At 70.6% G+C, this 230686-nt stretch carries 180 protein-coding genes, 1 tRNA gene, 17 pseudogenes and 2 riboswitches (2 of these 200 cut by a window edge); of the genes and pseudogenes, 90 read left to right on the top strand and 108 right to left on the bottom strand.

Annotated elements, in window-relative coordinates; genetic code table 11:
• From AB0883_RS21375 to AB0883_RS21365, 3 genes are all read left to right on the top strand, one after another.
• Window positions 1–690, top strand: partial view of a tetratricopeptide repeat protein gene (locus tag AB0883_RS21375; RefSeq protein WP_366642906.1) — the 3' end only. Its footprint begins 2115 nt before the window's first position; the window shows 690 of its 2805 coding nt (coding positions 2116–2805); its start codon lies off the left edge, out of view; it ends in the stop codon at window positions 688–690.
• A gap of 325 nt (window positions 691–1015) precedes the next feature.
• Window positions 1016–1843, top strand: a complete 828-nt coding sequence (locus tag AB0883_RS21370) for a peptidoglycan-binding domain-containing protein (protein WP_366642905.1) — start codon at window positions 1016–1018, stop codon at window positions 1841–1843.
• A gap of 67 nt (window positions 1844–1910) precedes the next feature.
• On the top strand, window positions 1911–2873 hold the full coding sequence (locus tag AB0883_RS21365) for a hypothetical protein (protein WP_366642904.1): 963 nt from the start codon (window positions 1911–1913) through the stop codon (window positions 2871–2873).
• A 245-nt stretch (window positions 2874–3118) separates the two neighbouring features.
• Here AB0883_RS21365 and AB0883_RS21360 read toward each other — a convergent pair whose 3' ends face one another.
• Entirely contained in the window at window positions 3119–4174 is a 1056-nt protein-coding gene (locus tag AB0883_RS21360; protein ID WP_366643024.1) for an alpha/beta hydrolase, read from the bottom strand.
• A 27-nt stretch (window positions 4175–4201) separates the two neighbouring features.
• Complete coding sequence (locus tag AB0883_RS21355; RefSeq protein ID WP_366642903.1) at window positions 4202–4906, bottom strand: TetR/AcrR family transcriptional regulator; 705 nt, start codon at window positions 4904–4906, stop codon at window positions 4202–4204.
• Between the two features lie 109 nt (window positions 4907–5015).
• Between AB0883_RS21355 and AB0883_RS21350 the strand changes: the two genes are divergently transcribed.
• Entirely contained in the window at window positions 5016–6158 is a 1143-nt protein-coding gene (locus AB0883_RS21350) for a GDSL-type esterase/lipase family protein (protein ID WP_366642902.1), read from the top strand.
• On the opposite strand, the gene AB0883_RS21345 is transcribed toward AB0883_RS21350, so the two are convergent.
• The 5 genes from AB0883_RS21345 to AB0883_RS21325 all read right to left on the bottom strand — a co-directional run bounded on the left by AB0883_RS21345 (window position 6131) and on the right by AB0883_RS21325 (window position 12879).
• The gene (locus AB0883_RS21345) at window positions 6131–7714 is read right to left on the bottom strand and encodes a family 20 glycosylhydrolase (protein ID WP_366642901.1); all 1584 of its coding nucleotides are present in this window, start codon (window positions 7712–7714) and stop codon (window positions 6131–6133) included. The genes AB0883_RS21350 and AB0883_RS21345 overlap by 28 nt on opposite strands.
• Window positions 7711–8565: an ATP-binding cassette domain-containing protein gene (locus tag AB0883_RS21340; RefSeq protein WP_366642900.1), complete on the bottom strand. Its 855-nt coding sequence runs from the start codon at window positions 8563–8565 to the stop codon at window positions 7711–7713. The genes AB0883_RS21345 and AB0883_RS21340 overlap by 4 nt, the downstream gene beginning before the upstream one ends.
• On the bottom strand, window positions 8562–10340 hold the full coding sequence (locus tag AB0883_RS21335) for a dipeptide/oligopeptide/nickel ABC transporter permease/ATP-binding protein (protein ID WP_366642899.1): 1779 nt from the start codon (window positions 10338–10340) through the stop codon (window positions 8562–8564). Before AB0883_RS21335 ends, AB0883_RS21340 begins: the two co-directional genes overlap by 4 nt.
• Window positions 10337–11278 carry an ABC transporter permease gene (locus AB0883_RS21330; RefSeq protein ID WP_366642898.1) on the bottom strand — a complete coding sequence of 314 codons (942 nt, stop codon included), beginning with the start codon at window positions 11276–11278 and terminating at the stop codon, window positions 10337–10339. The genes AB0883_RS21335 and AB0883_RS21330 overlap by 4 nt, the downstream gene beginning before the upstream one ends.
• A 65-nt stretch (window positions 11279–11343) precedes the next feature.
• Window positions 11344–12879 (bottom strand): ABC transporter substrate-binding protein, encoded by a 1536-nt coding sequence (locus tag AB0883_RS21325; protein WP_366642897.1) that lies wholly within the window; start codon window positions 12877–12879, stop codon window positions 11344–11346.
• 129 nt (window positions 12880–13008) lie between these two features.
• Between AB0883_RS21325 and AB0883_RS21320 the strand changes: the two genes are divergently transcribed.
• The 5 genes and pseudogenes from AB0883_RS21320 to AB0883_RS21300 all read left to right on the top strand — a co-directional run bounded on the left by AB0883_RS21320 (window position 13009) and on the right by AB0883_RS21300 (window position 18040).
• The gene (locus AB0883_RS21320) at window positions 13009–15330 is read left to right on the top strand and encodes a glycoside hydrolase family 3 C-terminal domain-containing protein (protein WP_366642896.1); all 2322 of its coding nucleotides are present in this window, start codon (window positions 13009–13011) and stop codon (window positions 15328–15330) included.
• A gap of 32 nt (window positions 15331–15362) precedes the next feature.
• On the top strand, window positions 15363–16583 hold the full coding sequence (locus AB0883_RS21315; RefSeq protein WP_366642895.1) for a family 1 glycosylhydrolase: 1221 nt from the start codon (window positions 15363–15365) through the stop codon (window positions 16581–16583).
• Between the two features lie 14 nt (window positions 16584–16597).
• Window positions 16598–17371 carry an alpha/beta hydrolase family protein gene (locus AB0883_RS21310; RefSeq protein WP_366642894.1) on the top strand — a complete coding sequence of 258 codons (774 nt, stop codon included), beginning with the start codon at window positions 16598–16600 and terminating at the stop codon, window positions 17369–17371.
• Between the two features lie 232 nt (window positions 17372–17603).
• Window positions 17604–17885 (top strand): annotated as a pseudogene (locus AB0883_RS21305) (nuclear transport factor 2 family protein); the annotation flags it as partial.
• A gap of 29 nt (window positions 17886–17914) precedes the next feature.
• Entirely contained in the window at window positions 17915–18040 is a 126-nt protein-coding gene (locus AB0883_RS21300; protein WP_366643030.1) for a hypothetical protein, read from the top strand.
• Window positions 18041–18286: 246 nt separating this feature from the next.
• Here the strand turns inward: AB0883_RS21300 and AB0883_RS21295 are convergent, their stop codons facing one another.
• Entirely contained in the window at window positions 18287–19177 is an 891-nt protein-coding gene (locus AB0883_RS21295; RefSeq protein ID WP_366642893.1) for an SGNH/GDSL hydrolase family protein, read from the bottom strand.
• A gap of 164 nt (window positions 19178–19341) precedes the next feature.
• On the opposite strand from AB0883_RS21295, the gene AB0883_RS21290 reads away from it, so the two are divergent.
• Window positions 19342–19707 carry a DUF4259 domain-containing protein gene (locus AB0883_RS21290; RefSeq protein ID WP_366642892.1) on the top strand — a complete coding sequence of 122 codons (366 nt, stop codon included), beginning with the start codon at window positions 19342–19344 and terminating at the stop codon, window positions 19705–19707.
• A 117-nt stretch (window positions 19708–19824) separates the two neighbouring features.
• On the opposite strand, the gene AB0883_RS21285 is transcribed toward AB0883_RS21290, so the two are convergent.
• Window positions 19825–21033, bottom strand: coding sequence for an MFS transporter (locus AB0883_RS21285; protein ID WP_366642891.1), 1209 nt, complete (start codon window positions 21031–21033; stop codon window positions 19825–19827).
• 414 nt (window positions 21034–21447) lie between these two features.
• Window positions 21448–22332, bottom strand: a complete 885-nt coding sequence (locus AB0883_RS21280) for an aminoglycoside phosphotransferase family protein (protein WP_366642890.1) — start codon at window positions 22330–22332, stop codon at window positions 21448–21450.
• A 394-nt stretch (window positions 22333–22726) separates the two neighbouring features.
• On the opposite strand from AB0883_RS21280, the gene AB0883_RS21275 reads away from it, so the two are divergent.
• The gene (locus AB0883_RS21275; RefSeq protein WP_366642889.1) at window positions 22727–23614 is read left to right on the top strand and encodes a GNAT family N-acetyltransferase; all 888 of its coding nucleotides are present in this window, start codon (window positions 22727–22729) and stop codon (window positions 23612–23614) included.
• Window positions 23615–23818: 204 nt separating this feature from the next.
• Here AB0883_RS21275 and AB0883_RS21270 read toward each other — a convergent pair whose 3' ends face one another.
• The 3 genes from AB0883_RS21270 to AB0883_RS21260 all read right to left on the bottom strand — a co-directional run bounded on the left by AB0883_RS21270 (window position 23819) and on the right by AB0883_RS21260 (window position 26645).
• Entirely contained in the window at window positions 23819–24493 is a 675-nt protein-coding gene (locus AB0883_RS21270) for a hypothetical protein (protein WP_366642888.1), read from the bottom strand.
• Window positions 24494–24867: 374 nt separating this feature from the next.
• On the bottom strand, window positions 24868–25587 hold the full coding sequence (locus AB0883_RS21265) for an ElyC/SanA/YdcF family protein (protein ID WP_366642887.1): 720 nt from the start codon (window positions 25585–25587) through the stop codon (window positions 24868–24870).
• Between the two features lie 251 nt (window positions 25588–25838).
• Window positions 25839–26645 (bottom strand): peptidoglycan DD-metalloendopeptidase family protein, encoded by an 807-nt coding sequence (locus AB0883_RS21260; RefSeq protein ID WP_366642886.1) that lies wholly within the window; start codon window positions 26643–26645, stop codon window positions 25839–25841.
• Between the two features lie 623 nt (window positions 26646–27268).
• Window positions 27269–27416, top strand: a riboswitch (cobalamin riboswitch).
• Window positions 27417–27515: 99 nt separating this feature from the next.
• On the opposite strand from AB0883_RS21260, the gene AB0883_RS21255 reads away from it, so the two are divergent.
• The 7 genes from AB0883_RS21255 to AB0883_RS21225 all read left to right on the top strand — a co-directional run bounded on the left by AB0883_RS21255 (window position 27516) and on the right by AB0883_RS21225 (window position 35632).
• Window positions 27516–28568 (top strand): peptidase, encoded by a 1053-nt coding sequence (locus AB0883_RS21255; protein WP_366642885.1) that lies wholly within the window; start codon window positions 27516–27518, stop codon window positions 28566–28568.
• Window positions 28569–28603: 35 nt separating this feature from the next.
• Window positions 28604–29089: a hypothetical protein gene (locus AB0883_RS21250; RefSeq protein ID WP_366642884.1), complete on the top strand. Its 486-nt coding sequence runs from the start codon at window positions 28604–28606 to the stop codon at window positions 29087–29089.
• A gap of 88 nt (window positions 29090–29177) precedes the next feature.
• A riboswitch (cobalamin riboswitch) is annotated at window positions 29178–29318 on the top strand.
• 136 nt (window positions 29319–29454) lie between these two features.
• Window positions 29455–30915 carry a prenyltransferase/squalene oxidase repeat-containing protein gene (locus AB0883_RS21245; RefSeq protein WP_366642883.1) on the top strand — a complete coding sequence of 487 codons (1461 nt, stop codon included), beginning with the start codon at window positions 29455–29457 and terminating at the stop codon, window positions 30913–30915.
• Window positions 30912–31835 carry a hypothetical protein gene (locus AB0883_RS21240; protein ID WP_366642882.1) on the top strand — a complete coding sequence of 308 codons (924 nt, stop codon included), beginning with the start codon at window positions 30912–30914 and terminating at the stop codon, window positions 31833–31835. Before AB0883_RS21245 ends, AB0883_RS21240 begins: the two co-directional genes overlap by 4 nt.
• Complete coding sequence (locus tag AB0883_RS21235) at window positions 31828–33090, top strand: CbiQ family ECF transporter T component (RefSeq protein ID WP_366642881.1); 1263 nt, start codon at window positions 31828–31830, stop codon at window positions 33088–33090. Before AB0883_RS21240 ends, AB0883_RS21235 begins: the two co-directional genes overlap by 8 nt.
• Window positions 33087–34715 carry an ATP-binding cassette domain-containing protein gene (locus AB0883_RS21230; RefSeq protein ID WP_366642880.1) on the top strand — a complete coding sequence of 543 codons (1629 nt, stop codon included), beginning with the start codon at window positions 33087–33089 and terminating at the stop codon, window positions 34713–34715. Before AB0883_RS21235 ends, AB0883_RS21230 begins: the two co-directional genes overlap by 4 nt.
• A complete protein-coding gene (locus AB0883_RS21225; protein WP_366642879.1) occupies window positions 34712–35632 on the top strand; it encodes an ECF transporter S component in 921 nt (306 codons plus the stop codon). Before AB0883_RS21230 ends, AB0883_RS21225 begins: the two co-directional genes overlap by 4 nt.
• 58 nt (window positions 35633–35690) lie before the next feature.
• Here AB0883_RS21225 and AB0883_RS21220 read toward each other — a convergent pair whose 3' ends face one another.
• Window positions 35691–39650 (bottom strand): S8 family serine peptidase, encoded by a 3960-nt coding sequence (locus AB0883_RS21220; protein ID WP_366642878.1) that lies wholly within the window; start codon window positions 39648–39650, stop codon window positions 35691–35693.
• 229 nt (window positions 39651–39879) lie between these two features.
• Between AB0883_RS21220 and AB0883_RS21215 the strand changes: the two genes are divergently transcribed.
• Together AB0883_RS21215 and AB0883_RS21210 are read left to right on the top strand one after the other, a co-directional pair.
• Complete coding sequence (locus tag AB0883_RS21215; RefSeq protein WP_366642877.1) at window positions 39880–40860, top strand: LuxR C-terminal-related transcriptional regulator; 981 nt, start codon at window positions 39880–39882, stop codon at window positions 40858–40860.
• Complete coding sequence (locus AB0883_RS21210; RefSeq protein WP_366642876.1) at window positions 40848–41918, top strand: hypothetical protein; 1071 nt, start codon at window positions 40848–40850, stop codon at window positions 41916–41918. The genes AB0883_RS21215 and AB0883_RS21210 overlap by 13 nt, the downstream gene beginning before the upstream one ends.
• Before the next feature lie 101 nt (window positions 41919–42019).
• Here AB0883_RS21210 and AB0883_RS21205 read toward each other — a convergent pair whose 3' ends face one another.
• The 8 genes from AB0883_RS21205 to AB0883_RS21170 all read right to left on the bottom strand — a co-directional run bounded on the left by AB0883_RS21205 (window position 42020) and on the right by AB0883_RS21170 (window position 64068).
• Window positions 42020–44257 carry a penicillin acylase family protein gene (locus AB0883_RS21205; protein ID WP_366642875.1) on the bottom strand — a complete coding sequence of 746 codons (2238 nt, stop codon included), beginning with the start codon at window positions 44255–44257 and terminating at the stop codon, window positions 42020–42022.
• 74 nt (window positions 44258–44331) lie between these two features.
• Entirely contained in the window at window positions 44332–45600 is a 1269-nt protein-coding gene (locus tag AB0883_RS21200) for an MFS transporter (protein ID WP_366642874.1), read from the bottom strand.
• Entirely contained in the window at window positions 45597–48317 is a 2721-nt protein-coding gene (locus AB0883_RS21195; protein ID WP_366642873.1) for an amino acid adenylation domain-containing protein, read from the bottom strand. The genes AB0883_RS21200 and AB0883_RS21195 overlap by 4 nt, the downstream gene beginning before the upstream one ends.
• Window positions 48318–48351: 34 nt before the next feature.
• Window positions 48352–55041, bottom strand: a complete 6690-nt coding sequence (locus AB0883_RS21190) for an amino acid adenylation domain-containing protein (protein ID WP_366642872.1) — start codon at window positions 55039–55041, stop codon at window positions 48352–48354.
• Between the two features lie 10 nt (window positions 55042–55051).
• Window positions 55052–58408 (bottom strand): AMP-binding protein, encoded by a 3357-nt coding sequence (locus AB0883_RS21185; RefSeq protein WP_366642871.1) that lies wholly within the window; start codon window positions 58406–58408, stop codon window positions 55052–55054.
• 9 nt (window positions 58409–58417) lie between these two features.
• Window positions 58418–60718, bottom strand: a complete 2301-nt coding sequence (locus AB0883_RS21180; protein ID WP_366642870.1) for a pyridoxal-phosphate dependent enzyme — start codon at window positions 60716–60718, stop codon at window positions 58418–58420.
• Between the two features lie 93 nt (window positions 60719–60811).
• A complete protein-coding gene (locus tag AB0883_RS21175; RefSeq protein ID WP_366642869.1) occupies window positions 60812–62236 on the bottom strand; it encodes a lyase family protein in 1425 nt (474 codons plus the stop codon).
• A 1127-nt stretch (window positions 62237–63363) separates the two neighbouring features.
• Window positions 63364–64068, bottom strand: coding sequence for a carbonic anhydrase (locus tag AB0883_RS21170; protein WP_366642868.1), 705 nt, complete (start codon window positions 64066–64068; stop codon window positions 63364–63366).
• Between the two features lie 756 nt (window positions 64069–64824).
• Here AB0883_RS21170 and AB0883_RS21165 point away from each other — a divergent pair.
• Window positions 64825–69060: a caspase family protein gene (locus tag AB0883_RS21165; protein ID WP_366642867.1), complete on the top strand. Its 4236-nt coding sequence runs from the start codon at window positions 64825–64827 to the stop codon at window positions 69058–69060.
• An 8-nt stretch (window positions 69061–69068) separates the two neighbouring features.
• Window positions 69069–69878, top strand: coding sequence for a hypothetical protein (locus tag AB0883_RS21160; protein ID WP_366642866.1), 810 nt, complete (start codon window positions 69069–69071; stop codon window positions 69876–69878).
• 169 nt (window positions 69879–70047) lie between these two features.
• On the opposite strand, the gene AB0883_RS21155 is transcribed toward AB0883_RS21160, so the two are convergent.
• The gene (locus AB0883_RS21155; protein ID WP_366642865.1) at window positions 70048–70254 is read right to left on the bottom strand and encodes a hypothetical protein; all 207 of its coding nucleotides are present in this window, start codon (window positions 70252–70254) and stop codon (window positions 70048–70050) included.
• A gap of 582 nt (window positions 70255–70836) precedes the next feature.
• Here AB0883_RS21155 and AB0883_RS21150 point away from each other — a divergent pair.
• The 3 genes from AB0883_RS21150 (at window position 70837) to AB0883_RS21140 (ending at window position 74042) form a co-directional block, all read left to right on the top strand.
• Window positions 70837–71817, top strand: coding sequence for an alpha/beta hydrolase (locus tag AB0883_RS21150; protein ID WP_366642864.1), 981 nt, complete (start codon window positions 70837–70839; stop codon window positions 71815–71817).
• 589 nt (window positions 71818–72406) lie between these two features.
• On the top strand, window positions 72407–73588 hold the full coding sequence (locus tag AB0883_RS21145; RefSeq protein ID WP_366642863.1) for an acyl-CoA dehydrogenase family protein: 1182 nt from the start codon (window positions 72407–72409) through the stop codon (window positions 73586–73588).
• Between the two features lie 205 nt (window positions 73589–73793).
• Entirely contained in the window at window positions 73794–74042 is a 249-nt protein-coding gene (locus tag AB0883_RS21140; protein WP_366642862.1) for a hypothetical protein, read from the top strand.
• A gap of 523 nt (window positions 74043–74565) precedes the next feature.
• Here AB0883_RS21140 and AB0883_RS21135 read toward each other — a convergent pair.
• The 4 genes from AB0883_RS21135 to dpgA form a co-directional block, all read right to left on the bottom strand.
• Window positions 74566–75402, bottom strand: a complete 837-nt coding sequence (locus AB0883_RS21135; protein WP_366642861.1) for a MaoC/PaaZ C-terminal domain-containing protein — start codon at window positions 75400–75402, stop codon at window positions 74566–74568.
• A gap of 77 nt (window positions 75403–75479) precedes the next feature.
• Window positions 75480–77213 carry a condensation domain-containing protein gene (locus AB0883_RS21130; RefSeq protein ID WP_366642860.1) on the bottom strand — a complete coding sequence of 578 codons (1734 nt, stop codon included), beginning with the start codon at window positions 77211–77213 and terminating at the stop codon, window positions 75480–75482.
• Between the two features lie 165 nt (window positions 77214–77378).
• Window positions 77379–78122 (bottom strand): enoyl-CoA-hydratase DpgB, encoded by a 744-nt coding sequence (gene dpgB / locus AB0883_RS21125; RefSeq protein WP_366642859.1) that lies wholly within the window; start codon window positions 78120–78122, stop codon window positions 77379–77381.
• Entirely contained in the window at window positions 78119–79273 is a 1155-nt protein-coding gene (gene dpgA / locus AB0883_RS21120) for a 3,5-dihydroxyphenylacetyl-CoA synthase DpgA (RefSeq protein WP_366642858.1), read from the bottom strand. Before dpgA ends, dpgB begins: the two co-directional genes overlap by 4 nt.
• 555 nt (window positions 79274–79828) lie before the next feature.
• On the opposite strand from dpgA, the gene AB0883_RS21115 reads away from it, so the two are divergent.
• On the top strand, window positions 79829–80377 hold the full coding sequence (locus tag AB0883_RS21115) for a dihydrofolate reductase family protein (RefSeq protein WP_366642857.1): 549 nt from the start codon (window positions 79829–79831) through the stop codon (window positions 80375–80377).
• Between the two features lie 430 nt (window positions 80378–80807).
• Here the strand turns inward: AB0883_RS21115 and AB0883_RS21110 are convergent, their stop codons facing one another.
• From AB0883_RS21110 to AB0883_RS21095, 4 genes are all read right to left on the bottom strand, one after another.
• Complete coding sequence (locus AB0883_RS21110) at window positions 80808–85841, bottom strand: amino acid adenylation domain-containing protein (RefSeq protein WP_366643022.1); 5034 nt, start codon at window positions 85839–85841, stop codon at window positions 80808–80810.
• Window positions 85842–85859: 18 nt separating this feature from the next.
• The gene (locus tag AB0883_RS21105) at window positions 85860–86069 is read right to left on the bottom strand and encodes an MbtH family protein (protein ID WP_366642856.1); all 210 of its coding nucleotides are present in this window, start codon (window positions 86067–86069) and stop codon (window positions 85860–85862) included.
• A 208-nt stretch (window positions 86070–86277) separates the two neighbouring features.
• A complete protein-coding gene (locus AB0883_RS21100; protein WP_366642855.1) occupies window positions 86278–87534 on the bottom strand; it encodes an aminotransferase class I/II-fold pyridoxal phosphate-dependent enzyme in 1257 nt (418 codons plus the stop codon).
• Window positions 87535–87824: 290 nt separating this feature from the next.
• Window positions 87825–89495, bottom strand: coding sequence for a hypothetical protein (locus tag AB0883_RS21095; protein WP_366642854.1), 1671 nt, complete (start codon window positions 89493–89495; stop codon window positions 87825–87827).
• 461 nt (window positions 89496–89956) lie between these two features.
• Between AB0883_RS21095 and AB0883_RS21090 the strand changes: the two genes are divergently transcribed.
• Window positions 89957–91207 carry an NAD(P)/FAD-dependent oxidoreductase gene (locus tag AB0883_RS21090; RefSeq protein ID WP_366642853.1) on the top strand — a complete coding sequence of 417 codons (1251 nt, stop codon included), beginning with the start codon at window positions 89957–89959 and terminating at the stop codon, window positions 91205–91207.
• A gap of 64 nt (window positions 91208–91271) precedes the next feature.
• Window positions 91272–92069, top strand: a complete 798-nt coding sequence (locus AB0883_RS21085; protein ID WP_366642852.1) for an alpha/beta fold hydrolase — start codon at window positions 91272–91274, stop codon at window positions 92067–92069.
• Between the two features lie 539 nt (window positions 92070–92608).
• On the opposite strand, the gene AB0883_RS21080 is transcribed toward AB0883_RS21085, so the two are convergent.
• Entirely contained in the window at window positions 92609–93520 is a 912-nt protein-coding gene (locus AB0883_RS21080) for an AraC family transcriptional regulator (protein WP_366642851.1), read from the bottom strand.
• A 402-nt stretch (window positions 93521–93922) separates the two neighbouring features.
• Here AB0883_RS21080 and AB0883_RS21075 point away from each other — a divergent pair, with 402 nt between their 5' ends.
• Together AB0883_RS21075 and AB0883_RS21070 are read left to right on the top strand one after the other, a co-directional pair.
• Complete coding sequence (locus AB0883_RS21075) at window positions 93923–95305, top strand: FAD-dependent monooxygenase (RefSeq protein ID WP_366642850.1); 1383 nt, start codon at window positions 93923–93925, stop codon at window positions 95303–95305.
• 17 nt (window positions 95306–95322) lie between these two features.
• Window positions 95323–96483: an epoxide hydrolase family protein gene (locus tag AB0883_RS21070; RefSeq protein ID WP_366642849.1), complete on the top strand. Its 1161-nt coding sequence runs from the start codon at window positions 95323–95325 to the stop codon at window positions 96481–96483.
• A 288-nt stretch (window positions 96484–96771) separates the two neighbouring features.
• Here AB0883_RS21070 and AB0883_RS21065 read toward each other — a convergent pair whose 3' ends face one another.
• Window positions 96772–96939 (bottom strand): hypothetical protein, encoded by a 168-nt coding sequence (locus AB0883_RS21065; RefSeq protein WP_366642848.1) that lies wholly within the window; start codon window positions 96937–96939, stop codon window positions 96772–96774.
• A gap of 984 nt (window positions 96940–97923) precedes the next feature.
• Here AB0883_RS21065 and AB0883_RS21060 point away from each other — a divergent pair.
• The 4 genes from AB0883_RS21060 to AB0883_RS21045 all read left to right on the top strand — a co-directional run bounded on the left by AB0883_RS21060 (window position 97924) and on the right by AB0883_RS21045 (window position 101867).
• The gene (locus tag AB0883_RS21060; protein ID WP_366642847.1) at window positions 97924–98751 is read left to right on the top strand and encodes an AraC family transcriptional regulator; all 828 of its coding nucleotides are present in this window, start codon (window positions 97924–97926) and stop codon (window positions 98749–98751) included.
• A 483-nt stretch (window positions 98752–99234) separates the two neighbouring features.
• On the top strand, window positions 99235–100113 hold the full coding sequence (locus AB0883_RS21055) for a S41 family peptidase (RefSeq protein WP_366642846.1): 879 nt from the start codon (window positions 99235–99237) through the stop codon (window positions 100111–100113).
• A 716-nt stretch (window positions 100114–100829) separates the two neighbouring features.
• Complete coding sequence (locus AB0883_RS21050) at window positions 100830–101282, top strand: SgcJ/EcaC family oxidoreductase (protein ID WP_366642845.1); 453 nt, start codon at window positions 100830–100832, stop codon at window positions 101280–101282.
• A gap of 450 nt (window positions 101283–101732) precedes the next feature.
• A complete protein-coding gene (locus tag AB0883_RS21045; RefSeq protein ID WP_366642844.1) occupies window positions 101733–101867 on the top strand; it encodes a hypothetical protein in 135 nt (44 codons plus the stop codon).
• A gap of 516 nt (window positions 101868–102383) precedes the next feature.
• Here AB0883_RS21045 and AB0883_RS21040 read toward each other — a convergent pair.
• From AB0883_RS21040 to AB0883_RS21020, 5 genes are all read right to left on the bottom strand, one after another.
• Entirely contained in the window at window positions 102384–102515 is a 132-nt protein-coding gene (locus AB0883_RS21040) for a hypothetical protein (RefSeq protein ID WP_366642843.1), read from the bottom strand.
• Window positions 102516–102637: 122 nt separating this feature from the next.
• Window positions 102638–102838: a hypothetical protein gene (locus tag AB0883_RS21035; protein ID WP_366642842.1), complete on the bottom strand. Its 201-nt coding sequence runs from the start codon at window positions 102836–102838 to the stop codon at window positions 102638–102640.
• 423 nt (window positions 102839–103261) lie between these two features.
• Window positions 103262–105241 (bottom strand): acetate--CoA ligase, encoded by a 1980-nt coding sequence (acs, locus tag AB0883_RS21030; RefSeq protein ID WP_366643021.1) that lies wholly within the window; start codon window positions 105239–105241, stop codon window positions 103262–103264.
• Between the two features lie 140 nt (window positions 105242–105381).
• Window positions 105382–106200 (bottom strand): methyltransferase domain-containing protein, encoded by an 819-nt coding sequence (locus AB0883_RS21025; protein WP_366642841.1) that lies wholly within the window; start codon window positions 106198–106200, stop codon window positions 105382–105384.
• 257 nt (window positions 106201–106457) lie between these two features.
• The gene (locus AB0883_RS21020) at window positions 106458–107798 is read right to left on the bottom strand and encodes an extracellular solute-binding protein (RefSeq protein ID WP_366642840.1); all 1341 of its coding nucleotides are present in this window, start codon (window positions 107796–107798) and stop codon (window positions 106458–106460) included.
• Between the two features lie 375 nt (window positions 107799–108173).
• On the opposite strand from AB0883_RS21020, the pseudogene AB0883_RS21015 reads away from it, so the two are divergent.
• Window positions 108174–108566, top strand: a pseudogene (locus tag AB0883_RS21015) (transposase family protein); the annotation flags it as partial.
• Window positions 108567–108854: 288 nt separating this feature from the next.
• On the opposite strand, the gene AB0883_RS21010 reads toward AB0883_RS21015, so the two are convergent.
• Window positions 108855–110327, bottom strand: coding sequence for an FAD-binding protein (locus tag AB0883_RS21010; RefSeq protein WP_366643019.1), 1473 nt, complete (start codon window positions 110325–110327; stop codon window positions 108855–108857).
• 497 nt (window positions 110328–110824) lie between these two features.
• Here AB0883_RS21010 and AB0883_RS21005 point away from each other — a divergent pair, with 497 nt between their 5' ends.
• From AB0883_RS21005 to AB0883_RS20995, 3 genes are all read left to right on the top strand, one after another.
• Entirely contained in the window at window positions 110825–111100 is a 276-nt protein-coding gene (locus AB0883_RS21005) for an AMP-binding protein (RefSeq protein ID WP_366642839.1), read from the top strand.
• Between the two features lie 93 nt (window positions 111101–111193).
• On the top strand, window positions 111194–111751 hold the full coding sequence (locus tag AB0883_RS21000; protein WP_366642838.1) for an AMP-binding protein: 558 nt from the start codon (window positions 111194–111196) through the stop codon (window positions 111749–111751).
• A gap of 339 nt (window positions 111752–112090) precedes the next feature.
• The gene (locus tag AB0883_RS20995) at window positions 112091–113659 is read left to right on the top strand and encodes a 4-hydroxyphenylacetate 3-hydroxylase N-terminal domain-containing protein (RefSeq protein ID WP_366643018.1); all 1569 of its coding nucleotides are present in this window, start codon (window positions 112091–112093) and stop codon (window positions 113657–113659) included.
• A gap of 194 nt (window positions 113660–113853) precedes the next feature.
• Here AB0883_RS20995 and AB0883_RS20990 read toward each other — a convergent pair whose 3' ends face one another.
• Window positions 113854–114321, bottom strand: coding sequence for an NUDIX domain-containing protein (locus tag AB0883_RS20990; RefSeq protein WP_366642837.1), 468 nt, complete (start codon window positions 114319–114321; stop codon window positions 113854–113856).
• A 71-nt stretch (window positions 114322–114392) separates the two neighbouring features.
• The gene (locus tag AB0883_RS20985; RefSeq protein WP_366643017.1) at window positions 114393–115175 is read right to left on the bottom strand and encodes a transposase family protein; all 783 of its coding nucleotides are present in this window, start codon (window positions 115173–115175) and stop codon (window positions 114393–114395) included.
• A 543-nt stretch (window positions 115176–115718) separates the two neighbouring features.
• On the opposite strand from AB0883_RS20985, the gene AB0883_RS20980 reads away from it, so the two are divergent.
• The gene (locus AB0883_RS20980) at window positions 115719–116708 is read left to right on the top strand and encodes an LLM class F420-dependent oxidoreductase (protein ID WP_366642836.1); all 990 of its coding nucleotides are present in this window, start codon (window positions 115719–115721) and stop codon (window positions 116706–116708) included.
• A 672-nt stretch (window positions 116709–117380) separates the two neighbouring features.
• Here the strand turns inward: AB0883_RS20980 and AB0883_RS20975 are convergent.
• Together AB0883_RS20975 and AB0883_RS20970 are read right to left on the bottom strand one after the other, a co-directional pair.
• Window positions 117381–117542, bottom strand: coding sequence for a hypothetical protein (locus AB0883_RS20975; RefSeq protein ID WP_366642835.1), 162 nt, complete (start codon window positions 117540–117542; stop codon window positions 117381–117383).
• Between the two features lie 429 nt (window positions 117543–117971).
• Complete coding sequence (locus tag AB0883_RS20970; RefSeq protein ID WP_366642834.1) at window positions 117972–119168, bottom strand: MFS transporter; 1197 nt, start codon at window positions 119166–119168, stop codon at window positions 117972–117974.
• 464 nt (window positions 119169–119632) lie between these two features.
• On the opposite strand from AB0883_RS20970, the pseudogene AB0883_RS20965 reads away from it, so the two are divergent.
• From AB0883_RS20965 to AB0883_RS20945, 5 genes and pseudogenes are all read left to right on the top strand, one after another.
• Window positions 119633–120369: pseudogene (locus tag AB0883_RS20965) on the top strand (transposase family protein); the annotation flags it as partial.
• Window positions 120370–120579: 210 nt separating this feature from the next.
• Window positions 120580–121053: a hypothetical protein gene (locus AB0883_RS20960; protein WP_366642833.1), complete on the top strand. Its 474-nt coding sequence runs from the start codon at window positions 120580–120582 to the stop codon at window positions 121051–121053.
• A 437-nt stretch (window positions 121054–121490) separates the two neighbouring features.
• On the top strand, window positions 121491–122054 hold the full coding sequence (locus AB0883_RS20955) for a dihydrofolate reductase family protein (RefSeq protein WP_366642832.1): 564 nt from the start codon (window positions 121491–121493) through the stop codon (window positions 122052–122054).
• Window positions 122055–122780: 726 nt separating this feature from the next.
• A complete protein-coding gene (locus tag AB0883_RS20950; protein WP_366642831.1) occupies window positions 122781–123428 on the top strand; it encodes a hypothetical protein in 648 nt (215 codons plus the stop codon).
• Between the two features lie 431 nt (window positions 123429–123859).
• Window positions 123860–124300 (top strand): hypothetical protein, encoded by a 441-nt coding sequence (locus tag AB0883_RS20945; RefSeq protein ID WP_366642830.1) that lies wholly within the window; start codon window positions 123860–123862, stop codon window positions 124298–124300.
• Window positions 124301–124310: 10 nt separating this feature from the next.
• On the opposite strand, the pseudogene AB0883_RS20940 reads toward AB0883_RS20945, so the two are convergent.
• The 3 genes and pseudogenes from AB0883_RS20940 to AB0883_RS20930 all read right to left on the bottom strand — a co-directional run.
• Window positions 124311–124715 (bottom strand): annotated as a pseudogene (locus tag AB0883_RS20940) (transposase); the annotation flags it as partial.
• Between the two features lie 347 nt (window positions 124716–125062).
• Window positions 125063–126250 (bottom strand): acyltransferase, encoded by a 1188-nt coding sequence (locus AB0883_RS20935; RefSeq protein ID WP_366642829.1) that lies wholly within the window; start codon window positions 126248–126250, stop codon window positions 125063–125065.
• 1065 nt (window positions 126251–127315) lie between these two features.
• Complete coding sequence (locus AB0883_RS20930; RefSeq protein ID WP_366642828.1) at window positions 127316–128551, bottom strand: acyl-CoA dehydrogenase family protein; 1236 nt, start codon at window positions 128549–128551, stop codon at window positions 127316–127318.
• A gap of 282 nt (window positions 128552–128833) precedes the next feature.
• Here AB0883_RS20930 and AB0883_RS20925 point away from each other — a divergent pair, with 282 nt between their 5' ends.
• From AB0883_RS20925 to AB0883_RS20915, 3 genes are all read left to right on the top strand, one after another.
• Window positions 128834–130612, top strand: a complete 1779-nt coding sequence (locus tag AB0883_RS20925) for a non-ribosomal peptide synthetase (RefSeq protein WP_366642827.1) — start codon at window positions 128834–128836, stop codon at window positions 130610–130612.
• Window positions 130599–131969 carry a condensation domain-containing protein gene (locus AB0883_RS20920; RefSeq protein ID WP_366642826.1) on the top strand — a complete coding sequence of 457 codons (1371 nt, stop codon included), beginning with the start codon at window positions 130599–130601 and terminating at the stop codon, window positions 131967–131969. Before AB0883_RS20925 ends, AB0883_RS20920 begins: the two co-directional genes overlap by 14 nt.
• A 175-nt stretch (window positions 131970–132144) precedes the next feature.
• Window positions 132145–132348 carry an MbtH family protein gene (locus AB0883_RS20915; protein ID WP_366642825.1) on the top strand — a complete coding sequence of 68 codons (204 nt, stop codon included), beginning with the start codon at window positions 132145–132147 and terminating at the stop codon, window positions 132346–132348.
• 915 nt (window positions 132349–133263) lie between these two features.
• Here AB0883_RS20915 and AB0883_RS20910 read toward each other — a convergent pair.
• Entirely contained in the window at window positions 133264–134484 is a 1221-nt protein-coding gene (locus AB0883_RS20910; protein WP_366642824.1) for a cytochrome P450, read from the bottom strand.
• On the opposite strand from AB0883_RS20910, the gene AB0883_RS20905 reads away from it, so the two are divergent.
• A complete protein-coding gene (locus tag AB0883_RS20905; protein ID WP_366642823.1) occupies window positions 134450–134983 on the top strand; it encodes a helix-turn-helix transcriptional regulator in 534 nt (177 codons plus the stop codon). The genes AB0883_RS20910 and AB0883_RS20905 overlap by 35 nt on opposite strands.
• On the opposite strand, the pseudogene AB0883_RS20900 reads toward AB0883_RS20905, so the two are convergent.
• Window positions 134939–135132: pseudogene (locus AB0883_RS20900) on the bottom strand (transposase); the annotation flags it as partial. The gene AB0883_RS20905 and the pseudogene AB0883_RS20900 overlap by 45 nt on opposite strands.
• Before the next feature lie 131 nt (window positions 135133–135263).
• On the opposite strand from AB0883_RS20900, the gene AB0883_RS20895 reads away from it, so the two are divergent.
• Both AB0883_RS20895 and AB0883_RS20890 read left to right on the top strand, forming a co-directional pair.
• Entirely contained in the window at window positions 135264–135395 is a 132-nt protein-coding gene (locus tag AB0883_RS20895) for a hypothetical protein (protein WP_366642822.1), read from the top strand.
• Window positions 135396–135430: 35 nt separating this feature from the next.
• Window positions 135431–136369, top strand: coding sequence for a hypothetical protein (locus tag AB0883_RS20890; RefSeq protein ID WP_366642821.1), 939 nt, complete (start codon window positions 135431–135433; stop codon window positions 136367–136369).
• 51 nt (window positions 136370–136420) lie between these two features.
• Here AB0883_RS20890 and AB0883_RS20885 read toward each other — a convergent pair whose 3' ends face one another.
• The 13 genes from AB0883_RS20885 to AB0883_RS20825 all read right to left on the bottom strand — a co-directional run bounded on the left by AB0883_RS20885 (window position 136421) and on the right by AB0883_RS20825 (window position 147504).
• Window positions 136421–136768 carry a hypothetical protein gene (locus AB0883_RS20885; RefSeq protein WP_366642820.1) on the bottom strand — a complete coding sequence of 116 codons (348 nt, stop codon included), beginning with the start codon at window positions 136766–136768 and terminating at the stop codon, window positions 136421–136423.
• Window positions 136769–137100: 332 nt separating this feature from the next.
• Window positions 137101–138057 (bottom strand): amidohydrolase family protein, encoded by a 957-nt coding sequence (locus AB0883_RS20880; protein ID WP_366642819.1) that lies wholly within the window; start codon window positions 138055–138057, stop codon window positions 137101–137103.
• 173 nt (window positions 138058–138230) lie between these two features.
• Window positions 138231–139004: a GntR family transcriptional regulator gene (locus tag AB0883_RS20875; protein ID WP_366642818.1), complete on the bottom strand. Its 774-nt coding sequence runs from the start codon at window positions 139002–139004 to the stop codon at window positions 138231–138233.
• 188 nt (window positions 139005–139192) lie between these two features.
• Window positions 139193–140074 (bottom strand): fumarylacetoacetate hydrolase family protein, encoded by an 882-nt coding sequence (locus tag AB0883_RS20870; protein ID WP_366642817.1) that lies wholly within the window; start codon window positions 140072–140074, stop codon window positions 139193–139195.
• A complete protein-coding gene (locus tag AB0883_RS20865; RefSeq protein WP_357454537.1) occupies window positions 140074–140490 on the bottom strand; it encodes a RidA family protein in 417 nt (138 codons plus the stop codon). Before AB0883_RS20865 ends, AB0883_RS20870 begins: the two co-directional genes overlap by 1 nt.
• Before the next feature lie 21 nt (window positions 140491–140511).
• A complete protein-coding gene (locus AB0883_RS20860) occupies window positions 140512–141045 on the bottom strand; it encodes a hypothetical protein (protein WP_366642816.1) in 534 nt (177 codons plus the stop codon).
• Window positions 141042–141413: a cupin gene (locus tag AB0883_RS20855; protein ID WP_357695882.1), complete on the bottom strand. Its 372-nt coding sequence runs from the start codon at window positions 141411–141413 to the stop codon at window positions 141042–141044. Before AB0883_RS20855 ends, AB0883_RS20860 begins: the two co-directional genes overlap by 4 nt.
• The gene (locus AB0883_RS20850) at window positions 141406–143046 is read right to left on the bottom strand and encodes an FAD-dependent monooxygenase (RefSeq protein WP_366642815.1); all 1641 of its coding nucleotides are present in this window, start codon (window positions 143044–143046) and stop codon (window positions 141406–141408) included. The genes AB0883_RS20855 and AB0883_RS20850 overlap by 8 nt, the downstream gene beginning before the upstream one ends.
• A complete protein-coding gene (locus tag AB0883_RS20845) occupies window positions 143043–143777 on the bottom strand; it encodes an SDR family oxidoreductase (protein ID WP_366642814.1) in 735 nt (244 codons plus the stop codon). The genes AB0883_RS20850 and AB0883_RS20845 overlap by 4 nt, the downstream gene beginning before the upstream one ends.
• 27 nt (window positions 143778–143804) lie before the next feature.
• Window positions 143805–144884 (bottom strand): Ldh family oxidoreductase, encoded by a 1080-nt coding sequence (locus tag AB0883_RS20840; RefSeq protein WP_366642813.1) that lies wholly within the window; start codon window positions 144882–144884, stop codon window positions 143805–143807.
• A complete protein-coding gene (locus AB0883_RS20835; RefSeq protein ID WP_366642812.1) occupies window positions 144881–145681 on the bottom strand; it encodes an ABC transporter permease in 801 nt (266 codons plus the stop codon). The genes AB0883_RS20840 and AB0883_RS20835 overlap by 4 nt, the downstream gene beginning before the upstream one ends.
• Complete coding sequence (locus tag AB0883_RS20830) at window positions 145678–146445, bottom strand: ABC transporter ATP-binding protein (RefSeq protein ID WP_357695892.1); 768 nt, start codon at window positions 146443–146445, stop codon at window positions 145678–145680. Before AB0883_RS20830 ends, AB0883_RS20835 begins: the two co-directional genes overlap by 4 nt.
• Window positions 146446–146505: 60 nt before the next feature.
• The gene (locus tag AB0883_RS20825) at window positions 146506–147504 is read right to left on the bottom strand and encodes an ABC transporter substrate-binding protein (protein ID WP_366642811.1); all 999 of its coding nucleotides are present in this window, start codon (window positions 147502–147504) and stop codon (window positions 146506–146508) included.
• A gap of 375 nt (window positions 147505–147879) precedes the next feature.
• Between AB0883_RS20825 and AB0883_RS20820 the strand changes: the two are divergent.
• Together AB0883_RS20820 and AB0883_RS20815 are read left to right on the top strand one after the other, a co-directional pair.
• Window positions 147880–148107: pseudogene (locus AB0883_RS20820) on the top strand (IS701 family transposase); the annotation flags it as partial.
• Between the two features lie 39 nt (window positions 148108–148146).
• Window positions 148147–148316: pseudogene (locus AB0883_RS20815) on the top strand (ATP-binding protein); the annotation flags it as partial.
• Between the two features lie 287 nt (window positions 148317–148603).
• Here the strand turns inward: AB0883_RS20815 and AB0883_RS20810 are convergent.
• Entirely contained in the window at window positions 148604–149227 is a 624-nt protein-coding gene (locus AB0883_RS20810) for a CGNR zinc finger domain-containing protein (protein WP_366642810.1), read from the bottom strand.
• Between the two features lie 84 nt (window positions 149228–149311).
• Here AB0883_RS20810 and AB0883_RS20805 point away from each other — a divergent pair, with 84 nt between their 5' ends.
• Window positions 149312–149959: a hypothetical protein gene (locus AB0883_RS20805; RefSeq protein WP_366642809.1), complete on the top strand. Its 648-nt coding sequence runs from the start codon at window positions 149312–149314 to the stop codon at window positions 149957–149959.
• Window positions 149960–149991: 32 nt separating this feature from the next.
• The gene (locus tag AB0883_RS20800; RefSeq protein ID WP_366642808.1) at window positions 149992–152133 is read left to right on the top strand and encodes a cupin-like domain-containing protein; all 2142 of its coding nucleotides are present in this window, start codon (window positions 149992–149994) and stop codon (window positions 152131–152133) included.
• A gap of 59 nt (window positions 152134–152192) precedes the next feature.
• Here the strand turns inward: AB0883_RS20800 and AB0883_RS20795 are convergent, their stop codons facing one another.
• The 5 genes from AB0883_RS20795 to AB0883_RS20775 form a co-directional block, all read right to left on the bottom strand.
• Window positions 152193–152378, bottom strand: a complete 186-nt coding sequence (locus AB0883_RS20795; protein ID WP_366642807.1) for a hypothetical protein — start codon at window positions 152376–152378, stop codon at window positions 152193–152195.
• 502 nt (window positions 152379–152880) lie between these two features.
• Entirely contained in the window at window positions 152881–153642 is a 762-nt protein-coding gene (locus AB0883_RS20790; protein ID WP_366642806.1) for an ABC transporter permease, read from the bottom strand.
• Between the two features lie 9 nt (window positions 153643–153651).
• On the bottom strand, window positions 153652–154464 hold the full coding sequence (locus AB0883_RS20785; protein WP_366642805.1) for an ABC transporter ATP-binding protein: 813 nt from the start codon (window positions 154462–154464) through the stop codon (window positions 153652–153654).
• Window positions 154461–154832: a DUF1048 domain-containing protein gene (locus AB0883_RS20780; RefSeq protein ID WP_366642804.1), complete on the bottom strand. Its 372-nt coding sequence runs from the start codon at window positions 154830–154832 to the stop codon at window positions 154461–154463. The genes AB0883_RS20785 and AB0883_RS20780 overlap by 4 nt, the downstream gene beginning before the upstream one ends.
• A 2-nt stretch (window positions 154833–154834) precedes the next feature.
• Complete coding sequence (locus AB0883_RS20775) at window positions 154835–155164, bottom strand: PadR family transcriptional regulator (RefSeq protein ID WP_366642803.1); 330 nt, start codon at window positions 155162–155164, stop codon at window positions 154835–154837.
• Window positions 155165–155306: 142 nt separating this feature from the next.
• Here AB0883_RS20775 and AB0883_RS20770 point away from each other — a divergent pair.
• A pseudogene (locus AB0883_RS20770) lies at window positions 155307–155489 on the top strand (EXLDI protein); the annotation flags it as partial.
• Between the two features lie 180 nt (window positions 155490–155669).
• Window positions 155670–155819, top strand: a complete 150-nt coding sequence (locus tag AB0883_RS20765) for a hypothetical protein (RefSeq protein ID WP_366642802.1) — start codon at window positions 155670–155672, stop codon at window positions 155817–155819.
• Window positions 155820–155928: 109 nt separating this feature from the next.
• Here the strand turns inward: AB0883_RS20765 and AB0883_RS20760 are convergent, their stop codons facing one another.
• From AB0883_RS20760 to AB0883_RS20720, 9 genes and pseudogenes are all read right to left on the bottom strand, one after another.
• Window positions 155929–156627: a response regulator gene (locus AB0883_RS20760; RefSeq protein WP_366642801.1), complete on the bottom strand. Its 699-nt coding sequence runs from the start codon at window positions 156625–156627 to the stop codon at window positions 155929–155931.
• Complete coding sequence (locus AB0883_RS20755) at window positions 156624–159176, bottom strand: DUF4118 domain-containing protein (RefSeq protein WP_366642800.1); 2553 nt, start codon at window positions 159174–159176, stop codon at window positions 156624–156626. The genes AB0883_RS20760 and AB0883_RS20755 overlap by 4 nt, the downstream gene beginning before the upstream one ends.
• A gap of 133 nt (window positions 159177–159309) precedes the next feature.
• The gene (locus AB0883_RS20750) at window positions 159310–160188 is read right to left on the bottom strand and encodes a potassium-transporting ATPase subunit C (protein WP_366642799.1); all 879 of its coding nucleotides are present in this window, start codon (window positions 160186–160188) and stop codon (window positions 159310–159312) included.
• Between the two features lies 1 nt (window position 160189).
• Window positions 160190–162382, bottom strand: a complete 2193-nt coding sequence (gene kdpB / locus AB0883_RS20745; RefSeq protein ID WP_366642798.1) for a potassium-transporting ATPase subunit KdpB — start codon at window positions 162380–162382, stop codon at window positions 160190–160192.
• Between the two features lie 20 nt (window positions 162383–162402).
• Complete coding sequence (kdpA, locus tag AB0883_RS20740) at window positions 162403–164058, bottom strand: potassium-transporting ATPase subunit KdpA (protein WP_366642797.1); 1656 nt, start codon at window positions 164056–164058, stop codon at window positions 162403–162405.
• Window positions 164058–164147 (bottom strand): K(+)-transporting ATPase subunit F, encoded by a 90-nt coding sequence (gene kdpF, locus AB0883_RS20735; RefSeq protein ID WP_074475088.1) that lies wholly within the window; start codon window positions 164145–164147, stop codon window positions 164058–164060. The genes kdpA and kdpF overlap by 1 nt, the downstream gene beginning before the upstream one ends.
• A gap of 72 nt (window positions 164148–164219) precedes the next feature.
• On the bottom strand, window positions 164220–165524 hold the full coding sequence (locus tag AB0883_RS20730) for a hypothetical protein (RefSeq protein ID WP_366642796.1): 1305 nt from the start codon (window positions 165522–165524) through the stop codon (window positions 164220–164222).
• Between the two features lie 449 nt (window positions 165525–165973).
• Window positions 165974–166252, bottom strand: a pseudogene (locus AB0883_RS20725) (amino acid transporter); the annotation flags it as partial.
• Window positions 166253–166553: 301 nt separating this feature from the next.
• Window positions 166554–167114: a hypothetical protein gene (locus AB0883_RS20720; protein ID WP_366642795.1), complete on the bottom strand. Its 561-nt coding sequence runs from the start codon at window positions 167112–167114 to the stop codon at window positions 166554–166556.
• Window positions 167115–167435: 321 nt separating this feature from the next.
• Here AB0883_RS20720 and AB0883_RS20715 point away from each other — a divergent pair.
• Window positions 167436–167593 (top strand): annotated as a pseudogene (locus AB0883_RS20715) (transposase); the annotation flags it as partial.
• Between the two features lie 536 nt (window positions 167594–168129).
• Here AB0883_RS20715 and AB0883_RS20710 read toward each other — a convergent pair.
• Window positions 168130–168507, bottom strand: coding sequence for a hypothetical protein (locus AB0883_RS20710; protein WP_366642794.1), 378 nt, complete (start codon window positions 168505–168507; stop codon window positions 168130–168132).
• A 70-nt stretch (window positions 168508–168577) separates the two neighbouring features.
• On the opposite strand from AB0883_RS20710, the gene AB0883_RS20705 reads away from it, so the two are divergent.
• Window positions 168578–168946, top strand: a complete 369-nt coding sequence (locus tag AB0883_RS20705; RefSeq protein WP_366642793.1) for a helix-turn-helix domain-containing protein — start codon at window positions 168578–168580, stop codon at window positions 168944–168946.
• A 552-nt stretch (window positions 168947–169498) separates the two neighbouring features.
• Here AB0883_RS20705 and AB0883_RS20700 read toward each other — a convergent pair.
• From AB0883_RS20700 to AB0883_RS20685, 4 genes and pseudogenes are all read right to left on the bottom strand, one after another.
• Window positions 169499–169849, bottom strand: a complete 351-nt coding sequence (locus AB0883_RS20700) for a hypothetical protein (RefSeq protein ID WP_366642792.1) — start codon at window positions 169847–169849, stop codon at window positions 169499–169501.
• A 97-nt stretch (window positions 169850–169946) separates the two neighbouring features.
• Window positions 169947–170117, bottom strand: a complete 171-nt coding sequence (locus AB0883_RS20695) for a hypothetical protein (RefSeq protein ID WP_366643029.1) — start codon at window positions 170115–170117, stop codon at window positions 169947–169949.
• A gap of 49 nt (window positions 170118–170166) precedes the next feature.
• Window positions 170167–170891: pseudogene (locus AB0883_RS20690) on the bottom strand (IS481 family transposase); the annotation flags it as partial.
• 60 nt (window positions 170892–170951) lie between these two features.
• Window positions 170952–171842 carry a TetR/AcrR family transcriptional regulator gene (locus AB0883_RS20685; protein WP_366642791.1) on the bottom strand — a complete coding sequence of 297 codons (891 nt, stop codon included), beginning with the start codon at window positions 171840–171842 and terminating at the stop codon, window positions 170952–170954.
• 13 nt (window positions 171843–171855) lie between these two features.
• On the opposite strand from AB0883_RS20685, the gene pdhA reads away from it, so the two are divergent.
• The 4 genes and pseudogenes from pdhA to AB0883_RS20665 form a co-directional block, all read left to right on the top strand.
• Window positions 171856–172899, top strand: a complete 1044-nt coding sequence (gene pdhA, locus AB0883_RS20680; RefSeq protein ID WP_366642790.1) for a pyruvate dehydrogenase (acetyl-transferring) E1 component subunit alpha — start codon at window positions 171856–171858, stop codon at window positions 172897–172899.
• Window positions 172896–173891, top strand: a complete 996-nt coding sequence (locus AB0883_RS20675; protein ID WP_366642789.1) for an alpha-ketoacid dehydrogenase subunit beta — start codon at window positions 172896–172898, stop codon at window positions 173889–173891. Before pdhA ends, AB0883_RS20675 begins: the two co-directional genes overlap by 4 nt.
• Window positions 173892–173904: 13 nt before the next feature.
• On the top strand, window positions 173905–175218 hold the full coding sequence (locus AB0883_RS20670) for a dihydrolipoamide acetyltransferase family protein (protein WP_366642788.1): 1314 nt from the start codon (window positions 173905–173907) through the stop codon (window positions 175216–175218).
• Between the two features lie 202 nt (window positions 175219–175420).
• Window positions 175421–175543: pseudogene (locus tag AB0883_RS20665) on the top strand (IS5/IS1182 family transposase); the annotation flags it as partial.
• A gap of 34 nt (window positions 175544–175577) precedes the next feature.
• On the opposite strand, the gene AB0883_RS20660 reads toward AB0883_RS20665, so the two are convergent.
• Entirely contained in the window at window positions 175578–175982 is a 405-nt protein-coding gene (locus tag AB0883_RS20660) for a hypothetical protein (protein WP_366642787.1), read from the bottom strand.
• Between the two features lie 165 nt (window positions 175983–176147).
• Between AB0883_RS20660 and AB0883_RS20655 the strand changes: the two genes are divergently transcribed.
• Window positions 176148–176387, top strand: a complete 240-nt coding sequence (locus tag AB0883_RS20655; protein ID WP_366642786.1) for a DUF4913 domain-containing protein — start codon at window positions 176148–176150, stop codon at window positions 176385–176387.
• Here AB0883_RS20655 and AB0883_RS20650 read toward each other — a convergent pair.
• Complete coding sequence (locus tag AB0883_RS20650; protein ID WP_366642785.1) at window positions 176320–176823, bottom strand: Clp protease N-terminal domain-containing protein; 504 nt, start codon at window positions 176821–176823, stop codon at window positions 176320–176322. The genes AB0883_RS20655 and AB0883_RS20650 overlap by 68 nt on opposite strands.
• Window positions 176820–177032 carry a helix-turn-helix domain-containing protein gene (locus AB0883_RS20645; RefSeq protein WP_366642784.1) on the bottom strand — a complete coding sequence of 71 codons (213 nt, stop codon included), beginning with the start codon at window positions 177030–177032 and terminating at the stop codon, window positions 176820–176822. The genes AB0883_RS20650 and AB0883_RS20645 overlap by 4 nt, the downstream gene beginning before the upstream one ends.
• Before the next feature lie 501 nt (window positions 177033–177533).
• On the opposite strand from AB0883_RS20645, the gene AB0883_RS20640 reads away from it, so the two are divergent.
• Window positions 177534–177833 (top strand): hypothetical protein, encoded by a 300-nt coding sequence (locus AB0883_RS20640; RefSeq protein WP_366642783.1) that lies wholly within the window; start codon window positions 177534–177536, stop codon window positions 177831–177833.
• On the opposite strand, the gene AB0883_RS20635 is transcribed toward AB0883_RS20640, so the two are convergent.
• Window positions 177811–179061 (bottom strand): serine hydrolase domain-containing protein, encoded by a 1251-nt coding sequence (locus AB0883_RS20635; RefSeq protein WP_366643016.1) that lies wholly within the window; start codon window positions 179059–179061, stop codon window positions 177811–177813. The genes AB0883_RS20640 and AB0883_RS20635 overlap by 23 nt on opposite strands.
• A 177-nt stretch (window positions 179062–179238) precedes the next feature.
• Window positions 179239–179334: pseudogene (locus tag AB0883_RS20630) on the bottom strand (IS5/IS1182 family transposase); the annotation flags it as partial.
• A gap of 313 nt (window positions 179335–179647) precedes the next feature.
• Here AB0883_RS20630 and AB0883_RS20625 point away from each other — a divergent pair.
• The 3 genes from AB0883_RS20625 (at window position 179648) to AB0883_RS20615 (ending at window position 181753) form a co-directional block, all read left to right on the top strand.
• Window positions 179648–180484 (top strand): helix-turn-helix domain-containing protein, encoded by an 837-nt coding sequence (locus tag AB0883_RS20625; protein WP_366642782.1) that lies wholly within the window; start codon window positions 179648–179650, stop codon window positions 180482–180484.
• An 82-nt stretch (window positions 180485–180566) separates the two neighbouring features.
• Window positions 180567–181037, top strand: a complete 471-nt coding sequence (locus AB0883_RS20620; protein ID WP_366642781.1) for a cupin domain-containing protein — start codon at window positions 180567–180569, stop codon at window positions 181035–181037.
• Window positions 181034–181753 carry a GDSL-type esterase/lipase family protein gene (locus tag AB0883_RS20615; RefSeq protein WP_366642780.1) on the top strand — a complete coding sequence of 240 codons (720 nt, stop codon included), beginning with the start codon at window positions 181034–181036 and terminating at the stop codon, window positions 181751–181753. Before AB0883_RS20620 ends, AB0883_RS20615 begins: the two co-directional genes overlap by 4 nt.
• Window positions 181754–182223: 470 nt before the next feature.
• Here AB0883_RS20615 and AB0883_RS20610 read toward each other — a convergent pair whose 3' ends face one another.
• Window positions 182224–182817, bottom strand: a complete 594-nt coding sequence (locus AB0883_RS20610) for a TetR/AcrR family transcriptional regulator (RefSeq protein WP_366642779.1) — start codon at window positions 182815–182817, stop codon at window positions 182224–182226.
• A gap of 58 nt (window positions 182818–182875) precedes the next feature.
• Here AB0883_RS20610 and AB0883_RS20605 point away from each other — a divergent pair, with 58 nt between their 5' ends.
• Together AB0883_RS20605 and AB0883_RS20600 are read left to right on the top strand one after the other, a co-directional pair.
• Window positions 182876–184117 carry an MFS transporter gene (locus AB0883_RS20605; RefSeq protein WP_366642778.1) on the top strand — a complete coding sequence of 414 codons (1242 nt, stop codon included), beginning with the start codon at window positions 182876–182878 and terminating at the stop codon, window positions 184115–184117.
• 125 nt (window positions 184118–184242) lie between these two features.
• The gene (locus AB0883_RS20600) at window positions 184243–184443 is read left to right on the top strand and encodes a hypothetical protein (protein WP_366642777.1); all 201 of its coding nucleotides are present in this window, start codon (window positions 184243–184245) and stop codon (window positions 184441–184443) included.
• A 57-nt stretch (window positions 184444–184500) separates the two neighbouring features.
• On the opposite strand, the pseudogene AB0883_RS20595 reads toward AB0883_RS20600, so the two are convergent.
• Window positions 184501–184647: pseudogene (locus AB0883_RS20595) on the bottom strand (helicase); the annotation flags it as partial.
• Window positions 184648–185801: 1154 nt separating this feature from the next.
• On the opposite strand from AB0883_RS20595, the gene AB0883_RS20590 reads away from it, so the two are divergent.
• From AB0883_RS20590 to AB0883_RS20560, 7 genes and pseudogenes are all read left to right on the top strand, one after another.
• Window positions 185802–187046: an IS256 family transposase gene (locus AB0883_RS20590; protein ID WP_366642776.1), complete on the top strand. Its 1245-nt coding sequence runs from the start codon at window positions 185802–185804 to the stop codon at window positions 187044–187046.
• Between the two features lie 694 nt (window positions 187047–187740).
• Complete coding sequence (locus AB0883_RS20585; RefSeq protein WP_366642775.1) at window positions 187741–188142, top strand: hypothetical protein; 402 nt, start codon at window positions 187741–187743, stop codon at window positions 188140–188142.
• On the top strand, window positions 188142–188273 hold the full coding sequence (locus AB0883_RS20580; RefSeq protein WP_366642774.1) for a hypothetical protein: 132 nt from the start codon (window positions 188142–188144) through the stop codon (window positions 188271–188273). Before AB0883_RS20585 ends, AB0883_RS20580 begins: the two co-directional genes overlap by 1 nt.
• A gap of 196 nt (window positions 188274–188469) precedes the next feature.
• Window positions 188470–188625 carry a hypothetical protein gene (locus AB0883_RS20575; protein WP_366642773.1) on the top strand — a complete coding sequence of 52 codons (156 nt, stop codon included), beginning with the start codon at window positions 188470–188472 and terminating at the stop codon, window positions 188623–188625.
• A 46-nt stretch (window positions 188626–188671) separates the two neighbouring features.
• A complete protein-coding gene (locus tag AB0883_RS20570) occupies window positions 188672–189727 on the top strand; it encodes a hypothetical protein (RefSeq protein WP_366642772.1) in 1056 nt (351 codons plus the stop codon).
• Window positions 189728–189845: 118 nt separating this feature from the next.
• Window positions 189846–190526: pseudogene (locus AB0883_RS20565) on the top strand (integrase core domain-containing protein); the annotation flags it as partial.
• 72 nt (window positions 190527–190598) lie between these two features.
• Window positions 190599–191048: a hypothetical protein gene (locus tag AB0883_RS20560; protein WP_366642771.1), complete on the top strand. Its 450-nt coding sequence runs from the start codon at window positions 190599–190601 to the stop codon at window positions 191046–191048.
• 63 nt (window positions 191049–191111) lie between these two features.
• Here AB0883_RS20560 and AB0883_RS20555 read toward each other — a convergent pair whose 3' ends face one another.
• From AB0883_RS20555 to AB0883_RS20535, 5 genes are all read right to left on the bottom strand, one after another.
• Window positions 191112–191411 (bottom strand): hypothetical protein, encoded by a 300-nt coding sequence (locus tag AB0883_RS20555; protein WP_366642770.1) that lies wholly within the window; start codon window positions 191409–191411, stop codon window positions 191112–191114.
• Window positions 191412–192505: 1094 nt separating this feature from the next.
• Window positions 192506–192793 (bottom strand): hypothetical protein, encoded by a 288-nt coding sequence (locus tag AB0883_RS20550; protein WP_366642769.1) that lies wholly within the window; start codon window positions 192791–192793, stop codon window positions 192506–192508.
• A 47-nt stretch (window positions 192794–192840) separates the two neighbouring features.
• A complete protein-coding gene (locus tag AB0883_RS20545; RefSeq protein ID WP_366642768.1) occupies window positions 192841–193860 on the bottom strand; it encodes a site-specific integrase in 1020 nt (339 codons plus the stop codon).
• Window positions 193857–194192, bottom strand: a complete 336-nt coding sequence (locus AB0883_RS20540) for an AbrB/MazE/SpoVT family DNA-binding domain-containing protein (RefSeq protein ID WP_366642767.1) — start codon at window positions 194190–194192, stop codon at window positions 193857–193859. The genes AB0883_RS20545 and AB0883_RS20540 overlap by 4 nt, the downstream gene beginning before the upstream one ends.
• 263 nt (window positions 194193–194455) lie before the next feature.
• Window positions 194456–194539, bottom strand: a tRNA-Leu gene (locus AB0883_RS20535).
• A gap of 221 nt (window positions 194540–194760) precedes the next feature.
• Here AB0883_RS20535 and AB0883_RS20530 point away from each other — a divergent pair.
• From AB0883_RS20530 to AB0883_RS20505, 6 genes are all read left to right on the top strand, one after another.
• Window positions 194761–197925 (top strand): tetratricopeptide repeat protein, encoded by a 3165-nt coding sequence (locus tag AB0883_RS20530; RefSeq protein ID WP_366642766.1) that lies wholly within the window; start codon window positions 194761–194763, stop codon window positions 197923–197925.
• 219 nt (window positions 197926–198144) lie between these two features.
• Window positions 198145–200718 carry a fibronectin type III domain-containing protein gene (locus tag AB0883_RS20525; protein WP_366643015.1) on the top strand — a complete coding sequence of 858 codons (2574 nt, stop codon included), beginning with the start codon at window positions 198145–198147 and terminating at the stop codon, window positions 200716–200718.
• 27 nt (window positions 200719–200745) lie between these two features.
• The gene (locus tag AB0883_RS20520) at window positions 200746–201741 is read left to right on the top strand and encodes a MoxR family ATPase (RefSeq protein WP_121400830.1); all 996 of its coding nucleotides are present in this window, start codon (window positions 200746–200748) and stop codon (window positions 201739–201741) included.
• A 12-nt stretch (window positions 201742–201753) separates the two neighbouring features.
• Window positions 201754–202923, top strand: a complete 1170-nt coding sequence (locus tag AB0883_RS20515) for a DUF58 domain-containing protein (RefSeq protein WP_366642765.1) — start codon at window positions 201754–201756, stop codon at window positions 202921–202923.
• A gap of 125 nt (window positions 202924–203048) precedes the next feature.
• Window positions 203049–205304 carry a DUF3488 and transglutaminase-like domain-containing protein gene (locus tag AB0883_RS20510; protein ID WP_366643014.1) on the top strand — a complete coding sequence of 752 codons (2256 nt, stop codon included), beginning with the start codon at window positions 203049–203051 and terminating at the stop codon, window positions 205302–205304.
• Window positions 205305–205482: 178 nt separating this feature from the next.
• Entirely contained in the window at window positions 205483–206550 is a 1068-nt protein-coding gene (locus AB0883_RS20505; protein ID WP_366642764.1) for a DUF2855 family protein, read from the top strand.
• Between the two features lie 61 nt (window positions 206551–206611).
• Here the strand turns inward: AB0883_RS20505 and AB0883_RS20500 are convergent, their stop codons facing one another.
• The 3 genes from AB0883_RS20500 to AB0883_RS20490 are packed head-to-tail and all read right to left on the bottom strand — an operon-like array spanning window position 206612 to window position 209264.
• On the bottom strand, window positions 206612–207256 hold the full coding sequence (locus tag AB0883_RS20500; RefSeq protein WP_366642763.1) for a response regulator transcription factor: 645 nt from the start codon (window positions 207254–207256) through the stop codon (window positions 206612–206614).
• Window positions 207247–208422: a histidine kinase gene (locus tag AB0883_RS20495; RefSeq protein ID WP_366642762.1), complete on the bottom strand. Its 1176-nt coding sequence runs from the start codon at window positions 208420–208422 to the stop codon at window positions 207247–207249. Before AB0883_RS20495 ends, AB0883_RS20500 begins: the two co-directional genes overlap by 10 nt.
• Before the next feature lie 20 nt (window positions 208423–208442).
• On the bottom strand, window positions 208443–209264 hold the full coding sequence (locus AB0883_RS20490; protein ID WP_366642761.1) for a DedA family protein: 822 nt from the start codon (window positions 209262–209264) through the stop codon (window positions 208443–208445).
• Window positions 209265–209862: 598 nt separating this feature from the next.
• On the opposite strand from AB0883_RS20490, the gene AB0883_RS20485 reads away from it, so the two are divergent.
• Window positions 209863–211569 (top strand): substrate-binding and VWA domain-containing protein, encoded by a 1707-nt coding sequence (locus AB0883_RS20485; RefSeq protein ID WP_366642760.1) that lies wholly within the window; start codon window positions 209863–209865, stop codon window positions 211567–211569.
• Window positions 211570–211638: 69 nt separating this feature from the next.
• Here AB0883_RS20485 and AB0883_RS20480 read toward each other — a convergent pair whose 3' ends face one another.
• From AB0883_RS20480 to AB0883_RS20470, 3 genes are read right to left on the bottom strand one after another with little or no spacing between them, the layout of a single operon-like run.
• Window positions 211639–211824: a hypothetical protein gene (locus AB0883_RS20480; RefSeq protein ID WP_366642759.1), complete on the bottom strand. Its 186-nt coding sequence runs from the start codon at window positions 211822–211824 to the stop codon at window positions 211639–211641.
• Between the two features lie 54 nt (window positions 211825–211878).
• Window positions 211879–212940, bottom strand: coding sequence for a hypothetical protein (locus AB0883_RS20475; RefSeq protein WP_366642758.1), 1062 nt, complete (start codon window positions 212938–212940; stop codon window positions 211879–211881).
• The gene (locus AB0883_RS20470) at window positions 212937–213281 is read right to left on the bottom strand and encodes a PadR family transcriptional regulator (protein WP_366642757.1); all 345 of its coding nucleotides are present in this window, start codon (window positions 213279–213281) and stop codon (window positions 212937–212939) included. Before AB0883_RS20470 ends, AB0883_RS20475 begins: the two co-directional genes overlap by 4 nt.
• Before the next feature lie 506 nt (window positions 213282–213787).
• On the opposite strand from AB0883_RS20470, the gene AB0883_RS20465 reads away from it, so the two are divergent.
• Complete coding sequence (locus tag AB0883_RS20465; protein ID WP_366642756.1) at window positions 213788–214543, top strand: alpha/beta hydrolase; 756 nt, start codon at window positions 213788–213790, stop codon at window positions 214541–214543.
• 10 nt (window positions 214544–214553) lie between these two features.
• Here the strand turns inward: AB0883_RS20465 and AB0883_RS20460 are convergent.
• A pseudogene (locus AB0883_RS20460) lies at window positions 214554–214760 on the bottom strand (hypothetical protein); the annotation flags it as partial.
• 247 nt (window positions 214761–215007) lie between these two features.
• Here AB0883_RS20460 and AB0883_RS20455 point away from each other — a divergent pair.
• Window positions 215008–215286 carry a hypothetical protein gene (locus AB0883_RS20455; protein WP_366642755.1) on the top strand — a complete coding sequence of 93 codons (279 nt, stop codon included), beginning with the start codon at window positions 215008–215010 and terminating at the stop codon, window positions 215284–215286.
• Window positions 215287–215294: 8 nt separating this feature from the next.
• Window positions 215295–215589 (top strand): annotated as a pseudogene (locus tag AB0883_RS20450) (transposase); the annotation flags it as partial.
• Between the two features lie 39 nt (window positions 215590–215628).
• On the opposite strand, the gene AB0883_RS20445 reads toward AB0883_RS20450, so the two are convergent.
• Window positions 215629–216420 (bottom strand): SDR family oxidoreductase, encoded by a 792-nt coding sequence (locus AB0883_RS20445; protein WP_366642754.1) that lies wholly within the window; start codon window positions 216418–216420, stop codon window positions 215629–215631.
• On the bottom strand, window positions 216417–217391 hold the full coding sequence (locus AB0883_RS20440; protein ID WP_366643013.1) for an LLM class F420-dependent oxidoreductase: 975 nt from the start codon (window positions 217389–217391) through the stop codon (window positions 216417–216419). Before AB0883_RS20440 ends, AB0883_RS20445 begins: the two co-directional genes overlap by 4 nt.
• A gap of 126 nt (window positions 217392–217517) precedes the next feature.
• On the opposite strand from AB0883_RS20440, the gene AB0883_RS20435 reads away from it, so the two are divergent.
• Window positions 217518–218402 (top strand): DUF1028 domain-containing protein, encoded by an 885-nt coding sequence (locus tag AB0883_RS20435; RefSeq protein ID WP_366642753.1) that lies wholly within the window; start codon window positions 217518–217520, stop codon window positions 218400–218402.
• Window positions 218403–218548: 146 nt separating this feature from the next.
• Here AB0883_RS20435 and AB0883_RS20430 read toward each other — a convergent pair whose 3' ends face one another.
• On the bottom strand, window positions 218549–219259 hold the full coding sequence (locus AB0883_RS20430; RefSeq protein WP_366642752.1) for a maleylpyruvate isomerase N-terminal domain-containing protein: 711 nt from the start codon (window positions 219257–219259) through the stop codon (window positions 218549–218551).
• Between the two features lie 71 nt (window positions 219260–219330).
• Here AB0883_RS20430 and AB0883_RS20425 point away from each other — a divergent pair, with 71 nt between their 5' ends.
• Window positions 219331–219783, top strand: coding sequence for a YbhB/YbcL family Raf kinase inhibitor-like protein (locus AB0883_RS20425; protein ID WP_366642751.1), 453 nt, complete (start codon window positions 219331–219333; stop codon window positions 219781–219783).
• Between the two features lie 5 nt (window positions 219784–219788).
• Here the strand turns inward: AB0883_RS20425 and AB0883_RS20420 are convergent, their stop codons facing one another.
• Window positions 219789–220676 (bottom strand): phosphatase PAP2 family protein, encoded by an 888-nt coding sequence (locus AB0883_RS20420; protein ID WP_121400815.1) that lies wholly within the window; start codon window positions 220674–220676, stop codon window positions 219789–219791.
• 84 nt (window positions 220677–220760) lie between these two features.
• Here AB0883_RS20420 and AB0883_RS20415 point away from each other — a divergent pair, with 84 nt between their 5' ends.
• Window positions 220761–221453 (top strand): DUF3159 domain-containing protein, encoded by a 693-nt coding sequence (locus tag AB0883_RS20415; protein ID WP_366642750.1) that lies wholly within the window; start codon window positions 220761–220763, stop codon window positions 221451–221453.
• A 286-nt stretch (window positions 221454–221739) separates the two neighbouring features.
• On the opposite strand, the gene AB0883_RS20410 is transcribed toward AB0883_RS20415, so the two are convergent.
• Window positions 221740–224631 carry a glycoside hydrolase family 48 protein gene (locus AB0883_RS20410; RefSeq protein WP_366643012.1) on the bottom strand — a complete coding sequence of 964 codons (2892 nt, stop codon included), beginning with the start codon at window positions 224629–224631 and terminating at the stop codon, window positions 221740–221742.
• 959 nt (window positions 224632–225590) lie between these two features.
• On the opposite strand from AB0883_RS20410, the gene AB0883_RS20405 reads away from it, so the two are divergent.
• On the top strand, window positions 225591–227060 hold the full coding sequence (locus AB0883_RS20405) for a GH1 family beta-glucosidase (RefSeq protein ID WP_366642749.1): 1470 nt from the start codon (window positions 225591–225593) through the stop codon (window positions 227058–227060).
• Window positions 227061–227147: 87 nt separating this feature from the next.
• On the opposite strand, the gene AB0883_RS20400 is transcribed toward AB0883_RS20405, so the two are convergent.
• The 3 genes from AB0883_RS20400 to AB0883_RS20390 all read right to left on the bottom strand — a co-directional run.
• Complete coding sequence (locus tag AB0883_RS20400; protein ID WP_366643011.1) at window positions 227148–227561, bottom strand: roadblock/LC7 domain-containing protein; 414 nt, start codon at window positions 227559–227561, stop codon at window positions 227148–227150.
• A 5-nt stretch (window positions 227562–227566) separates the two neighbouring features.
• Window positions 227567–229984 (bottom strand): nitrate- and nitrite sensing domain-containing protein, encoded by a 2418-nt coding sequence (locus AB0883_RS20395; RefSeq protein ID WP_366642748.1) that lies wholly within the window; start codon window positions 229982–229984, stop codon window positions 227567–227569.
• Window positions 229985–230200: 216 nt separating this feature from the next.
• Window positions 230201–230686 carry the 3' end of an FGGY family carbohydrate kinase gene (locus tag AB0883_RS20390; protein ID WP_366642747.1) on the bottom strand. Its footprint extends 894 nt past the window's final position, so the window shows 486 of its 1380 coding nt (coding positions 895–1380); the start codon falls outside the window, past its right edge; its stop codon occupies window positions 230201–230203.

Raw genomic sequence — 230686 nt, 5'->3', positions numbered from 1 at the left:
GGCAGCCGTCCGGACGAGGCCACCTCGCTGACCTACGTCGCGGTTGCCCGGTCCCGGCTCGGCGAGACCGCACAGGCGGTCGACGGCCTCCGCAGGGCACTCGCGCTCCAGACGGCCGAAGGGGACAGCCACGCGGTCGCGGTGACCCACGACCATCTCGGAGTCGTGCTGGCCGCCGCCGGCCGCCTCGACGAGTCCCGGGTGAGCTTTCTACGGGCGCTCGAGATGCACCGCCAGCGCGACGACCGGCAGCGGGTGGGCCTCACCCTGAACAATCTGGCCGACGTGCTGCTGCAACTCGGCCAGACCGAGGCGGCGCTCGTCAACCTGCGGGAGAGCCTGCGGTTGCGACGTGAACTCGGCGACGAGCTGGGCCTCGGCATCACCATGTTGACCATCGGTCAGGTCTACGCCCGTAGCGGCCAGCCCCGGCATGCGTACGGATGGCTCGGCAAGGCCCTGACCGTCGCGCGTGCCACCGGCAACCGTGAGGCGGAGTGGCGGGTCCTCACCGTGCGGGCGCAGGTCCACCGTGCCACGGGGCAGCGGCTGGCGGCCCGCGACGACCTGCACCTGGCGCTGGCTCTCTCCGAGCGGATCGCCGACCCGAACGGCACCCGCGAGGTGCGTCGGGCTCTGGCCGAACTCGACTCCTCGGCCGACACGGGGCGGAAGGTCAGCCGACGCTGAGCCGCGTCAGGCGGCAGGTGGATCAACGGGAGAAGGCCGCAAACGGGGCTCGTACATTCCGAGTACATCATCGATGAGCGTCTTGACGAGCCGGTTCGCTGACCCGATAGTCAGGCAACCGTCCTTTGCGTCCGTGGCAGGGGATCCGGCTGCCTGACGGAGTCGAGGTATGAGGCCACGTTCCCTGCCGCTGTTCGCGGTCGCGCCTCCGCCACGGTCGGCGCGCCCTCTCCGGCGCGGTACGTCCACACCGGCTTCGACGGGTTCATCGCCGGCGTCCCGCGCCGCTGACCAACGACGTCGTGACGGATAGACAGGAGCTCAAGTGATCACGAGAAGAAGCCTGCTCGTTGCCGCGGGTGCGGCGGTGGCCACCGCCGGGCCGTTGGCCCGCCCGGTGGCCGCCGCGTTGCCTCAGGTCGACATGGAGGCGCTCATCAAGGCCGCCCAGATCGACCCCCGCCGGGCGGACACCGCCATCACGGCGGGCGCCAAGGACAGCGTTCTGCTGGTCGAGCGGGCCCTGCAGGCCAGAGGGCTGCTGTCGGCCACATACGTCGACGGGCACTTCGGCACCAGCACGATCGCCGCGTACGCGGCGTACCAACGGTCCCTCGGCTACACCGGCCTCGACGCGACCGGGCTGCCCGGGCCGTCGTCACTACGACTGCTCGGCGAGGGCCGATACACCGTCGTCCGCGCCATCTCGCCCGGCAGCGTCGTGACCCTGCGCGGCTTCCGGGTCAACACCCGGACCAGGGCGATGCTGCTCGAGGCCGAACGTCTGCTCGGGCGCCAGCTCAGCATCACGCAGGGGTCCTACAACACCGGCGTGGGGGCGTCGGCGGGCACCCACGACGGCGGCGGCGCCCTCGATCTGTCGGTCAGCGGTCTCTCCTCGGCCACCCGGACGGACGTGCTGCGCCGGCTCCGCACGGTGGGCTTCGCCGCGTGGCTGCGCACCCCGAGCCAGGGGGACTGGGGCTACCACATCCACGCCATCGCCCTCGCCGACACCGACCAGTCGACAGGTGCGCAGAACCAGGCCGGCGACTACTACCTCGGCCGTAACGGGCTGGCGAACCGCGGCCCCGACGACGGTCCCGCGGTCAGCCCCAAGCGCACCTGGGAGGAATACCAGCGGACCCTGTGACGACGACGGACCCCAGCGTCACCACGAGCTGCATCGATGCCAGTCACCAGCACGACCAGGAGGAAAGTTGTCCATCCGTAACAGCCGCCTCACGCGCGGCGCCGTCGCCGTACTCACCACGGTCCTGACGACCGCGGCGGCCGGCCTCACCGGCGCCACCGCCGCCCACGCCGCCGTGAACACCTCCCCCAACCACGTGGTGGTCTACAACAACAACATCGAGAACTGGCTGCCCGCCTCCTGCGCCGACGGGTTCATCTGGGACCGGCTGATCACCTACATCAAGGGCCGCCCGCTGAGCCCGGACATCTTCACCGTGCAGCAGGTCTCGAACCAGACGCAGCTCGACGCCCTGACCCAGCGCCTCTCCGACGAACTGCCCGGAACCTACGCCGGACAGATCGCGATCGCGAACCCCGGCTCGATGGGCTACACGAGCACCTGCGGCAAGATGAAGAACCAGCAGACCAACGCGGTCATCTACCGCTCCGACCGGTTCACCTACGAGGCCGCCACCCGCTGGCGCTCCGACGCCCCCGAGAACTACGACGCGGGCACCGGCGGATGCCAGAATCTCGAACCCACCCGCAGCAGCCAGGACCGGGTCCACAACATCGCCGTCCGACTGCACGACAACATCGCCAACCAGGACGTCTCGGTGGCCTCGATCCACTGGCCCACCAACACCTGGCACGGCCCGAAGTGCGCGGACGAGAACATCAAGGAGGCCGACGAGGCGATGACCCGCCTCGGCGGCGACCTCAAGATCGTCGCGGGTGACGTCAACACCGAACCCGACACCGAAGGCTGGTGGAACGACGGCAAGGCCTTCGGGTACCGCGACCCGATCGCCGAGAAGTGCGGCAGCCGCAACTGCTCCGCGGCGTACGACACCCTCAACAGCCGGCGCATCGACTTCCTGCTGGTCAAGAGCGGCAACGGCTTCAGCAACGTCGCCACGATCACCCCCACGATGGCCGGCGGTGAATACTCCGACCACCTCGCCCTCACCGCCTACGTCAACTACTGACGACCAGCGACAGGTGACCAGCGACCGGTGGCTGCGGAGGTCCCGCCCCCGAAATCACCGCATGGACGCCAGCCGCCACCGGAGTGGGACGCGACAGGATCGCTCGCTCGGCGGTACAGCCACGTAGCGGTCCGGCGACGGATGAACAGGTGCTGGTGATGATGTTCGCGCTTACGCCGCGGACATCATCACCAGTTCCAAGGTCAGCCGATGACCGCCGTGCCGGCACGAGCACGTAAGCACTCTCATGGCAGGGGTGCAGGGCCGGCTCCATCCGGTTGACACCGAGTGCTGACGACCCGCCCGTAGTCGGCCGGCCGGACAGTGTGCGCTTGCAAATGCAGCACCATCCTGTTCAGGGCCTGCCTGCCGGCCTCGGCGGTGAGGTCGAGCTGATACTCGTGGCCGAGCGGCGGCTCGTGGTCATCGGGGTAGAACAGGGTGTCGACGGAGACGCCCCGTGTGGCCAGGGACTCGGCGAGGGCGGCCGAGTGCCGCCGGAGCGGATCGGCGTTGCCCACGGTGAGGAAGGTCGGCGGGAACGTCGCGCTGACGTGCCGCGGCAGGGACGCGTAGGCGATGCGAGGATCGGTTCGGAAGTCCTTGACTCCCGTGTAGGCCCACAGGACGGTGTGCAGCAGCCGGGCGTGCGGCCCGTCGTAGTCGGGCAGGTCCAGGTCGTACGGCCCGCAGGCCAGAATCGTGGCGCGGACGGTCGCCCCGCGGACGGTGGTCGGCAGTCCGGCCCTGTCGGCGTAGGTGGGATCGGTGAGCGCGAGAGCTGCCTGGGCGGCGATGTGTGCTCCTGCGGAGTCCCCGGCGAGCACGATCTGCGCGGGATCGATGTGCAGTCGGTCGGCGTGGCGGACCAGATGGGCCAGTGCCGCGTCGACCTGCAGGACCGGGGTCGGGTAACGGCGCTCGGGTGCGTGGGAGTACTCAACGGCGACGGTCGTATAGCCGCGGGCGGCGAGGATGCGCAGGTAGTTGCGCACACCGGTGCGGCTCCCCCCGATGAACCCGCCGCCGTGCAGCCACACGACCGTGGGCAACGGCGAACCTGCCGCCAACGGGGTGAACACGTCGAGGAAGCCGTCCGGGTCGTCGAGATCGTAGCGTTCGTCCAGGATCTGCTCGATCCCGTCGGGCACGAGCGGCGCGAGCGTCTGCTCGATCTCCCGGCCGGACCGGCCAGGCGCACGGCGGATGAGCAGCACCGCCGGCCAGGGGCTGAGCCGGAATGCCAGCCATGCCGCCGCCCCCAGCGTGGCGAGGACGGCGGCGGCGACCGCCAGGACCATCACGTCGTTCTCCGGTGCGGCTGGAGGTCAGCGCTGGTCATCCGGCACGTCGATGTCGGCCCATCCCGACGGTTCGATGCCGAGGCAGCGCAGGTAGTCGAGCAGGGAGGCCACCATGTCGGTGGAGTTTCGGTCGAGCAGCCACTGCACCTGCAGCCCGTCGGCGAGCGCGATCAGCTGCTGGGCGCAGATGTCGGGGTCGCGGCCGGTAATTGGCGGGTCGGCGGTGGCGAACGCGTGGGCGAATCCGCGGGCCAGTGACGCGCGCAGTGTGGCGTACCGGTTGCGGAAGTAGTCGTGGGCCGGGTGGCGGCTGTCCGTCGCCTCGGCGGAGAGTTTGACGAACAGCGGCGCGATGTCGGGTCGGCGCTGGTTGCGTGCGATGTCGCGGATCAGCCACCGGATGATGACCTCGTCGACCGACTGCGGCCCGCCTTCGGCGGCGGCGGTGTCCGCCACGAAGTGTCGTATCGCGTCGACCTCGGCCCGGTCGCGTTCGATCATCATGGTCAGCAGCAGGTCGTCCTTGCCGGCGAAGTAGTGCAGAAGGCCGGCGTGGGTGATGCCGGCGCGGGCGGCGACCTCGCGTAGCGACACGCCCGCGTAGCCGTACTCGGCGAAGATCTCCAGGGCGGTCTGCAGGATGCGTTGGCGGGTGCGCTCGCCCTTGGTCGGCCGTGCGGTGCCGGAGGCTGAGTCGTGAGCCGGCGCCTGGTTCGGGGTCTGCGTCACGTGTGCTCCTTGGTCATGACCGGTGCCGGCAGCGTATGTGGCGGTCGCGCGGCCACGCACGCCGCCGGACCATATTCTACCAAGTGGTAAATTCCTTTCCGGAGGTGGGATGATTTTGCTGAGTGACTGTCTCGTCGGGCATGCCGACACTGAGATCGGACGCCATGGCGGCATTGTTCCGCTGCGGCTCCCCGCGTGGGCCGACCGGCAGCACGGTCGCGCCGACCTGCGCTGGGCGGCGCGCAACCCGGCAGGTGTGCGGCTGCGCATGCGCACCGCCGCCCGCACGGTGACGATCACTCTGCACACGACGGTGGTCGACGACGGCAGGGCGGCTGTGCCACGGATGGTCGTGTTCGACGGCGGGCCCGGCAGAGTGCACGACATCCCGCGGCCGTCCGCGTTGCGGACGAGGCCGGATGGCGCCGGGGGCGTGCAGGTCGTCGGCATCGACCCCGGCGACCCGTACGACCTCGTGATCAACCGCGACGGCGCGGAGGGCCTGCTTGAGGTGCTGCTGCCGCACAACTGCCAGATCGAGCTGCTGGACCTGGCAGCCGACGGTCCGGTTGCCCCGGCCGGCCCGGAGCGCGGACCGGTGTGGGCGCACTACGGAAGCTCGATCAGCCATGGCAGCGGCGCAGAGCAGCCGCACCAGCCATGGCCGGTGCAGGTGGCCCGCCGCAACGGCTGGGACCTGCGCAACCTGTCCTTCTCCGGCAACGCGACCCTCGACCCGTTCGCGGGCAGGGTCGCCGGCGGGATGCCAGCCGACCTGGTCACCGCGAAGGTGGGCATCAACGTCGTCAACGCGGACTGCATGCGGGCGCCCATGTTCCGCACCGCCGTGCACGGCTTCGTCGACAGCGTCCGCGAACGCCTGCCGCAGACACCGATCGTGCTGTTCTCGGCTGTCAGCTGCCCGATGCAGGAAGACACGCCCGGTCCGGTGCGCCACACGGGCGGCCGGTTCGTTCCAGCGCGCCGCGACGTGGAGGGCGAACGGGACGCGCTGACCCTGTCCATGTCGCGGCGCATCGTCGAGGATGTCGTCCGGGCTCGGCAGAGCGCCGACCCGCATCTTTTTCACGTCGACGGGCGGGCACTGCTCGGACCCGACGACACCGGGACGCTGTTCGACGGACTGCACCCGGACCAGACGGGCACGGATCTGATCGCGGCACGGTTCGTTGACGCCCTGCCGCCCGGGGTCCGCGCCGCCCTTCAGCCGAACACCTCCGCAGACCGGTAGTAGCCGCTCAGACCGAGCCGCTGCCAGACCGGAGCGTGCGCGGCGATCCGGGCGGCGGCGGCGGACCACGGAGACCGGCGTGTCGACCACATCATCTCCGCGAGCAGCGGCAGCCGGGGCAGCAGCAGGGCGGCGAGGTCGTCGGCGTCCCCGGTCGTCTCGGTCCAGAGCACCGCCTCGGCGCCGGCGATCCGGGCCGTGCCGTCCGCCACGGCCGTGATGTCGTGGGGCTGCCACGAGTACAGGTCGCTGGTATGTGCGACCGGGTATCCCGCGTGACCGAGCCGCTCCATCGACGCGGTCTGTGCGGGGTCGGTCGACGGTTCGCCGTAGCGGCGGTCCAGATAGAACGGAAAGCTCGGCGACAGCAGCAAGTGCGCTCCGTCTGCCACTGCGCGGGGCAGGTCCTGCGGGGCGCTGCGGAAGGTATCCAGCAGCGTGTCGCGCAGGAACGCGTACTGCGCAGGCAGGCGGCGGTCGAGTTCCTCGGCTCTGGGCGCATCCTGCGGGGAGATCCACAGCTGCAGGACGTCACCCGTGCCGAAGACCCGTCCCCGCGACGCCTCCTGCCAGGCGACAGGCCGCTTGCCCCGCGTGCGCACCCATTCGTGGGCCGCCCGGACGAACCGCGCGTACTCGCCGGGGTCCATTCCGAACGCCTCGTCGCCGCCGATGTGCACGTACGGGCTGGGTGACAGGCCGCACAACAGGTGGACCGCCTCCTGGGCGAAGGCTGTCGCCGCCGGGACGTCCGGGCGCAGGTGGGTCAGGCCCGGGTGCGGCGGCGGCTTGTCGCCGCCCAGTTCGGGGTAGGCCGTCACCGCCGCCAGGATGTGGCCGGGCATGTCGATCTCGGGCACGATCGCCACGTGCCGCAGGGCGGCATACCGGGCGAGTTCAGCGAGCTGGGCGGCGTCGTAGCAGGCGTCCGGGTCGGGGGTGAGTCGCGGTCGGCCTGGCATCCGCAGGCGCCAGGCCACGGCGTCGGTCAGATGCAGGTGCAGGACGTTCAGCCGGTAGTAGGCCATGAGGTCGACTATGGTCCGCAGCTCGTCGAGTGGGCAGAAGCGGCGGGCCACGTCGAGGCTCAGTCCGCGCCAGCGCAGCATCCCGGGCAGCTCCTCGGCCTCGATCAGCGGCAGCTCGGCGGTGCCGCCCATCGGGCCGGAGACCGCCTGGACGACGGCTGTCAGGGCATGGAAGGCGCCACGGCTGCCTGCTGCGCGTACGCGTAGCCGCCGGTCGACGACGGTGATCGAGAAGCCGTCGGGCGGGGCGTCGTCCGCGCCACCGGGATCCAGTCCCCGTGCCGGATCGCCGTCGATGCCACCGCGCCACTGCGGGTGGATGTCGACCACGACGTCGGCCGCTGCCGGGTCCGCCGCCGCGACGGCGAGCCCGCGGCAGCGGTCGGCCAGGGCCGCGATCGCGCCGACGAGGTCCGCCGGCCCGGCCACACGCAGGGTCGTCCCCCGCAGCGTCCTCCTGTGCCCGGCGTCGGACAGCGCGTACGGAAGCGGCACCATCGCCAGGTCGTGCCTGTGCTGGCCGGTCATGAGGCACGCTCCCCCGCGAACTCGCGTTCGTAGGCCTCGCGCCGTAGGCGTTGGGCCGCCGGGTCCGCCACCGGCGCCGACAGCAGCAGCCGCCGGGTGTACGGGTGCACCGGCGCGCCGGTGACCTGCGCCGCCGGTCCGGACTCGACGATCCGGCCGCGTTCGATCACCGAGACCACGTCGCTGACGTGCCGTACGACCGCCAGGTCGTGCGAGATGAACAGGTATGCCACCCCGGTGTCGCGCTGGATCTGGGCCAGCAGGTCCAGCACCATCCGCTGTGTGGTCAGGTCCAGCGCCGACACCGGCTCGTCGCAGACGATCAGCCGCGGCTCGATCGCCAGCGCCCGGGCTATCGCGATCCGTTGGCGTTGCCCGCCGGAGAACTCGCGCGGCAACCGGCGCATCGCGTCGCCCGGCAGGCCGACCTGGTCGAGCAGCCCTGCCACGCGTTCGCGGGCCTGGCGCGCGGACACGCCCTGGCCGTACAGCGGCTCGGCGAGCGTGTCGCCGACGGGCCGCGACGGGTTGAGCGACGTGTACGGGTCCTGGAACACCACCTGGATGTCCCGGCTGAGCCTGCGACGGGCACCGCCCTTCAGGGCGTGGATCGGTGCGCCGTCGAAGGTGATGGCGCCTGCGGCGACCGGCGCCAGGCCGAGGATGGCCCGCCCGATGGTGGTCTTGCCCGATCCGGACTCCCCCACCAGTCCGTGGGTCTGCCCCGGACCGACCTCAAGGTCGACCCCGTGCAGGATCTCGACCGGTCGGGCGCGCCAACCGTGCCCCGGATAGGCGACGCGGACGCCTGCCAGCCGCAGCAGCGGCGGCATGGACACGACCTGGGTCATGGCTGCTCCGTTCCCGACGCCGCCGCGTCGTGGTTCTGTTCCGCCAGCGGCAGGTCGAGGACGGCGTCGACCAGGCTGCGGGTGTAGTCGTGTTGTGGGCGGACGAGCACGTCGGCGACGGGCCCGCGCTCGACGATGCGTCCCTGCCGCATCACCAGCACCCAGTCGCACAGGTCCGCCACCACGCCGAGGTTGTGCGTCACCAGCAGCACCCCCATCCCCCGCTGACGTTGCAGCCGGCGCAGCAGGGCAAGGATCTCCGCCTGCACGGTCACGTCCAGCGCCGTGGTCGGCTCGTCGGCGATGAGCAGCCGCGGGTCGCACGAGATCGCGGCGGCGATGAGCACGCGCTGGGCCATGCCGCCGGAGATCTGGTGCGGGTAAGAGCGCAGTACCCGGTCCGGGTCGCGGATGTCGACCTCGCGCAGCAGCTCGACGGCGCGGCGCCGGGCCGCCTTGGCCGACGCCCCGGTCATCGCCCGGATCGGTTCGGCCAGCTGATGGCCGATGGTGAAGGACGGGTCCAGGTTGCTCATCGGCTCCTGCGGCACGTAGGCAACGGCGGTCGAGCGCAATGACCGCCAGCGCCGCTGGGACAGGCCGATGGTCTCCTGCCCGTCGATGGTGACGCTGCCGCGGCCGATCCGCCCGCTGTCCGGCAGGATGCCCAGGATCGCGAAGGCGGTCTGGGTCTTGCCGGAGCCGGACTCGCCGACCAGCCCGACGATCTGGCCGACGGCCACATCGAGGGACACGTCGCGGACGACTTCGCGCTCGCCGTCGTACCCGGGGTAGGAAACGCTCAGCGACCGCACCGACAGCAGCGCGGCCCGGTCCGGCGACTCGGCCGGCCGGTCTGCCGGGGCCGGTGGGGCGGCGCGGCGGACGCGCCGCGGCAGCGCGTCCGCGCGATCCTCGAGCGCATCGCGCAGCGCGACCGCGAGCAGTACCAGGGCCGCACTGGTCAGGCCGACCGCCAGGCCGGGCCACAGCATCAGCCTCGGTGCCCGCTGCACGAACTGGAAGCCCTCGTTCAGCATGGCGCCCCAGGTGGGCAGCTCGCCGCTCGATCCGACGCCGATGAACTCGAGGCCGGCTTGCAGGCCGAGGGCGACCCCGGCCACGAGCGCCACCTGGATGATGATCGGGGCGCGGACCATGATGAGTACGTGCCGGCTGATGATGCGCCACCAGGGCAGTCCGGACACGCGGGCGGCATCGACGTAGAGCTCGTTGCGTACGGTCAGGACGATGCCGCGCACCAGTCGGAAGAAACTCGGTGCGGCCAGGATGCCGAGGATGACCATCAGCGCCCAGACCGTCGGCCCGAGCACGGCCCGTGATGCGAGCAGGACGATCATTGCGGGCAGCGCCATCAGCAGGTTGACCACCCAGTTGGCGATGGCGTCGAACCGCTTGCCGAAGTAGCCGGCGAGAAGGCCGGTGGGGATGCCCAGCACGAGGGCGACGGCGAGGGCGAGGGCGGCGCCGCCGAGGGTGTTGCGGGCGCCGTAGAGCAGGCGGCTGAGGATGTCGCGGCCGGCGGAGTCGAACCCCAGGGGGTGCCCGGCGCGGGGCGGGCCGAAGGCGTCGCGCAGGTGGGCGGTCGAGGGCAGGTGCTCGGTCAGCAGCGGGGCGGCCAGCGCCGCGACGATGACGGCGAGCAGGACCAGTGTGGACAGCACGCCCAGGGGGTTGCGAAGCAGTCGTCGCGCGGCCGTACTCCGGCCGGGCCGGTCGGCGACGGGCGCCAGGATCTGCGGGTCGGCGCTCATGCCTGCCTCGACTTCGGGTTGAGCAGCGCGATCGCCACGTCGACGAGCAGGTTGATCGTGACGACGCCGACGACGGTCACGGTCAGCAGGCCCATGATGACGGGGATGTCGCCGCGGGTCGTGTAGGCGACTGCCATGCTGCCCAGCCCTGGCAGGCCGAAGATCTGCTCGACGAGCACGGCGCCGCCTAGCAGGCCGACGAACTGCATGCCGAGGACGGTCAGCGCCGGTGCGGAGGCGTTGCGCAGCACGTGCTTGAACAGCACGGTGCGGGCGGGCAGGCCGCGGCTGCGCAGGGTTCGGATGTAGTCCTGGCTCATCACGTCGATGACGGCCGAGCGCACCTGCTGGCTGGCGCCGGCGATCGAGCCGATCGACAGGGCGATGACGGGCAGGGTGACGGTCGACAGCCAGCCTGCCGGGGATTGACTGAGCGGGATGTAGCCGATGGCCGGAAACCAGCCGAGCCGCACCGCGAAGACCATCACGATGACGAGCGTGACCAGGAAGCCGGGCAGGGCGTAGCCGAGCACGCCGAGGATCTGCACGGCCCGGTCGACGGTGCCACGGCGTACGCCGGACCAGACGCCCAGGCCGAACGAGGCCAGGGCCGTCACCGTGGTGACGCCGATCATGAGGCTGAGCGTGACCGGGAGCCGGGCGGCGATGGCGGCCATGACGTCCTCGCTGGTGAACCAGGAGGCGCCGAAGTCGGCGCGCAGGGCGTCGCCCAGCCAGTCGGCGTACTGCGTGAGCACGGGACGGTCCAGGCCGAGCGCGGCGTTCTTGGCCGCGACGAGGTCGGCCGGCGCCTCGGGGCCGAGCAGGGTACGGCCGATGTCGTTGTCCGGCAGGGACAGCAGCACGAAGGTGATGAAGGAGATCACGACGATGAGCGCCAGCCCGGCGGCGGTCCGTCGGAGCAGGAATCCGAGCATGCCGGATCACTCCCTTTCAGGCTGGGGCCGCCCGGCGCTCCGGGCGTCGGGCGGCCCTGCGGACGTCAGGCGGCCGGGCGGTAGTTGTAGAGGGCGGGGACGGCGAGGCCGGCCTGCGGCACGGCGGTCACCGACGGGACGGTGACGTGCATGTACTGCATCCGGTACAGCGGCACGAACCATGCCTGCTCGACGATGTGGCGGTTGAGCTGCTGGGCGTGCCGCGCCGCCTGCTCCGGGCTGCCAGCCCGGATCTTGGCGGTGAGATCCTGGATCGTGGCGTCGGTGTCACCGAAGGGGTTGGCGACCGTCTTGGGCAGCAGCGAGCCGCTGATGGTGGCCCAGTCGAGGCTGGGCTGACCGCCATTCATCACCACACCGGGGTATTTGAACTGCCGGAACGTGGAGGTGAGGAAGGTTGCCCGGTCGAGGTCGTCCCATTTGAGGCGGATGCCGACCGCGCCGAGGTCGGTTCTGAGGGCCTCGGCTAGGGAGTCCGGGACCAGCGCGGCCAGGCGAGGCAGGGTCAGGTCGAATCCGGCCGCGTAGCCGGCCTCGGCGAGTAGCGCCTTGGCCTTGGCCGGGTCGTGGCGGTAGAAGGAGTCGAGTTCCTTGACGTGGCCGGGGGCCTGGACGCCCCAGATCTGGCTGGTGGCGGTGCCGCGGCCCTGCTGGATCTGCTGGACGAGGATGTCGCGGTCGATCGCGTAGTTGATCGCCTGTCGCACTCTCGGGTCGCCCAGCGCGGCGATCTTGGCGCCCTTGCGGTCGAAGATGTTGAACAGCTTGAGGTCGATCTCCTGGGATGTGGTCTTCAGGTTCGTTCCGGCGGTGGCGGCCGTCTGCTGGTCGACGGTCTGCAGGACGGCGGTGTCGATCTGGCCGGTTCTCAGGCCGTTGACGATGGCGTTCTCGTTGTCGAAGACGCGGATGACGACCTTCTCGAACGCGGCGGCGGTGCCCCAGTAGTTCGCGGCTCGGGTGTAGGTCCAGACCGAGCCCACGGTGGTGGCCTGCTGGTCCAGCTCGTACGGACCGGTGCCGTCGGGGACCGAGGCGAACGGCTTGTCCTGGCCGAACTTCACCGGGTTGGCGATGAGTCCGTAGGCGTCGGACAGGCTGTTGAGCAGCGCCGGGTCGGGGCCGGAAAGGCGGATGACGACGGTCTTGGCGTCGGGGGCCTCGACGGACGCGGTGGTCGCGGCCTGGCCTACCTCGGCGCCGCCACCGGCGCGGAAACGGTCGAGGTTGGCCTTGACGGCCGAGGCGTCCAAGGCGGTCCCGTCGTCGAACGTCACACCTTCGCGCAGGGTGAGCGTCAGCGCGGTCTGGGAGGTGTCGTAGGTCCAGGACCGGGCCAGCATCGGGGTGAGGCTGCCGTCAGGCTCGCGCTTGAGCAGCGTGTCGTAGACGGCCTGGAAATAGGGGATGCTGCCGCCGCCCGCGTCGATCGGATCCATGCTGCGGGTGGCGGTCATGGTGCCGATGGTCAGTGCGGTCTTGGCGGCGCCGGGGGTCGGGTCGCCACCAGAGCAGGCGGCTGTGGCGACGAGCACGCCGAGGGCGAGCGCGCACGTGGCGATTCTCGATGTCGGTCTCATTGGGGGACACCTCGTCGTCGTGGTGTGGTCGCGCTGTGGACGAGCGCGCCACGAGCATAGCCACAGAATCTACCAGATGGTAGATTCTGCTTCTGATCGAGGAAAGGCCAGCTCAGAGAGGCTGCGGCAATGACAATCAGCGACCCGGGCCCCCCAGCGGCGCCCCTGGACGACACCTTCACGACCGGCCCGGACCTCGCCGCAGCCGCCGAGCTGACCTCCGGCAGCGACACGTGGCACACCACCGGCGACGGCAGGGCCCTGCCCGCTCTGACCCTGGCGGACGGGCCACACGGCCTGCGGCGCCAGACCACCGGCGGCGACGCCCTCGGCATCGGCGACAGCGTCGCGGCCACCTGCTTCCCTCCCGCCGTCGGCCTGGCCTGCACCTGGAACCCCGACCTCGTCCGCCACGTCGGCGAGGCTCTCGGCCGCCAGGCCCGGGCGCTGGGTGTCGACGTCCTGCTCGGCCCCGGCATGAACATCAAGCGGTCCCCGCTGGGCGGACGCAACTTCGAGTACTTCTCCGAAGACCCGTACGTCACCGGCACCCTGGCCGCCGCGTTCGTCGACGGCGTCCAGTCCACCGGAGTCGGCGCCTGCGTCAAGCACTTCGCCGTCAACAACCAGGAGACCGACCGCATGCGCGTCAGCGCGCTCGTCGACGACCAGGCGCTGCGCGAGGTCTACCTCGCCGGCTTCGAACACGTCGTACGCACCGCCCGGCCATGGGCGGTGATGAGCGCGTACAACGCCCTCAACGGCGTGCCGGCCAGTGAGAACCGGTGGCTGCTCACGGATGTCCTGCGCGACGAATGGGGCTTCGACGGCGTGGTCGTGTCCGACTGGGGCGCCGTACGTGACCGCGTCGCCGCCGTCCGCGCCGGATGCGATGTCGAGATGCCCCCCACCGGAACCGACCACCTGGTCCTCGACGCCGTCCGATCCGGCGACCTCGAACCCGACGCCCTGCACGCCGTCGGCGAGCGCCTGCGGCTGCTGGCCCGACGCGTCCGGGCCGGCGGCCACGACGACCGGCCCGCCCACACCCCGGACCAGTTGCCCACCGACCTGGCCGCCCACGGCGCCGACCTGGCCCGTCGCGCCGCGCGGGAGGCAGCCGTCCTGCTCAAGAACGATGGCGGGCTGCTGCCCCTCGACCCCGCCACAGCCCGGATCGCCGTCATCGGCGAACTCGCCCGCACTCCCAGGTACCAGGGCGGCGGCTCGTCACGCGTGGTCCCCACCGAGGTCTCCGCCCCGCTTGACGCGCTCACCGGCCGTCTCGGCCCGGCGGTACGCTACTCCCCCGGCTACACACTTGACGGCCTCGCCGACGAGACCCTGATCGCCGCAGCTGTCGACGCCGCCCGCGACGCCGATGTGACCCTGCTCTTCCTCGGCCTGCCGCCCGAGGCCGAGTCCGAGGGCTTCGACCGCGCCACCATCGCCCTGCCCGCCGACCAACTCCGACTGCTGCGGGAGACGACCGCCGCCACCTCTCACACCGTGGTCGTGCTGTCCCACGGCGGCGTCGTCGGCGTCGCCGACTGGCACCACCTGGTGCCGGCGATCCTCGACGCGTCGCTGCTCGGCCAGGCCTGCGGCGAAGCCCTCACCGACCTCCTGCTCGGCGACGCCGCCCCGTCGGGCCGGCTCGCCGAAACCGTCCCTCTGCGGCTCGAGGACCACCCCAGCCACCTCACCTTCCCCGGCCGCAACGGCCAGGCGCTCTACGGCGAGAGCCGCTATGTCGGCTACCGACACTTCGACACCCTGCGGCTACCTGTCGCCTACCCCTTCGGCCATGGGCTGACCTACACCACCTTCGACTACCGCGACCTGACCGTCGCCGAACACCGTCCCCACCAGTGGCAGGTCTCCTTCACCCTCGCCAACACCGGATCCCGTGCAGGCTCCGAGGTCGCGCAGCTGTACGTCGGCCGAGACGAACCGACGCCGACCCGCCCCCGCAACGTCCTGCGCGCCTACGCCAAGACGGAACTCGCCGCAGGCGAGTCCCGTCGCATCACCTTCACCGTCACCGCACGGGACCTCGCCGTCTGGGACACCCGCCACCAGCGGTGGTCCGTCGAACCCGGCGCCCACTCGGTGCGGGTCGGTGCGTCCGTCGCCGACATCCGGCTCGCCGGCTCCATCACCACGGACGGCGACCGGTACCTGCCGCCGCTGACGGCCACGTCGACCGTCGGCGAGTGGCGCGCCCACCCCGTCGGCGGGCCGCTGCTCGGCGGGCTGATGGCCGGCGCCCGCGTCGGGCGCGCCGCCCGGCTCGCCCCCGAGCTCCTGCGCATGGTCGACGCCACCCCACTGATCGTGCTGCGCACGTACGACCTGGGCCTGACCGACCAGGTCATCGACCTGCTGGTCGCCACAGCCGCCGAGCAGCGCGCAGACCTCGTCCGCACCGGCCCTTACCGCGACCGATGACCGACACATGCGCCCCCGTCCCGAGGAACCTCGTGCCTGCACACACCACGCCATCGCTCCTGCCCGCCGCCGACGCGCCCGGTGTTCCCACACCGACGTCGTTCCTGTGGGGCGCGGCAACCTCCGCCCACCAGACCGAGGGCAACAACGTCGGCAGCGACCTGTGGGCCCTCGAGGTCCGATCCGACTCGCCGCTGTCCGAACCCAGCGGCGACGCCTGCGACAGCTACCACCGCTGGCCCGAGGATCTGGACATCGTCCGGGACCTGGGACTCAACGCCTACCGGTTCGGCATCGAGTGGTCGCGCATCGAGCCCGCACCCGGTCGCATCTCACAGGCCGCGCTCGGCCACTACCGCCGCATCATCGACGGCTGCCTGGAGCGCGGCATCACTCCTGTGGTCACCCTCCACCACTTCACCAGCCCCGCCTGGTTCCGAACCTCCGGCGGCTGGACGGCGCCCGGCGGCGTCGAGACGTTCGCCCGCTACGTGCGCGCCGTACGCCCGATCCTCGACGGTGTCACCTGGGCCTGCACCATCAACGAGCCGAACATGCTCGCGATGGTCGCCGCCCGTGTCGGCGGCACCGATCCCGACCTCGTCGCGGGTGCCCTGCCGCCGCCCGACCAGCCCTTCGCCGAAGCTCTCATCCGCGCCCACCATGCCGCCCGCGACGAGCTCGCCGAGGTCGGCGGCCTGCGCAGCGGCTGGACGGTGGCCAACCAGACGTTCCAGCCGCTGCCCGGCGCCGAGGAGGCGGCCCGCGAGTGGGCGTGGTCGCGCGAGGACCAGTTCCTCGAAGCCGCCCGCCACGACGACTTCATCGGCGTGCAGGCATACACCCGCGTCGTCATCGGCCCCGACGGTCCGGTCCCACCCGATCCGGCCGCCCGGCGCACCCAGACCGGATGGGAGTTCTACCCCGAGGCCCTCGAGGCCGCCGTGCGCCACACCGCCGCCCGCATCCCGACCCCCATTCTCGTCACCGAGAACGGCATCGCCACCGACAACGACGACGAACGCCGCGAATACCTGCACCACGCCCTGACCGGGCTGGGCCGGGCTCTCGCCGACGGCGTCGACGTCCGCGGATACCTGCACTGGTCCCTGTTGGACAACTACGAATGGGGCAGCTGGCATGCGACCTTCGGCCTCACCGCCGTCGACCGCCGCACCTTCCAGCGCGTCGTCAAACCCAGCGCCCGCTGGTACGGCCGCCTGGCCCAGACCTGTCGGCTGCCCGGCGCCTGAACGGACGGACGACGATGGCTCTGATCACCTGTTCCTTCTACTCCGAGGTGCTCCAGACCAGCACCTCGATGACCGTCGCGTTGCCGCACCAACCCCCGACGGCGACCCACGACCGCACGGAACCACCGCCGGTGCTCTACCTCCTGCACGGACTCGGCGACGACGAGACCAGCTGGACCCGAAACAGCTCGGTCGAGCGCCACGCCGCAGATGCCGGCATCGCCGTCGTCATGCCCCGCGCCTCCCGCAGCTTCTACACCGACGAGCACCACGGCAGCCGCTACTGGACCTTCCTCACCGCGGAACTGCCCGAGCTCGTGGCACGGCTCTTCCGGCTTTCCGGACGCCGGCAGGACACCTACGTCGCCGGGCTGTCGATGGGCGGCTACGGCGCGATGCGGTGGGCCCTGCACCAACCGGAACGCTTCGCCGCCGCCGCCAGTCTCTCCGGAGTCCTCGACGTAGCCCATCCCACCGCCCGGCAGCTGCTCGACCAGGCGGTCCCCCACGCATTCGGCCCGCACGAACTCGCCGGCACCGACCATGACCTGCTGGCCCGGATCGGCACACGCCGCCCGACGGACGACCTGCGGCTCTACATCGGCTGCGGGACCGAGGACTTCGCCTACCCGTCCAATCGGAGGTTCGCCATCCGTGCCCAGGAGGCAGGATGGCAGGTGACCGAGGCATTCGCGCCGGGCAGCCATCAGTGGGACTACTGGGATGCCGCCATCAGGAACGTGCTGAGCTGGCTGCACGGACCCGCTGCCGGCGGCCGAGATGCCTGATGGTCGGAGCCGCACTTGTCGGAGCGGTCCGCAGGGTCGTCCTGGCCGGATCGGTGTCGATCGGTCACGCGCCCTCCTGCGGCCGATTCGGCACCTCCGAGGAGTCTCCGACGCGGAACTCGCCGCGCGGTTGGGCACCCTCGCGGCGTGCTGCCGGCCCGGCTGCCCGCCGGAGTAATTGCCGGTCAGCGCTTCCGCCGCCACGGGAACCGCCGCTGGCGGAGGGGACGACGTGGGTCTGTCCTGTCGACCACGGGCGACAGGAGGCGAGACGCAACCGCGACGACCGTCTACCGTGCCCGACCTGACGGATGCACGGGGGCTGATCGAGCGCTTCAACGCCGCCTGGGAGCTCGGTGACCTGAAGGCGGTGTCAGCATGCCTCGCCGACGACGTGACGTACTGCCCCAACGCTTGGGACGGCCCGGCCGTCACCATTCGCGGTCGGGACAACGTCACAGAGGCTTTCGCCGACCATTTCGGTCCCGGCCCCGGTCCGATACCCGGTCCTGTCTGGGCGGCTGACGACCGGATGGTGTGCGAGTGGCGGTGGCACGGGCCGAGGACGGCACGGTCCTGCGGGGACTGGACGCCCATCGGATACGCGACGGCCAGATCGCCGCCATGGACGTGTTCGGCAGGATCACCGCCGGCACCGAATCGGGCTAGGGCTGCCATGTCGATCATGGGAGCCTGAGGATGGCGCCGATGAGGACGCCAGGCCCACGCCGCGGCGGGAGTCGGGGCCGCAACCCCGGTCCGAGGACCAGGCGCAGCTCACCGACCACCCCGCCGCGGCGCTTGCGACCCGGGCCATGCGGTCCGCACCGGGGCGGAGACCGGCCCCGGCCTCGTGGCCGCCGGCCCGGACCCTCACGCCCGGACGAGCCGGTCCCCGTCGGTGGGAATCGTCAGTCAGCTGTTCAGGTTGGCCAGCAGCGCGTTGGCCATGCCCTGCTCACCCCTGGCGTTGGGGTGGAACGGGGCGGCGGCGTTCTGCGGGACCAGCCCCTCGACCCACCGGGTGCTGCTGCTCTTGCACGTGTCGTGGCCGACCGACGGCCCGTAGACGTCGGCGTAGCTGGCGTTGTTCGCGGCCGCGGTGTTGGCGAGCATCGTGTTCAGGGACTTCTGGACACCGCGCAGGTACGGCACGTCCTGGTAGGCGATCGGGACCACGGGCCAGCAGCCGTAGCCGCTGTCCGGCAGGATCGCCGGGTACCCGAGCACCACGACCCGGGCACCCGGGGCGGCCCGGCGGACCGCCTGCAGCACGGCGGTCACCTTCGGCGCGGTGGCGGCGATCCTGGCCTGCAACTGGTCGACGCCTCCGGCGGTGTACCTGTTCTTGCAGGGCGAGCCGAGCGGGCTGCTCAGGCTCGCCTCCGCGCAGTCGCTGATGATGCCGGAGAAGCCGATGTCGTTGCCGCCGATCTGCACCGTCACCAGCGTCGTGTCCGGGGTGACCGCGCTGAGCTGCGGGGGCAACGAGATGCCCAGCGCGCCGCTGCCGCCGACGAGGATGTCCTCGGTGGTGGCCCCGGAACAGCTCACGTCCGCGAACGCCGACGAGCCGGCGGCGGCGGCGACCAGCGACGGGTAGTTACGGCTGGAGCGCAGGCAGTTCAGGTCGACCTGGGTGGGGATCAGCGGACCGGAGGTGTACGAGTCACCCAGTGCGACGTAGCGCCCGGTAGGTACGGCGGCGTTGGCCGGTGCGGCGAAGGCGAGCAGCACACCGGCGGTGGCCGCGGCGAGCGCGGCCAGCCGGCTGGCCCGGAGGAACGACAGGCGGGGACGGATCATGGCATCTCCCAGAGGGGATCATGGTGGGTGCCGTGATTCTGTCCGCGTCGTCGTCGAACGTCAATATCGATGGACATTGCTACAGCCGGCGGCGGATGGCCGGGCGCTGTCGGTGGTGCCTGCTTCAATGCGGCGGACGTTCGGAGTCGGGAGGGCGAGGATCGGTGGGCACCTGGGGCAGCGGAAACTTCGACGGCGACACGGCCGCCGACCACCTGTCGGGCCTGACCGACCGGCTGATCGCCGAGGTCGCGGAGGCGATCTCCGGCGACCCGGTCGGCATCGAGCCCGACGAGTACTGGGGCGTCGCGGTGCCCTGCAACCTCGAGCTGCTGCACCTCATCGCACGACAGAACTACGTCGGGGTCAGCCTGCCCGACCGGACGACGATCGCCGGCTGGAAGAGCAGATACCTGGCCGTCTGGGACCGGACCATCGACGGCTTGGAGCCCGGTCCCGAATACCGGCAGCAGCGGCGCGCGATCCTCGTGCGCACATTCGACCAGCTCGCCGAGTTGGCGAAGGAGTAGCGACGGGCCGCCGGCAGGCCCAGGCGGGTGCCGCCACGGGCGTCACGACGGGCCCGGGTCCGGCCGGCGACGCGGCCCGGGCTGCCGCCGTCCCAGACGGGGCGTCGGCCGCTGGCCTCAGCGGGCTGGGCGGTTCCCTGCCAGGACTCCCACGAGCGTGACCAGGGCTACGGCCTGCGTGACGACCACCACGACCACCAGACTCGCCAGCGAGAACTCGTACAGGAGACCGGCCGCGGCACCGCCGATCAGCGCCCCCGCCCCTTGCACGGCGGCGAAGACGCCGTACGCGGTGGCCCGACGCTCCCGCGGCACGAGATCGGCGACCAGCGCCTTGACGGTGGAGTCCTGCACCCCCACGGCCGCACCCCACACCAGCGCCCCCGTCACCGCCAGCGGCAGACCACCGCCGAACACCAGGGCGGGGACGGCGGCGACCAACGCCGGCAACGCGATCAGCACCCACGGCCCGGCCCGGTCGTAGAGCACACCCGTCAGCAGGGCGGCGAGCGCGCCCGCGGCCATCGCCGCCGCGTACACCAACGGCACCGCCGCGGCCGCGACCACGCCCGCGCGGACGAGGTGGAAACCGATCAACCCGAACGTCACCAGACCCGCCGTGCACAGCGCCATCGCTGCCGCGAACACGTGGAACCGGGCAGGCAGCGGCTTCCGGCCCGCCACCGACGGGGTGCCTGCCGCCGTGGCCCCGTCGGCCGTCGGTGAAGCGGCCGCCCGCGCGCGGATGGTGAGCAGCAGCATCATCGCGAGCACGCCGGGCACGGTCAGGACGGCCAGGCCCGGCCACAGCGACCCCGCGGCCATCGCGACCACCGCGGCGACGAGCAGCGGGCCCGCGAAGGCGCCGACCTGGTCCAGCGCCTTGTGGACACCCAGTCCCCGCCCCAGGCCGACGCGGCTGGCGGCGTCGGCCAGCAGCGCCGACTTCGCCGGGCTACGGACCGCCTTGCCCAGTCGCTCGGCGAGGATCAACGCGGCGGCGACCGCGAGTCCGGCGCCGCCCAACAGCGGGGTGACAGCGAGCAGCGGCACGCAGACCGCGGTCAGCCCGTACCCGAGGATCGTCAACGACCAGTACCGGCGGGTCCGGTCCGCCAGTGGCCCGGACACCAGCCGCAGCACCAGCGCCGCCGCCTCACCGGCGCCGGTGACCAGCCCGACGACGACCGCCGACGCGCCCAGCGAGGCCAGCAGCGGCCCGTAGATCGAGCGGGCGCCCTCGTACACCATGTCCGCGGCCAGGCTCACCACACCGAACCCGACGACCACCCGCCACGCCGACCCGCCACCCCCGGCCGCACCCACCCCGCGCGCCGGTAGGGAGTCGACCGCCGACGGCCTACCGACGACATCTGCGGCGTCATCCACACGATCCACTTCCGGAGGCATGCTGGGCATTATCCGCAGCCCTCCACCGGGCGGCCGACGAGGCCGACGCGCTCCCGGCCGCGTCGAGGTCCGTCGCGGTACGAGACGGTCCGGCCGGGCGTCGACCGCCACCCGTGCCGCCGGTGTACCTGGCCGAAACCCTCTACCGGAGACCTCGCCGTCCATCGAACACCGACACGGCGAGGCTGGCGGTGGTGTACCGCAGGGTTTCCAGCGTCCGGTCAAAATCGGGAAGCCGCGTCCGCCTTGCCAGCGCTGGCCGCGAAGCCGCCGGGCGAAGGCGCGGCCGTCCGGGGCGTCGCCCGACGGTGACGGGGCGGCCACCACAGGTCAGTCGTGACGGTGACGCACGAGGTGGTCGATGTAGCGGATCGTGTCCTCGCGGTCGTCCTCGCTGATCGAGTCCCACAGGTCCGCCAACCAGTAGAGCGAGCCCGACAGCATCCAGGCCCACCCGCGCACCCAGGTCGCCTCGTCGAACCCGAGCGCCTCCCGGTAGGCGGCCCGCGCGCGGGCATCGAACAGGCTCCAGCCCGGCCGCACCTCGACCGCCGGATCGCCGCGGCCGAGACCGCCGAAGTCGATCACCCCGGTGAGCCTGCCCCGGTCGACCAGCAGGTTGCCTTCCAGGAGATCACCGTGCAGCCACACCGGCGGTCCGGGCCACTCGTCCGCCGTCATCGCCTCGTCCCACGCCGCGCTCACCGCCCGCCCGTCGATCCGGTCGCCAAGCACCGCGATCGACCGGCGGGTCAGCTCGTCCCGCTGCGCCAGAGGCACGCCGCGCTGAATCCCCTCCTTGACCGGCCCGCCCATCGGGTCGATCGCGATCATCGCGCGCACGAAGCCGGCGAGGTCGACAGCGAGGTCGACGAGGTCCTCCCCGGCTACCGGATTGCGCCCGTCCAGCCATGGCACGACCGTCCACGGCCACGGATAGTCCCCGCCCGGCCGGCCGACCGCGATCGGCACCGGCACCGGTACCGGCAGATGCGGTGCCAGCCGCGGCAGCCAGGTCGCGTCGGTCGCCACCTGGTCGACCGCCCACTGCGCCCGCGGCAGCCGTGCCGTCAGGGAATCACCCAACCGGAACAGCGCGTTGTCGGTGCCGTTCAACGGCTGCGGAACGATCGGCAGATCCGACCATTCGGGGAACTGCTCGTCGATCAGGGCGCGTACCTGCTCGACAGCGACGACGATCTCCCCAGGGCGCATCGGCGTGACCGTAAGACCCGCTGGATCATGCGGTCAATCGAATTCCGTCCACGCCGAAGCACGCGCCGGGTCGCCCGTTCGTACCCCGGCCCCGGCTTCGGCCTCGGGCGGCCGACCCGCCGGGTTCGCCGGTCGGTGTGCGACCGACCGGCGGACACCTCGGCTGCCTCGCGTCGTACCGATGTGACGAGGCGGGGTCGTGCCAATCCGGCGTCGGCAGCGCAGATCGTCAGGACGGCGAGGGTCCGCGGTGGTTGCCCCTCGTCGTTCCGGATCGGCCCTTCGACGGCCTGGTGACGGACTGGATACGGACATTCGACGAACCGTGACGAGAGCGCCGGCTTCCCCACGAAAATCGATGGTGCCAGGCCGCTCCTTGGGTTTGGGTGCACCCATGAGCATCAGTTTGAGCACCCCGAGCGTCGATGAGCTGTCACCAGCAGTGGACGCGCTCAAGCGGTGGCAGTACGACGGGGGACCGCTGCATCTGCATTCCGGCGATCTCGGGTGGCACTCGTTATGTGGTGCCGAGGCGACGGCGGCTGCCATCCGGATGTGGTCGCGCGACGGGAAGGTTCTCGCGATCGGGCTGCTGGACGGCCCCGAACTGGTGCGCATGGCCGTCGCTCCCGACTGGCGTGATGACGAGGCGCTGGCCCGCCGGCTCGCCGCTGATCTGGACGAACCAGGGCGTGTCCTGGCTTCCGACGGTGCGACCGTCGAAGCCCGAGGTGCGGAGCTTCTCACCCAGTTACTGCTGGAGCGGGGTTGGGAGCGGGATGAGCCGTGGACGACGTTCCACCGCAGTCTCTCGGACCCGGTACAGGACTGCGGTCTGCGCATCGAGACGATCGAGCCCGATCGCGCCGAGGTGTGGGTCGCCGTCCACTGGTCGGCGTTCCGCGGCTCGCCCTTCACTGATGCCGACCGACGCCGCATGGTTGGGCGTTGGCTCGCCATGGCCGGTGGCCCGTTCTACGCTGACGCACGCTGCCTCGCCGCATTCGATCAGAACGACGACGCCGTGGCAGTCGCGGCTGTGTGGTCAGCCGGCCCGGGGCGGCCAGGACTGCTGGAACCGATGGGCGTGCACCGCAGTCACCGAGGCCATGGTTACGGCACGGCGATCACGCTTGCCGCCGCTGCGGCCCTTCGCGACATGGGTTCGTCCAGCGCGAGTGTGTGCGTGGAGAGTTCAAACGTCGGCGCCGTGGCTACCTACGCCTCGGCCGGCTTCACGCCGTCAGACGAGGTGGCCGATCTGCGCCGCGGTTCCCGGTGAACACCGCGACGCCGCCGACCAGGATCCGCCCGACACCGGACTGATCACGCTCACGGTCAGCGAGGTCCGCCGTTTGACCAACGCCTGCCCCATCCGCCCGATCAGCGGCCTCGCCCTCCGTTCGCACTGGTCAGGCTGGCGATGCCAGCATCAAGCCCGAGCCCACCCCACACGCCGGCTCAAACTCGAACGACGGCTGTCGTACTAGTACTTCATCACGCAATAGACCACGGTGGGATTCGTGAATCGGTACCAGCGGTTCCATCTCTGGTCCCGCGTGCAGCTGTTTCCGTTGGTGGCGCCGGGCACGATGTCGATGATGTGGACGGTGCCCTTCGCCTTGCACTTCGGCGCCCCGACAATCCAGCCGTTGCCCGTCGGGAACCGGTAGCAGCGCAGACGCACCAGGTGGCGCTCCAGGCAGAGCCGATAGCCGCGTTCGGTGAGGTACGCCGAACCGGGGTCGGCGCACTGGCCCTGGGCGTAGTCCACCGAGACGACCCGGTAGGTGCCGATGCTGCCGTTGCAGTTGCCGATGCCCTGGAAGCTGCCCGTCACGCTGACGGCGATGCACTGCCCGATCCTCGCCGGCGGCGGGGGCGGAGCCGCCTGCGTCGTGGGGAGGATGGGCGGCGGCGAGTACGCCGGCTCGCGCGGAAGCTCCCTCGTCGTCCCGATCGGCTCGGGCAGGGGTCTCGCCGCGGGCTGGCCCTGCTGGCCGCCATTGGCCCTGATCAGGCCCACCCCGACCAGTGCGGCCCCGCAGACGCCGATCAGGCAGAGCGCCAGCACCGCAGCGACCACACCGATGATCAGGGGCGTGTTGGTCTTCGGCGGCGACGGTGGCAGCGGTGGCGGTGGTGGCAGTGGCGGCGACATCGGTGGTGGGGCCCCGGGCGCTGGTGGCGTGGAGGTCGGCTGGCCGGGCTCGCTCGGCGGAGGAGGCGACGTCACCCGCAGAGTGTCACACAGTCCCGCCCGGGTGCTCGCCCCTCCGTCCTGTGTGGTGCGTCGCTGCGGTCGTGATCTTCCAATCGACGGCCAGGGGCACGGCGTAGGCCCGGAAGACGCGGTGCCCTCGGCGCGTTTCGGCGGCCGGGCGACGTGCAGGTGGGCGATTCGCGGGTGGGCGATCTGGCGTGCCGCCGCGCTCATGGTTGCCGGGTGCGACGGCTATCGGCTCGACGGCGAGTGCCCGGGCAGCCGACGTCGGACCCATGCCGTGGCGGCGCGTGCGCTCCAGGCCACGGGTCTCACGCGTCGCGCAGCGCGTCCTGCACCCCGGTCTCGCGGCGCCCGAGGTGCACCGGATCGCGGCCGGAGAGGAGGTCCAGGGTGGCCTTCACGCAGGCGCCGTACTCACGGGTGGAGCTGATCCGCCACGTCCTGTCGTACCGGCGGGCGGTCTCGTCGCCGACCCCGTTGGCGTCGACGCCGAGCCGCCGGCACACCGTCACGGCGCGAGGCAGGTGGAAGGACTGGGTCACCACCGTCGCCCGTTCCACCCCGTAGACCCGCTTCGCGCGGGCGCACGAGTCGTACGTGTCGAAGCCGGCAGGGTCCAGCACCACCCTCGTCGCCGACACGCCGTTGTCGACCAGCCAGCGCCGCATCGCGGCCGGCTCGTCGTAGTCGGGGTTCATGTTGTCGCCCGAGAGCAGGATGGCGCGTACCTTGCCGGCGGCGAGCAGCCGCCGGGCGATCTCCAGGCGGCCGGTGAGGAACGGCGACGGGGTCCCGTCGGGGTGGACCTTGGTGCCCAGCACCAGGGCGACCGGCGCCTCCGGGACGTCCCGCTCGGTGAAGATGTGCCCGTCCGCCCCGCCGCGGATCCAGTGCACGCTGGCCACGGTGCCGCCGGTCAGGAGCACCGCGCCGACGACGGCCGCGCCGACGGCGCGACGCAGCCAGCGCGTACGCCGGCGAGCGGCCGGGCGCGGCCTGCGGGTCAGCTTGGGGAGTCGGGGCCGCATGGGGCGAGTATCCCAGGGCCGCCCGACGACCGTTCCCGCCCCTGGCCGTGCGCGGTCGCCGGCGACGGGGAGCGGTTGACCGGCCCCGGCGGCAGTGGCAAATGTGAGGCGGATCGGCACCTGTGCCGCCGATCCGGGCGTCCAGGTCGTGCTGCCGGCCGGCCGAGCGGTCAACCATGAGGTGCCGGAGGCCGGCCCGCTTCTGATGCAGCGAGCCGGCCGGGCGTCTCCGAGGTCACCCCCGGGATGGATCAGGCAGGCACGGTCCCGTTGAGGTACGCGTTGATCTGGTCGATCTCCAGCGCGTTGAAGACCTCAGGCTGGGCGGCGGCCTGGTTCGAGTTGATGATCCGCTTGAACAGGTTGTAGTGCGCCATCGACCGCAGCCCGATGACGCGGTTGGGGGTGACCAGGTAGCCGGTGCCGCCGGTGCTCCAGATGAGGTACATCAGTCCATCCTTAGTGACGATCTCGGGGGGAGATCCGGGGGCCCCGGCGTACGGGGCACCCGTGAGAACCGACTCGGGGTCAACTCGCTGACCGTTCGGCTGGAAGATCTCAAGATGCAGGTGCGGGCCGGTGGAGTGGCCGGTGGATCCCACGTTGCCGATGTGCTGGCCTGCGGCGACCTGCGCGCCCGTCCCGACTCTGGGAGCCTCCCGCATGTGCCCGTAGACACTCCGCCAACCATCGGCGTGCGTGATGGTGGCGTTGTGGCCGAGGCCGCTCGCGCTGTACGAGACGCTGGTCACCGTGCCCGCCGCGATCGAACGGATCGGATAGCCGAGGATCCCCGAGTAGCTGTAGTCCGTGCCGTTGTGCATCCTGGACTGGCCGGTGATCGGATCTGTCCGCATCCCGTACGAGGACGTGATCGGGACCCATTTGTCGAACGGCCGGTTCCATCTCGGCGTCGCGCCGTACGCGGCTTCCGCGAGCCACGCCTCCGGAATGATGCCGGCCGCCAGCGTGGCGGTGACCAGGCCGAGCAGATGGCGACGGTCGATGCCACGCGACGCCGCCCCATCCCCCGGCGATGTTTCGTCGAACGTCTGCATTCGGCCCCTTGCTCACGATGGATGACGAACGATCCGCACCGGGGAGACCGCCGACTGTGACTTCTGCTCAGTTCCGGGCCGCTGGTTCGGGACGGGCTGACCAACCCCTTCGGGCGGCGAACCAGCGAGCCCGCGTGCATCTGGGATCTTGGATATTAGGGGATCGAACTCCATTGGTGTCAAGGCTCGGTTCCGCCCGGCCGGTACGGCCCGAAGCCGCGTCGGTCGCCGCGTCGGCGTCGGCACTCGTAGCACGCCCTCGACGGTGCTGATGGGACGGGCCGGGTGGACTCGGATGACACGCGCTTCCTGGCGGTGGGCGACATCCCTGTGGCCCCGATTCGGGGACCATCGCGTCAGCGTGTGGCGGTGGCGGTGCGGACGGTTCCGCTGTGGGTCGCTGCGAGTGGGCAGACTTCACCCCCGCGTGTCGCAGCGTGACAGCTAGGACTTACGCGGAGCGGACACGAGCTGAGATCTTGAGGGGCGACGCGACCGCTGGCGACCGACCGTGGTCACCGGATGGACCACCTGGACCCGGACCGGACGCGCCCGCGGTCGGCGACCGCCCCGCCGACGGCCACAGAGCGTCCGCAGTGGACGACGCATTGACACGGGAGCGCGTACGCGGCCAGACTGACGCCACAACTCCATCAGCGCGTATGTATGGGGGAAGTCCGGTCGAAGTCCGGCGCTGGCCCGCAACGGTAGGCCGTCGAGATGCACCTCTGACGGCAAGCCCGAATACCCGACGTACGCGCGGAATCCGCTCCCCCACCCGTCGTGGCCCACGGGTCGGAGTCCCGGTCGACCCCGTGCTGCGGCGGTCGTCGGGCTTCTGACGACCGCCGGGCCGGAAAGGCGCTTCCGATGGTCGTCCGCCTGAGCCGGCACCGCCTGCTCGCCCTGCTCTGCGGTGTGCTCACCGCCCTCACCCTCGCGACACCGGCATCGGCCCACGTCTCCCCCACCTCGCCCGCCGGGGTCGGCCGGTCGGAGGCCGCGGCCGGCTGGCTGGCCCGGCAACTCGTCGACGGCGAACGCTTCGAGGTGGTCTTCGACGGCGTCGCCTATCCCGACCAGGGACTGACCCTCGACGCCGTGTTCGCCTTCGCCGCCGCCGGCGTCGCCGACGACTCGGGGGCCCGGGCGCTGGCCTGGGTCACCCGACCGGACATCCGCGACACCTACGTCGGCGACGGCACGACCGAGGCGTACGCGGGCGCGACCGCCAAGCTCGCCCTCGCCGTCCAGGTACGCGGCGGCGACCCGACCGGCGTCGGCGGCGTGGACCTGATCGCCCGGCTGCGCTCGTTGCAGGCCCCCAGCGGCCGGTTCACCGACCGGTCGGCGTACGGGGACTACAGCAACACGTTCAGCCAGTCCTTCGCCCTCCTCGCCCTGGACCGCACCGCGCAGGGCGCGCCCCCGGCGGCCGCCGCCTGGCTCGCGGGCACCCGCTGCCCGGACGGCGGCTACCCGGCGCTGCCCGCGCAACCGGTCTGCACCTCCGACGTGGACGCCACCGCGCTCGCGGTGCAGGCGCTGCGGGCCACCGACCGCCCGACCGACGCCACCGCGGGGCTGCACTGGCTGCTTTCCGTGCAGCGCGCCGACGGCGGTTTCGCCAACGCCGCCGGCACCCCGAACGCCAACAGCACCGGCCTCGCCGCGCAGGCGCTGCACGACGGTCACCGACCGCTGGCCTGGGCACGGGCGCGGGTGTTCCTCGCCGGACTCCAGGTCGGCTGCGCCGGGGCACCGGCCGACCGGGGGGCGGTCGACTTCGACGGCGCCACCTTCGACCCGGGCACCGCCGCCCGGGCCACCGGCCAGGCTGTCCTCGGCCTGACCGGCACCGGGTACGCCCGGCTGTCCGCGGCCGGCGCCACCCCGGGCACGCCAGTCCCCGCCTGCCCGTGACCCGTCCCGTCGCTCACCCGATTCCAGGAGGAACCGTGTTCCGTCACCGATCCACCGTGCGCGCACGGCTCGCCGGCCTGCTGGCCGCTGCCGTCGCCACCGTCGCCCTCACCGCCGTCGAACCCGCCCCACGGGCCGCGCACGCCGCCGCCTGCACCGGCACCTCCGGCGTCACCGTCGTGGTGGACTTCGCCGCGCTCGGCGGCGGCGTCCAGGTCGCCTGCGCCCCGGGCGACCCGGCCACGGGGGTGGCCGCCCTCCAGGGCGCCGGCTTCACGGTGACCGGCACCCAGCGCTGGGGGCTGGCATTCGTCTGCCGGATCAACGGCAAGCCGACCGTCGCGACCGATCCGTGTGTCAACACCCCGCCCGCCACGGCGTACTGGTCGTACTGGCACGCCTCCAGCGGCGGCGCCTGGTCCTACAGCACGTCCGGCGCGAGCAGCTACAACCCGGCCCCGGGCACCGTCGAGGGCTGGTCGTTCGGCGCGGGTGCCCCGCCGAGCATCGCCGCGCCCTGACCGCAGCCCCACACGGCGTGACCGCGGCGCCGCACCGGGTGTCGGTCACCTCCCCTGGCGTCGCGAGACGTGCGGGCGGTACGGTGTCGGCACCCGGTGCACGCCGGGTCCACAACTGCATACGTCCCGTGTGGGGGGAAGCCGGTGCGAAGCCGGCGCTGACCCGCAACCGTGAGCGAGGCCTCGGCCTCGCGAGCCGGAATGCCTCGCCCGGGACGAGCGGCTTCCACTGTCGAGGTTCACAGGGTGAAGTCCGGGCCACCGAGGCCCGCTCCACCCCGCTCATCGCGTCAGGCGAGCGGGGTGTCGCTGTCCCCGGGTGCTTTCCGGAGCTTCCACCGACCGCTCTGCGAAAGGCACCTCTCATGTCCCGGTCCCGCTCCCGGCGTCTCGGTGTCGGCGTGGTCACCGCCACGGCGGCGACGATCGCCGCGCTCACCGCCGTACCCCTGACCGTCGTGGCCGCGCCCGCCCCGGCCCACGCCGCCGCCGCGCGCGACGCGGCCAACTGGCTGGCCGGCGAGTTCGCCGACGGGGTGCTGCCCGGCCCGTTCGGCGGCCCGGACTGGGGTCTGACCATCGACGGGATCCTCGCCCTGTCCGCGACCGGGGTGGACGCGCCGGTCCGTCAGGCCGCGACGGCGCAGGTCGCGGCACATGTGCGGTCCTACAACAGCTACGACGACTGGGGCATCCCGGGCTTCACCGACGGCGGGGCGACCGCGAAGCTCCTGTACGCCGCCTCCGCCGCCGGAGCTGACCCCACCGACTTCGGCGGCTTCGACCTGCGGACGGAGACCCTGTCGCTGGTCGCCGGGGCGGACGCGGGGCACCAGCGGGGGCGGATCACCAGCCGCACCACCGCCGACAGCGGCCCGGACGCCAGCAACACCTTCGACCAGTCGTTCGCGGTGCTGGGCCTGGCTCGCAGCGGCGACGTGCCGCAGGACACCGTCGACTTCCTCGTCCGGCAGCAGTGCGCGGCCGGTGGGTTCCGGCTCTACCCCGACACCGCCGACGGCCCGTCCCCGTCCTGCGACGAGCAGGCCGGCGCCACCCTCGACGTCGACTCGACCGCGATGGCGGTGCAGGCGCTGCTCGCCGCCGCTGCCGACGGCGCCACCGGCGTCACCGAAGCTGCCGGCAAGGCCGCGGACTGGCTGGTGGACCAGCAGCACGCCGACGGGTCGTTCGGCGGTTCCGGCCCGACCACCGGCGCGAACTCCAACAGCACCGGCCTCGCCGGACAGGCTCTCGCCGCCGCCGGCCGCGACACCGAGGCCGCGCGGGCCGCGGGCGCGTTGGCCGCACTACAGCTCACCGCGGCAGACGGTGGCGCGGCCGCCGCCGACGCGGGCGCCATCGCCTACAACAGCGACAGCCTGGCAACGGCCGTCGCGTCCGGGATCACGGACAACGAACGGGACCAGTGGCGCCGCAGCACCGCGCAGGCCCTGCTCGGTCTCGTCCAGGTGCCGCTGGGGCGCATCGGACTCGTCTCGCCGCCGCCGTCCCCCGGGCCGACCCCGACCGGCACGGCCTCGCCCACCGCCTCCCCGACGACCACCACCTCCCCCACGCCCACCGGGTCACCGACGCCGACCGCGCCGGCCAGCCCGACACCGAGCCCGTCCGCGACCACCGTGCCGCCGACGCCGTCCGCCACCGCATCGGCGACCGTCGCCCCGAGTGCGTCCCCGACCACCCCCGGCCTGGGCGGGCTGCCGACGACCGGCGCGGCGATCACCAGCTACGTGCTGATCGCGTTCCTGCTGGTCGGAGGCGGGGTGCTGCTCCTCGTGCTCGGCCGTCGGCGGGCGGCATGACCGTCCGGGCCGCCCGCGCCGGTCTGGTCGTCGCCCTCGCCGCCGCCGGCACGATGGCCGGATCGGGCACCCCCGCGAGGGCCGCCGGCTCGGCCGGCTACTGCCCCGACGCCTCCGGGGTGACCGTGGTGGTCGACTTCAACGAACTCGGCGGCGGGACCGTGGTGCGGTGCGCCCGGGGCGAGCAGTCCACCGGCCTGGCGGCGCTCAAGAACGCCGGCTTCCAGATCACCGGCACGCTGCGCTGGGGCGAGGGGTTCGTCTGCCGGATCGAGGGCAAGCCGTCGACGGCGTCCGAGAAGTGCGTCGACACGCCGCCCGCCAGCGCCTACTGGTCGTACTGGCACGCGGCCAGCGGCGGCAGCTGGACGTACAGCGACAAGGGTGTGCTCAACCGCAAGCCGCCGGCCGGCAGCTTCGAGGGCTGGTCGTTCTCCCTCAACCGTGCTGCCAACGACGCGCCCCGACCGGGCGCGGCGCCGAGGCGGCCCGCTCCCCCGCCCTCGCCACAGCCCCCGCCGCCACCGGCACCGCCCACCCAGGGCGGCGGCCCGGTCGGCCGACCGCCGGCAGGAGACGGCGGACCGGTCGCGCCGCCGGCCGCCACCGCGGGCCGCCCCGGTGCGGCAGGACCGGTGCCGGGCTCCTCCGGGCCCGCGCTGCTCCCCACCGGTACGCCGACGGCCAGTGGCCCGGGCCCGACGCCGAGCGCGGGAGCCGCGACACCACCTGCGGGCGGTGCCGCCGGCTCACCGTCGGGCAGCTCCGTCGACCAGCCGGTGGTGACCGAGGTCGCCGCCTCCCGTGACGGTCGCGGTGTTCCGCTGGGCACGACGGCCGGCGTGCTGCTGCTGGTCGCGCTCGGCGTGGGCGGCCTGATGGCCGCGCGGCGACGGCGGGCCGTCGAGCCGGATGACTGACCGGAGCATTCGCCAGGCGGAGTTGTCCGGAGGGGCCGACCGGAGACGGTCCGTGGGCCGGGTGCCGCGACTGCCCCGGGCGCTGCACCCCGGCGCGTGGTGGCTGTGGGCGCTCGGCCTGGCCACCGCGGCCAGCCACACCACCAATCCGTTGCCGCTGGGCCTGCTCGTCGCCGTCGCCGCGCTGGTGGTCGTCCGGCGGCGGGGAGACGCGCCCTGGGCGCTGGCGTTCCGGATGTACCTGGTGCTCGGCGCGGTGATCGTGGCGATGCGGGTGGTGTTCCGGATCGTGTTCGGCGGCGGGCAGGGCGAGCACGTGCTCGTCCGGCTTCCCGAGATTCCCCTGCCCGCGTGGGCGGCGGGAATTCGCCTGTTCGGGCCCGTCGCCGCCGAGCAGCTCCTCGGCGGGTTCTACGACGGGCTGCGGCTGGCCACGATGCTGGTCTGCCTGGGCGCGGCGAACGCCCTGGCCAACCCGAAGCGGCTGCTCAAAGCCGTGCCCGGGGCCCTGTACGCGGTGAGCACGGCCGTGGTGGTGGCGCTGTCGGTCGCCCCGCAACTGGTGGAGAGCGTGCTGCGGGTCCGCCGGGCGCGCCGGCTGCGGGGTGCCTCCGGCCGGGGAGTACGGGCGTTGCGGGGCATCGCGCTGCCGGTGCTGGCCGACGCGCTGGACCGGTCCCTGGCCCTGGCCGCGGCGATGGACTCCCGGGGCTACGGCCGCACCTCGGCGGTGCCCGCCGGGCAGCGCGCCGTCACCGGTGCGCTGGTGCTCGGCGGGCTGGTCGGCGTCTGCGCCGGCACGTACGGGCTGCTCGACGCCACCGGACCCGGTTACCTGGGTCTGCCGATGCTCCTCGTCGGCCTGTCGACCGCCGTGACCGGCATGCTGCTGGCCGGCCGTCGGGTGCGCCGCAGCCGCTACCGACCGGACCACTGGCGGGGCGCGGAACTGCTCGTGGCCGGCTGCGGGGTGGGCACCGCCGCGCTGACGGTACTGGCCGGTTCGGTCGATCCGGAGCTGCTGTATCCGCCGGTCAGCCCACTGACCTGGCCCGAGCTGACACCGCTGGTGCTGCTCGCCGTCGTGGTCGCGGCGGCACCGGCCTGGTTGGCGCCGCCTCCCGCGCTCGCCCGACCGGCCGCCGCGCGCAACGCCGGCCCGCCGCCTGGACCACGTGCTCCCGTCGGCGCCGCACCGGCGGGTGGAGCGGGTCGCCCGACGTCGTCGTCCCGCGCGCAGGAAGGCCCTTCGTGATCGACTTCGACCGGGTGACCGTCCGTTACGCCGAGAGCGACCGCCCGACCCTGCGGGACGTGACGCTCCACATCGGCGAGGGCGAGCTGTGCCTCGTCGTCGGCCGCACGGGAACGGGCAAGTCCACGCTGCTGCGGGCGATCAACGGGCTGGTGCCGCACTTCACCGGCGGCACCCTGCACGGCAGCGTGACGGTGGACGGCCGGGACACCCGCCGTCATCCGCCGCGTGACCTCGCCGACGTCGTCGGCGTCGTCGGGCAGGACCCGCTGTCCGGGTTCGTCACCGACACCGTCGAGGAGGAACTCGCCTACGGGATGGAGCAGCTCGCCCTGCCGGCGACGGTGATGCGCAAGCGCGTCGAGGAGACCCTCGACCTGCTCGGCATCGCCGAACTTCGCGACCGGCCGCTGCGGACACTGTCCGGCGGGCAGCAGCAGCGCGTCGCCATCGGGGCGGTACTCACCGCCCACCCGAAGGTGCTGGTGCTCGACGAGCCCACCTCCGCGCTGGACCCCACGGCGGCCGAGGACGTGCTCGCCGTGGTGACCCGGCTGGTGCACGACCTCGGCGTGACGGTGGTGCTGGCCGAGCACCGGTTGGAGCGGGTCGTGCAGTACGCCGACCGGCTGCTCCACCTGCCCGGTGACGGTCGGGTGGTGGACGGGGAGCCGGCCGCCGTGCTCGACGGTGTCGACATCGCACCGCCGCTGGTCGAGTTGGGCCGTCTCGCGGGTTGGACGCCGTTGCCGCTGTCGGTGCGCGACGCCCGCCGGCGGGCGGCCGCCCTGCGCCACCGGCTCGCCGACGCGGTACCGGCTGACGCGGCGGTCCCGAACGTGTCCACCGTGCTGACGGCGCGCAAGGTCGTCGTGCGCTATCCGGGGACGGTCGCCGTGGCGGGCGTCGACGTCGACCTGGCTCCGGGCCGGATCGTGGCGTTGATGGGCCGTAACGGCTCCGGCAAGTCCAGCCTGCTCTGGGCGTTGCAGGGCAGCGGCCCCCGCCACGGCGGCACCGTCGCGGTGGTCGACGCGCGGGGCACCGTCGACCCGAAGGCCCTGCCGGCGGGCCGGGCCCGTCGTCATGTGGGGTTGGTCCCGCAGACCCCCGGTGATCTGCTGTACCTGGAGACGGTGCAGGCCGAGTGCGACCAGGCCGACCGGGAGACCGGAGCGCCCGCCGGCACCTGTCGGTCGCTGCTCGACCAGCTCACCCCGGGGCTACCCGCGGACCGGCACCCCCGTGACCTGTCCGAGGGGCAGCGGCTCGCGCTCGCGCTCGCCGTCCAGCTCACCGCCGCCCCGCCGGTGATCCTGCTCGACGAGCCGACCCGTGGCCTGGACTACCGCGCCAAGCGGCAGTTCACCGCTGTCGTCCGAGGGTTGGCCGCCGCCGGCCGGGCGGTGATGATCGCGACGCACGACGTCGAGCTCGTCGCGGCCCTCGCCGACCGGGTCGTGGTGATGGCCGAGGGGGAGATCGTCGCCGACGGCACCACGGCGGAGGTCATGCTCGCCTCGCCGGCGTTCGCCCCGCAGGTGGCCAAGGTTCTCGCTCCCGCGCCGTGGCTGACCGTGGAGCAGGTCGCGGCCGCGCTGGCCACGACCCGGGAGCCGGGGTGAGCGTGCTGCGGGTCGCCCCGCGCACCGCTGCCGTGCTGGTGCTGGCCTCCGCCGCCGCACTGGCGACCTTCACCTGGCCGTTCTTCGTCCCCGCCGATCCCGAGAGCACCGCCCGCACCGGCGAGGCGCCGCTGGTGTTCCTCGTGGTGCTGCCGGTGCTCGTGGCCCTGGTGCTGGCCGAACTCAGCTCCGGCGGCATCGACAGCAAGGCGTTGGCGATGCTCGGGGTGCTCGCGGCCGTCAACGCCGCGCTGCGCCCGCTCGGCGCCGGCACCGCGGGCATCGAGACGGTGTTCTTCCTCCTCGTCCTCGCCGGCCGGGTGTTCGGGCCGGGGTTCGGCTTCCTGCTCGGCTCGACGTCGTTGTTCGCCTCCGCACTGCTCACCGCGGGGGTCGGGCCGTGGCTGCCGTTCCAGATGCTGGCCGCGTCCTGGATCGGGCTCGGCGCCGGCCTGCTACCGGGCAGGCTGCGGGGCCGGGCGGAGATCGCCGCCCTGGCCGGCTACGGCGTACTCGCGGCCTACGGCTACGGGCTGCTGATGAACCTGTGGTTCTGGCCGTTCAGCATCGGCGCGGACACCCAGCTCTCCTACGTCGCCGGAGCGCCGCTGCTGGAGAACCTGCACCGCTTCGCCGTGTTCACGGCGGTCACCTCCACCTTCGGCTGGGACACCGGCCGCGCGATCACCACCGCCGTGGCGATCGTCCTCGCCGGCCCCGCGGTCCTCGCCGCGCTGCGCCGTGCCGCCCGAAGAGCCGCGTTCGGCGCACCGGTCACCTTCGCCGCGCCCGACCCGCAGCCGGCCACGGCCACCACACCTCCGGACAGCACGCGTGAGGGGAACGTTCACGCAGAGCCGACACCACCGCCGCCCGGAGACGTGACCGGCGGCGGGGAGCGCGCGAGCCCGACGTGAAGGACGGTCGCCCTCCGCGACAGAAAGCGCGGAGGGCGACCGGGTGCGGGGGTGAGGGTTACCGGGCGTCGGTCAGGCCGTAGGCACGGTCGATGGTCTGCACGACGCGGTTGCCTGACCGGTCCCAGGCCTCGGTGCGTACGGACACCGCACCGCTGGTGTCGGCCAGCTTCGGGTGTACGACCAGCGCGTGGTAGCTGCCGCCGAGGCCCGGCACGACGACCGCCTGCTTCCAGGTGGCCCCGTCGTCGTACGACACCCAGGTACGCAGCCCGGCGATCCGGGGAGCGTTCGGCGCGGCGTGCGGGGTGACCTCGAACCGGTACGCCCGCCCGGCCGTCGTGGTGTCGGTCAGCGACAGGTCGAAGTCGTGTTCGAGCTGAATCAGCGGCTGCCAGTCGCACCGGCCGCTACCGATGCGGATCTGCTCGGTGTAGCAGGACGCCGGCTGCTGCACGGTGCCGGTCGCGCTGGCCGAGCGGAACGTCCAGTCGGTGGCGATCCGCTTCGCCAGGGTCTGCCCGGAGAAGTTGTCGTTGCGGACGGTGCGCAGCGTGTACTGGCCCGGCGCCGACGGCACGGTCCAGTGCATGAAGTTCGTCCCCCGGCCCGGCGGCGGATTCGGGGTGATCCGGACGCCGTCGCGTTCGAGGGTCGCCTGCACCCGGCGGCCGCCCGAGACGGTGCTGGTCAGGTCGGCCGCCGACGACGAGCGTTCCAGCAGGTAGATGCTGTCCCCGTCCCGGCAGCCCATGCAGGTGGTGGGCAGGCCGGAGTCGTCCGGCAGCGCACCCAACACGACCGGCGGCTGGTGGATCTTCTCCGTCCTCGTGGTCGCCCGAGGGAATCTGCCCACCTGGTCGGAACCCCGGGTGGTGCCGTCGGCGGGGTTGCGCACGGTGAAGTACCGCCCCCAGAGGACATCCGGACCGGTCACGTTGTAGTACTCGGTCCGGGCGACCGGCACGTTGTACGCGTGCGCGGCGTTGGCGCTGAAGTTCTGCCCGGGAGAGTACGTGTGGCTGACGTCGTGCGCGTTCGTCTCGTACTGCGGCGCGGAGACCTGGGCGTGCTGCTCGCTGCGGACCTGGACGAGGTCCCGGTGCCGGACGGTGCCGACCGGCTTGGCGGGCATCCGGCCTTCGGTGTGGGGGCGCAGCTTGTACGCGTACGGGCTGACGACCTGGGCGTCGATGTCGACGTAGGGACGCTTCGCGCCGGCGAGCACCTTCGCCACCTTCGCCCCCTGGTCACCGTCGAGCCACAGCAGCGGCAGCCGGGGCTTGACGACGTCGTACGGGGGGATCTGGTCGTAGGAGCCGGGATCGTCGCGGCCGGCGAAGTACTGGAGCACGCCCGCCGCTCCGGCGTCGGCGGCCCGCTCGACCTCGTCGACGTACCAGGCGTCGGCCGGGGTGTCGAGGAAGACGAGCTTGCCCCTGACGTCGCCCCCGGCCAGCAGGTCCGCCCGGCTGGCGAGCTGGAGCCGCTGGTCGGTGGTGAACTTGGGCGCGAACTCGGCGTCGGTGAGGTACGTCGGGGCGACCTTCACCCGGCCGTTGCCGTACACGGTGGTGGTGGCCTCCGGCGCGGTCAGCATCTGCTCGAACCAGGTCCAGTAGTCACCGATGGTCGGCTTGGCCGAGGTCGGCACGACGTGGGTCCGCCAGCTGTACCCGTGCCCCGGTCCGCTGTACCACACGCTGGCGTAGTTGGCACCGGACGCCGTGGAGAAGCTGCTGCCCATGGCCCGGTGCACCGCCTCGCTCGGCAGCGGCGTGTCGATCTTCTTGACCTCCACCAGGTCGCGGGCAAGGTCGAACTCGATGGTGGTGTTCCCGGTGACCTTGTACTGCGGGTCCTCGATCCAGGCCTGGTGCCGGAACGACTTCCCGTCGCCCCAGTAGGCGCCCCAGCAGCTCAGGTGGTACTCGCCGTCCGGGACGTACCCGGTGCCCTGCATGTCCTTGCCGCCCAGCGGGACGGTCATCATGACCTGGTAGTTCGTGTCGTCCCGGAGGTTGCGGAAGTCGCAGGGGGCGGCCCCGATGGCGATGGGTTCACCGGGCCGGCTGAGGATCCGGGTGGTGATCTGGCGCATCGGCGGCTGCCGGATGAGCCCGACCGCGAGGGTCAGCCGGGTGCCGGTGGCCTCGTCCGTGGCGACGAGCGACCCGGTGTAGCCGCCGATGTCGAGCCCGGCGGCGTCGAGGGTCACCGTGGCCTGCGCGGTGCCGCGAGCCGGCACGGTGACCGAGGCGGTCGTGGAGAGGGCTCCGGTGACCGCGCCGCCGCCGATCTTGCGCAGCGCCGGGGTCAGGGTGAGGGTGACCGGCGCGTCGGTGGGGTTGTGGTAGGCGACCTGCCGCTCGATGCGGGGCTCGGTGTTGGGCGACACGGTGCCGAAGTCGACGTTCACCGTGCTGGTGGTCACCCGCTGACGCACCGCGCGGGCCAGGTCGAGCCGTCCGGCGCCCTGCTCGTAGGCGGTGTGGCCGTTGTCCTTGCTGGTGCCGATCAGCGTCGGCTTGAGCTGGGCGGCGGTCCAGTCCGGGTGCTGCTGGGCCAGCACCGCGGCGGCGCCCGCCACGTGCGGAGTGGCCATCGAGGTGCCGTTCGCCGAGGTGTAGAGGTTGTCGACCGGGGTGCCCATCGAGGTGCCGGTGGCGCGGGCGGCGACGATTCCCACGCCGGGGGCGGAGATGTCCGGCTTGATGGCCCGGTCACCGAGCCGGGGGCCGCGGCTGGAGAAACTGGCGAGTTCGTCGGTCTTCGAGGTCGCACCCACGGTCAGGGCCGCGTCCGCGGCACCGGGGGCGCCGACGGTGTTCTCCTGGCCGGAGTTGCCCGCGGCGATGACGAAGAGCGTGCCCGTCTCGGCGGTCAGCCGGTTGACCGCCTGGCTGGCCGGGTCGGTGCCGTCGGTCGGCGCACCGCCGAGGCTCATGCTGACGACCTTCGCACCGCTGGTGGCCGCCCACTCCATCGCGTCGATGATCCACGACATGTCACCGTTGCCGGCGTCGTTGAGCACCTTCGCGACGAGCAGGTCCGCGCCGGGGGCGACGCCCTTGCGCGCCCCGGCCGAGCCGGCGCCCGTGCCGGCGATGGTGGCCGCGACGTGGGTGCCGTGGCCGTGCCCGTCCGCCACCGACGCGACGTCCGGCACGAAGCTCTTCGAGCCCACCACCTTGCCCCGCACGTCCGGGTGGTCGGCATCGATGCCGGTGTCGAGCACCGCCACCTTCACCCCGGTTCCGTCGAGCCCGGCGGCCCACGCCTGCGGCGCACCGATCAGTGGCACGCTCTCGGCGAGGTCGACCTTGACCTTCTGGTCCAGCCACACCTTGCCGACTCCCGAGCCCAGTACCGGTCCGGTGGCCGCCGCCGGCCGACGGGCGGCGGACCGGTCGGCGCCACCGGTCAGCGCGGCCCAGAAGTCACCCGTCCTGGCCTTGTCCACGACCAGGCCCGCGCCGGCCACGCTGGGCAGGTCACGCCGTACGGTGGTGCCGGGCAACGCGGCCGGGGAGGCCGCCCGGGCCTTCGCACCCGCGCCGTAGCTCACGATCACCGGCATCGTCCGGGCGGCGTCGTCGCCGTAACCGTTGCGGGCCAGGTACCGCACGTCGAACAGTTCCCGGTCCAGCAGGCCCCTGGCCACCAGACCCTGTGCCGACTGGGGAATCACGTAGACCCCGGTCGGGTCCGAGTAGGAACGGAACGCGTCCGCCGCGGCGGGGCCGCCCGGCGAGCTGACCACCGTGGCGCTGCTCCTGCCGTCCGCTCCTTCCGTGTACCGCACCCGGTGGCCGCTGATCAGGGTGACGGTGGCCTCGAGGCCATCGCCGGTCCCGGTGGTCACGGTGCTCGTCGCGGTCGGGTTCGACCCCGGTTCGCCCGCCGTCGGTGCGGCGGTCACCGGTGCGGGGACCCCGATGGTGGCGACGGCCACCGCGACGGCGAGGCCGCAGGCGACCCCGCCACGCCGTGATCGCCGTGGAATCAGGCTCGACATGAATATTCCTCTCCAAGAGGGTGTACGCAGGGGGAACGGATGCGTCCCGTGGAGCTTCGCAGCGGGTTCGGCGGCACGGAAGCCGCCCGTCTGCCTGGTTCACGCCACTGGCGTGAATGGGGCACGTCCTCGTCGTCGCAGGTGACGGTGGGTACGGATCGGATCACCCGCCGGACGATCGACCGCAGGACCTCTTGTCGCCACCGCCGGTCCGGGGCAGCATGGCCGGATGCCGGATGATCAATGGCCGTTCCCCGACCTCGGCCTGTCTCCCGGGCAGCAGGCCCTCTACGAGGCACTGGTCGCCAGCCCGGCCCCGGTGTCGGCCGATGTCGCCGGGACCGCCGACTTCGCGCGCCTGGCCGAGCTCGGCTTGGCCACCCAGCTGCCCGGTCAGCCTCCCCGGTGGACGGCGGTGGCGCCCGACGTCGCGCTGGGCCCTCTGCTGACCGAGCGCCGCGAGTCCCTGCGCGAGTTGCGCCAGCGGGTGACCCGGATGGCCGACCGGTTCCAGCGGGCCGCGACCGCCGAACACTCGGAACTGGTCGAGGTGCTCCACGGCCGCGACGCCATCCACGCCGCCTTCCAGAAGCTCAAGGACAGCGCCAGGCAGGAGTTGTTGATCTTCGATGCGCCGCCGTACCTGAACGCGTTCGCCCTGCCCGCCGAGGAGGCGGAGCGTCGGCAGGTGCGGATGCGCACCATCTACGACCGGGAGGGCATGGCCATCCCGGGACGGCTCGCCCAGCTTGCCCGCTTCGTCTCGGCGGGTGAGCACGCCCGGGTCGCGGACGTTCCGATGAAGTTGATGCTCTGCGACCGGCAGGTCGGCCTCGTACCGTTGCGCCCCGACCTCGCGCTGGAGACCTGTCTGCTGGTCCGTGACTCCGTCCTGCTGTCGGCTCTGTCGGCTCTGTTCGAGAGCCTCTGGGAACGGGCCGTGCCGCTGGACGTGGGGGTCCGCCAGCGGGTCGAGTCGGACCCGGACGCGCCGTCGGACCTCGAACGTGACCTGCTCGCGCTGCTGGTCGCCGGACTGACCGAACAGGACGTCGCCGAGCACCTCGGCTGCCACGCGCGCACCGTCCGCCGGCACATGAACCGGCTGTTCGCCCGGCTCGACGCCGTGACCCGGTTCCAGGCCGGCTACCAGGCCGTCCAGCGCGGCTGGCTGACCGCCGAGGACCGGGAGGATCTGTGTACGAACTGATCGGCGACGCCGAGGAGATGGCCTACGACCTGCTGCTCGAACGCCCCGGCGCCACCCTCGCCGAACTCGCCGCGATGTGGTCGGGGCCGTCTCGGTTGTCCGACGCGCTCACCCGGCTCGAGGCCGCCGGCCTGGTCGGCGTCCAGCCCGGGACCCCGCCCCGGTACACCGCATCCGCCACCGACGTCGTCGCCGGGCTCCTCCAGGAGCGCGAGGCCGTTCTGGACCGGACGCACGACCACTTCCTGCGGCTCACGGAGGCCTACCGGGACGCCCGTGCCGACGTCGACCCACACGTGGTCGAGGTGGTGCGTGGCCGGCGCGCGGTGCGGCAGGCGGTCAACCAGGTGCAGCGCAGCGCCCGGCGGGAGTTGTGCTGCTTCGACAAGCCGCCGTACGTCCACCTGGAGAGCACCGCCGCGACCGACCGGGAGCTGCTCGCCGCCGGAGTGCAGAGCCGCTGCATCTACGACCGCGCGGCCGTGGAGGAGAGCGGCGGGCTGCCCACGATCGAGGAGCTGATCCGCACCGGGCAGCAGGCCCGTGTCCTGCCTGATCTGCCGATGAAGATGTACATCGCCGACGATCAGCGGGCGATCCTGCCGATGCAGCCCGGCCCGATCGGGCAGGAGAGCGCCATCATCGTCCACCCGTCGGCGCTGCTCGACGCGCTCCGCACCCTCTTCGACAGCCTCTGGCGCCGGGCGGTGCCACTGCACCTGCCCGCCCACCGCAGTGGCGGCGAGGGCCGGAGCCGGAGCACGGAGATCGACGACGGGCGGTTGGTGGTACTGCTGCTGTCCGGGTTGACCGACGAGGCGATCGCCCGCCAGATCGGCGTCGGGTACCGCACCGTGCAACGGCGGATCGCCACCCTGATGAGCGATCTCGGCGCGCGTACCCGGTTCCAGGCCGGCGTCCAGGCGGCGTTCCGCCAGATGTCCCCCGCCCCGCAGGTGTCGGCAGGCCATCGCTGCCCGATCAGCGGCGGTCACCGACCCCGGCCGCCGGCCGCGGTGGAGACTGGCGGACCTCAGGGATCACCTCAGCTCGAGTAGCGGCGGGCGGTCGACCCCGGCCGTGGACGACCCGTCCCGGCTGCCACCGCCGGTCCGGGAGCTCGTGCGCCGCGACGACACCCTCGACGTGCGCGATCCGATCACCCTGCCGTCCGGGGCGCCAGGGTCAGGCGTCTGCGCACCTCCGGCGGGCTGTCGAGGCGTACCTCGTACAGCCGCCCCTCGGCGTGCGCCGGCGTCTGGTCCCCGTAGTGGGGCGAGAGGGGGTTGCCCGAGCTGCCGTGGCGGAGCACGTCGCGGATGCGGGTGCTGCCGGAGGGGCCGAACTCGACGACGAAGCGCCACGGCGCGCCCTCGACAACCTGGCCGTCGCGGTCGGGGTACATCAGACAGACGCTCTGCCCGCCGCCGCCCACCGGAGTCGGGGGCGATCCGTACAGCGCACGCAGCGTGTCCGACACCGCGGCCAGGGGATGCTGGTCCGCGATCCGGTTCGCCCTGCCGTAGCGCCAGCCGGTGGGGTCGTCGCCGAATCTGTCGGCGAGTCGACGCGCCGCCTCGGTGAGGGCGTCGGCGACGACGGCCGGCAGTTCCTCCGTCTCGCCGAGCCGCCGGCGGGCGTCCACATCCATCACCAGGTGGTCCACCTGAAGGGTGACATCGGTCATGGCGTCGGCGACGGCCGTACCGAGCCGGCGGGTGATCCAGCGCTCGGTCAACACCCGGGTCAGCGCCCCGAAGACCAGGGGTGCGGCCTGATCGGCGTCGTCCCTGCCGTCCCAGGTGGCCAACGACTGATGGCTGAACACGGCCAGCGGCGACTCCGGTGGATTCTCGTCGAGCGCCTTCAGCAGGGTGGGCAGGATGCGCCGGGCCCGGCCGTTGCGCAGGTCCATCTGCCACGCGCCGAAGTCGTCCGGACGGGCCGTCGGCGTCGCCGTCAACAGCTCCTCGATCCGGTCGGCCCGGTACGGTCCGCCCCAGTCGCTGCCCAGGTGCGGGGCGGCCCCGTCGGGCAGGATCTGGTGGTTGGCGCTGACCACGAAGCCCGCTGGCGGATCGACGACCTCCGGCAGCTCGTCGAACGCGAGCGTGGTGCTCCAGCGACCGGCCACCTCGGCCGCGCCGGCCGGCGCGAGGCCCTCCTGGCGGTCGCGGCGGGGCACGATTCCGGCCGTCCGCAGCGCGACCACACCGTCGCGGGTCGCGACGACGAGGTTGAGCACGGGCACGCCGAAACCCCGCAGGGTCCCGCGGAACGCCGGGTAGTCGCGCGCCCGCCACATGCGCTGGCAGCTCTCGGCCTCGGTGGACGGGTGCAGGCCACTCCAGTAGAGGGCCACCGGGTCGGCGTCCGCACCGGGTGGGCCCGGCAGGTCGACGTATCCCGTCCCGCCCGCGGCGGTCACGGGGATCTCGTTCCCGCCTCGCACCCGGACGACGCTGGGCTGCGACCACCGTTCTCCCGCCGGCTCCGTCCGCTCCCCCACGGCCAGGTCCTGGGTGTCGATGGTGGAGTTCGTCACCCCCCACGCGAGATCCGGGTTGGCGCCGATCACCAGTCCGGGCACGCCCGGCACCGTCACCCCGTACGCGCGTTCGCCGTCGAGGTCCAGTCCCAGCTGGTACCAGAGGCTCGGCTGGGTGAACAGGATGTGCGGGTCGTTGGCCAGCGCGGCGAAGCCGGTGGCGGACCTGGCCGCGGACACCGCCCACGCATTCGAACCGCTCCCCTGCCGGCCGGCGAAGAGGTCGCCGAGGTGCGCGGCGCCGGCCGCGGAGAGCAGCGCGGTGTCGCCGCGCCGTGCCGCCGGCCCCGCCGGGGCGTCGGCCCCGATGGTGACGCTGCCGCCGGGCGGGTACTTCGGCGCCAGGAAGCTGTGGACGAGGTCCGGTCGCTCCGCCAGCAGCCGGCTACGGAAGACCTCCTGTTGCAGGTTGCGGCCCAGGTGGAATCCGAGCTGCTTGACGATGGCCAGCGAGTCGCTGACCGACCACGGGCCCGGCCGGTACCTCACCAGGTGGAACTCGGGCGGGAGCTGCCCGCGGCGCCGCATCCGGCGCACCGCGGTGTCGACCCCGTGGGCGAAGGCCGCGAGGTTGGCCCGGGCAGGCGCGGAGAGCAGCGCCTCGCTCCGGCGGGCGGCCCGTTCGAAGGCGAGGGTACGGGCGAGGACGTCCGAACCGGCGGCGCGAACGCCGAACACCTCCGCCAGTCGTCCGGTCGCCCGCCGGCGCAGGACGTCCATCTGCCACAGCCGGTCGTACGCCATCGCGACGCCGACGCCCACGTAGAGATCACGCTCGTCGCCCGCACGGATCCACGGGATGCCGCGCCCGTCGCGGTCGATGTCGACGGTCCCGTGCAGGGCCGCCATGGAAAGTACCCGGGTTCGCCGGAGCGCACGACTGCTCGGCCAGGCGGCCAGGCGCAGGATGCCCGCCGCGGCTCTCATGACGCCTTTTCGGTCTCCGGGAGAGTGTCATGGCGGTTCAGGTCGGGGATGCGCCGCCCGACCAGCAGGTAGATCGCGACGCTCACCAACGCCAGGGCGCCGATGGTGAGGAACATGACCGGCCCGCCGAAGGACGCGAGGACGAGGCTGCCGAGGAACGGTCCGGTGAACCCGCCGACCTGCGCGAAGGTCTGTGCGCCGAAGTAGGCTCCGCGCCGGTCCTCGGGCGCGATGCGGTCGACGAGCGCGAACTCCGACGGCACGATCAGGGTCTCGGCGACCGTGAACACCACCATCGCCACGATGTAGTGCCACATCTGCTCGGAGATCGCGAAGCCGGCCATCCCGACGAAGGTGAGGATCCCGCCGAGGGTGATGGCGTTCAGCGGGTTGTAGCGCTGCACGTAGCCGGCGGCGAAGAGCTGGAGGATGATCACCGCCACCGCGTTGGTGGTCATGACCGCGGCGAGCACCCGGGCGCTGTCGGCGAAGTCGATGACGAAGTTCTGGGCGAGCAGCACGGAGATCCTGCTGTGCACCGTCTCCAACAGGATCGCGCCGATGAGCAGGAGGAGCAGGCGGCGGTCCGACATCACCGCCCGGGCCGACTCGCCCAGTCCGCGGGCGATGGCGCCCGTGCTGCGACCGAGCGTCGCCAGCCCGGCGTTCCCGACGGACGGTCGCGGCAGTTGCCGCGTGGCCGTCCAGATGACGGCGAAGTAGACCACGTACACGGCGGCGGCGGCGGGGAAGGAGATCCGGGCGCCGGTGAACCCGAGGGCCACGCCGATCAGCGGACCGACGGCGTAGCCGGCGTTGATCGCGAGGTACTGGTAGGAGAACCACTTCACCCGCAGCGCGACGGGGAGCAGGTCGCTGATGAGCACCTTCGCGACCGGGCTGAAGGCACTGGTGGCGAACGCCATGGACGCGTTGAAGACGAACGCCGTCACGGCGTGGCGCGCGAAGAAGAACCCGACGAAGCTGCCGATCACCAGCAGCAGGCAGGAGAGCAGGACCCGGCGGCGTCCCACGATGTCGGAGAGCGCGCCGCCGAGGAATCCGCCGGAGATGCCGAAGAGGACGGAGGAGCCGATGACCAGGCCGACCGTCGAGACGGACAGGCCGAGTTCGTTGCGGAGGAAGATGGCGAGGAAGGGAATCGTCACGCCGTTGGCCAGGCTCATCACGCCGGAACCGCCGACGAGGATCCTGGCCAGTCGCGGTGGGCGGAACGCTGCGCTCGCAGCCGGTTCCCGGGTCAACTCGGGTTTCCTTCCGTCTTGTCCTGCTGGTGCTGGAATTCGATCATTGTCTCGGCGACGATCGCCGCTCCGGGGTCACGCAGCATGCCCTCGTGGCTGGTGGCCACCACCGTCTCGGTCAGGTTCGGCAGCACCAGGTGCCAGCCCTCGGTGTGCCCGTCGTCGTCGTGGGGCCTCTCCAGACCCGCCACCAGCAGCAGTGCGGGCACGGCCAGGGCGGGCGCGGGCTCGGCCATGATCCGTCCCATCGTCCGGTAGTCCTCGAAGGCGTGGGCGAGCTCGCCGATCGTGGCAGCCAGCGCGGGCGTCGCGGTGGAGGCGGCCCAACGCAGGAGTTCCGCGTCGGCCAACCCGGCCGCGGACTGCGGCGACAGCTCGCGCCACCGGCGGGTGTGCTCGGGAAACGCGAGGGCGACGTCGGAGAGGAAGGCGACCAGCTGGGTCCGGTGGTCCTCGGAAAGACGCTGGTGGAGGCATCGTGGGCTCGGTGCGTCGAGCAGGATGATGCTCCGCACCTGGCGGCCGGCCGCCCGTATCGCGTGGGCGAGGTGCAGCGCCATCGCACCGCCCAGGGAGTGTCCGACGAGGTGGACCCCGGGATCGGCGACGGGCAGCAGCTCGGTCAGGCAGGCCTGCGCGGCGACGGCGGAGGACGGCGTGCCGTCCCGCGCCCGGAGGAGGTCGCGGGTGTGCAGGGCGTAGAACGGGCGGCCCCGCACGTGCGTCGACAGCCGCGCCATCGAGGCGCCGATCCCGAAGACGCCGGGCAGCGCCACCACGGGCGCCAGGCCCGCGACGGGGTCCCCCAGCGGCAGCAGGTCGACCGGGCGGCGGGACGCCACACCCTGTCCGGCCGGCCGGGCCCGACGGACCGCGCCCGCCACCGCCCGCATCGTCGGCGCCTTCAGGAAGTCGCGCAGCGGGACGACGACACCGAACTGTCGGCGTACGGCGGCCAGCAGGCGGGTCGCCAGCAGGGAGTTCCCGCCCTGCCGGAAGAAGTCGGTGTCTGCTTCGACCTCGGTGCCGGGCAGCAGCTCGGCCAGGATCGCCAGCAGGGACCGCGTGACGTCGTCGACGCCTGCGGGCACGTGTGGCGTCCGGACGGGGCCCGGGGCGGGCAGGGCTGCCCGGTCGAGTTTGCCGTTGGCGGTTCGCGGCAGCGCGTCGACGAGGATGAACGCGGACGGAACCGCATACCCCGGGAGCCGACCCTCCATCCAGGAGCGCAGCTCCGCCGGACCGGCGCCACCGTCGCCGACGACGTACGCCACCAGCCGCGTTCCCGTGCCGGGTGAGGTGTGCGGCACCACCGCGGCCTGCCGCACACCGGGCAGGGCGACCAGGGCGGCGTGCACCTCCCCCAGCTCCAGGCGGTAGCCGCGGACCTTGACCTGGTCGTCGTTGCGCCCGTGGTACTCGTACTCGCCGGACGGCGTCCGCCGGGCGAGGTCCCCGGAGCGGTATCCGCGTACGGGCCGGCCCTGCGCGTCGGTGACGGTGACGAACCGCTGCGCGGTGAGTTCCGGTTGGCCCAGGTAGCCGAGGGCCACGCCCGCACCCGTGACGATGATCTGCCCGATCTCGCCGTCGGCGACCGGCTGGTCGTCCTCGTCCCACAACAGGAAGTCGAGGTCGGGAAGTGGAGCGCCGATCAGGCTGGTCGTGCCGGCGACGTCGGAGGCGAGGATCCGGCGGTACGACGCGTGGACCGTGGTCTCGGTGATTCCGTACATGTTGACCAGTTCGGGTGCGGCGTCGCCGTACTTGGCGACCCAGGGCCGCAGGTCCCCGAACCGGAGAGCCTCACCGCCGAAGACCACCCACCTCAGCGGCAGCCGGTCGTCGTACTCGTCCTCCTGGGCCGCCAGCGAACCGAAGGCGGTGGGCGTCTGGCTGAGCATCGTGACCCGCTCCGCCCGCAGCAGGCGCCGCAGGGCGACCGGGTCCCGCGTGACCTCGGCCTCGACGACGACGACACACCCGCCGGTGAGCAACGCCCCCCACATCTCCCACACCGAGAAGTCGAAGGCGAACGAGTGCGCCATGGTCCACACGTCGTCCGGCCCGAACCCGAACAGTGGCTGCGTGGTGCCGATCAGGCGCAGGACGTTGGCGTGGGAGACCTCGATCCCCTTGGGACGGCCGGTCGTGCCCGAGGTGTGGATGACGTACGCCCGGTCGGTGGGCGCGATCGGGCGGACCGGTACGGCGGGCGGGTCCGGCTGCTCCTCGCCGCCGTCCGACGCGTCGAGCAGGACGGCCGCGACCGTCGCGGGCAGGGAGCCGGCCAGCGTACCCGTGGTGACCACCAGGGACGGCGCCGCGTCACCGACGATCATGCCGGTACGGACGGCGGGCGCCTCCGGGTCGAGCGGCAGGTACGCGGCACCCGTCCGGAGCACCGCCAGCGCCGCCACGATCATCCGCGCCGAGCGCGGCAGCAGCACGCCGACCGGCTGGCCGGGCGGCGCGACCGCCGCGATCCGGCCGGCCAGGGCCCGGGAGGCGCTGGCCAGCTCCCGGTACGTGAGGGCCTGCCGGTCGCAGCGGACGGCGACCCGGTCGGGGTGCCGACCGGCGACCTCATCGAAGGCCGCGACCAGGTTGCCGGCGGTGACCGTCGCGGCGGCGGTCCGGCCGAGCGCCGGTGTGGGCACGTCGCGGCGTCCGGCGAGCCGCCGGCGCAGCCGTAGCGCGCGGTCGGTCGACGTCATGAGCAGTTCTCCCCAGGTTTCGGATCGCCGGCTCTCACAGGGCGAGCACCAGCGGGACGACCAGCCCCGCCGCTTCGACCCGCGCCACGTACGCGGCCCAGTGCGGGGAGTCGATGAGCGCCGCCGTCGCGCGGTGGTCGATCTCCAGGGACTGGCCGCTCACCTCCCGCCAGATCTCCCCGAGCGCCCCGCGGTCCTCGTCGTCGACGAGCGTGGCCTCCTCCACCGGCCGGTCCGGGCTGGCGAGGAAGAACCTCAGCAGCCGGTCGGCCGCCCCGGCCAGCCGGTCGATGGCCTCCGGGGTGAACAGCGACCGGTCGTACTCGATGGTCAGCCCGATCCGGTCCTCGTCGGTGAAGTGCAGCAACAGGTCGAAGCGACTCGTCTGCGCGCCCAGCTGGGTCGCGGTCGCGTCCAGGCCCGGCAGCGCGGCGGCACCGCGCATCGACCGGGCGACGGAGACCACGACCTGGACCAGGGGGCTGACTCCGGGTCGACGGGGTGCTCCCACGAGGTCCACGATCTTCTGCAACGGCAGGCTCTGGTGATCGAGGGCGTTCAGGGCGCTGTCCCGGACCGCCGCGACGACGGCCCGGGCACTGTGCTCCGGGTCGACCTGGTAGCGGAACGGCACGGTGTTGGCGAAGAAGCCGACGAGGTCCTTCGTCTCCGCCGGGTGCCGGCCGGCGACGGCCGCACCGATCACGACGTCCGACTGCTGGGCGAGCTTGGCCATCAGCACCGCGCTGACGGCGTGCACGACCATGAAGAGCGTCACGTGGTGCTGCTGCGCGAACGCCCGCACCCCGGCGGAGAAGGTCTCGTCCCACTCCCGGCGGTGCCGGCCCGCGGCCCGCGCGCGGTCCTCGGTCCGCTCCAGGTCGGTCGCGAGGGCGAGTTCCCCGTCGTAGCCCTTCAGGTAGGACCGCCAGAAGTCGCCCTCGCGTCGGGCCGGCGCCGATTCGAGGTAGTTCTGCTGCCAGCGGGAGTAGTCGCCGTACTGGATGGGGAGCGGGGGCAGGTCCGCCTCCCGGCCCGCCCGGTGGGCCGCGTACGACTCCGCGATCTCCCGCAGGATCACCTCGTTGGACCAGCCGTCGGTGACGACGTGGTGGCTCGTCCATTCGAGCACGTGGTCCCGGTCGGAGAAGCGGTACAGGGTGGCCTCGGTCAGCACGCCACCGAGGTCGATGCGCCGCGTCGCCCGCTGCCGGACGTACTCCAGCATCGCCTCGGTGTCCCCCTGCGCGACCACCGCGTCAGTGGCCTCCCGGACCCCCAGGCGCGGTCTCGCATCGGGGTCCACGACCAGCAACGGCACGCCGTCGCGTTCGACGATCCGGCTCGACAACACCTCGTGCCGCGCGACGAGCCGGTCGACGGCCGCCCGCAGCGCCGGCACGTCGAGGTCGCCGTGAAGATGCAGGAGGTAGCCGTCGGTGTAGGCGCCGTCGGAGTCGAGCTGGTCCAGGTACCAGAGGCTCGACTGCGCCATGGACAGCGGGAACTCCCGCAGGCCGGCGGGCCTCGCCGGGATCGGCACCTCCGACTCCCGGTCGTCCGTCAGCGCTGCCTCGACCCGGGCGGCGAAACCGCGCAGCGTCGGGTTCTCGAACAGCTCCCGGATCGGCAGGCGGACCCCGAGGCGGTCCCCCAGCCGGGCGAGGACCTGCGTCGCGTGCAGGGAGTGGCCGCCCAGGTCGAAGAAGCTGACCTGGGGCCCGGGCCGGCGACCGGACAGCACGGAGGCCCAGATCCCGGCGACGGCCTCCTCCATCGGGGTCATCGGGGCGGAGTTCTCCCCGGTCGGTTCGTCGACCGGGGACAGGGCCGTCGCCGCCAGCGACCGGGTGTCGACCTTGCCGTGGCTCGTACGCGGCAACTGGTCGAGGCGGACGAGGAAGTCCGGGATGGCGTTGCGTGGCAGGACCTGGCTGAGCGCGACGCGAACCTCCTCGGGCCGCAGGTCCCGGCGGACCAGGGAGCCCTCGGGCGAACCGCCGGCGGCGCCGGAGACCACCTCCGGTACGAAGAATCCGGCGAGTTGCTTGCCGCCGTCGTCGGACCGCCGGACGGTCACCACGCTCTCCTGGACGCCCTCGACACCGGCGAGGGCGCGGCTGACCTCGTCCAGTTCGACCCGGTTCCCTCTGATCTTGAGCTGGTTGTCGATCCGGCCGAGGAACTCCAGCGAGCCGTCCGCCAGCCGGCGGCCGCGGTCACCGGTGCGGTACATGATGCCGTTGCCGTCGACGGCGAACGGGTCGCCGACGAAGACCGCGGCGGTCCGGTCGGGGTCGTTGACGTAGCCGCCGCCGACGCAGATGCCGCCGGCGTACAGCTCTCCCGGCGTGCCGGTGGGCACCGGCTCCCGGGCGCCGTCCAACACGTACAGTGCGGTGTTGCGCGCCGGCCGTCCGATGGGGACGGAGGCGTCCCGCTCGTCGACGTCGGCCGCGACGAGGTGGTGCAGGACGTCGTCGGACGTCTCGGTCGTCCCCCACATGTTCAGCAGCCCCACCTCGGGGAGCAGCCGGCGGAACGTGTTGGCGGACTGCGGGGTCAGCGTCTCCGCCTGCGAGGCGACCCAGCGCAGGCGGAACGGGGCGAACGCGTCGACGCCGTAGAACGCGAGTTCGGCGCACATGATGTTGAGCACGGAGGGCGTCACCTCCAGCACGGTGACCCCGTCCTCGGCCACGGCCCGCAGCAGCGACGCCGCGTCCTGACCGATCTCGTCCGGGTAGATCACGGTCGTGGCGCCGACGGCGAGTGGCGCGAGGAACTGCCAGACGGAGATGTCGAAGGTGGCGGCGGCGTCCTGGGCCAGCCGGTCGCCGGGCCGCAGGTCCAGCTGCTGGATCTTGGCGTCGATGTGGTTGAGCATGCCGTCGTGCCGGATCAGGGCGCCCTTGGGGTCGCCCGTGGATCCCGAGGTGAAGAGGATGTACGCGCTGTCCCGACCGCCCGGTGCGGGGCCGGGCGCGACCGGGGTGCCGGCAGCGGCGGCGAGGACGTCCGCCACGTCGACCAGCTCGACCTCACCGATCGCGGCCAGCGCGGCGCGGTGCGTCTCGTCGCACACCACCAGCCTCGCCTCCGCCCGCCCGACCATGCGGGCGACGCGTGCGGCCGGGCCCTGCGGCAGCGGCAGGTACACCGCGCCGAGGCGGAGGATGGCGAGCAGAACGACGAGGTAGTCGATGTTCCGGCCGCTGGCCAGGCCGACCACGGTGCCGTGACCGACCTGCCGTGCGCGCAGCCGTCCGGCCACCCGCTCGACGTCCGCGGCGAGTTCCCGGTAGGTGATCTCGCGGCCGTGGCAGACGGCGGCCACCTCGTCGGGGAACGTCTGCACCGAACGGGCCATCCGTTCGAGGAAGCCCGTCGCCGTCGCCGGCTCGACCGGCCCGCGTGAGATCGCCAGCAACGCCCGGTACCGCTGCTCACCGAGCAGCGCGACCTGCGTCGGCTCGTCGTCCGGCTGGTCGACGACGCTCGTCAGCGCCCGCAGGAAGATGTCCGCCACCTCGTGCAGCTGGTCCTCCGAGATCCGCTCCATGTTCGCTTCGAGGTCGAGCGTGAGCAGTCGACTGAACGGATCCTTGTTGAACTCGGCCCGCAGGGTGAAGTTCGTCTGGATGTAGCCGAAGCCGTCCACCACCTCGATGCCCGTGGCATGGGCGAGCCGTTCGTAGCCGTGGAAGTGGGTGTAGTTGAACATGATGTCGGTCAGCTCGGACACGCCGGCGAGGCGGAGCATCTCGGCGTGCGGGAAGCGCCGCACCGGCAGCAGCTCCCGCTCCTTGTCGCTGGTCGCCGCGATCAGGTCGCGCCAGGTGCGACCCCGCGGCCGGAGCCGGAAGGGTACGAGGTTGAGGTGCAGGCCGATGACCTCGGTGCCGCCCTCCTCCTCGACCCGCCCGTTGGCGGCGACGCCGAGCACGACGTCGTCGCGTCCCGTGAGCGTCATCACCACCCGCGCCTGGACGGCCATCACCACGTGTTTGACCGACACCCCGCAGGCGGCGGCGAGCTGGTGCAGGCGGTCGGAGAGTTCCGCCGGGAGGTCCACGCTGAGGAAGCCCATCCGCCCCTCGTGGACGTCGCCGGAGCCCCGGGCCAGGCGGGGCAGCAGGCTCGGCTCGACGTCGGCCAGTTCCTGTCGCCAGAAGTCCCGGACCGCCTCGTCGCGGAGCACGGCCTGTTCCTTGGCGATGAAGTCGGCGTACCGGCGCACGGGCAGGGCACGGTCGTGCGACGCGATGCCCTGCAGGTCCTGCCAGTAGTCGACGAGGATCTCCGCGAGCAGTGAGGTCTCGCTCCACCCGTCGAACATCGTGTCGTGGAAGCTCATGGAGAACATGAACTCGTCCGGCCCGAGCAGGTGCGCCGTGAACCGGACCAGTGGCGGCTGCGCCCAGTCGTACGGGTTGCTCATCTCCCGGCGTCGCCAGGCCTCGAACTCGGCCAGCTGCCGGTCCTCGTCGAACCGGCTCAGGTCCGCCACGCTCAGCGGCATTCGGGCCTGCGCGTGGACGACCTGGAGCGGTTGCGAGAAGCCGGACAGGTGGAACGACGTCCGCAGGATCTCGTGGCGCTCGGTCACCCGCGCGAGCGCGCGGCTCATGGCGTCGTGGTCGAACCTGGCACGCAACCGGAACATGAAGATGTCGCAGTACATGTTGACGCCCTCGGCGTACGCGCTGTGGAACAGCACACCGGCCTGGAGGGTGGCCACCGGGTACGCGTCCACCGTGCCGGCCGGCAGGAGCGCCCGGTCCGCCGGGTCGACGAGGCTGAACGGCTCGACCGGCGGGTCGACCGACTCGTCCGTGGCGACCGCGTTCGCGGCCAGCGCACGCGGCGTCTTCAGCTCGTAGATGTCGGCCAGGTCCAGCGTCATCCCGCGGTTCGCCGCGGCCGCGCGCAGCTGCACCGCGATGATGGAGTCCCCGCCGATGCCGAAGAAGGAGTCGTCGGGTCCCACCCCCTCGACGCCGAGCACTTCCTCGAACAGCGCGCAGATCGCCCGCTCCACGGTCGCCGAGGAGGCGTCGGCGACCGCTTCCGTGGCCATCGGCGCCCGGAGCTGGTTGGCCGCGGTCGGTGCGGGCAGGAGCGTGAAGTCGACCTTGCCGTTGGCGTTGAGGGGAATCTCCGGCACCGGGACGACGAACGCCGGAAGCATGTACGACGGCAGGCTCGCCCGCAGCAGCTCCGGAATCTCCCCCAGCTCGCAGCCGGGGTCGTGGGTCACGTACGCGACGATCTGCGTCCGGTTGCTGCCGGTGCCCGACGCCGCCGGCTGCCCGGCCCGGACGAGACTGCGGACCGAGGAGATCCGCCCGGACACCGCCTCCTGCTTCACCACCGGATTGCGCTGCGGTCGCGCCCGGCGGACGGTCACCGCGACCTGCCCGACGCCGGGTACCGCGGTCAGCGCCGCGTGGATCTCCCCGAGTTCGACCCGGTGCCCACGGATCTTGACCTGGTCGTCGGCCCGCCCCAGGTACTCGTACTCCCCGGCGGGAGTCAGGCGCGCGAGGTCACCGGAGCGGTATCCCCGCACGGGCCTGCCGTCGACGGTCAGGTCGAGGAACCGCTCTGCGGTCGCTGCGGGCTGACCCAGGTAGCCGATCGCCACCCCTGGTCCGGTCACGACGATCTCACCGGTCCGGCCCGGGGCCACCGGCCGGCCCTGCTCGTCCCGGAGCAGGAAACCGAGGTCCGACAGCGGACGACCGATGAGGCTGGCCGTGCTCGTCAGGTCGGCCGCCAGGACCCTGCGGTACGACGAGTGGACCGTCGTCTCCGTGATGCCGTACATGTTGACCAGCTGCGGCTGCTGGTCGCCGTACCTGCCCACCCAGGGCCGGAGGTCACCGAAGCGCAGCGCCTCACCGCCGAAGACCACCCACTTCAGCGGCAGCCTGTCGGGCTGGGAGACCTCGTGCGCGGCCAGGCTGTTGAAGGCGGTGGGCGTCTGGCTGAGCATCGTCACCTGTTCGTCGGCGAGCAACGCCCGGAAGGCCACCGGGTCCCGCGCGACGTCCTGTCCCACGACGACCAGCCGGCCGCCGGACAGCAGCGCCCCCCACATCTCCCAGACGGAGAAGTCGAAGGCGAACGAGTGGAACATCGTCCAGACGTCCCCGGCGCCGAAGCCGAACTGCGGCTGGGTGACCCGGATCAGGCGCAGCACGTTGCCGTGGCTGACCTCCACGCCCTTCGGCCGCCCGGTGGTGCCCGAGGTGTAGATCACGTAGGCGCGGGTGTCCCACGCCGCGGGGCACCGCCCGTCGGTGTCGTCGCTCCGGTCCTCCGCGACGTCCTGCGGCCCCATCACCGGGGTGTCCGGCGGCAGCAGCTCCGCCAGCCCGGGAGCCGTCAGCACCACCGAGGGCGCCGCGTCCGCCACGATCAGCCTCAGCCGGGCGGCGGGAGTGGACGGATCGACCGGCACGTACGCCGCGCCCACCCGCAGCACGGCCAGGCTCGCGACCACCATGTCCACCGAGCGCGGCAGGAGCAGCAGCACCGGACGCGACGGGTCGTCGACCCTCGCCCTGATCGCGGCGGCGAGCGCCGTCGACCGGGCGGCCACCTCGGCGTACGACATCCGCCGGTCTCCGCAGCACACCGCGATGCTGTCCGGGTGGCGTCGGACGACCTCGTCGAACGACTCCACCAGATTACCGACGGCAACATCGGAAGCAGTCATCATTTCCGCCTTAGCTGAGTCGAACCGGGTCGTGAGCGAGTGGTGTGGACGGCCGTCGGACCAACCGGGCGAGACTCTCGGAGAACCGCCGACACACCTCGGCTGCCGCCTCCGCGGACACGAGGTTGCGTTGGTGGACGAGGCGGAACGCGAGTCCGCCCGCGTCGAGGGCGCCGTAGAGGCTCGTCGCGAAGGCGGTGTCCACGGGCGGCAGGTCGTACGCCTCGACGTCGTGGGACCCGATCCGCCGCCGCCGGCGGAGCCAGGGCACGGACAGTCCCACGTCGCTGCCGTGCACGGGCTGCTGGAGCGTCAGCGTCGCCTGGAAGAGCGGATTCTGGCCGTGCCGATCGGCGGCGAGTGCCCGGACCAGGTCGCTGAAGGGGACGTCCGCGGTCGACAGTGCCGCCCGCAGTTCCCGCCACAGGCGTTCCTCGAGCGCCGCCGGATCGGGCCGGTCGGTCAGGTCACCGAGGATGGGCACCATGTTGACCAGGTAGCCGACGGTGCCGGCGAAGCGCTGGTCGGTGCGCCCGTGATGCGGCGCGCCGATCACGATCCGCGGCTCGCCGGTCACCTGGTGCAGGGCTTCGGCGTAGGCGGCCAGCAGCGAGACGAAGGGGGTGAAGCCGCGCCGCGCCGCGTGCCGGTGGAGGGTCCGTACGACGTCCGGGTCGACCTCGAAGTCGATCCAGCCGGCCCGGTGCCGGTCCGGGTCCGGTCGTCGTCGTGGCGACCGGGCCGAGGCGGGTCGTTCCGGAAAGAGGACGAGGTCACGCAGTGGCCGCCACTTCTCCGCCAGGGCCGTGACCCGGTCGCGCCAGTCGGGATCGAGCCGCGCCTGCTGCTGCAGCCGGGCCCAGTCGGTGGCGTCCGCCGCGCCCGGTCCCGCCGTGGCCGGCGGGGCGTCGCCCGTGATCTGGGGCAGGATCTCGGCGAGCAGGAGCTGGAGCGACCAGTGGTCGACGACCGCGTGATGGCACGCCACGAGAAGCACCGTGCCGTCCGGCGGGTACGCCACCCCGGCCCGCACCAGCGGGCCCCGCACCAGGTCGAAGGGGCGGTAGGCCCGCTCGTGCAGGTAGGCCCGTACCGCCTCGTCGGAGCCGTCCGGGAAGGCCCGGCACTCCCAGTCGACCGTGCCCTGGTCGTGCACGGTCTGGACGCCGGATCCGAGCGGTCCGAGCGTCGTGCGCAGCGCGGGGTGCCGAGCGACGGCCGTGTCGATCGCGGCACGCAGCGGTTCCTCCTCGACGCGGCCGCAGAGGCGCAGGGCGATCGCCAGGTTGTTCGCCCGGTTGCCGCGGGACACCTCGTCGTAGAAGTGCAGCTCGACCTGGCCGGCCGAGGCGGGGCTGACCGCGCCGGTCCGCGCCGGCAGCGGTACGGCGGCCGGGCCGGGATCCGCGGCGGCGGCGACCAGCTCGGCCACCGACCGGTCGCCGAAGAACAGCTCGGTGTCCAGGGTGCCGTGCACCAACCGCTCGACAGCCGCCTTGAGTTCGATCAGTCGCAGCGAACCGAGTCCCAGTGCCGCCAGCGGCAGCGACGGGTCCCACTCGTTCCCTTCGAGGTTCGCGTACCGCCGGACGAGCTGTTCCACGGCGGTGGGCAGGTCGCCGGGGTGGGTGTCGGCGGCGGCCCGATCGGGCGCCGCGGACGGGACCGCCGGCACGACGGGCTTGAGGCGTCCGCCGACGAACTGCTCCCTGGTGGCGCGCCGGCGGATCTTCCCGCTGGAGGTCTTCGGTATCGCGCCGGGCATGACGACGACCACGTCGTCGAGGTCCAGCCCGCACTCGGTGGCCACCCGGCGCCGCAGCCCGCCGGTCAGCGACGTGAGCAGCGCGGGGTCCGCGCGCAGCCGCGCCAGCCCGCTGCGGGAGGCCTCGACCACCAGCGCCACCCGCTGGTCGCCGGTCTCCGGTTGGAACGCCGCGGCACCGCCCCGGCGCAGGTGCTCGTCGCCCGCGGTGGCGGCGGCCTCGATGTCGTGCGGGTGGTAGTTGCGGCCCGCTCGGATGATCAGATCCTTCTGGCGCCCCGCGACGTAGAGTTCGCCGTCGTACATCGCGCCGAGGTCCCCGGTACGCAGGAACGTCCCCTGCCGGCCGCCGACGGTGGCGGCGAACGTCGCGGCGGAGTCGGACCTGCCCCAGTACCCGGCGGCCACCCCGCCGGAGTTCACGCAGATCTCGCCGACCTCACCCGCCGCGCAGGGTTCGCCGTCCGCGCGGCGCACGGCGACCGTCGTGCCCGGTGGCGGGGTGCCGCAGGAGACCAGGGTGACCGCATCCGTGCCCGCTGCTCCGGTCGCCCCGGTCAGCCGGCCCGTTTCGAGAGCGTGCCGATCGAAGGTGCCGGCGCGGTAGCCGGTCGACGCCTCGGGGCCGCTGACGAAGAGCGTCGCCTCCGCCAGGCCGTAGCACGGATAGAAGGCCCGGCGGTCGAACCCGAGCGGCGCGTACGCGGCGGAGAACGCGTCCATCGTCCGCCTGTTGACCGGCTCCGCGCCGTTGAACGCGATCCGCCACGAGCTGAGGTCGATCCCGTCGAGCAGCCCGGCGTCGAAGCGGTCCGCCAGGAGCTGGTAGGCGAAGTTGGGCCCGCCGGAACAGGTCGCCTTGAACCGGGACACCTCCGCCGGCCACCGCAGCGGGTCCCGGACGAACGCGAACGTGTCGAGCAGGATCGCCGGTATGCCCACGAACAGCGGCAGCAACGTGGTGCCGATGAGGCCCATGTCGTGGTACATCGGCAGCCAGCTGAGCACCACATCGTCGGTGTTGATCCCGAAACCGGCAGCGATGGCCCGGTGGTTGTCGGTGAGGTTGCCGTGGCCGACCATGACCCCCTTGGGATCGCCCGTCGATCCGGAGGTGTACTGGAGGAAGGCGAGGTCGCCCGGCTCCGGCCGGTGGGGTCCCACCGCAGCGGCCTGCGCCCGTACCGACTCGATCGGGTGCACCGCCGGTCCGTCCGGCTCGGCCGCCAGCACCGACAGTGGTTCGACCAGCTTCGCGGTGGTCAGCGCGTGGGTGGCTCCGCAGTCGCGCACGACGGTGGTGACGCGGTCGAGGCGCGTGTTGGGGCCCGGCGGGTAGAGGGGCACCGCGACCACGTTGGCGTAGAGGCAGCCGAGGAAGGCGGTGACGTAGTCGAGGCCGGGTGGGAAGAGCAGCAGCACCCGGTCGCCCGGTTCGGCGATCGACCGCAGGTGGCCGGCCACGGTACGAGCGCCCTCGTCGAGCTGCCCGTACGTGGTGCTGGTCGCCACCCCGGCACTGTCGACGAAGGTCAGCGCGTGGTCGTCCGCCCGGGTGTCCGCCCAGGCCGACAGGGCCGCGATGAGCGAGGTGTGGGTCATGGTCGTCTCTCAGTGGGCCGGGGCCAGGGACGTTTCGTCGCTGAAGGCTTCCGGGCGGTCCTCGTCGACCAGCAGCCGGACCTGGTCCACGGCGGTGTGGATCCGGCGGAGAACCTCCGCTCTGCTGGGGCCCGTGGCGATGACGTGCCCCAGGCGGTCGTAGGCGTTTCGTGGCGGTCGCACGGACGTGCCGGGGGACGCCGTCACGGTCACCTGTTCGACGCCGTCGAGGCGCGCGATCTCCGCCCCGCCCGCGGTGCCCCGCAGCGTCCCGGGCCGGGAAGCCACCAGGAACTCGATCGCGGCGTACCCGTGCGTGGTCGAGGAGAGCCGGGTCGGCTCTCCGACGGCGGCGGCCAGCTGCGCGGCGAGCAGGTCGGAGCCGGTAGCGAGGCGGTAGAGCTCGGGGATCATCCCGCCGGCCGGGCGGGGATTGATCTCGATGATGGCCGGGCCGGAGGGCGTGAGGCGTACCTCGGTGTGGGTCGCTCCGTGTGACATCCCGACCGTTCCGAGGGCCCGCAGGACGGCATCCACCATCGCGGTCGCCTGGTCCGCCGGCAGGTCCGCGGGAAAGACGTGACCGAGCTCCACGAAGTACGGCCCGCCGGTCACCCGCTTCTCGGTGATCCCGAGGCAGCGGTTCCCGATGCTCTCGCCGAACACCTCGACGCTGAACTCGGCACCCCGCACGTACTCCTCGACCAGTGCGCAGCGGGCGGTCGGCAGGCCCCGGACGTTGACGCGCATGCCCAGGACCGTCTCCACGTGAGCGGTCGCCTCCTCGACGGTGGCGCAGAGCAGCACGGCGTTCGATGAGGAGTCGTCCGCGGGCTTGACCACGCACGGCAGCCCGACCTCGCTCACGGCGGCGGCGGCCCGTGCCGGGTCCGTCACCGCGACGAAGCGGGGTTGCCGGATCCCGCTGTCCCGCAGGGCCTCCCGCAGCAGGGCCTTGTTCCGACAGGCGGCCACGGCTGCCGGCGGGTTGCCCGGCAGTCCCAGCCAGTCGGCCAGCTCGGCGGCGAGCACGGTGTAGAAGTCGCTCGTCGTCGTCACCCCGGCGAGCTGTTCACGACGGAACCTGCCCTGGATGAGCGAGCGCAGGCCCGGCAGGTCGTGGGTCTCGCAGACGAGGACCTCGCAGTCGGTGTCGGCGAGCCCCGGGTAGCGGTCGGGACGGTCGGTGAGCAGCACCGGACGCAGCCCCATCCGTCGCGCGACGCTCAGGGCGAGCACGCCGGTGCCGCTCGTGTTCGACTCCAGGAACAACAGGTACCGCTCGTCGTTCGCGCGCGGGACGTCGTCCGTCCGCGACCAGCTCACGGCGACCTCGCCGGGGCTGATCGGACGCGGTCGGTCCGCCACGTCCATCCCGTGGAGGCGGTCGGCGGCCCATCCGTCGTCGTAGACGGTCTGCGCGTACCGGTCGCCGCGATCGGGGAAGATGCCGACGATCCGGGTGCCCGGCTCCGCGCGGCGAGCCACGTCCTTCAACACCTGGTAGACCGATCCCGACGTGTTGCCGCCGAAGATCTGCTGTTCGCGGGCCAGGTCACGGGTGGCGCCGAACGCCTCCCGGTCGTTGAGCCAGTGCACCTCGTCGATCTGGCGACGGTCCAGGTTGGCGGGCTCGAGGCTGTTGCCGAGTCCGCCCTGCAACCTGTTGGGCACGTCCGGTTGACCGAACAGCACGCTGCCCACGCAGTCCACCCCCACCACTCGCAGCTCGGGCAGCGCGCGTCGCAGCGCACGGGCCGAGCCGCACAGCGATCCACCGGTGCCGACCGCCCCGACCAGGACGTCGAAGGAGGTGAGGTCCCCCAGCAGCTCGCCGGCCAGGGACCGGTACGCACCCGGGTTGTCCGGATTCCGGTACTGCTCGGGAAAGAACGCACCCGGCAGGCCTTCGAGGAGCTCGTGCAGCCGTTCGAGGCGGGCACCCTGCCAGCCCTGGCGGGACATCCGGTCGACGACGTGCACCTGGCAGCCCAGGGCGCGCAGCTTGGCGAGCGTCACGGGGTCGATCCGGGGGTCGGTGACGACATGCACCGGATGGCCCAGGGCGGTGCCGACGAGGGCGACTCCCAGCGCCATCGTGCCGGAGGAACTCTCGACGATCGGCGCGCCCGGTTTGAGCACGCCCAGCCGCCTGGCCTCGAGGATCACGTGGCGGGCGACCCGGTCCTTCATCGCGAAGAGGTTCTGCAGTTCGAGTTTGGCGTACACCTGCACGCGCGGGTCGACATCCATCCGCAGCCTGATCAACGGCGTGTGCCCGATGGCGTCGACGACGTTCTGGAAGATCACGCGCCAGCCCCCGGTCGTCCGTGGGTGCCGACGTCGTTCGCGCCCACCCGGGCTGCTCCGCTCAGGATCGTCATTCTCTCCCCGATTCGACGCTCATCGACGCCCGAGCAGTGCCCGAGCGGAACCTCGCCGTTCACGACGGTCGTCCCACTGCTGCCGGAGGAGTCGGAAATCGTCCGCCTGGCTGGCGAGCAGGTCGGCCAACGCCTCGGGATTGACCGAGCCCGTCGACCGCTTTCCACGAACTGCGCTCTCGATGTCGAAGGCGTCGGCGAGCACGCGTGCGGCGTCGGAGACCTGGAATCCGTGCCGGCCGGCGACCTCGGCCAACAGCCCGGGGTCTCCGGGATGGGGCGGGATGTCGGCGGAGATGGCGGCGGCGATGTACTGCCCGACGACGATCTGGGCGTCGCGCCAGGGGATCCCGTCGTTGAGGGTCAGGTCGTTCGCCAGTGCGAACGCGCCCAGATACTCCCGCCGGCAGGCTTCCCGCATCCGGTCGGATCGGAAACGCAGGTTGTCGATGACGGTGGAGAAGAGCCGCAGAGCGGTCCGCGTGGTGGAGACGGAGACATGGAGGTTCGCGGTCGCCTCCTTGGACACCTCCACCATGTTGGAATAGGGCGTCGCGCGTTGGGCGAGGACGATGTCCACGCCATAGGCGCCGAGATGCGCCAGCTTCCCGCGGATTCGCTCCAGGATCGGGAAGTTCTTCTTCTGCGGCATCGCCGCCGAGATGCCGGAAAGCTCGTCGGGCAGGTCGATGAAGGCGTACTCGTTGCTGCCCCAGGTCATGAGGTCGGTGACGAAGCGGCTCAGTTCGGCACCCAGGATGGAGAATTCCGCCATCATCTCCAGGGCCAGCGACCGGGACGCCACGGCGGTCAGGGCGTGCGGAACCGGCCCCGCGAAGCCGAGCAGGCGCGCCAAGCGGTGCCGGTCCCAGGGCAGTTGCTGGCCCGCCATCGAGCCCGCGCCGAGCGGCGAGAGGTCGTTGCTGTCATAGGTGGCGAGCCAGCGGCGCAGGTTGTGCAGGATCTGCTGGGAGAGGGCGGCCAGGTAGAAGCCGGGAGTGATCACCTGGGCTGCCTGGAGATGGGTGTATCCCGGCATCAGCAGGTCGGTCGTACCGCTGGCGAGTCGATGGACGGCCGCACCGAGGCCCAGCAGGTCCTCCGCCGCCCCGCCGAACCACTCGCGTGCCGCGAGAGCGTGTGCTGTCGCCTGAGAGTCGTTACGACTGCGGTCGACGTGCCAGGCCGGGACCGGCTCGGTCAGCTGACGATGCACCCACTGCTCGATGGCCATCGACGTGTCGGACATGTTGGTGGAGGGGTCCGCGCTGAGCGTGGATTCGTCGATCCCGCCAAGGATGTCCGCGATGTCTCGTCGTTGATCGCCGGTGATGACCCCCATCCGCTCGTACTCGAACAGGAGAGCCACTTCCACAGCGAGGTAGTGAGGAAGCAGGTGAGTCATGTCGAAGACGAACTGCGGCCGGAGGATCTCGTCATGCACCTGGCGGGACGGGCCGCTGGACAACCGCCCTGACATGAGGGCGGAGCCCTCGGAAACGAGCTGCACTGAAGACCCCCCGTTACAGAGTTGCGCGGCCGGACTGCAACCAGAATCCGCGCCTCGCGGCGCGTGACATCGCCTGCGGATCAGATCGCCTCGAATGAACGACGGTCAGCTGAGGGAGGTACGACGATTCATCACAGAGGCGCGATCGGCGGCGCTGGACGAATTCGACGTTCGCCGTCAGCAGACATCAGATCAACTCCCCCGTGGAGCGAATACAAAATCGTGCGAACAACGGAGCGCGAAACAACAGTTCGCGCTAATACGCGGTCTTCGATGGGGCGAGCGTAGCCGCGCACCCCGCGCCAGACAAGGGACTACATTCGCGAGCTATGTCTGGTACAGGTCGTATCCACTCGCCCCGGCATCCGGCTCCGAAGCGCCCGCCCGGGCACCCTGACGATGGTCGGAGCTTTCCCCCGACCGAGGCCGCTCCTGGCTATCGATACTGCTGGCGGGGCTGACGGCCTGGACGGAGCGAGTGTCTTTGGCGCTTGGACACTCGGAACGTGTCAGGGGTTTCAGCTCAGTGGGAGTTATGCCCGACCCATCGTCAGCTAACGCGGGACAGCACTTGTCTGCATTCGGCCTTCAAGCAGAATTCCAGGCTTCGTCAATATGCCTGACTGAAAGCAGCCCCGCGACTACCGCCCGTGCCGACAGTCGTGGCATTCCGATCCCCGGACGGCGACGACTTTCCTCGCCACCTGATCGACCGACGGCGCGCGATGCCCTGTCGGTGGTGGACGCACTCAAAGGGTCGCAGAGGACGGCCGACAGCCACTCCAACGCCGGCGGGCCGAGCCGACCAGGTCAAGCTTGCCGGCGACTGCCTCGCCGTTGGCAGCCTGGTACTGCGTGGATTTCCGTGTTCGGCCTGGGTGTGGTCGTCGGACCGGACGTCGCCCCTGTTTGGGAGACCCACGTCATGGCGGACAGGAAGAAGCCGGGTGGAAAGTTGTCTGCCGGGTGGTGAAGACACGGCCGGGGACGGTTGGCGCTGCTGCGGACGTGTCCGCAGCAGCGCCGTCAGTTCGGCGTGTCAGTTGGGGGACCGACCGAGGTCAGTCCACCAACGTGACCTGCCCGTTGTCCAGGTCGTACCGGGCGCCGACCACCTTCAGCGCGCCCGCGTGCAGCCGCTCGGCGATGATCGGGCTGCGTGCGGTCAGCGCCTGGACCTGGGCGCGGACGTTGGCGCGGACGCCGTTTTCGACCTCGTCCCCGGGCTGCCCCAGCACCGGCTCCACCACCGGCCGCAGGCTCTCGACGATGGTGCCGATGTGACCGGGGGCGGAACCACCGGTGCGGATGGCGTCGATGGTGGCGGTGATCGCCCCGCACCGCTCGTGACCGAGCACGACGATCAACGGGCTGTGGAACTCCTCCACGGCGAACTCGATGCTGCCCAGCAGCAGGTCGTCGACGATGTTTCCGGCCACCCGGTTGTCGAACAGGTCGCCCAGACCCTGGTCGAACAGCACCTCGGGGGCGACCCGGGAATCGGCGCAGCCCAGGGTGATGGCGATCGGGTGCTGACCAGCGGCCAGGCGGCGCAGGTCGGCCAGGCTCTGGTGCGGGTGCCGGCTGTGCCCGGTGACGAACCGGTGATTGCCGTGGCGCAGCCGCCGCCACGCCTCGGCCGGGGTGACGACGGGCGGCTGGCTCGGGGCGGCCGTCGCCGGCCGGGACGCGGCGAGGCCGAGCGCGACGGCGGTGGCCCCGCCGGCAGCCAGCAGCGACCGTCGGGACACGGGGTTTCGCTTCACGATGATCTCCTGAGGTGAGGTCTGCGCCTGCTTTCTACCACCGTCCGTAGGTCCACTGTGTCCCTTTTCCGACCCGGTCCGTTACGTCACAACGGCGCGCTACCCGCCCGCTCCCGGCGGGACGCCAGAACGCCGGGTCCGCGTACCAGGCCCGGTTCCGCGCGGCGCGGACGGCCGTCAGCCGGCGGGCCGGCCGGCCCTCGGCGGGGCCTCGGACCCTGGTCCGCCTTGTCGGCCTGGACGAGCCGTCGCAGCCCGGCCGCCCGCACCCAGGGTCGCCATCCGCTCCCGGTACGACAGGACGTCCAGTTCACCGAGGAACGCCTCGTCGAACTCCGCACGGCACCCATCGTGTCCAGCGTCCGGCCCGGGCGCCGACCGGTCTACGGCAGCCGTTCCCGTGTGGGTGGTGCTGTTGCTGGTCGTATGACCGTCTGCTTGCCCGCTTTCGCGTTGCGGACGGTGACGTCAGTAGGTCGTGGGCCTGGTTGCGGTGACGCTTCGCTACTGCCCACGACGAGCCACCGCGATCGTCCAGGCCGTCCTCGTACTACACCACGTCCAGACCAGCCGCGACCCACGATGAAAAGGGCTCATGGTCGGCCCGTAACGGTCAAGCCCACGCTGAATGCAACATAGCCAGAAGTGCTGGACAGAAAGGCTTGGACACTCCGATCGATCCGGCCGAGCGGAGCAGCCCCTGCACCGCCAGGACATCGCATCGATGGAGGCGCCCGATTGCTACAGTCGCGCGTCATGGGCGGGCGAGCGTTACTCATCGGTGTGCGACGGTTCGCGGACCGGGTGGGTGCCGAGTCGGAATCGCCACTGCTACTGGGAAATCGGGCGCCTCTTGGGTTCGTCGATGAGGTGCAGGCAAGGGTGCGTAAAGCACTGGAGGTGCTGGGCTTCCACGTCGACGTGAAGCTCGACCCGGACCGGGGCCAGATGGCCGGCTCCGTTCGAGATGCGTTGGAGAACGACAGCGGAAGCCTGGTTCTGCACGTCGTGTCTCACGGCGAGGTCGGCGTTGACGACACACGACTTGATGTCGTGCCCGCGTGCGGGCGTACGGGAATGGGCACGAACGTCGCTGAGTGGGTATCGTCCGGACAGCTTCGTGACCAACCTGTTCTGCTGTTGCTTGACTTGTGCCGGTCGGGTCGGATCGCCCGGCTGCCGTGGCTGCTCCAGCAAACCGGACCGGACACGAAGACCTGGGTGATCGCGGCGGCTGGCCCGGATGAGGACGCCTTCGACGGACGGTTCAGCTGGGCGGTAGCCGACGTGCTCGACCGGCTCGCCATCGACGGTCTGGGTGCCGACCCGAGCATGCGGCATGTGCCGCTGGAACTGGTTGCTCGACGGATCGCGAAGCGGGTTGCAGCCCAGAAGGGCTTGCCGCAGCGTGTGCACGCCACTCCGGTCGACCCGGCGCAGCCGCCAGGCGAGCCGCTGTTCTTCCTCAACCCTCGCTACGAGCCCGAACATCTTGTCAGCAAGGTGTCAGATCCATCGCTGCGGGAGTCTCTCGACTACGCCTACTTCATGGAGCGGGCAGGCACGCATTTCACCGGACGTCACCGCGAACTGCGCCTGCTGTCGCTCTGGCTGGACGGTGCGGCGGGCGACAGGCCCATCGTCATCACGGGAAGTCCCGGTGCCGGCAAGTCAGCGCTGCTGGGCGTGCTCGTGTGCGCGGCGCACCCCACTCTTGCCAAGGAGGTACCCGCCGTCCGCGCACGGCTGGACACCCGATCACGCCCGTCCCTCAACCCCAACCTCGCGACAGTGCACGCCCGCGGCCGCGACACACTCCAGTTCGTCCACTCCATCGCCGACCAATTGGATCTGACCGCGCCGCGATCCGGCCGCTCCGCGGACAATATCGCCGACTGGCTTGACGAGCTGGACAACGGACTGTGGCAGCTGGACGACTTCGCCGCCGCTGTGCGAGAACCGTCATCGCCGGGCTGGAACGCCGCCACGCTCGTCGAGGTCATTGCCGGGCTACCCGAGCCGCCGACAATCGTGCTCGACGCGCTCGACGAGGCACTCGACCCGATCGGCGTGGTCAACGAGTTGCTGCTGCCGCTGCTGCACGCCCACCGGCCGTCGGGCGAGCCGGCGTGTCGGCTGTTGGTCGCCACACGCCCGGACGCGAAGTTCGCCCGGCTGATCGCCCAGACCGATGTGCTCGATCTTGACAGCGTCGAGGCGGATGAGTTGAGCGCGGATTTGGAAAGCCACATCATGAATCGGCTCGCCGACGCGCCCGGCTACCGCGCGCGATCGGCGCGGCTGGTACGGGAACGCCTCGCCCGGGTGGTCGCGGGCCGCCTGGCCAGCGCATCCCGCAACTGGGGTGCGTTCCTGCTCGCGGAGGTATTCCTGCGATATCTCGAAGCGGTGCCCGTTCCGGCCGACACCGAACGCGCCTCCCAGCTTGGTCTGTCCATGCCAACCCGGTTACCTGAGGTATTCGAACTCCACCTCGGTGCGCTCGGCCCGGATCGAACTCTGCGCTGGGCGCTGGCCGCGATCGCTTTCGGCAAAGGCGACGGCATGCCCGCCGAGTTGATCGCGGCTCTGGTCGGCGTTGACGTCACCGACGTGCTTCTTCAAGGAGGACCGTATCTGCGTACCAGCGCCGACTCCGACGGAACGACGCTGTACCGGCTGTTCCACCACAGCCTCGGCGAGTATCTGCGATCACAGCACGACACCACGCGTCTCTACGAACGCATCGTCGCGGGCACACACAGCTGGCGTACCGCACCGCCGTACCTGCTGCGGCACGCGATTGAACACGCCGCCGACGCGAGTCGGGTCGACGACCTGCTCGTGGACCCCGAGTTCCTGCTCATGGCGGAGCCGGACGCTGTCATCCGTCACCTGGGAGAAGCCCGGTCTCCGGCGGCACGAGAGGCAGCGGTGCTCTACCGGACGTCGGCGAAGCGGCATCGCGAGGCGACGCCCGACGAACGTCGCGAGATCATGGCAATCGACGCGCGTCGCGTCGGTAGCCACGTACTCGTGCGGGCGTTCGCGGGTACCGGTCTCCTGACCCGCTGGGCGACCGGTGCACTGGTCAATCCCGCGCTACGGGATGACCTTTCCGGGCACATCTTGTCGGTGTCGTCAGTCGACTGCCTGCGTATCGGAGACGAGATCATCGCGGTCACCTGGGGCGGCCGCACGGTCCGGCTGTGGAACCTCCGCCAGGGCCGCCCGTGGCAGCCTGCGCGGATCACCCTCGACCATCGGTACCACGCGATTGCCGCGTTCGTCGCGGCCGGCCGGCCGGTGGTGGCCGCGCTGGACGTCCAGGCCGGAATCCAGATCTTTGATCTGATCACCGGCGAGCCGGGCAGCCGGATACAGGAGCCGAGAGGCCTCTCGTACTCTGCCGTCACGGCAGGCACGGTGGATGGCCAGGCGGTAGTCGTCGCCAGCGGCTTCGATGGGGTAGTGGACGTCTGGCCGGTGTCGTCGTCCGACGAGGTGGGCGCCGAGTCGCACGAGATCGGCTTCCACAACGAGACCGTCCGCTACGCGAACTCGTTTACCGCAGACGGAGCCACGGTCGTCGTCACCGGTGACGAGAGCGGGCAGATCAAGGTGCGCTCCCTGTCCGGCCGCCCGATCGATGCCACGCTCGCCGGACACGACGGCGAGGTTCGCGGTGCCGGCGGCGTCATGCACGGCGCCGACCTGTACGTCGTGAGCACGGGCGAGGACGGGACCGTCCGGATGTGGAATCTCAAGTCCGACAGCCCTCGCAGCGAGATCCTGACCAACGACGACGTGCTCGCCGGACCAGTCGCCTGCGCGGTCGTCGACGACCGGCCGATCGCGCTGGTCGGGCACGCCGACGACATCGAGTTATGGGACCTACGCACCCGAAGGCGCGTCGGCGCCCCGCTGCACCACACCGACAGCGTCCGGGCGATCCGATGCGTCGACCTCGATGGTGCGCCGGTCGCGGTGAGCACAGCAGCCAACGGGACCGTGCGGGTATGGAACCTGGACGTGGCGGTGACGGACGCATCGGCTGTCCTGCCAGGCCACACCGAACCGTTCAACGCGGCGGCCTGCGCCGTCGTCGACGACCGGATCGTGATCATCGCCGGCGGCGGCGAGGTAGACAGCCGGCAGGACGGCGTGGCCGTGTGGGACCTCGCGGACGGAACACTGATCGGTGAGCCGTTCGGCCGGAAGGTCGGTTGGGTGTCGGCGCTGGCGACGGTACGCACCGGCGACACGACCGTCGCCGTGCTGGCGGGAGGGGAAACGAGCTCTCTGGAACTGTGGGACATCGCGACCGCACAGACGTTCGGGAACCTACTGGAAGGGCACGAAGGCTTTGTGCACGACGTCGCCGCCGCCAACGTCGGCGGCCGGCCACTGGTGATCTCCGGGGGGTCAGACGGCGTGCCCCGGGTGTGGGACCTGGCCGACGGCAGCTGCGTCACGCTTCCAGCCGCCGGCGTCGATGTCGCCACCGACATAGCGGCCATCGACAAAGTGGCCATCGGCGACGACGGCGGCGTTCCCTACGCCGTGACCTGGTCGGAGCAGGGCAGCGAGCTCCTGGTGTGGGATGTCCTCGCCCGTGTCATGCGTTGCAGGGTCGATCCGGGGTCCACGATGGGGCTGGTGGCCTGCACGACCGTGAGCGGTGAACCGGTGGTCGTCGCGGCCGGCGAAGGCGTTGGTGTCTTCGACGCACGGACCGGCGCGTGCCTGCGCGTCATGGCGTCACCGCCGGGTCTGTACGCGCGTGCCCTTTCGTGCGGCGTACGTGGGGGACGAGCAGTGGCGGTGACGGGCTGCTTCGACAAGGTCGTGCGGGTGTGGGACCTGCTGACCGGTGAGTGCCTCGATGAACACGCGGTGCCTGACCACGTCGACGCTGTGGTGCTCGCTCCAGACGGTGCGATAGTGGTGTGCTACGAAAGGGAAATCGTCGTACTGGACCGTGGGGAGTGACCCGCACCATGCGTGTCGTGGGGGTGCACGGTGTCGGCAACTATCGTCCGTCCGCCACGTCGACGCAGGCAGGCGCGCAGCTGGCGGCGATCTGGAGCCGCGCGCTGGCCCGTGGATTTTCACAGCCGGTGGATCTGACCGTCGCCTACTACGCCGACCACCTACAGCCGCGCGGTCGTCAGGGCGCGGACGACGAACTGCCGCCAGAGGCACGTGAACTGCTCGAAGCATGGTTGGCACAACTCGACGTGCCACCTGCCGTCACCCAGGGCAACGCCACCCGGCCGTTTCGCCAGATCCTCGGGTGGATCGCCGAACGCCGCCAGCTCGCGCCGCGTCTCGTGGAGTTGTTCGTAACAACCTTCTTCCGAGAGGTCGCCCGCTACCTGCGGGGCGACGGCGTCCGGCAGACGATCCGAGACACGGTGGCCGCGACGATCCGCGCACACCAGCCCTCGGTGGTGCTGGCGCACTCCCTGGGCAGCATCGTCACCTACGAGACCCTGTGGCACCACGGCGACCTGGAGGTGGACCTGCTCGTCACGCTCGGCTCGCCGTTGGCCATGCCGCACGTGGTGTTCCCGCGGCTCGACCCCGCCCCAGTGGCTGGTCGCGGATCGCGCCCGCCAAACGTGAAGCGCTGGGTGAACATCGCCGACGCAGGTGATCTGGTTGCGATCCCCTCAGGCGGCATCCCCATGCGGTTCATCGACCTAGCGGCCGACCATACAGCGGCGATCCACGCGTTCGACTTCCATCTGGCGGCGAACTACCTTGCCTGCACGCCACTGGCGGCGGAGCTTGCGGCTCATCGTTGACAGGCGGAGCTGGCTCGGCGGATGGGTGTCTACGCCGCCGAGGTCGTCGACGTCGTCCGGAGGCCTGGACTGATGCTCCCTTCGGCGGGTGCGGCAGTACCTGTGTGGCCTGGTCTCTGTTCTGGGGCGCAGGAACTGCTGGACCCTGGCTGAGCAGACCAGGGATGTCTCACCGGACGGGACGCAAGGCAGTGAGGAGGTGGGTGTCCGGCCCGATCGCCCTGGGCCGTCGCGCCTGCCGAGCGGCAACGTGTTGTTGCAGCCGGGCGAGCCGCTCGATCACGTCGAGCATCATGATTCGCAGCGAGGCCGTGTCCGCGTCCCGACCCGGTGTCAGCTGCCGGAAAGCGACCACGTAGTACAACGCCGACAGCACGGCGGGGCAACCACCTCCGTGACGCCCACGTCCTCAACACCTCGCCGGCGCTGCCCGGATGTGCGGATGAGGCGGTCGCGGCGGTCTTTGCCGATCAGCTGGCCAGCTTCCCAAAGAACTCGTTCAGCGTGTCGTAGTACCTCGTCGTCCGGGCTCGGTGTTCTGCACCCCAGACCGTGATCAACTGCTGCCGGCGCCGTGACGTGCGGTTCTCGGTCACCTGCCGCATCGATGCGAGGATCCACGCCGCATGCAACAGCATCAACAACGGCCAATGGGCCGGCATCAAGGCACCCGCAAGCCATCCGGGACGAAGACGCCGGACACACCCGCCGACTCACCTCAGTTCGAAATGATCAATCGGCGATCGCCGCCAACCGTGTCGGTGGATCGAGGCTCAGGGCTGTCGGTTATCCCGTTGACGGACATCCCAGCCATCGGACGCGAGCGCAGGAAATTACATCCCATCGGTCATTTCCGATAAACCATCGGACATCCGTGACCATGATGCAACCCTGCGTTCCCCAAAAATCGGTAAGGATCCATGTCACTGTCTAGAGAACTGGAGCATGCGTGTCTTCGATGAACAGAAGGAAGCTGATCGCGCTCGGCGCCGGCGCGGTCGCCGCCGCGGCGACCGGCGCGGCGGCACAGGCCGCACCGTCCACCGACGGCGCGCTGGCCACCGCCCCGTCCGCCGCCGAGCTCGCAGCGACCCTTCCGGGGGGTTTCACGAGCAGGTACGCGGCGGTCAACGGAATCCGGCTGCACTACGTCGCCGGTGGGCGCGGGGAGCCGCTGATCCTGCTGCACGGCTGGCCGCAGACCTGGTGGGAGTACCACAAGGTGATGCCCGCGCTGGCCACCCGGTACCGCGTGATCGCCGTGGACCTGCGCGGTGCCGGCGGCTCCAGCAAGCCGGCCTCCGGGTACGACAAGAAGACCATGGCGGCGGACATCGCGGCGCTGGCCGGGGCGCTGGGCTACACCAAGGTGAACGTCGTGGGTCACGACATGGGGTCGATGGTCGCCTACAGCATGGCGGCGAACCACCCCGCAGTCGTCAACAAGATCGCCATGCTGGACGTGGAACACCCGAACAGCAGCTACTACGAGTTCCGCATGCTGCCGGCCCCGGGTGCCCCGTTCCACCCCTGGTGGTTCGCCTTCAACCAGGTGTCACAGCTGCCTGAGCAGCTCATCACGGGCCGGTCCCGCTTCCTCGTCGACTGGATGTTCGACAACCTCCTGGTCAACAAGGCAGCCATCAGCGACTTCGACCGCGCCGTCTACGCCCACGCGTACTCGACTCCGGACGCCATCCGGGGCGGCAACGGCTGGTACCAGGCGCTGGGCCAGGACATCATCGACAACGGGACGTACACGCCGGTGACCGCCCCGGTCCTGGGCATCGCCCACGACGTCTTCTTCCCGAGCTTCGCTGCGACGCTCAGCCAGCAGGCCACCAACGTGCAGCTGGTGCAGATCGCCAACACCGGGCACTACTTCGTCGATGAGCAGCCTCAGGTGCTCACTCAGCACCTGCGATCGTTCTTCGGCTGAGGCCGTCCGAGCCGAGGCTCCCAGCGGGGCCGGTGGGCGACGGCCGGTCGAGCCGTCGCCCACCCCTGCCGCACTCCACCGACGCCAGCCTGCCCGCCGGACAACCGTTCGGGGCGTTGCGCCAGCCCGTCGACGTCGAACTCGAAGACCTCGGGCGCGTACTGGCGAGGCACGTCGATGTCGGTACTCGACAAACGGATCATCCCCGCCATGGTTGCGTTGTGCGCAACTGCACCTGTGGCGGGGATGACGCCGTTCATGCTGTCCGTCGGGTTTGACCGATGCGGTGTGGACGGATCTCGCGCCCTTGATGCCCTGGCCGGCTACGGCCTGGCGATCCTCGCCCCGTCCTGCTGCAGATCGTCAAGGGCGTCGTCGGGACGCCGTGATGACCACTGCGCGCTGGACATGACGCTGTCCGGGCCGCAATCGCGGAGGTGCGGCAGAACTCTCCGGCTTGAAATCATCTCGGTGCGTGACCACATCGCGCCGAGATCTGCTCGAACCACCCATCAGGCCTGAAGTAACCCGATCGCCGTGACCATGTGCCGCAGCACGTGGCGACGGACGCCCGCGAAGGAGAATCACGATGGAGATCACCCAAGCGCCGCCCCGAGCGGAACTCGTCCGCCGCGCCTCCGAGCTCGTCCCGCTGCTGCGGGAAAAGGCGGTCTGGATGGACGAGAACCGGCAGCTACACCCGGACGTCATCGAGGCCATCACCGATGCCGGGCTGCTGAAGATGCGAGTTCCGGTCCGCTACGGCGGCTACGAGTCCGACATGGGCACGGTCGTGGACGTGCTGGCCGAGCTCGGGCGGGGTGACGGCTCGACCGCGTGGACCGTCGCGGTCTGGTCGATCAGCACGTGGTTGACCGGGCTGTTCCCCGACGAGGTGCAGGACGAGGTGTTCTCGACGCCGGACGTACGCGTCTGCGGGATCCTCAGTCCCGGCGCGATGGCCGTGCCGACCGACGGCGGTTACATCGTCAACGGCAAGTGGTCGTTCAACACGGGTGCGCAGCAGAGCACGTGGAACACGACGGCAGCGGTCACGCCGGTCGAGGGCGGCGGTTTCGCGCCGGTCATGCTCGCCATTCCGGTCGCGGACCTGGAGATCGTCGACGACTGGCACACGTCGGGCCTGCGCGGTTCCGGCAGCATCACCACGATCGCCAAGGACGTCTTCGTCCCGGCGGAGCGTGCGCTGCCGATGGGGCCGGTGCTGCAGGGTCAGCACAGGTCCAAGCTGAACGCCAACGCACCGATCTTCAACGCGCCGTTCATGGCCACCGCCTGCTCGATCGTCAGCGCGCCGGCTCTCGGCCTGGCCCTGGCGGCGAAGGACGCCTTCCTCGACCGGCTGCCCGGCCGCAAGATCACCTACACCAGCTACGAGAACCAGAGCGAGGCCCCGATCACCCACATCGAGGTGGCCAGCGCGATCGTCGGGATCGACGAGGTCAGGTTCCACGCACACCGCGCGGCGGACCTGCTCGACACCAAGAGCCGGGCGGGCGAGCCCTGGACGCTCGAGGAGCGGGCGCGCATCCGACTCGACCTGGGCGCCGCCTGCCAGCGGGCCGAAGAGGCGATCGGCATCCTGGCCAACGCCAGCGGCGGCTCGTCCGTCTACCGGGACGTCGCGATCCAGCGCATCCGGCGGGACGTGCAGGTGCTCAACCTGCACGCCATCCTGCACCCCAACACCAACCTCGAGCTGTACGGCCGGATCGTCTGCGGCCTGGACGCCAACACCCTCTACGTCTAGGACGGCTGTCGAGGTTCCCGGTCGAGCCGGGGCGGAGCCCAGGCGACGTCCCGGTCGGGCGGAGGTCGGTCCGGACACCGGTGTCCGGACCGACCTCCCACGCCGTCGGCGGCGATCCCGATCCCACCGCCATCGCCACCCGCGCCCGACCGTCGCCGGGGGCCCGCCGCTGGCCGGCGACACACGCCCCGGCAGACAGCGAAGCGTGTGGCCTGCCGGCCGCACCGCCGTCGCCGCGCGACCACGTCCGGCAGGTCCGCCTGCCGGGCCCGGTCACGGTCAGCCGGCGACGGTCGGCCTGCTCTTCATCGACAGTTTCGCCACCTTCGCCTTCCTGTGCAGCTGCGCCGCGATGGGCTTCGCGGCCGGACTGCCCGCCTGGGCCGCGCTGCTGATGATCGTGGTGTCCGTGTGTGTGCGCACCGTCGGCGACTGGGTGCCGTCTTCGCCCTGACGAGCATGCTGATGCCGGTCGTGGCGCGGTGGGGCGAGCGGACCAGGCCGACGTCGCCGGACGTGGGCGAGGCGGAGGCCGCCGGCGCGACGGCGTGAGCGGCACCGGCGCCCACCGTGGCAGCCGTACGCATCCGCGCCGCCGCACGTGGGCCCGACCGCCGCCCCGGCGGATCACGGATACCGATCCAGCACCCGACACCGGCAGCTGTGCGCCATGACTCCACGCCGCTTCGCCGGCAGCCTCTTCGCGATCGCTCCGGCCACGCGTCGCGCGATCAGGCACCGGCATCCCGACGGGTTCCGGTCGGCCCACAGCGCGACCTGCACCGATCTGGTGCGGGTGGCAGGGCTCATTCACCCCTCAGTCGCTCCCCCGCGGTCCGCGCCGTCCGGGATGGTGGCGGGTCGAGCACCTCCGCGGCCTCGCGGCCGACCGCCTCGCGCGTTGGGCCCGCCGACAGGATCGTCGAGGCGCGAGGTCGCCGCCGCGCCTCGACGGTGGTCGTCTCGCGCCCGGGGATTCACGGCGTCGCGGGACCGCGATACCTCAGCCGACCGCGGTCGATGACCACGGTCCCGTCCTCCTTCGCGGTTCGGAACGAGGCGGTGCCGTCGTCGCCGCGCCAGATCGAGACGACCAGCGAGTCACCCGGCGTGACCGGGGCGGTGAACCGGCCCGACATCGAGATGAACCTGGCCGGGTCGGAGCCGCACAGTTCGTGCAGCAGCGCCCGTCCGGTGAAGCCGTAGGTGCACGGACCGTGGAGGATCGGCCGGCTGAAGCCACCTCGCGCGGCGACCGCCGGATCGGTGTGCAGAGGGTTCCGGTCGCCGGAGAGCCGGTAGAGCAGGGCCTGCTCCTGCCTCGTGCGCAGCACGACCCGGCGGTCGGGATCCTGGTCGGGCGGCTGCCACGGTGCGGAGGCGCCACGATCGCCCCCGAACCCACCCTCGCCCCGGATGAACATGCCGAACCGGGCGGTGACGAGAGGCTGACCGTCGGCGGCGTCGACGGCGACGCTCTCGAACTCCACCAGCGCGCCCGAGCCCTTGTCGTACATCCCGGTGACGGTCGAGGTGACGAGAACCGTGCCAGCGACCGGCAGGGGCCGGTGCAGCTCGATGTGTTGCTCGGCCTGCACCAGCATGGCCCGGTCGAAGGCGCCGATGCTGCGCGCCGTCGGGGCTCTTGTCAGCAGCACGCCGTAGGTGGGCAGCACCTTCTGCGCGACGCCTTCGCTGTTCTCCGTGGTGAACGCGAGCTCGCGCAGCGGGTCGCCGAGACCCGCTCCGACACCGACGGCGTACAGCAGCGCGTCCGTCGAGGTCCAGGATCGCTCGTACGGTTCTCCGGGCACTCCGACGAGGCTGCGATCGAGCGGCATCAGGAGTCAGCCGGCTGCCAGCGCGGGGACGGTCACGATCGTCGCCCAGCTCACGCGGTCGCCAGTTCGAGCCGCTCGGGCCCACCGCTGATGATGTCGAGGAAACACTCCTTGATCCGGTCGACGAGGCTGGCGTCGTGCATGTCGGTCCGCAGCTGCAGGGCGATGTCGAGGCCCTCCGGGATCGGCGACACGATGAGCATGACGGGGAAGTGGGACTGCGTGGAGAGCGCGCTGCCCTCGGTCACGAGCGTCCCGGCAGCGTCGCCGAAGGTGAGCTCGGGTGTCGGGGTGTAGTTGAGCGCCACCAACCGGTCGAGGTGGATCACCTTGTCGGAGCCGCTGAGCGCGCTGCCCAGCTCCTCGGGGACGATGAGGACGTCGCGCGCGGCCATCGCCCGCAGATACGCCTCGCGCGTCCGCGCGAGGATGCTCGCATCCGAGTGGGACGGGCCGTTCGGGCGCAGCACGATGTTGCCTGCCCGGTTGGTGACGGTCCCGTCGATCACCTTGCTGGAACTGTTCGCGACGGCGACCATCACGCCGAAGTCAGGCGTCCCGCCTGCCCGGACGATGGACTCCACGTACACCGCCGCCACGCAGACGGAGGACGGCATGCCCTTGTCCCGGGCGTACTCCTCCCAGCTCTCCATCTTCGCCTGCGGCACGACGAACTCGCGCAGGGCGGCCGGCCCCGGGAGCGAGTAGCGCGAGCCCTCGGGGATCGGGGGGAGTTCCGACACCCCGTCGCTGCGCGCGGGAAGCCGGCAGGGCGGAAGCTCATGGAGCTCGTCGCGCCAGTACCGGCGCTGCGCCTCGGTGTCCGCCGACGCGAGCTGGTGCCGGAAGTCGCACGCCATCTCCGCGAGCGACGCGGTCCGGCTCGGCCACCGCGGCGCCTCCCCGGCTGCGCGCGCCGCGTACGCCACGGACAGCTCCGCCGTCACGATGACCAACGAACGGCCGTCGAACCCCGCGTGGTCCGCCGCCAGCCCGAACAGGGTGCGCCCGCTCTGCCTGCTGCGCACGACCGCGCACCGCCAGATCTTTCCCTCGTCGAGCCGGAGCGGCCTGCGCAGCGTCCGCCGCAGCGTCTCGAGCGCCGCGTCGTCACTGCCTTCCTCGCCCAGCCGGTGGAACTCCGCCTGTCCCGGATCGGCCGGCACCTCGGCCAGCCCGAGTTCCGGCCCGCTGAGATACCGGGCGTGCAGCGCCTGGTGCCGGCGGTGGATGTCGGTCGCGGCGGTCTCCAGAACCGCATTGTCGACCTCGCCGTCGACCCACCAGGCCATCTCGACCACGATGTTCTGCGGAACCGTCTCCGCCTGCACCGGAGTGATGGCCACGAGCTCGTCGCCCTCGGCGGCGAGCGGCTTGGCGGGGGCGGGCTGTTCACCGCTCGCGTCGCGGGCCGCGTCGATCCATGCCGCGAGCTGCGCGATGGTGGGGGTTCGGAAGATCTGGGTGAACCTGACCCGCACCCCGGTGATCTGCTCCAGGCGGGCGCAGGCGATCGTCACCCACATCGAGTCGAGCCCGAGATCGAACAGGGAAGCCGCGCGCGGCAAGCCAGGGACGTCGAGCAGCTCCGCGAAGACGCGCTCGACCATGACCTCCGTCTCGCCGTGGGGGCGCTCCCCACCGGCGACATTGGACGACGGAGCGGCGTGGGAGGTCTCCATGGCCTTCTGCTGGGTCATTTCCACTCCTCGTAACGCATGGAAAGGGCTGGCAACGACGATTGCCAGAAGCTGAGGATTGCCTGTCCTTCGCCGGCGTCGCACCTCTCGGGTTGCTCCCCCGCGTCCCGGCGCCGATCGGCCGGTGGTCGGGGCGGGCGCACGAGCGGAGATGCTGTCGAGCGGGCCAGCCCTGCCACGGTGGGATCTGCGAGGGATGTTCCGTTCCGGGCTTGCGGATGGCCCCCGGTCATCACCGGCCGGACACACTCAGGTGACGCCGGGGCCGGAAGTGACCGCCTTGGCGGCCGACCGCCGCAACGCTCGGTCACAGGCGGCGAGATGCCGGCCGAGGGCCTCCTCGAAACTGGTGGTCGCGGCGTCGAACATGAGCTGCCGACGGATCGCCAGTTCGGTGCCCGAGAATGTTCTCGTCATCGCCGCCACGGCGACCAGCGCGTGGGCCGGATCCTCGGCCAACTCGTCGATCAGGCCCAGGTCGACGCCTTCGGACGCCTCGATGGCGGCGCCGAAGAGGATCGCCCGGCGCATCCGTGCCCCGCCGACCTGCTGGGCGAGACGGAAGACCGCCATTCCCGGCCAGGTGGCCTCCCCGTACACCGACAGCGACAGGCGGACGTCCGGTGTCGCGATGCGATAGTCCGTGGCGAGCAGGGCGTCCAGGGCCACGCCCCCGCAGTCGCCCGAGGCGATCGCGACGGTCGTGACGCCGAGGCGCTCGAGTCGGCGCAGGCAACGTTCCCACTTGGTCACCAACGCCACGTCGAGGCGGCTCGTCCAGCCCGCGTCCGGCGCACCGGACACATGGACGGGGAGGATGGTCGCGGCCTCGACCGACTCGACCGCTGCGCAGATCGCCTCCACCGCGGCGACGCATGCCGGCGTCAGCGGTTTCGAGCCGTTGATGTGGAGTTCGAGGTCACCTCGTGCGCTGTCCACGGCGCCGGCGGCATGGTGGTCGTTGCGGCCGGTGCGGACCGTCTCCGCTGTCACCACTGGATCAGCGCCGTCTCGATCGTGGAACCTGGACCCATGGTCATGAGCACTCCGTAGTCGCCTGGGGCGGTGACGTTCTCCTGCTGGAGACGTTCATAGGAAAAGAGGAACGAGCCGCTCGACAGGTTGCCGTAGTCACGCAGCACCCCGGTGGTGTGCCGGACGTCGTACCGGGTCAGCCCCAGGTTCACCATCACGGCGTCGACGACCTTCTTGCCGCCCGAGTGCACCAGCCAGTGCCTGATGTCACTGCGCAGCAGGCCGGTCTTCGCCAGCAGGCGGTCGATGACGAGTTCCGCATGGGCGCCGACGACATAGGGCACCTGTGGATCGAGGTAGAAGCTGAACCGACTCTGCTCGCGGTCCCAGTCGTAACGCATGGCCTCCAGCGCGTCAGGGATGAGGCAACTGGCGAACTTGAGGATGCGCGGCCGACCAGGTTCGCCCAGGGCCCCGGAGCCCGGGCCGGCGACGACCGCGAGCGCGGCGGCGCCGTCGCCGAACAGGCTGTTCACCACCGCGGTCCGCATCGTCGAGTCCAGCGCGTACGCGGCCGAGCAGGCCTCCGTGCACACCATCACGGCCAGTTCGCCGGGATTGGCCATCGCCCAGTTCGACACCGCGTTCAGTGCGTTGAGTCCCGCGTTGCAGCCCATTCCGACGACATCCGTGCGCGCGCAGTGCCGGTCGATTCCCAGCTCGCGAATGAGCAGGGCGCTGATTCCGGGCGTGAGGAATCCTGTCGAGGTGACACAGCACAGGTAGCGGATGTCGGATACCGCGGCGCCCGCGTCGTCCAGGCACGCGCGCAGCGCGCGCACGCCCATGTCCACGGCCAGCGCCTTGTGTTTGTCGAGCAGGTCGCCCTGAGCCTCCGGCAGCCGGGTGCCGTCCTCCCCCAGCGGCGGCAGCTCCAGAAAGCGTCGCTGGATCGCGCTGTTGAGGAATATCGAGCGTATTCGCGGATCGGAGATGTCGAAAGCGTCCAGCACGTCCTGCTGCGAGAAGGACGTGGACGACACGGCCGAGCCCACGCCGGCCATCGAAGAGGCGTACGGGCTGGATGGAAACCACGGAGAATCTGCTGCCTGCGCCCGGCCACCCGCGTTCCGGGTACTGGCGACGTCGACCGTCATTGGCAAGCCCATGATTGCTCTCCATCTCTGCCGACGGCCGGTAGCTGGACAGCCGTGCGCCCTGACCGCATCCGAGCCACCCATGGCCTTCCGGCCAAAGTTGCGTTCGCGCCCATAAGTCGACAATGGGGCCCGAGACGCGGCGGTCGCATCTCGGAGGTTGCCCGGGCCTCGCGTCGAGGCCGTGACCGGGCTGCCCAACGGTCGGGAACCGATCCTTCTCCGGTATCCGGCACGGCAGCGTCGCGTCGCAGTCATCGTCGGCGCCTGCGCCGTGGCGGGCATCTTCCGCTGTGCGGTGCTCCCAGCTCGTCACCGTCGACACATCAGTGGCGTGCGGTTCAGGCAGGCGCGAGGATGTCGTTCCCTGAGCCGCCGAACAGGATCGGATCCGGCAATTCTGCGGGCGGACCGCACCGAATGCAGAGGACGAGCGAACGTACGACTACGCGACTGTCGGCGGCGGGCCCGCGCACCATCCGAAGCCTGACTTGCATTCCGTGATCAGCAGCCGGGAACGGCGCAATGACTCCTTGGTTGCCCGATGTCTGCTGGTACCCTGACGCGATGAGGCCGCTCCGGTATTCCATCAACGTCACACTGGACGGGTGCTGCGACCATCGTGCATCACCCGGGGGCGAGGAAATTCACCGGCACTATGCCGAGAATCTCGCCCGGGCCGACGCCCTCATCTTCGGTCGAGTGACCTACGAGATGATGGAGGAGGCGTGGCGGCCGGCGGCGGGGCCGGGAACGCGGCCCGAATCGACGGACCACTTCGCGCGGACGATCGACGCGGCGAAGAAGTACGTCGTGTCGAACACGCTGGACCAGGTCGACTGGAACGCCGAGGTGCTGCGTGGCGACCTGGGGAAGTCCGTTGAGCAGCTCAAGCAGGAGCCGGGCAACGGCTTGTTCCTGGGCGGCGTGAAACTTGCGCTCGCGTTGGCAGAGTTGGATCTGATCGACGAGTACGAGTTTGTGATCCACCCGAGAGTGGCGGGACACGGACCGACTCTGTTTGCGGGGCTCCCGAAGTCGCTCGACCTGAAGCTCGTCGGCAAGAGGCAGTTCGAGTCGGGCGCGGTCGCGATGCGGTACGAGCCGAGGAGATGACGGAAGCACCCTCTGGGATCCTCATTCGAGAGATCTTCATGCGGACGGTACTGGTTGGACGATCCGGCTGCACCAGCACGAGATCGCCAATGCGTCTCCTCCTGGTGCGGTCGGATTGTCGTGACCGCCGTCGCGGCGCGGATTCCTCGCCGCGGCGCGGCCCGCGTGGTCGACCGCTCCGACCCGATTCCGGGCGGCGCCGCCGTCCGCGGGCAGACGGCCAGGTCGACGGCCGCGGTGGGGCAGCCGGCAGCTGATCGACCTCGTCACCACCACGGGCGCGAAAGGGCCTCCGGTGTGAGATTCGGTCCGACGGAACCTCACACCGGAGGCCTCTTCAGTTGTCCATCACCGTCGCGCCGCGACCTCGAAACGCCCGGCCCGGCTCACGACACACACGCCCTGACCCGGCCGGTGCTGTCGCCCACCTTCACACGGCACTGGGGATCGTGCCGCGCTGGTCCACGCCGGGCAGCGGTGCCTGGCTGATGACGCCGTTGACCGAAGGGTTGGCGAGGAAGGTCTTGAGGGTGATCTTGATGCCGTACTGGTCTTCCAGCCGAGCCAGCAGGACGGCGGCCAGCAGGGAGTGGCCGCCCAGGTCGAAGAAGTTGTCGTCGACTCCCACCCGGTCGACGCCCAGCGCCTGGGCGAACAGCCCACACAGCTTCGCCTCGAGTGGCGTGGCCGGGTCCTGGCCGCTGGACGCGGAACTGTAGTCCGGCGCCGGCAGCGCCCGCCGGTCCAGCTTCCCGTTCACCGTCAGCGGCAGCGCGTCCAGCACCATCACCGCCGTCGGCACCATGAACTCCGGCAGCGTCCTGGCCACTTCCTGCCGTGCCGCCGCCGGATCCACCCGGGCGCCGGGTTCCGGCACGACGTACGCCACCAGCCGCCGGTCACCGGGCCGGTCCTCCCGCGCCACCACCGCGGCCTGGCCCACCCCCGGCTGCGCGACCAGCGCCACTTCGATCTCGCCCGGCTCGACCCGGAACCCCCGGATCTTCACCTGATGGTCGGCGCGCCCCACGAACACCAGCAGGCCGTCGTCGGCCCACCGGACCAGGTCCCCCGTGCGGTACATCCGTTCGCCCGTGCCGAACGGGGACGCCACGAACCGCTCCGCCGTCAGCTCCGGCCGGTTCATGTAGCCCCGCGCCATCCCGGCGCCCGCGATGTAGAGCTCGCCCGTGACCCCCACCGGCACCGGCTGCAGCGCGCCGTCGAGCACGAACAGCCGCATGTTGGCCATCGGCCCGCCGATCGGCACCGGCCGATGCGCCTCCTCGTCCGAGAAGTCGGTCATCATGTGCAGCGTCGTGAACGTCGTCATCTCGCTCGGCCCGTACCCGTTCACCATCAGCACGCCCGGGCACCGCTCGACCACCCGGCGCAGCGCGACGCCGGACACGGCGTCCCCGCCGACCACGACCATCCGCAGCCCGGCCAGCGCCGACGGTTGTTCCACCGACACCGCGTCGAACAACGCCGAGGTGAGCCACATGGCCGTCGGGGCCGTCGAGGCGATCACCTCCGCCAGGTCGGCGATGCTCATCTCCTCCGCCGGCGCCGCCACGCAGGTGCCTCCGCGCAGCAGCGCTATCCACAGCTCGTACGTCGCGATGTCGTACGAGTGCGGGGAGTGCACCAGCATCCGCTCGTGCACGTCGTCCGGCCACGCCGGGTCCAGCACCATGTCGACCACGTCCCGGTGCGCCACCGCGACTCCCTTGGGCACTCCGGTCGACCCGGACGTGTAGATCACGTACGCGAGTTGGTCCGGGTGCCGCACCGCGTCCGGGAGGTCCACCCGCGTCCCGGTGTCGGCGTCCGCGGCCGTGGCCAGTACGACCGGCGAGTCGGGGCTCGCCTGCTTGGCGATTCCCGTCAGGTCCTCGTCGCACAGCACCGCCACCGCATCCACGTCGTCGGCCACCAGGGCGATCCGTGACACCGGCCAGGCCACGTTGGCGGGCACGTACACCCCGCCGGCCTTGAGCACGGCGAGCAGCGCCACCCACAGCTGCGCCGACCGTTTCATCACGACGAGCACCGGCGACTCCGTCGTGACGCCCACGGTCGTCAGCATCGCCGCCAGTCGGCTGGACCGCTCGTCCAACTCCCGGTACGTCAGCCTCGTCCGGGCGTCGACGACCGCGACCGCGTCCGGGGTGCGGGCCACCTGCGCCGCGAAGGCCTGGGTTATCGTCGTTCCGGGAGCGTGGTGGGCGGTGTCGTTCCACTGGCCCAGGATCAGGTCCCGCTCAGCCGGCGTGAGCAGTTCCAACTCGCTGATCCGCCGGCCCGGGTCGTCGGCAGCCTGGCTCAGCAGCCGGGTCAGCCGGCCGGCGAGGGCCTGCACCGTGGACGCGTCGAACAGGTCCAGGGCGTACTCGAACGCGCAGCGGACCCCGGTCGGCGAGCCGTCGGCGGCGTACTCCCCGCGGAAGAACATGGTCAGGTCGAACTTGGCCGTCTCGCCCACCACCGGCTCGGTCTGCGCCAGCAGACCCGGCACCTGCCAGTGCTTGCTGGTGTCGTCATCGGAGGTGAGCATCACCTGGAACAGCGGGTGCCGCGAGGCGGACCGGACCGGGTTGAGTTCCTCCACGAGGCGCTCGAACGGCACGTCCTGGTTGGCGAACGCGGTCAGGTCCAGCTCCCGCACCTGGCCCAGCAGCTCGCCGACGCTCGGGTTGCCCGACAGGTCCACCCGCAGCACCAGCGTGTTGCCGAAGAATCCCACCAGATCGTGGACGGCCTCGTCGGTGCGGCCCGCCACCATGGTGCCGATCGGGATGTCGGTGCCCGCCCCGCTGCGCGACAGCAGCACCGCGAGCCCGGCCTGCAGCACCATGAACAGCGTCACCTGGTGCTCGCGCGCCAGTTCCTCCAGCCTGCGGTGCAGTTCGGCGTCCAGCTCCAGCTGGACCATGCCGCCGCGATGCGTGGGATGCGCGGGCCGCAACCGGTCGGTCGGCAGGTCCAGCTGATCGGGCAGGCCCGCCAGCGCGGAGCGCCAGAACTCCAGCTGCCGCGCCAGCACGCCGTCGCCGTCCCGGTCCTCGCCGAGCAGCCGGCGCTGCCACAGCGTGTAGTCGGCGTACTGCACCGGCAGGTCCGCCCACTCCGGCGCCCGCCCGGCCAGCCGTGCCCGGTACGCCTCGCTCAGGTCCCGTACGAGCACCCCGGCCGACCAGCCATCGCTGGCGGTGTGGTGCATCACGACGAGCAGCACGTGCTCGGCGGGCCCCAGTCGGTACAGCCACGCCCGCACCGGCAGCTCGTTGGCCAGGTCGAAGACGTGCCGCACGGCCCCCTCCAGCAAGCCCGGCAGGCTCGTCTGATCGGCCTCGGCCACCGTCACCCGCGGTACCGCCACCGCCGCGTCCACCACTTCCTGGTACGGCTGCCCCTCAGCGACCTGGAAGACCGTGCGTAGCGCCTCGTGGCGGCCCGTCACGTCCCGCAGCGCCGCGGTCAGCGCCTCCGCGTTCAGCCCGCCGCGCAGCCGCCACGCGAACGGCACGTTGAACATCGCGTTCGGGCCGTCGTACTCGTTCATGAACCACAGACGCTGCTGCGCGAACGACAACGGCAGTCGCTCCGGCCGGTCCTCCACCCGCACCAACGGCGGCCGCGCACTGTCCGCCCCCGCCAGCGACCGCGCCAGCGACCGCACCGTCGGGTTCTCGAACACCACGCGGATGTCCAGCTCCGCGCCCAGCACCGACCGCACCCGGCTGATCAGGCGGGTCGCCAGCAGCGAGTGCCCGCCCAGGTCGAAGAAGTTGTCTCCGACGCCGACGCGGTCGAGGCCCAGCACCTCCGCGAAGAGCTCCCCGAGCACCGCCTCGTGCGGGGTGGCCGGATCCTGGTCGCCGACCGCGGCACCGAAGTCCGGCGCCGGCAGCGCTCGCCGGTCCAGCTTGCCGCTCACCGTCTGCGGTAGCGCGTCCAGCACCATCACCGCGGCCGGCACCATGTACCTCGGCAGCGTCCTGGCGACCTCCCGCCGTACCGCCGCCGGGTCCAGCCGGCTGCCGGGCGCGGGCACCACGTAACCGACCAGCCGCGGCTCGCCGGGACGGTCCTCCCGCATCACCACGACGGCCCGGCCCACTCCCGGCTGCGCGGCCAGCACCGACTCGATCTCCCCCGGCTCGATCCGCAGGCCCCGGATCTTCACCTGGTCGTCAGCGCGTCCCACGAAGACGATCTGGCCGTCGTCGGCCCATCGGACCAGGTCTCCGGTGCGGTACATGCGCTCCCCGGCATCGAACGGGCACGCCACGAACCGCTCCGCCGTCAGCCCCGGTCGGTTCAGGTACCCCCGCGCCAGCCCCGCGCCCGCGAGGTAGAGCTCGCCGGTCACCCCCGCCGGAACCGGCCGCAGCTCCTCGTCCAGCACGTACACCCTCGCGCCCGGTAGCGGGCGGCCGATCGGCAGCGGTCCGTCGCCCAGTTCGAGCTCCGCCGCCATGTCCCCGGCCGTGGCGTACACCGTGGCCTCGGTCGGCCCGTACGCGTTGACCACCCGGGCGCCGGGCACCGCCGCCCGCACGGCCCGCAGCACCGGCGCGGTCAACGCCTCGCCCGCAAGCACCACCGTCTGCGCGTCCGCGGACGCGGAGGAATCCGCCGCGGCCAGCACCCCCGTCATCGCCGAGGGCGCCGTGCTGATCAGGCTGCCGGACCAGCGGCCACGCGCCAGCACCAGCACGTCCCGCACCACTTCCACGCAGCCGCCACAGGCCAGCGGTCCGAACACCTCGAACACCGACACGTCGAAGCTCAACGACGTCGACGCCAGCACCCGGCTGAACTGGTCCGCGCCGAACGTCGACGCCGCCCAGGACGCCAACCACGCCGCGGAGTGGTGCTCGACCACGACACCCTTGGGCCGCCCCGTCGACCCCGACGTGTAGATCACGTAGGCGGGGTGGCTGGGCAGCAGCGGCGCGACACGGTCCGCATCAGACAGGTCCGTGGCGGGCAGGGCTGCCACGGCAGCGTGGATCGCCGGGTCGTCGACCGCGATCACCCGCGCGCCGCTCACGCTGTTCGATGCCACGCCGAGGGTGGTCGCGGCCACGGCGCGCGAGGCGAGGATAGCCGTCGGAGCGGCGTCGGCGAGCATGAAGGCGATCCGGTCGGCGGGGTAGGCGGGGTCGACCGGCAGGTAGGCGGCACCGGACTTGAGGACCGCCAGGACCGCGACGATCAGCTCCGCGGAGCGTTCCATCGCCACGGCGACCAGCCGCTGCGGGCCGACACCCTGCTTCACCAGGTACCGGGCCAGCCGGTTCGCTCGCGCGTCCAGTTCGGCGTACGACAGCACCGTGTCCTCGAACACCACCGCGACCGCGTCCGGGGTCCGGGCCACCTGCGCCGTGAACAGCTCACCCAGGACCTCCCTCGCAGGAGCAGAAGAATCCGCCGTCACCTGGTCACTGATGTTCATCGTCACGAGTTGCTCCGCTCACCCACGGTCGGCTTCGATCAAGCTCTTGGGCCGCATGTCGGTCCAATGCTCTTCCACGTACTTGAGGCAGTTCGCGCGGGAATTCCTGTCGTACGCGGTGACCCAGCCGTCGGGAACGGCGATGGCGGCGGGCCACAGGCTGTATTGGCCCTCGTTGTTCACGAGAACCAGGTACAGGGCGTCAGGGTCTTCGAATGGATTAATCATGGCATCTCATTCCGCTAGTCGGTGACGCCGACGGATCGCTTGCCAGAGTCACAGGCAGACCGGCCTGTCGCACCTTCACGATTGCCGACGGGTGACATCCGTTCCCTGCCGAGTCCGTGCGCATCTCGGAAAGTGCGCGGGGCGGCACTCGTCCGCCCGTTCCGGTCGAGCCGTCAGGACCATCGGGCGGGCCCGATCTGAAAAGGCACTACTGGTTCACGCTGAGATAGCTGTGGAGGCGGCGGACGCCTTCGGCGACCGTTTCCTCGCCCTTCGCGAACGCGATCCGGATCTGCGGCGGGCGCGCCCGGTCCGTCGAACCGTAGAAGCACTGGCCGGGCACGACGCCGACGCCGCCCTCCCGCAGCAGGCGCTGGACCAGTTGCGATTCCTCCTCCCCCGGCAGCGCGAAGGAGGTGGCGTCACACATCACGTAGTAGGCGCCGACGGGCCGCTGGAACTCGATGCCGCATTTCTCGAGTCCGTTGACCAGGATGTCCCGTCGCCGCCGGTAGACGTCCCGCAGCTCGTCGAAGTAGCTCTCCGGCAACGAGAGCGCCGCGACGCCGGCCGCCTGGAAGGGAGTCGGGGCGGCGATCGTGAGGAAGTCGTGCACCCGGGCGACGCGCTCCATGAGATTCTGCGACCCGGTCACCCAGCCGACCCGCCAGCCGGTCACGGAGAACATCTTCGAAAGGGCGTTGATCGTGATCGACTGCTGCTCCATGCCGGGGACGTCGGAGATCCGGGCGGGTCGCTCACTCGTGAAGTACAGCTCGTCGTAGATCGCGTCGTGGATGACGACGATGCCGAGCCGCTGGCAGACATCGGCCAGGCCCTCGGTCTCGTCCCTCGTGAAGACGCGCCCCGTGGGATTGTGCGGTGAATTGACGATGACCGCGCGGGTGTTCCGGTCGGCGACGGCGGCGACAGCTGCGGGGTCGAGCTCCCAGTCGGGGCCCTTCAGCTGGACGTACCTGGCTTCCACACCGATGAGTCGCAGGTTGACCGCGTAGGACTCGTAGGCCGGCTCGATGATGATGACATTGGACCCCCGCTCCGCCACGGCGAGGAGCGCGGCCAGCATTCCTTCGGTGGCGCCGCAGGTCACGCAGATCTGCTTTTCCGGGTCGTAGGGCTCCGGCATGTTCCAGCGGCGCTGCTCGAATTCACTGATGGCCTGGAGGAACTGCTCGCTGCCACGGGGTGAGGTGTACTGGTTGTCGTTCGACCGGATGGCCGCGACGGCGGCCTCTTCGAGGCTCGACGGAAGCGGGTAGCTCGGTATTCCCTGCGCCAGGTTGACGGCGTTCGCGGTCTGGCAGGCGCGGGTCATCCCACGGATCACCGACTCGCCGACAGGAATGTTCGCTGGCGACCTGAACATGGTGTCCAGGTCCGGCGTTATCGACATGAACTGGTTCCTCTCCTGACATGGACGCAGCCTTTCGGCGCGACTGATCACGGTGCGGTACGGCGAACTGATCGAGATGCCCGCCGGACGTCACGGGCGCACCCGGCGGTCCGCACACACCCGATCGCCGTCCACGGGGGACCGCCGGTCGCGCACGGCCGCGAGATGCGCGGTGCCATGCGAGCGGATGGCCGCGCCGCGTTCGCAGGTCGCGGACCTCACCGGCACGTCGCCGGCGTCGGCGGCGGCGGAGTCGACGCCGGGGCCGCCACCCCGGGACGTCCAGCCGCGGGCCGAGCCGCTCGGCGGTCCGGTCGGGATCGGGAGTGTGGGCCCACGATTCAGTCGAGCTGAGAGCAGATCTCGTCGAGGAGGCGGTACTCCAGAGCCTCGTCCTCGTCTCGGCCGCCGAGCATGTAGTAGCCGAACTTCATGTGCTCCGTGACGCCGTTCAGCTCGGCGATCCCGTTCCGCAGATCGGTGATCGCGGCCTCGACGTCCTCGAGTTCCACCTCGGTGTTCTCGCGGATGTACAGGGCCGTCAGCCGCCTCGCCGGGAGGATCTCACCGTGCGAGGCCCGGACCTGGGGATGCGTCTTGTAGCTCTCCCAGTACATGCGCGAGCCGGGAATGATCCCGGGTGGTGCGACCGAGATACTGGTGATCAGGTCGCGATAGGTCTCGGCCATCGAGAGCCAGCTGTTCACCTCGCTGCGCAGGTTCTCCATCGTGGTCCCCGGCAGGCCCATGATCCCCGACGCGAAGAGCTTGTAGTCGAGGGATCGCGCCAGCTCCAGCGCCTCCGAGATCCGCTCCGGCCCCTTGTTGATGCCCTTGGAATCCGCCTTGAGCAGCTTGGGGTCGAATGCCTCCAGCCCCACGTTCCACGTACGCACGAACCCCTTGCACAGCTCGGCGGACTCCAGGAACTCGTACACCAGCCCGTAGGCCAGCATGAACCGCTGCTTCTGGAGGATCGGAGACTTGGCACAGGCCTCGGCCATGTCGTTGAGGTAGGAGATGTTTCCGTCCCACTGCTCGCTCGAGAAGCCGAGCGTCGAGTCACCGCAGGCGTAGACGTTCGCGCCGAGATCCCCGACGATCGTCTCCAGCACCGGGATCGCCGACGCGACGTCCACCGTCTTGGGGGTCAGTCCCTGGATCGAGCAGTGCATGCACCGGCGACCCGGCCGCTTGCCCCAGGTGCACCCGCCGTCGAGCGGAACCGTGACCATCCGCTTGAGGTCGTAGTGCTTGGCGTACCAGACGTTGAACGCGCGGTCGTAGTGGTTCTCGAGCTGGTCCAGGATCAACCGGTAGTCGGGAAGAATCCGCCGGTTCAGCGGGAAGGTCCCGGCGTCCTGGTTCACGACCTCGCCACCGGGCACCCGGTACGCCAGGGACGGAACCTTCCGCAGATCCAGCCCGCCCTGGAGGTATGTCAGCAGACCCATCATCGTGAAGGGGCCGTTGTTGCCGGTGCTGACGAAGTCCACCACGCGGCTGCCGTACTTGCCGGTCAGCGTCTCCTGGTAGAGGATCCCGGCATGGTCGTTGCCGAACACCACGACGGCCTTGGGGTTCACTCGCTTGATCTCTGCCGCCACGATCATCGCCCACAGGGTCGTCGCGGTGTAGACCGAGAACGCCGCCACGTCGGGCGGGTCCTCGTTGATCGCGGCCCGCACCTCCGGCCAGCCCAGATGCCCCATGTCCATGTAGCGCCAGGCGATGTCCGGGAAGCACCTGGCCTGATAGGTGATCATCTCGACGAGGCTGGCGTGCGGATACACCGAGCCCTCGTTGCGGTAGCGGTCCTCCTCGGTCAGTCCCTCGCCCAGGGCGTCACCGGCGTTGTGGGCGTCGCGGTGCGCGGAGGTGAGCGGCAGACCGAAATACCACACCGAGCCGAGCTTCCTCAGCGGATTCACCGCTCCCGGGCTGGGATAGTCCCAGTGGTAGCGGGGATCAGCGCCGACGAATTCCTGAACGGGCTGAAGACTCATCTTCATCGCCAGAACCTCCAGCTGTTGATTCGTGAGCCGCAGGTTTCTCGGCGGACAGTCGGTTCTCGCCAGGGCCAGGACTCCCCGTTCGGTCGTACCGGGGAATGGGCCGCCGAACCCGGCGGCCGGGGAGTCGCGGGCGTCCGCGGCGACCACACGCGCGGACGCCCTGCGATCTTCTGTTCCTGACCTGCCAGTGGAAGAACTCCCGGCCTCGTCATCGTCCTGCTCTCCTTCACCGACGGTCGTAGCGGAAGCGTGGATGGAACACCACGGGGCTGGCCGCTCCCGGCGACCGCGCGTCCATCTTCGACGCCCCGACGGGCCCGTCGCCTCTCTGAGCGTGCGGAGGTTCCGGGCCCCGACGCGGAGGCCGCTCCCCCGGCGGAACGGGACGCGACCAGCGCTTGTGGCTGGCCAGCACGGAGAGAGTTGGTCGGTCTCCGCACCGGCCCGACCATGAAGCGGTGACCTACGACGCTGTTGTGGTTGGGGCGCGCTGTGCGGGTGCGACCACGGCGCTCCTGCTGGCCCGGGCGGGACACCGGGTGCTCCTGCTGGATCGCGCGAGGTTCCCGAGCGACACCCTGTCCGGGCTGTACATCCATCAATCCGGCGTCGAGCGGCTAGCTCGCTGGGGCCTGCTGGACCAGGTGCACAAGTCGGGCGCCCCGCCGTTGCAGACCGTCACCTACCGCGTCGCCGACGTCTGCCTGAGCGGGCCGGCGCCGACGCTGCCGGGCGTGGTCGGCGCCTACGCGCCGCGTCGCTACGTCCTCGACACGATCCTTGCCGAGGCTGCCGCGGCGGCCGGCGCCGAGGTGCGCGACCGCACGACGGTCACCGGCCTGACCACCGACGACGACGGCCGGGTGACCGGCGTACGCCTGCGGACGGCGGACGGCGCCGAGGTGACCGAGCGGACCCGCCTCGTCGTCGGCGCCGACGGTATGCGTTCCACCGTGGCCAGGCTGGTCGACGCGCCCCTGTACGCCCAGCACCCCAACCTCACCTGCGTCTACTACACCTACTGGGCGGGCGTGACGGGGGCCGACTTCCAGATCTACGAGCGCCCCGGCGGCTGGGTGGCGGCGTTGCGTACGCACGACGACCTCACGCTGATCGCCGCGTACCTGCCGCAGGCGCAGTTCGACCGCGTCCGGCGCGACGCCATGACCGCCTACCGGACCACCATCGCGACCACCGCACCCGACCTGTGGCAGCGGCTGGCCGACGCGACGATCACCGACCGGCTGTACGGGACCGGCAACCAACGCAACTTCTTCCGCCGCGCCAACGGCCCGGGCTGGGTCCTGGTCGGCGATGCCGGCCACCACAAGGATTCCATCAACGCCCATGGCATCACCGACGCGTTCGTACAGTCGGAGCTGCTGGCGGGCGAACTCGGCGGCGACGACCCGGCGGCGACCATCGGCGATCCGGCCCGGCTCGACGCCGCGCTCTCCCGCTTCGCCGCCTCCCGCGACGAGCACATGGCCCCGAACTACCAGACCAACCTGGTGACGGCGCGTCTCGATCCCACCCCCGACCGGATCGCCATGCTGCGCGTCGTCCAGGACTCGCCACAGCTCACCGAGCGGTACCTCGCCGTGGTGGGCGGAATCCTGCCCCCGGAGGAGCTCTACACCAGAGACCTGCTCGCCCAGTGGTCTGCGCAGGCCGGGGGCGCGTTCGCGCGAGGCCACACTGCCCGATGAGAACCTGCGCGCCGGCGCGGGGAGAGATTTCAGCACCGTACGCCAGCTCGAGCGAAGGGGCGACATGACGCATTCAGAGATCGACGAACTGTTACTCCGGCGGCTCAGCGCCGGTGATGCCAACCCCATCCTGGTGGCCGACTTCCAGGCGTTGTCCCTGGCGCCCCGGATGAGCGAGATGCTCAGCGAGAGCGTTCAGGACAGGCCGGTGTTCCAGATCGACCCGATCGGCGTGTTGACCGGGTCGCGCCGCTACGTCCCGATGCCGGAGCTGGCAGCCACCTGCGTTGACGAGTTCCTCAGGTTCGGCGCGGACCGTGGCCCGGCCTTCGTGGTGGGGCACTGCAGCGCCGCCGCGCTCACCCTGCGCGTCGCGGACCTGCTGGCGTCCAGCCGTCCGGTCACCGCCGTCCTGGTGCAGCCGGCGTGGCCCGACGACGAGCTCGTGGCAGACAAGTTCGCCGAGTACCTCAGCAAGTTCGGCAAGGCCACCCGCGCGTGCCCGGGGCTCAACGGCGATCCGGAACAGGTCGTCGCCGAGATGGAGCAGATCTTCCGTGACGAGATGAACGCGCTGGCGGCCAGCAGGGACCTCGCCGGCTCGATGGCAGCCTTCTCGGACCTGCTCGTCTGGTACCGCGGCTGGCTCGCCTTCCTGCTGGCCTGCCGCAACGACACGTCGACCGATCGGGCCGCCGCCCGGGCGGCGGTGACGGTGATGTCCGACTCGCCGTCGACCGTCACGGCCAGGGGCCTCAGCAAGGACGAGTACCAGGTGCGCGAGCTGTCGACGCCGCAGCCGGCGGGTAAGGTCACCCGGGAGCTGGCCGACATCGTCGCCGAGTACATCGAGTCACACTGACGGCGCGTCTCGGGCGGCGGCGCGCCGCCCCCTGGCGGTAGGTCGGATCCACCGGGGACGCGTGTCGGTTCGCCAGTGGTGACTGGTGAGGGCTGGTCGTCCCGGTGCGGCTGGACAGATGGCGGCCCGGGCGGGGCGCTTCCAGTGAGTCCGCCCGTCCCGTTCCGGGGCGGGGTCGCGGCGCCGGCCCCGCCCCGCCCGGTGGCGTGACCAGAAGCTCGCCCGGCCCGTGGCTGCGGATCGTTTCAGGCCGCCGCGAAACCACGGCCGCGGGCCAGGACGACTGACCAGCGGGGATCGGACAGCTCACCACGACCCGGCTCGACCGTCGCCCGCGGCAGAACTGCACACCGCACACCGGGGGTCCGCGCCGCGGCCACGTTCGGCGCGCTCGCCGGAGCATCACCGCCACCAGGCGCCCGGCCCTCGAGGGCGACAGCGCCGCACCCGAGCTCGGGCCCGCGTCGCCGCGCCCCGGGGCAGGTCGGCGAGGTTCGCCTTGAGCGCCGCCGTGGATGTCCGGCGCCTCGCGGCGTAGGTCAGGCGGCGGGGGCTACCGCGCCGCGGTAACCGCCGTTGCCGCCGCGCTCCGGCCTGCCGGCGAGCGGACCGGCCGGTGTCCGGGCGAAGCCGGTCTGGTCCACCCCGGGTACGCGCCCGGCCATCGACCGCACGTCCGGCAATGCCAGCAGCACCGGGGGGTCGAGGAAGTGGACCGGACGCAGCCGCAGGTCGGGCAGGGTCAGGTCGTCATCGTCGCGAAGCTGCACGGGCCCGTGTCGCAGCAGGTACGGCTGCTCGTCGCCGGCGGCCGGATCGTCCACCTCGCCGGAGCGCAGGGAATGCGCCAGCAGGAACCACGATCCTCCCGGCACCTTGTCCAGCAGGAAGGGACCGGGACGCTCCAGCACGGTGTAGCTCGCGGGCCGGCCCTGCGGGATCGGCTGCGGGAACAGGCCGACGAACGTGTGGCCGATCGGGGCGTCCGGGGCGGAGAGGACCGTGCCGCTCACGGTCGACGACGGAATCCGGGCCGTGTCCGACCGATCGTCGACAGCTACTGCCGGAACGCGACCGCCGAAGCGGCGGTATGCGGTCGGCGATATGCCGACGCTGCTGGTGAAACGGGTGCTGAAGGTGCCGACACTGTTGTATCCGACCAGGTGGCTGATGTCGATGACATTCAACGAGGTCGAGACGAGGAGCTGCTTTGCCTTCTGCAGCCGCAGCGCCGACAGGAATCTCCTCGGCGACAGGCCGGTGACCCGTTGGAAGACGCGGGAGAAATAGAACTTGCTGAACATTGCGGTACGGGCCATGTCATCGATGGTCAGCGGCTCACCGAGGTTCTCCTGCATGGATCTGACGACTCGGTGGACAGCTCTCTCGACTGACTGGTCCATATCCCCTCCTGGCTCCCGAAGTGCCTGCTCCCGGGTGGCGTACGGCACTCTCGGAATGGACGTGCGGCACCGGCACATCGACTAGGAAACGCAAACAGGAACCGGGTCACGCACCCCGGACAGAAAGCCCGCAGACACCCGTGAGTCATCCCGGAGTCGCTGACTGATCACACTGAAGTTTCCTGTCCTGCCGGCTGGAGCTGCACCTTTAGAAGTGCCGTCAGCCCACTGCGGTTTCCTGCCACTTCCCCACCAGCGATGACGGCAGGGCGGGCAGGATCCACACGGGACGGTCACCGTTGCGCTGATGAGTCGGTGAGGCGCCGTCGCCCGCGCGACCGCATCGTTTCGTAAGCACAGCGGAAGGTGACCGGCACGCCGCGATCGCCGATGCTGGCTTGAACCGTGGCTCTGCCGAAGCTCGTGGCCGCGGAGGAGAAGGAGATCGAGATGCCTGAACAGCTCGTACCTCGTGCTGTGGTACTCGGCGGCAGCTTGGCCGGTCTGCTCGCCGCCAACGTGCTCTCCGAGGTGTACCCCGAAGTCCTCGTGGTGGACCGTGACGAGCTGGCGGGCGTGGAAGGCCCCCGGCGCGGCGTCCCGCACGGCCGCCACGCCCACGGGCTGGTCGCCCGCGGTCAGCAGATCCTGGAGAAGCAGTTCCCCGGCCTCCTGGCCGACATGGAGGCGGCCGGCATCCGGCCGGGTGACTTCAGCGGCAACATCCGCTGGTACTTCAACGGCATGCGGCTCAGCCCGGCGCAGACCGGGCTGCTCTCCGTGCCCTGCACCCGGCCGGTCATCGAGCGGGTCGTCCGCAGCCGGGTGCAGAAGGTCGGCGGCATCCGGTTCCTCGAGCAGTACGACATCATCGGGTTGGAGACGACGCCCGACGCAGGCCGGGTCACCGGCGTACGGGTGCAGCCGCGCAACCGGAGCGCGGACGTCGAGGTCCTCCACGCCGATCTGGTGATCGACACCACCGGCCGGGGGTCACGCACGCCGGCCTGGCTGGAGGAGCTCGGCTACCCCCGGCCCGCCGAGGACAAGGTGGCGGTCAACCTGGCCTACACCACGCGCCACTTCCGGGTGCCGCGCGACCCCTTCGGCAGCGACATCGCCGTCATCGCGGCGGCGACCCCCTCGCATCCGCGCGGTGCGTTCTACTACCGGCTGCCCGGCGACGACGGCCGCGTCGAACTGTCGCTCACCGGCGTGCTCGGCGACCATCCGCCGACCGACCCGGAGGGCTTCCTCGACTTCGTCCGGTCGCTGCCCGTACCGGAGATCTACGAGTCGGTCCGCGAGGCCGAGCCGATCGACGACGCGGTGATGTTCCGCTTCCCGGCGAGCGTCCGGCGCCGCTACGAGCGGCTGACCCGGTTCCCGAAAGGTCTGCTGGTCATCGGCGACGCGGTGTGCAGTTTCAACCCCGTCTACGCCCAGGGCATGGCGGTCGCGGCCATCGAGTCCCGCATCCTGGCCGAGCAGCTCCGCAAGGGCCCGGTGCCGGAGCCGCAGGAGTTCTTCCGGGAGATCGCCCGCCAGATCGATTCGCCGTGGGACTTCGCGGCGACCGCGGACCTCGGCTACGCGGGAGTGAAGGGTGACCGCACTCCCAAGGTACGCATGATCAATGCCTACGTCGCGCGGCTCCAGCGGGCCGCGGTCCACGACCCGAGCCTCACCGAGGCGCTCATGCGGGTCGCCGGCCTCATCGACGAGCCGACGGCCCTGCTCCGTCCCGACAGGATTCTCCGGACACTGCGGCACTCCCGCGCCCGGGGAAGCCGGGCATCCTCCCCCGCGCCGCTGCACGCGGCCCGCGACTGACACAGGAAGGTTGTGAGATGCGTCCATTCCGCATCGACGTTCCGCAGGCCGCTCTCGACGATCTGCACCGGCGGATCGATCAGACGCGCTGGCCGGACGAGATTCCGGGCGTGGGCTGGGATCGCGGTGTGCCCCTGGGATATCTCCGGGAGCTGGCCGAGTACTGGCGCGACAGCTACGACTGGCGGGCGGCCGAGGCGCGCCTGAACGCGTACCCGCAGTTCGTCACCGAGATCGACGGGGTGAACGTGCACTTCCTGCACGTCCGCTCGGCCGAGGAGGGCGCGACGCCGCTGATCCTGACCCACGGGTGGCCGGGCACCGTGGCCGAGTTCCTGGACGTCATCGGACCGCTCACCGATCCCGTCGCGCACGGCGGTGACCCCGCCGACGCCTTCCACCTGGTGATTCCGTCGATTCCCGGCTACGCGTTCTCGGGCCCGACCGGTCAAGTGGGCTGGGACACCGGCCGGGTGGCCGGCGCCTGGAAGAAGCTGATGAGCCGCCTGGGCTACGACCGGTACGCGGTGCAGGGCGGCGACTGGGGAACGCCGATCTCGCTGCGGCTGGGTCTGGCCGATCCCGAGCACGTCATCGGTGTCCACCTCAACATGTGCGTGACGTTCCCGCCGCCCGACCCCGCGGCCATGGCCGGCCTGGGCGAGGCCGACCTGGCCCGCTTGGAGTTCACCGCCAGGTTCATGCAGGACGGGACCGGTTGGCAGCGGATCCAGTCCACCCGGCCGCAGACGCTGTCGTACGCGTTGACCGACTCGCCGGTGGGGCAGCTGGCGTGGATCGCCGAGAAGTACAAGGAGTGGACCGACTCGGCGAAGGTGCCGGAGGACGCGGTGAGCCGCGACCACATCCTCACGGCGGTCTCCATCTACTGGCTGACGGCGACGGCCGGATCCAGCGCCCAGCTCTACTACGAGTCCAGCCACATGGACGCCGACTTCGTCCGTACCTGGGCCGGGCCGTGGCCGCTGACGATGCCGGTGGGCGTCGCGTCGTTCCCCAAGGACGCGGTGCGGCCGGTGCGCCGGTTCGCCGAACAGATCCTGCCGACCCTCGGCCAGTGGACCGAGTACGACCGTGGGGGACACTTCGCCGCTCTGGAACAGCCCGAGCTTCTGGTCGACGACATCCGCAGGTTCGCCCGCTCGCTCGCGCGCTGACCGACGGAGAGCCAGGACACCTGGTGGCAGAGCGCGGCTGCGTGCCGCAGCCCGCGCGGGCCCGGAGGCCGTTCGTGCCTCACCGGGCCCGCGCGGGTGTTCCGGCTTCGGACGGGGCCGACAGAGCGGCTGATGTCCGGCCGGCATGGTGGGTTTTCCGCGCCCCGGAGGACGACGGATGTCGTCGGGTGGCGTATCGGATTCGTCGATCACGACACGACACCCGCCGAGGTCGCCCTGCGGAAGCGCACTCACACGAGCTGCGGGCGGAGATCCTGCGGCGCCCGGTCAGGTGCTGACGGCGAGCAGGTCGGGGCTGCGGCGCGGCGGCCCGTCGCAGTACGCGTTGCTGGCGTCGGGGATCTGCTGCGCTCGTGCGTTCGCCTGGCGGAACCGGGCTCCCGGTTCGGCGGCGCCCGTCAGGACGTCGTGCATCGCGCCGGTCAGCTCGCCCATGATCTCGGCGTGTCCGCCGGGAAGAGGTCGGTGCGGCCGGGTGACTCCGGCGGCACCGAGCGGGGTGCGGGGCGGTCCGGATCGTCCGGTCAGCGGTACGAGCGGCGCGGGTGAGCCGTCTGCCGCTTCGAGCTGTTCGCCGGCCACGCGCACGTGCGGACGGCGAGGGAACCAGCCCTCCTGGTCGAGGACGTCGACCGCCGAGCGGTGACCGGGACGCGGTAGTGGTGCCCCGCCCGGTCGGCGGCGTTGCACGGGCTGTCGAGACGTCGCACGGATGCCAGCGTGACGTCCCGGTGCAGGCCCGGCCACCACGCGACGAAGGCTATCGTCTCGCTCGAGGCGAGGTTGGTCGTCTCCGGCCGGACCGGCCGTTGTCGTGGTCGGCGATCAGCCCGGCCCCGCTGCGCGATTTCCTGCAATACCGCGCCGAAGCTTGTGCCAAGCAGTCATCGTCCTCTCCGGTCTGGCCACTGGAGTCCTCACCGTTACGCAGAGGTGGGCGGACGATCCTCCTGCATGGCGGCCACAATCGCCATGACGACCGCGTCGGCGAACCGCGAAGAAATCGACTCCGAGCACCGCGGCAAAGGAGAGTGGGGGTGGAAATCACCATTCTCCGCAGATCGACGCGACGCAGGAGATGGACGCGGAGGCCCCGCCGATACCACGATGGCCACCATCGGTCACCAGCCGGAAGCGACATCCCGACCTCTGCAAAGGAGCGTGAGCTTCACGATTGCGCCCCGTGCTGGGCCCGTCATTGACGGTGTTGCCTTCACCCGGAGGCTCGGCTAACCTCGACGCCAGCAAAACCCGCCCCACCCCAGGAGGCAGGAAGAGGCCATTCACGGATACTCCCATAAGCCCTGGCGGCCGTGACAGCCGCCGCTCTACCGACACACCTAGCAAACCGGACTCACCTGGGCCGTCCGCTAAGCAGTGTCAACATCACGACATTTGCCGGTCATCGGGGGAACCGCAGTGGACGATCCAATCGAGAAGGCCGTGCGGCGGGCCATCGCCACCATGCACGAGAAGCTCGGCGAGCAGCTCACGGTCGACGACATGGCCCGCGCCGCCATGCTCAGCAAGTTCCACTTCACGAGGGTCTTCCAGCAGGTCACCGGCGTGACGCCGGGCCGCTTCCTGTCCGCCCTGCGCCTGCAGCGCGCCAAGCGCCTACTCGTCTCCACCTCGTTGAAGGTCGCCGATATCAGCATGCGGGTGGGATACAACAGCGTCGGCACCTTCAGCTCCCGGTTCACCCGGAGCGTGGGGATGCCGCCCACGGCGTACCGCCGGCTGGCCGGCTTCGCCGCGCGGATCGCGACCGATCCCGACTACCGGATGGGGCACCCGCACAGCGCCCGCGTGCACGGTCACGTCCGGGCGCCCGAATCGCACGCGGACAGCCCGGTGTTCCTGGGCCTGTTCCCGGACCGCATCCCGGAAGGGCAACCGGTCCGTTGCACGATCCTGCCGCGCCCGGGCCCGTACCAGCTCGACTGCGTACCGCCGGGTAACTGGTTCGTCCTCGCCCAGTCGGTCAACGGGGAACCGGACGCCGATCTGGACGCCGGTGACGGCGACCAGACCGTCTGCGTCGCCACCTGCGGGCCCCTGCACATACGAGGCGACGGCGTCGTGCCCGCCGACGTCGACCTGCAGCCGGTCCGCGCGATGGATCCTCCGGTGCTGCTGGCGCTGCTCGACCAGCGCAAGCTCGCGCTGGCCCGGGCGGCCGAGGAGCGGGTGGGCGCGGTGTCGTCGATCGGCGCCGCGACCGCGTCGGGCCGCTCCGCCGCGTGAGCGGTCCCACCTGACCGGCCTCGCAGCCGCCAGGCGCTCGCGGTGGTCGCCGGCGTGTTGCTTGCCGGCGCCGGGCTGGCCGCCGCGATGCGGCGCCGCCCGCGGGTACCGGTGCGTCCCCGCGAGGCGGGAGAGGTTGCGCAATCCGCAACACCGAAGGTGACGAACGTGCACCCCGACCCGTGCACTGGTTTGGCCGGTGCTGTCGACAGCGGGGAGCCCCATGCGTATCTCAGATCTCAGTAGGCATACAGGCGTACGAATCGCAGCGACAACGTTCCCCCTCCGGGGGCGCCCGCTCCCGCCGGGCACCCCAACCGGCCGACGGATGGCCCAGGAGCGCCACGCGACACTGCGCCTCGGCGCGATCGCGCATGTCAGCCACGCACCGATGCGAACTCCCCCGGCCGACGCCCCGGACCGGCCGGGCCGCGGCGACGGTACCGAGGCGACGGCCACCCACCTCGACGGATGTGAGCTCTCATGATCGTCACCCACACCGGCACGGTGGGCGTGCACCCGGTCGAGCGGGCGATCGAGCTGCTGCGGGACAGGTACGTCTTCCCCGAGCGGGCGGAGGCGGCCGCCACGACACTCCGGCAGCGGCTGGCCGCCGGCGCGTATGACGGTCTGGACGAGTCGACGCTGGCCAAACGCCTCACCGAGGACCTGCTCGACGTGTGCCCGGACGCGCACCTGTGGGTCCGGGTGCGTGACGAGCGCCGCGGTCCCGCCAAAGCAAGCATCCGCCGGATCGAGATCCTCGACGGCAACATCGGATACCTGGACGTGCGCCGCATCAGCGGCTCCACGGACGGCGGCCGGGCGATCGTCGGCTCGATGGAGCTGGTGTCGCGCACCGACGCGCTCATCCTCGACCTGCGTGAAAACGGAGGCGGCTCACCGGACGGCGTTGCGCTGTGGAGCAGCTACTTCCTTCCGGCCGAACCGACACACCTCAACAACATCTACGACCGGGTCACCGGCCAGACCCGGCAGTTCTGGAGCCTGGCGTGGCTGCCCGGCCAGCGATACCTCGACCGCCCGCTGTACGTGTTGACGAGCAACCGGACATTCTCCGGCGCCGAGGAGCTCTGCCTGAACCTGAAGGTGCGCGGCCGAGCCAGGCTGGTCGGCGAGACGACGCGCGGCGGAGCGAACTTCGCCACCGTCTTCGCGCTGACGCCGACGATGGAGATCGCGGTGCCGCACGCCTATTCGATCAATCCGATCACGGGCGGCAACTGGGAGAGCACCGGCATCGAGCCCGATCTCGCAGTGCCGGCGGCGACCGCGTTGGACGTGGCGTACGCGGAGCTGCTTGAGCGCACGCCGGGACAGCAGGAGCAACGCGGGCACTGAGTGACGGCGCCGGGGATCGCGGCCGGCCCTCCCCCGCCAACTGCTCGGCGGCCAGTTCGGTCCTTGGATCCGGGCGCGCACCTTCGCCCACGCCGTGTCCCGCGAGGTGGAGACGTCGTCGCTGAACGGGGCGAACCCACAGTCGTCGCACGTACCGAGCCGGCCGGACGGGCGGGCGGGATGTGCTCAGCAGCCCGCAGCAGTCGTGTACCGCCCGTCGTCGACAGGCCAGAGGCCCTGACAGGCGGTGTGCCGGCGGTGCCCGGCGCCCGCCCGTCTGCTGGCCGGGCGCCGGTCCGACGCCAGCGAGACCGACCGGGACCACCGGGCCGCGTAGCCCCGCGACGAGGTGGGAGGCCGGTCGTACGACGCGCTCGAGCTGCCGCGCCCGGGCGCGGTGCTCGGCCGGTTCGACGAACAGGGCACGTGCCCGCACCGGTCGAGGCGCTGCTGGCCGGGCGCTCGGCCGGTCGGGCGTCGGCCCGCCAGCCCGAATTCTCGTCTTCTTTTCCCGCAACTCGGTGTCGCACCTTTTGCGGGATGCACTGGGCGATACCTGGCACCACTGAGCGCGGCAACACCGGAGATGCACCGATGCGGTCGCGGTGCGACTGTCGTAACGTCGGCGGTCGCCGTCTGCGCCCGATTGCACCGAGGTCCGAGCACCACGCTACGGCCGAACGAGCCGCCACCATCCTCACGGAAGCGAGAACGGCATGACAACGAAGAGCTCCGCACCTACCGGCACCAAGACCGCGGACCAGGCCGCAGCTCAGGCGGCGGACCAGGCCGAAATCGCCGCCCTGCCCGCCCGCATGATGGAGACATGGGCAGCACACGACACCGAGGGCTTCGCCAATCTGTTCACCGAGGACGGAACGCTCATTCTGCCCGGCGTATACCTGAAGGGCCGCGCGGAAATCCAGCAGTTCATGACGACCGCATTCGCTGGCCCCTACAAGGGGAGCCGGGTAATCGGGCAACCCATCGACATCAAGCCGCTCGGTGCCGGTGTGGTCGCACTGATCACCCAGGGCGGCGTCATTCCGGCCGGGGAGACGGAACTGCCCGAGAAGGCCGCGATCCGCGCCTCATGGATTCTCGTGAAGCGCGACGGGCAGTGGCGCCTCGCCGTCTACCAGAACTGCCCGCGCAACCGTCCGGAGTAGAGCGGCCAGGCTTGGAGAACGACGACGCGCCGGCCAGCACCGCGCACACCGCGACCGCGAGGAGGCCGGTCATCGGGTGACACACCCCGCGTGGGTCGCGGGATCCGGGACTGCCGACATGGCTCGCAGATGTCCCGATGTCCCACCACCGGCGCCCACGGGCGGTGGCATTTCAAAGCCGCCGTCGAAGGTGGACAGTGCCGGGGCCGGACACTGGATCCATACCTCCGTCCCGTCCGCATCGTGGCGCTGGTGATGACCGTGATTTCCTGTCGACGGCGGGCACCTGTGTGGTGTCCGCCGCCGGCTTGCCGGCACGCACCGTCACCGGAGGCAGTCCGGTCGATCGGGCCACGCTCGCGACAGCACCCGACGCGGTCGAGCTGACCAGCTCCGGGACGCCCGACGCCGGCCGGTCCCACATAGTCGTCGTTGCCGACCATAGCCCGGGTGATCGTCAACTCCAGTCCGCTGATCGACGTCGGCAAGACCTCCGCCAGCCCCGTATTGATCGATGGGCCGGATTCCCGGACGGTCGAACACCACGTGGTCTTCCGCGACGGTGGCGACCCCTCGGCCGCCTGATGTTCACGTGGGCGCAACGGCGCAGGCGGCGGCAATGTTGGTGGCGCGGTGACGCGACCTTCCGCTTCCACGACGGCCTGGACGGCCCGGTGCTGGAGCGCGCCGACGGCGGCGTTACGCAGGGCGGCCATGACATGTATCCGGTGCCGGTGCGGATCTGGAAGCGGTCTGCGTCGTAGGTGACGGCGCGGACCCAGTGGATCTGGCTCTCGATGTGGCAGTGGCGGCGGGTCCACGCGGCGGGTTGCGCTGACCGGGATTGGTGCACGCGCAGGTTGGTGATCGCATCCACGGTTTCGGTGGTGAAGCGTTTCGGCTGGTCCAAGCGGTGTCGGCGGCGGCGGATCTGGGTGGCCAAGGTGGCGTGCGAGAAGTCCATGCCGGTGAAGACGGTCAGGATCTTCAGGGTGCGGATCTCACGGCGGCCGTGTCCGCGGCCGGTGGCGCCGGTGGCGTCCGGCACGGCCCGCAGGGAAGGCCGGCCAACTTGGCGGAGCAGGGTGGGCTGGTTGCCGGTCAGGGTCGAGGCGGCGCCGCGTTCAGCGAGGTAGGCGACGCGATCGCGTCGGCAGTGCAACGCGTCGCCGGGTCGCGCAGGTCGCCGATCTGGTTGAGCAGGAGCTGGAAGTGGGTGATGTCGTTGGTCATGCCGTCGACGTCAGTGCTCGTGGGGACGACACCGCCGGCGGGCGTCCGCCGGACGGGAGGCTCAGCGGCGGCCGCACCAGGCGCGGTGTCCTGGTCGCAGGTTACGAGGACGTGCCGGGCTGTCATGTCGGTGGTTCGTGGGCCGCGCCAAGTCTTGCCGTCGACCGCGATCGCTCTTTCGCGGCTCGTCGCCCGGGCGCGAGCTGGGTGGCGAGCCAGGCGTCGATGGCCGCGGTGAGCCGGTCCGGGTCCAGGGCTTGCAGCGACCGGCGGATCATCGCCTCGGACGGCCGGCGGTCAGGATCGATACCCAGAGCGATCACGGTCGAGTCGTCGGCTCACTCGGCGATCGCGAGGTAGGAGCGGTTGTCGGCCATGACAGCGCAGACCGCTGCGCCCGCCACGACCGGCAGGCGTTGCCGCACACCACGACGAGCGCGGATCCGGCAGATGAGCCAGCGCCGCAGGTAATCCGCCAGTGTCGGGCATGACGACACCAGGCGGCGGACCCGACAGGGCAGAGATCAGCGACGATGGTGACGCGGGCATGGCTCACTTCGGAGAGGTCAACAGGCCTCGAAGACCTCGATGATCTTCTGGACCGGTCATGCGCGCCAGGCTGCTACCACCAGGGGCGCGTTTCCACCGATCACCGCAAGCCGGGCACACCCACAACTCTGCCCGAGCCCAGGGTTCCGGCGCAGCGACCACGGGCCGGGGGCGGGCCGCCGATCCGCACCATGAGATCAGTCTTCCGTCGTTCCGGCCCCCGCCTTGATCAGATCCATGACCGCCGAGTCCAGAAGCGTGCTGACGTCGCCCAGCGTGCGGTTCTCGGCGACGTCCTTCAACAGGCGTCGCATGATCTTGCCGGAACGGGTCTTGGGCAGTTCGGCCACGAACGTGATCCGGCGGGGTTTCGCGATGGGGCCGAGGGTCGTGGCGACATGGTTGCGCAGGTCGACCTTGAGCTGGTCTCCGGTCTCGTCAGCGGTGTCCACGTCGCTGCGGGCGATGACGAATGCGGCGATGGCCTGACCTGTAGTCGGGTCCGACGCGCCCACCACGGCCGCCTCTGCGACCGAAGGGTGCGACACCAGCGCGGATTCGACTTCGGTGGTGGAGATGTTATGGCCAGAGATGATCATGATGTCGTCGACCCGGCCGAGCAGCCACAGCGCGCCGTCCTCGTCCCGTTTCGCTCCGTCGCCGGCGAAGTAGATCCACTCGTCGCCGGAATTGGCGCCGGCGCCGAACCGGGACCAGTAAGTGTCGACAAAGCGCTTGTCGTCGCCCCAGATGGTACGCAGCATCGCGGGCCATGGCTCGCGTAGCACGAGGTAGCCGCCACCGCCGTTCGGCACCGACTCGGCCTCGTCGTTGACCACGTCGGCGGAGATGCCCGGCAGCGGGGTCATCGCCGAGCCGGGCTTCGCGGCGGTCACGCCGGGCAGCGGCGAGATCATCATTCCGCCGGTCTCGGTCTGCCACCAGGTGTCCACGACGGGGACGTTGTCGTGGCCGACGTGCTCGCGGTACCACATCCAGGCCTCGGGGTTGATCGGCTCGCCGACGCTGCCGAGGACGCGCAGCGACGACAGGTCGTACTTGGCCGGGATGTCGTCGCCCCACTTCATCATGGTGCGGATGAGGGTGGGCGCGATGTACAGGGTGGTGACCTTGTACTTGTCGACGATCTCCCAGAACCGGCCGTGGTGCGGGGTGTCCGGGGTGCCCTCGTACATGACCTGGGTGGCGCCGTTCGACAGTGGACCGTAGACGATGTGCGAGTGCCCGGTGATCCAGCCGATGTCGGCTGCGCACCAGTGCACGTCGGTTTCCACCTTAAGGTCGAAGACGGACCAGTGGGTGTACGAGACCTGGGTCAGGTAGCCGCCGCTGGTGTGCAGGATGCCCTTCGGCTTACCGGTCGTGCCCGAGGTGTAGAGGATGAACAGCGGATGCTCGGAGTCGAACGCCTGCGGCTCGTGCTTGTCGTCCGCCTGCTCGACGGTCTCGTGCCACCACAGGTCCTTCTCGCCCCAGGCGACGTCCTCACCGGTGCGGCGGACGACCAGCACGTGCTCGATGCTCGAGCATCGTGCGACGGCGTCGTCGACGGTGGGTTTGAGCGCCGACGGTTGGCCGCGCCGGTAACCACCATCCGCGGTGATGACGACTTTCGCGCCCGCGTCCTGGATCCGGGTGGCGAGCGCGTCCACCGAGTATCCGCCGAAGACGACGCTGTGGGTGGCGCCGATGCGGGCGCAAGCCAGCATCGCGACCACGGCCTCCGGGATCATCGGCAGGTAGATGGCCACCCGGTCGCCGGCCGTCACACCGAGCTCGGTCAGCGTGTTCGCCGCCTGGCTGACGCTCGTGAGCAGGTCCGCATATGTGATCGTGCGGGTGTCGCCGGGCTCGCCCTCCCAGTGGATGGCGACCTTATCGCCCCTGCCCGCCTCGACGTGGCGGTCCACGCAGTTGTAGGCGATGTTCAGCTCGCCGCCGGTGAACCACTTGGCGAACGGCGGATTGCTCCAGTCGAGGACCTGGTCCCATTTCTTCACCCACGTGAGCCGCTCCGCCTGCCGTGCCCAGAACGCCGGCGCGTCGGGGGCGGCGTCGTCGTAGGTGTCCGCCGTGGCGTTGGCATCGGCGGCCAACTCAGGCGGTGGGGGGAACGTCCGCGTCTCGGTGGAGAGATTCTCCAGCGGCGTGGTCATGGTGGCAGCTCCTCTTCGGGTTTCAGCGCGCGACATCAGTCCAGCCGAAACGTCGCCGACGGGCATCTTCGACCGTGCTGGGTGCCCGGGATGGTCCAGCGGGGCCGCCGTGGGCGGGCTTCCGCTGGACCACGACGCGTTCACCCGGGCTTGCGGCCCCAGGCCTGGACGTACAGGTGCGAGATCACGGTGGTGTCCGGATCGACGAGGTGACGGCGCAAGGCCGCGTGAAGAACGTCGAACTCTTCTCTGGTGATCAACTCGCTCGTGATGAGCCGGTCACGCAGGTTCTCGGCGAAATCGGCGAGGACCTCACGCCGCGGGTGTCCGGGTTCGTGGTCGATGTAGACGACGGGTCGCACCTGGACGTCGACGAGGCCTGCGCGGCGGAGCAGGCCGGGCAGGCGCCTGCCGACGAACAGGTCGATCGTGTTCCGGTCCGCATACCGCTTGAGGACATCCATGAGCCGGCTCCACGACTCGGCGGGCGGGTCGCACACCTGGCCCACCCGATCGCCCTCGTGGAACGCGACCCATCCTCCCGGGCGGGCCAGCCGTACCGCCTCGGCGACGATCTCCTCAGGCCTCGGCACGTTGTGCAGGATCAGCCGTTCCGTGACGAAGTCGAAGCTGTCGCCGGGGAGCCCGGTCGCACGCGCGTCGCCCTGCCGGACGTCGACGTTGTCCAGCGTGCGGTCCACCACGAACTTGCGCGCGAGCTCGACCGACTCCGCCTCGCGCTCGACGCCGATGACGGTTCCGTCCGGCCCCACCCGTCGCGACAACTCGTCCAGACAGCCACGGGGTCCCACGCCGAGTTCCACGACGGCCTTACCGTCGAGCGGTCCGACCTGGTCGAACAACCAGGCCGCCTCGGACTGGAAGTCCTCCGCCTGTGCCTGTAGCCGCTCGTGCTCCGCGCTCCGGTAGCCAAGAAAGTACTGGTCCTCGAGAATCATCGATGCTGACTTCCCCTCGTTGATCGGGGCCGCGGCGCGGCCGGTCGAGTTTGGATCCGTGGCTGAGATGTCGAAGTGCCGCGCCCAGGACGTTGGCGCGTCGAGGGCTGACCGCGGCACGCCACCATGGCGTGATCCCCGCACTTGTGAGGTTCGGGGTGGCCCGCCGCGCCGTCTGACAGACGTCGAAGACCAGCGCCAACGAAGGCAAAGGCTCAGTCATGAGCGCTGGGTCTACCACCGGCTGGGAGACGAACTCAAATGCTGACGGTGTAATCGCGAGGGGTCCGACGAGGGGGCCCGTCGCAGTACGAGTTGTAAGCTTCGAGGATCTGTTGAGCCTCTTCGCTCGCACTGGCGAACCTGGCGATTGGCTCGGCATCGTTGAGCAGCACGTCGTGCATCGCGGAGGTCAACTTGCCGACGATGGCGGCGTGGTCCCCCATGAGGGGCCCGAGCGACGCTGGCGAGCCGTCCGTTTCCTCGGCCTGCTCACTGGCCGGTTGAAGATTCGGATTGCGATCGAACCAGTCCTCGGCGGCGAGGACATCGATCGACGGCTTGGTGATTGGAATGCGCCAGTGGAGCTTGGCCCACTCCGCGACGTTGCGCGGGTTGTTCAGGTACTGCATGAAGGCCAGTGCGCCGTCCTGCTTCTCCTTACTGAGACCCGAGGCGAGCCAGAGCGAGAATCCGCCTAGGCTGTTGCCCGCGAAACGGACCTCGTCGTTGTACGGCATACGGCAGGCCTCGACGGTGAATCCGTGACGCTCACCTCTCTGAATCAGATGAGTGGCATCGACGGATGACGTGATGAGTAGCGCGACCTCCTGGTTCTCGAATGCCTCGAAGCAGCCAGGGAAGTCCCCTATTACTCCGGTGTACAGATAGTGGCCGTTCCGATGGAGGCGTCGCCACCACTCGACATAGGCCATCATCTCGTTCGAGGCGAGGTCAACCTTCTCCGGCCGCGCGGACCGGCCGTTGTCGTGATCCGCGATCAGTCCGCCTTGCTGTGCGACCGACTGCAGGAAGAACCAGTAACAGTTCGGCCATGCGATACCATGCGATGGTCCATCGGGGAGTTTCGCCACCGCCTCGCACGCGGCCTCCACCTCGCGCCAGGTGCGCGGTGGCTTGGTCACCCCAGCACGGTTGAGGATACTCATGTTGGCGTACAACACCAGGGTGGACGCCGTCCGGGGCATGGCTATCTGCTCGCCGGCGTAGCGGAAGAAGTCACGCGCCGCGGGCAGCATACTCTCGAGCACGACCGGCTCGCCGAGAATCTCCGATCGCCCCGCGATGACTCGCTCAATGGGCGTGAACAGGGGCGCTCCGTCGTTTCGGAGTGCGTCCATCATGGTTCGCGTCAGAGTGAAGTGAAACTCCGCGACATCGGGCGGAGTCCCCTGCTCAGCGGCTTGGGCCACGATTCCGGGCATCGTGTAGAAGTCGTGCGCCTTGATTTCGATGAGATATTCCGGGTGCTTTTCGTTGAACTCGCGGGCAGCGGTCACCGCGATGTCTGGCTGATCTGCCATCTTGTAACTGGCAGGATCACTCAGCCACACGCTGATACGGGTCTTCGTGGTCATTCACTAACCCTCCATCATTATGATTGCGGGCCAATTCCATGGTCACAAGAAGCTAGCTCGGGCAAGCGTCTCAGTAGCGCGACACTGGCCGCAACTTCGAGTTTGCTGGGCTTACGGCTCAGCTGTGCGGCTTGCTTGCGCATTGTCGGCGACGCGATTCGGCCGCCTCGGCATTGACGACGGGCACGTCCCGACTAATGAGCCTTTCCAACCTGCTCCTGCAGTTCAGGGCGGGTGTGGCGAGCCCGGTGCTCGATGGGGCGAGGCTCCCAGGTAAGACAGCAGTCGACCAAGATCCGAAACCCTGGCCGGGGGTCGCCTGTGCTGTCTCACCCCTCCACGATTTCGCTGTCCAGCGAACTCTGAAACACCTCGTTGCCTCATCCGAGCGCACCGTAATCGGCGTCGATCCCGGTGGCGGCGTCTCGGTCCGGGCCGACAGGCACTGCTTGCCCTGGCCCATCTGCCCAACTGAGACACCTGCATCCGGCTCGCCGCCGGGTTCGAGATTGGTGTCGCCAGGGCCTGGCGCTACGTGCAGGAAGCGATCACGCTGCTCGCAGCGGTCGCCGCGGACCCTTGCCCTCGACAGGTACTGCGGAGGCTCGACGCACGACCTCACCGCCGCCCGCAACCACAGCATCATCGACGTGCTGACCAGCGCGGACGTGATGACCTTCGCCGACGAAGGCCTCCAAGACGCCCGTCGCAGCGTGCGCGCCCCGCTCAAACGGCGCCGCTCTCCGACCGGAACTGTCGCGCCGCCAGCCAGAAGACCCGCCGCGCCCCGGGAATCAGACCGCATCTGGCCTCGGTGGTCCGAAGGACCGACCGATCCGAAGCGGGGATGAGCCCACAGGCCAAGGCCAGCTCGCAACCACCGCCAAGGGCGTACCCGTCGACCCGCCCGATCAGCGGCTTGGCAGGACCGAACCGCTCGGCAGCCGGGGCCAGCCCGGCTGTCCCCGGCTGCCGAAGGTGGACGGAGCGGCCTAGCCCAGTTCAGTCAGTGCCACCACTCCTTGGCGATCCGGTCCTGCTTCCGATACCGAACGTTCACATCGGCACGATCGACAGAGCATGACGGAACACGTTCTGGGGATCGTATCGCTTCTTGATCTGCTGCAAGCGCGGATAATTGGATTTGAAGTAGAGTTCCCCCCACGACGTCCCCGACGTGTTCCAGGCCGGGTCGGCGAGATCGGCGTCCGCGTAGTTGATGTAACCCCCGGCATTTATCGCGTTCGGAACCGGAACCCCGCCAGTTTCCGAATAGACGTCGCGGTAGAGCTCGCGAATCCATTTGATGTTCTTCGCGTCATCGGCGGCCGCGTTCCATCGACCACCCGTGAAGTATGCCCGTAGGACCGAGTCCCGGTCTGCCGTCGCGGTCGCACCTGGGGCCACTGCGTTGATTTTGCCGCCGTACCCGGACATGGTGAACGCCGCGCCCGCATTTGTGGGCTCGGGGTCAGTCAGATGACGATAGATAGTCGCAATCTGGCTGTCAGAATATCCTCTACGCAGGTTGGCGGCCTTGTCCTTGGAACGCGCATAAGGCTGGTGTTGCCAGTTCCGGTCGTCCAGGTACGGCGCGAACTCGGTGCTGTCCGACACGGGCTGCACCCCCACACCGGACATGACCGCCTCGCAGTGCGCGTCGATGAGGCTCTGGGCGCCCGGCACATCACTGTCGACACCCACGATAAAGCCGACCGGACCCGCCGACTGATGGAAAGCGAAGAACCCACCCCAGAGGTTCGCATTCGGAGAATCGGGCGCGCTGTTCTGCTCGTACCAGTTGCAATAGTTTCGGAAGTACTTCAAGAACGATGCGCTGGTCAACTGCTCCCAGGTCATCGTGAGCGACCTTCTGATCATGGTCGCGGGCGCTCGGGGCAGCAGCTCGGCGGGGTCGTTCGAGTTCACACCCGGCGATCGCAACCAGTACCGCGTCACGACGCCGAAGCTTCCGCCTCCCCCACCGGTGTGCGCCCACCAGAGATCTCGGTTGGGGTCTCCCTGGTCACGCGTCGCGACAACGATACGACTCTTTCCCGATCCGTCGACGACCACGACCTCCACCGCGTACAGGTGGTCGGCCGCGAGACCGTACCGGCGCGACAAGAAGCCGTAGCCGCCGCCGGCGATGTGGCCGCCGACACCCACGCCGGGGCATATTCCTCCCGGGATGGTAACGGCCCATCCTTTGACGAGGGCATTGTAGAGCTGGCCGAGCGTCGCGCCACTTTCGACGGCGAACGCCCGCCGCTTGGGGTCGTAGTAGACGTCCGACATCTGCGAGAGATCTATCAGTTCCTGGATGTCAGGAGAGGAGGTGAAGTTCTCGAAGCAATGCCCGCCGCTGCGTACCGCAATTCGCTTGTTCGCTCCGACAGCATCGCTGACGACATCGGCGACCTGCTGTGCAGTTCGCACGAGGTGTACGTTTTGAGGATTTCCCTGGAACCGCCTGTTCCAGGGAGTGATTAGACTCGGATACCGCGGGTCATTTCTACCGACTGCCACCGCCGCGGGAGACGGCGCACAATTTCCGGTAGACAACGATCCTGCGCGGGCATCCGGCTGTGCCGCACTTGCGCTGTTCCCGTTGATCCCGAGGGTGATCCCCCCGGCGACCGCACCTGCAAGAAGCCCACGGCGACTGATCTCCGCCATCTTCGGTTTCCCCCCCAATCGTCGCATCAGCGAGTACATGCTGACAGCGGCACCCCCCAACGGTCTACTTCAAACTTGCTCAATTTGCCGATTCGCTCGGCTTTTTTGGAGGTGCACTGCGGAGATCGGCCTGCGACAGTGGCAAGCGCGAGTGGCTTCTCGACATGTGCCCCCAACGCCCAATCAAGGCCGAGTGCGAAGGAGTCGGGCGACCGTGACACCGAGCATCAATGGCCAGATGACGTCCAATCCCCACCCGGCGGAGGGGATATTGTGCGGGCCGCTGGCAGCGCGGGCGGGGACTTCCCAGATGGCCGCGGTGGTGTCCGACCCCACGTCCCTGTCGGATGCGGAGCTGGACGTGCGGGCGAATCATCCGGTACCTGTTGATGCGCGGAGCCAGGCCAGAGCGGCCGGTCGTGGTCGTGGTGGAACGGTCCGCGGAGCAGACCGTCGCGGTCTTGGCGGTGCTCATGGCCGGCGCTGCCTGCCTACCCGGCCGACCCGACCTGCCCCGCCGATCACATCGCGTTCATGCACAGCGACGCCGCTCCCACGGTCATCCTCATCTCGCGGGCCGTGGCCACGACCGTGCCCGGCGAGCTGGTGGTCGTAGTGGATGACCCAGCGGTCCAAGCTGCCGTCGCCGATCTGCCGGGACCGGCGCGTCTGACGTGGACCCGGTCGGGCGGCTGCGGCTGTGGCTTCCGGCATGAGTGATCCACACGTCGGGGTCGGCGGGGCAGCCCAAGGGTGTCGTCGTGGAGCAGCGTGCGGCGGTGTGGCTGGCGTCCTGGGCGTGCTGGGCAGCCTCGACGATCGGCGCGGACCGGCTGCGCCGAGTCCTCTCCGCCACGTCGCTGAGTCTCGACGTGTCGCTGTTCGAGCTGCTCGGACCACTGACCTGTCGTGGGTATGTGGAGGTGGTGCGGGATCTTCTGGCGCTGGCGCAGAGCAGCTCGGCGGGAAGTCTGATCAGCACGGCACCGACGGCGATGACAGGGATACCGGCCATCGCGGAGGCGCCCCCGGTCGCGCAGACAGTCGTCCTGGCGGGCGAGGCATCGACCGCGCCGGCACTACGGGCGTTGCGGTCGGCGGTATCTGGCTGCGGCATGACAAACGCGCATGGGCCGACCGAGACCACTGTGCAGGTCAAGGCCGGAGACGCGACGGAGGGACCCGATCTGGGGGACGGTCCGCTCCCGATCGGACGCCCGCTCCCGGACGTCCGGTGTTCGTTCTGGACGATGCGTCTCGGCCGGTACCGGTAGGAGTGGCGGGATACCGCTGTGAATTTCACTTTGGTCGACGTTCGGGGTCGCGCCCTGCAACACAGGAGATGCGCTTACATGAATGGTCACGGACAATTGGTGGTGCGGCTGTCATTTCCCGGCAGGCCGCGAGTCGACCTTCGATGGAGGTTCGAATGCCTGAAAAGTTTGCCATCGACGCCTGATCACCGAGGCTGACTCCCCCACCCACGTGGACGAGCTGTTCCGCCTCGCCTGTCGATGCGAGAAGGCGCACGTCGAGTGCAGCAGCCGCCCCAACATGAGCAGCGTCCTCACGTCCTGATGCTCACTCGTCGATCGCCTACTCGGAGGAACGATATCGTGGATCCGAAGAACATGAACACACCGCGGAAGACACGGCCGATGACCGGCGCCGAGTACATCGAAAGTCTGCGCGACGACCGGTGTCTCTATCTCTACGGTGATCGCGTGAAGGATGTGACCAGTCATCCTGCGTTCTACAACCCAGTACGGATGACCGCGCGGCTCTACGACGCATTGCACGACCCAGGCATGCGTGACGTGCTCACTTCGCCCACCGACACGGGCAGTGACGGCTTCACCCACAAGTTCTTCACCACGCCGCACACGGCGGAGGACCTGGTCGAACACCAGAAGGCCATCGCCGCGTGGGCCCGGATGAGCTACGGCTGGATGGGGCGCAGCCCCGACTACAAGGCGGCCTTCCTCGGTACGCTCGGCGCAAACGCGGATTTCTACAAGCCGTTCGACGAGAATGCGCGGCGATGGTACGCGGAGTCCCAGGAGAAGGTCCTCTACTGGAATCACGCGATCGCGCATCCGCCGGTCGACCGGAATCGCCCTCCGGACGAGGTGGGTGACGTCTTCGTGCACGTGGAGAAGGAAACCGACGCCGGACTCGTCGTGAGCGGAGCCAAGATGGTCGCCACCGGCTCGGCGCTCACGCACTACAACTTCATCGCGCACTACGGCCTGCCGGTCAAGGACAAGAAGTTCGCGCTCGTGGCGACTGTCCCGATGGGGGCGGCGGGGCTGAAACTGATCTGCCGGCCGTCCTACACAGCCAGTGCGGCTTTGATGGGAAGCCCCTTCGACTACCCGCTCTCCTCGCGGCTGGACGAGAACGACACCGTCCTCGTACTGGACAAGGTGCTCATCCCGTGGGAGAACGTGTTCATCTATGGCAATATTGGCAAGGTTCAGTTGTTCACCAGCCGATCGGGCTTTTCCGAGCGTTTCACGTTCCAGGGCTGCACCCGCTTGGCGGTGAAACTCGAGTTCATCGCCGGCCTGCTCGCGAAGGCGGTGGAGCTCACCGGTGTCAAGGATTTCCGTGGCGTGCAGACACGGATCGGTGAGGTGCTGGCCTGGCGCAATCTCTTCTGGGCGTTCTCGGACGCGGCGGCCCGCAACCCGGTGCCCTGGCACAACGGCGCGGTCCTGCCCAATCCTCGGTACGGTTTGGCATACCGGTGGTTCATGCAGATCGGCTACCCCCGAATCAAGGAGATAGTCCACCAGGACATCGCGAGCGGCCTGATTTACATCAACTCCAGCGCCGAAGACTTCAAGAACCCGGAGATCCGGCCGTACCTGGACCAGTATCTCCGCGGCTCCGACGGCAGCGACGCCGTCGAGCGCATCAAGCTCATGAAACTGTTGTGGGACGCCGTCGGTACCGAGTTCGGCGGGCGCCACGAACTGTACGAACGCAACTACGCGGGCAACCACGAGAGCACCCGGATCGAGCTACTCTCGGCACAGCTCGCGAACGGTGAGATCGACGACTACAAGGCTTTCGCGGACGAATGCCTCTCCGAGTACGACCTGGACGGCTGGACGGTGCCCGACCTGTCCGCGTTCGAGGAGCTCCACGAGGTGCGGGACCGGACGCTGAACGGGTGACGGCGGCCGGGGTTTCTGGTGCACCCGTGCACACACCACCTACCTGCCATGTGTTTGAGACGAGCACGGGCCATCATGATCCGGCGTCGCTGGGCGAGCGCGGCTACCAGCCCGCCCGCGACGTGATGCTCATCGAGCCTTTTCCAAGCTCACTGATTACTCACTGTTCTCGCTGTCGTTTCCCGGACGGCACGTCAGTGCCGAATCAGGCCGCCGACCGCAACCGGAGAGACGTGACCGGTCGCCGGAAGCGTCCGCGCCAGCGCAAGACCGACATCGACCAGCGACGACCGGCACAGACCGGCGACATCTGATATCGATGTCCAGACCGACTCGGCGGTCTCGCCGTTCGCCTCGGGCCGCAGGACACCATCAGTAATCCGGACCTGGTAAAAGATGCCGACGTTCTGATGCTCGATCCCCATCCGTGCCTCGGCGGCAGGAATCACCCGCGAGTCCACGCCTAGCAGGCGTTCGACCACCGAAACGCAGCCCGTTTCCTCGGCGACCTCCCGCACCACAGCATCGAACGGATCCTCCGCATGCTCAACCCTGCCACCCGGAAGGGTCCAGTTCATGTCCCCCGTCGGCGCAACATAACGGGCGAGCAGCACACGCCCCTCCTCGATGCACACGGCATACGCCGCCAGCCGGAAACTCATCCATGCACCTCCCAACCGACCCTACCGAGCCGGCGACGACCTTCGCGTGACCGGCATCCGGCGGCAGTCTTTCATCGTGCGTAGCAATTGGCTTCGACGTGGTGCAGGACGAGGATGCCCTGCACAATCGTGGTGGCTCGGCGTGGGCAGCAGCGCAGCTTGGCCAGGACCTTCCAGGTCTTGAGGGTAGAGATGGCTCGTTCGCCACGGGCGCGGATCTTGGCGTGCGTGTGGTTCACGGCCTTCTGTCGGCGTGACAGCTTCGGCCGGTAGCGGTGCCGTTTGAACGGGGTGCGCACGCTGCTGCGGGCACCTTGGTAGCCCTTATCCGCGAACGTCGTCACGTTCGCGCTGGTCAGCGCTCCGATGATGCCGTGGGCGCGGGCTGCGGTCAGGTCGTGGACCGCGCCTGGCAGCGAAGGCGAGGCCCAGACGAGCCGGCCGGCCGCGTCGGCGATGACCTGCACGTTCACCCCGTGCCGCTGATGCTTTCCCGAGTAGTAGGGCTTCTGGTCGGCGACGCGGTCGATCGGGATCAGGGTGCCGTCCAGGATCGCGTACGCCAGCCGGCGGATTCGCTGCATCGCCGCGGCCAGGTCGTCGGCGACGGCTGCGAGTAGCGCGATCGCTTCCTGTACGTAGCGCCAGGCGGTGGCCACACCGACGGCGAACCCGGCGGCCAGACGGGTGTAGGTGTCGCCATTGCGTAGATGGGCGAGGACGAGCAGTGCCTGCCGGCCCGGATCGAGGCGCCGCCAGCGGGATCGCTGCTGCTTACGACGACTGCGGATGCAGTCGGCGAGGTGGTTCAAGGTCCGGCTGGACAACGAGATTGTGGACGGGCAGGACAGCACAGGCGAGGCTCCCGGTCTGGGCATCTGGTCTTGGTCGACTGTTGTCTTACCTGGATCCTCATCCTCATCGATCACCGGACCGCCAACACCGCCCCTGGGCTGCAAGATCAGCCTGGAAAAGGCTCATCGACGCCTGTGGCGAGCTGGTCAACGACATGGGTGGATCGGCAGCGAATGGCGCGGCGGGCGTGGTTCCTCGTGACGATCGAAGGCCTGCAGGAGTCTCATGATCGATGCGAGGGCCATGCCGCACCACGGTTGAACCCGTGCGTCGTCCGACCACCCAGCCCGCCCACGTCCACGCGCGACCTTGCCGGAGCCTGCCGGGCCGCGAAGCCGATTCTGCACTCGAAGCTTGTGCAATGCATGGCAGAGCCTGCACCAGGAGCGGTGCCCAGTTCGCGGCGCGAGCCGAAAGCAGCCCAACCAGGAGCCGTGACAGCTCGCGCGGCACATCCGGCATGGCTGGATAGGAATCATGGATCCATGGCACCCAACACGCTGGGAGAAGCACTTAGGAATGTCGATCGATAGGGTCTGGATATGCGATTTGGTGTCCTCTTACCTCAGGGCTGCAACCTCGACCTTGTCGATATACCGGTGACCGAGCAGTGGTCCACGATCCGTGACATCGCCCAGGCCGCTGATGCCGGCCCGTACGAGTCGATCTGGGTCAGCGACCACCTCCAGACGGTTACGGCGCCGAGCAATGAGTCGACCTTCGAAGCGTGGTCGATGATGGCCGCGTTCGCGGCCTGCACGTCCAGGGTGCGGCTCGGGCAGTTGTGCACGTGCATGGGCTTCCGAAATCCGGCGTACCTGGCCAAGATGGCGGCCTGCATCGACGTGATGAGCGGCGGCCGGTTGGAGATGGGCGTCGGCGCGGGCTGGTTCGAGGACGAATGGCGTGGCTATGGCTACGGCTTCCCCAGCGCCGCCGATCGGCTCGGCATGCTCGATGAAGGCGTGCAGATCATGCGACAGTTGTGGACGACCGGCACGGCCACGCTGGCGGGACGCCACTATCAGGTTGATCATGCGATCAGCCGCCCACTTCCGATGCAGGACGGCGGGATCCCGTTGTGGATCGGGGGTGCCGGTGAGAAGAAGACGCTGCGGACAGCGGCGAAGTACGCGCAGTACACGAACTTCGGGACGATGACCCTGGACGAATTCGTGCACAAGTCCCAGATCTTGGCCCAGCACTGCAAGGACGTGGGCACCGACTTCGACGCGATCACACGGTCGGCCTTCTTCCTCGTGACCATCGGTGAGACCGAGAAGGACGTCGCTGACAAGATGGCGAGGTTGAGATCCCACTATCAGCCGCTGATGCCGGCCGATGCGCTCGAGGCCTGGCTGGGCGAATTTGCCCGCGGCCTCGTCGGCACACCCGAGCAGATCGTCGAGCGGCTGGCCAAGGCCGCTCAAGCCGGGGTCGGCTATGCGATCGTCTACTTCGCAGACGCCGCCTATGACCGGACGAGCATGGACCTGTTCGCCAGCAAGGTGATACCGGAGTTGATCGGTTAGGCGACTGCCGATCACGCACGCTCTACTTGCCGAGGGGCGCTGACCGTACGGCCCCTCAGCGGACAATAACGGAATCTGGACAAATCCCGAGCACGCCGACCCGGCCGGTGTCATGCACACCGATCAACTGAGACCCCTTGGTCGATTCCTTCAGTGGTAAGAGGAACGGTCGGCCAAGGCTTCGCTCACGATCAGCCGGGCGACGCCACCGAAATCACGTCAGACTTGCCGGAAAAGGGATGCCCTCGGCGTCGCCGTGCGCCTTGCGCCAGGGCCCGGCAAGGTCGTCAGGTGATGCCGAGTAGGGCCAGCGGGCGGGTGCTGTCGCGGGCGTGATGTCGGTTGGCGGCGGCGATGCTGGTGACCCCGATCAGGCGTAGGGCGCCGAGGGCTGCGTTGCGGAGGCGGCGATGGCTTCGGGTCCGGTGCCGGTGCGGATCCGGGATCGGCCTTCGTCGTAGGTGACGCCCGTGCCCAGCCAATCTTGTTTTCGACGTTCCACTGGCCGCGGATCCGCGCGGCCAGTTGCGCCCGTTTCGCTTGGTGCACGCGCATATCGGTGACGGCGTAGACGGTCTCGGTGGTGAAGCGCTTCGGCTGGTCCAGGCGCCTCTGCGGCGGGCGGGTACGCAATGCTTGGGCGGCGTGAGGGAAGGCGGCCGGTGGAGATCGTCAGGGCCTGGAGGGTGCGGATCTCGCGGCGGCCGGTTGGAAGACGTCCGGGACGGCTTGCCAGGGCACGCCGGCAAGTTGGCGGTGCAGGTTCGGCTGGTTGCCTTTGACGGCCAGGATCCAGTGCGCGCCGGCTTCGGCGAGGTAGTCGACGTGGCTCACGCTGGCAGTGCAGCGCGCCGACGGCGATCACGGTGTCGCGCGGGTCGCCGATCTGGTCGAGCAGCGGTGCGAATCGGTGATCTCAATGGTCCTGCGGCCACGCTGGCCGGCGACGGGTCCCACACCGAAGCCGGTCCCTTACCCGTGACGGTTCAGGTCCCGGGGTTGACCCAGGTCAGTCGCCACCTGGGCGATCGGCTTGTTCGTCTCGCGGGCGATCCGGGCAGCTCCCTCACGGAACTCCCGTCGAACCGCTGCCTCTTCTCCGGCATGGCACATGATCCTCGTAGTCCATGCCTTCACGATCGTGGGGGAACCTCATGCATGAGGTTCCCCCACGATCGTGGGGGAACCTCATCACTGTGGAAACGGCCTCATAACCGAGATCGCGTCACCGGGGCGTGCCATTCTTCGGATCACCCCAGTCAGCTACGCTGGCGCGGCCTCCCGAGTCGGCGACTCCTCCGATGCGGGCCTGGTCCGCTCGCCCCACCGTGCCACGGCAGGCGCCAGCAGGCCCACCAGGGCGAAGAACACGCCGATCCCGATCAGACCTGGCCTGCCGAGGGTCAGGATGAAGCTGAGGAACAGCAACGGGGCGAACGCCTCGCCGATGCCGGCGCCGATTCCGAGGAAGCCCATGTACTGGCCCTGTGCGTGCGCCGGCGGCAGACCGAAGTTGAGGGCGAACGAGCCCGCCATGTACCACAGTTCGCCGTAGGTGTGCACCAGAACGGCCGCTACCAGGAGTAGCACCGCGGCCCAGCCGGGCAGTCCGCTCGCAAAGCCCATCGCGGAGCAGCTGAACAGGAGGATCGCCCCGGCGCGCCGGATCGCAACGCCACCTTGCCGGATCGTCTTCACCTTGTTGCCGACACGGACCATGAACAAGACGATCAAGGTGTTGTTGAGGATGTAGAAGACCGCGACCGTCCAGGTGGGAGCCTTCGTGGCGTCGACCACCCACAACGGCAACAGCATATTGATCATGAAGAGCTGGAGGTTCATGGCGCCGGCCACCGCCGTGTACGCGACGAAGGGCCGGTCGGCCAACACGCCCCAGCGTGACACGGTGGGCGGCTTCGGCAGCGGCGCGTAGTCCGGCAGCCGGGTGAAGACCAGCAAGGCGACCAGGAAGCTGAGCGCGTCGAGAGCGATCATCACCTGATAGGCGGTAGGAGTGCCGATCTGGATCACCACGGCACACCCGGCAGTTCCCAGGCCCATGGCGACGAACTGGATAGCGTGCATCCTGGAGCGGAAGCTGACCGCGTCGTCGCCTGCCACCCGGCGCAACAGCGATTCGGATGCCGCCACGGACGCCTTCATCGCCAGCATGTCAAGGGTGGCCGCGATGACAAGTTCGGTGAAATTGTCGATGAAAATGAAGTAGGTTGCCGTGCATGCCTGGATCACCAGCATGACCTTGACCGTCTTCACCGGACTCCACCGGTCGGCCAGGTTGCCGACCGGGACGCCGCTGATCAGGCTGATGGCAACCCCGATGGTGAGGGCGGCTCCCACCTGTGAAGCGGGCAGTCCCACGATCCGCGTGAAATACAGGCTCATGCTCACGACCAGCAACCCGAAACCAAACATGTTGATAAAGGTCGCCAGCGCGTACACTCGCTTTGGTCCAGCCTCGGGGATAAGAGACCTGAGTTCCCCGATTGGGTTAAACTTCGGCATGCAGAACCACCATTCCTCGCCGTCCGCCAGCGGATACTACCTTGTCGGAGCCGACGATACTACAGTTTCGGAGTCGTACTCCCGGCGCAACTCCTAGATTGCTCTCCTTCGGATAAACGAGACGTGCTCCTGTTTCCATCTGCTCCATCGCGTCGGACTTCCCCGGGCAAGCCCCTGACCTGGGCAACAAGACAAAGAAGAGTCGCCGGGCTCTTGTCGGTTGACCTACCGGTCGAGCGGTGACTTACGCCGCTGAGCCTTCTTAATCGCGATCAAGGACGGTTGACCAGGGCAGGCAGCATCGGCGTGTCGATGCTGCGGATAGGAGAAGCTCCCGGTGGGACAGCAGTCGACCAAGGCGCACTTCCCAGCACGGGAGCTTCGTTACCTGTCCTGTCAGCATCCCGCTGTCCACGCGCAGCCCGACCGCCTGACGAGCTGATTCGCGACCGGCGCCGCGCGGTCGGCGGCCGCTGGCGCAGGCTACCTGCGCAGCGACAGGCGCTGATGGCTTGGCCCAGCTGCGCAACGGCGACACTCCCACCCGCCTCGCGGCCGGCTTCGGGGTGTCGGTCAGCACCGTGTGGCGCTAACTACGCGAGGCCGTCGACCTGCTCGCCGCCTGCGCCGACAGCCTCGCCACCGCGATGTGCCGGGCCGTCCGGCCCTGCGTACGCCATCCACGACGGCACGCTGATCCGATCGACCGGGTCGCCGACCAACGCCCCTGCTACTCGGGCAGACACAAGCGCCACGGGGTGAACGTGCAGGTCCTGGACGATGCCGCCGGGCGGCTGGTCCGGGCGTCGTCTGCACTGCCCGGCGCGGTCCACGATCTCACCGCCGCGCGCACCCCAGCCTGATCGACACGCTGAACAGCGCAAACGTGCATACCTTCGCGGACAAGGGCTATCAGGGAGCCGGCGGGAGCGTGCGCGGGCCCTTCGAGCGCCACCGACACCGACCAAAACTGTCCCACCGCCAGCGGACCGTCAACCGTGGTCATACCCCGCTCCACGCTCGCGGCGAGCGAGCCATCGCCACGCTGAGGACCTGGAAGGTCCTGGTCAAGCTGCGTTGCTGTCCCCGCCGCGCGACGGCGATCGTGCGGGCCATCGTCGTCCTGCGCAACGCCGAGACCAGCCCCTGTACGGGACGAAGATGGCTCGCTGTTGTGGTTGGGGCGCGTCGTGCGGATGCGACGCCGGCACTCCTGCTGACTCGGGCGGGGCATCGAGCGCCTGCTGGATCGCGAAGCTCCCGAGCGACACCCCATCCACGTCCTACATCTGTCAACCCGGCGTGGAGCGACTCGCCCTGGGGGTCTCCTGGTCCGGGTGCTTGAGTCGTGCTGCCCATTGTTGCGGACGATCTCTCCTCCGGTACGTGCTCGGACGAGATTCGAGTCGAGGCTGCCGCGTCAGCCGGGACCGAGGTGCCCGACGGGACCGTGGTGACCGGCCTTACCACCGATGGCGAGCGGGTAGCCGGCGTCCGCTACATCACGGGCGGAGGGCGAGGCGACCGAGCGGGCCGACCTCATGGTCGATGTCGATGGATCGCGCTCAACCCTGGCGAGACCCGTGGACACGCCTTGTATGCCGAGCGCCCCAGACTCACCTGCACCTATTACATCCACGGGGCGGACGCGCCGATTGACCATCAGCCGGAACGGTTCACCACCGAGCCGTCTACGCCGTCACCGACCGGCACGCGCACCACCGGCATCACTGACATCGCCACCGCCACGCGCCACAAACCCGCGACAACACCCGCCCGCTGGCACCACTCGGCATCACTTCACGACTTCGCCAAGGTCTGACTGCAGCCCCGTCTGCAAGTCGCAAGCCCTGGAAATGTGAATACGCCAATAACAACCAGTCAGGCTGCACCCGACCCGCCTCGGACCTCCGCTGGGGCGCGGGCACACACCGCTCCGCGACTGCCCCGGACCGTGGTGACCCATCGCCGTCCTCGCCCCGGCCCGACATGCGCGCGACATCCGATAAACAACAAACCGCACACACACGACGGGATACACTCAACCCACCCAAGTGGGAATTTTGGGGAGCAACTTCGGGTACTTCTACCGAGCCTTATCAACGAGGGCTGACGGGCGGAGGCGACCGGAGATCCGGCCGTCGCTTCCCGAACATCTGGCGCACCCAGCAAGGAGGGTCGGCGCCAAGCGTGCAGCGAGCTGGAGGCCACGCTGATGAATGTCCAGGTTGTTGCAGCTGATCATCGAGAGGTGGAGGCATGGCAAAGCTGATTTACGTGACGAACGTGTCGCTTGACGGCTACATCGAGGACGAACGCGGCGCCATCGACATGTTTCCAATCGACGACGAGGTGTTCGCGTTCCACACCGACCTCGTGCGGTCGGTGGGCACGTTTCTCTACGGGCGGCGACTGTACGAAGCGATGGCCGTCTGGGAGACCGACGCCGCTCTGGCCGCGAAGTCCGACCTCATGGCCGACTTCGCGAACGCCTGGCAGGCGGCGAGCAAGGTCGTCTACTCCGCGAACCTTCCCGCGGCGTCAACTGCCGACACCCGACTCGAACGCCGTTTCGACCCCGCCGCGGTACAAGAACTGAAGTCCACGGCCAGCGGCGATCTTCACGTAGGAGGCGCCAACCTCGCGACGCAGGCATTCAAGGCCGGGCTGGTCGACGAGTGCCAGCTGTTCATCCTTCCCGTTGTCGTCGGCGGGGGCAAGCCAGGGCTGCCGACCGGCATGCGTGAGAACCTCGAGCTCCTCGATGAGCGCCGATTCCGAAACGGCGTCGTACACCTCCGCTACCGCTCTCTCGGGCAGTAAACGACAGCCACCGCGGCGATGAGCGGACATCGCGCGAGCACCACTGCTGAGATCAACGCCCTGGTCAGTGCCCGCTCTGACCTCTACCACCAGATGGCCAGGGTCACCGAATTGCTGGTCGGCGGCCGGCCCGCCGCCGAGGTGCCGGACCGGGCGGCGGCCGCGCTGATTCTCGGGCGACACGGGCAGAGCCTGGCCAGGTTCTACGTGGGATTGCGGGCCGCCGCGATGGTGGCCGAGCAATACCCGCCGGCACCAGTCGTCGCCACCAGGCGCAGCAAGCCGGCCACGACGTGCAGCAGCTTCTTTGCGGGGTGCCCAGCTTCGTCGACCGGGCCGGACCCCAGGGGCGTTCGCGTGCCGGGTGGTGCAGGACCAACTCGACGGACGCATCGATCTCGGCACGGTACGTCGAGTCCGCAGCCAGGAGACCGCCGAGAACCAGGCGGCCCGTACCGATTCGGCGGAGAGTGTCGCAACCAGCAGTGAACCGGCAGCGACGGCCGCTCGGGCGTACCCCGTCTCGACCCGAGACCCTGTGGCGGGGGCGAAGACCGGCAGCGACGCAGCCGGGCAGGTGTCTGCGGTGGAAGCCGTGGAGGCGGGCCTCGACTCGCCCAGCCGGTAGAGGGCCGCCCGACTGGCAGGCTCGTGTAACCAGGTGGCAGCACTGACGCTCGCCGTAAGGCTGACGGCGGATGGGACGGTCCGCCATACCCTGACCCGGTGCTAGCTGCCGAGGCTCCGAAGATCACCGACTGGATGCAGGCATGGGGAAGCTTGGCCGGGCTGGTGATGTCGACCCTCGCCGTTGTCGTCACCGGCCTGCTGCTTCGTCACGAAATCCGGGTCCGTCGGGAAGAGAAGCGGGCCAGCGAATCTGCGCAGGCCCGCCTGGTGATTCCCGTCCTGACCTTCAAGGACGCCTCCGAGACTGAGGGCATCAGGACCTACGGCCCATCGAATCCGGCGTCGGTAACGCTCACCAACCACAGCGCCGCTCCGATCTTCGACGTTCGCATCGATGTCATGTGGAAGAAGACTCACCGTTGGCCGGGCCGCCGCCGAGACTCAGTAGAAACGGTGCTTGCAGGCGGGGCACGACGCTTCACCGTGGTGGAGAAAACCGTGGCGGTGGACTACGAGCTGTCGGCAGTTGCGGCAAGCATCGGGCAGGCAAGGGTCCAGTTCACGGACGCGGCCGGCCTGGTCTGGGAGAGGGTGGGCCTTCAGCCCCCTGTTCCTTACACGCCGCCGGAGAGCCCCATGGGCAGGGCGTTCCGACTGCTTCCCTGGCTGGTCTTCGTGATCTACGTCGTTCTGCCTGCGATCGTCATCACCGCTCTCGTCCTCATCGCCTGGCTCCTGCCGTAGTGGCCTTGACCAGCGGGGCGGGCGGCCCGCGTCCACGGTCTGCTTAGGGATTGCCTCCAGGTAGAGGCTCCGGGCGGAGCAGGGGCCGACAGCCACGAGGCGCATCTGGCCGGCGAAGGTGGGAGCGAGCCTCGTCGGCGTTGGAGACGCGCTCATCCTTGCGCTGTTTTACGTCCGGCAACTACGGGCGGCCCGTAGAGGACTGTCGCTTGCGTCAGCCACGCTGGACCGGTGGCATCGCTGCGCTGTGACTGGCGACCTGGTCCCAGTCGCGGTAGAACGTCCGCGCGCCCGGGTCGAGGTGGATGTAGCGGGCGTGGTTCGTGGTTCCCGTGGAGTCGGCGAGTAGGCCCGAGTACAGGGCGGCGGGGTTCAGGGTTCGAGTACCTGGCGGCCCTGAAGGAGCTGAACGAGAACTAGTATCCGATGCCGTGACGGAGATCATCGAGAGGGTCCTCATCGACGGCGACGCCGAACAGGTGGACGGGTACCTCGGCAACTTCAGGAACACCGCTGTGATCGACTGGCGGGCGGACGACACCGAAGTCGTCCGGGACTTCGGCCGATTCCTCGACGAGGGCGACGAACTGGGATCGGAGCACACCGACGATGGGCTCACCATCACCTACAACGGGATCCCCCACCAAGTGATGCTGCCGGGGACGTTGGCAAACCGGTACGAGACGATCCGTGCCGTCATCCGGATCCTCGCTCCGAAGTACGACGCGCGACTCGTCCGCGACTCGTACTACTCGGACACACACGTGTTCCTCGTACGCCACGCGGCCTGGTGGGCCGAGTTGGACCGCCACCACCCGGAGCGCGCGGCCGAGCTGTTCCAGCCGGTGACGGCGGAGCTGGACTTTCCCTAGCTTCAAAGGGTCACAGCCATTGCAGTAGCGCGGCGATGGTGATGGTGATAGTGGCCTGGTACGAGGTAGCGGTCATGTCGTAGCGGGTGGCGACGCTGCGGCCACTGCTTGAGCCGGTTGAAGCAGCGCTCTACGACGTTGCGCCGCTTGTAGAGCTCCCGGTCGAACATTGGTGGCCGGCCACCGCGGCTGCCCCGCCGACAGCGGCCGGCCTGCTGGTCAGCGCGTTCGGGATCGTGTGCCCGACACCGCGTCGGCGAAGCTCGGCCCGGATCGCTCGGGAGCTGTAGCCCTTGTCAGCGATGACGTGGTCCGGGCGGACCCGAGGTCGGCCAGGTCCCGACCGCCCGACGCGGATCGCAGCCATGACCTGAGTGAAGCGGCGGCTGCAGTCGTTGACGTTGCCGCCGGACAGGACCAAGATCCGTTGAAGACACCGCCTGGCCGCGGTCAAGGGACCTCGGCGTCGGCCCGATCACCATCCGGCCCGGGCCGCGGAGTCTGGTCTCCGACTTCTTCCCGAGCCGCGGGCACCAAGCCGGGTACGCCGAGCAGCTGCTGGGCGGCGCTGGCTCGACAGGCGGCGGGGCCGGGGATGGATGTGACGCCTGGAGCGCCTTCGCCGACCCCGACCACCCCGCCAACCCGCTCAACGACCCGGCGAGCGTACGTTTCCGCGGGCTGCACGCTCGCCAGCGACACCCGCCCCTGAGCAGCCGCGCGCCACTCCCGCAGTAACCAGGCAGGCGATCACCGGGCCGCCTACGAAGCTTCTACTGGCCGGGCCCGTCTCGGACGAGCCCACCGCCGCATCGCCGGGCGCTCCACCAGCGCATACAAGAGCCATGCGACGAGCACACAAGCCAGATAGGCGCCGACGAGGAACGCTATCGCGGCCACGGTACCGAACGGGCGTGACGTGAACATCCCGCCCAGGCCCCACTGGTGGTTGAACGCAGCTTGCAGCGAGAAGAACACGGTGATGTGGACGAGATAGAAGGCATAGGAGATCTCGCCCAGGAAGACCATGCCGCGGGTGTTGAACAGCGTCCGGCGCCCGGCGAGGTCCGCCGCGGCCGCGCCGGTGATCACCAGTGCGAGCGGGATGATGAATACCGCCTGGTATCCCTCCTCGTACAGTTTGAGCGGCAGGGTCGCCACGTACGCCACCACCAGCAGCACCACGATGTACAGCGGCCGCACGCCTCGCCAGCGGCCCGTCATCAGGATCTTGGCCATGATCATTCCGGCCAGGAACTCGAACACCCGCGTGACCGGGAGATAGTAGAGGAACCACAGCTGGGGCCAGGAAAGCGAGCCGGAGACGGGGGTCGACGGACTGTCGGGCAGGAACAGCCGCGAGACCACCGGCATGAGCAGAGCGGCCACGGCCACCAGCCCCGCGTACAGCCACAGTCGGCTGGGCCGGATTCGGTTGACCAGGATCAGGAGGAGCGGGAAGCACAGGTAGAACAGCAACTCGACCGACAGCGTCCACGTCGGTGGGTTTATCGCGAACAGTTGGTAGTTGAAGTCCGGCACCCATGCCTGCAGGAGGGGGAGGCTTACCAACGCTTGGGGCCACGGGACGGCGCGCCCGGCCACAAACATCAGGAGCAGCAGGATGGCATACACCACCAGGTGGCTCGGGAAGATCTTGAAGAACCGCCGCCGGTAGTACTGCTTGACATTGTCGTGCGGCTTGGCCGACCAGGTCAGGATGAAGCCGCTCAGCACGAAGAAGTACATGATACTCAGGGGGCCCAGGTTGCGGGCGAGCGCATTGTAGGCATTCTGGATGCTCTGGTCGGAGAACAGCGGCTGGTACATCGCGTGGTGGAGGTACACCAGGGTCGCGGCCACGGTCCGCAGCGCCGTCAGGGAAGGGAGTCTGGTGCCGGAGGGCGCGGGGAGCACCGTTGCCCTGTCTACCTCTTCTTGCGCTGTCATCGGCGGCTGTCCTTTCGCTCGGCACCGAGGATCCCATGAGTCCCGTGGCGAACGCGTCTTCGGAAATGCGATCATCCGACGCTCAGGGAGGTGTCCCGGGCGGCCGCTCGGCGACGAGTCATGTGGACCGATGCTGGCCGGCGATCCGACAGGCCCGGCACTCGCTGACCCCGCACATCGCCCCGCACCCGCTGGCTCGCGGAGGGTTGAGGCTTTTCAGGAAGTCGGCCTGCATCCGACATTCCCGATTCTCCCGCTCGAGCTCACAAACCGAGTTCGCTCGCTCAACTTCAGCGGCACAGGTAGTCGCGCCGCGACGATCACGTGCGCCGGTTGAGTGCTTTCTGGGGCAACGCGACGCTCGCGGTGACGTTGGGCTGCGGGTGTGACGAGCGTGGGGCTCGACGAGGGCTCGATCCTGCTGCGTCCGAAGTGGTCCGGACCACTGGCAGGAGACGTTCGCGATGCGGAGGAGCGCCTGTGCCTGCTGACTGTGAGCGCGCACTGCACGTTCGGAGTCCACGAAGCCATGCCCGGCGCACCGCCGTCGCCACGCTGACCGGCCGACTCGCGGACGTGTCCTCACAGTCCGGGAGCAGCGCGCTCGTCAGCGGACCATTCCGCGCAAGCAGTTGACCACGGAACGTCATCATGTGATGCGGGCGTGGCCGACGTGAAGGATCACTAGTGCTGCCGCGACGATCTTCCCGATCTGCCGCGAGTCCGCGCCTGCGTAGCGTCTGTGGAGAGCTCAGCTGAACGTGACCGGGCTTCCACGCCGATGAGGCGCAGGCGGGCCGCCTAAGACCGTAGTCCGGCTCGACGACGATGACGTCGGGCGGCTCTTCAGCACCACGAGAAGAATGGCCGGCGATCCCTCGACTGCCCCGCACACACGCAGACCTGCGTTTCCGGGCCGTAGGGCGTCGGGCATACCCATCGGCGCTGCCCGAACTCACTGACTGCCTGGAGAAACCGCGTGCTGCCGCGAGGGGCGTGCACCGGTTGCCGTTGCATCGAATGCCGCGACGGTGGCTGTTCTGAATTGGCCGTGCGGAAGCGGCGCTAGCGCATCCGCGTCCGGGTGAGTTCCCGCACGGCAACCGTCGGCAGCAGGATCGAGATGCCGCCGTGGCTACGTAGCATGGACATGTCGCGCCACACCCGCTCAAGGCGCTCGCCGTGCCGGATCGAACTTGCGCCGGCTGTCGGCATCAGGTAGTTCGCCACCGCGTCCCAGCACAGTTGGATCACGTGGCGACAGATTGCCGAGAGCCGCAGGTCCAGTTCCCTGGTGACCGCTGCGGGACCGCTGGAGCTAGCGTCGTGCCATTGTTTGACAGCGTTCAGCAATGCGGCCTCCGCGGTACCTATGATCCCGACAGCGTCGCCATACCAGAGCTGGTAGTCGGGATCGTTATGACGCCGCACGATTGGCGGCACCAGGGTCGATCGACTCCGCAGGAGGCCCTCGTAGATGTCAAGCGCTCCCTGCGCGATGCCCACGGCCAGGGCCGCGTTACACAGATTCGTGAAGGAGAGCGGCCCGCCGCCGTACTCCGGATTGCCGTGCAGGTCCCGGCCTGGCGTGCCCGCTGAGACGTCGGCCTCCATGATCTGCACACCGGGGAGGGCAAGGTGGTCGGGGACGTAGGCGTTTTCCATGGTGATGCTGTGCGACCCACTGCCTCGCAGGCCCAACTGCTGGCCCCAGTCGTGCAACCGCGTCCACTGGCTGCGCGGCGCGACGAAGAACAAGGGCGTCGGAGGCGCCCCGTCGTCCCCAGAGATCAGGGCATGTCCCAGGAAATGGGTTCCATAAGGAGCCCCGGAACAGTAAGGCCACTTGCCACTGATCGTCCAGCCGCCGTCCGCGGCTGGCACAGCCGATCCACTGGGGACGGCGGTGCCGGGGCAGATGAAGTCGCCGACACCGAACACTTCCGATTGAGCCTGCTCACCGAACATCGTGGCCACAATGTGCGTGTGCATGGCCCCGAGGGTGTACATCCAGCCGGTCGACGGGCATCCGCGCAGCAGGGTCGTGGAGACGCGCACGAAGGTCTCGAGGCCGAACTCGTACCCGCCGTAACGACGGGGCTGCAGAATTCGGTAGAAGCCGTTGCGTGCGAATTTCTCGTGGATGTCCTCGGCGTAGAAGCTGCGTTCCTCGACCTCTGCCTGGCGGTCGATGAGTTCGGGGACCATTGCCTCGGCTCGCGCCACGACCTGCTCTGCGGTGAGGTCAGGCTCGGCCGGCGCAGGGAAGTCGTGTTCGGCGGTGTTGCTGATTCGTGTCACGGTGCACGATCCTTCCGGCTGCTGACGGTTCTCCCGGTCAGATGTAGGGCGTGTTGGAGTCCAGTCCGCAGACGATCCGTTTCGCCGAGATGGAACTGATACCGCTTCGATGGCCTCGTAGAGTATTCCAAGCCCTCAGCCCTGCCACGTCTTTCAGATTGCTGATACCTCGATGAGGTACGCGGGCCACAGCGCAGTCTTGAAGGCGTAATCGATCGGCGTCGGCGGTACGTTCCATGAATGAGGTCTGGTCTGCGAACTAGTGGACGGAGATGAGGCGGCATGGGTTCCAGGTCCATCCAGGAGCAGTTCGCCAGGCAAGTAGCCCAGACGCCCGACGCGCCGGCGGTGTCCGGGGGCGGTGTGCGGCTGACCTATCGGCAGCTCGATGAGCACGCCAACCATCTGGCGCATCAGTTGATCAGCCTCGGCGTCCGGCCCGGAGAGCCGGTCGCGGTACTGATCACGCGGTCACCTGAGCTGGTCGTGGCGACCCTGGGCGTACTCAAGGCCGGTGCGGTCTACATGCCGTTGCACAACGCCCATCCGTTGGAGGCCAAGCAGCGGTTCATGGACAACGCCGGTCGGCCGGTGCTGCTGACCGACGAGGAAGCCCGCCGCGCGGGCCTACCGGTCAGCAAGCGGACGGTTCTCGTCGACTCAGCCTCCGCGCAGCAGGAACGGTCGGCCGTCGGCTCGAACATCGACGCACGACCCGACGACCTGGCGTCCATCATCCACACCTCGGGGTCGGAGGGCTTGCCGCGCGGCGTCTGCGTGACACACCGGGGCGTGCTGAGCGTCGCCCTGGACTCGTGCTGGGACACCAGCAGCCAGGACCGAGTGCTCATGGTGGCGCCGTACGCAGCCGCGGTGTCGACCTACGAGCTCTGGGTTCCGCTGCTGCGTGGTGGTCACCTGGTCCTCGCGCCGCCCGGTCGCCTGGATCTCGGCACTCTCCGGCGTCTGATCCGGGACAACGAGATCACCGCCGTCCAGCTCACCAGCGGCCTGTTCCGGGTGCTCGCCGACAAGGCGCCGGACTGCCTTGCCACCGTTGGTGAGGTCTCGACCGGTGGCGATGTGATCTCACCGAGCGCCGTCGAGCGGGTGCTGAAGGCGTGCCCTGGCATCACGGTGCGTCCGACCTACGGGGCGAGCGAGGTTACGTTGTTCGCCACGACCACGACGGTGACCGCGCCGTACGTTCCCTCGACGAGGGTGCCGGTCGGCCGCCCGATGGACGACGTCGAGCTGTATGTGCTCGACGAGCGGCTCCGACCGGTCGGCACCGGCCAAGTCGGGGAGCTGTACATCGCGGGTGATCGCCTGGCGCGCGGCTACCTGGGCCGACCAGGCCTGACCGCCGAGCGCTTCGTGGCGAACCGGTTCAGCGGTCCCGGGAGGCGGATGTACCGGTCCGGCGACCTGGTCCGCTGGACCACCGACGACATGATCGAGTTTGTCGGTCGAGCGAACGACCAGGTGAAGATCCGCGGATTCAGGGTCGGGATCGCCGAGGTCGAAGCAGCCCTCACCACCTACCCGGAGATCTCCGAGGCGCTCGTCGTGGCGCGGCAGGACGAGGACGGCCACCACTCCCTTGTCGGGTATGTCGTTGGCGGGACTGACGCGGTGGACCTCACCGCGCTCCGGAAGCATGCGGAAAAGGTGCTGCCCGACTACATGATCCCCGCCGCGTTCGTCGTGCTCGATTCACTCCCGCTCACGCCCAATGGCAAGGTGGACCGTCGGGCGTTGCCCGAACCGGTGCTCGCCGGCTCGTCGACCTACCAGTCCCCCAGCACCGCACAGCAGGAAACCCTGTGCTCCGCCTTCGCCAACGCCCTGGGCGTGGCAGAGGTGGGAGTCAACGACAGCTTCTTCGAACTCGGTGGGCAGTCGCTGAGCGGGATCCGGCTGATTCAGACCGTCAACGAGGCACTCGGCGTGGAGCTCACGCTCGATCACCTGTTTGAGTTTCCCACGGTCACCGAACTCGACCAGTACCTCCTGGAACAGGCGGAACCAGTTGATAGGAGCCAGGATGAGCCCAACTAAGATCACAGGCGTCGACGCGACCGAGACGCTCCCGCTGTCGCTCAATCATGAGTTTGTCGACGCATTTGATCACGGCAGTGACGACGGGCCATTCGGTTTCCGGTACCACGTGGTGGATGCGTGGCGGGTGACGGGCGGGCCGATCGACGTCGCTGCCCTCCGCGACGCTCTGCAAGACGTCGTCAAGCGCCACGAGGCGCTCCGGACGCGGATCGTCGGCGCGGCGGGGAAGCGGCACCAGGAGATCTCGCCACCTGGTCCGGTGAGCGTAGAGATCCGCGACTTTCCGGAGACGCCTGAGGCATCGCGCGCGGCGCGGGCCGAGGCGCTGCGGCGGGAAGTCGAAAAGGAAACGATGGGGGCGGACGAGACGCCCGCCCTGCGTGCCGTGCTGGGCAGGTTCGACGACCAGGACGCGGTCTTGGCGCTGATGATCCATCACATTGTCTCCGACGGAATGTCCATGGAGGTGGTCATCCGAGACTTGGCCAACCGGTACGCCGCGAGGACAGGTCACACCGTCCCGGACCTGCCGAAAGCACCGCAGTACCGCGAATTCTCTGACTGGCAGCTCACCGGGGCCGGTGCGGGCACTGAAACGGCGCGGGAATACTGGCGCCGCAAGCTGGACGGCGCTCTTTTCACGGCGCTCCCCACGGACATCCCGCGTTCCGCGAACCTTCCCGAGTCGACCGCGGCCCATCGCTTCCTGATACCGAACGAGGTAATCTCGAACATCGACCAGATGGCCAGAAAATACCGCACCACGCGGTTCATGGCACTGGTCGCGATGTACCAGCTGCTCGTGCATCGGCTGACCGGCGCCACTGACGTAGTCATCGCGACGTTCACCCCGGGGCGTGGCGGGCAGCTGTTCGAGGACACCGTCGGCCCGATCTTCAACTTCCTGCCACTTCGCACTGACATTGCCGGATGCACGTCATTCGGAGAATTGCTCGGAAGGACCCGACGCACCTGCCTCGAAGCATTCTCGCACGAGATCCCGACCCTTCACATATTCGGGCAGGCCCCGGAGCTGATGCGGCCCGCCGCGTCCGACACCGCGGCCGCGGCCGTGTTTCAGGCCCTTCCCGATCAGAAGCAGTACGTCGAGGCACCAGGAGATCTGAGGTATTCCCGGATACCGCGGATGATGGGCCCACAGTCGCAGAAGTCCTCTGTGCCTGACGGTGCACTGTGGACTTTGATCAGGGAGCCGTCGGGCGACGCTTCCGGCTGCCTTGACTACAAGCGAAACCTGTTCCGCGAGGAGACCATCGTCTCGATGGCCGCGAACTTCGAAGAGATAGCACGGAAGTTCAGCTCCTCGCCCGATGCGTCGCTGGGGCTGACCTGACGCTGATCGCGCACACGGCCGCCGAGCGCGCAGGTCTGCCGATGCCGGGCAGGCCTGCGCGCTCATTCACGCCGTGACCAGAAGCAACCCGCAAACGTAATCACCCTGCCCTGACGGTCTGGAAACGGCGCGGACGACGCGTCCGTATCCGCTCGGCGACAATGGAAGGAATGTCATGACCAACCCATTCGAAGACGAGAACGCCAGCTACCTGGTGCTGGTCAACGACGAGAACCAGCACTCGCTGTGGCCGGCAGACATCGAGGTGCCCGAAGGCTGGCGAACCGTGGTTGATGCCAGTTCCCGCCAGGAGTGCCTGGCGTACGTGGAGGAGAACTGGACGGACATGCGCCCGACCAGCCTCGTCAACGGCCACTGAAGCGGCCGGCCTGACATCCGCGCGACGCTCGACATGCCGTGGGCGCTGTCGTCGGCCCGCAACGAACTGCACGGCAGGCTCCGCTGCATGGGCGAACGCTCCAACGCACTCGGGCCTCGGCAAGTCGTCAGGTGATGCCGAGTAGTGCCATTGGGCGGGTGTTGTCGCGGGCGTGGTGGCGGTTGCGGCGGCGATGTTGGTGATGCCGGTGCTGCGGCGTGCGCTGATCGCGCGCGGCCGTGGCCGAGACGGCGGGCCGTTGACAACGTCAGCTCATGCTTCGACGCGCTGTCTACCCACAAGGGTCAGCGGGGCGGCGTGTGCCTGTCCGTCGGGCTGCCACGACAAGGCCCCCGGCGCCGGTACGCAGCGGTTGATCCTCGATCCCGGTCACAACGCAACCTTCGAACGCAGGCGGTGTGCTGGCGGTGATCGCGGACCTGCGGGTCGTCGACGTGTCGGGCTGACGTGGGAAGGGCCTTCAGGTACGAGCACGGATGACGAGGCCTCTGCCCGTACATCTGAAGGCCCAACCATGTCGTTGCACCCTGTTGCCGGTCATGGCGCAGCCACCGTCGCCGCCCGCCGGGCGAACACCTGCACGGCTCGCCCTCGCCAGTACCCGTCGGACATCAGCGACGCGCAATGGCAGATCATGGCCGGCCATATCCCGGTCGGCGGTACGGTCGACGGCCGTGGCGGCGGCCCGGGGTCCAGCGCCTACCACTACTTCCGCGCACCTGGATCGCCGACGGCACCCTGACCCGGCTGCACGACGGCCTGCGCGAGCAGATTCGCCACGCCGAAGGTCGTCATGCCGAGCCGTCGGCAGCGATCCTGGACTCCCAGTCGGTGCGCGCGGCCGAGGCCATCCAAGCTCCCCGCCCGTGCGCTCCCCCTCCGGCGCCCCGGGAGTCACCAGGTCACGGGCAGTTCGTACACACCGTAGACGGCCGCCTCGCGCGCGAAGCGGATCTGGTCCAGATCGACGGCCAGCCGCATGTCCGGAATCCGGCGCAGCAGCGTCTCGAGGACGATCTCCATCTGAATCTTGACCACGTGCTGCCCGAGACACCGGTGCAGTCCATGACCGAACGACACGTTGCCGGAGTTGCTCCGGCGCAAGTCGAGCGAATCGGGGTCCTCGAACCACTGCGGATCGAAGTTCGCCGTCGGCAGGTAGACCAGCACGGCCTCGCCGGTCTTGATCTTCTGCCCCCCGATCTCGGTGTCGCCGATGGCGACCCTGGGCAGTCCGGTGTGGAAGTTGGTGCTGTAGCGAAGCAGTTCCCCCAGACCGCTGGCGATCAGACTCGGGTTGTCGCGCAGCAACGCCAGTTGGTCCGGGTTGAAGAACAGGGCGGCCAGGCCGAGGGAGACCCCGTGCACCGCCGGTTCGTACCCGGCGACGATCATCACCCGGGTCATGGCGATGATGTCGTCCCGGGTGAGCTCACCGTTCGCCTCCTGCTGCGTGATGAGGCGGCTGAGCAGGTCACCGCCGGGATTCGCGGCCTTGGCCTCGAGGATTCCGGTGATGAAACTGGTCAGCTCGTCGCTCGCGACATCGAGCTTGTCCTGGCCGACGTAGTGGTCGGCAAACGTCGAGGCGACCCGCTGGAAGAAGTCCTCCTCGTACGGAATGTCCAGGACCAGGCACATCACCTGCGCCGCGAGCGGCTCGGCCAGTTCACCGACCAGGTCGGCGGGCGGCGACTTCGCCAGCATCTCGTCCACCAGCCGGTCGACTATCTGCTGGATCTGCGGCCGCCACCGGGCCGCCGGGCGCTGCGTGAAGTCGGCGTTGACCATGGCGCGCTGCCGGGTGTGTTCGGGCGGATCCATCCGGGCGAACGTCGGGTTGTTGTCCGTCAGCGTCTCCGACCCGCGACTCAACAGCGGGAAGCCCGGCCTGCGGTTGTCCGCGCTGAGCCGCTCGTCCGCGAGCGCGGCACGGACGTCGTCCCGCCGGGTGACGAACCAGGCCTTGCTGCCGTCCCACATGTTCACCTGGCTGACTGGACTCTGGTCGCGGAGCATCTGATACTTGACCGGCGGGTGGAACGGTGACTTGCCGTCGCGCTCGGCACGGTAGTCGAAGATGTCGGTCACGTCGGTTCCTCTGCCCTCGCTCATGCCCAACTCCATTCGCTCGCTTTTGCGTCAACGGAAAAGCGTCGCCGCACATCGGCTCGCACCGATCAGCGTGGTCGCCGGCGCCTTTCGTCCGCATCTCCGCGCTTGCGGGCGGCCCGTCGACGGCACAGCCCTCGAGCACGCGGTAACGACCTTCTTCGTCGGCCTGCAGGGGCCGGCGCGAGCGGATTCCTGCGGACACCGTGGCCGCCGACCTGCTCGCCGCAGTACGGGTCGTGTCGGCCGGCCAGTCGGTGCGCGCCAGCGGTCACCTGCCGACTCGTCGAGCACGTCGCTGCCCCCGCACCCCACACAGACGACTCCGGGGCTGTCGGTGCTGACGCTGCGCGACCGCGAGGTGCTCACACTGATCGCCCGTGGACTGTCCGGCAGCGAGATCGCCCAGACGCTCGTGCTGTCGGAGGGCAGCGTCCAGACCCACATGAACGCATCCTCGCCAGCAGGTCATGCCCGAACCGAAGCCGGGCTCTTGGGGTAGGTGCTCCCACGGGATCGGGGTGTAGACCACGAGCTGGATCCCGCACAACACCTTGCGGTCGTCGAGCGCCTTCGGCCGGTGTAGCGGCGCCGCCGTGGTGGTCGGGGTGGCAGCAGCGCGATCTCGGCCCACAGGTCGTCCGAGACGATCCACGGCGGCTGCTCACCCCTCCTCACATGGAGAGAAGACGGTTGTCGCGTCCCGAGGACACGCCCAACATCGTTTCGTCAGGAGCCGCGGCATCCCTTGCCCCCGCCGGTGCCAGATCGACTTCTTGGCGATGGTGCCTCGCTGGAAGCTACGGCTGGGCCATAAGGGCCCGCTGCGGTTCCGCACCGGGTCACCGGCCGAGCTTCTCCTGGCCGTCCCGGCCTCGGTGCTGCTGGGCGTGACCAGTCGTGTCGACGCGTAGCTACTCTGGACGCGGCGGCGAGGGGGTACTGGGGCATGGATGACGTAGGCCGTACCGTCCACGCCGGAGACGCCCCGTCCGGTTTCCGCGGCGGTCGCCCGGGTGGCCGGCCCGTCCGGCCGGTCGCCGCTGTGCTCACCGCGGCCCTTGTCGGGCTGGCCTCGACGGCCACCTGGTACATCGAGCGGCGGTCCGATTCGCTGGAGCAGCAGCAGCGCCAGGAGGAGCGGGCCCGGTTCGAACGGGCGTGCAACGACCCGATCTCCGCCGCGGCCATGGTGATCAACATGCCGTCCTTCGCGAGCCGTTGCCCGGTGGGGCTGCGGCACCTGCTGTCGATACCGGCCGACGAGGTCCGCCCGGGCCCGGCGATGGTCGACGCCTACCTGGACCGGCTGTTCGTCCTGCTCGGCGCCCAGGTCCCCGGCGGAGATGTCGGGCCGTACCTCAGCGCGCTGCACCGCGACGACGACCACGCCGCCGCCCTGCGTGTGGCGAACCGGGCCGTCCGGTCCTGCCGGGCGGTGCTGCCGACCGGCCCGCCCACGCCCACGCCGGAGGCTTCCGGGCCACCGGCGGGCCTCTGGGACGACTCGCAGCACATCGAGGTGCGCCCGCAGCGCTCGACGGTACGGGTGAGCGGCGCGCCGGGCGGCGTCACGGTGATCGACGTCCGGGTGGTCGAGACGACCCCGTCCTGCCTGACCCGGCCACCGGAGGAGGTGCCGGTGCCGCGGTACATCGGCACCACCGCCCTGAGCCTGGCCTTCAGCACCGGCACCGGTCCGAGCGGGCAGCGGGTGTGGCTGCTCGACCGTATCGAGGCCTGCCCGGTGCGTCCGGACCCGCTGGCCTCGGCCCCGATCGTCGACACCGACTCGATGCTTCGCCACAGATCGATCCGGGCGAGCGCGACCGACTCCCTCTTCGCCTACGCCGGGAGCACCTGCCCATCGCCGCCCCGCTCGCGGTGAGCCGCCCCCGGCCGCACCAAGCACAGCACCGGCGCATCGCCGACGATCACCTCAGAAGTCAATCAGGTACTCGCCCCACACCTCGACGGCCGGCTTCGGTTCCCAGGGATAGACGGAGGACCGACACTCGGCGATGGACGTACGGGAGTACTCCATCTCCTCGGTGAAGCCGTAGACGGTCTCCCCGTCGGCGCACCGCGCCACCGCTCTGTGCAAGCCGTGCCTCCTCGTACAGGAGGTCATCGAGCTGTAGACGAAGCCCTGGTGCGTGAAGACGTCGAGGTAGCAGCCGTCGGGTGGGGTCGTCGTGAATTCGGGGGCGGCCTGAGCGGGCTGGGCGATGGCCACGGTGCCGACCACCAGCGCTGCGGTCAGTGTCGATGACAGTATGCGTCCCACAGGGTTTCCTTCCTCGTCCGGATCGACGACAGTGACGGGAAAGCGCTTTCCATCAACCTAGGGCAATTAATCCACGCTCGTCAATAGAGAGTCTTCGTGGTCGGCCGTGTCGGTCGATGTGTGGGCGGCGCGGCGGTGGTCGCGCAGGATCTTGAAGCACTTCATGCGCCCGACGCGACGGAGTAGGCCGCACCGGAGGCGGACACCGGGTCGGGCCAGTGCGTGATCGACCTGCGCTCGGACGGTGCGGTGTTGCTTGTTCAGGTCGGCCAGGCCCCGACGCCGGGTGACAGCGGCAGCGGCAGCTCGACGGCGTCGCCCGCCCCGACCCGTCACCGACCGCCGGGTGCCCGCCCCAGAGCCCGCGCCGCGTTGTCGGTGGCCACCTGCCGGGCATAGTCAGCGCCCCGGTGTGCCACCGTGGCGGACGGAGCGTCGGTGCCCATCGGGAACGGCCAGTCGCTGCCGAGCACCAGCTGGTCCGCGCCGAAGACCGACACCGCCAGGTCGACCACCTGCGGGTCGTGGGCCAGATTGTCGACGTAGAGGGTGCGCACCGCCTCGGCCGGGGTGGGCGACAGCACCGGTACGCCCGGTCGCGTGGTGGTGTGACCGCGCTCCCAGCGCCCGACCACCGCCGGCACGCAACCGCCACAGTGCACCAGCACGAACCGGATCCCCGGGTGCCCGCCGAGCACCCCGCCGAAGACGAGCTGGGCCACTGCCACCGTCGTCTCGACCGGGTTGCCCAGCAGGTTGGCCAGGTAGTAGGGCTCCAGACGGGGGTCCGCCGAGTGCGCGGGGTGCAGTTGCACGGTGCGCCGGTCCGCGTCGAGACGCTGCCACAGGGAATGCAGCGGCGGACCGTCGAGCGGCCCGGCGTCTCCACCGGCGGCGCCCACCACCCCGGCCCAGCGGTCGTCGGCGGCGATCCGGTCGTACTCGGCGAGGGCCACTTCGGGATGTTCGAACGGCAGGTACGCCAGCGGGGTGAGCCGGGGCCGGTCGGCGACCACGGCGAGCAGGCCGTCGTTGACCGCACGGACCCACGCCGCCGCCTCCGGCCCGGACAGCCGCTGGCGGTAGAAGGGCGGCGGGACGCTGACGATCGCCTCGTCCAGCCCTGCCTGGTCCAGGTGGTTCTCGAGCCGGTCCGGGTGGTACAGGTCGGGCGGGCCGACCCGTTTGCCGCCGAGAACGGCGGCGCCGTCACCGTCGACCACGACCCCTGGCAGGTTGGCCGGGCGCAGGTCGGGGGCGAGGTGGGCGTGCATGTCGATGCCAGGCAACGGGGCTTCCTAACGGTTGACCCGACCGGCGGTCACGACGGGACGCGCCGACGGTACGGGATGGTGGCTGGCGTCGCCGCTCACCCGGCGGCGGACGGTCCGTCGGGGCAGAGGTGCCCCGACGGTTGGATGGATGGCGGCGCCACTACCGGCTGACGCGGTGACGCCGGCGGTCAGCTCCCGGTACGCGGGCGTCCCGGTGCCCGGGTGGCAGGCACCGCTGCGGCGTCGGTGTTCATCTTGCCGATCACCCGGTCTGCCGCATTCTGGATGTGGACCTGTACGGCGGCCACCGCCGCCGCCACGTCCCCCGCCGCGCACGCGTCGAGGATGGCCCGGTGCTCGCGGACCCGCTCCTCGTTCTGCCCCGTCGGGGTGACCGTCGCGAACCGGTACCGCTCGCTGTTCTCCCAGACCGGTTCCAGGCCGCGCAGCAGCCAACGCGATCCGGCCGCCCGGTAGATGGTGAAGTGGAACTCGGTGTGTGCCCGGCGGGCAGCCGTGGCGTCGCCGCGCGCGGACGCGGCGATGTGCTCGTCGAGTGCCGCCTCGGCCCGCCGGGCGTCCTGGGCGGTGAACCGGGTCGCCGCCCGCTCGATCAGTGCCGTCTCCATGGCGATCCGGGTCTCATGGGTGTCGACCGCGTCCTCCACGGTCAGCGGCATGACCCAGGCACCCTTGTGCTGGACCACCTCGACCAGGCCGAGCGCGGCCAACCGCCGGATCGACTCGCGGACCGGGCTCATGCTCATGCCGAGCAGGTCGGCCATCTCGTTGAGGCGCAGCGGGGTGCCGGCCGCCAGCCGGCCGGTGAGGATCGCCTCGTGCAGGACCGCGGTCGCCGAGTCGGCGAGGGTGCGGTGCTGTCTGTCGGCTCCACCGGCACCGGCCCGGCCGTCGTCGTCGTTGGCGTCGCTCAGGACGGATCGACGATGCGTTGTTACCACGGTTTGCCTCCGGATAGAGCCGCTGGTGGATGCCGTGCTCGTCCCGTTCTCGCAGGACATGATCCATGTTCATGGGGTGCTCGGGTGATCCCACAAACGCATCAGGGCCCTGGAAATGGTACCAATTTCGTCGCTGTGGAATGGTGCGGGTCGGCGCCGCGCTGCGCCGCCCCGCACCCGTCTCGGGGTTAGTGCAGCTTCGTCAGTCGCACCCGGTTGCGCAGCTCACCGAGCGCTTCCACCCGGGTCACCACCAGGTCCCCGTCGGTCAGGAACACCTGTGGGTCACGGGCGTTCCCGATGCCGCTCGGCGTGCCCGTGAGCACCACGTCGCCGGCCCGCAGGGTCATCCCCCAACTCAGTTCCGCGATGATGCGGGCGAATGGGAAGGCCATCTGCCCGGTCGACGCGTCCTGGAGCAGCACGCCGTTCACCTCGCACTGGATGCGCAGGTTCGCCGGGTCCGGCACCTCGTCCACGGTGGTCAGCCACGGCCCGAGCGGCATGGTGGCGTCGATGCTCTTGCCCTTGAGCCACTGGCCGCCGTGCGCGCGTTGCAGGTCGCGCTGCGACACGTCGTTGGCCACGCAGAACGCCGCCACGTACGACAGCGCGTCCGCCTCGCTCACCGAACGGCAGTCCGCACCGATGACCAGCGCCACCTCCGCCTCGTAGTCCCACTTGGCGGAGAGTTGCGGGTCGTAGGCGATGTCGTCGTACGGGCCGACGACCGTGTCCGGGCCCTTGGTGAAGAAGGTCGGGTGCTTGGGCCGTTCCGCGGGGTCCTGCCCTTCCCGCTTGCCGCGCGACTCCTCGAAGTGGTCCCAGTAGTTCCAACCCGTGCAGAGGATGTCCCGGTTGAGCCGGCGCAGCGGCGCGTCGAGCCGGACCTCGGCCAGCGGCACCGCCGTGACCTGCCGCGCGGCGTCGCGGACGGCTTCCAACGCGTCCGCGCCACCACGGATCGCCTCGTCGAGGTCACCCAGCTCGGCGGGGAGCACGGCGACGGTGTCGCCGTCCACCACCCCGATCCGCCGGCCGGTGTCGGTACGAACGCTGGCGAGCCTCATCAGGCGTCCTGCTCGTCGTCGATCACGCCGATCGCGTTGATCTCGATCAGGTAGTCCTTGTTCACGAACTTGGAGACCTCCACCATCGTCGAGGCCGGCGGCTCACCGGTGAAGTACTGCCGGCGCACCTCGTGGATGGCGTGGAAGTCCTCCATGTTGCGGACGTAGACATCCACCCGAACGATGTCCTCCAGCGACCCGCCGGCAGCCGTCATCGCGGCGCGCAGGTTCTGGCAGACCTGGTGCGTCTGGGCGGCGATGTCGCCGACACCGGTGACCCCGCCCTCGCGGTTGCGGGCGGTCATGCCGGACACGAACACCATCCGGCCCCGCGCCCTGATCTGGGTGGCCTGGGCGAAGTGGCCGTTCGGGGCGGCCAGCTCGGGGGAAACAATCTGCTGCTTGGGCATCGTCATCTTCTCTTCTTCGAGGTGGAGCTAGCGGGCGTCCGCCGGGTCGGTGTACCAGTCCGGCTGGGTCGGGTAGTGCGGCCCGTCGTAGATCTCCAGCAGGACGCTCTCTTCTTCGGCCAGCGTGGGCCCGTGCAGGCTGCCCTTCGGGTTCCAGTAGAAGGAGCCCGGGGTGAGGGTGAGCCCGGTGGGTACGTAGGTGTACCGGCCGCTGAGGCAGAACATGAACTGGTTGGATGCGTGTGAGTGACGCAGCGGGATGCCGGCGCCCCTGCGGAACCGGATCAGCGAGATGGACGCCTCGGTCTCCTCGTTGCGCCACAGCGCCTTGTGCGAGAGGCCGGCCAGCGTCTTGTCCGCCCAGTCCAGCTCGTCGGTCTGGAGCAGGATCTCGCGGAAGCGGGCCAGCACCATGCCGTCCGGGCCGGGCACCACTCCCTCCCGCGACCGGTCGGCCGCCTCGCCGCCGTAGTTCGACGGCTCGGAGAGGTTGTTGGCCCACTCCTGCGGGTCGACGCCGGCCGGCACCGGCGGGGTCGGTACGAGCGGCAGGTCGCTCACCGCTCGCCCTGACCGGACACGAGGTTCTCCCCCAGGCACTTCAGCTCGACGAGCCGGCTGCGGTACCGGGTGGTGCCGTTGTTGGTGAGCATGTGGATCTCCCCCGGCTCGCGGTAGACCACCCCGCCGATGGCCTCGTGCACCAGGCGGGGGTCGCCGCCGGCGAGCGCGTCGATCCGGTTGTCGGCGGCTTCCAGCGCGATCACCAGGTACGGGTTGAGGTGGTGGTGCCAGGGCTGCTGCTCGCCGGGCGCCAGGCTGATCTCCCAGACCCGCACCTGGTCGTTCTCGAAGACCACCTGCTGGCCGACGGCACCGAGCTCGACCTGGGTTCCGTCCGGGGCGGTCGCGTGACCGTAGTTACTCATTGTCATCCCTTTCGCAGACGAGGGTGTTGTCGGACCGGGTCACGGGCGGTGGGCAGCCGGTGACCCGGGCGTAGAGCTGGGCGGCCGTGTCGATGCCGCAGACGGGGTCGAACGGGACGATCGCCGCCACGTGCCCGTCCGGGCGAACCAGCACCAGTGTGTCGTTGTCGACTCCGAAGCGGCGCCGCACCCGGTCTCCCGGGTCGAACAGCGCCCGGTCCCGCAGTCCGGAGTCGTGCGGCGCGTCCCACCGGCTCACCACGTAGTGCCGCAGCGCGGGTGACTCCTGTGGCGGCAGTGCCGGGACCCGGCGCGGGTCGGTGAAGTAGAGCGCCACGAAGGCGTCGGCAGCCAGGTCGTGCAGGTGCACCGTGCCGGACTGGCCGAACAGCGGCAGGTCGGGGCTGCGCGCCCCGGCCAGCACCGGCAGCGGCTCGTCACCGGCGGCGACCATCGACCAGTCGCCCGTGCCGCTCACGTCGAGGCGTACGCCGAGCATGGCGCGGGTGAACGCGTTGCCCCAGTTGCCGGCGGTCATCACCCCCGGGTCGTCCGCGCGCCGGGCCATGTAGGCCCGCGCCGCCGCGGCCATCGCCGCGGAGCCCTTGGTGGCGACCGGTTCCTGCTCGACCTGGTAGCCGTCGAGCAGGCTCGGCTCGGCCCAGCCGCGCAGCACCCAGGCCATCCGCCAGGGCAGGTTGGAGGCGTCCAGGACACCGGTGTTCAGGCCCAGCGCCCACATCGGGGTGATCAGGTGCGCGGCGTCGCCGAGCAGGAAGACCCGCCCGTCCTGCCACCGGTCGGCCACCCGCTGGTGCACGTTGTAGACGTTGGTGCCGACGATCTCCAGGGTCTTGGTGTCCCCGATGAACCGGCGTGCCTTGTCGGCCAGTTCCTCCCGGTCCGGCTCGGCCTGCCCGGCCGGCAGCGGGTAGAGGAAGCGCCAGCAGTGCGGCTGGCGGACCAGGATCATCCACTCCTGGGGATCACCGAAGTAGGCCAGGTACGGGTAGTCGCGCGGGTTCTCCACGTCCAGGTCGACCTTCAGGTCGACCAGCATGTAGCGCTCCTGGTACGTCTCGCCCTCGACCCGCGCGCCGATCTGGTCCCGGACGGCGGACCGGCCGCCGTCGCAGCCCAGCAGGTACCGCACCGGAACCGTCCGCTCCCCCTCGGCGGTGCGCAGCCGCAGGTCCACCCGGTCCGGGTGCTGGACGAAGTCGAGCAGCCGGTGTCCCATGTGCAGCGCGCCGGGGGCGGTGGTGTCGAGCCGCTGCCGCAGGATCGGCTCCAGCTCGTGCTGCGGGATGTTGATGACGAACGGGAATCGGGTGTCCTCGGTCAGTTCGCCGGTCCGGACGCTGAGGGTCTGGGTGTTCGTGGCCCGGTCCAGCTCGCCGATCTCGTCGATGCGCAGCGACCCGGCCAGCACGTCGTTCAGGGCGCCGTACCGGTGCAGCACCTCCAGGGTGCGGGTGAGGACGGTGCCGGCCTTGGTGTCCAGCGACAGCCGCTCGTCCTCCTCGAAGATGACCACCGGCACGCCATAGTGGGCCAGGCCCAGCGCGGTGACCAGGCCGACTGGCCCGGCGCCCACGATGCCCACCGGCAACTGCTCGGTCGTGCTGCTCATTGTGCGTCGCTCCTCGGGTACGCCCGGTCACGGGTCAGGGTGGATCCGGTCATGCTCGCGGCCGCCGAGAGCAGGAACATCAGCGGACCGACCACGTCGGCCGGCGTGCCGATGCCGGTCGCCCGCGCCCAGTGCTCCCGTTCGCCGCCGCTCGGGTTGGCCCGCTGGAACTGCGGGGTGTCCACCACGCCGGGGAAGACGGTGTTCACCCGGATCCGGTGCTCGGCGACCTCGGCGGCGAGCGACTTGGCGAATGCGATCAGCGCCCCCTTGCTCGCCGCGTAGGCCGACGCCTGCGCCCGGCCGGCGGTGGCCAGGCCCGAGGCGAAGACCAGGATCGCGCCCGAGCGGCGGGCGATCATGTCCGGCAGGACCGCCTGCGCGCACCAGACCACCCCGTCGAGGTTCACCGCCAGCGTGCGGCGCCACTGCTCGGGGTCCATGTCGACCACGTCGCACCGCGGCTGCACCGCCGCACCGGCCACCAGGGCGTCGATCCGCCCGTGTTCGGCGAGCACCCTGGCGACCGCGGCGTGCACCGCGTCGCGGTCGGACACGTCCACCCGGTGCTCGTGCACCCGCCCGCTGGGGTGCGGCTGACCCGATGTCACGTCGAACACCACGGCCGTGCCCCCCGCGTCCGCGTACGCGTGGGCGAGGGCAGCGCCGATGCCGTTGGCGCCCCCGGTGACCACGAGCACCTCGCCGGTGGCGTCGAAACTGGCCTGCATGACTTCCTTCCTCCTTCGTCGACCGGGTCAGCCGGCGCTGGGCGGTGGCGGGAGCGGCACGCCCAGCCCGGCGGCGACCTCCACCAGTGCGGCGAAGACCGACGGCTGGAGCGCGACACCGTCGCGCGACGCCCGGTCGTACCGGTCGGCTTCGATGTCACCGGGCAGGTGAACCCGCTCCGTGCCGGGCGCCAGCGCGGAGCCGAGCACCTGGTCGGCCAGGTCGTCGACCCGGCGGGCGAGCTCCTCCGCGTCCTCGACAAACGCCTCGGCGTCGAGTGCGAGGAAGAAGTGCGCGCAGTCGTTGGGCACCGACACGTCGGCGTAGAGGCCCTGGACACCCCGGCCGTACGCCCCGCCGGACAGCACCCCGGTCAGCACGTCGATCATGAGCGCGAGACCGTATCCCTTGTGGGCGCCGGACGGCAGCAGCAGCCCCTTGAGCGCGGCGGCCGGATCGGTGGTGGGCCGCCCCTGCGCGTCGGTCGCCCAGCTCGCGGGGATCTCGCGGCCCTCACCGGCGGCAAGCCGGATCTTGCCGAGCGCGGCCTCGGAGAGCGCCACGTCAAGGATCACCGGCTTGCCGCCCGCGCGGGGTACGCCCACCGCGAGCGGGTTGTTGCCGACCACCGCCGAGGCGCCACCGGGGGCGGGCATCAGCGGGCGGGTGTTGGCCGCCGCGATGCCGACGCAGCCGTTGTCCGCGGCGAGGTCCACGTACCGGAACGCCCCGCCGAAGTGGAACGCCCGGCGGACGGTGACCACGCCGACGCCGTACGTCTGCGCCTTCGCCACCGCCAGCCGCATCGCCTGGTCACCGGTGAGCTGCCCCAGCGCGTGGCCGGCGTCGAGCACCGCGATGGCGCCCTTGTCGCGGACCACCTCGGCCCGCTCGGCCCGGCTGACCGAGCCGGCTTTGATCCGGTCCACGTACATCGGCAGCAGCATCACCCCGTGCGAGGGGATTCCCCGCATGTCGGCGTCCACCAGGGAGCCGGCGACCAGGCCGGCCGCCTGCTCGGAGTAGCCCAGTGCGCCGAAGACCGAGGCGACGGCGTCGGTGAGCCACCGGACCGGGACCGTCGGCGGGAAGTCCGGCGCGCTCATGACCGGTCCGCCCACGGTACGAAGAACCGCTCGACCGCGGCGAGCAGGTAGAACAGCACGACACTCATCACCCCGAGCAGGATCATCGCGGCGAAGGCCAACGCGGTGTCGGCGCTGGCGCCGGAGGCGACGATCGCGTAGCCCAGCCCCTCGGTGGCGCCGACGAACTCGGCGATCACCGCGCCGATGACCGCTAGGGTGATGGCGAGCTTGAGACCGACGAAGAGCTGCGGGATGGCGGCCGGCATCCGGATCATGCGGAACGTCTGCCACCAGTTGGTCTTCAGCGACCGGCCCAGCTCCACCAGGTCGGCCGGGGTGGAGCTGAGGCCGGCGGCGGTGGAGATGACGATCGGGAAGAAGCAGACCAGGAAGACCAGGAAGACCTTGGGGAACTGGCCGAAGCCCATCCACACCACCAGCAGCGGCGCGACGGCCACCTTCGGTACGGCGTTGAGCATCAGCAGCAGTGGGTAGACGGTCCGTTCCAGCATCCGCGAGGCGGTGACGATCAGCGCCAGCGGCACCCCGATCGCGATGGCCAGCAGGAAGCCCAGCAGCGTCTCGGCGAGAGTGACCAGGGTGTTGTCCCACAGGTAGCCGGACTGCTCGACCATGCTCTGCGCCACCTGCACCGGGGACGGCAGGATGAAGCTCTCCACGTCGAAGACGACCGTGATCGCCCACCACAGGGCGGTGGCGGCCACGACGCCGAGCACGGGCGGGAGTTGCTGGGCCCAGCGGCCTGCGGCGCGTGGTTTGTCGCGGCCGGTACGGCGGGATTCGGTGACCGTCACCGTGCCACCTCCTCGGGGGTCATGAGCAGGTCGTGCAGTTGGGCGCGCAGCACGCCGAGTTCGGCCGAGTGGCCGTCGCGTCCCAGCGAACGCGGACGGGCGATGTCGATTCCCACGATCTGCCGCAGCCGGCCCGGTCGCGGGCTGAGCACGACGACCCGGTCGGCGAGCAGCACGGCCTCGTCGACCGAGTGCGTCACGAAGAGCACCGTCGAGGCGTGCTTCATCTGGAGGCGCTGGAGCTCGACCGTGAGGTCGGCGCGGGTGAGCGCGTCGAGTGCGGAGAACGGCTCGTCCATCAGCAGCACGCGCGGCTGCTGGATGAGGGCCCGGCACAGTGAGACCCGCTGCTGCATCCCGCCGGAGAGTTCGTGCGGCAGGCGCTTCTCGAAGCCGTTCAGCCCGACCAGGTCGAGCAGTTCGTGTGCGCGGGTGCGGGCGTCCCGTCGGTCCTGCTTGAACACCTCGGTCGGCAGCAGCACGTTGTCGATGACCGACCGCCACGGCAGCAGAGCCGGGCGCTGGAACATGAAGCCGATGTCCCGCCGTGGCCCCCGGATCGGGGTGCCGGCGACGGTTATCTCGCCTGAGGTGGCCGCCTGTAGGCCCGCCACCAGCCGCAGCAGGCTGGACTTACCGCACCCGGACCGCCCGACGATCGCCACGAACTCGCCGTCGGCGACCTCCAGCGACACGTCACGCAGGGCCTCCACGTCACCGGCCCGGGTGCGGTAGATCTGCGAAACGTTACGAATTCCGATCATGGTTCGCCCCTCGCGGTGCGCGCGGCAACCGGCCGCGCGCACCGCCGTCGAAGAGGAAAGTTATGGCTTTGCGATGTCGTAGACGCCGATGTCGTCGGCGTTCGGCGTCGACTTGAGGGTGCCGGTGCCGGCGAGCAGCTTGATCATCGCCTCCACCCGCGCCCGGTCCAGCTTTCCGGCCGGTCCGCCGTCGCCCAGGACGTACGGCTTCATCTCGGTGAGTTCGGCGGCGGCGACCTTCTCGTCGGCCGTCCGGTCGTGCTTCTTGAGCAACTGGGCTGCTTCCTCGGGGTGCTCCACCGCGTAGAGCAGGCCCTTGACCAGCGCTGCCGTGAACTTCTCGACCTCGGCGCGGTTGCTCTCCAGCTTCGCGGCGGAGACCAGCAGGCCGTTGCCGTACAGGTCGGGGAGCTTGTCCGCGTACGGCAGCATGGTGACGGTCTTGCCACCGGCCGCCTTCTCCAGCAGCGGCTTGCCGGCGGCGAACTGGCCGATCGCGTCCACCGAGCCGGCGGCGAGCAACTGCGGGAGCGACTGCGGCGAGGACGGGACGAACTTCACCGACTTCGGATCGATGCCGGCAGCCTTGGCGTACGCCGGAAAGATGATCATGTTGGTGGAGCCGGAGCTGTCCGCGATGCTGGCGCCGGGCAGCTTCTCCGGCGAGTCGATCGCCTTCTCCAGCGAGGCGATGCCGGCCATCGACCGCTGGTGGATGGCGGCCACCACGCGCACCGGCATCTTCTCGTTGGCCAGTGTGGTGATGACCCCGGAGAGGTCGCCGGGGCCGTAGTCGGCCTGCCCCGACCCGATCAGCTTCATGACATCGACGGTGCCGGTGCCGGGCTTGATGGTGACGTTGAGCCCGGCCTCCTTGAAGTAGCCCTTCTCCAGGGCGACGTATGCGTACGCGTCCCGACCGAACGTCCCGAAGGAGGTCAGGTAGGTGACGGAGGCGGCACCGGGGGAATCGGCCTTCTCCGAATCACCACAGCCGGCGACGGTGAGTGTGAGAGCCGCTGCGGCGACGGCCGCGACGAAACGGGTGCGAGCTGACATGAGACCTCCTGCATCGGCGGGATTTATCAAATGTCAAACTTCCTGACTCGTCAAGACCTCGTTTCGGCAACACCGCCCCGCTCCGCGACGCCGGCCCTGCGACCGCACCCCCGCCAGGCCCACTGACCTGGCAGTACGCCCGTCGACCGCCAGCGGCGACAACAGTCGACACCGCAGGACCGCGTTACGCGCCGACAGCGAGCACGCTTCCCCACCCCGCTGTTCGACGGCCCCCGGGTCGCCGGGCGGGCGATGATCGGTCGTCGGCTCTACCTGCCGGGGGCGACCTGGCGCGACCGGCCCGACCGGAGAGCGAAAGGTCCCCGCAACCGCCTGTGGGCGTGGACCACCACCGCCACCAGCCCCGTCGAGCACCGATGGCTGCTCATCCGCCGCAACCGCACCACCGGCGAGTTGGCCTTCTACGTGTGCTGGTCACCTCGTCCGATGCCACTGCACACCCTGGTCCGGGTGGCCGCTTTCCGCTGGAGCATCGAGGAGTTGTTCCAGACCGGCAAAGGCCAGGTCGGCCTCGACCACTACCAGGTCCGCAGCTGGACCGGCTGGCACCGGTTCATCACCCTGGCCATGCTCGCCCTAGCCGTCCTGACCATCCTCACCGCCACCGCGCAGCAGCCCGACGCCAATCTGCTCTCCCAGCTCATCGCATCGCGTTACGAGGCCGGCTCGGTCATGGTCACATCGAACCTGCCCTTCGGACGCTGGGCGAGACCTTCTCCGACGACGTCGTCGCCGCAGCGATGATCGACCGTCTCGTCCACCACGCCGAAATCCTCACCCTGACCGGAGACTTCATACCGAACCCGCCAACGCCGCGAACTCCTAGCCAGAGAGCACCCGATCCGGTCGACGCGCAGCCGGCGCAGCGCCTGCTCGACCTGCGCCCGGCGAGAAGCTCCTCGTTGGCGCCCCGCCGTACAGGTAGGCGGTGTCGATCAGCGTGGCGCCCAGCTCGAAGGCCCGCCGGAGCACCGCCGGGGAGGACTCGCGGGGCGGGGCCCGCCCCGGTCGGCAGGTGCATGGCACCGAACCCGAGCCGCCGTACCTCCAGGTCTCCTCCGATACGACACGGTCGATGTCATTCGTCTCCCCAGTCCAGCTGTTGGCGGGCGGCATAGGCCCGCACCTTGGCCCGGTTGCCGCAACTGGCCATGCTGCACCAGCGCCGCCGGCCACGCCGGTCGAGGAAGAGCCAGCCGCACTCGACGGCCGGGCAGGCGCGTACCTCGGTGCGGGCGGGGGTGCTGAGTAGGTCGGTGGCGGCTTGGGCACTGGCCAGCAGCGGCAGCGGCAGACCGACGTCGTCGGGCAGTGTCCAGTGGGCGAGTCCGTCCCGGTCCGACTTCAGCACCGCCACGGCGGCGGCTCGCTGCGCCTGCTCGGCGACGTGCCGGAAGGCCGCGGTGTCGTCCGGGTCGAGCAGGACGTCGTACAGCGCGGCACGCAGCAGCCGGGTCGCCACCAGTACGTCGTGCGCGGCGGCCGGGTGGCGGCGACCGTCTGCCCGGAGCCGACCGACAGTGGTCGGGGTGAGCAGCTGGACGTGCCCGGTCCACACCGCCAGTCGATCGAAGTCGCGCAGCCACTCCCGTTCCGGACTGGGTGGTGCCGCCCAGCCGGCCCAGGTGTTGCAGAGCTCCAGGGCGGGATGCCCGCCGAGCGGGACGGGCATCGGATAGCCCTCGACGTTCACCCAGTGCATGTCGACAGTGTGCCTTGACTCGGCGCAACTAACCAGTACTGTCTTCGACACCGGTTAATGAACATTTACTGGTTAGGTGATGCCATGCGCCTGGGAAAGCTCGTCACTCGGTCTCTGCTCGGGATGCTGATGGTGTCCGCGACCCTGGTGGCCGCCCCCGCCAGCCCGGTGCCCGCGCGAGGCCCCGGCTCCACGGTGGCCGCGCGAGGCCTCGGCTCCACGGTGCCCGCGCGAGGCCCCGGCTCCGCGGTGCCCGCGTCCGATTGGCGAGGCGGGGTCGGCGACCGCCCCGAGCCCTGGCGTCCCTCGGTCCAGGAGGAATGGACCGGGCCGGCCGGCCGCTACTGCTCGTTCCCGCTCCGCGTCCGCGTGGTCTCCCAGGACGTACGGGTCCGGGTGCTCGCCCGCTACGCCACCGGGGCCGTCCGACGTGAGGAGTACGCCGGCCCACTGACCGTCGACTTCGTCAACACCCATACCGGGAGGGCCGTACGCCGGGACGTGGGCGGCTCCGGGCTGCTCGAATACCGCCCGGACGGCGGGTGGCTGCGTTACACCATCGTCGGGCCGGCGGGGTTCGGCTTCCGGCCGGGAGACCAGCACCCGCGTGGCTACTACGTCCTCGACGGGCTGCACGTCGTCTCGATCGACCCGGCCGGTACCCGCCGGCTCACCCTGGGGATCGGTCGACAGGACAACGTCTGCGTCGCTCTCGGTGACCCGACCCGCTGACCACGACGACCCGGTTAAGGCGGTGGGTGGGGATGGCCGACGTGCAGTTCTCCGTACTCGGACCACTGACCGCGCACCGCGACGGGGCGAGAGTGGCGCTCGGCGGCCGGCGACAGCGCATGGTGCTCGCCACGTTGCTGGCGGCCCGGGGTCGGATGCTGCCCGCCGAGCGGCTGCGGGACCTGGTCTGGAGCGACGGTGGGCGGCCGGCCGGGCCGGCGACCCTGCACGGTTACGTGGCCGGACTGCGGCGGGCGCTCGAACCGGACCGACCTCCGCGCTCACCGAGCACGGTGCTGCTCCGAGAAGGCCCCGGGTACGCCGTCCGGGTGCGGGCCGAGCAGGTCGACGCGGAACGGTTCACCGCGCTGGTCGCGCACGGCGTGACGATGCTGCAACGGGGGCGACCCGCTGCGGTCGTCACGACCCTGACCGGTGCCCTCGGGTTGTGGCGCGGCCCGGCGTACGCCGACCTGGCGCAGGCGTCGTTCGTGCTGCCGGAGATCGCCCGCCTCGACGGGTTGCGGGCCGCTGCCATCGAGACACGACTGACCGCCGTGCTGGCGCTGGGCCGGCACACCGAGGTGCTCGGTGAGCTGGAGGCGCTCGTGCTCGAACAGCCGTTGCGGGAGCGCGGCTGGGAGCTGCTGGCGATCGCGCTGTACCAGGCCGGTCGGCAGGGCGACGCGCTGACCGTGGTGCGCCGGGCGCGGACCCGAATCGCCCGGGACCTCGGTCTCGACCCCGGGGCGGGACTGCTTCGCCTGGAGGCGGCGATCCTCGGTCAGGACGCCTCTCTCGACCTTCCGGCCGGCCGGGCCGTACCCCCGGGGGCGCCTTCCGGCAGCGGCCGGTCGTGGTGGGTGCCGCGCCGCACCGCCGAGGATCCCAGCGGGATCCCAGCCGACGGTGACACCGTCGAGCACACGACCATCCACTGTGACGGGAGACACCATGCGTGGACTGCGACCGATGACCAGCGCCGAGCCGGAGTTCGAGGTCAACGTCAAGAACAACTACGTCGACTGCGTCGAGCTGTCGAACGGACGTACCCGGCGGCGGCTGCCCCTGCCGGACGTCGGCACGTCCGCCGAGCCGGCCGGGGCGCACCGAGACCGGGCGGCGTCCCGATTGCCGGAGTCCCGGTGACCCGGACGGCCGCCGAGCTGGCCGGGCTCACACCGCAGTGGCGAGCCTGGACGGCCGAGAACCTGGCTCTCGGGGTGCCGGCCGGGGAGGTCCGCGAGGCGCTGCTGGCGGCGGGGCTGTCCGGATCGGTGGTCGACGAGGAGCTGACCCGAGCGATCGACCACCCGTACTTCCAGGCCTGCCTGCGGCTGGCCCGGGAGTACGCCTGGCAGGAGTCGCTACTGGACTTCTACGGCGATCTCCGTTCGGCGCAGCTGGCCGGCGGGCTGGAGCGTCGGGTCGGCCTCTGCGCTGCCGAGTTCTTCGACCGGTACTACTTCGCCAACCGGCCGGTGATCCTGGTCGGGGCGGTCGACGACTGGCCGGCCCGACGGCAGTGGTCGCCGACCAGCCTGCGGGACCGACTGGGTGACGTCGAGGTCGAGGTGATGACCGGTCGGGACGGCAATCCGGAGCATGGCTGGCAGCACGACGCACACCGGACGCGGATGACGTTCGCCGACTACCTCACCATGGTCGAGACGGGTGGGGAGACCAACGACTACTACATGGTCGCGCGCAACGACAACTGGCAGCACGGTCTCAAACCGTTGACCCAGGACATCAGGCCGGTACCCGGCATCATCGATCCGGCTCTGCTGCCGGAGGCGGTGACCCTGCTGCTGGGGCCGGCCGGCACGGTCACCAACCTGCACCACGACAACATGAACATCCTGTTGTGCCAGGTGATGGGCCGTAAACACGTCCGCCTCGTGCCCTCGTACCAGCGTCCCCGGGTGTATCCCCGGGGCGGGACGTACAGCCACGTCGACGCCGAGCGGCCCGACCTCGACCAGCACCCGTTGTACGGGCAGGCCACCGTCCTGGCGGGGGTGCTGCAGCCGGGCGACGCACTGTTCGTGCCGGCCGGTTGGTGGCACTGGGTACGCGCGCTGGACATCAGCGCCACGGTGAGCCTGCACCATTTCCAGGTGCCTTCGGGCAACCACTATCTACACCCACCGCTGGTGCGTGCCGATCCCTGACGGCGGGAACGATGGGCTGCGGGGCCACCGATCTCGGTGGCCCCGCAGCCCACAACCAGCTAACCCTTGTCCCGCTCCGGTGGGGGATCCGGGATCTCGTCCGTGGTCAGGCCGGGCGGGCCGGTCGGCGGTGGATCGCGTACGTCAGCGCTGTACCGCACGTTCGGCAGTTCGTCGGCGCAAGGTGCCCCGCCGGCGGTGAGCATGGTGGCGGCCACCATCGTGACGATCAACAACCTACGCATGTGTCACCTCCTCTCCTCGTTGCCGGGTGGACACCACCAGGGGCGATGTCGAGTCCGGTGGCAACAGCAGCCGTTCCTACGCGCCCGGCGGCGTCCGCGCAGGTCGGCAGTACGGCAATCCGCCCACCGGTGCCGCGTGGACTGCCGCGCGGCTCGGCACCCTCCTCGACACCGTCACTGGCTACTCGCCGGTTGGTGGTAGGTCACCGCCGTACGCGGGGCGCGTCGCGGCAGAAGGCATGGATCGCGCTGGGCTGACATCGACCTGTACCGGGGTGCCTAGCCATCGAATGCTGTGCGCGCCCGACGAGGCTCGAACGGCGGGTCATCGCGGCAGTCGAGCGGCCACCGCCGGTACTGGACGGCTGTGCGAATTGACCAGGACACCGCGGTGGCCGATGTTCAGCGACAGGCCGGGCCTCTCTACAACCGGCGGAGAAGGAGCCGATCAGAGCGGCGTGTCCGGCGGACCTGGCACTCGTCGGGGTAGGTCGCGGTCCTGTCAGCTGACTCTGCGGCGGTAGATGGCCATGGCGGAGGCGTAGGTGACGATGAGAATGCCGAGGCACCAGGCGAGGGCGGTCCAGATGTCGTTGTCGACCGGTTGCTGCGTGAGCAGGTCGCGGATGGCGTTGACGATGGCCGTCACAGGCTGGTGTTCGGCGAAGGCGCGTACCGGGCCGGGCATGGTGTCGGTGGGTACGAATGCCGAGCTGATAAATGGCAGGAAGATGAGCGGGTAGGAGAATCCGCTGGCGCCGTCCACGGATTTCGCGGTGAGGCCGGGGATGACGGCGAGCCACGTCAGCGCGAGCGTGAACAGGATCAGGATGCCGGCGACCGCGAGCCAGGCCAGCAGTCCCGCGCCCGAGCGGAAGCCCATCAGCAGGGCGACGCCGACGACGACCACCAGCGAGATGAGGTTGGCGACCAGCGACGTCAGCACGTGCGCCCACAGCACGGACGACCGGGCGATCGGCATGGACTGGAAGCGTTCGAAGATGCCGCTTTTCATGTCGAGGAAGAGCCGGAACGCGGTGTAGGCGATACCCGACGCGATCGTGATCAGCAGAATGCCGGGTAGCAGATAGTTCACGTACGAATCAGTGCCTGTGTTGATCGCGCCGCCGAGCACGTAGACGAACAGCAGCATCATGGCGATCGGTGTGATGGCGGTGGTGATGATGGTGTCGACGCTGCGGGTGACGTGGGTCAGGGATCGGCCCAGTAGGACGGCGGTGTCGCCGAAGAAGTGCTTGGTCATCGTCGTTCCTTACCTGTCCGCGCCGACGTTGCGATCCTTGGTGGTGCCGCCCTTGCTGTCGGCACCGGTGATGGCGAAGAAGACGTCCTCGAGGGTCGGCTGCTTCTCGACGTACTCGACCTTGGCGGCTGGTAGTAGTTGCTTGAGCTCGGCGAGGGTGCCGTTCACGATGATCCGGCCCTCGTGCAGGATCGCGATCCGGTCGGCGAGTTGTTCGGCCTCGTCCAGGTACTGCGTGGTGAGCAGCACCGTCGTACCCTGCGCGGCGAGTTCCTTGACGGCCTGCCACACCTCGATGCGGGCCTGCGGGTCGAGCCCGGTCGTCGGCTCGTCCAGGAAGATCACCGGCGGGTTGCCGATGAGGCTCATCGCGATGTCGAGCCGGCGGCGCATGCCCCCCGAGTACGTCGACACCTTCCGCCCGCCGGCGTCGGTCAGCGAGAAACGTTCGAGCAGGTCGTCCGCGACGACGCCCGGGTTCTTGAGGTGCCGCAGCCGGGCGACCAGGACGAGGTTCTCCCGCCCGGAGAGGACCTCGTCGACGGCCGCGAACTGTCCGGTGAGGCTGATGGACTCCCGCACCCGCGCCGCCTGCGTGGCGACATCGAAGCCGTTCACCCCGGCGGATCCCGCGTCCGCTCTGAGCAGCGTGGACAGGATTCTCACCACGGTGGTCTTGCCGGCCCCGTTCGAGCCGAGCAGCGCGAAGATGCTGCCCCGCGCCACGTCGAAGTCCACGCCACGCAGCACGTGCAACTGCTTGTACGACTTCTCCAGACCCCGCACCTGGATCGCGGGCCCCGGAACCTGCGTGTTCGTCACCTTGACTCCTCCACCCGCTCGATGCTCTCGATCGCCTGTGTCAGCCGCGCCCGCTCCCGATCGATGTATCCGCCCTTTCGGTAGTTCCGGACCAACTCGTCCACGAACTCCACCGGGTCCTCCCCGACGATCTCGCGGATCGGCGTTCCGTCCGCCGCGGCCCGCTCGAAGAGGTCGGCGACATCCTCGAACAACGAGGCCGCGCCGTCGGCGGTCACCGGCCCGAAATGCATGAGGTACCGCTCGATCGCCTCGACCGCCGTCCGGTAGTTCGGGGGAAGCTGTTTCACCCTCGCCCTGTACTCCCGCCATCGGCGCTTGGGGCCGATGACCTTCGCGAGAAAGCCACCCTTTTCCGCGTCCGACATGACTATTTGCCTCCTTCGTGGAGCTGTTCCAGCCGTTCTGCGAGGAAGCTCCAGGTCCTCCAGAACTCTTCGAGGTATTCCCGGCCCTGCGCGTTGAGGGAGTACACCTTGCGTGGCGGCCCCTTCTCGGACGGGACCTTCTCCACGTCGACGAGGCGCTTCTGCTCGACCCTGACCAGCAGGGCGTAGACGGTGCCCTCGGCGATGTCGGCGAAGCCCTGCCCCCGCAACCACGCCGTGATCTCGTAGCCGTACGCCGGCCGCATGGCCAGAACCGCGAGCACGATGCCCTCCAGCGTGCCCTTGAGCATCTCCGTCATCTGCCTGCCCATTGACAGCCTTCCTGCGAGGTACTCAGCGTTGCTAACTACCGGTAGATAGTAGCGATGAGTACCGGTACTTAGCAACAGCGAATAGTGGAGCCGGGAGCCGGGTCAGCCATCGAGCCGAGGTCGCGGCAAGAGGTGGGCCACCGGCTGGCGCGGATGGATCGGTGACTGGTCGCCGGACCAGGCATGGATGCGGACACCGGTCCAGGCCACGTTCTCGGTCGTCGACACCGTCGAGGAACTCGAGACGCTGCTGCCCGCGGAGCTCTACGCGGTCGCGCTGCGGACCATCAGGGGCGAGCCCGTCGTGGAGGACCTCGACATCTGATTCAACGACCATGACGCCGCCCGGCCGTTGCTTGACGCTCTTTCGCAACTGACAGCCGGCGACCAGCCACGCTCGCGTCTACCCGCGGAGGTCGCCCGACCGAAGACGCGACGGCCGCACGTCCAAGCCGACAGCCACAGCGGCCCTCGCTGCGACGTCGCATGCTGCCCACACGCAAGAATGCTGAACCCGGAGGTGGCCGACCTCCGGCGGCGTGGTGGGGCGGAGGTGGTGGCCGTGCACGTCATGCTCGCCTGCCGGCGCCGCACCGGGATCCGGCGCGACGACGCGTGTCACGGCACGGACATGACCGGCCAGCCGGCGCCGTGACGGATGTGGCAGCGGCGGCTGGTCCCCAGTCGGGCTGACGCGCTGCGGACGGCCGCCAGGGCGGGGCCGCCGCCAGGGCGGGCCGCCGACGTCGCCGTGCGAGAGGACCTCAGGGCCGGTAGCGGTAGCCCATGCCCGGTTCGGTGATGAGGTGGCGGGGGCGGGCGGGGTCGTCTTCGAGCTTGCGTCGCAGCTGGGCCATGTACTGCCGCAGGTAGTTGGTCTCGTGGTCGTATTCCGGGCCCCACACGTCATGCAGCAGTTGCCGCTGGCTGATCAGCTTGCCGGGGTGGCGCAGCAGCTTGTCGAGCATGGCCCACTGGGTCGGGGTGAGGCGGACCTCGGTGCCGTCGTCGCGCGTCACTGTGCGGTCGGCCAGGTTGACGCTGTGCCGGCCGACCCGGGAGACAGCCGTCGCGGAGGGTGAGGCGGCGTCGGCTGGTGTCGCGGCGAGGCGGCGGGTGACCGCGCGGATGCGGGCGAGGAGTTCGTCGACGCCGAAGGGTTTGGTGACGTAGTCGTCGGCGCCGGCGTCGAGTGCGACGACCTTGGCTTCGCTGCCGGCCCGTCCGGAGAGCACGATGATCGGCACGGTGGTCCACCCTCGCAGCCCCCTGATGACGTCGACGCCGTCGAGGTCGGGTAGACCCAGGTCGAGCACCACCAGGTCTGGGGGATGACTGACGGCGGCCTTGAGAGCCGCCGTTCCGGTCTCGGCGATTTCGACGTCGTACCCGCGGGCGCGCAGGTTGATCCGCAAAGCGCGCAGGATCTGCGGTTCGTCGTCCACGACAAGAATCCGGCTCATTCCGGTGGTCCTTCCGGAGGCGTCTGCGCGGTGGCGGGCAGCCGCAGCACCATCGTCAGCCCTCCGCCGGGGGTGGTCTCGGGGGTGATGCTGCCACCCATCGCCTCGGCGAGGCCCCGGGACAGGGCGAGTCCGAGGCCGACGCCGGTCTGGTTGTCCCGGTCACCAAGGCGCTGGAACGGTAGGAAGACGTGCTCCCACTGGTCCTCGGGGATGCCCGGGCCGGTGTCGATGACCCGCAGTTCGACCTGCCCGGCGTGGGCGCTCGCGGTGATGGTGGGCGGCTGCCCTGGTGGGCTGTGCCGCAGGGCGTTGGCGACGATATTGACCAGGACGCGCTCCAGCAGGCCGGGGTCGGCGACGGCGGCCGGCAGGTCGGCCGGGATATCCGTGGTGACGTCGGCCGCCGCCGGACCCAGCTCGTCCAGGGCCAGGGGTACGGCGTCCTCCAGCCCGATCGCGGTGGCGCTGGCGCCCAGGACGCCGGCCTGTAGCCGGCTCATGTCCAGCAGGTTCTCCACTAGACGGCCGAGCCGGTCGAGGGACTCGTCGGCGGTGGCGAGCAGCTCGTCGCGATCGTCGGCGTCGAACTCGATGTCGGGGCTGCGCAGGCTGCTGACCGCGGCCTTCGCCGACGCCAGCGGCGTACGCAAATCGTGGCTGACCGCGGCGAGCAGCGCCGTGCGCATCCGGTCTGCCTCGGCGAGGGGGCGGGCGGTGGCCGCTTCCTCGGCGAGGCGTTCCTGGCGCAGCGCGACGGCGGCCTGGGCGGCGAACGCCTCGACGACCCGGCGATCGGCGGCCTCCAGCCGGCGGCCGGAGAGCACCACGGTGAGCCGGTCGTCGACCGGTACCGCCGTCTCCCCCGCGCTGGGGCTGCCGGGCGGCGCCTCTCCCATGCTGGCCACGATCCGCCAAGCGCTCTCGTCGCGGGACCGGCCGGGCCGTCCCTCGGCGTCCGCGGTCAGTTCCAGGACGCTGACCGCGCGCAGCCCGAAGGTCTCCCGCAGCCGGTCCAGCAGCGCCGGCAGCGGCCGTTGCCCACGCAACACGCCACCGGCCACCGTGGCCAGGGTCTGCGCGTCGGCGGATGCCCGCGCGGCCTCCCGGGTACGGCGGGCGGCGACGTCGACCACCCAACTCACCGCGAGGGCGACGCCGACGAAGACCCCGAGGGCCAGGAGGTTGTCCGCCTCGGCGATGGTCAGCGCGTAGTAGGGCGGGGTGAAGAACCAGTTCAACAGCAGGGAGCCGCCGAGCGCGGCGACGAGCGCCGGCCACAGGCCGCCGACCAGCGCCACTCCCACCACCCCGGCGAGGAACAGCAGGATGTCGTTGGTCAGCGTGAGGTCCGGCAGCGCCAGAAGCAGCAGGGTCAGCAGCGGCATGCCCAACCCGGCCAGCGCAAACCCCAGCAGCCGGCGTCGGCGCGACAGTGCCGCCGGGACCCCGGTCGTCCGCCGACCCCGACCCGCTTGGGGATGGGTGACCAGGTGTACGTCGATAGCGCCGGAGAGCGCGGTGGTGGTGACCCCGACGCCCCGGGAGAACACCTGGGCCAGGCGTCCCCGGCGGCTGGCGCCGAGGACGAGCTGGGTGGCGTTGACGCCCCGGGCGAAGTCCAGCAGGGCGGCCGGGACGTCGGCGCCGAGGACCTGGTGGTAGGTGCCGCCGAGGCTTTCCGCCAGTACCCGCTGCCGGGCCAGTTGGGCGGGGTCGGCACCGGCCAGGCCGTCGCTGCGGGCGACGTGCACGGCGAGCAGGTCCGCGCCCTTGCTGCGGGCGGCGATCCGGGCCGCCCGACGGACCAGCGTGTCGCCCTCCGGGCCGCCGGTGAGGGCGACGACGACCCGCTCGCGGGCCTCCCAGGTGTCGGAGATGCCCTGCTGGGCGCGGTAGGCGTCGAGCTGGTCGTCGACCTTGTCAGCGAGCCAGAGCAGCGCGAGTTCACGCAGGGCGGTGAGGTTGCCGACCCGGAAGTAGTTGCCGAGCGCGGCGTCGATCTTGTCGGGGCGGTAGATGTTGCCGTGGGCCATCCGGCGACGCAGCGCCTCCGGGGTCATGTCGACCAGTTCGACCTGCTCGGCGGCGCGGACGATCTCGTCGGGCACGGTCTCCCGTTGCGTGGTGCCGGTGATCTGGGCGACGACGTCGTTGATCGACTCCAGGTGCTGCACGTTGACCGTGGACAGCACACTGATGCCGGCGTCGAGCAGTTCCTGGACGTCCCGCCAGCGCTTGTCGTTGCGGGATCCCGGCACGTTGGTGTGGGCCAACTCGTCGACCACCACCACCTCGGGCCGGCGAGCGAGTACGGCGTCGAGGTCCATCTCGGTGAACTCGACGCCGCGGTAGGTGATCGCGCGGCGCGGCACCTGCTCCAGGTCGCCGATCATTGCCGCGGTGTGCCGGCGGCCGTGGGTTTCGACGAACCCGATCACCACGTCGGTGCCGCGTCCCGCGCGACGTCGGGCCTCCTCCAACATCGCGTAGGTCTTGCCGACACCGGGGGCGGCCCCCAGGTAGATACGAAGTTCTCCTCGTGACACGCCGAAGATCCTCTCTGGTCGGGCGCCGCTCGTGAGGCCGTCTCGGGCAACGCCCGGTCCGACAGAGCCAACCGGCGGGTCGAAGACGGTTCGGGCAGGGCCGACCATGCCGGCCCTGCCCGAGGGTCGTGTGTCAGCGGGCGGGGAACCGCTCGTCGAGGGCGAGGTTGAGCTCCAGGACGTTGACGCCCGGTTCGCCCATGAAGCCCAGTGCCCGGCCGGAGGTGTGCTGTTCGACCAGGCGTCGGATCGCGGCCGGGTCCGCGCCCCGCTCCCGCGCGACGCGGGCGACCTGGATCTGGGCGTACGCCGGAGAGATGTGCGGGTCGAGGCCGCTGCCGCTGGCGGTGACCGCGTCGGCCGGTACGGCCGGCTTCGCCGGTGCGTCGCCGCGGACCGGGACGATCAGAGCGCCCTCGGCGACGTAGTCCTCGTCCGGCTTGGCGAGCTCGACCGGCACGCCCTGCCAGGAGGTGACGAACGGGGTGGCCGGGGCGGTCTGGTTGACGCTGACCACCCGGGTGATCGGGCCGGTGAGCCCGTTGGTGCGGAACACGGCGAGTACCGCGCCCACCCCGTCGGCGCAGTAGGGCCGGCGCCCGTCCACGCCGTCCCGCTCGCCGACGGCCTTGCTGCGCGCGCAGACCGTCGTGAGCAGGCTCTCGGAGGCCGTCTCCGGGTCGCTGGAGAGGGTGTCGACGACGCTCTCCGGACCGAGGTTGCTGGCCGCGGTGGCGGTGGGGTCGTAGCCGTCGCCGGCGGCCGAGGGGCGGGACTGGAAGTAGCGCGGGACCGGGTTGCCGTCCGCGTCGGTGAAGTTCTGGCCGATCAACGCGCTGCCGACGGTCTTGCCGCCGACGGTGAGCAGGGACCCGTTGGATCTGCCGGACAGGCCGGGCAGCTGCCCGACGGCGACCAGGGCGAGCGGGTAGGCAAGACCGAGCAGCACGGTGAAGACGAGCAGCGCGCGCAGCGCGGCGAGGTGTTGGGTGAGCCAACTGGGAAGTCGCATGTCAGATCCCCGGGACGAACTGGATGAGCAGGTCGATGAGCTTGATGCCGATGAACGGCACGACGATGCCACCGAGGCCGTACAGGAGCAGGTTGCGGCTGAGCAGCTTCGAGGCGATGGCCGGCCGGTAACGCACGCCGCGCAGGGCGAGCGGGATGAGGGCGATGATCACCAGGGCGTTGAAGATGACTGCGGCGAGGATCGCCGATTCGGGGCTGGCCAGCCGCATGATGTTCAGCGCGTCCAGGCTCGGGTAGATGCCGGCGAACATGGCCGGGATGATCGCGAAGTACTTGGCGATGTCGTTGGCGATGGAGAACGTCGTCAGCGCGCCTCGGGTGATCAGCAACTGCTTGCCGATCTCCACGATTTCGATCAGCTTGGTCGGGTCCGAGTCGAGGTCGACCATGTTGCCGGCCTCCTTGGCGGCCGACGTGCCGGTGTTCATCGCGACGCCGACATCGGCCTGGGCGAGGGCGGGGGCGTCGTTGGTGCCGTCGCCGGTCATCGCGACCAGCCGGCCGCCCTCCTGCTCCCGCTTGATCAGGGCGAGCTTGTCCTCCGGGGTGGCCTCGGCGAGGAAGTCGTCCACGCCGGCCTCGTCCGCGATGGCCTTCGCGGTGCGCGGGTTGTCGCCGGTGATCATCACCGTACGGATGCCCATCCGGCGCATCTCGTCGAACCGCTCCCGCATTCCGGCCTTGACCACGTCCTTGAGGTGGATCACGCCGAGGGCGCGGGCCGGCTCGCCCTCGACGTGTTCGGCCACGACGAGGGGGGTGCCGCCGGTGCCGCTGATCGCGTCCACGATCTCCCCGACGTGGGCGGTGGGGTGGCCGCCGTTGTCGCGGACCCACTTCATCACCGCGGCGGCGGCGCCCTTGCGGACCCGACGCGCCGGTCCTTCACCGGCATCGGGAGTGAGGTCGACGCCGCTCATCCGGGTCTGCGCGGTGAACGGCACGAACGTGGCGTGCGGCATCAGGCCGGGCTCGCGTTCCCGCAGCCCGAACTCGTTCTTGGCCAGCACGACCACCGAACGGCCCTCGGGGGTCTCGTCGGCGAGGCTGGACAGTTGCGCGGCGTCGGCGACGGCCGCCGGCTCCACGCCCTCGACCGGGAGGAACTCGGCGGCCTGCCGGTTGCCGAGGGTGATGGTGCCGGTCTTGTCCAGCAGCAGGGTGTCGACGTCACCGGCCGCTTCCACGGCCCGGCCGCTCATGGCCAGGACGTTGCGCTGGACCAGGCGGTCCATTCCGGCGATGCCGATCGCCGACAGCAGCGCGCCGATCGTGGTGGGAATCAGACAGACCAGCAGCGAGACCAGCACCACGCCGGTAACCCCTGCGTCGGTGATCGCCCCGCTGTCCGGCGCGGCGGCCTGGTAGCCCTTGGCGAAGATCGCCAGCGGCTGAAGGGTGACCACGGCCAGCAGGAAGATGACGGTCAGCGCGGCGAGCAGGATGTTCAGCGCGATCTCGTTCGGGGTCTTCTGTCGGTTGGCGCCCTCGACCAGGGCGATCATCCGGTCGATGAAGCTCTCGCCCGGCTTCTGCGTGATCTTGACGATGATCCGGTCGGAGAGGACCCTGGTGCCGCCGGTGACCGCGCTGCGGTCGCCGCCGGACTCCCGGATCACGGGGGCGGACTCGCCGGTGATGGCGGACTCGTCGACGCTGGCGATGCCCTCGACGACATCGCCGTCGCCGGGGATGATGTCGCCGGCCTCAACCAGCACGATGTCGCCCTGCTTCAGCTCCGGGGCCGGGACGGCCTCGTCCCGGTACCGGTTGGCGGCGGCGCCGGGCGTCCAGCCCACCAGTCGGGTGGCGATGGCGTCCTTCTTGGCCTGGCGCAGGGTGGCGGCCTGGGCCTTGCCGCGCCCCTCAGCCACCGCCTCGGCGAGGTTGGCGAAGAGCACGGTGAGCCACAGCCAGACGGTGATCGCCCAGGCGAACACCGACGGGTCGGTCACCGCGAGCACGGTGGTGAAGAGCGCCCCGATCTCGACGATCAGCATGACCGGGTTGCGCCACAGGGTGCGCGGGTCGAGCTTGCGCAGAGCGTCGGGCAGAGATCTCATCAACTGCTTGGGGTCGAGCAGGCCACCGCCGACCCGGTTGCCCTGGGTGGCCGGGGTGCCGGCGATCCCCGCGTCGGCGGTGCCGTGCGGTGCCGGCGTGGACGTGGTCATGTCCTTCTCTCTCATGATGGTCACAGCCCCTCAGCGAGAGGGCCGAGCGCGAGGGCTGGCAGGAAGGTCAGCGCGACGAGGATCACCGTGACGCCGACGACCATGCCGATGAACAGCGGTCGGTGGGTCGGCAGGGTGCCCTCGGAGGCCGGGGTGGGTTGCTGGCGGGCCAGCGAACCGGCCAGCGCGAGCACGAGGATGATCGGCAGGAACCGGCCGAGCAACATGCACAACCCGAGTGCGGTGTCCCACCAGGTGGTGTTGACGGTGATGCCGGCGAAGGCAGAGCCGTTGTTGTTGCTCGCCGAGGTGAACGCGTAGAGCACCTCGGACAGGCCGTGCGGGCCGACGTTGAGCGCGGTCGAGTTGTTTCCCGTGGCGAACGCCGCCGCCGTGCCGACCAGCACCAGCAGCGGCGTGATCAGGAAGTACAGCGAGGCGAACTTGATCTCGCGGGAGCCGATCTTCTTGCCCAGGTACTCCGGGGTCCGGCCGACCATCAGGCCGGCCACGAACACGGTGATCACGGCGAGGATCAGCATCCCGTACAGGCCCGCGCCGACGCCGCCCGGGGCGACCTCACCGAGCATCATGTTGACCAGCGGCGTCATGCCGCCGAGCGCGGTGTACGAGTCGTGGAAGGAGTTCACCGCGCCGGTCGAGGTGAGCGTCGTGGCGGCGGCGAAGGTGGCCGAGTTCGACACGTCGAACCGGACCTCCTTGCCTTCGAGGGCCGCACCGACGGCCTGCGGGACGGTGCCGTTGCCGGTCAACTCGAAGACGTTGGTGAGGGTGATGCTGGCCACGGCCAGGATCGCCATGACCGCGGCGATCGCATAACCCTGCCGGTTCTGGCCCACCATGCGGCCGAAGACCCGAGGCATGCTGAACGGGATCAGCAGGATCAGGAAGATCTCCAGCCAGTTGGTCCATGAGGTGGGGTTCTCGAACGGGTGGGCGCTGTTGGCGTTGTAGAAGCCACCACCGTTGGTGCCGAGTTCCTTGATGACCTCCTGGCTGGCCACCGGGCCGCCGGTGATCGTCTGCGTGCCGCCGGTCAGGGTGGTCACCTCGGTACCACCCGAGAGGTTCTGCACCACGCCGCCGGCCATCAGGGCGAGCGCGCCGAGCACCGCGACCGGCAGCAGGATCCGCAGCGTGATCCGGGTCAGGTCGACCCAGAAGTTGCCGAGCTCGCCGGTGCGGCTGCGCGCGAATCCACGGACCAGGGCCACCGCCACGGCGATACCGACGGCGGCGGAGACGAAGTTCTGCACCGCCAGCCCGGCCATCTGCACCAGGTGACCCATCGTCGACTCACCCGAGTACGACTGCCAGTTCGTGTTGGTCACGAACGACACCGCCGTGTTCCACGCTCCGTGCGGTACCACCGGATCAAAGCCCAGTGACAGCCAGAGGTGGTTCTGGAGGCGTTGGAACGCGTAGAGGAACAGGATCGACACGGCGGAGAAGGCCAGCACGCTGCGCGCGTACACACCCCAGGACTGCTCGGCTGCCGGGTCGACCCCGACCAGGCGATACATCCCGCGCTCGACGCGGGACTGCCGCTGCCCGGAGACCACCCGGAACATGTAGTCCCCGAACGGCTTGTGAACGGCGGCCAAGGCCGCGAGCAGGGACAGGATGAAGATGACGCCGGCTGTTGTCATGGTCATCAGAACCGCTCCGGAAACAGCAGGGCGACAACCAGGAACACGGCTAGGCCGATCGCCAGCACCAGGCCCACGGCGTTGACGGCGCTCACAGCTTCTCCACCGCCCGCACCACCAGGGCGAGCGCCACGAACAGCGCCACCGTCAACACCACGAACACCACGTCAGACACGGCTGACTCCCCTTACCGGAATGAGTTCGCCACGACCGCCACCCGGTCGCGCCGGGCAATCAAAACGCCTCAGACACCGGCCCGACAGGGTCGTTAACGCAACCATGACGCCGACCGCCGATTTCTTGACGCCCTTTTCACGCCGGGCGCTGATCAGGTGAAACGGGTCACCGCCGGTGCCGGGCGAGAAGGCCGGCACCGGCGGCGGTCGGGCGCTGCAAACCATCGCCCCGCCACCCCAGGAGGGCAGAATCGGCGGCAGGTCCGACAGCAGCGCCGACGAGCCGCGCGGCGGACCGGCGCTGACTCGGTCGTCGGCGTGGTGGCGCCCGTACTGGTCGGGCAGATCGCCCCAGCCGTGATCGGGCCGTGGCAGCTGCGACGGCTCCGGCGCCTCGACGGAGGCGTCTGGGCGGCGGACGGAACACAGGTGTGTCCAGTCCTCGCCCAGGTCGAACACGTACGCGAAGGCCGTGCCGACCGCCAGGACGTCGAGCTGGCTGAACCGGCCGTCGCGGGTGCCGGGGAACGCCGGACCGTCGCGCCAGGTCGACCAGCTCACGTCCACGTCGTCGGGCAGCACGAACATGCGCAGATGGGCGAGGTCCCAGCGGCCGAAGGCGACATCGATCGCCTCCGCCAGGTGGGCGAAGGTGTGCCCGCGGTTGGCCGTGAAGACGCGGCCGGGGCGCGGCCACCAGTCCCGGCCACGCCCGGTCACCAGTTCCACGCAGATCGACAGGGCTCCGCCCGCCCCGACCGTGGGCGGCGAGGAGCAGGGCGTACCGCGGTCCGTTGCGTCGAGGTGGGTGCCCCGCCGGTCACACCTTATGAGAACCACCGAATAAGGTGTCCGGCGGCGACACCACCAGGTCGGAGTCGTCGTTGACCGGCCGCAATCCCAGCCTTGGATCAGGTTCCTCGCCGGTGACTGCGGTGTGGACCGCATCAACCGGTAGCCGGTCCCGAGCGCGCCGGCGAAGCCGATCACCACGGTGTACGACCAGGCGTTCGCGTCGCCGGTAAGCTCACCGAACCGGTTGGCCAGAAATCCGACGAACACAGCCATGCCCAGCCCGGTGACCGCCGCCACCGCACGCAGGTCCGCCACCACCGCCGCGAAGACACCCGCCGCGACGGCCATGACGAGCGCCCGCCCCGGCACCTCCGCAGGCGGAAACAACACCGCCGCCAACAGCGCCGCAGCGACCGTCACCGCCCCACCGACCGCGACACTGATACCGGCCGGCGTCGGCTGACGGTCCGTTGGGGCCCACGAATCCGGATTGACAGTCACCACGCGCCTCCTGCGACGGCGAGGGCCCACATCTCGAACCCTCGGCGCCCATGTCGACCCCGCACGCTGGCCACCGTCGACGGTTTTCACGTAAGCGCTACGACCACGGCCCGAATCTTCACGCGGCCGTGACGGCGACCGCGTTCCCGCGTCCGTTACCGGCGTGCCGCACACCGCACGCGCCGCCAGCCAGGACAGGGTTGCGGCCAAGCCGGCACGCGCGGCGAGAACCGCGCCGGCCCGAACCCGTCCGAGTCGGTCCCGCAGCGTGACCGACTCGGACGGTGACGAAGCCGAGTGGCGGTCGCCGCGCCGTACCGGGTGTCGTCACCCGCGCCGGCGTTCGCCGTGGCGCCCACCCGGCCCGCAGCGGCCGCGGCCACGCCTCCCGGCCCCGGCCGGGCAAACCTGACCGGGAGCACCCGCGGGCCCCGAGCCACACGAGCGGATCAGCCGCCCACGTGGATACCGGGGCGCCGGGTCGGGTCCGGTTCGGCCTTGCGGATGATCTCCCGCACCACCGGCGGCGTGTCACCACGGCCGAGGAGGAGGTAGCGCAGCAGATGCGCGACGGGGTTGCCCTCGGACCACTCGAAGTGCGCGTGCGGACGTAGGCCGGTGGCGTCGCGCAGGGCCAGCAGAATCGCCGCGATGGCGTTCGGCGCGGCGGGACTCTGCACCCGCAGCACCCGGTATCCGTCGACCTCGACACCGCGCACGCGCAGCACGTCGTAGGCGAGTTCGAACGCGGCCACGGGCGGCGGGCGTGGTCACGATCCTCGGCGTTCCAGATCTCGGTCAGGGCCCTCTTACCGCCGCTTGCAGCCGCGTAGCAGGTCGGCCCACGACCCGGCCGACTCGCGGGTGCCCTCGGCGAGGGCGACGAGTTCCTTGCGGCCGTCGACTCGGACGCCGACGATCACCAGCAGGCAGTTTTCGCGTCGTCGAGGGTCGTGCGGATCAGCGGGCGCCGCATTCGATGAGCAGTACATCGGTGAGGATGAGCCGAGGCCAGGGGCACTGAGCGGCTCAGTCGTGAAGAGTGACGTTGGGCAGTGCGCGGCCAGTGGCGTCGAACAACACGGCACCACAATCGCAGCGCTCGTCGGCCAGGGTCTGGGTCGCCGACAGTTGCCAGACCAGCATCTCCGAGCAGTTCGGGCAGTCCAGGCTGACCAGGGTCTCTTCGGGTTGCGAGTCCCAGGCCCGCACCGGGAGGCCCTGGTGCATCAACCCGGTCAGCTCACGCTCACCGGTCAGCGCGACCAGGACCTCGTAGGTGTCGGTGCCGTTGTCCCGCACCACAAGCGTGCAGCCGAGATCTGCCAGCACACCGGACAGATGATCGAGCTGGCGGACCGGGAAATCACCGCGGCGCAGAGTCGGGTCAGCCTCGACCGCGTGGTAGAGGACGTTGGTGTCGACGTCTGTCGGCTCTGCCCCGAAGGCCCGTACCCGACCAGCCACGAACGCCGCCAGCTGGCCCGGGTAATCCTCACCAGTCCAGTCCATCCGGAACATCACACTGTCGACTCGGACCCCCCGGACCCGCTCGCCGGGGGTCAGGACCAGCTCTTCCAGCTCTGCCACGACGAGCACGCTATCAACGGCCTGGCGGCGGGGGCCTGTCTCGCCAACGGTGTTTCCGGCGATCTTGGTTAGTAGGCTCCAGCGGCTGGGAAGCGGTCGCTGAAGGTGGTGGCGAAGGCGTTCAGCGCGGGTTTCCAGCCCATCGTCCATCGGGTTCTGCCTGCTCCGGGCGATCGAGGAGTGCCGCTCGGGTTTTCCATGATCGCCGCTGGATTCGTACTTACAACTCCTGATAGCTCCTAACGGAATGACGGTGGGCGCATCCTCGGGACGTGAGGATCGTTCCGCCTGAACGTGAGGAAGGGTCAGCAGCCGCCGTGGATCTTCTCGGACGACCTGTGGGCCGAGATCGCACCGCTGCTGCCACCCCGTCCACCACGGCGATACCGCTACCCCGGGCGCAAGCCCCTCGATGACGCAAGGTGCTGTGCGGGATCCTGTTCGTGCGCTACACCGCGATTTCGTGGGAGTACCTGCCCCAAGAGCTTGGCTTTCGGGTCGGTTCCGCCGCCTGCGCATCCGCTCGGAGATCCGCGACGGCATCCACGAAGCCTTCCTCCCTCGCCTGCGCCATCATCTGCTGGCGCCGACTCCAACGCTCAAAGAGTTAGGAGTTGTAAGGCATGCGGGTAGGACGGCTACCCGGGCGGGTTCGCCGACGCAGCCGCGGTGCGCCGCTGGCTGGACCGGCCGTACTCGGGCGCTGGCGCCGATGAGCGCGGGACCTCCGACGAACGCCGGCACCGAACCGCCGGCGCCACGCTGACCTGCCGTCCGCCCCGCGTGGCGGGGCGGTGCACCGGCCGACGTCCGGTACCAGTGGGACACCGACCGAGGTCGGGCCGGACGGGTTCGACTCAATCGTGGCGATCGGCGGGGCCACGCCCCGACGCTGACCCTGACCGCCGAGCAGGCGGCCCGCCCGGTGCTGTGCGTGCTGACCGCGCGCACCGCGGGTGGCACCGCGGAGCTCTACCGCGCACCGCGGTGACCGCCGGCGGGTCCCGCGCCGCGCTCAGCAGCCGAGGACCCGGGTGCGCAGCTCCGCCCGCCACTCGACGTACTCCACCTCGGCACCGCCGGCGTGCCGGGCGTAGAGGAACCGGCCGGTCTCGCTGGTCGCCTCCGGCGTGGTGATCGTGCCGCCGTCGGCCAGCACCAGCCGGCGGGTCTCGTCCAGGTCGTCGACCACCACCGTCGCCGAGGCGTGGGTGAATGGGGCCCGTGCGGCCGGCGGCCCGGCGATCACCAGGAAGTCGCCGATCGCGGCCAGCTCGAGCGACGCGAACGCGAAGCGCAGGTCCGGTTCGGTGCCGGTCAGCCGGCGCAGCAGCGGAAGGGTGGCGTCGAGGTCGTCGGCCCAGAGCCGGGCGTAGGTCTTGAGAATGGTCACGCCCGACGACGTTAGCCAGCGGCGCGGGCTACCGTAAGAACGCACTTCAAGGATCGGGAGGTACCTCGAGGTGATCGAGCAGCCCGACGCGGTGGCCCGCGTGCACGCGGTGGCCCGCGAGGTGTTCACGACACTCGGCGGCAAGTGGGTGCTGCCGGTGCTCGACGCGCTGGGCGACCGCACCATGCGCTTCACGGCGGTCCAGACCGCCGTACCGGGCGTCAGCCACAAAGTGCTGGCGCAGACGCTGCGCGCCCTGGAGCGGGACGGACTGCTCACCCGGCACGTGCATCCGACGGTGCCGCCACAGGTCGACTACGCGCTCACCGACGCCGGCCGGGCCGCCCACCACACGGTCTACCAGCTGTGCGACTGGAGCCGACAGCACCTGGCCGAGGTGCTGGCCGGCCGTGACCGCTTCGCGCACGCGCCCCGGTGAGCGGCGCTCAGTTGATGGATCGGCATCCCGGCCGCCGACCCCCACACGGTCACCGACGCGCTACTCGAACACGAGCTCCACGTCACCTGCGCGATCGGCGGGACACTGACCATCACACAGATTTCCGAGGCGGCCACCGCGCATCGACTGCCCGCGATCCCGCACCAGCGCAGAGCAGCAGAAACCCCCACCGAGGCGCTTCATCTACCGTGAAGACCACCCGTGGGGGGTTAACGTGTCCGAGGGGCGATCACGACCATGAATCCATGATCGCCGTCCGGGAAGAACTACAACTGGCACCCAGATAATCACCGTAGCCGATGCTGCGACGTTGGGGCTTGGTTCGTGCACGAGGATCGACATAAACCGATACCCATCGGGGGATGCGCCTTATCGGCGCTATCCCGCTCCGGCTGAAGATCAGCCTACCTTGACGGGTCCCGACCCAGGCGTTGGGACCCGATCTTGCGCGCGCGCCCTCTCAGCCGGACGCACCTCCACGACCCGACGCGGTGCGCGATCATGCCGATGAGCGTGCGTCGGCGCGCACGGTCAGGCGGTCGTTCCCGGCCACTGGGCGACGAATGCTGCGCCGGGAATCCTGTCGTCGATGAGCAGACCGACGAACTCGTCGAGCATTACTTCGAGATCGCCGTAGCCGGTAAGTTCGTAGTGCTTGTTGTCGATCCTGTCGTCAGCCAGGCGGACCGTGTCCAAGTCCGCCTCGCCGCTGAGCCAGATCGTGACTTGGGCGAGCCACGCCGAAGACTCGAAGTCGGCGCTCACGACCGGCTTGCCGTAGTTCGGTTGGATCGGGCGAGCGTGCCAGCGCATCTCAAGTCGTGCCCAAGTCTCGGCACGGGCCGTAACCGCAACGGACAGCGCTTCGAGCGGAAACGCCACGCGCGCAACTATCGCACGCCGGGCCCTGGCCGCCGCTGACATTCTCATCTGCCGCGAGTCGCGCGCCAGGCGGCCAGCATATCGGTGTGTGGGTTGGTCAGATCTGGTGCTCGACCCGATGCCGCAGGTACTCATCTGGATGGGTGCGGGCGATGCGAATCGCCTCGGCCACCGTCTCGTGCAGATCCTCGGGGTACTGCTGCCTGCCGAGGTCGAGCCCCGGAAGAATGCACCGGCGGACATCCAGGTCCTCGTTGGTGACGAACACGCGTAAGGCGGTTTCGTGCCACTCCTGGCGGAGGTCGGCGCCAGAGGAAGGACTTGTAGCAGGAGCCGTTGTCGGTGATGACCCGTCGGACGGTGATGCCGTGGATGGCGAACCAGGCGTGCGCGCGGCGCCAGAAGTCGGCGGCGGTGTCTTTGCGTTCGTCGTCGAGGATCTCGGTGTAGGCCAGCCGGGAGTGGTCGTCGATAGCGGTGTGCAGGTAGGCGTAGCCGAGCCGGGCGCCGCCCCACCGGTCGGTGGCGTGGCCTTTGGTGGCGGTGCGGTTGAGTTTTCCTTGACGTCGGCCCCGAGTGCGCCAACCGCCGCCGTCCGGGATGTTGCCCAGCTTCTTGATGTCGACGTGGACCAGGTCCCCGGGAGCGGCGTGCTCGTAACGGCGCACCGGCCGCGCGGTGGCCCGGTCCAGGTGCGCCAGTCGGGCGACTCCGGCTCGGCGCAGCACCGCATGACACGTCGACGCGGCCAGCGCGAGCCGGCCGCCGATCCGCGCCGGTCCCCACCGGCGCGTGGCCCGTAGGTGCAGCACCTTGCGTTCCACCGGCGCCGGTGTCCGCCGAGGTGACCGACGCGGCCGGCTGGACCGGTCGACCATCCCCGCGACACCCTCGACCCGGTACCGGTCGGCCCACCGCTTCGCCGTGGTCGGACTGACCTGGAACCGCTCAGCCGCCCGGCGCAGCGGCCAACCATCGTTCACGACGAGCGGGCCAGGCGCAGCCTGCCGCTCTCCGACAGCGGAGCATTACGGTGGGGCACGAGGACCTCCCTCGAGTCAGGTGCGGCTGTCTGGTAGCTCCACACCTACTCGGGAGGTCCTCACCCTTTCAAGATCCCGGACACGTCACCAACGTCCATGAGCAGAACACCTAGCCCCAGTTGCGTGAGCGCGGCGATCGCATGCCCTCGCGCCTCGGCTCGGGTTGGCTCGGCCCTCAGACCGAGCAGACGCTGACGGTGCGGTTCACCCAGCAGGAGAGTGAACAGCGCACGCGCCAGGTCGGGATCCGGCTCAGGGAGACGTTCGCCGAGTGCCCGGATGTAGGACTCGGGGCCGTCGCGGTAGAACCGTTCGGCCAGGTCGGGAAAGGCGTGGGCCTCGGTGACCATCAGCCGGTGCAGCCCGATCGCCTCATCGGAGTGCAACGCGGAGACGATCTTGGTCGCGAGCCCGGTCAGGGTGTCGTCTTCGTCACCGGCCGGGCCAAGGGTGCGGTGGCGAAGCCGTTCGACAGCGGCAACGAACATCTCGGTCCGGTCGCCGAAGTAGCTGTAGATGGTGCGCTTGGCGACATGGGCTGTCGCGGCCACGTCGTCAAGCGAGACCTGACCGAACCCGCCTGCGACGAACAGGCGCACTGCGGCATCCAGGATCTCGTCGCGCCGCCGGATCCGCTCCGCCTCGGTCGGGCGACCCCGCTTGCGACGGGGCGCCTGCGACAGGCTGGCGCTCATCACGGTTCCTCTCATCGACAACTGGTCGTCACCGATCCTATAATGAAACGGCCTACGTTTCATTAGCTGGTCGACGCTGATCTCAACCAACGTTGAGATCAGCGTCGACCCGCGGGGAGGCGCCACGATCGGCTCATCCGTCGGCTGTGGCGTGCCCGAGAAGGAGACCCACATGCCCTCGAGCACACCGGCCAGAACGGCCGTCCGGACCGACAAGTCCACGACGAGGAGCAGGCGCAGCACCTCGGCGAACACAGCACCACCAACTGTGAGTGACGAGCAGTTGCTGGCGTTCTACCGACAGATGGTGCTGATCCGCCGGTTCGAGGAGCGCGCCGCCCGCGCCTACACCGAGGCGAAGGTCGGCGGCTACTGCCATCTGAACCTTGGCGAGGAGGCCACCGTCGTCGGTCTCATGGCCGCGCTCGACGACTCCGACTACGTGTTCGCCAACTACCGGGAGCACGGGTACGCGATCGCCCGCGGCATCGGCCCAGAACGGGTGATGGCCGAGCTGTACGGCCGCACCGACGGTGTATCGCGGGGGTGGGGCGGGTCGATGCACATGTTCGACATCACGTCCCGGTTCATGGGCGGGTACGGCGTCGTCGGTGGCCAGTTACCACTCGCGACCGGGGCCGCGCTGGCCGTTGACTACCGCGGCGGATCCGAAGCGGTGATGTGCTTGATGGGCGACGGCACCACAAACATCGGCGCCTTTCACGAATCCCTCAACATCGCCGCCCTATGGAACCTGCCGATCGTCTACGTCGTGATCAACAACGGACTCGGCATGGGCACCACCGTCGAGCAGTCGTCCGCCGAACCCGAACTGCACAAGCGCGCGTCCTCCTACCGGATGCCCGCTGCCCGCGTGAACGGCAACGACCCAGTCGCCGTCCACGGAGCCGCCAGGGCCGCACTGGCCAGTGCCCGGGCCGGGAAGCCGTACCTGCTGGAGACCGTCTCCGGCCGCCTGAAGGGGCACTCGGTGGTGGATCCGGCGAAGTACCGCAGCAAGGAGGAAGCCGAGGCGTTGGAGGAGGCCGACCCCATCGCGGCCTACGCCGTCCGACTCCATGATCAAGGGCTGCTGACCGACGAATTGATCACCGAGATTGACACCGAGGCCGCCGCCACGGTTGCCGCGGCCGCCGAGTTCGCCGATGCCAGCCCGCACCCGGAGGTGTCGACATTGTTCGACTACACCTATGCGACTCCGGTGCCGAACGATTCCCGTCGGCTGCCCGGTGACGCGCTCTTCCCCGCCGCGCCGCAGCCGACCGCCCAGCAGATCGGAGCTTCGGCATGAGTGTGATCACGTACCGGCAGGCGCTGCACGATGCTCTGCGGTCGGAGATGCTGCGCGACGAGAACGTGTTCTTGATCGGTGAGGAGATCGGCCTGTTCGAGGGCTCGTACAAGATCACCGCTGGCATGCTCGCTGAGTTCGGCCCAAAGCGGGTGCGGGACACCCCGATCGCCGAGGAGGGCTTCACCGGCGCCGCGATCGGCGCCGCCATGCTCGGCTTGCGTCCGGTGGTGGAGATCATGACGATCAACTTCTCCCTGCTCGCCCTGGACCAGATCGTCAACCATGCCGCCAAGATCTACGGCATGTTCGGCGGCCAGGCGAAGGTGCCAATGGTCATCCGCACCCCGGGCGGCGGCGGGCAGCAGCTCGGCGCCACCCACTCGCAGAACATCGAGCTCTACTACGCCTTCGTCCCCGGCATGAAGGTCGTCGCCCCCTCCAACCCTGCCGACGCCAAGGCGCTGATGCTGGCCGCGATCCGCGACGACGACCCCGTCCTCGTGTTGGAGAACCTGGCGCTCTACAACACCAGGGGCGAGGTGCATGACGAGGACGTACCGGCCGAGATCGGCAAGGCAAAGATCACTCGCGAAGGTTCCGACATCAGCGTCGTCGCCTACTCCCGGATGGCAGCGGTCGCACTCCAGGTAGCCGAGCAGCTCGCCGAGAGTGATGGGATCGATGTCGAGGTGGTCGACCTACGCAGCCTCCGCCCGCTGGATCGGGAGACGGTCATCGCCTCGGTCCAGAAGACAAACTGCGCCGTCGTCCTCGAAGACGACTGGCTCACCTACGGCATCGGCGCCGAGATCGCCGCGACCATTTCCGACGGCGCCTTCGACTGGCTCGATGCCCCCGTCCGCCGCGTCGCGATGGCCGAAATCCCACTCCCCTATTCCAAGCCGCTTGAGACCGCGGCTCTGCCCTCCGCCGACGACGCGATCACCGCAATCCGCCAAACCCTCGACGCCGTCGCCCGGCGCCGCTGACCGGAGACCTTTCATGATCGACATCCTCATGCCGCGCCTGTCCGACACCATGGAGGAAGGCGCCATCTCCACCTGGCACAAGCAACCCGGCGACCCGGTCGCCGCCGGCGACATCCTCGTCGACATCGAGACCGACAAGGCCGTCATGGAGTACGGGGCCTACGAGAGCGGCACCCTGGTCGAGATCCTCGTCCCCGAAGGCGAGAAGGCCACCATCGGTACACCCATTGCCCGCCTCAACGACGGATCGGGTGACGAGACCGTCATACTCACGCAAGGGGCGCACGCCGAGCCGGCCGTCCCCGAACCAGCCGATAATCATGGCGCCACCGATGCAGCCGACGAGGCTCCGACACCGGCCGCTGCGGAACAACCACCCGCACTCGCGGCGACCGCAGTAAAGCCGGAGCACCGGGCCGCGACCCCGTTGGTACGCAAGCTCGCGCGGGAACGCGGCATCGACCTGAGCAGCGTCACCGGCACGGGTCCCGGTGGTCGGATCGTCCGCGCGGATCTCGACGCCCTCGCATCGAAGCCGACGCCTGCACCGATTGCCAACGAACCGGCCGAGACCGATTCGCCTGCCCCTGCTGCGGCCGGTGTCGCAGCACCGTCCGCGCAGGACGGGCGTGAACCGACCACGGTGCCGTTCGATCCCGTGCGACAGGCGATCGCGAGGCGGCTTACCGAGAGCGCGACAACCATCCCGACCTTCACCGTGACTGCATCCGCCGACCTGGAGGACCTCCTCGCGCTCCGGGCGCAGCTGAACGCCGCGCTGCACGAGGCCGGACGCAAGGTGACTGTCAACGACCTCATGGTGCGGGCGGTCGCGCTCGCCCTACGCGAGCGCCCCGGCGTCAACGCGTCCTACTCCCCCGAGGGCCGTGGCCAAACCCTGCTGCACGGGCGGGTCAACATCGGCATCGCCGTCGCCTCCCCGGCCGGGCTCATAGTGCCGGTGATCCGCGATGCCGACCGGACGTCGGTCACGGCGATCTCCGCGCAGACCCGAGCTCTAGCCGACAAGGCTGCGAACCGGACGCTGAACACGGCCGACATGGCCGACGGGACGTTCACAATCAGCAACCTCGGCATGTACCGAGTTGAGCACTTCACCGCGATCATCAACCCACCCCAAGGTGCGATCCTCGCCGTCGGCGCCGCGACACCGGAGCTCACGCTGACCGGGGAGACCTTGGAAGCGCGGCACCGGATGCGCTACACGCTGACCGCGGACCATCGCATCATCGACGGCGCCCTGGCCGCGCAGTTCCTCGCCACCCTCACTGACCTGCTCGAGCATCCGCTGCGGATCGTGGCGTGACCGGGATCGTGGTGACCGGCTCGACCGGTCAGATCGGCTCACGCGCAGTTACGGATGCGGCGTTGGGCATGATGTCGGGGCGACGGCGAGTGAGGTCGACGTATGGGGCTTCGGAGTTGGACCGGCTACACGCGCGGATCGCGGTCCGGTTCCGACGGGCCGAGCCGCAGGCTCGGGTGCGGCAGTAGCTGGCTGAACCAGCCACGCCGTGGAGTGCGGCATCAATCGGCTCAAACGCAACCGCGTCCTGGCCACCAGGTACGACAAGCTCGCCGTCCGCTACCAGGCCACCTTCAACGTCGCCGCGATCAACGAGTGGCTCTGAAACGACATGCGGTGCCCCGCTTGGTGCATGACGCTCATTTGACGACGTGAAAATCAGGGTGGGCGATCCAGGCAGTCATCGCTGCCGCGTCGAGGTAGACGGCATCGTCGACGCGAACGCAGCGACCCGCACTCGCCAGGTACTCGAGCAGGACTGCCGAGGGCGGAGTGTGGAACTCGACGAACACCCAGCCGTCGGTCCGCCGTGCCACTCGCTCGGCAATGCGGGCCAGGGCAGGTCGACCAGCGAGACCGCTGACGAGGATGTGCAGCACGATGTCACAGCGCATGACTCCACCGGCCGCCTGCGCGATCAGCTCGAGCTCATCGACGCCGACCTCGAAGTCCGGTGCCTGACAATCGTATCCGTAGGGCAGGCCCTCGGCGGACAGCCAGTAGTTAGGGTCGGGCTCGTACCGGACGAGGCCCTCAGCCGCCATCTCCTTCAGCAGGACTGGCTCGACGCACTTAGCAGTGCATGGACTCAGCACGCTCAACGCCGTTCCACCCACGGCATGCAGTAAACAGCATCCGACCAGGCTGGCACCGCACGATACCGAATCTTGCGTGGTACGCCGCCGACCTGAGCGTCACGACGACCTCTTTTGAAACACGCGCTAGACCCCCACCTCGCCGCGCTCACCGGCGAGTACGGGCCGTTCAGCCGGTGCAGCCCCAACAAGCACACCGAACCCCGTCCCCTGCCCGTCGAGCCAGCGCCGACAGAGGTTCTCGCCCAACTCCCCCAAGCCAATGCGGCCTGGCTGATGGAGCAGGTCAGCGGTTGGCGAGTGCCTCGCCAGCGGCGATCGCCAGAGCGCCACGTTCGATGCCGAGGGCCTTGAGCGCGCGGGCGACGGTTCCATGTTCCTGGTCGCAGACCGCGGCGACCACGTGCCCACCGCGCAGGAGCGAGGGTTTGGTCGCCTTGGACAGCTTCACCGCCGCTTGGAAAGCTTCCTGCCCGGGTGCAGTCATCCGGTAGACACCACCCGGCCGCGTTGGCGGGGGAAGTTGCTGCTCAGCGCCGTTGGGCATTGTGACGCCGACATCGTGCAGTGCCTGCCGGTGTGCGGTGTCGACGGCGGCCCGGAAGTCGTCCGGGTCGGCGCCGAGCCGTTCGAATGCCCGCCGGGCCGTGCCGTCGGGGAGCCCGAATGCGGACAGCAGGAGGTGCTCCGGTCCGGGTAGGTCGTCGCCGGCACGCCGGGCCTCGGTCTCGGCGCCGGTCAGCAGTGCCTTGATGGTGCGAACGTCCTGTATGGCGCCTGGAAGTTTCACGAATGATCCTTCTTGTGGGCGAGTTTCTTGTGGGCTGCCTGAGCGCTCACGCCGAGCGCCTGACCAATCTGGGCCCAGGTCCACCCGTCGCGCAGCGCGTGGTCGACCGCGGCCCGCTCCAACTGGTTGGCAAGTCGCCGAAGCGCCACCACCGCAGCTAGTGCCGCCTGCGGATTGTCAGGCGAGGGAAGCTCCGCGCGTGCAACCACATCATCAACCTTAGTTGATAACCGCGACCTCGTCAACCATGGTTGATGTCCGCAACCTCCACTGGGAACCGGCGGGTGACCTCATTCACGGCAGCCCGGTTGATGCCGTGCCACCAGGTCGATGCGGTCGGGCCCATGTCGACGTCGGGGTCGCTCAGCCGGTTCCGCCGAATGTCACTACGGCCAGTTCGACCAGGCCTACTGGGATGTACTGGTTCGGTCCGAACCCCGCGCCGCCGCACCCAGTTACATGCTGACCGTGCCGGAAATGTGCTCACGCGGCCCAAGGCGTCGAAGTCGACGCGCATGGCGGATCCGTCGCCGTGGGCGCGAATCCGTTAGCAACGCCCCGACAAGCCGCGCGGTGTCCGGATGACAGCATCGCCGAATCTACTGCGGTGTGCTGGGCTGGCGCTTTTCAGCCGGCCATGTCGAGGGGGTGCCCGGTTGTCGGCCTCCGATAGTTCGGTGGTCGGATCGCGGCGGGGCCGGGCTGCCCAATTGGTTCAGCAGAACGGTGGCGTCGTCTTGGAGGCGGTCGTCCTGAAAGTCGAGGATCGCGTGGACCAGCCGGCAGGTGGTTTCCGGCAGTGGCAGCTGGTCGGCGATGGCTTCGACGGCCTACCGCAACTCGGGATCCGGCTCACCTACGCGATCGACGCCGATCGAACGCGGCGCCCGAGCGGCGCGATCCGGCGTGGCCGGAACGCCACGGCCCGGCCGTGCGGCAGCCGCGACCGGAGTACGGTGTCCGGTCGCGGCTGCGCCGGCGACAGCGTCAGCGCTGCGGCAGTGGCCTGACCAGGGTCGGTGCGCCCGGCGCCGGGACGACCGCCGGCACCCGGGCGGCGGTGGCGGTCCGCGCCGCGACGGCGCTCTCACCGACCAGTGCCGTGTTCAGGAACCCGCCGACCGCCTCACCGATCGGGTCCGGCGTGCCGGGCAGCGCGTAGTGCGTCACGTTCTGGGCGAGGCTAACCTGCCGCCGACCGTCCGGAGTGTGCAGCGAGATGGCGCTGTGCCCGAAGACCAGGCCGTCGTGCCCCCAGACGTCGCCGGTGGGCCAGGTCATCCGGTAGAGGCCGAGCCCGTAGCCGCCGGCCTCCGGCTGAGCCGGGTCGAACGGCACGGTGGTCTTCATCGCGGCCAGTTGGGCCGGGCGGAGCAGCCGGCCACCGAGCAGCGCCCGGAAGAAGGTGTTCAGGTCGGCCATGGTCGACACGAGCGCCCCGGCCGTCCAGGCCCAGGACATGTTGCTGACGCTGAAATCGCGCAGCTCACCCTCGTACCACGGGACGTAGCCCCTGCTGTGCGGGCCGGCGATCCGGGGACGCACGCCGGGGAAGTACGTCTGCCGCAGCCCGAGCGGCCGGAGGATCCGCCGGTGCACCTCGTCGGTGGCGGACCGGCGGGTGACCCGCTCGATGATCAGCCCGGCCAGGATGTAGTTGGTGTTCGAGTAGGAGAATGCCGCGCCCGGTGCCCCGGTCGGCGGCTGACCGAGGCCGGCCCGGACGAGTTGACGCGGCGTGAACGTGGTGGACCGGTGTCGCTCGATGTCCTCCGGGGTGGCGAAGATGACGTGGTCGTAGTCGCTGATCCCGCTGGTGTGGTCGAGCAGCATCCGGACGGTCACCCCAGCGACCGCGAACTCCGGAAGGTACCGGCCGATCGGAGCGTCCAACGCAATCCGGCGCTCACCAACCAGTTGCAGCAGCGTGGCGGCCACGAAGGTCTTGGTGATGCTGCCGACCCGGTGCTGGAACCCGGGCAGCACCGGTCGACCGGTCGTCACGTCGGCCACCCCACTGCCGCCCCGCCACCGGTCCCGTCCGTCCCGCGCCTCGGCGAACACACCGGGCATGCCGGCCTCGGTGATCGCGCGCAGGTCGGCGGTGAGCGCCGCGTCCGGCAGCGACCCGGCGGGCGGCCGGCCGGCCGCGAGTGCCGGGCCGGCAGCGGCCAGCAGAGGCGTCGCAAGTGCCGTACCAGAGGTGGCCAGCAGGAAACTGCGGCGTGACAGGTGCATATCGCCTCCCGTGTGACGTAACCGCCGCTCATGGTGCCATCGGCCATCAACCGGAAACGTCAGTCTGCGGACCCATATCGGCCTCCCCACCGCGAATGACCCGGGCTCCGACCCAAGCGGGAGAATCGGTCCGACCAGCGATGGCATGCACCGATGCCGAAGCCCGATACGGGTCTTCGCGTGGGTCCGGTTCACGGCCTTCTGCCGGCGTGACAGCTTGGGCCGGAAGCGGCGCCGCATGAACGGAGTGCGCACGCTGCCGCGGGCACCTTGTGACGGTACGCGGCCCCTGTTCGCCGGTCTCCGGGTCAGTGGCCAGTACGACGTCACCGACCTCGATCTCTTCGATCGGCTTGGTGTCTCCGGCGGCCAGCAGGACTGCCGTGTCGCCAGCGAAGCTGTTGCACCCATGTACCCGCGCGGCGGTGGCGCACTCCTCGGCCCTGTTCTCGTATAGCTACGGCCAACGGAAATGTAGCGCTGCGTGACGGGGTGCTGGTAAGAACCGCGTCACCAGCCGCAAACGGCGGTGATCAGTCCTTGGATAGTGATCTTCCTGCGCTAGGCGGCTCCTACACTGACGAAAATGGAGGACCACACGGCCACCGGGATCGGTGCACGTCCGGCGCCCGCCTTGCGGGAGTACGTCGACTCGTATGTCGGCTTCGACCTCCGCGGGCTCCCGACGGGGGTGCACTGCGGCCCGCCGAGCCGCGCGCTCACTGCGGTGATCAGCCTGTCAGATCCTTTGGAGGTGGCGGCGGGCGTTGACGACGGGTCGCCGGTCACCCGATTCGGCAGCGTGGCCGGCGGTCTGATGTGCCGGTCCGTCGCGATTCACCACGACGGACGCCAGCAAGGTGTTCAGGTATCGCTGACACCGCTCGGGGCCCAGGCCATCTACGGCATGCCCGCCGCCGAGCTCGCCCACCGACTGGTCCCACTTGACGAGCTTCTCGGAACGCTTGCCGTCGAGCTGGTCGACCGGCTCCGATCGGCGGCAACATGGGCGGCGCGATTCACCGCGCTGGACGAATTGCTCCTCCGAGCTGTCGGCCGTGGCGCCTGCGGCGACCATGTGCGCTGGGTGCGCCCCGAGGTAGCCGAGGCATGGCGCCGCCTCGTCGCCGCACGGGGTTGCGTCCAGGTTGGTGCGGTCGCCGCGGAACTCGGCTGGAGCCGTCGGTACCTCACAGAGCGGTTTCGCGGTGAGGTGGGCCTGTCGCCGAAGACCTTCGCCCGAGTCTTGCGCTTCGAGCACGCGCACGAACTGGCGTCGGCGCAGGACCCGCTCCCGTGGGGCGATGTGGCAACCGTCTCTGGCTATGCCGACCAGGCCCATCTCGTGCGGGACTGGCGCGAGTTCACGGGCCGATCGCCGACGGCCTGGCGTCGCAGCGAAGCCCTCCTCGGAGCCGGGTAGCCGCCAACCGTCTGCCCGTCGCGTCGGCTTCTCTTCCCTTTTCTTCAAGACCGCCCGATCGCTGGCGTGGACGATCGTCGGCATGAGACTCGTCAACCACGAACGCAATGCCATGGACCTGCGGACCACCCCCGTGCACCTCGGACTGGGATCGAGAGCGAAACCCGTCGAGGGCTTCACCTGGGACCCGGAGGTGCTCCAGGCCTACAGCGCCGCGGTCGCGGCAGACGGCGCCGAGGGCCGGATGGTGATGATCTTCGACGGCGACGGGCTCGGCGACCATTGGGAGAGCCATCCAGCAGGCGACGAACTGGTCGTTTGCCTCAGCGGGTCCGTGACGGTCACCCGCGACGTGGACGGGCTGCCCGACCGCGTTCTGCTCGGGCCGGGCGAGGCCACCATCAACCCGGCCGGGGTATGGCACGTGGTTGACATGGAGGGGCCGACGTCCATCCTGGCCATCACTGCGACCCTCGGCACCGACCATCGTCCTCGGACCGACACCCGCCCGACCGAACGCGTCGGCACGCCCAGCCCGGAGGAAGCGCCGTGAGGACACGCATCGCGTGCCTCGGCGACAGCCTCACCCGCGCGCAGTTCAGCGTCGACTACCTGGATCTACTCGGACGACGCCGCCCTCCCGGTGACGTGCAGCTTGCCCGTTTCGGCGCCAACGGCGACTTCGCTTACAACCTCTTGCAGCGCCTCGATGCTGTCGTCACGAACCCACCCGATGTGATCACCGTGTTGATCGGGACCAACGACGCCCGAGCGAGCCTTGCCGGCTACCCCGTCGAGCAGGCCATGAAGCGCAAACGGCTCCCCGATCGCCCGTCGGCCGGCTGGTTCCAACAGTGCCTGGGAGCCGTCGTCGCACGGCTGCGAGCGGAGACCGACGCGACGATCGGTCTGCTGTCGCTACCGGTACTCGGCCAACAACTCGACGGAGCAGCGGCACACGCGTCGGAGGCGTACAGCCGGATGATCGCCGAGGTCGCCGCCACCAACGAGGTGGCCTACCTTCCGCTCCACGAACGCCAGATCGAGGAACTGCGCCAAGCGGACCCGCCGCCGATTTCATACCGGGAGGTGACGCCCGCAGCGGTTGTCGGCGTCCTCGTCCAGCACGCAGTGCTGCGTCGCAGCCTCGACACGATCTCGCGGCGGCGAGGTCTCGTGCTCACGACCGACCAAATCCACCAGAACAGCCGCGGCGCCGCCCTTATCGCTGAGGTCATCGACGCCGGTCTGCTGCCCCAGAGCGCGTAGCTGGTTCCGGCGTCCGGCCAGTCGGATGCCATCTACCGCGCTGAGGTGGCATCCGATCCAGGCGGTCAACGCCTACGCCATCCGGCTCGTCTGGCTGCGTGACCAGCGCGAGGGCACCTGAGTCAGGGTCCCGTGGCGGCTGCTGTCGTTGACCGCGACCCCATTCGGCGAGCCGGTGGCTCTGTCGATGACGAGAAGCAGCGCTTCTCGGGCACTTCTCGGGCAGTTCGGGAGGCACTGCCCGTGCTGGATGTCGAGGGCTTCGGGCAGCAGCTCGGTGTCGATCGGTAAGACGTCGTCCACTGGCTTCGCCGGTGCGACGCCGCATCTTGGACGAACTGAAACACTCCCCCCATACCACCGGCTCGCTCCGCGCGCTTCTGCCCGAGCTGGCGCGCCGCGACCGGCCAGTGGGCCGACAACAGCCGGATCACTCTCGACGTCGACGGCGTACGCGAGTTTGGCGACACCTACGCCTCACGCCCAAGGGCCTGGATCACGACGTCGATCGTGGTGGCCAGACGTGCGGGGTCGTGTCCGGCGCGTTCCCGCACCCGCAGGCCAAGCACCGTGGTGAACAGCAGTTCCACGGCGGCGTCGGTGTCGAGGTCGGCGGGCAGTTCGCCGCCGTGACGGCCCTCCTCGAGCAGTGACCGCAGCGCCTGCCGGGTGACCTCGAAGGCGGCCTCGGTCCGCAGGCGGACCTGGGCGTCGGTGTTGCCGAGCTCGGTCGCCGTGTTGACCACGAAGCACCCTTGCCCGGCCTCGCCGTCGGAGGGGCAGGAGACCAACCACAGCATCCAGTCCCGCAGCACCTGGCGGACCGGACGGCCAGCGGCGTCCAACCGCTGCTCGGCTTGGGCGGACTCGGTGGCCCGATAGTGGTCGAGCGCGCGCAGGAACAGCGTGTGCTTGTCGGTGAACGTCCGGTACAGGCTGCTCGGCGTGAGCTTGAGTTCGGCGCCCAGATCCCGCACCGAGGTGGCGTGGTAACCGCGACGCCAGAACAGATCGGTCGCCCTGACCACCGCGTCCTGCTCGTCGAACTGTCGGGGGCGCGCCATGGCCGCCACTCTACCAAGCTTGTGGAGCGATCGTTCCCATACTAGGGTCCACCGACGTATGGGAACGATCGCTCCCATACGAGTGGAGGAGGTATCGGTGACGACCACGGAACAGACGGCCGCTCGGGCAACCGACCAACAGGCCCCACGGAGGAACCACTGGCTGGCGGTCAGCGCGGTGGCCCTGGGAACGTTCCTGCTGGTGACCGCCGAGCAACTGCCGATCGGGCTGCTGACCACCGTGGGATGGGCCCTGTCGGTCTCCGAAGGGACGGCCGGGCTGATGATCACGGTGCCCAGCCTGGTCGCCGCAGTCGCGGCACCGCTGGTGCCAGTGCTCGTCGGCGGAATGAACCGGCGGCTGCTGCTGCTCGGCCTGATGGGGCTCATGACGCTCGCCAACGTGGCCTCGGCCCTGGCGCCGAACTTCGCCGTTCTGGTGTCCTCCCGGGTGCTCGTCGGCGTGGCGATCGGCGGCTTCTGGGCCGTCGCCAGTGGCCTGGCCGTCCGGCTCGTGGCCCCCGCGAACGTGCCACGGGCGACCGCGATCATCTTCGGCGGTGTCGGCGCCGCGAACGTCTTCGGCGTCCCGCTCGGCACACTGCTCGGCGACTTCTCCGGCTGGCGCTTCGCCTTTGCGACGCTGAGCGCCCTGGCGTTGGTCGCGCTGCTCGCGCTGCTGGCCGTGCTGCCGCCGTTGGCCGCGTCCCAGCCGGTCCGTCCGCGACTGTTGACCCAACAGTTCCGCAATTCAGGCGTACGCGTCGGCATCCTCGCGACGTTCCTCATCGTGACCGGCCACTTCTCGGCCTACACCTTCGTCAGCCCGGCACTGCAGCAGCTGTCGGGGATCGACGAGCGACTCGTCGGCCCGTTGCTGTTCGGATTCGGTCTGGCGGGCATGGTCGGCAACTTCGTCGCCGGCGCCGCGCTGGCGCGCAATCCGCACCGGACCGTGCTGGCCATCACCGTGGCCCTGGCTGCCGCGATGCCGCTCTACCTGGTGCTAGGCCGGGGGCCGGTCGGCGGGGCCGCACTGTTGATCGCCTGGGGCCTGGCGTTCGGCGGCGTGTCGGTCGGCCTGCAAACCTGGATGATCAAGACCGCGCCCCACGCTGTGGAGGCGGCCTCCGCCCTGTGGGTGGCCGTGTTCAATCTGTCGATCGGCTTCGGCGCGCTGGCCGGCGGCGTCCTCGTCGACTCACTCGCCCTCGAGGCTGTGCTGTGGCTCGGCGGCGCCTGCGCTTTGGCAGCCGCGCTGGCGGTCTGGAGCGCCCGCGCCAACGAGAACCTGCGGTGAACTGCGGAGCACATTCCGCGTACGAGCGGCGAGCACGGGTGACGCTCGCAGGGAGTCCACCCCTATCCGTCCGGCAGGGGTCCCGACGGCGTGGGAGCGGGACACGACGGATACCGGCGGCCGGCATGAGTGAACTTCCGCTGCACATCCTGACCGACGCAGGCTTCACCACCGACAAGGCGAACTCCATCGTCAATCACCTCGTCAAAGGTGTCGACACCCACGATGGGAGGAGCGAGACCGACCGGATCGACGTCGAGGCGCTCCCGCCGGAGAAGAAGGCGGCCATCGACACGTTCAACGTGGCCGTGGCCGCCGACTTCTAGGCAGGCCGGGGCGCCGGTCCCGTCCCGGCCTGCCGCAACGGGCGGGCCGGGACGGCGTCAGCGGGACCGATCGCCGGCGAGCAGCGCGAGGATCGTCTGGTTCGCCTCCCAGCCGTCCGGGAACTTCACCTGCACGTCGAGGTGCACGATCTCGGTCGACGGGTGGGCATCCAGCAGTTCGCCGATCCCGGCGCGCGCCACCATCGGCGCGCGAAAGCGCAACGAGTGCTCACCAGCCGACAGCTCCCCAACCACCAAGAGCTCGCCGGACAACCCGCTCCCAGAAGTCTCTAGGTCCAGTGTTCGCACAGAGTCCCAACCACGGGTTCTCCTGCGGCTGGGACTACTGCACCGCTGACACGGCGTCGGCGAAAACGCGATCCGGCCCCACGACTGTGCCGCCAAAAGACCATCCTCACGACGCAACCAGGCCGCCGACACGGTTCCTGCCCGCCTCGCCGACTCCCTGAGCAGACGTACCGCGCCAACGCGAGCAGGTCGCCGACGAGGTGAACAAGATGCTCGACGAGCGCTCTTCGTCCATACGCTGCGGTCTCGGTCGATGCCCGTCTCTCTTGATTGGGAGCAACTGAGCGGTAATCAGATGGGTCGGGCCGCAGGGGTGCCGCCTGCGCATGCCGCGATAAGGCCGCCACCTGCGAGAACATGCGCTCCCGTCTCCTGCGCTTCCCATTTTCGCATTCATACATCCCACATGTCGGGACCGTGGTGATCCGATGGTGCTCGGCTGCTCAGAAGCCGCTCGAGCGGCGCGACCGCGAACCAAAGTGCCTCTGAGCTGCTCAAACGTGGGTCACAACCGCGCCCCACACATGACCCATACGAAGGCAGGGAATATAGCCCATCGGCTATATTCCCTGCTCAGGTGGTGCGCCCGAAGGGACTCGAACCCCTAACCATCTGATCCGTAGTCCGAACCCGCCAGGTGCTCCCTACGCTGCGTAACCGTTCCTTCGCGCGTATCGGTGAGTGCTTCTGCATGCCGAAACAAGTGGCTGAGTATCTGCTGGTCAGGGCGATGCCGCCCGCAGAGTGCGACATCCTCCAAGGCGACGATCGGCCGCGCAGGTCGCGTTGGGCTGGTTTAGTTCCAACCGTGCTGGTCATGCGCCGAACATCCGAGCACCAACGGAGCACCATCACGGCTGGTGACCACCGGCAGCGGGCCATCGTCCTTCTACAGCCATGTATGGCGCGACGAGGCCCTTCGGGCACCGAGGGTTGCGTCCACGGGAGTGGTGTACGACTTGCCCGTGATGGGCGTGTTGCGTAGGTAAGAGACGGCCATCGCGTCGATCCTTCAAGACGACCAAGTCAGAGAAGGAAGAGAGAACGCGATGGCCGCATCAGAGAGTGCGAACCCTGTTGACCTGCTGCGCGAGCAGATCGAGGGCGCGTCGCCGGACACGTTGCAGGCGATGATCAAAACGTTCGCGCAGACGTTGATGTCCGCCGAGGCCGACGCGATCTGCGGCGCCGGTTACGGGCAGCGCAGCGACGAGCGGGTGAACTCGCGCAACGGCTACCGGCCTCGGGAGTGGAACACCCGGGCCGGGACGATCGACCTGGCAATCCCGAAGCTGCGTTCTGGCTCGTATTTTCCGGACTGGCTGCTGACTCATCGCCGGCGGGCGGAGCAGGCCTTGGTCTCGGTCGTGGCCACCTCCTACCTGCTCGGCGTGTCGACCCGGCGGGTGGAGAAGCTGGTCGAGCAGCTCGGGATCCGGCAGCTGTCCAAGTCGCAGGTGTCGGAGACGACTTCCCACCTGGACGCGCAGGTCGAGGCGTTCCGCAACCGGCCCCTCGACTCAGGCCACTATACGTTCGTGTGGATGGACGCGCTGACGATGAAGGTCCGCGAGGCAGGCCGGACCGTCAACGTTCATGCCCTGATCGCCGTCGGCGTCAACGCCGACGGAGGGCGCGAAGTCCTCGGCCTCGACGTCGCCTCAGATGAGGACGGCGCCGGCTGGCTGGCGTTCCTGCGATCGCTGACCGCCTGCGGCCTGTCCGGTGTCCGCCTGGTCATCTCCGACGCCCACGCCGGCCTGGTGCAGGCCATCGGAGCCGCCCTGCCCGGCGCGTCATGGCAACGCTGCCGCACCCACTACCTGCGCAACCTGCTGACCAAAGTCCCGAAGTCGGCGCAGCCGTGGATCGCCACACTCGTCCGCACGATCTTCGACCAACCCGACGCCGACGCCGTCCGAGCCCAGTTCGACCGAGTCGTGGCCACCATCGAAGCCAAGTTCCCGGCCGCGGCCGAGCACCTCGACACCGCCCGAGACAACCTCCTCGCGTTCACCGGATTCCCGCGTGGGATCTGGCGCCAGATCTGGTCGAACAACCCGCAGGAACGGCTGAACAAGGAGATCCGTCGCCGCACCGATGTCGTCGGGATCTTTCCGAACCGGCCCGCAATCATCCGCCTCGTCGGCGCCGTCCTCGCCGAGCAGACCGACGAATGGACCGAAGGCCGCCGCTACCTGGGCCTGGAACTACTGACCAAAGCCCGCCTCATCCCTGCCCAGCCCGACCGACACGACACCGACCAGACCGACCCAGCCCCGATCGCCGCCTAACATCAAACAGGAGAAAACCGACCGCCTTGAAGAACTTCCCCCAATGGGTCGGGTCCTTGGACCACGGTCTGCGTCTCCCGCGCGGGATCAATGACAACCTGCATCGTCATCGGCGCCAGCGCGACCAGGGCAGCACGGTCCTGGGCGAGGGAATGGGCCTCGACCCGGCGGGCCCGGGGCAGGAACGCGAGGAGCGCGGCTCGATGGCCACGTTCAACTTGATCTCTATCCGTCATGGTCAGTAGCCCCTAGTGTGACGCACAAACTACGTCACAGGCCCTCATTGAGCAGCCACCGCCGCCGCTCGATACGGGAGCCCCTCCGTGATCGTGGGCCTCAACGACCTGCGCATGTCACCGACGCCGCCTGGCGGCGTGCGACCCGCACCGCGGCCGCATGAGCCGCCGCCGCGACACCTCCAGGCGCGCCGATCTCGGCACCACATCCAGCAGCGCATCCGATGTGTACACCGTGGCGGTGTGCCGCCACTGCTGCTGAGGCACCCCGCAGGTCTCGGACTTCGACCGTACCGCCCAACTGGCACGCCTGCGCCAGAGCCTCGACGGCACCGCACGGTTTGCACCAGCGACTGCCTCAACGCCTGCGACTACGCCAACGTCATCGTCGTCCAACCATCCAGCAGCGCCGTTAGAGGGACGGCTGACGACCGTGCCGGTCCCCTATCGTCGTACCCGTGTTCAACGCGTTCATGAAGAACGAACTGCTGGCGATGCTCGAGACCGTAGCCGGGGATGATGTTGATCTGGAGCCTGCCAGGAAGGCGTTCGAGGAGACCAGGGGCGACTTCCGTGCGAAGTTCACCGCCGCAGTGCAGTCGCGGCTGGCACAGTCGGCAGTTCCTGAGGTGTTCATCGACCTACCGGAACACCCCGAGCTGCTCCGAAAGTCCGACCTTGAGGCGTTGGTCCGACCGGCCGCGGCAACCGTCAGGCACTACGGGACCGTCGCATCCCCCACGACATCCCAGAGAAAGACGATCAGAAGGCCAACCGCGCCAGGAAAGGGTCACGCGGTGGCCGCCCGCCCACCTTCCGCCCGCAGCGTTACCGGCAGCGCAACACCATCGAACGGCTGATGAACCGGCGCAAGCAGTTCCGCGCCGTGGCCACCAGGTACGACAAGCTGGCCTGCCGCTACCGGACCACCGTGCAGATCGCCGACATCCTCATCTGGCTACGCGCGAAACCGGACCGCCCCAAGCCATGATCCGGGAGACACGGCCTAGCGCCGGACAGGCATGCTGGAAGTGCTCATGCCTCAAGTGAGATGGGAAGTCACATGCTTACCAAACGGTCAGCACCGACTGGGATGCTGAACTCGTGCCCCACCGTGGCGGAGTCGAAGCTGGACGCGTGGATCGGCGATTTCAAGGCGGGACGCAATGGCATCACCCTCAAGCCGGATGCCTTTCGACGGCGACGCGGTGTTCAAGGTGCCGTTCCCGAAGGCCAAGCGCATCGCCTTCCCGGACGGGCGAGGCATCTTCGTGCAGGCGGGGCGGCAGGTCACCGTGCAGATGCCGTTGATCGAAGGAGGGTCATGGCAGCCGGATCGCTGACGCAGCTCGACGGATCTTGTCGTGGACCCGTGGCGGAGGTGGTCTGATGACGTCGCGCTTCGATGACGTCGCGCTTCGCGTCCCCGTCGATCCTGCGCTCGCCCGTGCGGAGGGTCGCGAACTGATACGTCACGAAGGCGGACGTTTCGGTGAGGCCGCGGCCGGAAGTCGGATCGTGTTCCAGGCCGCCGTACTTGTGGTCGGTGCGGGGGTGTTGGCCGCCCTATGCGTGCTGATGGTGCAGCTCATGTTCGGGGCGCCCGGCGCCGATGCCACGACGGTGGTGATCGCGGGTCTCATGGTGGTTCCGCTCGCCGTGATGCAGATCCGGGGTGTCGTCCGGGGGCGTCGGGCCTCGGAGGTCGGCTGGTACCGGCTGAGGCGTTTCGCCGAGGCGAATGGGATGTCCTACACAGCCGTCGAGAAGGACCCGGTTCGACCGGCGGCTTTGTTCCGCGTCGGAACGTCGCGTGTTGCGGGCGATCTGGTGACCGCGACCGCGCCTCGCCCGTTCGAGGTCGCGAACTACGCCTATGACACCTGGGCGGGGCGGACGCGCATGCCGCGCACGGCCTGCTACGCCATGTTCACCCTGCGGACAGCGTTGCCGCCGATGACGCTGGCGACCGCCGCGCGAGATATCCCGTCGTGCGCATGGAGGGTACCGCCAGCGCACCGGCCGCTGGTAATAGGCGGCTCGTTCGATGTGCATTTCCAGGTTCTGTGCGCACCGCAGGATGACGACGCCGTCCGGAGGCTGCTCACCCCCGCAGTGCAGGAGACGCTCGTCGGGCTCGCGGGGAACTGCGACGTCGAAATCGTCGACGGCCGCGTCTTCTTCATCGCGCGTCGGGCGCTGCCGAACACGGATCCCGTATTCTGGGAATGGATCGAGGACCTCGTCGCGCTGGTGGATGAGCAACTGGACCGACAGGGCGGTTCTGCCGTGCCGGGGATGCGAGTTGCGGATGAAGCGCGTCGATCGCGCAGGGCAACGTTGTTCGCGAGGACGAGGGTGCGTGGAACTGCGGTCGTCGGCTGTCTGATCCCGTTGCTGTTCGGAGTCGTCGCGGCGGCTGTTATCAGCGCGATCATGCGGTAATCGCATGCTCGACTACTTCAACCCCACATCAGACAGAGAAATGATCGATCAAGGCCTGTTCTCCTGATCAGCCGGGGTCGAGGACGAACTGGCCCAGCTTGGCTTTGCGATCAACCGCCGCACCGTAACCAGGAACCTCACCCGACTGGGCCTTGGCAGACGCCGATTCATTGATCCGAATGGGGACAACAACCGCAAGCCGGGGAAGATCACCGCTCGCTGGCCCGGCCACATGGTCCACCTCGACGTGAGGAAGGTCGGCCGAATCCCTTACGGAGGAGGGTGGCGCGTCCACGGTCGTGACAGCGGCCAAGCCAGAGCCGCTGGGCGGGCAAAGTCAGCCGGCGCGAAAGCCGGCTACGCCTACCTGCACTCGGCCATCGACGGCTTCTCCCGACTCGCCTACACCGAGCCACTCACCGACGAGAAGGGAGCAACCGCAGCGGCGTTCCTCGCCCGAGCGAAGGTCTGGTTCGCCGCCCACGGCATCGACCACATCCACCGAATCGTCACCGACAACGGTGCCTGCTACCGATCAGCCGACTTCGCACGCATCGTCGGTCACCAGTCCCGACATAAAAAGACAAAGCCCTACACGCCGAGACACAACGGGAAGGTAGAGCGCTATCAGCGGATTCTGGCCAAAGAACTCCTGTACGCCCGCGAGTTCACCAGCAAGGATGCCCGCTCGGCCGCGATCGCGGTTTGGAACATCCACTACAACTACCACCGGCCGCACAGCGGAGCAGGCGGCCGCCCGCCAGCCTCACGCTTGTCGGCCGGCGTCACCAACGTTTGACCCTCATACACCTAGAGCTGAGCAGCATCCCCTTCAGGACTGGTCCCGGTGTAATTCAGGGATACTTCGCGTATGCGCAGCCATGCCTTCGCCTTGATCCCCTGCCTGCTGCTGGCGGGCTGTTTCGCGGGCGAGGCCGCCGCACCGTCGGCGGCTCCCGCCACGACCGCGTCACCGGCCCCACCGCCCGCCACGTCGGCGCCGGCACCCGCGACGACCGCGATTCCGACCGAACCGCTCCGGCTGACCGATCAAATGACCCGGCCTGGGGCGCGATTGCGGTTCGGCGAGAAGGCAATCGTGCCCGTCCGCCACTATTACCCCCTGCTGAAGACCTACGCCGAGGGCGTGCTCGGCATCGTGGTGCAGCGCATCGAGACGACCCCGGGTTCGGAGGTCCAAGGCAACTTCGACGCAGACAGCAGGGCGGTACTGAAGCGCCACACCGCGTACTACGGGACACGCCGATTTCTCGGACGGGTTTTTCGGACACGATTTACCCGCCCTGACGACATATCTTGATCTTGTCCGGAAAACGATCGATTTTCAGACGGCCGGCCCCGTGTGCCCAATCTGGGGCCAGGTTCAGATTGCCGTGCATCGGACGACAAGTGGAATCCTCGCGTCGTTGGCATCGGTCTTAACGGCGCCGACGAAAGTCAGCACGCCGCCAGGCCAGAAGGTGAGGGTCCCCAGAACGTCGTAGTGCTCAAGGAAGTAGAGCGCGATGTCATAGTGGTCGAGAGCGTCGTCATCGACGGTCAGCGTCAGGGTATCGCCCGAACTTGCGAGTGGCACGTCTCGAAAGTAGAGGCGGGGAGGCTCCAACGCCCAGTCCGCGGCCTCAGGCGGAACGGTGGCGGCGTGAAGCTGGCCGGTCAGCATCCTGGAGTCGGTGACCGCTACCGTGCTGCGGCCTCGGTCAAGGCCCAAGTCGGTGTCACCCCAGCGAAAGTCCCCCCCCCACGTAACGAGAGTATCGCCCCACCGAAATCGATCGTTTCCTGGACAGCGGACACGCTCTGGTGCCGCCACCGGCAGAAACCCTCCAGGCGTGGCCGAGCAGGGCCGGGTCGGCGCCGCCTTGGAGCCGGGTGGCGGAGGTGTGGCGCAGCCGATGCGGACGACTTGGGCGATGCCGGAGTCGCTGAGCGGGCCTCGTTGGCCCGTCCCCAGTGGTCCCGGCTCGGAGCTGCAGTGGCGGGCCCAGGCAGTAAGGGAAGCCATTGGCCTGTCACCTCTGCCAAGATCCTGATGCACGCCAAAGCGCGGCACATGAGAGCCCCCTGCCACACCGCAGACCAACGGCGGGTTACGACCGGCGCCCAACCACGGGATAACCATCGCCATGCTCCGCAAAAACACCAACGCAGACCAACTCAACCTTGTTGGGACGGCCTTGCCGTCGCTGCCTCGACCTAGGCGTCCGTCGTAGGACGGCATTGACGAGGTAGCCGAACCGACCGTTGACCTGATCGGCATCTCGGGAAATCAATGGCTTCGACCGGCGCACCCCTTCATCGACAGGCTGGGCGAAGAGTGCGTCCGTCGAGACAGCTGACTGCGTTGGGGTAGCTTCGCTCATCGGCGCTACTCGAAGCGGCGTCGGCCGCCCGCCCATGGGGCCGGCAGCCCGAAAGCCATCAAGAGGCAGAGCGGTCTGAGTTGACCTGCAAGTACGCCCTGGCGTCTGTGCTGCGTGAAGGCGGCGCGGTGAGCCCGATGTGAGCCCAGACGTCTACGGATTGGACGGCACCACGGAGCATTCACCGACACCCACAGGGGCGTCTACCAGGACAGATAGACACCCCTGTGGATCGTCAATCACAGGCAATCATGACCGGGATCCAACTTCTAATCCCAAGGCCGCAGGCTGCTCCCCGCGTACACGGGGAGAATCTGGAGGGATCGACTTCGCGAAGCCCACCCCGGCTGCTTTCCGCGCCTGCGGGGCTGATCCCACGACCCGGTCGGGCCAGCTATTCACGGCCGGTGGCCATGATGAGGGCCTCGGTGAACTGCTTCCAGGTCGGCTGGTCGGGGAAGTTTTCTCCTCGGTTCAGGTAGAGGCCGGGCAGGGCTTTGAGTGAGGACTCGAGTGCGCCCAGGAAGCGTTCGAGGGTGTGGTTCTCCCACTCGGTGGGATGGGTGCGCAGGTCGGTGAGCATCCGGCGGACGATGTCGGCGGCGTCGGTATGTGTGGTGACGTGGCTGACCTCGTCGGGATCGATGTTGGTAAACCTACCGGTCTCGTAAGAGCTGCTCATCGGGTCATCGTGCCTGTTCTGTTGGAGAGACCTGTTCCGGGTCCGCTTCACGCCAACGGGTGCGGCTCACCGGCAAGTGCCGCGAGTGCGGCGGCGACTTCATGGACTGTCGCTCGGACGTAGGTAGCGGTGGTGCCGGCGTCGCCACCGCTGCCCGAGTGACCGGCATATGCACGGGCGATGGCGTAGCCGAAATTCCGTTCCACCCACGTCAACGTGGTATGCCGCAACCAGTGCGTACTGACCTGCTGGGCGTGCACCCAGGGCAGGCGCTCACCGATGCGCACCCACAGGTGGTCATATCGCCGGTAGGTGATGGGTTGCCCGCTGCGATATCGGAACAGTGGCCCTGCCTCGGTCGCGTGCCGCTGCTCCGCATGCCGCTGCAGGTACCGCATGAGCGTCGGCGACACCGGCTGCCACCGCACCGTCTCGCCATTCTCCCGCAACATGATCAGACACTGATCCCGGTCCAGATCCACCGGCCTCAACGCCAACGCCCCACCCCGCCGGCATGCCGTCTCGGTATGCAACCGCAGCAGCAGACTGTCCAACGCTGGATCATCACCCGTAGACGCCGCCACCTCATTGATCTCGGCCAGCCGGCTGTCGGCCAACGCCCGCCGCGTACTCGGCAACCGCCGCGGCTTCGCCACCCTCAACGCGGGATTGTCAGCCTCGGTCATGAGGCCGTCAGCGACCGCCCGCCGGTACAGACAGCGCAACGCCGCGATCAGATGCTCCGCTGCACTGCGCCCACCCCGCGCGTTACGCCGAGCCACCACATGCGCCCTGACATACTCCGCCAACCGCTCGATCTCCGACGGCGTCGGCTCATCGATACGCCGCTGACCCCACTGCTCGACCACCCGCTTCCAGTACGAGCCGTACGCCCGCCGCGTGCCGGCCGTGACCGCAGCCGCCACCACTGGCACGTACTCCGCGAACGTCGGCGCCGCTGGGCGATCCGACGCCGCCCCCACCAGATCCGCCGGCGAGATCCCCATCCGCGTCAGCAACAACCGCGCGGCATCCAACTCCGCCCTGCCCGCCATCGCCGCACTCATGCGTCATCAACACGCAACACCGCGCGCTGAGCCTGGGCAACCATGGCGTCCAAGGCCGTCGGCGGATACACCACGAGCAGGTCTGCGACAGGATCGGCGGTCAACAAGGCCCGATCCCCGGCTTTGAGCCCACACCAGTGCCGCACCGGCGCCGGCAGCAGCAGGTGTCCCTGACCGGTGAGAGCGAAAACTCCACCAGGATCCCGGCGCACGACAATGACGCCAGCTCTCTCGCGGATCTCCAGTCGGGCACCCGGCTCCCAAGCCAGGGCACGCACGATGCCTCGATCACGGATCCGGCCGCTGGCATCGACCGACGCGAGACGGTACACCTTGGCCTCGGACCGTTGCTGCGCAAGCGCTGGCATCGGCAACGGAGCCCGTCGCAGGGGTACGTGGGCGTCACGACGGTTGCTTCGCCCACGGTCCGGCAGAAGAACCGGGGGAACGACGGAAGCCAGAGAGGGCTCAGCCACAGCGACCGCCACCTTCGACCGACACAGGGTCGGTGAGGTTGGTCGCGAAGATCAAGTTCACGTGGTCAAGGGGCCTTGACCACCAGTACGTAAGAGACGGCATGGATGCCGCAAATTTGTGTCCGAGGGGGGACTTGAACCCCCACGCCCTATACGGGCACTAGCACCTCAAGCTAGCGCGTCTGCCATTCCGCCACCCGGACCTGCTCGTCCAGCCTACCGTGTCGACCGAGGTGACCTTCCACCCGCCGGCCGCCCTGGTGGGCCGCACGGGGAGTTACTGTACACGCCCCGGGTGGATCATGCACATCGGCTTCCGGCCGATGGACCGCCGCAGGTCGGGAGGCATCTCGCCCCGGGCGAACCGTGGCAAACGGGAGGGGCTGGGTAGCGTCCGACGGGCCTCACGCGGCAGCATGGCCACGTGTCCCATCCCTCTCCCCTGGCCGCCGTGCAGCACCGGGCCCTCGCCCTGCGCGCCGCGGGCGATCTCTATTCCGCCCGTCGGCTGCTCAACGACGCCGTCGGCTCCGCCCGGCCGCCGTACGGCAAGGACCACCCGGATGTGCTGAGCACCGCGCACCTGTTGGCCCGCCTGCACCGGGAGGCGGACGACCCGGGTGCCGCCCGCCGGGTGCTGGAGGAGGCGTTCGCCGCCGGCGAGCGCCTCTGGCCACCGTCCGATCCGCTGATGCTGGCGCTCTCCTTCGAGCTGGCCGCGGTGGCGGACGAGCTGGGCAACCGGCACGAGGCCCGCCGCAACTACACCCGCGTCGCCGCCCTCGGGCCCGCCGTGCTCGGCGTCGACCACCCTGCGGTACGCACGGCACGGCAGTATCTCGGCGACGCCGCTCCCGCCCCTCAGCCCGCGCCGCCGGCGGCGCGGCCCGACATGTCCGCGCTCTCCGAGCCGACGATGTCGCTGGCGGTGCTCTCCACCACCTGGCGTCCGCACGAGCCCGCCGCGGTCGGCCTCCCGCAGCCGTCGGCCGTGCACCCGACGCCGCACGTCACGAGCGGCCCGCCGGCCGCACCGGCGTCCCCGCACACCCCGCCGATCCCGCCGCCGCCACCCGTTCCGGGCGTACGTCAGGTGGGACGGGCCACTCCCGTCGCCCCGGCGCCGCATCCTGCGGCGGTCCCGCAGCCGCCCCGCTCGGGCGGCCACGCGCCGCAGATGCCGCCCGCGCCGCCGCAGGCGTATCCGGCCCCGCCGCAGGGTGCCCAGGTTCCGCCCCCGCCGGTGGTGCCCGCCCCGCCCCGGCAGTCGTGGGCCCCGCCGACGCCACCGCACGTGCCGGCCCCGCCGCAGGCACCGCACGCCCCCGGGCGGGGACAGGCGACCCCGTACGCCACCCCGCCGCAGCGGATCCCGCCACCACCGACGATCCCGCCGCCGCCGGTGGTGCCCGCGCCACCGGGGCCGGCCCGTGCCGCCGTACCCCCGCCTCCGGCCGTGCCGTCCTCGGCGCAGCCGCCGTACGCCCCGGCGGTGCCCATCCCACCGCCCCCGGTCGTGCCGTCGGCGTCCACCGCCGCCCCGGCGCACCCTCAGGTGCCGTCGGCGCCCGTGCCGCCGCCCCCGGTCGTCCCGGCGCAACGGCCCGCACCGGCCTCGCCGCGGTCTCCCTGGGCGCCTCCTCCCGGACCGGCCCACCCGCCGGCGACGCCGGGTCCCGCCACACCTGCGCCGCGCCCCGCTCCGCCGGCGGCGGCCGGGGTGGCCTCGGTCGTTCCGGCCCCGAGGACGGCGCAGCCGCCGGCCCCGCCGGCGACGGCGGCCCCGGTGTCGTCTCCGCCTGCCGCGACGCCCCCCGTCCCGCCGCCCCCGCGCCACGCGGCCGCCGCTCCCGTCGTCGCCGCGCCGGAGCCGCCCGCCCCACCCGTGCCGGCCGTGCCGGCCGTGCCGAAGCCGCCCGTTCCTCCGCCTGCCGCCGCCGAGCCGCCCGCGCAGGCGAGGGCTGCGGTGCCCCCGGCGGGACCCGCCGTTGCGTCGCGACACCGGGCCGCCGACGAGCCGTCCCCGACCGTCGGCGCGTCGGCCGGGACGGCGGCGTCCGAAGCCGTGTCGCCGTCGAGCACCACGCCGCCCGGAACGGCAGCGGGGCCCGCCGCCGAACCACCCTCCAGCACGGCTACGACCAGCGCCGCCTCACCCCGCCCCGGTACGCCGGATGCCGAGCCTGCCGCGCATGCCGAGCCTGACGTCCCGTCCTCGCCGCTGGCCAGGTCCGTCGGCGAGGCCGCGCGCGCGTCGGCGCCGAAGGCGGCCGCCCCGGCGCCGGAGGGAATCGCCCCGGCGTCGGAGCGCCCCGCCGGGGCGGCACCCGGATGGGCCAAGCCGACCATCCAGGTCAAGCAGATCGAGCCGCTGCTCGCCGAGGAGATCGCTCGCGCCGCCGGCACTCCCGCCACACCGGATGCTCCGGTCAGCCCCGCCCGATCGTCCGCGACGCCGCCGCCCGACACGTCACCGGCAGCGGCGCACGCCGCCCCGGTCAGTGCGCCGCCGGTCAGCGCGCCGCCGGTCAGTGCACCACCGACGCCGCCGGTCAGCGCACCGCCCGCGTACCCGACGGGCAGCCCGCCCGTCAGCGCACCGCCCGCGCCCCCCGTCAGCGCACCGCCCGCGTACCCGACGAGCAGCCCACCGGTCAGCGCACCGCCGCGGGGTGTCAGCACGCCGCCGGTGCCCCCCCTGCCGCCGATCCCGCCCCCACCGTCGGTGATGCCACCGCCGGTCAGCGCGCCGCCCGCTCTTCCGCAGCCGTTCAGCGCGCCGCCCGGGGGCCAGCCGCCGGTGAGCGCGCCGCCGTGGAGCATGTCCGCGCCGCCGTGGAGCAGCACGGCTCCCCCACAGGCGCTCACGGGAGCGACGACCGACGCCGACGCCGACCAGCCGGACGTCGAGGAGGAGCTGGAACGGGCCGAGTGGGAACGGGAACGGGAGGAGGTGGAGCAGGCGGAGCCGGAGCGGGAGAAGGTCGACGACCTGCCGCCGGCGTACCTCGACATCGACGAGACGTTCCCGATGAAGGCGCAGCCCGTGCGGGCCCGGCCGACGGTCCAGCACCCCGCGCAGCAGCAGGCGCCGGCCTTCCCGCCGCCGCCGGCGTACCCGATGATGCCGGAGCCCGAGGAGGGCGGCCGGAACCGCACGGCGGTCATCGTCGCGGTGGTCGTCGCGGTCCTGGCCGTGGTGGCGCTCGTCGGCGTGGGCGTGCTGGTGCTCAACCGGGACGCGGCGCCGCCGGCGGGACCCGCCTCGCCGGCGGCCGCCGCGCCGGCCGCGTCCGCGGCCGGCCCGCCGCCGGGCGGGCTGACGCTGAAGGACGACTCGGCGACGATCACCCTGAACTGGACGGACCCGGCGGGTGGCGGGGTGCCGTTCATGGTGGCCGGCGGCCGGACCGGTCAGGCGCTGGGCGTGATGGCCACGGTGGACCCGGGGCAGACCAGCTACACCGTCAACGGGCTGAACTCGCGGGTGGACTACTGCTTCACCGTGCTGGCGGTCTACTCGACGGACTCGTTCGCCACCTCCGGGCAGGTCTGCACGGAGCGGCAGGGCGACACGCCGTCGAGCTGACCGTCCACTGCGGCGTGGCGCACACGCACGGTGTCCACAGGGGGACGGTGCGGGTTCCCACGTCCCCGACCCGGCCATATGATGGCACCCGGCTCAGGGGAGGGTCGCCGGGCACGGCGCGCCACCTGCCAGGGACGACACGGGAGGCAGCCGGTAGTGGCCACCATCGATGACACCGGGCACGCCGGCACCGGCCCGCCGCGTCGCCGGCCCCGCCGGATGCGGGGCGGGGTCGTCACCATCGCGACGGTGGCCGCGCTGCTGGCCGCCATGGGGCTCACCCTCCACGGCCTCGGCGCGGCGGACAACGCGGTGGCGAGCCACGACGCGAGTTCCTGGCTGTGGAGCGCCGCGCGCAGCGAGTTGGCCCGCGTCAACGGCATCACCGCCCGGGTCGACACCCGGGTCGGGGTCCCGGGCGCCCGCCGGCACCCGATGCAGGTCACCCAGACCGACCGGCTGCTGGTCCTGCGGGACCTGAACACCGGGCAGGTCAGCTCGCTGGACCTGGCCACCCTCCAGATCACCGCGACCACCCGGACGACCCCGGGGCTGGGCGTCAACGTGGCCCTGCACGAGGACGCGGCGTTCGTCGTCGACGCCGTGCAGGGCGTCGTCCGGCAGCTCGACCCGCGGTCGCTGACCCCGATCGGCGAGCCGGTGCGCTACCCGCCGGGCATCACCGGCGGATCCTTCGACGGCGAGGGGCGCCTGTGGATCGCGGTGCCCAGCGAGGGCACCGTCTCGGCGGTCACCGCCGCGCCGCTGCCCTCCGCGCCCGCGTCGGCGGCCCCCGCCGGGGCCGGGCTCAGCCCGAAGAAGGTCGAGACGTACGAGGTCGCGGACGCCAGCCACGAGCTGGTGGTCTCCACCCTGGACGACGGCGTCGCGGTGCTCGACCGCACCGCCAGCGCCCTGGTGACCGTGCAGCGCGGCGAGGTGCGGACCACGCCGCTGACGATGACCGCGCCGGGCGCGCTGCCGGCGCGCACCAGCGGGCCGCACGTGCCCGTGACGGTGCCCGGCGAGCGACGGGTGCACGTGGTCGACGACGCAGGCGCGGTGCGGGCGTTCACCGTGCCGGGCGCGGGCGACAAGCTCAGCCCGGCCGTGGCGTGGGCCGGCCGTTACTACTGCGCCGACGAGGCGTCCGGCACCGTCTACGCCTTCGACTCCGGCGGGCAGCTCGTCGACACCATCCGGGGCCGGGGCACCGGGCCGCTGGAGCTGGAGGTGCGGGAGAACCACCTGTTCATCAACGCCCCCGACTCGGCCACCGCCCAGGTGGTGGACGACAAGCACCAGGTCCGCGAGGTCGACAAGTACGCCAACGACGTCCTCGGCGGCGACCCGCCGCCCGCTCCCCCGCCGCCGCCCCCGCCGAAGAAGCCCAAGGTGGGCAAGCCGGGCGCCCCGCGCGGCGTCACCGCCGCCGCCGGCAACGCGCAGGCCCGGGTGAGCTGGCGGCCGGCCCCGGCCAACGGGGCGGAGATCACCCGGTACGTGGTGCAGGGCGCCGACCAGCGCGTGGAGGTGGGCGCCAACCAGCGGGCGGTCGAGATCAAGGGCCTGACCAACGGCGAGACGTACCGGTTCTCGGTGCACGCGGTCAACGCGAAGGGCGACGGTCCCGCGCGTACCAGCAACCCGGTGACGCCCACGGCCGCGGTGCCGGACCCCCCGGCCGGCGTCACCGCCCGGGAGCGCCCGGACGGCACGGTGCTGGTGAAGTGGCCGGCCGCCAACGGGCAGGGCAACACGATCGCGAAGTACGTGGTCACGGCCACGTCGGCGGGCACCAACGCCCCGGCCGGCGAGTCCCGCAAGACCGAGCTGGTGGTGCCGGCGGGCGAACTGGAGTACGGCACGCAGTACGCGTTCACGGTGGTGGCGGTCAACGACCGGGGCGCCGGCTCGGCGGCCTCGCCGGTGAGCAACACCGTCGTGCCGTACGCGCCGCCGGAGCGGCCGACCGAGCTGCGGTCGACCACGGTGGCCGATCGGCCGGGCGCCGTCGCGGTGCAGTGGTCCCCGGCGGCGGCGAACGGCCGGCCGGTGACGAAGTACCTCGTGGACGTGGGCGGGCGCAGCAGCGAGGTGACCGACACCCGGGCCACGGTGGACGGGCTGGGCAACGGCCAGAACGTCACCGTGAAGGTGCGGGCGGTCAACGAGGCCGGGCCCGGCCCGGAGGCCACCACCACGGCCCGCACGGTGGCCGAGCCCCGCGTCACCGTGACCGGTTCCTCGGCCACCGCCACCTCGGCGACGGTGACGTTCACCGTGGACGCCGGTGGCGGCAAGGCGACCTGCTCGCTGAGCACGGCCGGTGAGCCGGCGAAGACCGGGAACTGCTCCGGCATCACGATGACGGGCCTGACGCCGGGCACGAAGTACACCTTCACGGTGACGGCGCGCAACGCCGCCGGCGACGGCACCGCCACCCGCGCCCAGGCCACGGGCGCCCTCTACGGCATCGCGACCTGCCGCAACGGCTCCTCCGGCGCGGAGGCCAGCTACTGCACCCGGGAGATCCCCGGCGAACGCAACGGCAACGAGATCTTCGAGGTCACCCGGCAGGACGACGACCGGCAGGCCGGCTGGGTCGCGAACGGCACCCGGCTCAAGGCCTACTGCAAGAAGCAGGGCGAAGAGGTCTACGCCTACATCTACAACAACGAGAAGCGCAGCACCTGGTGGGTGCAGGTCGACTACAGGGGACGCAACTACATCCCCTGGGCCTGGCTCAACCTGGAGGGCGGCGACGACATCAAGGTCCTGCCCACCTGCTGACCCACCCAGGCAAGGAGCACCACCGCCGTGAACACCCCAGAACCGCTCACCCAGCCGGAGGTGCAGGGCTTCGCCGCCCTCGCCGCCCGGCTGGCCGAGAACGTCAACGCGGTAGTGCTGGGCAAGCCGCAGGTGGTCCGGCTGGCGCTGACCGCCCTCTTCGCCCAGGGGCACGTGCTGCTGGAGGACGTGCCGGGGGTCGGCAAGACCACCCTGGCCCGGGCCATCGCGGCGACGGTGAAGGGGCAGTGGCGGCGCATCCAGTTCACCCCCGACCTGCTCCCCTCCGACGTGTCCGGGGTGACGATCTTCAATCAGGCCACCCGGGGCTTCGAGTTCCACCCGGGGCCGGTGTTCGCCAACATCGTCATCGCCGACGAGATCAACCGCGCGTCGCCGAAGACCCAGTCGGCGCTGCTGGAGGTGATGGAGGAGCGCACCGTCACCGTCGACGGGGTCCGGCACCCGGTGCCGCAGCCGTTCCTGGTGGTGGCCACCCAGAACCCGGTGGAGATGGACGGCACGTACCGGCTGCCCGAGGCCCAGCTCGACCGGTTCCTGGTGAAGCTCTCCGTCGGCTACCCCGACGAGGCGGTCGAGGTGGAGGTGCTGCGCGGGGCGACGGTCCGCTCCCCGGAGGCGCTGACCGCGGTCACCGACACGGCCACCGTCGGGGAGATGGTCCGCATGGCCCGCCGGGTGCACATCGCCGAGCCGCTCTACGCGTACGCGGTGCGGCTGGCCGCGGCCACCCGCACCCACCCGCAGGTGCGCGTCGGGGTCAGTCCCCGGGGCGTGATCGCGCTGACCAGGGCGGCGTGCGCGTACGCGCTGATCGACGGGCGGGGCTGGATCATGCCGGAGGACCTGAAGACCCTGGCCGAACCGGTCTTCGCACACCGGCTGCTGCTCACCCCCGACGCGCAGGTGCGCGGGGTGACCGCCGCCGAGGTGCTGCGCCAGGCGGTCGCCTCGGTGCCGGTGCCGCTCCCCTCGGGCCAGCCGGCCCCGGTCCAGGGCTGACCGGCGACGCCGGTGTCCGCGTTCACCGCCCGGTGTGTCGGGCTGCTCGTCGCCGCCGTCGTGCTGCTCGGCGCCGGCTTCCGCTTCGCGTACCCGGAGTTGACGCTGCTCGGGGCGGCGGCCGGCATCGCCGTGGGCCACGCCGTGCTGAGCGCGGCCTGGCGGCCGCGCCTGGAGGTGACCCGCAGCGCCGACCCGGACCGGGTGGCGCGGGGCGAGCCGGCCACCATGACCCTGACGGTGCGCAACGCGGGGCGGCTGCGGGCGGCGAGCCTGGTGGCCGAGGACCGGTGCGGCGACCGGGCGGTCCCGGTGCCGCTGCTGCGGCTGCGACCGGGCCGCGACATGACGGTCCGCTACGAGGTGCCGACCGCCCGCCGGGGCGTGGTGCCGGTGGGGCCGCTGCGGGTGACCCGGCGCGACCCCCTGGGCCTGGTGGCGCTGGCCCGCCCGTACGGCGGCACGGTGCCGGTCTGGGTGCACCCGCGCGTGCACCCGCTGAACGCGGTGCCCACGGGGGCCGGGCGCAGCCTGGACGGCCGGGTCGACAAGGTGCCGCACGGGTCGATCACCTTCGACTCGCTGCGCGAGTACGTGGTCGGCGACGAGCTGCGCCGGGTGCACTGGCGCACCAGCGCCCGGGTGGGCGAGCTGATGGTGCGGGAGAACGTGGACACCAGCCTGCCGCGGATCGTGCTGCTGCTGGACAACCGGGCGGCCGCCCACCCGCAGCGCCCCGGCGGGGTGGCCGAGTCGTTCGAGTCGGCGTGTGAGGCCGCCGCCTCGGTGCTGGTCGCCGCGTACCGCGAGGCTCTGCCGGTGGTGCTGCTGCTGGTCGCGCCGGAGCCGGCCAACCTCCCGGCGGCGGGCGACGACGCGGCGGCGCACGGGCCGCTGGACCGGCTCGCGGCGGCGGGACTCGCCGACGGGGGCGACCTTCAGCCCGCCACCACCCGGCTGCGGCGGGAGCGGCTCGGCGACACGCTGGTCTTCCTCACCGGGCCGGGGGGCCGGGACGACCTGGGGACGGTGGGCGCGCTGCGGGCCGCGTACCCGTCGGTGGTGGTGGGGGTCTTCGGAGCGGCGGAGCCGGCGCCGTCGGGCGCGGCCGGCCTGGTGGTGATCGACGCCGCGGACGGGGCGGCGTTCGCCGCCGAGTGGGACGGGGTGCGCAGGTGGTGACGGTGGCCGACGGCGCGGCGGGGCGGGCGGCCGACGGGGGCGGCACCACGGCGACCACCGGCCCGACCGGGGCCGGCGGTGGTGACGGCGGTGGCCGCGCCGAGGGCGGCAGTGGGGTTGCCCGGCTGGGACGGGCGCTGCGGGCGGTCCCGGTGCCGCTGGCACTGATCACGATGATCGGCCTGGCGGGCGCGGTGCTCGGGCGGGTCTACGCCGGCCCGCTGCTGACCCGGCTGGTGCTCGGGGCGGCGGTGGGCTCGGTACTGGTCAGCGTGGCCGCCCGCCGGCTGCCCTCGTGGTTGGTCGCACCCGTCTCGGTGCTCGCGATGGCCGGCTGGACGGGCTGGTCGCTGCGCCTCACCGCGACCCGCGCCGAGCTGCCCGGCGGTCTGGCCCAGGTGACCACGGACGCCGCCGCGAACGGCATCCCCCGGCTGCTGACGGCGATGATCCCCGTGGAGCCGACCCCCGACACGGTGCTGGTGCCGCTGGTCGCCGCGTGGCTGGCCGGCCTCGCCGGGGCGGAGGTGGCGATGCGGGCGGGCCGGGTGCTGCTCGGCTACCTGCCGCCGGTGCTGCTCTACGCCGCCGCGCTCTACGTGGTCGGCCCGAACGCCGATCCCGCGATCGGGCCGACGCTGACCCTCGTGGCCGTGGCGGTGCTCGGCCTGGCGGTGCCGGCGGGCGGCAGGGCCACGGCCGGCGTCGACCCGGCCGCCGGGCTGCCGCCGGCGGTCCGCGCCGCCGTCCGGGCCCGGCTCGCCGCCGCCTCCGCCGCCGGCCTCGCGGTGGTGGTCGGGCTGGTCGCGCTGCTCGGTCCGCTGCTCGCCGGCCAGGTCGACGGCCGGCCGGTGGACCCTCGGCGGTACGTCGAGCCGCCGCAGGTGGAGACGCTGGACGAGAACCCGCTCATCCGGATCTCCGGCTGGGCGCTGAACCCGGGCCAGCAGCTGCTCGACGTGCGTACGCAGCGCTCGGGCCCGTCGGGTTCCGTGCCGGCCGGGCAGCCGGGCGCCACCCCCGGGCCGGATGCCGGCCGCCCCGTGCCGATCCGGCTGGCGGTGCTCAGCGACTACGACGGCGTGACCTGGCGGGTCGGCGCGACGTACCGCAACGCGGGGCGGATCCTGCCCGTGACGGCGCCGGCCCCCGACAGCACCGTGGAGACGGTACGGCAGGAGATCACCGTCGCCGGACTGAGCGGCCGGCTGCTGCCCGCCGTCGCCACCCCGCGCGAGGTCACCGGCGCGCGGGTGGCGTACGACCCGGCGACCGGGACGCTGATCCGCCCGGAGGGCCTGACCCCGGGGCTGCGCTACAGCGTGACGTCGGCGCTGGAGACGCCGGACGCCAACCTGCTCGGCACGGCGGACGTACCGGCCGGCGAGGAGGTGGCCCGGGTGCTGCGGGTCGCCGACGGGGTACCGGATCCGTTGCGCCGGCTCGCCGCCCAGCTCGCCGAGTCCAACGGCGCCCCGTACGCGCGGGCCGCCGCCGTGGAACAGTTCCTCGCCGAGCACTACCGCCTCGTCGCCGACGCGCCGAGCGGCCACGCGTACCCGAACCTGAACTTCTTCCTCTTCGGACCCCGCAACGCCGGCGGCCAGCGCGGCACCTCCGAGCAGTTCGCGGCGGCGTTCGCCGTGCTGGGCCGGCTGACGGGGCTGCCGACCCGGGTGGTGGTGGGCTTCCGCGCCGCCGGCGACGGCCCGGTCCGGGCCGGCGACGCGTACGCCTGGCCGGAGGTGCTCTTCGAGGGTCTGGGTTGGGTGCCGTTCGACCCGCTGCCCCGGCCCGACGAGGAGCCGCGACCGGTGGAGGAGGACTTCCGCCCCGCTCCCGAGGAGCCACCCCCGTCGGAGGTGCCGGAGCCCACGGTCGAGCCGACCGCGACCCCGCAGCCGGCGGCGGCGCCGGGCCACCCGGCCGGCTCCGGTGGACCGTCGACGGCGCTGCTGGTCGGCGGCGGGACGGGCGGCGTGTTGCTGCTGGTCGTGGCAGCGCTGCTCGTCCTGCTGCTGATGCGCCGGGCACTGACCCGGGCGCGGCTGGAACGGGGCGACCCCGGCCAACGGATCGCCGGCGCCTGGCGGGAGGTCACCGACGCGCTGCGGCTGGCCGGTCACCCGGTCGGTGGGGACCTCTCCGCCTCCGAGGTCGCCGCCCACGCCCGTGCCGTCCTCCCCTTCGGGGCGGACGTCGGGGAGCTGGCGGGGCTGCTCAACCAGACGGCCTTCGCCCCGGGCACCGCGACGGCGGAGCAGGCGTCGCGGGCCGCCGCGACGGCCGGCGACTACGTCGCCGCGCTGCGCGCCGCCCGCCCCTGGTGGCGGCGCCTGCTCTGGTCCGTGCGCCCCGGTCCCCTCCGCTGGCACCGCTGAGCCCTCCGCGAGGTTCGGCGGTCCGGCCAGCCCACCCGGGCCGCGCTGCACGCGGCGCGATCCACCGCCGTCGCTGCCGCCGGCTGCGGGTGGTGGCCTCCGTCAACCGGACCGCGAGTGGGATTTTGCACTCGCAGTGCTACTTGTCTCGGCCTCCGGGGCTGCTTAGCGTCGCATCATGCCTGCTTCCTGGACCTTCGCCGTGGCCCGTGACGACCTGAGCCGGACCACCCTCGTCGAAGGCACGACGCCCACCCTCGCCGACGGCGAGGCACTGTTGCGAGTGGACCGTGTCGGCCTCACCGCCAACAACGTCACCTACGCGGTGCTCGGCGACTCGATGCGGTACTGGGAGTTCTTCCCGCCCGGCCCGCGTGGGCTCGGCCCGCAGTGGGGACTTCCGCCGCTGTGGGGCTTCGCCGAGGTGGTCGAGTCGACAATCGAGGGGGTCGCGGCGGGGCAGCGGGTCTACGGCTACCTCCCGCCGGCGGGTCACCTGGTGGTGCGGCCGGACCGGGTGGACGCCTCCGGATTCCGCGACGCGAGCGCGCACCGGGCCGACCTGCCCTCGCCGTACAACGTGTACCGGGCGACCACCGGCGACCCGGCGTACCGGGAGGACCAGGAGGATCTGCTGGTCCTGTTCCGGCCGCTGTTCTTCACCTCCTTCATGCTGGCCGACCAGGTCGTCGACAACGACTTCTACGGGGCGCAGTCGCTGGTGCTGTCGTCGGCATCGAGCAAGACCGCGTACGCCGCCGCCTTCGAGCTGCACGGTCGCGGCCCGCGCCTGGTCGGGCTCACCTCAGCCGGCAACCTCGCGTTCACCCGGTCACTCGGCTGCTACGACGACGTCGTCTCCTACGACGGGATCGACGCCCTCGACGCCGTACCGACCGCCTATCTCGACCTGTCCGGCGCGCCCGCCACCCGGGCCGCCCTGCGGGAGCACCTCGGCGACCGGCTCGTGCGGGACGTCGCGGTCGGGCTCACCACCCAGGTCCCGAACGCCGACGCCGCCGGAGAGGTGTTCTTCGCCCCGGTGCAGATGCGCAAGCGCCGCCAGGACTGGGGCCGCGACGGGCTCGACCAGCGGTTCACCGACGCCTGGCAGCGGTTCACCGGGGTCGTGGGCGAATGGCTCGACGTACGGACCGGATCCGGACCCGACGCCCTGGAGCGCGCCTGGCGGGAGGTCCTCGCCGGCCGGACGCCACCGCGCGTGGGTCAGATCGTCCGACTGTGAACGGCGCCGCGGCGCGAGCCCCGCACGCAGCCTTCCGGTCCGGGCCCGCGATCCTGCACGGCTAGGAGCCGAGGTAGCGCAGGATCGCGAGGACCCGGCGGCTGTAGCCGGTCACGTGGGAGAGGTCGAGCTTGTCGAAGATGGTGTTGATGTGTTTCTCAACCGCGCTCTGCGACACGTGCAGGCGTTCGGCGACGGCGGCGTTGGTGTGCCCCTGAGCCATGTGGTGCAGCACGTCGCGTTCCCGCGGGGTGAGGCGGTTGAGCGGGTCGCTGTGGCTGGTGGCGGACATGAGCTGCCGGACGACCTCGGGGTCGAGCGCCGTGGCACCGGCGGCGACGCGGTCGAGTGCGTCGAGGAAGTCCTCGACCTGGGCGACGCGGTCCTTCAGGACGTAGCCAACGCCTTCGGACCGGTCGGCGAGGAGCTTCGCGGCGTAGCGCTTCTCGACGTACTGGGACAGGACGAGCACCGCGATGTGGGGCCAGCGGCGGCGGATCTCCAGCGCGGCCCGCAGTCCGTCGTCGGTGTTGGTGGGCGGCATGCGGACGTCGGTGACGACGACGTCGGGACGGTGCTGTTCGACGGCGGTGACGAGCTGGTCGGCGTCCGCGGCGGCGGCCAGCACCTGGTGTCCCTCGTCGGCGAGGAGGCGGACCAGCCCTTCGCGCAGCAGGGTGGAGTCTTCGGCGAGGACTACGCGCACGGCAGCTCCGCTCGGATCGTCGTGGGGCCACCGGGTGGGCTGTGCACGTCGAACCGGCCGTCGAGCGCGGTGACCCGGCGGGCGAGACCCTGCAGGCCGCTGCCGTGCGGGTCGGCGCCGCCGATGCCGTCATCGTGCAGGCGCATCTCGATCGTCGTCTCCCGCGCCTCGATGTCGATGGCGATCATGGTAGCCCGGGCGTGTTTGGTGGCGTTGGTGATCGCTTCGCAGGCGACGAAGTACAGCACGGTCTCGATCGGTCGGGCGGGCCGGACGGGCACGTCGTAGCTGATCCTGACGGGGGTCGCCGATCGTTGCGCCACCATGCTCAGCACCTCGTCCAGGGTGGTGTGGTCGAGTGCGGCGGGGTAGACCCGCCAGGCCACGTCCCGCAGCTCGTCGATGGCGCGCTGGGCGTCCTCGTGCGCCTGGGCGAGAAGTGCGTGCGCCTTGTCGGGGTCGCGGCTGCGGCGTGCCCGCCCGAGCAGCATGCCGAGTGCGACGAGGCGTTGTTGCAGCCCGTCGTGCAGGTCGCGTTCGATGCGCTGGCGTTCGGCGTCGACCGCGGCGATGACGCCGGCCCGGCTGACCGCCAGCTCGCTGATCCGCCGCTGCAACGCCTGGCGCGTGTGGGATTCGAGCAGGCCGCGGGCGAGCCACCGGTCCAGTGTGGCCACGCTGGCCATCGCCTGGAGGTTCACGACCAGCAGGGCGGTCCCGATGAGCCCCTGCGACAGGAAGCCGGCCAGGGTCATGCCGCCCGCCACGAAGGACCGCACCACGATGGCGGCGAGCACGGCACCGACCACGAGCAGGCCGACGGTGAGCGCGCCGAGCGCCGCCGGCAGGAGCCGGGCGGCGAGATAGCCGAGAACCCGTGGTCCGCTCGGCCGGACCGGTGGCGGGGTGGGTTCCAGGGCGATGACGGCCAGGCGGCGCCGCTCCCACTCGGCGACGCGTCGGGCGTACCGGAGGGTGGTGGCGCCGATGCGGCGGCGCGCCGCCGGCGCCGGCGAGACCGCGACCACGGCGATCCCGGCGAGGAGCAGGAACAGCGACTCGGCCACGGCGGTCAGGACACCGACCGCCACGCCCGCCACCGGCCGGCCCCTGCGGGCCACGGCGCCGCTCCACGACCGCCGACCGTGCGCCTCGCGCTCTGGCACCAGGGCCTCCCCCACGCCCGTCATCGGCCGCCCTCCGACCGGCGCGGGGTTCCGTACACCGTGCCGCGTGCGGCTCGGGCCGGGTGACCGGAGTGACCGTACGGCTCGACGGGTGCGACCGACTCGTACGGTCCGCACCTGTCCGCCTCCACCTCGTTCTCCGTCGCCGGCCGCGGTCGGCGCGCCTTGACCAGCCGGGAGACGACGAAACACCCGACGGCGAGCGCGCAGACCGCGATGACGACGTTCTGGAACGTCCCGACGTACGGCTCGACGGAGTGCCAGTTCTCCCCCAGCAGGTAGCCGGCCATCACGAACAGGGTGTTCCAGATCAGACTGCCCAACGTGGTGTAGAGCAGGAACGTGGCGACCGGCATCCGCTCCACACCGGCCGGGATGGAGATGAGGCTGCGGAAGATCGGGATCATGCGCCCGAGGAAGACGGTCTTCACCCCGTGCCGGGCGAACCACGCCTCCGTCCGGTCGATGTCGCTCACCTTGACCAACGGCAACCGCGCCGCGATGGCGCGGACCCGGTCCCGCCCGAGCGCGACGCCGACGTGATACAGCACCACCGCGCCCACCACCGAACCGATCGTGCTCCAGAGGATCGCGGCGAACAGGTTCATCCTGCCCTGCGCGGCGGTGAACCCCGCCAACGGCAGGATCACCTCGCTCGGGATCGGCGGGAACAGGTTCTCCAGCGCGACCGCCAGGCCGACACCGGGGGCGCCCAGCCGCTCCGTCAGCTCGGTCACCAACCCGACCAGGCCACCCTGCGACGGATCGGGCTCCTCGGCCAACCGGCCAGCGTGCAGAGACACGTGCGACAAACGGATCATGTCGAAGACACTATGAACTCGGCACGGCCCGGACCATGAGGTCGACCGCCGGCCCCAGCGGGCCGACCGCAACGGCCGGGGTGCGGAAAACCGCACCGCGTGGGTCAGATCGTCCGCCGGTAAGCGGCACTGTGGCGCGGGTCCCGCGACCGGCTGCTGGCGGACGGACCACTCACCACCCTCTCGCGCGAGGGATCCACCGCCATCGTCACTTCCGCTCGAACCGCGAGACGGCACGACACGCCGGAGGCGAGTGGCTTTCGGGCTGGCGGGCCGTGACACCATACCTCTGTCGTCCGTCGCCTCGGCGCGGCTCGTCAAGGTTTCGGTGGAGTCACAATGGCTGGGCTGACAGGGGCAGCGATGCCGGGCACCGCGCCGCCGGGTCCGTGTGATCGCACGGCGGTGCCCTGCCATCTCATCGGGCGGCCGGGCGTGGGCGGCCGGGGCGCCGTCCCCCTGGGCCGGGACGGGCACGGCTGCGGGTGGCGGTCAACCCGGCAGGCCATCGCCGACGCCGCCGCCACACCCCTGGAGGGACCCGATGGTTTCAGGTCGACCGACTGCCCGTCCGTGGCTGCCGTACACCGCGGCCATCGTGGCCGGAACCGCGGTCATCGCGGCGGCCTACCTGATCGTCCGGCCGGCGGCGGACGTCGGGTGCACGCCGCTGGAGGTCAGCGCGTCGATCGAGAAGGACGTGCTGCTCGGCGAGCTGGCGGAGCGCTACAACAAGAGCGATCGGCGATTCGGCGACCGGTGCGCCGTGGTGACCGTGCACGGCCTCGCCTCCGGTGCCTCGACGGACGCGCTGGCCGGCGACTGGGCGGCCAAGCAGCCCAACCTGCCGCGGCCGCAGGTGTGGTTGCCGACGTCGAGCCTGTGGACCGGGCAGTTGACGTTGCTGGACGAGGCCGCCGGACGCCCGGCGCAGACCCCCGGCCGGTACCCGTCGATCGCGAACAGTCCGCTGGTGATCGCCATGCCGCAGTCGAAGGGCAAGCACCTCCAGCAACAGGGCCCACTCGGCTGGGGTGAGATCCTGGGCTCGTCCGGGCGCACGGGCTGGGCCACCTTCGGTCGCCCCGACTGGGGGCGGTTCAGCTTCGGCAAGGTCAACCCGAACCTGTCCACCTCCGGGCTGGCGGCCACGATCGCGAGCTACTACGCGGCCATCAACCGGGCCAGCGACCTGACCGAGAGCGACGTCGCGAACCCGGCGGTGACCCAGTTCGTCCGCCGCATCGAGGCCAACGTGTCCCACTACAGCGACGACATCGTGGACCTGTTGAAGGACCGCGCCGAGGCGGACCTGTCCAGCGCCGACACGGCGACCCCGACGGACATGAGCGCGGTCGTGACGCAGGAGGAGCTGGTCTACCAGTACAACGAGGGCAAGCTGAGCCCGACCCCGGGCGAGAAGCCGAGGGTCCCGCTGGTCGCGCTGTATCCGAAGGAGGGCACGTTCAACCTCGACCACCCGTACGTGGTGCTCCCCTCGGCCAGCCCGGAGCAGCGTGACGCCGCCGCCGACTTCCTGAAGTTCCTCCAAGAGCCGCCGCAGCAGCAGAGCCTCAGCCGGCACGGGTTCCGCGACCACGAGCGGAACGCGGCCGGCCCGCTGATCGCCGCCGTCGGCGGGCGGGGGGCCGAGAACCTCACCTACTTCGACCCGCCGGATCCCGCCGTGGTCAAGGCGATCCTCACCGGCTGGGGCACGCTGCGGAAGAAGGCCAACATCCTCGTGGCCGTCGACACGTCCGGTTCGATGAACGCGAAGATCGGTGACCTGACCAGGTTCCAGGTGGCGACCAGGGCCGCCGCCAAGGGCTTCGGCCTCCTGAACTCCGAGGACAAGGTCGCGCTCTGGTCGTTCTCGTCCGAGACCCGACAGCGGCCGAAGTCGCCGTACAGCGAGGAGGTCCGGCTGTCACCCTTCGACCAGAAGGCGCTCACCAGGGAGATCAACAATCTCCACGTCGAGGGCGGCACCGCGCTGTACGCCACCGTACGGGCGGCACACCGGCACATGCTCGATCACTACGACCAGTCCCGGATCAACGCGGTGGTCGTGCTGACCGACGGCACGAACGAGTACACCAAGGACAACAACCTCGCCCGGCTGCTGAAGGATGTCGCGTTGGATCCGGAACGACCGATCAAGATCTTCTGCATCGCCTTCGACGAGAAGTCCGACTTCGGGACGCTGGACCGGATCGCCAAGGCGTCCGCGGGCAAGGCGTTCGACGCCCGCGACCCGGCGAAGATCGACGACGCGTTCGTCAAGCTGGTCAGCAGTTTCTAGCGGCGCTCAGGCGTGATCGACCGTCCCGGGCAGGAACCGCGGGTGCGAGCCGTGCGGAGGCGCCCTGCGTCAATCGCCGTCGCCGTCGCCGCCACAGCCCCCGATGTCGCCCGGGCTCGCCAGCCACAGCAGGCCGGCCGGGGTCGCGGCCTGAGTGGTCACGACCTGGTCGAGGCTCACGCGTGCCGGCAACCGCCGGTACCTCTCCGCGCCATCGGGATCCGGCGTCCGGCGCGGCGTGTCAGGTTCCGTCATCAGTGGGTCTCCTCTCGCCCAACTCAGTGGGTCGCCGGCCAGCGACGACCCGTGTCACGTCGTCATGTCGGCGGGGCTCCTGCGGAGTTCCCGGGTCGCCCGCCCCGCGAGCACCGCCAGCGGCATGCACACCACCAGCAGCAGCACTGCTTCGGCAGCACAGACCGCCATCACGGCGGCAGGCGCACCGCCCCGCAGGACGTGATCGGCGATGGACACGCCGCGCAGCACGAGGGCGGCAAGCCCCAGGAACAGGAGAGTCAGCGGCCAGTGGGCCGCCCGGACCGCTGCCGACGGGTGCAGGACGAGGTAGGCGATACCCGCGGCGGACACCGACAACGCACACAGGCCCGGCCAGTCCAGCGCCGCGAATCGCACGTCCTGCTCCACGGGAAGTGCCCACAATCCGATGACGTGCAGAGGGCTCAGGAGGACACCGGCGACGAAGGCACGGACCCAGGTCCGGGTGCGCACAGGCGGAGCCTCCCGATGGAACGCCACCAGCGCCAGCACCAGGGCCGTGTCGACGAGCACGATGAGCCAGGCGCCGGGGGGCGTGCCACCGGGCAGGGACACCGCCTCGTAGATTCTGGCGACCCAGGCCGCTGCGAGGGGCACCACCGCCAACCAGCGGGCCGGCCTGGGCTGGTTCACCGCGAGCGCGATGAACGCGGCGATCGCGAACAGACCAACGGAATCGGACGCCAGACGCCACGCTTCACCTGGCAGGCCTGATGCCGGCTCGGTGGGCGACGACGGCAGTGGCGAAAACTCGTCGGCGAGCCACGGCATGACGCCTATTTCCGTCGCCGCCATGACGGCATGAAAGAGCAGGCCGAGCAGCGCCACCGCACGGATCGCATCGCCCCAGAGCCGCGACCTCGGCTCGGCGTCGACGCCGCCGAGTCGAAGCCGCGTAGCAAGCGTCAGGACGCTGAGGACTTCATGACCGTCCGGCCGGCCGTGGTCCCGGAGGTACGCGGCGTCCTCGGTGTCCTCCTCCGCGCCGACGCACTCCAGGAACGTGTGGGCCATGTCGTCCTCCCACCTGCGGCGATAGGAGGCTGGCAGCAGCATCAGCAGCCGGCGGTACCGCTGCTCCAGGCGACTCGTCATGCCGCACCGCCCGCGGCGGGCCGCCACACACCGAGCCTTGCAGTGGCCGCGCGGGCGTTGGCGGCCTGGCGGTCAGCCTCCTCCGCCAACGCCCGCCCGCCGGAGTCGGTAAGCCGGTAGTACCGCCGGAGCCGGCCCTGCTGCACCTCCTCGCGGTCCAGTTCCACCAGACCGTCGGTGACGAGCCGGTCGAGCACGCCGTAGAGCGTGCCCACCCTCAGGTGCACCCGCCCCTGCGACAACCCCTTCACCTCGTTGACGATGCCGTAGCCATGGCAGGGCCCACCGGCCAGCGCCGCCAGGACGAAGAACGCCGCTTCGGTCATCGGTCGAGTCGCCATGGCCATAATATATCGGGAGGCAGGATATGCGTCCAGGCCGAGATATCAGAAGTCGACGTCCGGCATGCGGAGGAGTGCGCACACCCGCGTGGCCGCACGACAGTCAGAGCACGTTGCTCGTCGACCCGGTGCGCCCACGCCGCCTCACCGTGGCGGCCGGAGTTCCCATGTCCGGGCTCCACCGTGGCGACTCGTCGGGTTGGACGGTGAGCGGCTTGCCGCCGGTCCGCAGGAGCAGGAAGGGAGCGCGGCGGCCAGGTCGTTGGACGTGATCGGCGAGCTCCACCTGACCGCATGCGCCCTGTCGGTGTATCCGGCCACGGAGCCTGCACGGAAAAGCATTCGGCGGATCGCGGTGGCCGCTGCTAGTTTCGCGGGGACCGTGCGAGAGGCCGAGGAGGTGGTACCCGTGAACGTTTCGACATGGGTGCTCCCCTCCGGGGTCACGGTCGGGCGACAGGTCGTCCGGGAGCACCTTTCGTGAGCGCTCCCCGAAAGGCACGACCATGCGATTCACTACTGAGCAGCGCCTCGATGACGGGGTCATCGAACGCGAATTCACCCTCGGCGAGATCCCCGGCATCCTGTGGACGCCAGGATCCGCATCCGCAGCGGTCCCGCTGATCCTGCTCGGTCACCCCCCGCTCGGACTGCGCAAGATGCACCCCCGCCTGGTGGCGCGGGCCCGGCACGCTGCGGCGGATGGCTTCGCCGCGGCCACCATCGAGCTTCCCGGCAGCGGTGACCGGCCCCGTTGGGCCGCCGCCGAGCGGGCCCGCGCCGACTTGCGCCGGGCGCTGGAGGCTGGCGAGCCGGTCAGCGACGAGATTGTCGACGCCCTCATCCTCCCGCTCGTCGGCGAGGCGGTCCCGGAATGGCAGGCCGCCCTGGATGCCCTGCTGTCGCTGCCGGAAATCGGCGGCCCGGTCGGGTACTCGGGGGGAGTGATCTCCGTCGGCATCCGGCTGGCGCTGGTCGAGCCGCGCATCGTGGCCGCCGGGCTGTTCGCCGGGAGTTTCGTGCCTCGCAGCATGTTCGAGGAGGCCCGACAGGTCACCATTCCGCTGCACGTCCTGCTGCAGTGGGACGACGAAGGAAACGACCGGCAAGCAGCCCTGGACCTGTTCGAGGCCTTCGGCTCCAAGGAAAAGACGCTGCACGCCAACATGGGCGGACACACGGGCGTCCCGCAGTTCGCAGGGGGGACGCAGCCGGGTTCTTCGCCCGGCATCTGCGCTAGTGCCAGGACCTCGAACGGCTGAGGCGTCGGGGTCAGGCTGCCTGGGTGGCGGGCTGGCCCCAGCCGTCGGTGGCGTTCGCTGCGGATACGGGCGCGTTCGCGACGTCGGGCCGCGAGGACGTCGGGGTGGCGGGCGTTGGCGTTGCGCCAGCGCGGGTACCTGCGCTGGGACGGATCAGCGCGGGTTGGTTGGGGTGGCCCGAGCCGGCGATGACGAAGGTGCGTAGCGGCCCGCACTGGAATCTGCCACCGTCACAGCCTGACCGCCGCAACGCCGTACGCCCGTCAGGCCGACGGCGTGTCGACCAACACCGTGACGAACCGGCCCGGGTCGGATCGTGGTGATGGACCGAGCGACACGCCCCGCCGGTCAACGGGTCAGGGACTATTGATCCGCCGGCACCAGCCGCACCCGTGTCCCTGGGCCCCTTCCCGAGGGGTCACGATGAAGCCCGTCCTCGCCCTGACGACCGAGAAGGAGGAGCCGTGACCAGGGAGCCGGAGCCGGGCATCGCGCCCGAGGACCAGTCGCCCCGCTACGCCGGTGATCCCGTCATGGTGACGGTCGACGGGCACGACTTCCGGGTGCAGGCACGTGCCGGGGAGCCCGGCACGTACGACTTCGACTGGCTCAGCGGGCCGCACGACTACGGCTTCGGCCTCTCCGGGGCTGCCGGTACCCCGATGAGCCGGGCCGCGATGGAGGAGGCCATCCGCGGCTTCCTCGCCGAGATCGACCCCGCTACCGGCTACCTGGCGCAGTGACGGCAACCGGCGGCAGCACGGACAACCCGGTTCCTGGCGCTGCTGGACGCGGTCCGGGGTCAACGAGCCCGGCCCCGCACGCACCCAGAGGCGCTGATCACCGACCGGCGCTACGCGCACGACTCGACGCCTCGGGCCCCGCGGCAGCGAGGAATCCCGCCCGTCATCCCCGAACGCAACGACCGGGTCGCCCGCCGGGTCGCCACGGACAGCGCCGACGGCAGGCCACCAGCCTCCGACAAGGTGACCCACCGCAGGCGCAATGTCGTGGAACGCCGCTTCGCCCAACTCGGCCGGCCGCGGCAGTGACGCGGTCGAGGACTGGATCCGCGCGGCCGGGTCTCACGAACGGAGGCGGCGGACGAGTTTGCGCAGGCCGGACTGCCAGCCGTCCGGGTCCTCGGCCTTGCGGCGGGCGTACCCGGCGACCTCGGGGTGCGGCAGGATCAGGAAACGCTCCTCGGCGAGGCCGGCGACCACCGCGTCCGCCACCTGGTCGGCGGTGAGCACCGCACCGGAGGCGGCCACCACCCGCGCGCCCAGGTGACCGGCGGCCAGCCCGTCGGCGAGCATCGGCGTGTCCACGCCCTGCGGGCACAGCGCGCTGATCCGGACGCCCTGGTCGCGGTAGGTGACGGAGAGCCACTCGGCGAAACCGACGGCGGCGTGCTTGGTCGTGGCGTACGGGGCGTCGCCGACCGAGGTCAGCACGCCCGCCGCCGAGCACGTGTGCAGCAGGTAGCCGCCGCCCCGGGCGAGCATCGCCGGCAGCACCGCGCGGGCCGCGTAGACGTGGGAGAGCACGTTGACCCGCCAGGCGCGGTCCCAGCCCGCGTCGTCGACCTCCATCCCGCCGCCGGAGGTGACGCCCGCGTTGGCGCAGAACAGGTCGATGCGCCCGTACCGCTGCTCAATGTCGGCGACCAGCACGCGGACCTGCTCCTCGTCGGTCACGTCCAGCCCGACGGCGTGGGCGACCGGGCCGAGGCCGTCGGCCACCGCGCGGGCCGCGTCGGCGTCGAGGTCGGCCACCACGACTGCGGCGGCGCCCTCGGCGGCGAAGCGGCGGGCCAGGGCGGAGCCGATGCCGCCGGCCCCACCGGTGATCACGACCACCCGGTCGGTGAGGTTCACCTCGACCCACCCCCGCCCAGGTGCGTGATCAGGTCCGCCAGCGCCGCCGCGCCACCGGCGGCCAGCTCGGGGGTGGGCAGCAGGGCCAGCACCGGCACGTCCACGCCGGCGTCGGCATAGCGGCGGACCTGCTCGCGGCAGTGCTCCGGCGAGCCGTGCAGCACCAACGCGTCGACCACGTCGTCGGGCACCGCCGCGCCCGCGCCGCGCCGGTCCCCGGCGGCCCAGGCCCGCCACATCGGCCCGAGCACCTCCTCCCGGCCGAGCCAGCGGTGGAACTCGGCGTACGCGGGGACGGTGAGGTAGCTGGTGATCAGCCGGCGGCCCAGGGCGCGGGCGTGCGCGGCGTCCTCGGTCGGGCAGACGAAGATCCGGGCGACCACCTCGTAGCCGGGGCGCCGCTCGCCGACCTCGGCGAGCGCCCGGGGCACGTCGGCGGCGGCCAGCCAGTTGAGGATGACGCCGTCGGCCTCGGCGCCGGCCAGCCGCAGCATCCCCGGACGCAGCGCGGCGAGCAGCAGCGGCGGCGGCACGGCCGGCTTGCGGTCCAGGGTGAAGCGGCGCACGGCGAAGGTGTCGTACTCCTCGTCGACGGTCGCCCCGGAGAGCGCCGCGCGCAGGAACCGCAGCACGTCGCGGGTGCGCCGGAACGGTTCGTCGAACGGCACGGCGTTCCAGTTGCGGACGACGACCGGCGAGGACGCGCCGATGCCGAGCGCGAACCGGCCGGGGGCGGCGTCGGCCAGCGCCGCCGCGCTCATCGCCAGCAGGCCCGGGCCCCGGGTGAAGACCGGCGTGATCGCGGTGCCCAGGCGCAGCCGGGGCTGCCAGGCGGCGGCGAGCGCCAACGGGGTGAACGCGTCCGCCCCGTTGACCTCGGAGGACCAGACGTCGGTGAATCCGGCCCGGTCGAGGGCCGCGTAGACCGCGGCGTGCTCGGCGAGCGGGATGCCGTCCAGCGGTACGGTCATGCCCCAACGCGTCGTCATCGGTCGATCGTGCCCGCTCGCCGTGGCGCAGAGCAAGATCCCGTCGGGGATCCCACACGCATCGAAGTCGAGGGATATGCACGCAGCGGGGCGAGCTAGTCTCCAGGCGTGACCTTCTCGCTCGTCGCCCGCTCCGACGACGGCCGCCGGCACGGCGTCGTCGTGGCCAGCCGGTTCCTGGCCGCCGGCGCGCTGGTGCCGGCCGCCGAGGCCGAGGTCGGCGCGCTCGCCACCCAGGCCCACGTCAACCTCGCCTACCGACCGCAGGGGCTGACGCTGCTGCGCACCGGGGTGGCGGCCGCCGACGTGGTGGCCGGGCTGGTCGCCGCCGACCCCGACCGGGACCACCGCCAGCTCGGCGTGGTCGCCGCCACCGGCGCCGGCGCGACCTGGACCGGGCCGAGCTGCCACCCCTGGGCCGGCGGCCAGGCCGGGGACGGTTGGGCGGCGCAGGGCAACATCCTGGTCGGCCCGCAGGTGATCGACGCCGTCCGGGACGCCTGGCTGGGCGGGACGGCGCTGCCGTTCCCCGACCGGCTGCTGGCCGCGCTGCGCGCCGGGGACCGGGCCGGCGGCGACCGGCGCGGCCGGCAGAGCGCCGGGCTGCTGGTGGTCGAGCGCGGCGGCGGGTACGACGGCACCGGCGACGTGCTGGTCGACCTGCGGGTCGACGACCACCCCGATCCGGTGACCGAGCTGGGCCGGCTGCTCGCCGTGCACACCCTGCTCTTCAGCCGGCCCGACCCGGCCACCCTGCTCGACCTGACGGGCGCGGTCGCCGCCGAGGTCGGCGCGCTGCTGGGCGCGCTCGGCCACCCGGTCGACCCGGCGCGGACGGAGGAGGCGCTCTTCTCCTGGGCCGGCCTGGAGAACCTGGAGGAGCGCCTGGTGCCCGGCCGGATCGACCCGGTGGTGCTGGACCACCTGCGCAAGGCCGCCCCGCACGTGCCCGCCCCGCGCCCGGAGACGGACCCGCTCGGCGCCGACGCCTGACCCGCTCGCCGGGCCCGTCCCGCGCGGCGGGCCCGGCGAGCGGGCGGCGGGCACGGGCCGCGCGGCGGGCACGGGCCCTACGGGGCGGCGGGCACGGGCCCTACGGCAAGCGCAGGCCCGGGGCCAGGCCTGGGGCCCTGCCCGGGTCAGCCGCCGAAGGAGAGCCAGCGGAAACCGGCGGCGTCGACGACGGCCCGCTCGCGATCGGTGAGGCCGGCCCGGCCGGTCGCCTTGCGAATCAGCGTGAGCCGGTCCCAGCCCAGCCCGGGCGGGACCGCCCGCCCGCCGGTGAGCAGGTCGGCGACGACCTCCGCCGCGGTGGGCGTCAGCCACGGCCGCCGGTCGAGCGCCGCCGCCAGGTCCAGGCCGTGCACGCCGACCTCCACCACGCGGGTACGCAGGAACTCGCCGAGCGCCATCGCGTCGCCGTGGCGGGTGCGTACCACCCGACCCGGCGGTGCGGCGTCGACGGCGTCGAGGGCGGCCCGCCAGGCCCGGTCGAAGTCGGCCACCAGGGCCGGACCGTCGAGTTCCCGGGCCTCCCGCCGGCCGGAGTCGACGCGGGCGGCGTCCACGGGCGGGGTGAACTTGGCGGCGCCGTAGTAGGCGACGGCGTCGACCTCGGCGCGGGGCGGGGCGGGCGCGGCGAGCATGTCGACCAGGCGGCCCGCGCCGGTACGTACGTGGGCCAGCAGTTCGCGTACGGTCCACGGCCGGCAGTCGGTCGGCCGGTCGAGATCCGCCTCGTCGACGCCGCGCAGCGCCTCGCCGAGCCGCTCGCACTCGTCCCGGAACGCCGCCCGTACGCCCTCCACGGTCCTCCCCCCGTCCGCACCTTCCGCCGTCGACCCTCTCACACCGGGGTTCGCCCGTTTCGGAGTCGCACCGGCGGGTACGCGCGGCCGGGCCGACGAGAGGAGCGCCAGGGATGGCCGGGATCATGCTGCGCAGCACCGCGTTCAACGACCACGACATGCTGCCGAGCCGCTTCTCGAAGGAGGGCGGCAACGTGTCGCCGCCGCTGGAGTGGGAGCGGGTGCCGGAGTCCGCGGCCGAGCTGGTCCTCTTCGTCGAGGACCCGGACGCGGGGAAGACGCCGTTCCTGCACTGGCTGGTCACCGGCATCGCGCCGAGCGCCGCCGGGTCGCCGGAGGGCGGCGTGCCCCTGGGTGGCCGCGAGTGGCCCAACGACTTCGGCACCACCGGGTGGGGCGGCCCGCACCCGCCCCAGGGCGACGATCCCCACCGGTACTTCTTCCGGCTCTACGCCCTGGACCGGCCGCTGGAGCTGCCCGGGACGCCGCGGGCGGACGAGGTGCACCGCCTGCTCGTCGAGCGGGACCTCGCGAGCGGGACGATGGTCGGTACCTACTCCCGCTGAGCGGGTCAGCCCTTGACCCGCGGCACCAGCCTGTGCACGGCAGCGAGCACCAGCGCCATCACCACGCCCATCGTGCCGACGATCCCGGCGGCAGTGCCGGCGTAGCCGACGAGCAGGGGCCGGCGGGCCAGCTCGCTGGGCGCGGTGCCGCGCAGGTCGACCAGCCAGGCGAGGGCCAGCCCGCAGGCCACCACCGCCAGTACGCCGCCGACGCCGAGCACCGTCGCGGCGACCCGGTGGGCGTCGGCCGACTCCACCTGCGCCTGTTCCCGCTGGGTGATCAGCAGCACCAGCCCGGCCAGCGCCGCCCAGACCCCGACCACCAGGAACGCGGCCACCGCGTCGCTGGGCCGGTGCCAGCCGGCGGAGAGGGTGGCCACCCCGGCGATCGCGGCGTAGCCGGCGCCGAGGAACGCGCCGAAGACCCGTACCGTGCGCGGCAGGACGAGCACCAGGGCCACCGCGACCGAGGCGGCGACCGTGGCGTGCCCGCTGGGCAGGCTGTTGCCGGCGTAGATCCGTTCGGGGTCGATGCCGAAGTCGGGCCGGGTCAGGCCGTACTTGAGCAACTGGGTGGTGGCGTTGGCGCCGGCGATCAGCAGGGTGGCCGTGACGGCCAGGGCGATCCGGCCCCGGATCAGGGCGATGAAGCCGATCACCGCGGTCGCCGCCAGCAGCGAGACGACCGACATGGCGTTGAGGATGCGGTCCACCGGACCGTCGATGCGGTCCTGCCCGATCCGGTTGCCGGTCAGGGCGACGGTGTCGACCCACTGGCCGATCTCGACGTGCACGGCGACCCGCCACACCGCGAGGAAGGCCGCCGCCTGGACGATCGCCAGAACGACCAACCAGACTGCCGTCCAACCTCTCGCCGTCGCTCGCACCCGCACACCGTAGCGGCAGGCGCAGCCCGGTCGGCGGGTGGCCTGTCGCTCGGGTACGGCTAGGTTGGTGGTGGACGTGAGGAGGGTGCGGTGACGCGTACACCGGAGCGTGCGGCGGCCCCGGCGGACCGGCCGGAGACGCTCGCGGACCTGCTCGGCGGGCGCCGGGGCGCGGTCGACGCCAGCCTGCCGCCGGTGGCCTTCGCCCTCGGCTGGCTGCTCGGCGGGCACTCGCTGTGGGGCGGGGTGGGGGCGGCGGTGGTCACCGGCGCCGCGCTGGCCGGCTGGCGGCTGCACCGGGGCGACCGGCCGCGTTCGGTGCTGATCGGGCTGCTGGCCGTCTGCGTGGCCGCGCTGGTCGCGTTGCGCACCGGCCGCGCCGAGGACTTCTTCCTCGTCCAACTGCTGTCGAACGCGGCGAGCACCCTCGCCTGGGTGGTCAGCATCGTGGTGCGCTGGCCGCTGCTCGGGGTGGTGGTGGGCGCCGCGCTCGGCCAGCGGACGCGGTGGCGGCGGGATCCGGCGCTGCTGCGCGCGTACGGCCGGGGCAGCTGGGTCTGGGCGGCGTCCTACGTGCTGCGGGTGGCGGTGTTCCTGCCGCTGTGGCTCGGCGGTCAGGTGGTCGCGCTGACGGTGGCCCGGGTCGCGTTGTCCTGGCCGCTGGTGGCGGCAGTGCTCGCGGTGAGCTGGGTGGTGGTGCGCCGGTCGTTGCCGGCCGGTCACCCGGGGCTGCGCCACCCGGTCGTGCCGGCCACTGCGCCGGTGGAGCCGGCGGGAAAGTAAGGGAGAGGCCGCCACGGGGGGAGCGGCCTCTCCGGTGACGTACGTTACTCCGTCCCGGCCCCGCGCGTGATCCCGTGGTAGCCGGTTTTTCGGGCGTTTTCGCACCCGGTGCATATCCGGGTGCGGTGGGGTGGGCCGGTTGCCCCGCTGCGTCGGCCGGTTGACCGGCCCACCCCGGCCTGACCGTGGGAGTCAGGCCGTCCGCCGACCGGGCGTCTCCGTTCCCCCAGGCCCGCCCGGCCGGCCTCCGGGCGGGCGGGCCGCGCCACCCACCCGGAGGAGTCGGTCAGCCGTTGGGGAACAGCTTTCCGTAGTCGGCGTACGCCATGGCGACGTCCGCCTGGGCCCAGAACCGGTGGTACTTGAACTCCGGCTCGGGGCCGCCGTCCAGGTACGCCTGGACCTTCGGCCAGGCCGGGTCGTTCTTGTAGAAGGAGCGGATGTCGAGGAAGCTCTTGCCCGCGGCGATGGGGTCACCGTTGGCCATGGTGCCCGTCCAGCCCGGCGGCACGTAGAGGCCCTGGCCAGTGCTGGCGTCGTAGACGTCGTCGAAGCGGCGGTAGTCGCCGCGCTTCTCCACCGTGGACACGCCCTGGGCGTCGCTGGCCGCGTGCAGCGCGTCCAGCAGCCCCTTGGCGGTGTTCTTCGCCGCCGCGTTGCCCGACTTCGCCGCGTACGCGATGAGGGTACGGGCGTAGGCGGCGGCGATGCCGACGTCCTGGCCCTTCACCGTGACCTCGACGTGCAGGTTGGTGTTGGGCTGCGGGTTGGCCGGGTTCCAGGTGGTCGGCTGGCCGGTCCACTTCATGTCCGACGGGATCGACCAGTTGGTGCCCAGCGTGGTGTTGGCGATCGCCCACGGCACCCACTTGTCCAGCAGCGCCTTGGCCTTGGCGTTGCCGGTCTCCAGGTACAGCTCGGCGATGCGCTGCATCGACCAGGCCTGCATGCCGAACCACTGGTTCGACGGCGGGTCGTTGTAGACCGGGTCGACGTCGTAGTACATGCCGTAGAACGTCGACGTGCCGGCCGGGGGCTGGCCGTAGTGGCCGCCCCAGCTGTTGGTCGCGCCGCCGGCGATGCCGCCCTCGGCGGACTGGAGCCAGGTGTAGAACTCCAGCTGCCGCTCCAGGCTCTTGGTCCAGTCGGTGACCGCGGTCGGCGACTTCGGCTTGAGCTCGTTGACGTTGGTCAGCGCCCAGGCCGCGAACGGGTTCTGGTAGCCGAAGTGGTTGTGGCTGGAGCCGATGCGCCACGACCAGTTCTGGTTCGGCTCGTACGCGCCGCCCCAGGCGTAGTACCAGGACATCAGGTAGTGCGCCGAGTCCTTGCCGGTGCCGGCCGGGCAGGTGGCGGCCCCGACGCAGTTGCCGATCTTCTTGAAGTACTTGTCGAACATGGCGTAGCGCAGGTAGTCACCCATCTTCGCGGCCTTGGCCACGGTGGCCGCCACGTCGGCCTCCTTGCCCTGCTCCTTGGCCCAGGTCAGGGCCCAGTACGCGGCCTGCACGGCGCGGGCGTCGGCGTCGGGGGCGTTGGTGTACTTCCACTGCTTCGCCGGTGCGTTCGCCTCCTTGACGAACAGGTCGAGGTAGCCGTTGCGGCCGCCGTGGGCGAAGGTGTCGCAGGACGGCTGCGGCACGGTCTCCCACACCGACTCCTGGGTGCCCCGCTGGAAGGTGTTGATGTACGCCGGCCGGGTGGTGCCGTCGCCGCAGCGGCCGTAGCCGTAGGTGTTGTCCACGTCGAGCAGCCAGTGCATGCCGTAGATGTCACCGGTGCCGTAGGTGGACTGCAGCTCCGAGCGCAGCGGGTCCTGGCCGACCGGCACGTTCGGCTCCAGCGCCGACGGGTACTGGCTGGGCAGGTCGTGCTCGGCGGCGTACTGGGCGGTGCCGGCGGCGCCCGCGGTGGGCTGGTCGGCGTGCGACGGGATGATGTACTTCTCCATGACGTTCCAGGCGTTGTTGAACGGCGCCCAGTTCTGGGTCACCCGCCCGTACTGGGCCTCCAGCCAGAGCCAGAAGCTGAACGCCTCGGAGGTCGTCTCGTGGCCGTGGTCGGGCGCCTCGACGATCAGCGTCTCGATCGAGTGGTACGGCACGCCCTCGGGGCTGAAGTAGCCCGAGTTCTTGATCTTGCCGTACTGGTCGAGGAACCGCTTGACGTAGGTGTTGTCCCCGCCGCCGTTGTCGTTGTCGATCTCGGTGGCGGTGATCGCCAGCGGCGCGTAGCCGGTGGCCGAGGCGGTGACGGTGGCGGTGCCGCCGAGCGTGTCGGCGTCCTCCGCCGCCGCGACGGTCACGTTCACGCCGGTGTTCCAGTTGCTCGGGGTCAGCGTCACCGAGGCCGGCGAGACGGTGATGTCGGTGTCGCCGGTGCGGGCGAGGGAGACCGGCACGTTGGCCGTCGGCGCGGCGCTGAGCTTGAGGTTGACCGTCGAGCTGCCGCCCTCGGTCACGCTCACCGCCGACGGGGTGGCGACCAGCACCGGCCCGGACGCCGCCGTGACGGTGAAGGACTTCTCCGCGGTGGCGGTCAGGTTCGCGTTGTCGTACGCCTTGGCCTGCACCGTGTACGCGCCGGCGGGCAGGTCTTCGAGCGTGTAGCCGTACGGTGCGGTGGTGTCGGTGTTGACCAGCAGGCCGTTGCGGTAGAACTCGACCTTGCTGATGGTCCCGTCCGGGTCGCTGGCGGTGGCGCTCAGCGGCACGTCGGCGGGGGCCTCGAAGGGGCCGGCCGGCACGGTGAGCCCGACCGTCGGCGGCTGCTGCTGGGTGCCGCCGCAGGTCACGCCGTTGACCGAGAAGGACGTCGGCTTCGGGTTGGTGCCGCCGTGCGTGCCGTTGAAGCCGATGCTGGTGGAGGCCCCGGTGCCGAGGTTGCCGTTGTAGGACTCGTTGGTGGCCGTGACCTGGTTGCCGGTCTGGCTCCACTTGGCCGACCAGCCCTGGGTCACCCGCTGGTCGCCGGGGAAGGCGAACTTCAACGTCCAGCCGTTGATCGGGTCGCCGAGGTTCTTGATGGTGACGTTGGCGGTGAAGCCGTTGTTCCAGTCGCTGGTCGCGTAGACCACGTCGCAGGCGGGGGCGGCCTGGGCGGCGCCGGCCGGCAGGGTCACCCCGCCGACGGCGAGCGCGGCGGCGGTGACCATCGCCAGGCGGCGACGTCTTGCCAGATTTCTCATGTGCGCGGTGTCTCCTCGGACCTGGCCGGGGACGAAGGGCCCCGGCGGGGCGCCCTCCCGCGAACGGGGATGCGGGGCGCCCGGGGATGGTGGTCGCCCCGGCCCGAGGCCGGGGTACGGCGGGCGGCGCCCCCTGCGGGGCGGCTGCTCCACCGACTGCGTCGGATGCCGTACCGGAGACGACCGGCTGCCCTCGGCGACCCACGCTTGCGCGATCTGGCTCCGCGTCGCGGTGGCGACAGTGTGCCACGCATGGAAGCGCTCCCACAATGGCCGGAGGCGCACCGAGGCAGCAACATGTTTCGATCTCGTTTTGGGGCTTTCACAAAGTCGTGACGGGCGTTACAGTCGCAGCATCGGTCGATGGGAGCGCTTCCATCGACGGAGATGCAATTAGAAGATCACCCGGGACCCGTCGACGACGGATCCCGGGGAGTCAGCCCGAGGGCTGACGGCGGGCCAGCCCGGACACCGCCGTCAGCCGTTCCCACCGACACGGAGGGAGGTGGATCCTCTAGCCACTCGCGTGGCCCGGCTCCCGCGCGACACGCACGACAGGACGCCAATTCCGCCCGTGCGTGTGCAGCAATGGTGGGGACGGGGGTTGCCCTCCCCCGTCCCCACACACTAAACCCCCCGCCACGATGGGAAAAGAGGCCGACGGGACTGGCCGTGTCGCCGTTCCGACCGGCCTCGTCCGCTGTCCGCCGTACCGCCCGGTCGACGCCCCGCGCCCCGGCGCCCCGCGTCCCGCGGCCGGCCACCCGAGCGCCGGCGCCACCGCGCGCCCCCGCTCCCCCACCGCCGCCACGGGCGCACGACGCACCCCTCCGCCGCCACCGATCGCCTCCGCCCGACCGGCCGGGCGGAGGCGACCGGCCGGCGGCTCCTGCCCTATGCTGGGAGCGCTCCCGGCCCGGCGGTGGCCACGCAGACCATGAGGAGAACCGATGTCGATGCCCACCCCGCGCCCGCCCCACGGCGCCGCGCTCTCCGCCACCGCCCCCGCCACCACGACCGGCACCGCGACACACGCCGCCGCCGTGGCGGGCGACGGGCACCGGACCGCCGGCCCCGGGCCGCGCCCCGACGAGACGCCGGCGGCCGGCCTGCGCTTCCCCCCGGGCTTCGGCTGGGGGGCGGCCACCTCCGCCTACCAGATCGAGGGCGCGGCCAAGGAGGACGGCCGGGGCGAGTCGATCTGGGACACCTTCAGCCGCACGCCGGGCCGCACCCGCAACGGCGACACCGGCGACGTCGCCGCCGACCACTACCACCGGTACGCCGAGGACCTGGACCTGATGCGCGACATCGGGCTGGACAGCTACCGGTTCTCCATCTCCTGGCCGCGCGTACAGGCCGACGGCACCGGCGCACCCAACCAGCGCGGGCTCGACTTCTACCGTCGCCTCGTCGACGGGCTGCACGAGCGGGGCATCGCGCCGATGGCGACGCTGTTCCACTGGGACCTGCCGCAGGCCCTCCAGGACGCCGGCGGCTGGGAGTCGCGCGACGTCGCCCACCGGTTCGCCGACTACGCCGAGATCGTCTTCCGCGCGCTCGGCGACCGGGTGCCGGTCTGGCTCACCGTCAACGAGCCGAAGACGGTGGTGCAGAACGGCTACCTCGAAGGTCACCACGCCCCCGGCCGGCAGGACCCGGCCGCCGCGTACCTGGTCGCCCACCATCTCCAGCTGGCCCACGGGCTCGCCGTCGCGGCGCACCGCGCCACCGGCTCCGGCCGGATCGGCCCGGCGCTCAACCTGCACCCCTGCTACCCGGCCGACGACTCGCCCGAGGCCGCCCGGGCCGCCCGGCTCTACGACGGCTACGAGAACCGCCTCTACCTCGACCCGATCCTCACCGGCCGCTACCCGCAGGACGTGCTGGACGACCTCGGCCCCGACAGCCGGCTGGTCCGCGGCATCCGCGACGGCGACCTGGCGACCATCTCCGCGCCGGTCGACCTGCTCGCCGTGCAGTACTACACGCCGTACTACGTCACCGGCGACGGCGCGACGACCGGACGCTGGCCCACCTCCCAGGCATCCTGGCAGCAGATCCACCCCGACGGGATGTACGACATCCTGACCCGGGTGACCCGCGACTACGGCCCGATCCCGCTGACCGTCACCGAGAACGGGCTGCCCACCCCGGACGTCCTCGACGCCGACGGCGCGGTCGACGACGCCGGTCGGGTCACCTTCCTGCGCGACCACCTCGCCGCGGTCCACCGGGCCATGGCCGCAGGCGTGCCGCTGGAGAGCTACCACGTCTGGTCCCTGCTCGACAACTTCGAGTGGGACGCGGGCTACGACGAGCGCTGGGGCCTGGTCTACGTGGACTACCAGACCCAGCGACGCGTGCTCAAGCGCAGCGCGCACTGGTACCGCCAGGTCATCGCCGCCAACGGCCTCTGACCCCCGGACGACAGCCGCCCTGGCGCCGCTCGGCGGCGCCGGGGCGGACCCCGTGGGCGGGCCCGCCGGGCGGGCGCGCCGACCCGCTCAGCGGGGCAGCGCCTGCTGGAGTTCCGCCCGTAGCGCCGGGGTGAGCATCTCCCCCGCCTGCTTGGCCAGCCGCGCCATCTCGTAGCCGACCACACCGATGTCGGCCTCCGACCCGGCCAGCGTGGCCAGGATGGATCCGTCACGCACCTGCATCACCAGGAAGTAGCCGCGCCCCATCTCGACGACCGTCTGCTTGACGATGTCCCCGTCGAACATCTGCGCCGCGCCCGCGGTGATGCTCATCAGCCCCGAGGTCACGGCGGCGAGCTTGTCGGCGTGGTCGCGGGGCAGGTGGTCGGAGATCGCGACCAGCAGGCCGTCGGAGGAGACCACGATCGCGTGCACCACCCCCGGCACCCGCTCCGCGAATCCGCTGACCAGCCAGCTCAGGTCGCGGGCCTCCCGGCTCAACGTCGTCATCGCTGTCCCCCTTCGCTGTGTACGCCGCCCGGCGGCATGGAAATCTCCGTGGTGTCCTCGGCCTCGGCCCGCCGTACCCCGCTGTAGAGCCGGGACAGCATTCCCCCGACCGCCTCCGGGTCCGGGTCGTGGCGTACCGCCGGCTGCTCCGGCCGCGTGACGGCGGAGAGCTGCGCCATCGGCACCCGGACGGGCAGGCCGCGCTCGTTGGTCCCACCGGTGACCGGGACGGCCGGCGGCGTGGGCGAGGTCCCCGGCACCGGGCCGGGCGACGGCCCCTGCCGGGACCACCAGCCCCCGCCGGTCGACGCGGGCGGCCGGGCCGCCGGGGCGAGCACGTCCTCGGCCCGCACCGGCACCGACCGGGCCTGCCGGGGCGGGACCTCGGGCCGGCGCCCGGCCACCGGCAGCTCGCCCGCGGGCCGCGCACCGCCCCACACCGGCAGCCGCCCGGCCACCGGCACCCCGTCCCAGGTCGTGCCGGCCGCCGAGGCGGTCAGCATCCGGGCCGGGACGGGCGTCTCCCGCTCGGGTGCCGGCGCCAGCAGGTCACCGGGCAGCCGCACCCGGGCGACGAGGCCGTCCTCGCCGCCGTCCAGGCGCACCTCGACGCGCAGCCGGGCGGCCAGGTGGCTCACCACGAACAGGCCCATCCGCTCGACCGTCGCCACGTCGGCCGCCGGCGGGGTGGCGAGGACAGCGTTCGCCTCGGCCAGCGCGGCCGGGCTCATGCCGAGCCCCCGGTCGACGATCTCGATGAGCGCGCCGGCGCCCTCGGGCCGGGCGGTGACCGCCACGACCGTGTCGGGACGGGAGAAGGAGGTGGCGTTCTCCAGCAGCTCGGCCAGGACGTGGACCAGCTCACCGACGGCGTGGCCGACGACGTGCAGGTCGGCGACCGCCCCGTGCCGCACCCGCTGGTACTGCTCGATCTCGGCGCTGGCGGCGAGCAGCATCGCGCCGAGCCCCACCGGCCGGTTCCACCGGCGGGTCGACTCGGTCCCGGCGAGCACCAGCAGGCTGTCGTCGTTGCGCCGCATGCGGGCGGCCAGGTGGTCGAGCTTGAAGAGGTTCTCCAGCTGGTCCGGGTCGCTCTCCTCGCGCTCCAGGTCGTCGAGCAGCTCCAACTGGCGCTCCACGAGCACCTGGCTGCGCCGGGCGAGGTTGACGAACATCGCGTTGACGTTGCGCCGGGTGGTCGCCTGCTCGACGGCGACGTTGACCGCGCTGCGGTGCACCGCGACGAACGCCTCCGCCAGCTCGCCGATCTCGTCGAGCGAACGGACCACCGCCGGCGGGACCTCGATGGTCGGGACGCCCCCGGTCACCGTACGCAGCCGGTCCAGGGCGTCCGGCAGCTCCAGCTGGGCGATCCGCAGCGCCTGGCCGCGCAGCAGCCGCATCGACCGGGCGATGGACCGGCCGACGAGCACGGAGATGAGCAGGGCCACCAGCAGCACCGAGAGGATGCTGCCGACGACGAGCAGCGTGGTCCGCAGCTGAGTCGCGCTCACCTCGTCGGCCTGCCGTACGGCGTCGTCGAGCACCGACGCCTCGATGCGACGGAGCAGCTCCTGACGTTGCTCGCCGGCCGCCCACCACTGTGGCGCCGGCAGCACGCTCGGCGTGGCGGACCCGGTCGCCAGGCTCTGCTCCTCCAGCCGGGTCGCCGCCAGGAACGCCGGATCCGTCGAGGTCTCGTCGTAGCGGCGGACCTGCTCGGCGGTGGCGGCGACCCGGAACGCGCCCAGGGCGGTCAACTGCTGGGCGCGCAGGTCGGTCAGGACCACCTGGTCCTCCACGCCGTACCGGCCGGCGCGGGCGGCCTCGTAGAGCTGGGCCCGGACCCGCGAGGAGAGTTCCTTGACCCGGGCGAGCTGCACGTAGCGCAGCACCGCGTCGCTGAGCGCCGGCCGGTCCTCGCCCGGCGTGGGCTCGGCGAGCAGGCGCAGCAGCGCGTCGACGGCCCGGTGGTAGTTGCTCAGGATGGTGTCACTGCCCAGCACCGCCGGGGGAATCGCGGCCCGGATGTAGGCGACCTGTTCGTAGGCCTCCAGCACCTCGGAGTAGGCGACCCGCCAGGAGGCGTCGGCGTCGGCCAGCGGCCCGGCGGCCCGGCGCAGGTCGCGCAACGCCTGGTCGGTGGCCGCCTGCAAGGGCTTCAGCACGACGATCGCCGAGTCCCGGTCGGCCCCCGCGCCACCTCGGCGCAGCTCGCCCAGCTCACCGGCCGCCCGGTCGCGTTCCTGCTGGAGCTGGTGCACCAGCGCGACGATCTCCCGGCCGATGCCGACCTGCTGGGCGAAGTCACCCAGCGCGGTCGTCCGCCCCACCAGGGTGTGGGTCTGCACGCCGGCCAGCACCAGGAACGCGACCGACGGGATGACCAGCACGGTGACGAGCTTCGTGCGCATCCGCCAGTCCCGCAGCCGGAACGGGGAGCGGCGACGGTGCGGTACCACCCGGACGTCGAACCGGCGCCGGCGATGCGCCGACGCCGTGTCGTCGGGCGGTTCCGGACCTCCCCCCACACGTACCCCCTCCCAGTCCCGCGTCCGCCGCGAGCCGGGGAGCGGAGTCCATCCAACCAGGCCCGCGAGCCGTGTCAACGGGGCGGGCTGAGGTGCCAATCAGGAGGGTGAGGCGGTCTCGTCCGTCCGGACGATGGCGGCGAGCCGGGAGGCGTCACCGACGCGGCCCAGGGCCACCAGCGCCGCGCCACTCGCCCCGACCTCCGGGTTGCTCCCGTACCACACCGGCCGGGGCGCGAGCGCCGCCGCGAACGCCGTACGCCACCAGCGGGAGGCGGCCATCGCGCCCCCGCCGAGCACCACCTCGACCGACTCGTCGACGGTGGACTCCAGCACGACGAGGTCGTCGGCGACCAAATCGCACAGACCCCGCATCAGCCCGGCCAGGATCTCCACCGCGCTGGTGCCGAAGCTCAGGCCACCCAGCGCGCCCGAACCGGCCGGGGCCAACCCGGGCGGCCGGTCCCCGCCGAAGCGGACGTTCACCGGCAGGCCGCCCTCGTGCGGCACCCGGGCCAGGGCGGCCTCCAACTCGCTGCCCCCGGGCAGCCGCAGCTCCCGGTCGGCCCAGGCGAAGAGGTTCCC

This window comes from Micromonospora sp. NPDC047812, assembly GCF_040704175.1.
In the GTDB taxonomy this organism is placed as follows: domain Bacteria; phylum Actinomycetota; class Actinomycetes; order Mycobacteriales; family Micromonosporaceae; genus Micromonospora.
Note: the sequence above shows the minus strand (reverse complement) of the source record. Positions and strands in the feature narration are given on the sequence as shown.

Coding starts and splice junctions, on each gene's coding strand:
- AB0883_RS20800 (WP_366642808.1), top strand. CDS start 149,992: ATGGCCGACGTGCAGTTCTCCGTACTCGGACCACTGACCGCGCACCGC.
- AB0883_RS20830 (WP_357695892.1), bottom strand. CDS start 146,445: ATGATCGGAATTCGTAACGTTTCGCAGATCTACCGCACCCGGGCCGGT.
- AB0883_RS20915 (WP_366642825.1), top strand. CDS start 132,145: ATGACCAACCCATTCGAAGACGAGAACGCCAGCTACCTGGTGCTGGTC.
- AB0883_RS20865 (WP_357454537.1), bottom strand. CDS start 140,490: ATGACGATGCCCAAGCAGCAGATTGTTTCCCCCGAGCTGGCCGCCCCG.
- AB0883_RS20590 (WP_366642776.1), top strand. CDS start 185,802: ATGGCCGCATCAGAGAGTGCGAACCCTGTTGACCTGCTGCGCGAGCAG.
- AB0883_RS20670 (WP_366642788.1), top strand. CDS start 173,905: ATGATCGACATCCTCATGCCGCGCCTGTCCGACACCATGGAGGAAGGC.
- AB0883_RS20760 (WP_366642801.1), bottom strand. CDS start 156,627: ATGAGCCGGATTCTTGTCGTGGACGACGAACCGCAGATCCTGCGCGCT.
- AB0883_RS21190 (WP_366642872.1), bottom strand. CDS start 55,041: ATGACTGCTTCCGATGTTGCCGTCGGTAATCTGGTGGAGTCGTTCGAC.
- AB0883_RS20480 (WP_366642759.1), bottom strand. CDS start 211,824: ATGACGGAACCTGACACGCCGCGCCGGACGCCGGATCCCGATGGCGCG.
- AB0883_RS21360 (WP_366643024.1), bottom strand. CDS start 4,174: ATGGTCCTGGCGGTCGCCGCCGCCGTCCTCGCCACGCTGGGGGCGGCG.
- AB0883_RS20605 (WP_366642778.1), top strand. CDS start 182,876: ATGGGAACGATCGCTCCCATACGAGTGGAGGAGGTATCGGTGACGACC.
- AB0883_RS21275 (WP_366642889.1), top strand. CDS start 22,727: ATGAGCATCAGTTTGAGCACCCCGAGCGTCGATGAGCTGTCACCAGCA.
- AB0883_RS21215 (WP_366642877.1), top strand. CDS start 39,880: ATGCCGGATGATCAATGGCCGTTCCCCGACCTCGGCCTGTCTCCCGGG.
- AB0883_RS20805 (WP_366642809.1), top strand. CDS start 149,312: ATGCGCCTGGGAAAGCTCGTCACTCGGTCTCTGCTCGGGATGCTGATG.
- AB0883_RS21205 (WP_366642875.1), bottom strand. CDS start 44,257: ATGGCGGCCCTGCACGGGACCGTCGACATCGACCGCGACGGGCGCGGC.
- AB0883_RS21115 (WP_366642857.1), top strand. CDS start 79,829: ATGAGGCCGCTCCGGTATTCCATCAACGTCACACTGGACGGGTGCTGC.
- AB0883_RS20910 (WP_366642824.1), bottom strand. CDS start 134,484: ATGAGCGAGGGCAGAGGAACCGACGTGACCGACATCTTCGACTACCGT.
- AB0883_RS20620 (WP_366642781.1), top strand. CDS start 180,567: ATGAGACTCGTCAACCACGAACGCAATGCCATGGACCTGCGGACCACC.
- AB0883_RS20905 (WP_366642823.1), top strand. CDS start 134,450: ATGTCGGTCACGTCGGTTCCTCTGCCCTCGCTCATGCCCAACTCCATT.
- AB0883_RS20440 (WP_366643013.1), bottom strand. CDS start 217,391: ATGACCGTACCGCTGGACGGCATCCCGCTCGCCGAGCACGCCGCGGTC.
- AB0883_RS20610 (WP_366642779.1), bottom strand. CDS start 182,817: ATGGCGCGCCCCCGACAGTTCGACGAGCAGGACGCGGTGGTCAGGGCG.
- AB0883_RS21025 (WP_366642841.1), bottom strand. CDS start 106,200: ATGATTCTCGAGGACCAGTACTTTCTTGGCTACCGGAGCGCGGAGCAC.
- AB0883_RS20470 (WP_366642757.1), bottom strand. CDS start 213,281: ATGGCGACTCGACCGATGACCGAAGCGGCGTTCTTCGTCCTGGCGGCG.
- AB0883_RS20955 (WP_366642832.1), top strand. CDS start 121,491: ATGGCAAAGCTGATTTACGTGACGAACGTGTCGCTTGACGGCTACATC.
- AB0883_RS20555 (WP_366642770.1), bottom strand. CDS start 191,411: ATGCTGACCGGCCAGCTTCACGCCGCCACCGTTCCGCCTGAGGCCGCG.
- AB0883_RS21165 (WP_366642867.1), top strand. CDS start 64,825: ATGGGCGGGCGAGCGTTACTCATCGGTGTGCGACGGTTCGCGGACCGG.
- AB0883_RS20545 (WP_366642768.1), bottom strand. CDS start 193,860: ATGAGTGCGGCGATGGCGGGCAGGGCGGAGTTGGATGCCGCGCGGTTG.
- AB0883_RS21145 (WP_366642863.1), top strand. CDS start 72,407: ATGGAGATCACCCAAGCGCCGCCCCGAGCGGAACTCGTCCGCCGCGCC.
- AB0883_RS20870 (WP_366642817.1), bottom strand. CDS start 140,074: ATGAGGCTCGCCAGCGTTCGTACCGACACCGGCCGGCGGATCGGGGTG.
- AB0883_RS21095 (WP_366642854.1), bottom strand. CDS start 89,495: ATGAAGATGAGTCTTCAGCCCGTTCAGGAATTCGTCGGCGCTGATCCC.
- AB0883_RS21050 (WP_366642845.1), top strand. CDS start 100,830: ATGACAACGAAGAGCTCCGCACCTACCGGCACCAAGACCGCGGACCAG.
- AB0883_RS20775 (WP_366642803.1), bottom strand. CDS start 155,164: ATGGGCAGGCAGATGACGGAGATGCTCAAGGGCACGCTGGAGGGCATC.
- AB0883_RS20425 (WP_366642751.1), top strand. CDS start 219,331: ATGGCCGGGATCATGCTGCGCAGCACCGCGTTCAACGACCACGACATG.
- AB0883_RS21330 (WP_366642898.1), bottom strand. CDS start 11,278: ATGCTCGGATTCCTGCTCCGACGGACCGCCGCCGGGCTGGCGCTCATC.
- kdpA (WP_366642797.1), bottom strand. CDS start 164,058: ATGACCATGACAACAGCCGGCGTCATCTTCATCCTGTCCCTGCTCGCG.
- AB0883_RS20825 (WP_366642811.1), bottom strand. CDS start 147,504: ATGTCAGCTCGCACCCGTTTCGTCGCGGCCGTCGCCGCAGCGGCTCTC.
- acs (WP_366643021.1), bottom strand. CDS start 105,241: ATGACCACGCCGCTGGAGAATCTCTCCACCGAGACGCGGACGTTCCCC.
- AB0883_RS20395 (WP_366642748.1), bottom strand. CDS start 229,984: ATGCGCACGAAGCTCGTCACCGTGCTGGTCATCCCGTCGGTCGCGTTC.
- AB0883_RS20525 (WP_366643015.1), top strand. CDS start 198,145: ATGCGGGGCGGGGTCGTCACCATCGCGACGGTGGCCGCGCTGCTGGCC.
- AB0883_RS20570 (WP_366642772.1), top strand. CDS start 188,672: ATGACGTCGCGCTTCGATGACGTCGCGCTTCGCGTCCCCGTCGATCCT.
- AB0883_RS21265 (WP_366642887.1), bottom strand. CDS start 25,587: ATGCGGCCCCGACTCCCCAAGCTGACCCGCAGGCCGCGCCCGGCCGCT.
- AB0883_RS20505 (WP_366642764.1), top strand. CDS start 205,483: ATGCCTGCTTCCTGGACCTTCGCCGTGGCCCGTGACGACCTGAGCCGG.
- AB0883_RS20935 (WP_366642829.1), bottom strand. CDS start 126,250: ATGACAGCGCAAGAAGAGGTAGACAGGGCAACGGTGCTCCCCGCGCCC.
- AB0883_RS21320 (WP_366642896.1), top strand. CDS start 13,009: ATGACAATCAGCGACCCGGGCCCCCCAGCGGCGCCCCTGGACGACACC.
- AB0883_RS21055 (WP_366642846.1), top strand. CDS start 99,235: ATGATCGTCACCCACACCGGCACGGTGGGCGTGCACCCGGTCGAGCGG.
- AB0883_RS20405 (WP_366642749.1), top strand. CDS start 225,591: ATGTCGATGCCCACCCCGCGCCCGCCCCACGGCGCCGCGCTCTCCGCC.
- AB0883_RS21150 (WP_366642864.1), top strand. CDS start 70,837: ATGAACAGAAGGAAGCTGATCGCGCTCGGCGCCGGCGCGGTCGCCGCC.
- AB0883_RS20475 (WP_366642758.1), bottom strand. CDS start 212,940: ATGACGAGTCGCCTGGAGCAGCGGTACCGCCGGCTGCTGATGCTGCTG.
- AB0883_RS20890 (WP_366642821.1), top strand. CDS start 135,431: ATGGATGACGTAGGCCGTACCGTCCACGCCGGAGACGCCCCGTCCGGT.
- AB0883_RS21340 (WP_366642900.1), bottom strand. CDS start 8,565: ATGACCCAGGTCGTGTCCATGCCGCCGCTGCTGCGGCTGGCAGGCGTC.
- AB0883_RS21295 (WP_366642893.1), bottom strand. CDS start 19,177: ATGATCCGTCCCCGCCTGTCGTTCCTCCGGGCCAGCCGGCTGGCCGCG.
- dpgA (WP_366642858.1), bottom strand. CDS start 79,273: ATGGGCTTGCCAATGACGGTCGACGTCGCCAGTACCCGGAACGCGGGT.
- AB0883_RS21070 (WP_366642849.1), top strand. CDS start 95,323: ATGCGTCCATTCCGCATCGACGTTCCGCAGGCCGCTCTCGACGATCTG.
- AB0883_RS20635 (WP_366643016.1), bottom strand. CDS start 179,061: ATGCACCTGTCACGCCGCAGTTTCCTGCTGGCCACCTCTGGTACGGCA.
- AB0883_RS21220 (WP_366642878.1), bottom strand. CDS start 39,650: ATGTCGAGCCTGATTCCACGGCGATCACGGCGTGGCGGGGTCGCCTGC.
- AB0883_RS21185 (WP_366642871.1), bottom strand. CDS start 58,408: ATGACCCACACCTCGCTCATCGCGGCCCTGTCGGCCTGGGCGGACACC.
- kdpB (WP_366642798.1), bottom strand. CDS start 162,382: ATGACCACGTCCACGCCGGCACCGCACGGCACCGCCGACGCGGGGATC.
- AB0883_RS21020 (WP_366642840.1), bottom strand. CDS start 107,798: ATGACCACGAAGACCCGTATCAGCGTGTGGCTGAGTGATCCTGCCAGT.
- AB0883_RS21335 (WP_366642899.1), bottom strand. CDS start 10,340: ATGAGCGCCGACCCGCAGATCCTGGCGCCCGTCGCCGACCGGCCCGGC.
- AB0883_RS21005 (WP_366642839.1), top strand. CDS start 110,825: ATGCGGAGCTGGACGTGCGGGCGAATCATCCGGTACCTGTTGATGCGC.
- AB0883_RS20490 (WP_366642761.1), bottom strand. CDS start 209,264: ATGATCCGTTTGTCGCACGTGTCTCTGCACGCTGGCCGGTTGGCCGAG.
- AB0883_RS21345 (WP_366642901.1), bottom strand. CDS start 7,714: ATGACCGGCCAGCACAGGCACGACCTGGCGATGGTGCCGCTTCCGTAC.
- AB0883_RS20855 (WP_357695882.1), bottom strand. CDS start 141,413: ATGAGTAACTACGGTCACGCGACCGCCCCGGACGGAACCCAGGTCGAG.
- AB0883_RS20840 (WP_366642813.1), bottom strand. CDS start 144,884: ATGAGCGCGCCGGACTTCCCGCCGACGGTCCCGGTCCGGTGGCTCACC.
- AB0883_RS21270 (WP_366642888.1), bottom strand. CDS start 24,493: ATGTCGCCGCCACTGCCACCACCGCCACCGCTGCCACCGTCGCCGCCG.
- AB0883_RS20990 (WP_366642837.1), bottom strand. CDS start 114,321: ATGAGTTTCCGGCTGGCGGCGTATGCCGTGTGCATCGAGGAGGGGCGT.
- AB0883_RS21105 (WP_366642856.1), bottom strand. CDS start 86,069: ATGATTAATCCATTCGAAGACCCTGACGCCCTGTACCTGGTTCTCGTG.
- AB0883_RS20780 (WP_366642804.1), bottom strand. CDS start 154,832: ATGTCGGACGCGGAAAAGGGTGGCTTTCTCGCGAAGGTCATCGGCCCC.
- AB0883_RS20925 (WP_366642827.1), top strand. CDS start 128,834: ATGGGTTCCAGGTCCATCCAGGAGCAGTTCGCCAGGCAAGTAGCCCAG.
- AB0883_RS20660 (WP_366642787.1), bottom strand. CDS start 175,982: ATGGCGGCTGAGGGCCTCGTCCGGTACGAGCCCGACCCTAACTACTGG.
- AB0883_RS20550 (WP_366642769.1), bottom strand. CDS start 192,793: ATGAGCAGCTCTTACGAGACCGGTAGGTTTACCAACATCGATCCCGAC.
- AB0883_RS20575 (WP_366642773.1), top strand. CDS start 188,470: ATGCCTTTCGACGGCGACGCGGTGTTCAAGGTGCCGTTCCCGAAGGCC.
- AB0883_RS21280 (WP_366642890.1), bottom strand. CDS start 22,332: ATGCGCCCTGGGGAGATCGTCGTCGCTGTCGAGCAGGTACGCGCCCTG.
- AB0883_RS21350 (WP_366642902.1), top strand. CDS start 5,016: ATGATTTTGCTGAGTGACTGTCTCGTCGGGCATGCCGACACTGAGATC.
- AB0883_RS21240 (WP_366642882.1), top strand. CDS start 30,912: ATGACCGTCCGGGCCGCCCGCGCCGGTCTGGTCGTCGCCCTCGCCGCC.
- AB0883_RS21160 (WP_366642866.1), top strand. CDS start 69,069: ATGCGTGTCGTGGGGGTGCACGGTGTCGGCAACTATCGTCCGTCCGCC.
- AB0883_RS20980 (WP_366642836.1), top strand. CDS start 115,719: ATGCGATTTGGTGTCCTCTTACCTCAGGGCTGCAACCTCGACCTTGTC.
- AB0883_RS21065 (WP_366642848.1), bottom strand. CDS start 96,939: ATGGGCGAGCTGACCGGCGCGATGCACGACGTCCTGACGGGCGCCGCC.
- AB0883_RS21195 (WP_366642873.1), bottom strand. CDS start 48,317: ATGACGTCGACCGACCGCGCGCTACGGCTGCGCCGGCGGCTCGCCGGA.
- AB0883_RS21110 (WP_366643022.1), bottom strand. CDS start 85,841: ATGAACATCAGTGACCAGGTGACGGCGGATTCTTCTGCTCCTGCGAGG.
- AB0883_RS20795 (WP_366642807.1), bottom strand. CDS start 152,378: ATGCGTAGGTTGTTGATCGTCACGATGGTGGCCGCCACCATGCTCACC.
- AB0883_RS20625 (WP_366642782.1), top strand. CDS start 179,648: ATGGAGGACCACACGGCCACCGGGATCGGTGCACGTCCGGCGCCCGCC.
- AB0883_RS21040 (WP_366642843.1), bottom strand. CDS start 102,515: ATGACCAACGACATCACCCACTTCCAGCTCCTGCTCAACCAGATCGGC.
- AB0883_RS20765 (WP_366642802.1), top strand. CDS start 155,670: ATGCTGAACCCGGAGGTGGCCGACCTCCGGCGGCGTGGTGGGGCGGAG.
- AB0883_RS20850 (WP_366642815.1), bottom strand. CDS start 143,046: ATGAGCAGCACGACCGAGCAGTTGCCGGTGGGCATCGTGGGCGCCGGG.
- AB0883_RS21260 (WP_366642886.1), bottom strand. CDS start 26,645: ATGCAGACGTTCGACGAAACATCGCCGGGGGATGGGGCGGCGTCGCGT.
- AB0883_RS20560 (WP_366642771.1), top strand. CDS start 190,599: ATGCGCAGCCATGCCTTCGCCTTGATCCCCTGCCTGCTGCTGGCGGGC.
- AB0883_RS20750 (WP_366642799.1), bottom strand. CDS start 160,188: ATGCGACTTCCCAGTTGGCTCACCCAACACCTCGCCGCGCTGCGCGCG.
- AB0883_RS21325 (WP_366642897.1), bottom strand. CDS start 12,879: ATGAGACCGACATCGAGAATCGCCACGTGCGCGCTCGCCCTCGGCGTG.
- AB0883_RS20600 (WP_366642777.1), top strand. CDS start 184,243: ATGAGTGAACTTCCGCTGCACATCCTGACCGACGCAGGCTTCACCACC.
- AB0883_RS21075 (WP_366642850.1), top strand. CDS start 93,923: ATGCCTGAACAGCTCGTACCTCGTGCTGTGGTACTCGGCGGCAGCTTG.
- AB0883_RS20920 (WP_366642826.1), top strand. CDS start 130,599: ATGAGCCCAACTAAGATCACAGGCGTCGACGCGACCGAGACGCTCCCG.
- AB0883_RS21310 (WP_366642894.1), top strand. CDS start 16,598: ATGGCTCTGATCACCTGTTCCTTCTACTCCGAGGTGCTCCAGACCAGC.
- AB0883_RS20675 (WP_366642789.1), top strand. CDS start 172,896: ATGAGTGTGATCACGTACCGGCAGGCGCTGCACGATGCTCTGCGGTCG.
- AB0883_RS20580 (WP_366642774.1), top strand. CDS start 188,142: ATGAACCGGCGCAAGCAGTTCCGCGCCGTGGCCACCAGGTACGACAAG.
- AB0883_RS21255 (WP_366642885.1), top strand. CDS start 27,516: ATGGTCGTCCGCCTGAGCCGGCACCGCCTGCTCGCCCTGCTCTGCGGT.
- AB0883_RS21235 (WP_366642881.1), top strand. CDS start 31,828: ATGACTGACCGGAGCATTCGCCAGGCGGAGTTGTCCGGAGGGGCCGAC.
- AB0883_RS20810 (WP_366642810.1), bottom strand. CDS start 149,227: ATGCACTGGGTGAACGTCGAGGGCTATCCGATGCCCGTCCCGCTCGGC.
- AB0883_RS20895 (WP_366642822.1), top strand. CDS start 135,264: ATGGTGCCTCGCTGGAAGCTACGGCTGGGCCATAAGGGCCCGCTGCGG.
- AB0883_RS21085 (WP_366642852.1), top strand. CDS start 91,272: ATGACGCATTCAGAGATCGACGAACTGTTACTCCGGCGGCTCAGCGCC.
- AB0883_RS20465 (WP_366642756.1), top strand. CDS start 213,788: ATGCGATTCACTACTGAGCAGCGCCTCGATGACGGGGTCATCGAACGC.
- AB0883_RS20790 (WP_366642806.1), bottom strand. CDS start 153,642: ATGACCAAGCACTTCTTCGGCGACACCGCCGTCCTACTGGGCCGATCC.
- AB0883_RS21245 (WP_366642883.1), top strand. CDS start 29,455: ATGTCCCGGTCCCGCTCCCGGCGTCTCGGTGTCGGCGTGGTCACCGCC.
- AB0883_RS20845 (WP_366642814.1), bottom strand. CDS start 143,777: ATGCAGGCCAGTTTCGACGCCACCGGCGAGGTGCTCGTGGTCACCGGG.